The 230686-nt window shown below is 53.9% G+C and carries 198 protein-coding genes, 10 tRNA genes, 3 rRNA genes, 4 pseudogenes and 1 other annotated feature (2 of these 216 only partly in view); of the genes and pseudogenes, 133 read left to right on the forward strand and 82 right to left on the reverse strand.

Annotated elements, in window-relative coordinates:
• The 8 genes from C1N58_RS01150 to C1N58_RS01185 form a co-directional block, all read left to right on the forward strand.
• Positions 1-192, forward strand: the 3' end of a protein-coding gene (locus C1N58_RS01150) for a YecA/YgfB family protein (RefSeq protein ID WP_006120828.1). It extends 387 nt beyond the left edge of the window; only the last 192 of its 579 coding nucleotides appear in the window; its start codon lies beyond the left edge, outside the window; the stop codon is at positions 190-192.
• Between the two features lie 33 nt (positions 193-225).
• Positions 226-1548, forward strand: a complete 1323-nt coding sequence (pepP, locus tag C1N58_RS01155; protein ID WP_080752861.1) for a Xaa-Pro aminopeptidase — start codon at positions 226-228, stop codon at positions 1546-1548.
• Complete coding sequence (gene ubiH / locus C1N58_RS01160) at positions 1545-2723, forward strand: 2-octaprenyl-6-methoxyphenyl hydroxylase (protein ID WP_054633206.1); 1179 nt, start codon at positions 1545-1547, stop codon at positions 2721-2723. The genes pepP and ubiH overlap by 4 nt, the downstream gene beginning before the upstream one ends.
• 13 nt (positions 2724-2736) lie before the next feature.
• Positions 2737-3939, forward strand: a complete 1203-nt coding sequence (gene ubiI / locus C1N58_RS01165; RefSeq protein ID WP_006120825.1) for an FAD-dependent 2-octaprenylphenol hydroxylase — start codon at positions 2737-2739, stop codon at positions 3937-3939.
• A 431-nt stretch (positions 3940-4370) separates the two neighbouring features.
• Positions 4371-5468 carry a glycine cleavage system aminomethyltransferase GcvT gene (gene gcvT / locus C1N58_RS01170; RefSeq protein WP_054633207.1) on the forward strand — a complete coding sequence of 366 codons (1098 nt, stop codon included), beginning with the start codon at positions 4371-4373 and terminating at the stop codon, positions 5466-5468.
• Between the two features lie 24 nt (positions 5469-5492).
• Entirely contained in the window at positions 5493-5879 is a 387-nt protein-coding gene (gene gcvH / locus C1N58_RS01175) for a glycine cleavage system protein GcvH (RefSeq protein ID WP_033739626.1), read from the forward strand.
• 81 nt (positions 5880-5960) lie between these two features.
• Positions 5961-8834 (forward strand): aminomethyl-transferring glycine dehydrogenase, encoded by a 2874-nt coding sequence (gene gcvP, locus C1N58_RS01180; RefSeq protein WP_054633208.1) that lies wholly within the window; start codon positions 5961-5963, stop codon positions 8832-8834.
• Positions 8835-8893: 59 nt separating this feature from the next.
• Positions 8894-9637 carry an SDR family oxidoreductase gene (locus C1N58_RS01185; protein ID WP_054633209.1) on the forward strand — a complete coding sequence of 248 codons (744 nt, stop codon included), beginning with the start codon at positions 8894-8896 and terminating at the stop codon, positions 9635-9637.
• Between the two features lie 34 nt (positions 9638-9671).
• Here C1N58_RS01185 and C1N58_RS01190 read toward each other — a convergent pair whose 3' ends face one another.
• Both C1N58_RS01190 and C1N58_RS01195 read right to left on the reverse strand, forming a co-directional pair.
• Positions 9672-11099 carry a 6-phospho-beta-glucosidase gene (locus C1N58_RS01190; protein WP_054633210.1) on the reverse strand — a complete coding sequence of 476 codons (1428 nt, stop codon included), beginning with the start codon at positions 11097-11099 and terminating at the stop codon, positions 9672-9674.
• Positions 11100-11213: 114 nt separating this feature from the next.
• Positions 11214-11933: a MurR/RpiR family transcriptional regulator gene (locus C1N58_RS01195; RefSeq protein WP_033739684.1), complete on the reverse strand. Its 720-nt coding sequence runs from the start codon at positions 11931-11933 to the stop codon at positions 11214-11216.
• A 163-nt stretch (positions 11934-12096) separates the two neighbouring features.
• Here C1N58_RS01195 and C1N58_RS01200 point away from each other — a divergent pair, with 163 nt between their 5' ends.
• On the forward strand, positions 12097-12750 hold the full coding sequence (locus C1N58_RS01200; protein ID WP_033739618.1) for a PAQR family membrane homeostasis protein TrhA: 654 nt from the start codon (positions 12097-12099) through the stop codon (positions 12748-12750).
• Between the two features lie 32 nt (positions 12751-12782).
• Here C1N58_RS01200 and ygfZ read toward each other — a convergent pair whose 3' ends face one another.
• Positions 12783-13769: a tRNA-modifying protein YgfZ gene (ygfZ, locus tag C1N58_RS01205; protein WP_033739617.1), complete on the reverse strand. Its 987-nt coding sequence runs from the start codon at positions 13767-13769 to the stop codon at positions 12783-12785.
• Positions 13770-13993: 224 nt separating this feature from the next.
• Between ygfZ and sdhE the strand changes: the two genes are divergently transcribed.
• Together sdhE and C1N58_RS01215 are read left to right on the forward strand one after the other, a co-directional pair.
• Positions 13994-14260 carry an FAD assembly factor SdhE gene (gene sdhE, locus C1N58_RS01210; RefSeq protein ID WP_006120816.1) on the forward strand — a complete coding sequence of 89 codons (267 nt, stop codon included), beginning with the start codon at positions 13994-13996 and terminating at the stop codon, positions 14258-14260.
• Positions 14235-14651: a protein YgfX gene (locus C1N58_RS01215; RefSeq protein ID WP_054633211.1), complete on the forward strand. Its 417-nt coding sequence runs from the start codon at positions 14235-14237 to the stop codon at positions 14649-14651. The genes sdhE and C1N58_RS01215 overlap by 26 nt, the downstream gene beginning before the upstream one ends.
• A 10-nt stretch (positions 14652-14661) precedes the next feature.
• Here C1N58_RS01215 and fldB read toward each other — a convergent pair whose 3' ends face one another.
• Positions 14662-15180: a flavodoxin FldB gene (gene fldB, locus C1N58_RS01220; protein ID WP_006120814.1), complete on the reverse strand. Its 519-nt coding sequence runs from the start codon at positions 15178-15180 to the stop codon at positions 14662-14664.
• 102 nt (positions 15181-15282) lie between these two features.
• Between fldB and xerD the strand changes: the two genes are divergently transcribed.
• From xerD to C1N58_RS01250, 6 genes are all read left to right on the forward strand, one after another.
• Positions 15283-16176, forward strand: coding sequence for a site-specific tyrosine recombinase XerD (gene xerD / locus C1N58_RS01225; RefSeq protein WP_033739613.1), 894 nt, complete (start codon positions 15283-15285; stop codon positions 16174-16176).
• 21 nt (positions 16177-16197) lie between these two features.
• Positions 16198-16911: a bifunctional protein-disulfide isomerase/oxidoreductase DsbC gene (dsbC, locus tag C1N58_RS01230; protein WP_039338429.1), complete on the forward strand. Its 714-nt coding sequence runs from the start codon at positions 16198-16200 to the stop codon at positions 16909-16911.
• A 3-nt stretch (positions 16912-16914) separates the two neighbouring features.
• Positions 16915-18654 carry a single-stranded-DNA-specific exonuclease RecJ gene (gene recJ / locus C1N58_RS01235; protein ID WP_054687106.1) on the forward strand — a complete coding sequence of 580 codons (1740 nt, stop codon included), beginning with the start codon at positions 16915-16917 and terminating at the stop codon, positions 18652-18654.
• 190 nt (positions 18655-18844) lie between these two features.
• Positions 18845-19943, forward strand: a protein-coding gene (gene prfB, locus C1N58_RS01240; protein ID WP_100208631.1) for a peptide chain release factor 2 whose coding sequence is annotated in 2 segments (ribosomal slippage) — positions 18845-18919 and positions 18921-19943 — 1098 coding nt in all. Because the reading frame shifts where the segments join, the coding sequence is not laid out codon by codon here.
• Between the two features lie 9 nt (positions 19944-19952).
• Positions 19953-21473: a lysine--tRNA ligase gene (lysS, locus tag C1N58_RS01245; protein ID WP_033739607.1), complete on the forward strand. Its 1521-nt coding sequence runs from the start codon at positions 19953-19955 to the stop codon at positions 21471-21473.
• A 124-nt stretch (positions 21474-21597) separates the two neighbouring features.
• Positions 21598-22089 carry a cupin domain-containing protein gene (locus tag C1N58_RS01250; RefSeq protein WP_039338424.1) on the forward strand — a complete coding sequence of 164 codons (492 nt, stop codon included), beginning with the start codon at positions 21598-21600 and terminating at the stop codon, positions 22087-22089.
• Here C1N58_RS01250 and C1N58_RS01255 read toward each other — a convergent pair.
• Positions 22086-22712, reverse strand: coding sequence for a hypothetical protein (locus C1N58_RS01255; protein ID WP_054687107.1), 627 nt, complete (start codon positions 22710-22712; stop codon positions 22086-22088). The two genes, C1N58_RS01250 and C1N58_RS01255, sit on opposite strands and share 4 nt — an antisense overlap.
• A 368-nt stretch (positions 22713-23080) precedes the next feature.
• Between C1N58_RS01255 and C1N58_RS01260 the strand changes: the two genes are divergently transcribed.
• Entirely contained in the window at positions 23081-24244 is a 1164-nt protein-coding gene (locus C1N58_RS01260; RefSeq protein ID WP_054687108.1) for an MFS transporter, read from the forward strand.
• Here the strand turns inward: C1N58_RS01260 and C1N58_RS01265 are convergent.
• Positions 24241-25161, reverse strand: a complete 921-nt coding sequence (locus C1N58_RS01265) for a LysR family transcriptional regulator (RefSeq protein ID WP_006120806.1) — start codon at positions 25159-25161, stop codon at positions 24241-24243. The two genes, C1N58_RS01260 and C1N58_RS01265, sit on opposite strands and share 4 nt — an antisense overlap.
• 101 nt (positions 25162-25262) lie before the next feature.
• Between C1N58_RS01265 and lysA the strand changes: the two genes are divergently transcribed.
• Positions 25263-26519: a diaminopimelate decarboxylase gene (gene lysA, locus C1N58_RS01270; protein ID WP_033739602.1), complete on the forward strand. Its 1257-nt coding sequence runs from the start codon at positions 25263-25265 to the stop codon at positions 26517-26519.
• A gap of 51 nt (positions 26520-26570) precedes the next feature.
• Here lysA and C1N58_RS01275 read toward each other — a convergent pair whose 3' ends face one another.
• From C1N58_RS01275 to mutH, 4 genes are all read right to left on the reverse strand, one after another.
• A complete protein-coding gene (locus tag C1N58_RS01275) occupies positions 26571-27611 on the reverse strand; it encodes an NADP(H)-dependent aldo-keto reductase (protein ID WP_006120804.1) in 1041 nt (346 codons plus the stop codon).
• A 139-nt stretch (positions 27612-27750) separates the two neighbouring features.
• Positions 27751-27969 (reverse strand): YgdI/YgdR family lipoprotein, encoded by a 219-nt coding sequence (locus tag C1N58_RS01280; protein ID WP_006120803.1) that lies wholly within the window; start codon positions 27967-27969, stop codon positions 27751-27753.
• 119 nt (positions 27970-28088) lie between these two features.
• A complete protein-coding gene (locus C1N58_RS01285; protein WP_006120802.1) occupies positions 28089-28799 on the reverse strand; it encodes a TerC family protein in 711 nt (236 codons plus the stop codon).
• A 98-nt stretch (positions 28800-28897) separates the two neighbouring features.
• Entirely contained in the window at positions 28898-29575 is a 678-nt protein-coding gene (mutH, locus tag C1N58_RS01290) for a DNA mismatch repair endonuclease MutH (RefSeq protein WP_006120801.1), read from the reverse strand.
• Between the two features lie 685 nt (positions 29576-30260).
• On the opposite strand from mutH, the gene rppH reads away from it, so the two are divergent.
• The 12 genes from rppH (at position 30261) to recD (ending at position 48554) form a co-directional block, all read left to right on the forward strand.
• The gene (rppH, locus tag C1N58_RS01295; protein WP_006120800.1) at positions 30261-30788 is read left to right on the forward strand and encodes an RNA pyrophosphohydrolase; all 528 of its coding nucleotides are present in this window, start codon (positions 30261-30263) and stop codon (positions 30786-30788) included.
• A 12-nt stretch (positions 30789-30800) separates the two neighbouring features.
• The gene (gene ptsP / locus C1N58_RS01300; protein WP_006120799.1) at positions 30801-33047 is read left to right on the forward strand and encodes a phosphoenolpyruvate--protein phosphotransferase; all 2247 of its coding nucleotides are present in this window, start codon (positions 30801-30803) and stop codon (positions 33045-33047) included.
• A gap of 108 nt (positions 33048-33155) precedes the next feature.
• The gene (gene lgt, locus C1N58_RS01305) at positions 33156-34037 is read left to right on the forward strand and encodes a prolipoprotein diacylglyceryl transferase (RefSeq protein WP_033739682.1); all 882 of its coding nucleotides are present in this window, start codon (positions 33156-33158) and stop codon (positions 34035-34037) included.
• Complete coding sequence (gene thyA / locus C1N58_RS01310) at positions 34034-34828, forward strand: thymidylate synthase (protein WP_054633214.1); 795 nt, start codon at positions 34034-34036, stop codon at positions 34826-34828. Before lgt ends, thyA begins: the two co-directional genes overlap by 4 nt.
• A gap of 189 nt (positions 34829-35017) precedes the next feature.
• Entirely contained in the window at positions 35018-35488 is a 471-nt protein-coding gene (locus C1N58_RS01315) for a prepilin peptidase-dependent protein (RefSeq protein ID WP_033739681.1), read from the forward strand.
• Positions 35485-36012 carry a prepilin peptidase-dependent protein gene (locus C1N58_RS01320; protein ID WP_081011334.1) on the forward strand — a complete coding sequence of 176 codons (528 nt, stop codon included), beginning with the start codon at positions 35485-35487 and terminating at the stop codon, positions 36010-36012. The genes C1N58_RS01315 and C1N58_RS01320 overlap by 4 nt, the downstream gene beginning before the upstream one ends.
• Positions 36009-36413 carry a DUF2509 family protein gene (locus tag C1N58_RS01325; protein WP_155550067.1) on the forward strand — a complete coding sequence of 135 codons (405 nt, stop codon included), beginning with the start codon at positions 36009-36011 and terminating at the stop codon, positions 36411-36413. The genes C1N58_RS01320 and C1N58_RS01325 overlap by 4 nt, the downstream gene beginning before the upstream one ends.
• Entirely contained in the window at positions 36373-36699 is a 327-nt protein-coding gene (locus C1N58_RS01330) for a prepilin-type N-terminal cleavage/methylation domain-containing protein (protein ID WP_205955632.1), read from the forward strand. The genes C1N58_RS01325 and C1N58_RS01330 overlap by 41 nt, the downstream gene beginning before the upstream one ends.
• 103 nt (positions 36700-36802) lie before the next feature.
• Positions 36803-40180 (forward strand): exodeoxyribonuclease V subunit gamma, encoded by a 3378-nt coding sequence (gene recC, locus C1N58_RS01335; RefSeq protein ID WP_054687109.1) that lies wholly within the window; start codon positions 36803-36805, stop codon positions 40178-40180.
• A gap of 99 nt (positions 40181-40279) precedes the next feature.
• A complete protein-coding gene (gene ptrA, locus C1N58_RS01340) occupies positions 40280-43168 on the forward strand; it encodes a pitrilysin (RefSeq protein WP_394564507.1) in 2889 nt (962 codons plus the stop codon).
• Positions 43165-46704, forward strand: a complete 3540-nt coding sequence (gene recB / locus C1N58_RS01345; protein WP_394564508.1) for an exodeoxyribonuclease V subunit beta — start codon at positions 43165-43167, stop codon at positions 46702-46704. The genes ptrA and recB overlap by 4 nt, the downstream gene beginning before the upstream one ends.
• A complete protein-coding gene (recD, locus tag C1N58_RS01350) occupies positions 46701-48554 on the forward strand; it encodes an exodeoxyribonuclease V subunit alpha (protein ID WP_054633220.1) in 1854 nt (617 codons plus the stop codon). Before recB ends, recD begins: the two co-directional genes overlap by 4 nt.
• Before the next feature lie 34 nt (positions 48555-48588).
• Here the strand turns inward: recD and argA are convergent, their stop codons facing one another.
• Positions 48589-49917: an amino-acid N-acetyltransferase gene (gene argA / locus C1N58_RS01355; protein ID WP_033739589.1), complete on the reverse strand. Its 1329-nt coding sequence runs from the start codon at positions 49915-49917 to the stop codon at positions 48589-48591.
• A gap of 233 nt (positions 49918-50150) precedes the next feature.
• On the opposite strand from argA, the gene amiC reads away from it, so the two are divergent.
• The gene (gene amiC / locus C1N58_RS01360; protein ID WP_033739588.1) at positions 50151-51395 is read left to right on the forward strand and encodes an N-acetylmuramoyl-L-alanine amidase AmiC; all 1245 of its coding nucleotides are present in this window, start codon (positions 50151-50153) and stop codon (positions 51393-51395) included.
• A gap of 117 nt (positions 51396-51512) precedes the next feature.
• On the opposite strand, the gene dsdA is transcribed toward amiC, so the two are convergent.
• The 4 genes from dsdA to C1N58_RS01380 all read right to left on the reverse strand — a co-directional run bounded on the left by dsdA (position 51513) and on the right by C1N58_RS01380 (position 53371).
• A complete protein-coding gene (gene dsdA / locus C1N58_RS01365) occupies positions 51513-52841 on the reverse strand; it encodes a D-serine ammonia-lyase (protein WP_054633221.1) in 1329 nt (442 codons plus the stop codon).
• A 176-nt stretch (positions 52842-53017) separates the two neighbouring features.
• Positions 53018-53094: transfer RNA gene (locus C1N58_RS01370), tRNA-Met, on the reverse strand.
• Positions 53095-53155: 61 nt separating this feature from the next.
• Positions 53156-53232, reverse strand: a tRNA-Met gene (locus tag C1N58_RS01375).
• Positions 53233-53294: 62 nt separating this feature from the next.
• Positions 53295-53371 (reverse strand) — tRNA-Met (locus C1N58_RS01380).
• Positions 53372-53575: 204 nt separating this feature from the next.
• On the opposite strand from C1N58_RS01380, the gene mltA reads away from it, so the two are divergent.
• Positions 53576-54724 (forward strand): murein transglycosylase A, encoded by a 1149-nt coding sequence (gene mltA, locus C1N58_RS01385; RefSeq protein WP_033739585.1) that lies wholly within the window; start codon positions 53576-53578, stop codon positions 54722-54724.
• Positions 54725-54773: 49 nt separating this feature from the next.
• On the forward strand, positions 54774-55574 hold the full coding sequence (gene tcdA / locus C1N58_RS01390) for a tRNA cyclic N6-threonylcarbamoyladenosine(37) synthase TcdA (RefSeq protein WP_006120786.1): 801 nt from the start codon (positions 54774-54776) through the stop codon (positions 55572-55574).
• Between the two features lie 106 nt (positions 55575-55680).
• Here tcdA and csdE read toward each other — a convergent pair whose 3' ends face one another.
• On the reverse strand, positions 55681-56130 hold the full coding sequence (csdE, locus tag C1N58_RS01395) for a cysteine desulfurase sulfur acceptor subunit CsdE (RefSeq protein ID WP_394564509.1): 450 nt from the start codon (positions 56128-56130) through the stop codon (positions 55681-55683).
• Positions 56131-56132: 2 nt separating this feature from the next.
• Positions 56133-57341, reverse strand: a complete 1209-nt coding sequence (gene csdA, locus C1N58_RS01400) for a cysteine desulfurase CsdA (protein WP_394564510.1) — start codon at positions 57339-57341, stop codon at positions 56133-56135.
• A 207-nt stretch (positions 57342-57548) separates the two neighbouring features.
• Here csdA and C1N58_RS01405 point away from each other — a divergent pair, with 207 nt between their 5' ends.
• From C1N58_RS01405 to rlmM, 4 genes are all read left to right on the forward strand, one after another.
• Positions 57549-57770, forward strand: a complete 222-nt coding sequence (locus C1N58_RS01405) for a YgdI/YgdR family lipoprotein (protein ID WP_006120783.1) — start codon at positions 57549-57551, stop codon at positions 57768-57770.
• A gap of 336 nt (positions 57771-58106) precedes the next feature.
• Complete coding sequence (locus C1N58_RS01410) at positions 58107-59024, forward strand: transcriptional regulator GcvA (RefSeq protein WP_006120782.1); 918 nt, start codon at positions 58107-58109, stop codon at positions 59022-59024.
• Between the two features lie 50 nt (positions 59025-59074).
• Positions 59075-59470 carry a DUF423 domain-containing protein gene (locus C1N58_RS01415; protein WP_014605150.1) on the forward strand — a complete coding sequence of 132 codons (396 nt, stop codon included), beginning with the start codon at positions 59075-59077 and terminating at the stop codon, positions 59468-59470.
• The gene (gene rlmM / locus C1N58_RS01420; protein WP_394564511.1) at positions 59463-60563 is read left to right on the forward strand and encodes a 23S rRNA (cytidine(2498)-2'-O)-methyltransferase RlmM; all 1101 of its coding nucleotides are present in this window, start codon (positions 59463-59465) and stop codon (positions 60561-60563) included. Before C1N58_RS01415 ends, rlmM begins: the two co-directional genes overlap by 8 nt.
• A 39-nt stretch (positions 60564-60602) precedes the next feature.
• Here rlmM and xni read toward each other — a convergent pair whose 3' ends face one another.
• The 3 genes from xni to queF form a co-directional block, all read right to left on the reverse strand.
• Complete coding sequence (xni, locus tag C1N58_RS01425; protein WP_006120779.1) at positions 60603-61361, reverse strand: flap endonuclease Xni; 759 nt, start codon at positions 61359-61361, stop codon at positions 60603-60605.
• A gap of 33 nt (positions 61362-61394) precedes the next feature.
• A complete protein-coding gene (ppnN, locus tag C1N58_RS01430) occupies positions 61395-62759 on the reverse strand; it encodes a nucleotide 5'-monophosphate nucleosidase PpnN (RefSeq protein WP_006120778.1) in 1365 nt (454 codons plus the stop codon).
• A gap of 169 nt (positions 62760-62928) precedes the next feature.
• Entirely contained in the window at positions 62929-63774 is an 846-nt protein-coding gene (gene queF / locus C1N58_RS01435) for an NADPH-dependent 7-cyano-7-deazaguanine reductase QueF (RefSeq protein ID WP_033739575.1), read from the reverse strand.
• A 61-nt stretch (positions 63775-63835) separates the two neighbouring features.
• On the opposite strand from queF, the gene syd reads away from it, so the two are divergent.
• From syd to C1N58_RS01455, 4 genes are all read left to right on the forward strand, one after another.
• On the forward strand, positions 63836-64384 hold the full coding sequence (syd, locus tag C1N58_RS01440; protein WP_054633222.1) for a SecY-interacting protein: 549 nt from the start codon (positions 63836-63838) through the stop codon (positions 64382-64384).
• 577 nt (positions 64385-64961) lie between these two features.
• Positions 64962-65291: a YqcC family protein gene (locus C1N58_RS01445; RefSeq protein WP_006120775.1), complete on the forward strand. Its 330-nt coding sequence runs from the start codon at positions 64962-64964 to the stop codon at positions 65289-65291.
• Positions 65291-66070: a tRNA pseudouridine(65) synthase TruC gene (truC, locus tag C1N58_RS01450; protein WP_054633223.1), complete on the forward strand. Its 780-nt coding sequence runs from the start codon at positions 65291-65293 to the stop codon at positions 66068-66070. The genes C1N58_RS01445 and truC overlap by 1 nt, the downstream gene beginning before the upstream one ends.
• Positions 66071-66082: 12 nt before the next feature.
• Complete coding sequence (locus C1N58_RS01455) at positions 66083-66529, forward strand: flavodoxin (RefSeq protein ID WP_006120773.1); 447 nt, start codon at positions 66083-66085, stop codon at positions 66527-66529.
• An 86-nt stretch (positions 66530-66615) separates the two neighbouring features.
• Here the strand turns inward: C1N58_RS01455 and garD are convergent, their stop codons facing one another.
• Complete coding sequence (garD, locus tag C1N58_RS01460) at positions 66616-68175, reverse strand: galactarate dehydratase (protein WP_110268347.1); 1560 nt, start codon at positions 68173-68175, stop codon at positions 66616-66618.
• A 510-nt stretch (positions 68176-68685) separates the two neighbouring features.
• On the opposite strand from garD, the gene C1N58_RS01465 reads away from it, so the two are divergent.
• The 6 genes from C1N58_RS01465 (at position 68686) to C1N58_RS01490 (ending at position 75657) form a co-directional block, all read left to right on the forward strand.
• Complete coding sequence (locus C1N58_RS01465) at positions 68686-70029, forward strand: MFS transporter (RefSeq protein ID WP_054633225.1); 1344 nt, start codon at positions 68686-68688, stop codon at positions 70027-70029.
• A gap of 9 nt (positions 70030-70038) precedes the next feature.
• A complete protein-coding gene (locus C1N58_RS01470) occupies positions 70039-71385 on the forward strand; it encodes an enolase C-terminal domain-like protein (protein ID WP_054687115.1) in 1347 nt (448 codons plus the stop codon).
• A 10-nt stretch (positions 71386-71395) separates the two neighbouring features.
• Positions 71396-72727 (forward strand): glucarate dehydratase, encoded by a 1332-nt coding sequence (gene gudD, locus C1N58_RS01475; protein ID WP_394550365.1) that lies wholly within the window; start codon positions 71396-71398, stop codon positions 72725-72727.
• A 46-nt stretch (positions 72728-72773) separates the two neighbouring features.
• Positions 72774-73544, forward strand: coding sequence for a 2-dehydro-3-deoxyglucarate aldolase (gene garL, locus C1N58_RS01480; protein WP_033739566.1), 771 nt, complete (start codon positions 72774-72776; stop codon positions 73542-73544).
• A gap of 18 nt (positions 73545-73562) precedes the next feature.
• Positions 73563-74447: a 2-hydroxy-3-oxopropionate reductase gene (gene garR, locus C1N58_RS01485; RefSeq protein ID WP_162286004.1), complete on the forward strand. Its 885-nt coding sequence runs from the start codon at positions 73563-73565 to the stop codon at positions 74445-74447.
• Positions 74448-74520: 73 nt separating this feature from the next.
• On the forward strand, positions 74521-75657 hold the full coding sequence (locus C1N58_RS01490) for a glycerate kinase (protein ID WP_006120767.1): 1137 nt from the start codon (positions 74521-74523) through the stop codon (positions 75655-75657).
• A 52-nt stretch (positions 75658-75709) separates the two neighbouring features.
• Here C1N58_RS01490 and barA read toward each other — a convergent pair whose 3' ends face one another.
• Positions 75710-78439, reverse strand: a complete 2730-nt coding sequence (barA, locus tag C1N58_RS01495) for a two-component sensor histidine kinase BarA (protein ID WP_394564512.1) — start codon at positions 78437-78439, stop codon at positions 75710-75712.
• An 87-nt stretch (positions 78440-78526) separates the two neighbouring features.
• On the opposite strand from barA, the gene rlmD reads away from it, so the two are divergent.
• From rlmD to queE, 7 genes are all read left to right on the forward strand, one after another.
• Positions 78527-79846 carry a 23S rRNA (uracil(1939)-C(5))-methyltransferase RlmD gene (gene rlmD / locus C1N58_RS01500; protein WP_394550366.1) on the forward strand — a complete coding sequence of 440 codons (1320 nt, stop codon included), beginning with the start codon at positions 78527-78529 and terminating at the stop codon, positions 79844-79846.
• A gap of 32 nt (positions 79847-79878) precedes the next feature.
• Entirely contained in the window at positions 79879-82110 is a 2232-nt protein-coding gene (gene relA / locus C1N58_RS01505) for a GTP diphosphokinase (protein ID WP_006120764.1), read from the forward strand.
• A gap of 89 nt (positions 82111-82199) precedes the next feature.
• Positions 82200-82988, forward strand: a complete 789-nt coding sequence (mazG, locus tag C1N58_RS01510; RefSeq protein ID WP_033739678.1) for a nucleoside triphosphate pyrophosphohydrolase — start codon at positions 82200-82202, stop codon at positions 82986-82988.
• 229 nt (positions 82989-83217) lie between these two features.
• The gene (gene pyrG, locus C1N58_RS01515) at positions 83218-84855 is read left to right on the forward strand and encodes a glutamine hydrolyzing CTP synthase (protein WP_006120762.1); all 1638 of its coding nucleotides are present in this window, start codon (positions 83218-83220) and stop codon (positions 84853-84855) included.
• Positions 84856-84931: 76 nt separating this feature from the next.
• Positions 84932-86227: a phosphopyruvate hydratase gene (gene eno, locus C1N58_RS01520; RefSeq protein WP_006120761.1), complete on the forward strand. Its 1296-nt coding sequence runs from the start codon at positions 84932-84934 to the stop codon at positions 86225-86227.
• A gap of 254 nt (positions 86228-86481) precedes the next feature.
• Entirely contained in the window at positions 86482-87597 is a 1116-nt protein-coding gene (locus C1N58_RS01525) for an endonuclease/exonuclease/phosphatase family protein (RefSeq protein WP_394564513.1), read from the forward strand.
• 125 nt (positions 87598-87722) lie between these two features.
• Complete coding sequence (queE, locus tag C1N58_RS01530) at positions 87723-88394, forward strand: 7-carboxy-7-deazaguanine synthase QueE (RefSeq protein ID WP_006120759.1); 672 nt, start codon at positions 87723-87725, stop codon at positions 88392-88394.
• Positions 88395-88427: 33 nt separating this feature from the next.
• Here the strand turns inward: queE and C1N58_RS01535 are convergent, their stop codons facing one another.
• The 3 genes from C1N58_RS01535 to C1N58_RS01545 form a co-directional block, all read right to left on the reverse strand.
• Positions 88428-89027, reverse strand: coding sequence for an inorganic diphosphatase (locus C1N58_RS01535; protein ID WP_039338364.1), 600 nt, complete (start codon positions 89025-89027; stop codon positions 88428-88430).
• A 159-nt stretch (positions 89028-89186) separates the two neighbouring features.
• Complete coding sequence (gene queD, locus C1N58_RS01540; RefSeq protein ID WP_006120757.1) at positions 89187-89546, reverse strand: 6-carboxytetrahydropterin synthase QueD; 360 nt, start codon at positions 89544-89546, stop codon at positions 89187-89189.
• Positions 89547-89679: 133 nt separating this feature from the next.
• Positions 89680-90507 carry an arylamine N-acetyltransferase family protein gene (locus C1N58_RS01545; RefSeq protein ID WP_394564514.1) on the reverse strand — a complete coding sequence of 276 codons (828 nt, stop codon included), beginning with the start codon at positions 90505-90507 and terminating at the stop codon, positions 89680-89682.
• Positions 90508-90783: 276 nt separating this feature from the next.
• Between C1N58_RS01545 and cysJ the strand changes: the two genes are divergently transcribed.
• From cysJ to C1N58_RS01560, 3 genes are read left to right on the forward strand one after another with little or no spacing between them, the layout of a single operon-like run.
• The gene (cysJ, locus tag C1N58_RS01550) at positions 90784-92586 is read left to right on the forward strand and encodes an NADPH-dependent assimilatory sulfite reductase flavoprotein subunit (RefSeq protein ID WP_054633233.1); all 1803 of its coding nucleotides are present in this window, start codon (positions 90784-90786) and stop codon (positions 92584-92586) included.
• Complete coding sequence (cysI, locus tag C1N58_RS01555) at positions 92586-94307, forward strand: assimilatory sulfite reductase (NADPH) hemoprotein subunit (protein ID WP_394550367.1); 1722 nt, start codon at positions 92586-92588, stop codon at positions 94305-94307. The genes cysJ and cysI overlap by 1 nt, the downstream gene beginning before the upstream one ends.
• Positions 94304-95035 carry a phosphoadenylyl-sulfate reductase gene (locus C1N58_RS01560; RefSeq protein ID WP_006120753.1) on the forward strand — a complete coding sequence of 244 codons (732 nt, stop codon included), beginning with the start codon at positions 94304-94306 and terminating at the stop codon, positions 95033-95035. Before cysI ends, C1N58_RS01560 begins: the two co-directional genes overlap by 4 nt.
• A 91-nt stretch (positions 95036-95126) precedes the next feature.
• Here the strand turns inward: C1N58_RS01560 and C1N58_RS01565 are convergent, their stop codons facing one another.
• The 6 genes from C1N58_RS01565 to C1N58_RS01590 form a co-directional block, all read right to left on the reverse strand.
• Entirely contained in the window at positions 95127-96398 is a 1272-nt protein-coding gene (locus tag C1N58_RS01565) for an alanine racemase (RefSeq protein ID WP_058708941.1), read from the reverse strand.
• 9 nt (positions 96399-96407) lie between these two features.
• Positions 96408-97145: an amino acid ABC transporter ATP-binding protein gene (locus C1N58_RS01570; protein WP_033739676.1), complete on the reverse strand. Its 738-nt coding sequence runs from the start codon at positions 97143-97145 to the stop codon at positions 96408-96410.
• Complete coding sequence (locus C1N58_RS01575; protein WP_006120747.1) at positions 97145-97786, reverse strand: amino acid ABC transporter permease; 642 nt, start codon at positions 97784-97786, stop codon at positions 97145-97147. The genes C1N58_RS01570 and C1N58_RS01575 overlap by 1 nt, the downstream gene beginning before the upstream one ends.
• Positions 97783-98520: an amino acid ABC transporter permease gene (locus C1N58_RS01580; protein WP_394550368.1), complete on the reverse strand. Its 738-nt coding sequence runs from the start codon at positions 98518-98520 to the stop codon at positions 97783-97785. The genes C1N58_RS01575 and C1N58_RS01580 overlap by 4 nt, the downstream gene beginning before the upstream one ends.
• Positions 98521-98568: 48 nt before the next feature.
• Positions 98569-99411: an ABC transporter substrate-binding protein gene (locus C1N58_RS01585; protein ID WP_039338353.1), complete on the reverse strand. Its 843-nt coding sequence runs from the start codon at positions 99409-99411 to the stop codon at positions 98569-98571.
• A gap of 122 nt (positions 99412-99533) precedes the next feature.
• A complete protein-coding gene (locus tag C1N58_RS01590; RefSeq protein ID WP_033739549.1) occupies positions 99534-99926 on the reverse strand; it encodes a RidA family protein in 393 nt (130 codons plus the stop codon).
• A gap of 362 nt (positions 99927-100288) precedes the next feature.
• Here C1N58_RS01590 and C1N58_RS01595 point away from each other — a divergent pair, with 362 nt between their 5' ends.
• Positions 100289-101041, forward strand: a complete 753-nt coding sequence (locus C1N58_RS01595) for an IclR family transcriptional regulator (RefSeq protein ID WP_033739547.1) — start codon at positions 100289-100291, stop codon at positions 101039-101041.
• A 43-nt stretch (positions 101042-101084) separates the two neighbouring features.
• On the opposite strand, the gene C1N58_RS01600 is transcribed toward C1N58_RS01595, so the two are convergent.
• Both C1N58_RS01600 and C1N58_RS01605 read right to left on the reverse strand, forming a co-directional pair.
• On the reverse strand, positions 101085-101369 hold the full coding sequence (locus C1N58_RS01600; protein WP_033739545.1) for a YciI family protein: 285 nt from the start codon (positions 101367-101369) through the stop codon (positions 101085-101087).
• A gap of 9 nt (positions 101370-101378) precedes the next feature.
• Complete coding sequence (locus C1N58_RS01605) at positions 101379-102389, reverse strand: aminopeptidase (RefSeq protein ID WP_006120741.1); 1011 nt, start codon at positions 102387-102389, stop codon at positions 101379-101381.
• Positions 102390-102640: 251 nt separating this feature from the next.
• On the opposite strand from C1N58_RS01605, the gene cysG reads away from it, so the two are divergent.
• The 13 genes from cysG to rpoS all read left to right on the forward strand — a co-directional run bounded on the left by cysG (position 102641) and on the right by rpoS (position 114104).
• Positions 102641-104056 carry a siroheme synthase CysG gene (gene cysG / locus C1N58_RS01610; RefSeq protein WP_033739542.1) on the forward strand — a complete coding sequence of 472 codons (1416 nt, stop codon included), beginning with the start codon at positions 102641-102643 and terminating at the stop codon, positions 104054-104056.
• A gap of 11 nt (positions 104057-104067) precedes the next feature.
• The gene (cysD, locus tag C1N58_RS01615; RefSeq protein ID WP_006120739.1) at positions 104068-104976 is read left to right on the forward strand and encodes a sulfate adenylyltransferase subunit CysD; all 909 of its coding nucleotides are present in this window, start codon (positions 104068-104070) and stop codon (positions 104974-104976) included.
• An 11-nt stretch (positions 104977-104987) separates the two neighbouring features.
• A complete protein-coding gene (gene cysN, locus C1N58_RS01620; protein ID WP_033739540.1) occupies positions 104988-106415 on the forward strand; it encodes a sulfate adenylyltransferase subunit CysN in 1428 nt (475 codons plus the stop codon).
• Entirely contained in the window at positions 106415-107020 is a 606-nt protein-coding gene (gene cysC / locus C1N58_RS01625; RefSeq protein ID WP_033739539.1) for an adenylyl-sulfate kinase, read from the forward strand. Before cysN ends, cysC begins: the two co-directional genes overlap by 1 nt.
• A 55-nt stretch (positions 107021-107075) precedes the next feature.
• Positions 107076-107396, forward strand: a complete 321-nt coding sequence (locus C1N58_RS01630; protein WP_006120736.1) for a DUF3561 family protein — start codon at positions 107076-107078, stop codon at positions 107394-107396.
• 169 nt (positions 107397-107565) lie between these two features.
• Positions 107566-107883 (forward strand): cell division protein FtsB, encoded by a 318-nt coding sequence (gene ftsB, locus C1N58_RS01635; RefSeq protein WP_006120735.1) that lies wholly within the window; start codon positions 107566-107568, stop codon positions 107881-107883.
• A 3-nt stretch (positions 107884-107886) separates the two neighbouring features.
• The gene (gene ispD, locus C1N58_RS01640; protein WP_006120734.1) at positions 107887-108603 is read left to right on the forward strand and encodes a 2-C-methyl-D-erythritol 4-phosphate cytidylyltransferase; all 717 of its coding nucleotides are present in this window, start codon (positions 107887-107889) and stop codon (positions 108601-108603) included.
• Positions 108603-109085: a 2-C-methyl-D-erythritol 2,4-cyclodiphosphate synthase gene (gene ispF / locus C1N58_RS01645; protein ID WP_006120733.1), complete on the forward strand. Its 483-nt coding sequence runs from the start codon at positions 108603-108605 to the stop codon at positions 109083-109085. Before ispD ends, ispF begins: the two co-directional genes overlap by 1 nt.
• Entirely contained in the window at positions 109082-110122 is a 1041-nt protein-coding gene (truD, locus tag C1N58_RS01650; RefSeq protein WP_394564515.1) for a tRNA pseudouridine(13) synthase TruD, read from the forward strand. Before ispF ends, truD begins: the two co-directional genes overlap by 4 nt.
• 267 nt (positions 110123-110389) lie before the next feature.
• Complete coding sequence (gene surE, locus C1N58_RS01655) at positions 110390-111151, forward strand: 5'/3'-nucleotidase SurE (protein WP_006120731.1); 762 nt, start codon at positions 110390-110392, stop codon at positions 111149-111151.
• Positions 111145-111771: a protein-L-isoaspartate(D-aspartate) O-methyltransferase gene (locus C1N58_RS01660; RefSeq protein ID WP_006120730.1), complete on the forward strand. Its 627-nt coding sequence runs from the start codon at positions 111145-111147 to the stop codon at positions 111769-111771. Before surE ends, C1N58_RS01660 begins: the two co-directional genes overlap by 7 nt.
• A gap of 164 nt (positions 111772-111935) precedes the next feature.
• A complete protein-coding gene (gene nlpD, locus C1N58_RS01665) occupies positions 111936-113060 on the forward strand; it encodes a murein hydrolase activator NlpD (protein WP_033739535.1) in 1125 nt (374 codons plus the stop codon).
• A gap of 51 nt (positions 113061-113111) precedes the next feature.
• Entirely contained in the window at positions 113112-114104 is a 993-nt protein-coding gene (gene rpoS / locus C1N58_RS01670; RefSeq protein ID WP_006120728.1) for an RNA polymerase sigma factor RpoS, read from the forward strand.
• A 68-nt stretch (positions 114105-114172) separates the two neighbouring features.
• Here rpoS and C1N58_RS01675 read toward each other — a convergent pair whose 3' ends face one another.
• The 3 genes from C1N58_RS01675 to mutS form a co-directional block, all read right to left on the reverse strand.
• Positions 114173-114904 carry a 2-phosphosulfolactate phosphatase gene (locus C1N58_RS01675; protein WP_054633237.1) on the reverse strand — a complete coding sequence of 244 codons (732 nt, stop codon included), beginning with the start codon at positions 114902-114904 and terminating at the stop codon, positions 114173-114175.
• A gap of 48 nt (positions 114905-114952) precedes the next feature.
• Positions 114953-115426 carry a helix-turn-helix domain-containing protein gene (locus tag C1N58_RS01680; RefSeq protein ID WP_054633238.1) on the reverse strand — a complete coding sequence of 158 codons (474 nt, stop codon included), beginning with the start codon at positions 115424-115426 and terminating at the stop codon, positions 114953-114955.
• 227 nt (positions 115427-115653) lie between these two features.
• Positions 115654-118215, reverse strand: coding sequence for a DNA mismatch repair protein MutS (gene mutS, locus C1N58_RS01685; RefSeq protein WP_394551385.1), 2562 nt, complete (start codon positions 118213-118215; stop codon positions 115654-115656).
• A 157-nt stretch (positions 118216-118372) separates the two neighbouring features.
• Here mutS and C1N58_RS01690 point away from each other — a divergent pair.
• A pseudogene (locus C1N58_RS01690) lies at positions 118373-118882 on the forward strand (integrase); the annotation flags it as partial.
• Positions 118883-118958: 76 nt separating this feature from the next.
• A pseudogene (locus tag C1N58_RS01695) lies at positions 118959-119494 on the forward strand (transposase); the annotation flags it as partial.
• A 30-nt stretch (positions 119495-119524) separates the two neighbouring features.
• Here the strand turns inward: C1N58_RS01695 and C1N58_RS01700 are convergent.
• A protein-coding gene (locus C1N58_RS01700) for an IS3 family transposase (protein ID WP_394551013.1) occupies positions 119525-120645 on the reverse strand; the annotation gives its coding sequence in 2 pieces (ribosomal slippage) (positions 119525-120387 and positions 120387-120645; 1122 coding nt in all).
• 68 nt (positions 120646-120713) lie between these two features.
• On the opposite strand from C1N58_RS01700, the pseudogene C1N58_RS01705 reads away from it, so the two are divergent.
• Positions 120714-121352, forward strand: a pseudogene (locus C1N58_RS01705) (IS3 family transposase); the annotation flags it as partial.
• Here C1N58_RS01705 and C1N58_RS01710 read toward each other — a convergent pair.
• The 3 genes from C1N58_RS01710 to C1N58_RS01720 all read right to left on the reverse strand — a co-directional run bounded on the left by C1N58_RS01710 (position 121327) and on the right by C1N58_RS01720 (position 124054).
• Complete coding sequence (locus C1N58_RS01710) at positions 121327-121644, reverse strand: hypothetical protein (RefSeq protein WP_394551383.1); 318 nt, start codon at positions 121642-121644, stop codon at positions 121327-121329. The pseudogene C1N58_RS01705 and the gene C1N58_RS01710 sit on opposite strands and share 26 nt — an antisense overlap.
• 485 nt (positions 121645-122129) lie before the next feature.
• On the reverse strand, positions 122130-123464 hold the full coding sequence (locus C1N58_RS01715; RefSeq protein ID WP_394551381.1) for a nucleotide-binding domain-containing protein: 1335 nt from the start codon (positions 123462-123464) through the stop codon (positions 122130-122132).
• An 8-nt stretch (positions 123465-123472) separates the two neighbouring features.
• Positions 123473-124054 carry a hypothetical protein gene (locus tag C1N58_RS01720; protein ID WP_394551379.1) on the reverse strand — a complete coding sequence of 194 codons (582 nt, stop codon included), beginning with the start codon at positions 124052-124054 and terminating at the stop codon, positions 123473-123475.
• A 338-nt stretch (positions 124055-124392) separates the two neighbouring features.
• On the opposite strand from C1N58_RS01720, the gene C1N58_RS01725 reads away from it, so the two are divergent.
• The 19 genes from C1N58_RS01725 to luxS all read left to right on the forward strand — a co-directional run bounded on the left by C1N58_RS01725 (position 124393) and on the right by luxS (position 140981).
• Positions 124393-126111: an AAA family ATPase gene (locus C1N58_RS01725; RefSeq protein ID WP_394564516.1), complete on the forward strand. Its 1719-nt coding sequence runs from the start codon at positions 124393-124395 to the stop codon at positions 126109-126111.
• Positions 126111-126983, forward strand: a complete 873-nt coding sequence (locus tag C1N58_RS01730) for a DNA adenine methylase (protein ID WP_394564517.1) — start codon at positions 126111-126113, stop codon at positions 126981-126983. The genes C1N58_RS01725 and C1N58_RS01730 overlap by 1 nt, the downstream gene beginning before the upstream one ends.
• Before the next feature lie 704 nt (positions 126984-127687).
• On the forward strand, positions 127688-128776 hold the full coding sequence (gene mltB / locus C1N58_RS01735) for a lytic murein transglycosylase B (RefSeq protein ID WP_054633239.1): 1089 nt from the start codon (positions 127688-127690) through the stop codon (positions 128774-128776).
• A gap of 75 nt (positions 128777-128851) precedes the next feature.
• Positions 128852-129187, forward strand: coding sequence for a zinc ribbon domain-containing protein YjdM (locus tag C1N58_RS01740; RefSeq protein ID WP_006120723.1), 336 nt, complete (start codon positions 128852-128854; stop codon positions 129185-129187).
• A gap of 194 nt (positions 129188-129381) precedes the next feature.
• On the forward strand, positions 129382-130158 hold the full coding sequence (tam, locus tag C1N58_RS01745) for a trans-aconitate 2-methyltransferase (protein WP_054633240.1): 777 nt from the start codon (positions 129382-129384) through the stop codon (positions 130156-130158).
• A 105-nt stretch (positions 130159-130263) separates the two neighbouring features.
• Entirely contained in the window at positions 130264-130758 is a 495-nt protein-coding gene (gene pncC, locus C1N58_RS01750; RefSeq protein WP_054633241.1) for a nicotinamide-nucleotide amidase, read from the forward strand.
• Between the two features lie 95 nt (positions 130759-130853).
• Positions 130854-131924, forward strand: a complete 1071-nt coding sequence (gene recA, locus C1N58_RS01755; protein WP_006120721.1) for a recombinase RecA — start codon at positions 130854-130856, stop codon at positions 131922-131924.
• Positions 131925-132038: 114 nt separating this feature from the next.
• The gene (locus C1N58_RS01760) at positions 132039-132551 is read left to right on the forward strand and encodes a regulatory protein RecX (protein WP_080752857.1); all 513 of its coding nucleotides are present in this window, start codon (positions 132039-132041) and stop codon (positions 132549-132551) included.
• A 131-nt stretch (positions 132552-132682) separates the two neighbouring features.
• On the forward strand, positions 132683-135310 hold the full coding sequence (gene alaS, locus C1N58_RS01765; protein WP_054687162.1) for an alanine--tRNA ligase: 2628 nt from the start codon (positions 132683-132685) through the stop codon (positions 135308-135310).
• Between the two features lie 249 nt (positions 135311-135559).
• Entirely contained in the window at positions 135560-135745 is a 186-nt protein-coding gene (gene csrA / locus C1N58_RS01770; protein WP_006120718.1) for a carbon storage regulator CsrA, read from the forward strand.
• A 284-nt stretch (positions 135746-136029) separates the two neighbouring features.
• Positions 136030-136122: transfer RNA gene (locus C1N58_RS01775), tRNA-Ser, on the forward strand.
• An 8-nt stretch (positions 136123-136130) separates the two neighbouring features.
• Positions 136131-136207, forward strand: a tRNA-Arg gene (locus C1N58_RS01780).
• 135 nt (positions 136208-136342) lie between these two features.
• Positions 136343-136419 (forward strand) — tRNA-Arg (locus C1N58_RS01785).
• A 188-nt stretch (positions 136420-136607) separates the two neighbouring features.
• Positions 136608-136684 (forward strand) — tRNA-Arg (locus C1N58_RS01790).
• Positions 136685-136862: 178 nt separating this feature from the next.
• A tRNA-Arg gene (locus tag C1N58_RS01795) sits at positions 136863-136939 on the forward strand.
• Positions 136940-137686: 747 nt separating this feature from the next.
• Complete coding sequence (gene yqaB, locus C1N58_RS01800; RefSeq protein ID WP_394564864.1) at positions 137687-138253, forward strand: fructose-1-phosphate/6-phosphogluconate phosphatase; 567 nt, start codon at positions 137687-137689, stop codon at positions 138251-138253.
• Complete coding sequence (locus C1N58_RS01805) at positions 138250-138678, forward strand: YqaA family protein (RefSeq protein ID WP_006120716.1); 429 nt, start codon at positions 138250-138252, stop codon at positions 138676-138678. Before yqaB ends, C1N58_RS01805 begins: the two co-directional genes overlap by 4 nt.
• A gap of 31 nt (positions 138679-138709) precedes the next feature.
• Complete coding sequence (gene gshA / locus C1N58_RS01810; RefSeq protein ID WP_054633243.1) at positions 138710-140314, forward strand: glutamate--cysteine ligase; 1605 nt, start codon at positions 138710-138712, stop codon at positions 140312-140314.
• Between the two features lie 151 nt (positions 140315-140465).
• A complete protein-coding gene (luxS, locus tag C1N58_RS01815; RefSeq protein WP_054633244.1) occupies positions 140466-140981 on the forward strand; it encodes an S-ribosylhomocysteine lyase in 516 nt (171 codons plus the stop codon).
• Between the two features lie 112 nt (positions 140982-141093).
• Here the strand turns inward: luxS and C1N58_RS01820 are convergent, their stop codons facing one another.
• The gene (locus C1N58_RS01820; RefSeq protein WP_033739517.1) at positions 141094-142380 is read right to left on the reverse strand and encodes an HlyC/CorC family transporter; all 1287 of its coding nucleotides are present in this window, start codon (positions 142378-142380) and stop codon (positions 141094-141096) included.
• Positions 142381-142398: 18 nt separating this feature from the next.
• The gene (locus tag C1N58_RS01825) at positions 142399-143196 is read right to left on the reverse strand and encodes a cytochrome C assembly family protein (protein ID WP_006120712.1); all 798 of its coding nucleotides are present in this window, start codon (positions 143194-143196) and stop codon (positions 142399-142401) included.
• A gap of 167 nt (positions 143197-143363) precedes the next feature.
• On the opposite strand from C1N58_RS01825, the gene ffh reads away from it, so the two are divergent.
• The 6 genes from ffh (at position 143364) to C1N58_RS01855 (ending at position 147823) form a co-directional block, all read left to right on the forward strand.
• The gene (ffh, locus tag C1N58_RS01830; RefSeq protein WP_006120711.1) at positions 143364-144725 is read left to right on the forward strand and encodes a signal recognition particle protein; all 1362 of its coding nucleotides are present in this window, start codon (positions 143364-143366) and stop codon (positions 144723-144725) included.
• Positions 144726-144867: 142 nt separating this feature from the next.
• Positions 144868-145116, forward strand: a complete 249-nt coding sequence (gene rpsP, locus C1N58_RS01835) for a 30S ribosomal protein S16 (protein ID WP_033739514.1) — start codon at positions 144868-144870, stop codon at positions 145114-145116.
• Between the two features lie 18 nt (positions 145117-145134).
• Positions 145135-145683, forward strand: a complete 549-nt coding sequence (gene rimM, locus C1N58_RS01840) for a ribosome maturation factor RimM (RefSeq protein ID WP_006120709.1) — start codon at positions 145135-145137, stop codon at positions 145681-145683.
• A gap of 35 nt (positions 145684-145718) precedes the next feature.
• A complete protein-coding gene (trmD, locus tag C1N58_RS01845) occupies positions 145719-146480 on the forward strand; it encodes a tRNA (guanosine(37)-N1)-methyltransferase TrmD (RefSeq protein ID WP_006120708.1) in 762 nt (253 codons plus the stop codon).
• A gap of 42 nt (positions 146481-146522) precedes the next feature.
• Positions 146523-146870, forward strand: a complete 348-nt coding sequence (gene rplS, locus C1N58_RS01850) for a 50S ribosomal protein L19 (RefSeq protein ID WP_006120707.1) — start codon at positions 146523-146525, stop codon at positions 146868-146870.
• A gap of 398 nt (positions 146871-147268) precedes the next feature.
• Complete coding sequence (locus C1N58_RS01855) at positions 147269-147823, forward strand: hypothetical protein (RefSeq protein ID WP_033739511.1); 555 nt, start codon at positions 147269-147271, stop codon at positions 147821-147823.
• A gap of 21 nt (positions 147824-147844) precedes the next feature.
• On the opposite strand, the gene C1N58_RS01860 is transcribed toward C1N58_RS01855, so the two are convergent.
• Entirely contained in the window at positions 147845-148372 is a 528-nt protein-coding gene (locus C1N58_RS01860) for a GNAT family N-acetyltransferase (protein WP_054633245.1), read from the reverse strand.
• Positions 148373-148656: 284 nt separating this feature from the next.
• On the opposite strand from C1N58_RS01860, the gene C1N58_RS01865 reads away from it, so the two are divergent.
• Positions 148657-149736 (forward strand): 3-deoxy-7-phosphoheptulonate synthase, encoded by a 1080-nt coding sequence (locus tag C1N58_RS01865; protein WP_054633246.1) that lies wholly within the window; start codon positions 148657-148659, stop codon positions 149734-149736.
• 6 nt (positions 149737-149742) lie between these two features.
• Positions 149743-150864: a bifunctional chorismate mutase/prephenate dehydrogenase gene (tyrA, locus tag C1N58_RS01870; protein WP_006120703.1), complete on the forward strand. Its 1122-nt coding sequence runs from the start codon at positions 149743-149745 to the stop codon at positions 150862-150864.
• 36 nt (positions 150865-150900) lie between these two features.
• Here tyrA and pheA read toward each other — a convergent pair whose 3' ends face one another.
• The 4 genes from pheA to bamD all read right to left on the reverse strand — a co-directional run bounded on the left by pheA (position 150901) and on the right by bamD (position 153650).
• Positions 150901-152064, reverse strand: a complete 1164-nt coding sequence (pheA, locus tag C1N58_RS01875; protein ID WP_054633247.1) for a bifunctional chorismate mutase/prephenate dehydratase — start codon at positions 152062-152064, stop codon at positions 150901-150903.
• Between the two features lie 22 nt (positions 152065-152086).
• Positions 152087-152210 (reverse strand) — a sequence feature (Phe leader region).
• Positions 152162-152209 carry a hypothetical protein gene (locus C1N58_RS01880; protein ID WP_193750318.1) on the reverse strand — a complete coding sequence of 16 codons (48 nt, stop codon included), beginning with the start codon at positions 152207-152209 and terminating at the stop codon, positions 152162-152164. It overlaps the preceding feature by 48 nt.
• A 99-nt stretch (positions 152211-152309) precedes the next feature.
• Positions 152310-152642, reverse strand: coding sequence for a ribosome-associated translation inhibitor RaiA (gene raiA, locus C1N58_RS01885; protein ID WP_006120701.1), 333 nt, complete (start codon positions 152640-152642; stop codon positions 152310-152312).
• A 276-nt stretch (positions 152643-152918) separates the two neighbouring features.
• Positions 152919-153650, reverse strand: a complete 732-nt coding sequence (gene bamD / locus C1N58_RS01890) for an outer membrane protein assembly factor BamD (RefSeq protein ID WP_006120700.1) — start codon at positions 153648-153650, stop codon at positions 152919-152921.
• Positions 153651-153779: 129 nt separating this feature from the next.
• On the opposite strand from bamD, the gene rluD reads away from it, so the two are divergent.
• From rluD to rrf, 8 genes are all read left to right on the forward strand, one after another.
• Entirely contained in the window at positions 153780-154760 is a 981-nt protein-coding gene (rluD, locus tag C1N58_RS01895; RefSeq protein WP_006120699.1) for a 23S rRNA pseudouridine(1911/1915/1917) synthase RluD, read from the forward strand.
• A complete protein-coding gene (yfiH, locus tag C1N58_RS01900) occupies positions 154757-155488 on the forward strand; it encodes a purine nucleoside phosphorylase YfiH (protein ID WP_054633248.1) in 732 nt (243 codons plus the stop codon). The genes rluD and yfiH overlap by 4 nt, the downstream gene beginning before the upstream one ends.
• Positions 155489-155613: 125 nt before the next feature.
• Positions 155614-158187: an ATP-dependent chaperone ClpB gene (clpB, locus tag C1N58_RS01905; protein WP_033739502.1), complete on the forward strand. Its 2574-nt coding sequence runs from the start codon at positions 155614-155616 to the stop codon at positions 158185-158187.
• A gap of 478 nt (positions 158188-158665) precedes the next feature.
• Positions 158666-160207, forward strand: a 16S ribosomal RNA gene (locus C1N58_RS01910).
• A gap of 73 nt (positions 160208-160280) precedes the next feature.
• Positions 160281-160357: transfer RNA gene (locus tag C1N58_RS01915), tRNA-Ile, on the forward strand.
• Positions 160358-160499: 142 nt separating this feature from the next.
• Positions 160500-160575, forward strand: a tRNA-Ala gene (locus C1N58_RS01920).
• A gap of 202 nt (positions 160576-160777) precedes the next feature.
• Positions 160778-163683, forward strand: a 23S ribosomal RNA gene (locus tag C1N58_RS01925).
• A 226-nt stretch (positions 163684-163909) separates the two neighbouring features.
• Positions 163910-164025: ribosomal RNA gene (rrf, locus tag C1N58_RS01930) — 5S ribosomal RNA — on the forward strand.
• The 16S, 23S and 5S rRNA genes sit together here with 2 tRNA genes alongside, the layout of an rRNA operon.
• A gap of 237 nt (positions 164026-164262) precedes the next feature.
• Here the strand turns inward: rrf and C1N58_RS01935 are convergent.
• Positions 164263-164724: an Lrp/AsnC family transcriptional regulator gene (locus tag C1N58_RS01935; protein ID WP_233255815.1), complete on the reverse strand. Its 462-nt coding sequence runs from the start codon at positions 164722-164724 to the stop codon at positions 164263-164265.
• A 132-nt stretch (positions 164725-164856) separates the two neighbouring features.
• On the opposite strand from C1N58_RS01935, the gene C1N58_RS01940 reads away from it, so the two are divergent.
• Positions 164857-165897 (forward strand): zinc-dependent alcohol dehydrogenase family protein, encoded by a 1041-nt coding sequence (locus tag C1N58_RS01940; RefSeq protein ID WP_058702295.1) that lies wholly within the window; start codon positions 164857-164859, stop codon positions 165895-165897.
• 222 nt (positions 165898-166119) lie between these two features.
• Positions 166120-167415 (forward strand): MFS family transporter, encoded by a 1296-nt coding sequence (locus tag C1N58_RS01945; RefSeq protein WP_039340130.1) that lies wholly within the window; start codon positions 166120-166122, stop codon positions 167413-167415.
• A gap of 41 nt (positions 167416-167456) precedes the next feature.
• Here C1N58_RS01945 and pssA read toward each other — a convergent pair whose 3' ends face one another.
• The 4 genes from pssA to trxC all read right to left on the reverse strand — a co-directional run bounded on the left by pssA (position 167457) and on the right by trxC (position 172910).
• Positions 167457-168812, reverse strand: a complete 1356-nt coding sequence (gene pssA, locus C1N58_RS01950; protein ID WP_375093642.1) for a CDP-diacylglycerol--serine O-phosphatidyltransferase — start codon at positions 168810-168812, stop codon at positions 167457-167459.
• Positions 168813-168911: 99 nt separating this feature from the next.
• Positions 168912-171587: a bifunctional acetate--CoA ligase family protein/GNAT family N-acetyltransferase gene (locus C1N58_RS01955; protein ID WP_394564518.1), complete on the reverse strand. Its 2676-nt coding sequence runs from the start codon at positions 171585-171587 to the stop codon at positions 168912-168914.
• Positions 171588-171727: 140 nt separating this feature from the next.
• On the reverse strand, positions 171728-172408 hold the full coding sequence (locus C1N58_RS01960; protein WP_054633257.1) for a tRNA-uridine aminocarboxypropyltransferase: 681 nt from the start codon (positions 172406-172408) through the stop codon (positions 171728-171730).
• An 82-nt stretch (positions 172409-172490) separates the two neighbouring features.
• Complete coding sequence (trxC, locus tag C1N58_RS01965; protein ID WP_039340125.1) at positions 172491-172910, reverse strand: thioredoxin TrxC; 420 nt, start codon at positions 172908-172910, stop codon at positions 172491-172493.
• Between the two features lie 160 nt (positions 172911-173070).
• Between trxC and C1N58_RS01970 the strand changes: the two genes are divergently transcribed.
• Positions 173071-174186 (forward strand): tRNA/rRNA methyltransferase, encoded by a 1116-nt coding sequence (locus tag C1N58_RS01970; protein WP_006120689.1) that lies wholly within the window; start codon positions 173071-173073, stop codon positions 174184-174186.
• 66 nt (positions 174187-174252) lie between these two features.
• Here the strand turns inward: C1N58_RS01970 and C1N58_RS01975 are convergent, their stop codons facing one another.
• A complete protein-coding gene (locus C1N58_RS01975) occupies positions 174253-174645 on the reverse strand; it encodes a winged helix-turn-helix transcriptional regulator (RefSeq protein ID WP_394550378.1) in 393 nt (130 codons plus the stop codon).
• A 111-nt stretch (positions 174646-174756) separates the two neighbouring features.
• Between C1N58_RS01975 and C1N58_RS01980 the strand changes: the two genes are divergently transcribed.
• A complete protein-coding gene (locus C1N58_RS01980) occupies positions 174757-175806 on the forward strand; it encodes an NAD(P)-dependent alcohol dehydrogenase (RefSeq protein WP_039340121.1) in 1050 nt (349 codons plus the stop codon).
• A 58-nt stretch (positions 175807-175864) separates the two neighbouring features.
• Here C1N58_RS01980 and emrB read toward each other — a convergent pair whose 3' ends face one another.
• The 9 genes from emrB to C1N58_RS02025 form a co-directional block, all read right to left on the reverse strand.
• Positions 175865-177400 (reverse strand): multidrug efflux MFS transporter permease subunit EmrB, encoded by a 1536-nt coding sequence (gene emrB, locus C1N58_RS01985; RefSeq protein WP_039340119.1) that lies wholly within the window; start codon positions 177398-177400, stop codon positions 175865-175867.
• Between the two features lie 16 nt (positions 177401-177416).
• A complete protein-coding gene (gene emrA, locus C1N58_RS01990) occupies positions 177417-178589 on the reverse strand; it encodes a multidrug efflux MFS transporter periplasmic adaptor subunit EmrA (RefSeq protein ID WP_283785969.1) in 1173 nt (390 codons plus the stop codon).
• 148 nt (positions 178590-178737) lie between these two features.
• On the reverse strand, positions 178738-179268 hold the full coding sequence (gene mprA, locus C1N58_RS01995; RefSeq protein WP_033739447.1) for a transcriptional repressor MprA: 531 nt from the start codon (positions 179266-179268) through the stop codon (positions 178738-178740).
• Between the two features lie 271 nt (positions 179269-179539).
• Positions 179540-180739, reverse strand: coding sequence for an MFS transporter (locus C1N58_RS02000; protein WP_039340114.1), 1200 nt, complete (start codon positions 180737-180739; stop codon positions 179540-179542).
• A gap of 456 nt (positions 180740-181195) precedes the next feature.
• Positions 181196-182155: a class 1b ribonucleoside-diphosphate reductase subunit beta gene (gene nrdF / locus C1N58_RS02005; protein WP_006120682.1), complete on the reverse strand. Its 960-nt coding sequence runs from the start codon at positions 182153-182155 to the stop codon at positions 181196-181198.
• A gap of 10 nt (positions 182156-182165) precedes the next feature.
• Positions 182166-184304 (reverse strand): class 1b ribonucleoside-diphosphate reductase subunit alpha, encoded by a 2139-nt coding sequence (nrdE, locus tag C1N58_RS02010; protein ID WP_394564519.1) that lies wholly within the window; start codon positions 184302-184304, stop codon positions 182166-182168.
• Positions 184283-184687 (reverse strand): class Ib ribonucleoside-diphosphate reductase assembly flavoprotein NrdI, encoded by a 405-nt coding sequence (gene nrdI / locus C1N58_RS02015; protein WP_006120681.1) that lies wholly within the window; start codon positions 184685-184687, stop codon positions 184283-184285. Before nrdI ends, nrdE begins: the two co-directional genes overlap by 22 nt.
• A gap of 4 nt (positions 184688-184691) precedes the next feature.
• Positions 184692-184934 carry a redoxin NrdH gene (locus C1N58_RS02020; RefSeq protein WP_006120680.1) on the reverse strand — a complete coding sequence of 81 codons (243 nt, stop codon included), beginning with the start codon at positions 184932-184934 and terminating at the stop codon, positions 184692-184694.
• 292 nt (positions 184935-185226) lie between these two features.
• Positions 185227-185544, reverse strand: coding sequence for a DUF883 family protein (locus C1N58_RS02025; protein ID WP_033739441.1), 318 nt, complete (start codon positions 185542-185544; stop codon positions 185227-185229).
• 151 nt (positions 185545-185695) lie between these two features.
• Here C1N58_RS02025 and C1N58_RS02030 point away from each other — a divergent pair, with 151 nt between their 5' ends.
• The 4 genes from C1N58_RS02030 (at position 185696) to C1N58_RS02045 (ending at position 189016) form a co-directional block, all read left to right on the forward strand.
• Positions 185696-186031: a DUF2002 family protein gene (locus tag C1N58_RS02030; RefSeq protein WP_006120678.1), complete on the forward strand. Its 336-nt coding sequence runs from the start codon at positions 185696-185698 to the stop codon at positions 186029-186031.
• A gap of 137 nt (positions 186032-186168) precedes the next feature.
• Positions 186169-187575, forward strand: coding sequence for an S-methylmethionine permease (gene mmuP, locus C1N58_RS02035; protein WP_006120677.1), 1407 nt, complete (start codon positions 186169-186171; stop codon positions 187573-187575).
• On the forward strand, positions 187565-188500 hold the full coding sequence (gene mmuM, locus C1N58_RS02040; RefSeq protein WP_164482509.1) for a homocysteine S-methyltransferase: 936 nt from the start codon (positions 187565-187567) through the stop codon (positions 188498-188500). The genes mmuP and mmuM overlap by 11 nt, the downstream gene beginning before the upstream one ends.
• Positions 188501-188596: 96 nt before the next feature.
• Positions 188597-189016: a hypothetical protein gene (locus C1N58_RS02045; RefSeq protein ID WP_006120675.1), complete on the forward strand. Its 420-nt coding sequence runs from the start codon at positions 188597-188599 to the stop codon at positions 189014-189016.
• On the opposite strand, the gene speG is transcribed toward C1N58_RS02045, so the two are convergent.
• Genes speG through C1N58_RS02075 form a run of 6 tightly spaced genes read right to left on the reverse strand, consistent with a single transcriptional unit; the run spans position 189017 to position 194550 of the window.
• The gene (gene speG, locus C1N58_RS02050) at positions 189017-189562 is read right to left on the reverse strand and encodes a spermidine N1-acetyltransferase (RefSeq protein ID WP_006120674.1); all 546 of its coding nucleotides are present in this window, start codon (positions 189560-189562) and stop codon (positions 189017-189019) included.
• Positions 189563-189576: 14 nt separating this feature from the next.
• The gene (locus C1N58_RS02055; RefSeq protein WP_058702298.1) at positions 189577-190260 is read right to left on the reverse strand and encodes an ABC transporter ATP-binding protein; all 684 of its coding nucleotides are present in this window, start codon (positions 190258-190260) and stop codon (positions 189577-189579) included.
• Positions 190253-191080, reverse strand: a complete 828-nt coding sequence (locus tag C1N58_RS02060; protein ID WP_033739435.1) for an ABC transporter ATP-binding protein — start codon at positions 191078-191080, stop codon at positions 190253-190255. The genes C1N58_RS02055 and C1N58_RS02060 overlap by 8 nt, the downstream gene beginning before the upstream one ends.
• Complete coding sequence (locus C1N58_RS02065; protein WP_262959391.1) at positions 191070-191927, reverse strand: ABC transporter permease; 858 nt, start codon at positions 191925-191927, stop codon at positions 191070-191072. Before C1N58_RS02065 ends, C1N58_RS02060 begins: the two co-directional genes overlap by 11 nt.
• Positions 191924-192976, reverse strand: a complete 1053-nt coding sequence (locus C1N58_RS02070) for an ABC transporter permease (RefSeq protein ID WP_283785975.1) — start codon at positions 192974-192976, stop codon at positions 191924-191926. The genes C1N58_RS02065 and C1N58_RS02070 overlap by 4 nt, the downstream gene beginning before the upstream one ends.
• Complete coding sequence (locus C1N58_RS02075; protein ID WP_033739429.1) at positions 192976-194550, reverse strand: ABC transporter substrate-binding protein; 1575 nt, start codon at positions 194548-194550, stop codon at positions 192976-192978. Before C1N58_RS02075 ends, C1N58_RS02070 begins: the two co-directional genes overlap by 1 nt.
• 645 nt (positions 194551-195195) lie before the next feature.
• On the opposite strand from C1N58_RS02075, the gene mgtA reads away from it, so the two are divergent.
• The 4 genes from mgtA to C1N58_RS02095 all read left to right on the forward strand — a co-directional run bounded on the left by mgtA (position 195196) and on the right by C1N58_RS02095 (position 200192).
• Positions 195196-197898, forward strand: coding sequence for a magnesium-translocating P-type ATPase (gene mgtA, locus C1N58_RS02080; RefSeq protein WP_283785976.1), 2703 nt, complete (start codon positions 195196-195198; stop codon positions 197896-197898).
• A 474-nt stretch (positions 197899-198372) separates the two neighbouring features.
• Positions 198373-199155 (forward strand): winged helix-turn-helix domain-containing protein, encoded by a 783-nt coding sequence (locus tag C1N58_RS02085; RefSeq protein WP_394564520.1) that lies wholly within the window; start codon positions 198373-198375, stop codon positions 199153-199155.
• Positions 199148-199612, forward strand: a complete 465-nt coding sequence (locus C1N58_RS02090) for a hypothetical protein (protein WP_394564521.1) — start codon at positions 199148-199150, stop codon at positions 199610-199612. The genes C1N58_RS02085 and C1N58_RS02090 overlap by 8 nt, the downstream gene beginning before the upstream one ends.
• 325 nt (positions 199613-199937) lie before the next feature.
• Entirely contained in the window at positions 199938-200192 is a 255-nt protein-coding gene (locus C1N58_RS02095; RefSeq protein WP_006120482.1) for a FaeA/PapI family transcriptional regulator, read from the forward strand.
• Between the two features lie 173 nt (positions 200193-200365).
• Here C1N58_RS02095 and C1N58_RS02100 read toward each other — a convergent pair whose 3' ends face one another.
• The 3 genes from C1N58_RS02100 to C1N58_RS02110 are packed head-to-tail and all read right to left on the reverse strand — an operon-like array spanning position 200366 to position 203159.
• Positions 200366-201127, reverse strand: coding sequence for a siderophore ABC transporter ATP-binding protein EitC (locus C1N58_RS02100; protein ID WP_164482505.1), 762 nt, complete (start codon positions 201125-201127; stop codon positions 200366-200368).
• Positions 201127-202161 carry a FecCD family ABC transporter permease gene (locus C1N58_RS02105; protein ID WP_033739425.1) on the reverse strand — a complete coding sequence of 345 codons (1035 nt, stop codon included), beginning with the start codon at positions 202159-202161 and terminating at the stop codon, positions 201127-201129. The genes C1N58_RS02100 and C1N58_RS02105 overlap by 1 nt, the downstream gene beginning before the upstream one ends.
• Positions 202161-203159 carry a siderophore ABC transporter substrate-binding protein EitA gene (locus C1N58_RS02110; protein WP_058702303.1) on the reverse strand — a complete coding sequence of 333 codons (999 nt, stop codon included), beginning with the start codon at positions 203157-203159 and terminating at the stop codon, positions 202161-202163. Before C1N58_RS02110 ends, C1N58_RS02105 begins: the two co-directional genes overlap by 1 nt.
• 473 nt (positions 203160-203632) lie before the next feature.
• On the opposite strand from C1N58_RS02110, the gene C1N58_RS02115 reads away from it, so the two are divergent.
• Positions 203633-204583: an ATP-grasp fold amidoligase family protein gene (locus tag C1N58_RS02115; RefSeq protein ID WP_033739424.1), complete on the forward strand. Its 951-nt coding sequence runs from the start codon at positions 203633-203635 to the stop codon at positions 204581-204583.
• Here the strand turns inward: C1N58_RS02115 and C1N58_RS02120 are convergent.
• From C1N58_RS02120 to C1N58_RS02130, 3 genes are all read right to left on the reverse strand, one after another.
• Positions 204539-205624 (reverse strand): ATP-binding protein, encoded by a 1086-nt coding sequence (locus tag C1N58_RS02120; protein ID WP_283785983.1) that lies wholly within the window; start codon positions 205622-205624, stop codon positions 204539-204541. The two genes, C1N58_RS02115 and C1N58_RS02120, sit on opposite strands and share 45 nt — an antisense overlap.
• On the reverse strand, positions 205621-206319 hold the full coding sequence (locus C1N58_RS02125; RefSeq protein ID WP_394564522.1) for a response regulator: 699 nt from the start codon (positions 206317-206319) through the stop codon (positions 205621-205623). Before C1N58_RS02125 ends, C1N58_RS02120 begins: the two co-directional genes overlap by 4 nt.
• 192 nt (positions 206320-206511) lie before the next feature.
• Positions 206512-207042 (reverse strand): GNAT family N-acetyltransferase, encoded by a 531-nt coding sequence (locus tag C1N58_RS02130; protein WP_033739417.1) that lies wholly within the window; start codon positions 207040-207042, stop codon positions 206512-206514.
• A gap of 649 nt (positions 207043-207691) precedes the next feature.
• On the opposite strand from C1N58_RS02130, the gene C1N58_RS02135 reads away from it, so the two are divergent.
• On the forward strand, positions 207692-210793 hold the full coding sequence (locus C1N58_RS02135; protein WP_394564523.1) for a multidrug efflux RND transporter permease subunit: 3102 nt from the start codon (positions 207692-207694) through the stop codon (positions 210791-210793).
• A gap of 277 nt (positions 210794-211070) precedes the next feature.
• On the opposite strand, the gene ompC is transcribed toward C1N58_RS02135, so the two are convergent.
• On the reverse strand, positions 211071-212174 hold the full coding sequence (gene ompC, locus C1N58_RS02140; RefSeq protein ID WP_394550388.1) for a porin OmpC: 1104 nt from the start codon (positions 212172-212174) through the stop codon (positions 211071-211073).
• 997 nt (positions 212175-213171) lie between these two features.
• On the opposite strand from ompC, the gene C1N58_RS02145 reads away from it, so the two are divergent.
• From C1N58_RS02145 to C1N58_RS02165, 5 genes and pseudogenes are all read left to right on the forward strand, one after another.
• The gene (locus C1N58_RS02145) at positions 213172-214131 is read left to right on the forward strand and encodes a hydroxyacid dehydrogenase (protein ID WP_283785987.1); all 960 of its coding nucleotides are present in this window, start codon (positions 213172-213174) and stop codon (positions 214129-214131) included.
• Between the two features lie 4 nt (positions 214132-214135).
• Positions 214136-214834: an RraA family protein gene (locus C1N58_RS02150; RefSeq protein ID WP_033739409.1), complete on the forward strand. Its 699-nt coding sequence runs from the start codon at positions 214136-214138 to the stop codon at positions 214832-214834.
• Positions 214835-214908: 74 nt separating this feature from the next.
• Positions 214909-216303: pseudogene (locus tag C1N58_RS02155) on the forward strand (DASS family sodium-coupled anion symporter).
• 13 nt (positions 216304-216316) lie between these two features.
• Positions 216317-217480, forward strand: coding sequence for a metallo-dependent hydrolase (locus C1N58_RS02160; protein ID WP_205955594.1), 1164 nt, complete (start codon positions 216317-216319; stop codon positions 217478-217480).
• A 139-nt stretch (positions 217481-217619) separates the two neighbouring features.
• Positions 217620-219503 carry a sigma 54-interacting transcriptional regulator gene (locus C1N58_RS02165; protein WP_394564524.1) on the forward strand — a complete coding sequence of 628 codons (1884 nt, stop codon included), beginning with the start codon at positions 217620-217622 and terminating at the stop codon, positions 219501-219503.
• On the opposite strand, the gene C1N58_RS02170 is transcribed toward C1N58_RS02165, so the two are convergent.
• Positions 219493-220398, reverse strand: coding sequence for a LysR family transcriptional regulator (locus tag C1N58_RS02170; RefSeq protein WP_394564525.1), 906 nt, complete (start codon positions 220396-220398; stop codon positions 219493-219495). The genes C1N58_RS02165 and C1N58_RS02170 overlap by 11 nt on opposite strands.
• 98 nt (positions 220399-220496) lie before the next feature.
• On the opposite strand from C1N58_RS02170, the gene C1N58_RS02175 reads away from it, so the two are divergent.
• Together C1N58_RS02175 and C1N58_RS02180 are read left to right on the forward strand one after the other, a co-directional pair.
• Positions 220497-221090 (forward strand): NAD(P)H oxidoreductase, encoded by a 594-nt coding sequence (locus tag C1N58_RS02175; protein WP_394564526.1) that lies wholly within the window; start codon positions 220497-220499, stop codon positions 221088-221090.
• A 334-nt stretch (positions 221091-221424) separates the two neighbouring features.
• Entirely contained in the window at positions 221425-222438 is a 1014-nt protein-coding gene (locus tag C1N58_RS02180; RefSeq protein WP_054633276.1) for a zinc-dependent alcohol dehydrogenase family protein, read from the forward strand.
• A gap of 92 nt (positions 222439-222530) precedes the next feature.
• On the opposite strand, the gene C1N58_RS02185 is transcribed toward C1N58_RS02180, so the two are convergent.
• A complete protein-coding gene (locus C1N58_RS02185) occupies positions 222531-223199 on the reverse strand; it encodes an ATP-dependent Clp protease proteolytic subunit (RefSeq protein ID WP_162286412.1) in 669 nt (222 codons plus the stop codon).
• A gap of 548 nt (positions 223200-223747) precedes the next feature.
• Here C1N58_RS02185 and C1N58_RS02190 point away from each other — a divergent pair.
• Entirely contained in the window at positions 223748-225088 is a 1341-nt protein-coding gene (locus C1N58_RS02190; RefSeq protein ID WP_162286411.1) for an MFS transporter, read from the forward strand.
• Between the two features lie 515 nt (positions 225089-225603).
• Here the strand turns inward: C1N58_RS02190 and C1N58_RS02195 are convergent.
• The 4 genes from C1N58_RS02195 to C1N58_RS02210 are packed head-to-tail and all read right to left on the reverse strand — an operon-like array spanning position 225604 to position 229554.
• On the reverse strand, positions 225604-226956 hold the full coding sequence (locus tag C1N58_RS02195) for an MFS transporter (protein WP_033739395.1): 1353 nt from the start codon (positions 226954-226956) through the stop codon (positions 225604-225606).
• A gap of 38 nt (positions 226957-226994) precedes the next feature.
• Positions 226995-227927, reverse strand: a complete 933-nt coding sequence (locus C1N58_RS02200) for an SMP-30/gluconolactonase/LRE family protein (RefSeq protein ID WP_058702312.1) — start codon at positions 227925-227927, stop codon at positions 226995-226997.
• Positions 227924-228862: a hydroxyacid dehydrogenase gene (locus C1N58_RS02205; protein ID WP_058702313.1), complete on the reverse strand. Its 939-nt coding sequence runs from the start codon at positions 228860-228862 to the stop codon at positions 227924-227926. The genes C1N58_RS02200 and C1N58_RS02205 overlap by 4 nt, the downstream gene beginning before the upstream one ends.
• Positions 228862-229554, reverse strand: coding sequence for an RraA family protein (locus C1N58_RS02210; protein WP_394550394.1), 693 nt, complete (start codon positions 229552-229554; stop codon positions 228862-228864). The genes C1N58_RS02205 and C1N58_RS02210 overlap by 1 nt, the downstream gene beginning before the upstream one ends.
• A gap of 175 nt (positions 229555-229729) precedes the next feature.
• Between C1N58_RS02210 and C1N58_RS02215 the strand changes: the two genes are divergently transcribed.
• Positions 229730-230443 (forward strand): IclR family transcriptional regulator, encoded by a 714-nt coding sequence (locus tag C1N58_RS02215; RefSeq protein WP_033739386.1) that lies wholly within the window; start codon positions 229730-229732, stop codon positions 230441-230443.
• 223 nt (positions 230444-230666) lie between these two features.
• Here the strand turns inward: C1N58_RS02215 and C1N58_RS02220 are convergent, their stop codons facing one another.
• A protein-coding gene (locus tag C1N58_RS02220; RefSeq protein WP_058709023.1) for an iron ABC transporter ATP-binding protein crosses the window boundary here: on the reverse strand, positions 230667-230686 show its end. Its footprint extends 739 nt past the window's final position; the window shows 20 of its 759 coding nt (coding positions 740-759); the start codon falls outside the window, past its right edge; the stop codon is at positions 230667-230669.

Consider the following 230686-nt stretch of genomic DNA (forward strand, 5'->3'; position numbering starts at 1 on the left):
ACCGGCGAGGCCATTGATGATCTGCGTACTATCGCGCAGCTTGGCTATGACGAAGACGAAGATCAGGAAGAGCTGGAGCAGTCGCTGGAGGAGGTGATCGAGTACGTCCGCGTCGCGGCGCTACTTTGTCACGATACGTTCACGCGCCCGCAGCCAACCGCACCTGAAGTACAGAAGCCAACGTTACACTAAGCCAGATATCTCAGTTCAACAGGGAGTGCAGACATGATTTCACTGGAGACCTTCCAGCAGCGTCGTCAGGCGCTGTTAGCGAAAATGGTTCCGGGCAGCGCAGCGTTAATTTTTGCGGCGCCTGAAGTAACGCGCAGTAACGACAGCGAATATCCGTTTCGTCAAAACAGTGATTTCTGGTACTTCACAGGTTTTAATGAGCCTGAAGCCTTACTGGTGCTGATCAAAAGTGATGAGAACCACAACCACAGTGTGCTGTTTAATCGTGTCCGCGACCTGACCGCAGAAATCTGGTTTGGTCGCCGTCTGGGCCAGGAGGCGGCACCGGCAAAACTGGGTGTGGATCGCGCACTGCCCTGGAACGATATCGGTGAGCAGCTTCATCTTTTGTTGAACGGTCTGGATGAGGTTTATCACGCGCAAGGGTTATATCCTGAGGCTGACAAGCTGGTGTTCAGTGCGCTGGATAAACTACGTCGCGGTTTCCGCCAGAACCTGAGCGCCCCTGCCAGCCTGACAGACTGGCGTCCCTGGGTGCATGAGATGCGCCTGTTCAAAAGTCCGGAAGAAATCGCCATTCTGCGCCGTGCAGGTGAGATCAGTGCGCTGGCCCATACGCGCGCTATGCAGGCCTGTCGCCCCGGCCTGTACGAATACCATCTGGAAGGCGAAATTCATCATGAGTTTAACCGCCACGGTGCGCGTTTTCCCTCCTACAACACCATCGTCGGTTCCGGTGAAAATGGATGTATTCTGCACTATACCGAGAATGAATGTGAGCTGCGGGATGGCGACCTGGTGCTGATTGATGCGGGATGTGAATGGCAGGGGTACGCAGGCGATATTACCCGCACCTTCCCGGTAAACGGTAAATTCTCACCCGCTCAACGTGCTGTCTACAACATCGTGCTGAAATCGTTAGAGACGGCATTATCCCGTTTCCGGCCTGGCGTCAGTATTCGCGAGGTGAATGATGAGGTGGTGCACATCATGGTGACCGGTCTGGTTGAACTGGGCGTGTTGCAGGGCGAGGTTGACGCGTTAATTGCTGAAGACGCGCATCGCAAATTCTTTATGCATGGCCTGAGCCACTGGCTGGGGCTGGATGTCCATGATGTGGGGCACTACGGCACGCCAAGCCGGGATCGCATTCTGGAACCGGGCATGGTCATTACTATTGAACCAGGCTTATACATTGCCCCCGATGCCGACGTGCCGGTGGAATACCGCGGTATCGGCATTCGCATTGAGGATGACATTGTGATCACTGAAACAGGTAACGAGAATCTCACTGACAGCGTGGTGAAAGATCCGGATGCTATTGAGGCGCTGATGGCGGCGGCACGCGCAGGATGACCGTCCTCATCGCGGGTGGCGGAATGACCGGTGCCACGCTGGCGCTGGCTATTTCGCACCTGACACAGGGCGCGCTGCCCGTCACGCTGATCGAAAGCAGCGAACCTGCCAGCCGCGCGCATCCAGGTTATGACGGCCGTGCCATTGCGCTGTCTGCCGGCACCTGTCAGCAACTGGCCAATATTAATCTCTGGCAGCGCATTGCCCCCTGCGCAACGCCGATCACGACGATCCATGTTTCCGATCGGGGTCATGCGGGTTTTGTCTCACTGACGGCCAGCGACTATGCGATTCCCGCGCTGGGCCAGGTCGTCGAATTGTTCGACGTAGGCCAGCGTTTATTCGCGCAGCTTAAACAGGCTCCCGGCGTCACCCTGCGCTGTCCGGCACGGGTCACCAATGTGAACCGTACTCAGGCGCACGTGAAGGTCACGCTGGATAATGATGAACAGCTGGACGCTGATGTGCTGGTGGCGGCTGATGGCACGCGTTCGGCTGTCGCGGCAGCCTGCGGTATTCAGTGGCAAACCGAAACTTATCAGCAACTGGCACTCATTGCGAATGTCACCAGCGAGATACCGCACCAGGGGCGGGCCTTTGAACGGTTTACTGCGTTCGGCCCGCTCGCCCTGCTGCCGATGTCTGACAACCGTCTGTCGCTGGTGTGGTGTCATTCATTGGATAAGCGCCCGCAGCTTGAGCGCTGGGACGACGAGACGTTTCTCAGCGAACTTCAGCACGCGTTCGGCTGGCGACTGGGGAAATTTACCCACACCGGTAAACGCGATATCTATCCGCTGGCATTGCAACAGGCCGAACCGGTCGTTTCACATCGTGTTGCCACCGTGGGCAACGCAGCCCAGACGCTGCACCCTATTGCCGGGCAGGGATTTAACCTGGGCCTGAGGGATGTCATGTCCTTAGCCGAAACCCTGGCCACCGCGCACCGGCAGCAACAGGACCCTGGCAGCTATGCTGTCATGCAGCATTACCGCCAGCGTCGCCAACAGGATCGGGCCACGACCATCGGTCTCACCGACGGTCTGGTGCGCCTGTTTGCCAACCGCCATGCACCGCTGGTCGTCGGGCGCAACCTTGGCCTGCTGGCAATGGATCATCTGCCGTTGCTGAGAAATCTTCTGGCCGAGCGCACGCTTGGCTGGGTTAAGCGTTAACTGAGAGGCACTGATGCAAACTTATGATGTGGTGATCGCCGGTGGCGGTATGGTAGGACTGGCCGTGGCCTGCGGTCTGCAGGGCAGTGGCTTGCGTATCGCCGTACTCGAACAAGCGCCCGAGCCGCAATTTGATGCCACCGCTTCTCCGTCTGTCCGCGTATCGGCTATCAATGCGGCCAGTGAACGTCTTTTACAAAAACTGGATGTCTGGTCGACGATCCTGTCGCTCAGAGCCAGCCCTTATCAGGCCATGGAAGTCTGGGATCGTGACAGCTTCGGTGCTATCTCATTTGACGGTGAGCAGCAGGGCTTAACCCATCTCGGGCACATTATCGAAAACCCGGTGATTCACTGCGCCTTATGGCAGCGAGCCAGGCAGTGCAGTGACGTGACGTTGCTGCCGTCGTCACATCTTCAGCAGGTGGCATTTGGCGATAACGAAGCCTTCATTACGCTACAGGATGGCGGCATGATGAGCGCACGGCTGATGGTTGCCGCAGACGGTGCCAATTCCTGGCTGCGCAACAAAGCCGATATTCCGCTGACTTTCTGGGATTATGAACACCATGCCCTGGTGGCGAACATCCGTACCTCCATGCCACATGATGGCGTCGCGCGTCAGGTATTCCATGGGGATGGCATTCTGGCGTTTCTGCCGATGCAGGATCCGCATCTGTGCTCCATCGTCTGGTCGCTGTCGCCCCAGGAAGCCACCCGGCTGGAAACGATGCCTGAGGCGCTCTTTAATCAACAGTTGTCGGTGGCGTTTGATATGCGCCTTGGCCTGTGCGAACTGGAAGGCGAACGGAAGGCATTCCCCCTCACGGCACGCTATGCGCGCAGCTTTGCTGCACATCGCCTGGCGCTGGTGGGCGATGCTGCGCATACCATTCATCCGCTGGCCGGGCAGGGTGTCAATCTCGGTTTTATGGATGCCGCAGAGTTGATTGGTGAAGTTCGCCGCCTGCATCAGCAGGGCAAAGATATCGGGCAGCACCTCTATCTGCGCCGCTATGAACGCAGCCGTAAACACAGTGCCGCCATGATGCTCGCGGGCATGCAGGGATTTCGTGAGCTGTTTGCGGGCAATAATCCGGCTAAAAAGCTGCTTCGCGATGTCGGGCTAAAATTGGCCGATAATTTACCGGGCGTGAAACCTGTCATGTTGCGGCAGGCGATGGGCCTGAACGACATTCCCGCCTGGCTTCGCTGACGCGAATCCCTTTCTTAAAGCCAGCGTAATTGCTGGCTTTTTTATTTTAAAAAAGGACTGCACCGTAAAAATGCAGTCCTGCACCGTTGCAGCGCCTCATTTGATTTATTCTAATTTTGCGTGATGTTTCGCATTACTTATTTTTATTCGACGCCATTTTTGCTTCGCTATTTTTTTAACATCTTGCGTGTCGGTACGAATAAAATGGCTGTAAAAAAATGAATAGGTCGTATTTGTTGTGTGTCTAATCACAAAATTACAGTCTTTTGTCCTGCTTTTTCTTTTGCGCGATTAGGCTGTGCGTCTGCGTTCGACCTCGCTTTGCTTATGGTTAATCGACCCGTTCAGTGGTAACGTCATTGCAAAGAGAACGTTTGCGTCGGCTCCCGGCGGCGTGGTTTCAAACTTACTTGTTTCAGCACAGGATAGTTATGACTCAGCACACACCTCTGTTTGACCAGCATCAGGAAAACGGTGCGCGTATGGTGGATTTCCATGGCTGGATGATGCCGCTGCACTATGGCTCCCAACTGGATGAACATCATGCTGTTCGCAACGACGCAGGCATGTTTGATGTTTCGCACATGACCATCGTCGATCTGCACGGTGCACGTACGCGTGAGTTTTTGCGTTTTCTGCTGGCAAACGATGTCGCGAGGCTGACGCAACCCGGCAAAGCGCTTTACACCGGCATGCTGAATGCGTCGGGCGGCGTGATTGATGATCTGATCGTGTATTTCATGGATGAGACGTTTTTCCGCCTGGTCGTGAACTCTGCGACGCGTGAAAAGGATCTGGCATGGATCAATGAGCATGCACAGGGTTATGGCGTGGAAGTCCGCGAGCGTGACGATCTGGCGATGATCGCCGTGCAGGGCCCACAGGCCCAGCAAAAAGCACAAACGCTCTTCAGTGATGCACAGCGTCAGGCTGTACAAGGTATGAAGCCGTTCTTTGGTATCCAGGCCGGGGAGCTGTTTATCGCCACCACCGGTTATACCGGCGAAGCGGGTTACGAGATCGCGCTACCTGCGGCGCAGGCCGTTACATTCTGGCAGCGCCTGCTCGCCGCGGGCGTCAAACCCGCCGGGCTGGGCGCACGCGATACATTGCGTCTGGAAGCGGGCATGAATCTTTACGGTCAGGAAATGGATGAAAGCGTTTCACCGCTGGCCGCCAACATGGGCTGGACCCTGTGCTGGGAACCGGCGGACCGCAATTTTATCGGGCGCGAAGCACTGGAAAGTCAGCGCGAAAAAGGCACTGAAAAACTGGTTGGCCTGATCCTGACAGAAAAAGGCGTACTGCGTAACGGCCTGCCCGTGCGTTTTACGGATAGTCAGGGGCAGATGCAGCAGGGCATTATTACCAGCGGATCTTTCTCACCAACGTTGGGTTACAGCATTGCGCTGGCCCGCGTGCCTGCGGGCATTGGCGGAGACGCTATTGTTGAAATCCGCAACCGTGAAATGCCCGTAAAAGTGACTAAACCCGTTTTCGTTCGCGCCGGCAAGCCGGTTGCGCAGTAAAACATAATTACAGGAGAAAGGGCGATGAGCAATGTGCCAGCTGAGTTGAAATACCGCGACAGTCATGAATGGCTGCGCAAAAATGCGGATGGATCTTACACCGTCGGCATCACCGAACACGCGCAGGAATTACTGGGCGATATGGTCTTTGTGGACCTGCCAGAAGTAGGGGCGACGTTCGCTGCCGGCGAAGAGTGCGCCGTCGCCGAATCCGTAAAAGCGGCTTCCGATATCTATTCTCCTGTCAGTGGCGAAATTATCGCCGTGAACGACGCGCTGAATGATTCCCCAGAGCTGGTTAACAGCGAGCCTTATCAGGACGGCTGGTTATTCCAGATCAAAGCCAGCGATGAGTCAGAACTAGACTCACTGCTGGACGCGGATGCCTACAAAGCATCTATTGACGAGTAATCGTTGCGCGGCCTCCAGATGAGGCCGCCGATATCTGACCAGCACTCTCTGTTCCCCAGCCCGATTCAGGATTTACAGCTCATGACTCAGACTCTCAGCCAGCTTGAACACAACGGTGCGTTTATTGAGCGCCATATTGGTCCGTCGCCAGAACAACAGGCCGTTATGCTGGAGGCGATTGGTGCCAGCTCTCTGGCGTCGTTGATTGGTTCTATTGTTCCCGCCGACATTCAGTTGCCCGGTCCGCCCGCCGTTGGCGATGCGGCAACTGAACAGCAGGCGCTGGCAGAGTTAAAAGCGATTGCCGCGCAAAACCTGCGCTACAAATCCTGGATCGGCATGGGATACAGTGCGGTGATAACGCCGCCCGTTATCCTGCGGAACATGCTGGAAAATCCGGGCTGGTACACGGCTTACACGCCGTATCAGCCCGAAGTTTCTCAAGGGCGCCTGGAGGCGCTGCTAAACTTCCAGCAGGTCACCATTGATCTGACCGGCATGGATATCGCGTCCGCTTCACTGCTGGATGAAGCCACCGCGGCGGCCGAAGCGATGGCGATGGCAAAACGCATCAGCAAACTGAAAAATGCCAACCGGTTCTTTATCGCTGATGATATCCATCCGCAAACGCTGGATGTGGTACGGACCCGCGCCGAAACCTTTGGTTTTGAACTGATTATCGACAGCGCGGAGAAAGCCCTGGAGCACGATAATCTGTTTGGTGTCCTGCTTCAGCAGGTAGGCACCACGGGCGAGGTACACGATTACACCAGCCTGATTGCCGAGCTGAAAACCCGTAAAGTAGTCGTCAGCGTGGCCTCGGATTTTATGGCCCTGGTGTTACTTGAATCGCCGGGCAAGCAGGGCGCGGATATTGTGTTCGGTTCCGCTCAGCGCTTTGGTGTACCAATGGGCTATGGCGGTCCTCATGCGGCCTTCTTTGCCAGCCGTGATGAACACAAGCGTTCTATGCCTGGCCGTATTATCGGTGTCTCACGCGACGCCGCTGGCAACACCGCGTTGCGTATGGCGATGCAAACTCGCGAGCAACATATCCGTCGGGAAAAAGCCAACTCCAATATCTGTACCTCTCAGGTGCTGCTGGCCAATATCGCAGGACTGTATGCCGTGTTCCACGGGCCTGTTGGGCTGAAACGTATCGCTTCACGTATTCACCGCTTCACCGATATCCTGGCTGCCGGACTACAACGTGGCGGGCTGAAGCTGCGTCATCACCACTGGTTCGACACGCTGACAGTGGACGTGACCGATAAAGCCGCCGTGTTAAACCGTGCGCTGAGTTTCGGCGTTAACCTGCGTAGTGATATTCATAACGCTGTCGGTATCACGCTGGATGAAACCACATGTCGTGAAGACGTTGCGACATTGTTCGCCATCCTGCTGGGCGATGATCATGGTCTGGATATCGATCAACTTGATAGCCAGGTTGCGGCAGACAGCCAGTCAATCCCTGCAAGCCAGCAGCGCGTCAGCGACATCCTCTCTCACCCTGTGTTCAATCGTCATCACAGTGAGACCGAGATGATGCGCTATATGCACAGCCTGGAGAAAAAAGATCTGGCTCTCAACCAGGCGATGATTCCGCTGGGGTCATGCACGATGAAGCTTAACGCTGCCGCAGAGATGATTCCCATCACCTGGCCTGAATTTGCCGAAATGCATCCGTTCTGCCCGGCAGAACAGGCGGGCGGCTACCTGCAAATGATTGGCCAGCTTTCCCAGTGGCTGGTTCAGCTTACCGGTTACGATGCGCTCTGCATGCAGCCGAACTCCGGTGCACAGGGGGAATACGCGGGGCTGTTAGCGATTCGTCGTTACCATGAAAGCCGTGGTGAAAGTGAACGTCATCTTTGCCTGATTCCCAGCTCAGCACACGGGACCAATCCGGCCTCAGCCCAGATGGCGGGCATGGATGTGGTGGTCGTGGCCTGTGACAAACAGGGTAATATCGATCTGGGCGACCTGCGCGAAAAAGCCGCACAGGCGGGCGATAAACTGTCATGCATCATGGTGACCTACCCATCCACGCACGGCGTGTATGAAGAGACTATTCGTGAAGTGTGCCAGATCGTGCATCAGTACGGCGGCCAGGTGTACCTGGACGGTGCGAACATGAATGCCCAGGTGGGTATTACGACGCCGGGTTATATTGGCGCTGACGTTTCGCACCTTAACCTGCACAAAACTTTCTGTATTCCGCACGGCGGCGGCGGCCCGGGCATGGGACCTATTGGCGTGAAAGCGCATCTGGCACCGTTTGTACCCGGTCACAGCGTGGTGCAGATTGATGGTGTGCTGACACAGCAGGGGGCTGTCTCTGCTGCACCGTTTGGCAGTGCTTCCATTTTACCAATCAGCTGGATGTACATCCGCATGATGGGCGCGGAAGGGCTCAAGCAGGCCAGTTCGGTGGCGATTCTCAATGCCAACTACATCGCCAGCCGTCTGAAATCAGCTTATCCGATTCTGTATACCGGGCGCGATGGTCGTGTGGCGCACGAATGTATTCTGGATATTCGTCCGCTGAAAGAGCAGACCGGGATCAGTGAACTGGATATTGCAAAACGCCTCATCGACTACGGTTTCCATGCGCCAACCATGTCATTCCCGGTCGCGGGCACGCTGATGGTAGAACCTACCGAATCGGAAGGCAAACTGGAGCTGGACCGCTTTATTGATGCCATGCTGGCGATCCGTATGGAAATTGGGCGGGTGGAAAAGGGCGAGTGGCCAATGGATGATAATCCGCTGGTTAACGCGCCTCACACACAAATGGAAGTGACTGGCGAATGGACGCATCCTTACAGCCGCGAGCTGGCCGTTTTCCCGGCAGGCAGCCACAATAAATACTGGCCAACAGTGAAGCGCCTGGATGATGTTTTTGGTGACCGCAACCTGTTCTGCTCATGTGTACCGATGAGCGACTATGCCTGAGTCGGGTTAACACAACTGTTTTGAGGGCCGGTTTTCGGCCCTTTTTTATGGAGGCTCAGATGAAACTCGCGCTTGTTACTGGCGGTAGTCGCGGCATTGGCCGTGCGACCGCCGTTTTACTGGCGACACGGGGCTACCGTGTGGCCGTGAATTATCGCACGCGCGAAAGTGAAGCGCAGCGGGTGGTGGATGAGATTGTGCGTAACGGCGGAGAAGCCTTTAGCGTACAGGCCGATATCAGTGACGAGGCGCAGGTCATGGCGCTGTTTCAACGGCTGGATCAGGAGAACCTGCCGCTCTCGCTGCTGGTAAATAACGCCGGTATCCTGTTTCAGCAATGCCGTCTTGAGCAACTGGATGCGGCGCGCATTCAACAGGTTTTTGCCACAAATGTCACGGGTACCTTCCTCTGCTGTCGTGAAGCCGTCCGGCGCATGGGAACGCACCTGGGAGGACTGGGCGGCAGTATCGTGAACGTTTCCTCCGCGGCAGCCCGTACGGGTTCTCCCGGTGAATATGTCGACTATGCCGCATCGAAGGGCGCGATGGATACGCTGACGAAAGGTCTGTCACTGGAGGTCGCGCAACAGGGGATTCGTGTCAATGGTGTGCGGCCCGGTCTGATCTACACCGGGATGCATGCCGATGGCGGGGAGCCCGGCCGCGTCGACCGACTGGCGAGCGGCGTTCCGATGGGACGTGGTGGACATGCCGAAGAAATTGCAGAAGTGGTGGTCTGGCTGGCCAGCGATGCGGCCTCTTACATCACCGGCAGCATCATTGATGCCGCCGGCGGGCGGTAAATTCATGCCGCAGCGTGACGCTGCGGCAGCCGACTTACAGCTTTTCACCGTTACTGGCGATAACCTGCTGATACCAGGCAAAGCTTTTCTTTTTCGCGCGTGAGAAATCACCGCTGCCATCGTCGTTTTTGTTAACGTGAATGAAACCGTAGCGCTTGTCGTACTGGCCGGTCGTAAAGGATACACAATCGATGCAGCCCCACGGCGTATATCCCATCAGATCCACACCATCATGAATGACGGCTTTTTTCATCTCTGCGATATGCGCCGCCAGATACGCAATGCGGTAATCATCTTCGATCACGCCCTGCGCATTCGGTTTGTCGATCGCGCCAAAGCCGTTTTCCACAATAAACAGCGGCTTCTGGTAGCGTTCGTACAGATCGTTCAGCACATAACGCAGGCCAACGGGATCGATCTGCCAGCCCCAGTCTGAGGCGCTGACATGCGGGTTTTTGACCACTCCGTCAAAACCGGTAATGGGGTCGTCAACACCGCTGGCGCTGTGCTGCACGGCATTACTCATGTAATAGCTGAAACCGATGTAATCGGCACAGCCCTGACGCAGGGTATCTGCATCCTCTGGTTGCATCTCAATCTGGTAGCCTTTGCGTTCCCACTCTTTCAGCGCGTAGGCAGGGTAGTAACCGCGCATTTGTACATCGCTAAAGACATAGCGTTGATGCATCGCTTCTTTAGCCAGCATGACATCGTCAGGATGGCAGGAGAACGGATAAACCGGCACCATGGCGATCATGCAGCCAATTTTGAAGTCCGGGTTGATCTCGTGTCCGCGCTTCACCACCCGGGCACTGGCAACGAACTGATGGTGCATGACCTGATACATCGCCTGTTCAGGTTTTTCATGGTCGGTGAAAATAACGCCGGAACAGCAGTAGCCAAACAGCGGATATTGCCAGTTACGTTGGTTGTTAATTTCGTTAAAGGTCATCCAGTATTTAACTTTATTTTTGTATCGTTCCAGCACGACTTCACTGAAACGCACAAAGAAATCGACGACTTTACGGTTATGCCAGCCGCCATACTCTTTTACCAGGTGGTAGGGCATTTCAAAATGGGAAAGGGTGATTACTGGTTCGATGCCATATTTCAGTAATTCATCAAACAGGTCATCATAAAACTGCAGGCCGGCTTCGTTAGGTTGCTGCTCATCGCCATTAGGGAATATACGCGTCCACGCAATCGAGGTACGGAAGCATTTAAATCCCATCTCCGCAAATAACGCAATATCCTGCTTGTAGTGTGAGTAAAACTCGACGGCCTGATGATTAGGGTAAAATTTTCCGGGCTGAACGCCATCGGTAATGACACGATCCACGCCGTGTGCACCCCCTGTCAGCACGTCAGCGATGCTAATACCTTTTCCAACCTGATCCCACCCGCCTTCAACCTGGTGAGCCGCGACGGCACCGCCCCACAAAAATGTGTCTGGTAAGCTCATTACCCACTCTCCAATACAGATAAAATTGGGCTGAGTGTAGCAAAGCACTTTATAAAGTCACGGTATAACACCGTGCGAAAAAAGGGATTTGTCACAGCTAAAAAACGCTGTGTTTTACTGGCTTAACCGTCGGCCAAGTGATTCGATAATATAAATCGCCGGTACCTGAGTGGTAATATCGCAGTTATCCGCCAGGCGGATAACCGGGACGTGATAGGAAACCGTAAAGTCGCTCATTTTTGCCAGCGAACAGTTTTCACTGTTGGTGACCGCAATAATTTTGCATTTATTCAGGCTAAACTGGCTGGCGATACGCAGTACTTCTTCTGTTTCGCCCGAGACAGAAAGGATGATCGCCAGGGCATTTTCATACAGGCTCGGACTGACGGGATAATAAGGATCATCAATAGCATGACTGAATTTCCCCACATTCGAAAAAAAACGTGCACCGTATTTTCCCAGGCTCCCTGATGTGCCCACACCAATAAAAAATACCCGCTCAGCCTGCCTGATCATCGCGGCTGCCTGGGTGATGACCTGCTCAAATTCAGCATTATTGATGCTTTTAAAAAAACTCAGCATATCGGCCGGGCCAGAGACCGGTAAAGCTGGGGCCGTGTGTTCCTGGGCCAGCCGCAGACGGATACGAAACTCAGACCAGCCTTCACAGTGCATTTTGCGACAGAAACGCAGCACGGTGGTAGTTGACACGGCGGCCTGCTCCGCCAGTTCACGAATGGTCATGTAACTGACACTTTCACGATGTCTGATGATGTACTGATAAACCTGCAATTCCAGATCGTTGAGCGTGGCAAGATCGTGATGCGCGAACATGAAAAAATCACCAGATAGTTGACCAGTCAGCATTTTAACAGAATTTGAACCGGCGTTGACCGCATTAATTAATTTAAGCTTACACTTGTACACTGAAAGTTTTTCTGATTAATTTGTCTGGTGATTAATCTGCAATGGCTCTCACTTTTCAGGCAGGAAGGTTATGACGCATAAACATTTTTCCACGCAGGGCTATCCACTGGCAGAGGAAATTGCCAACAGTATCAGTCACGGGCTGGGTTGCCTCTTTGGAATCGTTGGGTTAGTGCTGCTACTGGTTAAGGCAACAGCGATCCATGCGGATGTCACCACCATTGTCAGCTCAAGCCTGTATGGCGGCAGCATGATCGTGCTGTTTCTGGCGTCCACGCTTTATCACGCTGTCAGTCATCCACGCGCCAAACGCGTGCTGAAAAAAGTGGATCACTGCGCCATTTATCTGTTGATTGCGGGCACTTATACGCCGTTTTTGATGACAGGGCTGCAGTCACCGCTGGCTCACGCATTAATGGCGGTCATCTGGGGACTGGCGCTGCTGGGCATCCTGTTTAAACTGACGATCGCTGAACGCTATAAGGTGCTGTCACTGGTCACGTATCTTTGTATGGGATGGCTGTCGCTGGTGGTGGTCTATCAACTGGCGATGAAACTGTCGCCGGGGGGAATCTGGCTGTTGGCGCTGGGAGGCATCATCTATTCCCTGGGGGTGATCTTTTATGTGGCGCGCCGCGTGCCGTTTAATCACGCCATCTGGCACGGTTTCGTGTTAGGCGGCTGCATCTGTCATTTCTGCGCCATTTATTTCTACGTCATGTAGAAACAGGGCGGGAGAGGTTCCCGCCCCGACACTCAGTTTTCGTCCAGCGAATAAGGCAAAGGCTGAATAGTGAGTTTGCCTCCTTCATCCCCTTCGACGCGCAATACGCTGTCTGGCTCCAGATCGTTATTCATCACGACCTGCACCCAGGTCACGCCATCATCAAGCTGCACGGCGGCGAGAACGGTACCTGTGCGACGCCAGCGTTCACCCATCTGCAATTCCAGCGAGTCGTTTGCGGCAGGCAGATGGCTGGCCTGGCCTGACAGCCAGTACAGGGCGCGCTTATTGGCGCCACGGTATTTCGCGCGGGCCACCATCTCCTGCCCGGTGTAGCAGCCTTTTTTGAAGCTGATCGCGTCCAGTGCCTGCAAATTAGTCGCCTGGGGAATAAACTGCGCGCTGGTCGCAGGTTCAATCACCGGAATACCGGCTTCAATGTCCAGGGCCAGCCACTGTGTGCTGTCTGTTAACTGAGCATCCTCGGCCAGCTTCTGTTTCAGTGCTTCTGCCTCAGCAAGCGAGGTGACCAGTAAAAAGCGCTCTGCGGGCTGGGCAAACCACAGCAGGGTGGTTTCGCCCTGTTGCACCACGGGAGTGGTACTGTCAGGAAGGGCTTCAAACCGGTCGGCCAGCGCCGCCCGAGCCTGGAAACCGGCAACGCCCAGTAACACCACATCGTCATCGGCGGCCAGCGTCACTTTAGAGAATACGGCGTATTTTTTTAGCTCTGGCAACTGAGTATCACGCAGTGCCCGGCGCACTAAATAGGCATAACCTTCGCCGCGGTGAAACAGACGCAGATTGCTCCACATTTTGCCTTTCGCATCGCAGTGGGCGGCGGGCAGATGATGGGCGGCATCTAGCGCGGCGACATCCAGCGTCAACTGACCCTGCAAATAGGACGTACTGTCCGGGCCCACTACAGACACCAGAGCCCAGGTATCCAGAGACATTAACGTGAGCGGCAGACGCGATGAGGCCGCAGGTTGACGTGGGGGAAGCGTAAATGTTGGCATTGATAAATCCTGAGTATGAAGGTTCATCCGGAACAATATCTTCAATGGTAAAAGAGCAGACTGGCATTGCAACCTGTTTACTGAACAGGGCGCACAAAACGCGTGATGAACGCCAGCAAAAGCGTCATCCTGCGGCGTTGTGCACATGACGAAGTCTGGAGCCTGCAGCCGCTGTTAATCCAGGTTACACTAGTCGCCACGATGTGAAACAGGAAAACTGATGCATGGATATTCATGATAAATCGCGCGTTCAATGGGCCTGCCGTCGTGGCATGCTGGAACTGGATGTCGCTATTATGCCGTTCTTCAAGTACGAATATGACACGTTAAACGATACCGACAAGCAGGTTTTCATTGCCCTGCTGAAAAGTGACGATCCGGACCTTTTCAACTGGATGATGAACCACGGCGAGCCAGCCGATCCCGAGCTGAAACGCATGGTGAAGCTTATTCAGCAGCGTAATCGTGAACGCGGCCCGGTGGCAATGTAACCTTCATCCCTCGTTGCAGGCGCGCACAATCCTTGCCCTGACGCTGGTGGTAACGCTAGCCGGCGTCGGGCTGATGCCCTTGTCTGCGGCAGAGTGGGTGATAAAGCCGGTGCTGTTCGCCCTCATCGTGTGGGAAGGATGGCGGCAGGACAGGCGCTTGTGTCTGCGCTGTGGAGCGCTACGACGCGACAGTGCCCGTGACTGGCACTGGCAGGATGAACACTGGCAAACGCAGCAACCGCTTTACTGGTTACCTGGCGCGGTGTTGCTGGTCATGAAGAACCCTCAGGGCAGGATAACGCGGTTTTGGCTCATGCAGGATAATATGCAGCCTGCTGAATGGCGCGCCTTACGCGCCTGCTGTTTTCGCGACAGACAGCGCGCGCATTAACACCGACAGCCTAAAGTCGTTCGGCCGTTTCCGTCAGAATCTGCTCGCACCACTGCTCAACGCGCTCATCCGTCACGTCAAACTGATTGACGTCATCCAGCGCCAGCCCCACAAACTGTTTGCCATCCGCGCTAAGCGGTTTGGGGCTGGTAAATTCATAGCCATCCAGCGGCCAGTAGCCGACAAACTGCACGCCCATGGGTTGCAGCAGGTCGTGCAGCATACCCAGCGCGTCGAGAAACCATTCACCATAGCCAATCTGGTCGCCCATGCCGTAAAGCGCCACTATCTTGTTATGCAGATTGAGGGTGGGCAACTGCGGCCAGATGGCCTCCCAGTCTTCCTGTAGCTCGCCGAAGTCCCAGGTCGGAATGCCCAAAATCAGCAGGTCGTACTCTTCCATCAGACGCGGATCGTCATCTTTCACGTTGTGCAACGTCACTAACTCGTCGCCAATAAAATCCCGAATCTTCTCCGCTACGATTTCGGTGTAGCAGGTACTGGAACCGTAAAAAAGACCAATTTTCATGCAGATAGTGCTCTGTTAATCCAGACTTTGGCGTAATTGTATCAGAAGCAGGGGTGAATCAGGCATAATGAGCACGATTTCAGACTGAACGGCGGGGAAAACGTGCAAGACAGCGAACTGACAGAACAGTTTCTTGACGCGCTGTGGATTGAGCGCAATCTGGCGCAAAATACCTTGTCCTCCTATCGACAGGATCTGCAAACGCTCACCGGCTGGCTGGCACATCACGGCCTGACGCTGGTGTCATTAAGCCCGCAGGATCTGCAACAGTTTCTCGCAGAGCGACTGGAAGGCGGCTATAAGGCCACCAGCTCAGCGCGTCTGCTAAGCGCTATGCGCCGCCTGTTTCAGTACCTGTACCGAGAAAAGATCCGTGTGGACGATCCCAGCGCCCAACTGGCCGCGCCAAAGCTGCCCCAGCGGCTGCCCAAAGATCTGAGCGAGGCACAGGTCGAGCGTTTACTGCAGGCTCCGGATGTCAACGTGCCGCTGGAACTGCGCGATAAAGCCATGCTGGAATTATTGTATGCCACCGGGCTGCGTGTTTCGGAGCTGGTGGGATTAACCCTGAACGACGTCAGCCTGCGTCAGGGCGTGGTGCGGGTGATCGGTAAGGGCAATAAAGAGCGCCTGGTGCCATTAGGTGAAGAGGCGGTTTACTGGCTGGAATATTATATGGAACATGGTCGTCCGTGGTTGCTCAACGGGCAAACGCTGGATGTGTTCTTCCCCAGTAGCCGCGCGCAGCAAATGACGCGGCAGACGTTCTGGCACCGAATCAAGCACTACGCCACGCTGGCAGGCATTGACAGCGAAAAGCTGTCGCCCCATGTGCTGCGCCACGCCTTTGCCACACATTTGCTGAACCACGGAGCAGACTTGCGTGTCGTACAGATGTTACTGGGACACAGCGATCTCTCCACGACCCAGATTTATACTCACGTCGCCACGGAACGTCTGCGACTGTTACATCAACAGCATCATCCGCGTGCATGACCGACGGATATAAGGAAAACAATGAACAAACATGTTGCCACGCTGGCGCTGCTGGTCAGCGCCTTTTCCGGTTTAACCCACGCTGATGACAGCGCTATTCAGCTTTCCCTGAAAAAACTGGGTTTACACCAGACCGAGATTCAGCCGTCTCCGCTGCCAGGCTTCAAAACCGTGCTCAGCGAAAGCGGCGTCCTGTATGTGACCGATGATGGTAAACACATGATCCAGGGTCCCCTTTATGATGTCAGCGGCACGCAACCGGTGAACGTGACCAATACGCTGCTGGATAAAAAGGTCGACGCGCTGGTTCCGGAGATGATCATCTATAAAGCGCCAAAAGAGCAGCATGTGGTCACGGTGTTCACGGACATTACCTGTGGCTATTGTCACAAGCTGCACGAGCAGATGGCCGATTACAATGCGCTGGGCATCACGGTTCGTTATCTTGCTTTCCCACGCGAAGGGATGAACGGCAACGTCGCCAGCGCCATGAAAGCGGTCTGGTGCAGCGCCGATCGTAACAAAGCCTTCGATGACGCGATGAAAGGTGATGCGCCGAAGATGGAGGCGCCTGCGTCATGCAAAACTGACATTGGTCAGCAGTATAAACTCGGCATTCTGTTCGGCATTCAGGGCACGCCCGCCATTCTGACCGATAGCGGAATGATGATCCCGGGCTACCAAAGCCCTCAGGAACTCAAACAGGTACTGGATAATCAAAAGCGTGGTGGTTAAGGCGTGGTAAAGCACGAAGTCGAATTACGTCGTCGTGAGGCGGTACCGGATTTGCCCGGGCTCCCTGCTGATTTGCCGCCGCTTCTGCGTCGGCTTTATTTGCAACGCGGCGTCAGTGATGCCGCTCAGCTGGAAAGAGGCGCGAAAAACCTGCTGCCGTTTAGTGCGCTGAGCGGTATTGATAAGGCCGTCGCCTTGCTGCATGAAGCGCTGCTGGATGGACGCTGTATTATGGTCGTCGGCGATTTTGATGCTGACGGTGCCACCAGTACCGCGCTTACCGTGCTGGCTCTGCGCAGCATGGGATGCAGCAATGTTCAGTATCTGGTACCTAACCGGTTTGAGGATGGATACGGCCTCAGTCCTGAGGTTGTCAAACAGGCGAAAGCGCGCGGCGCGGAGATGATCCTCACTGTCGATAACGGTATTTCCTCTCATGCTGGCGTCGCCGTCGCGCATGCGCACGGGATTGCGGTGCTGGTGACCGACCACCATTTACCCGGCGAAACGCTGCCTGACGCGGACGCTATCGTTAACCCAAACCTGCCTGATTGCACTTTCCCGTCGCGTGCGCTGGCAGGCGTTGGTGTGGCCTTTTACCTGATGATGGCGCTGCGTGCCCATCTGCGAACCCAGGGCTGGTTTGGCGTCACGCGGGCAGAACCTAACCTGGCTGACCTGCTCGATCTGGTGGCGCTGGGCACGGTTGCGGATGTCGTGCCGCTGGATGCAAATAACCGTATTTTGGTCTGGCAGGGCCTGAGCCGCATTCGTGCCGGTAAATGCCGACCGGGCATCAAGGCGCTACTGGAAATCGCCAATCGCGATGCGCGCCAGCTGGCCGCCAGCGACCTGGGGTTTGCGCTGGGACCGCGGCTGAATGCGGCCGGAAGGCTCGACGATATGTCGGTCGGCGTCGCGCTGTTACTGACGGACGATCTCAGCCAGTCGCGTATGCTAGCCAGCGAGCTGGATGCGCTCAATCAGATGCGCAAAGAGATTGAACAGGGCATGCAAAGCGAGGCGCTGGCGCTCTGTCAGACGCTGGAGCGTGAGCAAACCGATTTGCCGCTGGGGCTGGCCTTTTATCATCCCGAATGGCATCAGGGCGTGGTAGGTATTCTGGCTTCCCGGCTCAAAGAGCGTTTTCACCGTCCGGTCATCGCCTTTGCGCCTGCGGGCGACGGCATGCTGAAAGGCTCGGGACGTTCGATTGCGGGCCTGCACCTGCGGGATGCGCTGGAACGGCTCGATACGCTCCACCCCGGGCTGATGCAGAAGTTTGGTGGTCACGCCATGGCGGCCGGGCTGTCGCTGGAGGAGGCGCGCTACGAAGAGTTTCGTCAGCGGTTCGCTGAACTGGTCGGCGACTGGCTGGCTGGCGAAGCGCTGCAAGGGGTGATGTGGTCTGATGGCGCGTTACAACCCGCTGAGTTTTCTCTGGAGACCGCCGAAATGCTGCGCGATGCCGGTCCCTGGGGACAGGCCTTTCCGGAGCCTGCGTTCGACGGCAAATTCCGGCTGTTGCAGCAGCGGCTGGTGGGGGAACGTCATCTGAAAGTCATGGTGGAGCCACTGGGCGGCGGGCCATTGATCGACGGCATCGCGTTTAACGTAGATACCACGCTGTGGCCTGACAGCAGCGTTCGCGAGGTTGAACTGGCGTACCGGCTGGATATCAATGAATATCGCGGTAACCGCTCAGTGCAGTTGATTATTGAACATCTCTGGCCGCTCAGTTAACAGATGAAGGTGGACGGACGGGAGTCCGTCCGCCAGGCCTTTCTGACGTCGGCTCCCTCCCTTTCAGCACAGCCTGTCCCAAACGTTTACACCCTGCGCATTTTCTCAACGCTACAAACTGTCGCCGGTTTCGGGTAAACTCGCAGGTTACATTTCTTATTCCATCAAACGTTAAAAAGACGCTAAACACATGTTTGAAATTAATCCGGTCAAATACCGTATTCAGGACCTCACCGAGCGCAGCGACGTTCTTCGGGGGTATCTTTGACTACGATGCCAAGAAAGAACGCCTTGAAGAAGTAAACGCAGAACTCGAACAGTCTGACGTCTGGAACGAACCTGAACGCGCCCAGGCGTTGGGTAAAGAGCGCTCCTCTCTCGAAGCAATCGTGAATACGCTGGATCAGATGACGCAGGGGCTGGAAGACGTACAGGGCCTGCTTGATCTGGCTGTGGAAGCCGATGACGAAGAAACCTTTAACGAAGCGGTCGAAGAACTGGACGCGCTGGACGTTAAACTGGGTGAACTCGAATTCCGCCGTATGTTCTCAGGTGAGTACGACAGCGCAGACTGTTATATCGACTTGCAGGCTGGCTCCGGCGGCACCGAGGCGCAGGACTGGGCCAGCATGCTGATGCGTATGTATCTGCGTTGGGCCGAAGCGAAAGGCTTCAAAACCGAGATTATTGAAGAGTCCGAAGGCGAAGTGGCGGGCATTAAATCGGTAACCATTCGCGTGTCGGGCGATTATGCGTTTGGCTGGTTACGCACCGAGACAGGCGTTCATCGCCTTGTTCGTAAGAGTCCGTTTGACTCCGGTGGTCGCCGCCATACCTCATTCAGCTCCGCGTTTATCTACCCGGAAGTCGATGACGATATCGATATCGACATTAACCCGGCAGACCTGCGCATTGACGTTTACCGTGCCTCCGGTGCCGGTGGTCAGCACGTTAACCGGACGGAATCTGCGGTGCGTATCACCCATATTCCGACCGGTACGGTCACGCAGTGTCAAAATGACCGCTCTCAGCACAAAAACAAAGATCAGGCGATGAAGCAGATGAAGGCGAAGCTGTACGAGCTTGAGATGCAGAAAAAAAATGCCGAGAAGCAGGCGCTGGAAGACAATAAGTCGGATATCGGCTGGGGAAGCCAGATCCGTTCTTACGTTCTGGACGACTCACGAATTAAAGATCTGCGTACCGGTGTGGAAACGCGTAATACGCAGGCGGTTCTGGATGGCGATCTGGACCGTTTCATTGAAGCAAGTTTAAAAGCAGGGCTATAAGGAACCGACATGTCTGAACAACAACCGCAGAGCGCTGACGTCGCACTTGAGTTAAATAACGAACTGAAAACGCGTCGCGAGAAACTGAGCGTGCTGCGTGAAAACGGCGTGGCGTTTCCTAACGATTTTCGTCGTGATACCACCTCCGATCGGCTGCACGCCAGCTATGACGAGAAGAGTAACGAAGAGCTGGAAGACTTAGGCATTGAGGTCAGCGTGGCGGGCCGTATGATGACGCGCCGTATTATGGGCAAAGCGTCTTTCATCACCCTGCAGGACGTTGGCGGCCGCATTCAGCTGTACGTAGCACGTGACGATCTGCCTGAAGGCATCTATAACGAGCAGTTCAAAAAGTGGGATCTGGGCGATATCCTCGGCGCACGCGGTAAGTTGTTCAAAACTAAAACCGGCGAGCTGTCTGTTCACTGTTCAGAACTGCGTTTACTGACCAAAGCGCTGCGTCCGTTGCCTGATAAGTTTCACGGCCTGGCCGATCAGGAAACACGTTATCGTCAGCGTTATCTTGATCTCATCGCCAACGATGAATCACGCAACACCTTCAAAATTCGCTCTCAGATTATGGCCGGTATTCGCCAGTTCATGGTCGCTCGCGACTTTATGGAAGTGGAAACGCCAATGATGCAGGTGATCCCGGGCGGCGCATCAGCGCGTCCGTTTATCACGCATCATAATGCGCTGGATATCGATATGTACCTGCGTATTGCGCCAGAGCTGTATCTGAAACGTCTGGTTGTGGGCGGTTTTGACCGCGTGTTTGAGATCAACCGTAACTTCCGTAACGAAGGGATTTCGCCACGTCATAATCCAGAGTTCACCATGATGGAACTCTATATGGCGTATGCGGATTATAAGGATCTGATCGAACTGACCGAAAGCCTGTTCCGCACGCTGGCGCAGGATGTGCTGGGCAGCACCGTCGTGCCTTACGGTGAGCAGGAATTCGATTTCGGCAAGCCGTTTGAAAAGCTCACCATGCGTGAAGCCATCAAAAAATACCGTCCGGAAACCGATCTGGCCGATCTTGACGATTTCGATAAAGCCGTGGCAGTCGCCCAGGCCATCGGCATCAAAGTCGAGAAAAGCTGGGGCTTAGGCCGCGTGGTGACCGAGATTTTTGAGGAAACCGCAGAAGCGCACCTGATTCAGCCTACCTTCATTACCGAATACCCGGCGGAAGTTTCTCCGCTGGCTCGTCGTAACGATGAAAACCCGGAAATCACCGACCGTTTCGAGTTCTTTATCGGCGGACGTGAAATCGGCAACGGCTTCTCTGAGCTTAACGATGCGCAGGATCAGGCTGATCGCTTCCTGCAGCAGGTTAATGCCAAAGACGCGGGCGATGATGAAGCCATGTTCTATGACGAAGACTACGTTACCGCACTGGAACACGGCTTACCGCCAACGGCAGGTTTAGGCATTGGTATCGACCGGATGGTGATGCTGTTTACCAACAGCCATACCATCCGTGACGTGATCCTGTTCCCGGCGCTGCGTCCTGGCGCTAAATAAGTCTTGCTGTTCTGTAAAAAGGCCGGGTTATCCCGGCCTTTTTTCTTTCTGCTGTTCGCGATGCCGTGCTTGAGTCATCCCGCTCCCTCTGCCAGACTGAAATCTCAACAGGGAGCCAACCACGATGACACAACGTCCCGACTGTATTCGCCACTGGCAGACGCTGGAAGGCGACGATAACGAACACTATTCTGACAGCGATGAGCGCATGTCGATTGGCGCGCCACTGGGGCGGTTACTGGGGTTAACCCGCCTCGGCATTCACCATGAAAGGCTGTTGCCCGGACGCCGCATGTCCTATCCGCACGCGGAGAGCGCGGAAGAAGAGTTTATCTTTGTGCTTGAAGGTCATCCTGACGCCTGGATAAACGGTGAGTTGTACCCGCTGTCGCCGGGCGATGCCGTTGCTTTTCCGGCCGGAACAGGCATCTGCCACACCTTTATCAACAACCGCGACCATGAGGCGCGCTTTTTAGTGGTGGGCGAGGTGAGCAAACCCGAAAACCGTATTACTTATCCGCTCAATCCGGACTACGAAGCAACCCGTGAGGACAGGTGGCTGAATCCGCCTGAACAGACGATGGGCAAGCATCCCGGTTTGCCCGACAAAAATTAAGATTTTACGGCGTCATCCAGCCAGCGCTGAAAGCGAGAGTAAGGAACATAGAGGGCGACGTCTTTATACAACGTCTTTCCGCTGTGGTTATCGTTAATGCGCTGGCTGTAGCCGACGATCACGCCTGCCAGTGTGTCGTCAGAAGCATTGTAAACCGCGCCACCAGACATCCCTTTCACTACGCCGGCATTCGCTGCCACCACCACACAGTTAGCTTTGTTCCAGTCATTGGCCAGCGTGGTATTCACCAGATTCTGACCGGTTGAGCTGACCGGCATGGCCGAGATAAAGCTGTACCCGTAAAGGTTCACCTTGTCGCCAATGTGGCTGTTACGGAAGGCGGGAGGAAGGTTGGCTTCGCTGTTCTTGTGGTAGACCACCGCCAGGTCGCACTCCGGATGCCAGGCTTTCACCCGGTAAAGCGAATATTTCGCCACGTGGGCCGCCGTGAGGCTGTAGTCCGGGGTCAGGGGAATGGTCGTACCCAGCGTGCCCAGCCCCATGATGGTTGGAATGCCGGTAACGGTCATATCAACCCGCTTTTCAGCTTCTTTACTGTACTCATAGTGACCGACTGAGCAACCCGTTAAGCCCAGTACCAGTAAGAGGGTAAGCCGTTGCATTATTCTCTCTCCGCGTCAGTTGGACTGCATTTCATCTGGCGATTCATAAGAGCTTTATCGGCAACGCTAATACTTTATTGATAACTAAAATCGGTATTAGCTAAAAAACGGCTACTTCGCTGGCAACCTTTCTGCTTGTTTTAAGTGGCGGGCTATCCCTTTCTCCTTAACCTCATGTTTAATAAGCATAGTTCATCTTACTGTCAATTATTGCCTTTCCTGCAATACAGTGTTGCCTCTGTGTGAGTATCCGATGACAGTCAGCTATGGTGTAATACAGAATGTGACAGAGATCATAAATTATAGCCTGTTAATCGCGATGCACGCGGAAGCAACCGCGTCGCAATAATCATATTTGGGAGAGTGTTATGCCTGTGGCATTACTGGCATTGGCGCTGAGTGCGTTCGCCATCGGAACCACTGAGTTCGTTATTATGGGGTTACTGCCGGAAGTGGCAAAAGATTTACAGGTAACCATTCCGTCAGCGGGTTGGCTCATCAGCGGCTATGCCCTGGGCGTGGCCATTGGCGCGCCGGTCATGGCACTGTTGACCGCGAAACTGCCACGCAAGAAAACGCTGATTCTGTTAATGGCCATCTTCATCATCGGTAACCTGTTGTGCGCGCTGGCGTACAGCTACAACCTTCTGATGCTGGCGCGGGTGATTACCGCCCTCTGTCACGGTGCGTTTTTTGGCATTGGCGCTGTGGTGGCTGCCAGTCTGGTGGCTGCCGATCGCCAGGCGTCCGCCGTGGCGCTGATGTTTACCGGCCTGACGTTAGCCAACGTATTAGGCGTGCCATTGGGGACCTGGTTTGGTCAGCTGTTTGGCTGGCGTGCCACCTTCTGGGGCGTTGCGGTAATTGGTGTGCTGGCCTTTATTGCGTTGATCACCAGCCTGCCGGGAAATAAAAACGAGAAGCCCGTCAATCTGGCCAGCGAAATCAGCGCGCTGGCAAACGGTAAACTGTGGCTGTCGTTACTGATGACGGTCTGTTTTGCTGCCGCCATGTTTACGCTGTTCAGCTATATTGCGCCGTTGCTGTTGCAGGTCACCGGCATCAGCGATCATGGCGTGAGCTGGACTCTGTTCCTGATTGGGGCGGGGCTGACGGCAGGCAATATTTTGGGCGGTAAACTGGCTGACCGCAATGTGGCGCTCAGCCTGACAGGCAGTTTCCTGCTGATCGCGCTGTTCTCACTGCTGTTTAGCTGGACCAGCCATGCGCTGTGGCTGGCGGAAATCACCTTGTTCCTTTGGGCGATGGCTACCTTCGCTACGGTACCCGGCTTGCAGATAAATGTCGTGCGCCACGGTAAGGAGGCACCAAATCTGGTGTCGACCCTGAACATTTCGGCCTTTAATGTCGGGAATGCACTGGGCGCCTGGGTAGGCGGAGCGGTTATCGCCCGGGGCTATGGGCTGACCAGCGTGCCGGTTGCCGCGGCCGCGCTGGCGGCGGTGGGGCTGATCGTCTGCGTGATCACCTTCCGTAAATCAGGCGGCGCGGCGGCCAGCGTTCACGCCTAAACCAGCCTGGCCGCAATCAGCGCCGGAAAACGGGCAATCTGATGTTGAAGGTGCGCCGCAAAGGCGTCAACCAGTGCTGAAGCCGGCCGGTGGCGCGGCCGGACCAGACTGACGGTAAAGGGCACCGCCACGCTAAACGGACGCATGACGATCCCGCTGTCAGCATAATCGAGTGCTGTCAGCGGATTAACGACAGAAATACCCACGCCAGCCTGCACCATCGCGCACACCGAGGCTGCGCTATGGGTTTCCATCACCATCCTGCGCGTCACGCCTTGCTCATGAAACAGTGCATCCAGTAACTGCCGATAGCTGTCCGTACGTGACAGGCTGACATAGTTCTCACCCGCAAAATCCTGCGGCGTAAGTAAGTTGCGCTGCGCCAGAGGATGCTGTTTCGGTAAGACACAGACTTCATCGCAGGTCAGTAAAGCCTGGCGATCGGTACCGGCAGGTGCGTGCAGCGTTTCTGTCAGGCCCAAATCATAGCGCTGCGCCGACAGCCACTCTTCCAGCAGCGGTGAATCCTGCGGAATGATGTTCAGGCTGACGTCGGGATAGCGTTGTAAAAACGTCTGACAAATGGGCGGCAGCAACGATTGTGAGAAGGCCGGCAGACAGGCAATCGACAGCTCGCCCTGACGAAACTGCCGCAAACCTTCTGCCGCATCCATAATGCGGTCCAGCCCATACCACGAGCGCTGCACCTCTTCAAACAGGCGTAATCCCTGCACCGTCGGTTGCAGACGGCCACGCACGCGCTCAAACAGTTGCAGACTCAACTGCCGTTCAAGCCGCGCCAGTTCACGGCTGACCGTGGGCTGTGAGGTTTGCAGCAGCGTGGCGGCCTGGGTGAGGTTGCCGCTGGTCATCACGGCATGAAAGATCTCGATGTGGCGCCAGTTAATCGTGGCCATGGGATATCCCATATCATTTATGCATAGATGCTATTAAAACAGATATTTTTCGACATGGCACGAATCTGGCTTAATAGGAGGATTGCCACAGGAGACATGCCATGCCGCGTCCGTTAAACACCACAGAAACCGCCCTCAACGTTGATCATCTGCTGCCGCTTGCCCGCCAGTATTCGGGCCCGTTCTGGGCTTATGATGCGCAGGTGATTCAGCAGCGTATTGCACAGCTTCACGCTTTTGATGTGGTGCGCTTTGCTCAAAAAGCCTGTTCAAATACGCACATCCTGCGCCTCATGAAATCGGCCGGAGTTAAGGTGGATTCCGTTTCGCTGGGCGAAATTGAGCGCGCCCTCGTGGCCGGTTTTACGCCTGGCGGTGACGACATCGTGTTTACGGCTGACGTGCTGGATGAACCTACACTCGCCAGAGTTGCAGAACTAAAGGTGCCGGTGAATGCCGGTTCGGTCGATATGCTGCATCAGCTGGGTGCGGTTTCGCCAGGGCACGCGGTCTGGCTACGTATCAATCCGGGATTTGGTCATGGCCACAGCCAGAAAACCAATACAGGCGGTGAAAACAGTAAACACGGCATCTGGCCGAGTGATTTGCCTGCTGCTCAGGCGGCGATTGAGCAATATGGATTGCGCCTGATCGGCATTCACATGCATATCGGCTCGGGCGTGGACTATGCGCACCTGCAGCAGGTCTGCGATGCCATGGTCGATCTGGTGGTGGCGTTCGGTCAGGATCTGGAGGCGATTTCTGCGGGTGGCGGTTTATCCATTCCCTATCACTATGGGGAAGAAGCGATTGATACCGATCACTATTTTGGCCTGTGGGACGCCGCGCGCCAGCGTATTGCCTCACATCTGGGTCACGCCGTGAAGCTGGAAATTGAACCGGGTCGTTTCCTGGTGGCGGAGTCAGGCGTGCTGGTGTCGCAGGTGCGGGCCGTTAAAGAGATGGGCAGCCGTCACTTTGTGCTGGTGGATGCCGGATTCAGCGATCTTATGCGCCCATCGATGTACGGCAGCTATCACCATATCTCCCTGATGGCTGGCGACAACCGACAGATTGATGAACAGGATACGCGTGAAAGCGTTGTCGCGGGGCCACTTTGCGAGTCCGGCGATGTGTTTACTCAGCTTGAAGGGGGCAAAGTGGAAACGCGGGCGATTCCCGACGCGAAAGTCGGCGACTATCTGGTGTTCCACGATACCGGGGCGTACGGTGCGTCCATGTCCTCTAACTACAACAGTCGACCGCTGATTCCGGAAATCCTGTTTGAAAACGGCACGCCACGCGAGATTCGTCGCGCGCAGCGTATCGAGGATCTGCTGGCTCTGGAATTGGGTTAACGCAGGCTGTCAGTCAGGACTGCCAGCCGCACTTGCGGCTGGCACATGGCATCACGGTGCTGGGTAGGTATAACGGCGGTGAATCGCCTCAAGCTCTTCCAGAATCTCACTACTGAGCGTCAGGTTGGCGCTGTCGATATTGATCTTTAACTGATCCAGCGTGGTGGCGCCCAGCAGCGTGCTGGAAACAAACGGTTGCTGGCGAACAAACGCCAGGGCCATTTGCGAGGGATCGATCTGATGCTTGTTTGCCAGCGCCACATATTCTGCGACTGCCAGCTGAGACTGTTCGCCACTGTAGCGGGTAAACCGGCTAAACAAGGTATTACGTGCACCAGCAGGCTGTGCACCGTTCAGGTATTTCCCACTTAGCGTACCAAAAGCCAGGCACGAATAGGCCAGCAGTTCCACGCCTTCATGCTGGCTGATTTCCGCCAGGCCCACCTCAAAACTGCGGTTCAGCAGGCTGTAGGGATTCTGAATAGAAACAATGCGCGGTAACTCATGCTTTTCTGCCAGTTGCAGGTAACGCATCACGCCCCAGGGGGTTTCATTAGAGACGCCGATGTAGCGAATTTTACCGGCCCGCACCTGTTCTGCCAGCGCTTCCAGCGTTTCCAGCAGGGTCACCGGGACGCTGGAAGCGCTGTACTGATAGCCAAGTTTGCCAAAGAAGTTGGTCTGGCGCTGCGGCCAGTGCAGCTGGTACAGGTCGATATAATCGGTATTCAGGCGCTTCAGGCTGGCATCCAGCGCTTCGCGAATGTTCTTACGATCCAGCGCCATATTAGGGCGAATGGAGGCATCGTTGCCGCGGGTCGGCCCTGCGACTTTACTGGCGAGAATGATTTTATCGCGGCTGCCGGTCTTTTTTAACCAACTGCCAATGTACTTTTCGGTCAGGCCCTGGGTTTCCGGGCGAGGCGGCACCGGATACATTTCGGCAGTATCGATCAGGTTGATGCCGGAACTGATCGCAAGATCCAGTTGCGCGTGGGCGTCGGCTTCGCTGTTTTGCTCACCAAACGTCATGGTGCCCAATCCAAGCTGACTCACTTCCAGCGTGCTATGGGGGATACGGTGATAATGCATTGCCGGCTTCCTTTTCTCTGAGGATGGATATTGTGTCTTAAGGGACTATAGCGCGAGGCGTAGCGGCTAAGAAAGGGAAACAACAAGGAGAAACAGCCTGCCGGAGAGGGAAAGGTCGACAGGCCTGCTCGTTTCGCATTTAACGCTCAATGATGGTTGATACTTCATCACTGTTAATCTGTACCGTATGGCCTGACTGATCGGTGTACTGTACCAGTCCGGTCTCCTTATCAATGCTCGGTTTGCCTTCCGTCATAATCATGCGACCGTCTTTTGTCGCCATCACATAATCAGAACTACAACCACCTAATGTCACTGCGGCAACGGCCGCCAATATAATCTTACTCAGCCCTTTCATTGTGCTTATCCTCGCAACGCGTCCACTGTAAAAAAGTGTAGTAATAAATCCTTTTACCGATTGGGTTAATCGTATCAATCTGAAAATAGGTGGGCGGCAGGCCGCCGCCCTTGACAACGCTAGCTGACTTTTTTCTTACTGCGCATCAGGTTAAGGCACTCAACGGCCATCGAGAAGAACATGGCAAAATAAATGTAACCTTTTGGTACATGCACGCCGAAACTCTCCAGAATGAGGGTGAAACCCACCAAAATCAGGAAAGAAAGCGCCAGCATTTTGACCGACGGATGACGGTCAACAAATTCGCCAATACTGCGTGCCGCAAACATCATCATTAAGACGGCAATCACCACGGCGGCCATCATAATAAACAGATGGTCTGAAAGGCCGACGGCTGTAATAACCGAGTCGAGGCTGAAAATAATGTCGAGCAACATAATCTGCACTATCGCTCCCAGGAACGAATGCACATTGGATTTGTGTTCGGTTTCCTCACCTTCGATAGTTTCATGGATTTCCATGCTGGATTTCCAGAGCAGAAATAAGCCACCAAACAGCAGAATAAGATCGCGCGCGGAGAACGGATGATCCATCAGGGTAAACAGGGGATTGGTCAGTTTTGCTACCCAGGCAATCGAGGCCAGCAGTCCCAGCCGCATCAGCATCGCGCCCATCAGACCAATGCGCCGTGCGCGGGCCTGCTGATGTTTAGGCAGTTTTGCCACCACTAATGACAAAAAGATAATGTTATCAATGCCCAGAACCACTTCCAGAATGGTCAGGGTGCCCAACGCCAGCCAGGCGTTAGGATCGGAAATCCACTCGAACATACCTGCACTCGTATCCTAAACGAAAAGTAAACGAAGATTATACGCACCTAATCTGTCGAACTCACATTTAAATAGTGCATGGCCTGGGGAAAGGGGATTCAGAGAAGAAAATGGCGGGCAAGCAGCGGGGCGGTAAAACTTTTCTTGAGATAAAACCCGCGCGGTAACGTCATAATGGGCTGTCCCTGTTCGCCGATCCCTTCGGTCAGGGCCCGGCTGTTAGCCGCTTTGGGGCGAATTTGCAGCCAGGCACCATGACGGGCAGTAATACGTTCCACCTGACCCAGCACAATCATATCCATAAGTTCTTCCCAGTCCTGACGCAGCATGTCTTCTTCTTGTGCCGTCGGGCTCCACAGCAAGGGCGCGCCTACCCGGCGCTCGCCAGGGGGAATATCACGCTCACCCTCAACCGGCATCCACAGTACGCGAGCCAGCTTATGGCGAACATGACTGTTTTCCCACGTCACGCCGCTGTTACCGGTCAGCGGTGCAACGCAGACAAATGTGGTTTCCAGCGGTTTGCCTTCACGATCGACAGGGATAGTTTTCAACTCAATGCCCAGATGCGCAAAATCCTGCTCGGCTTTACTGCCTGCGCTGGCCCCCAAATGCCATTCCAGCAGCATGCCCACCCAGCCTTTATCGCGCTTCAGATTGGCTGGCGTTGGAATGCCGGCCTGTTCTGCCAGACAGTGTAAAGGTAAACCTGCCAGTGCCTGCGCCCGCGCGAACAGTACCGATTCGTTTTCAGGTGGCTCTGGAAGAGTGATCATATGCGTAACCCGGTATGGTTAAAAAATAAGCGCCCTGCGGCCTGTCAGGTTTTCCACAGGAATGAGCAGGGTAGGGCGCGCATAATAACATGAAACATAGTGCTTTTTTAAGAATGCACCGCCTCATGCTGTTAACGACGGGTCAGGTTATCCCAACTTGCTATCAACAATGAACAGGATCTTATGACCAGTTATCCACAGAAAGATGGGATAACCTGGCATCAGACGGGTTACTGGTTCGATTTACAGCCTTGACTTTGCTGTTTTTTAGCAAAAATTAGCCGGTTTGCTGCAAGCTTGAACCGATCTCTGTGGATAAAAAGCCGGGTGGTGGATCTTTAGCCAATTGTCAGCGGCAGGACATTATACAATGTCACTCAGACGAATTTATTCAAACCTCATCAGAGAAATAGTCTTATATTTCAATGGCTATTTCAGAATCACAGTAAAGCGTATTCAGATTCCTCCCAACGGGTTATTCAGTTAACTCCCGTGTTCTACACAAAGCTATCCACAGAAAACGTGAATAAGATCGATGTTTTCTCGGTACTTTGTTTATAACTTTGCATTCTTCTGTGAGTTATCCCGAGATTACGGTCCCCATTGCCCGTGAATCCAGTGGTTTACCGCCTGTAAGGAGTGTGAAACAATCAGACCATTCAAATTTAGCTTTTGAGGTAGTCCAGTGATCGATGATGATGGCTACCGCCCGAATGTTGGTATCGTAATTTGTAACAGGCAGGGACAAGTGTTATGGGCCAGGCGCTTTGGACAGCACTCCTGGCAATTTCCTCAGGGAGGCATCAATCCCGGTGAAACCGCAGAACAGGCGATGTATCGCGAATTGTTCGAAGAAGTAGGGTTACACAGAAAGGATGTCCGAATACTTGCATCTACCCGTAACTGGTTGCGCTACAAATTGCCAAAACGTTTGGTGCGTTGGGACACAAAACCGGTTTGTATTGGTCAGAAACAAAAGTGGTTTCTTCTGCAGTTGATGTGCAGTGATGCAGATATTAATGTGCAACACAGTAGCACGCCGGAATTCGACGGCTGGCGCTGGGTGAGCTTTTGGTATCCGGTACGTCAGGTTGTCTCTTTTAAACGCGATGTGTACCGTCGGGTGATGAAGGAGTTTGCAGGCGTTGTCATGTCCATGCAGGAGAGTGCGGTGCAGCGAAATCATCCTGCCCATCGACGTAAAAGAGGATAGGCCACGCCCTTTATGCTCACTCAGTTGCGAGAAATTGTTGAAAAGGTGGCGAGTGCGCCCCGTCTGAACGAAGCACTCGACATCCTGGTTAATGAGATCTGTCTGGCGATGGAAACGGAAGTCTGTTCCGTTTATCTGGCCGATCACGATCATCGCTGTTATTACCTGATGGCGACGCGCGGTCTGAAAAAACCACGTGGCCTGACGGTGAAACTGGCGTTTGATGAAGGGATTGTGGGCCTGGTCGGTCGCCTGGCCGAGCCTATCAACCTGGCTGATGCGCAGAGCCATCCGAGCTTTAAATACATCCCCTCCGTTAAGGAAGAACGCTATCGCTCTTTCCTTGGTGTGCCCATCATCAGCCGCCGCCAGCTTCTGGGTGTGCTGGTGGTGCAGCAGCGCGAGCATCGCCAGTTCGACGAAAGCGAAGAGTCTTTTCTGGTTACGCTCGCCACCCAGCTAGCGGCCCTGCTGTCACAATCGCAGCTGAGCCAGCTTTTTGGCCAGTATCGGCAGGCCCGTGTTCGCGCCATCGCGGCCGCGCCGGGTGTGGCGGTTGCGCCGGGCTGGGTGGATGAAACTCAACCCCTGCTCGATCAGGTCTCCGCGGCCTCCACGCTGGATCCACTGCGCGAACGTGAGCGCTTGTCACTGGCGATGAGTGAAGCCGCCAGTGAGTTTCGTCGCTTCAGTAAACGCTTTTCTGCCAGCGCGCAGAAAGAAAGCGCGGCAATCTTCGATCTCTACTCGCACCTGTTAACGGATGCCCGCCTGAAAAAAGATCTCTTCGATGAGATCGAACGCGGATCCGTGGCCGAGTGGGCAGTCAAAACCGTGATTGAAAAGTTTGCCGCGCAGTTTGCCAGCCTGACGGATAGCTATCTGAAAGAGCGCGCGGGCGATCTGCGAGTGCTTGGACAGCGGTTGCTGTTCCACCTTGATGATTCCCTGGTGGGCGTCAATGCCTGGCCCGAACGCTTTGTATTGGTAGCCGATGAGCTGACAGCGACAACGCTCGCCGAGATCCCGCATGATCGCCTGGCCGGTATTGTGGTGCGTGACGGCGCCGCGAATTCGCACGCCGCGATCCTGACCCGCGCCATGGGGATCCCCACGGTGATGGGCGCAGACATTCAGCCCGGCCAGCTCAATAAGCGCCTGCTGATTGTCGATGGCTATCGTGGTGAACTGCTGATCGACCCTGAACCGGTGATCGTGCAGGAGTACCAGCGGTTAATCAATGAAGAAAATGCCCTCAGCAAGATGGCTGAAGGCGGTGTAGACAGACCGGCAGAACTGAGAAGCGGTCAGCGCATACAGGTGATGCTTAATGCGGGACTGAGCCCGGAGCATGAGCAAACGCAGGGCAGTTGGGTTGACGGCATCGGTCTTTACCGTACGGAAATCCCGTTTATGCTGCAAAGTGGATTCCCGTCAGAAGAAGAGCAGGTGGCACAGTATCAGGGCATGTTACAGCTCTTTCACGACAAGCCCGTTACGCTGCGTACGCTGGATATCGGGGCCGATAAACAACTGCCTTACATGCCGATTAGCGAGGAGAACCCGTGTCTGGGCTGGCGCGGGATTCGATTGACGCTCGATCAACCGGAAATTTTCCTGGTGCAGGTGCGCGCGATGCTGCGTGCGAATGCCGCCTCCGGCAACCTGAGCATCTTACTGCCGATGATCAGCCACATTGATGAGATCGACGAGGCCAAACGGCTGATTCAGCGTGCCGGGGCAGAAGTGGAAGAGATGCTCGGCTATGCGATTCCTAAGCCGCGCATCGGCATCATGATTGAAGTGCCCTCGATGCTGTTTATGATCCCGCATCTGGCCTCGCGTGTTGATTTTATCTCGGTAGGCACCAACGATCTGACCCAGTATTTGCTGGCGGTTGATCGTAACAATACGCGCGTGGCGAATCTGTACGATTCCCTCCATCCGGCCATGTTGCGTGCACTGCAGGCCATTTCTGTTGAAGCCCATTTGGCGAATCTGGAATTGTGTTTGTGTGGTGAAATGGCGGGCGATCCGACCTGCGTGGCGCTGTTGGTGGGAATGGGATATCACCACCTCAGTATGAACGGGAAAAACGTCTCGCGTGTTAAATACCTGCTGCGTCATCTGGATTACGAAGAAACGCAGAAGCTCAGCACCCAGGCGCTTAAAGCCTCGTCAGCGACGGAGGTACGCCAGATGATGTCGGCGTTTATGGAACAGCGTGGTCTGGGCGGTCTGATCCGCGGCGGGCGTTAACCCAGGTTACATTTCTGCGACTACGCAAAAAACTGGCTGTGCTATGATGCACAGCCTTAATTTATGTGCATCACGTCCCCTTTCAGGGCAGAAAAAAAACGGTGAATGATGAATAACGGCTACATCGCATTTCCACAGTTTGATCCGGTGATTTTCTCAATCGGACCGCTTTCGCTTCACTGGTACGGGTTGATGTATCTGGTGGGATTTGTGTTCGCCATGTGGCTGGCGGTGCGCCGCGCGAACAAACCCGGCAGCGGCTGGAAAAAAGAGGAAGTCGAAAACCTGTTGTATGCCGGCTTCCTGGGGGTTTTCCTGGGCGGACGCATCGGTTACGTGCTGTTTTATAACCTGCCGCTGTTCCTGGAAAATCCGCTTTACCTGTTCAAAGTCTGGGATGGCGGCATGTCGTTCCACGGCGGTCTGATTGGCGTCATCCTGGTGATGCTGATTTTTGCGCGCCGTACCAAACGTCATTTCTTCCAGGTTGCTGATTTTATTGCCCCTCTGATTCCGTTCGGCCTCGGCGCCGGTCGTCTGGGCAACTTTATCAATGGTGAACTGTGGGGCCGCGTCGATCCCAATTTCCGTTTCGCCATGCTGTTCCCCGGCTCGCGCAGCGAAGATATCGCGCTGGCGGCTAACAACCCACAATATCAGGCATTGCTGAACACCTATGGCGTCCTGCCGCGCCATCCTTCACAGCTCTATGAACTGTTCCTTGAAGGCATTGTGTTGTTCATTATCCTGAACCTGTTTATTCGCAAACCCCGCCCGATGGGCAGCGTGTCAGGCCTGTTCCTGATCGGCTACGGTTGCTTCCGCTTTATTGTTGAGTTCTTCCGTCAGCCCGACGCGCAACTGGGTTTGCTCACCGGCGGCCTGAGCATGGGACAAATACTGTCTCTGCCGATGATCATCGCCGGTGTGATTATGATGATTTGGGCGTACCGTCGACGTCCGCAGCAACAACTTCACGAGGAAAAATGAAACAGTATCTGGACTTAATGCGCTACGTGCTGAACGAAGGCACACCAAAATCTGACCGTACCGGTACAGGCACGCTTTCAATTTTTGGTCACCAGATGCGTTTTAATCTGCAGGATGGCTTTCCCCTGGTCACGACTAAAAAGTGCCATGTTCGCTCCATCATTCATGAGCTGCTGTGGTTTCTGCAAGGGGACACCAACATTGGTTACCTGAAAGAAAACAATGTCTCTATCTGGGATGAGTGGGCAGATGAGCAGGGCAATCTGGGACCGGTATACGGCAAACAGTGGCGTAGCTGGGGCACCGCCCGTGGCGAAGAGATTGATCAGATCACCAAAGTGATTGAACAGATCAAGCGCGATCCGGATTCCCGCCGCATCATTGTCTCGGCGTGGAACGTGGGCGAACTGGATGAAATGGCGCTGGCTCCGTGCCATGCCTTTTTCCAGTTCTACGTCGCGGATGGCAGGCTCTCCTGTCAGCTTTACCAGCGTTCCTGCGACATTTTCCTGGGGCTGCCGTTTAACATCGCCAGCTATGCGCTGCTGGTGCATATGGTCGCGCAACAGTGCGAACTGGAGGTCGGTGACTTTGTCTGGACCGGCGGCGATACGCACCTTTACAGCAACCACCTGGAGCAGGCGCGCCTGCAACTGACGCGCGAACCGCGTCCGTTACCGAAGCTGGTGATTAAACGCAAGCCTGCCTCGCTGTTTGACTATCGCTTCGATGATTTTGAGATTGAAGGTTACGATCCGCATCCCGCCATCAAAGCGCCGGTTGCAGTCTGAACACCCGCCGCCAGCATCCGCCCCGGTCTTGCCACAGCATGCCGGGGCGTTTTTTTTACAGCGATGTTGCGGCGCGGTGCACACTTGCACTGATCATGTCTTTATCCAGAGGAAAAATCCTGTAGCTTTGCTTCCAACAGGTGGCTTTCGGGCTTGCTGAAGCGCTCGCTGCTGCGGCACTCTGCCGCCATGAAAAGATCACAGTCAAAAGGGTTTACGCTGGCGGAGCTGCTGCTGGTGATGGTAATCGCTGGCATACTCAGCGCCTTTGCCACGCAAGGCTGGCAGCGCTGGCAGCAGCGTCAACAGCTTCGCGATACGGCGCTGCAACTGCAACACTTTCTGTTACGCGTCCGTGCTCAGGCCAATGCGCAAAACCGGGACCTGGTGCTGTGGCACCGCCCCACACAGCCCTGGTGTATCGGCGTGGCAGCACCGCCACAGAATGGCTGCAGTACGGCAAGCCGCCTGCACTTTATCGCGCCGTATGCGGACATCACCCTTCACGCCCTGCGTGGCGAGCCGGGTTTTTACGGACGCCGCAACGTGGCCAAAGCGGGCAGCATTGAGCTGCGCAATCGCGCCGGAAAAATACGGGTGATTATTTCTGCACGGGCGCGAATTCGTCTTTGCCGTATTGACGATGCGGACTGCGAATGAAAAGGGCCGGGTTTAGTCTGCTGGAAATGCTCATCGCCATGGCGATCAGTGCGGTGCTGATGGTCAGTGCAGGACGCTTTATGCCGCGACTGTTGGCCGAAAACCTCAGGCTGCAACAACAGGTTCAACTGCGTCAGGAGTTACAGCAAATGCTGTCCACGCTGGAAAAAGCGATCCGGCGGGCGGGTTATTGCCACGGGGAGTGCGGAACGGGTGGCCTGATGACAGCCGAAGGCTGTGTGCTGATCCGGTTTGACGAGAACAGCAACGGTCAGTGGGAAGGGGTTACGCACAGTGAGAGCGATTACTACGGTTACCGGCTGCGACAACACCAACTGGAGATGCAGCGTGGTGTGGATAACTGCAACGGCAGTGGATGGGAACGGCTTTCCGATCCGGCTTTCCTTTCGATTGAGGCATTCGACGTGCGCCGTGAAGGCCGGCTGGTCACCGTTGTACTGCAGGGGCGAAGCGGGAACCGAACCGAAACGCTGGAAAGCCGGGTCGAAGGAATGAATCTGTGAACGTCGAGGGCAACAGTGCGCTGGGGATGGTACTCGTCATCCTGCTGGCAGGCGGCATCACGCTTCAGGCCAGCCGCGAGATGCTGGCGCAGGGAATGTTTATCGTCGCCGATGAGCAACACGCTATTCAGGGGTTTTGGCAGGCCCAGTCGGCACTGCAATGGGGACTGACATTAACGTGGCCAGCGCAACCACCTGCCACCTGCCAGCGCGAGTCGCAGTATGGCTGGCAGGCGTGCCTGCATCGCGTGGACGATGAGAAGGGATTGCTTAAAGGTGAAACGCAAAAAGGTGATAAGGCGTTATGGTACTGGGTCAGGCTGGAGGGCAGCAAAATCAGTCCCTTGCCACAGGGCTGGATTGATTATTGCCCGCAATCCGCGCCGGAGCAGTGCCTGTGAGGCGGCAGGATTCAGCCTGCCGGAAGCCTTGTTTGCCCTGTTACTGATGGCCGTCAGCACCAGCGCCTTATTGCAGTATCACCGGGTGTTAACGCTCGGCTTTAGTCAGCAATGGCAGCAGCGTGAAGCCTGGCGTGTGGCGGAACAGCGGTTGTTGGGGCGCGAGGTGGTGGGCTGGCAAACCCGGTCAGATAAAAAAGCGGGACCGGACGGCTGCACGCTGGAAACGGTTACGGTGAGCGGTCCGCATCAACGTCAGGCCAGCCTGACGCGATTACACTGCTGAGCGGATGAGAATGGGTTTTCACGGTAGGCTTCAAATGCGATACGCGGTAGAGTGAGTACCGTCTGCCATCGCCATGCCGTTTAGTGTTTCCACAGGAGTTTGCATGTTTCACGTTTATCACTCTAATCAGCTTGATCTGCTCAAAAGTCTGGCAGCGAGAGTGATTAAACTGGATCCGCTTGACGATCCCTTTGCGTCAGAAATGGTGCTGGTGCAAAGCCCGGGGATGGCGCAGTGGTTGCAGATGGAACTGGCGCGCACCTTTGGCATTGCGGCAAATATCGAATTCCCGCTCCCGGCCAGCTTTATCTGGGAAATGTTTGTGCGCGTCCTGCCAGACATTCCGCCGGAGAGCGCCTTCAGCAAAGCCAGCATGAGCTGGAAACTGATGCATCGTTTACCCACGTTGCTGCTGCAGGACGAGTTTGCCTCACTGCGCCATTATCTGAGTGACGACGGAGACAGGCGCAAACTTTTTCAGCTCAGCGCCCGCATTGCCGACCTGTTTGACCAGTATCTGGTTTACCGCGCGGACTGGCTTAACAGCTGGGAACGCGGTCAACAGATCGAGGGCCTGGGAGAGGCGCAGGTGTGGCAGGCCGCGTTGTGGCGTGATTTAGTCGACTATACCGACGCGCTGGGCCAGCCCAAATGGCATCGTGCCAACCTCTATGCGCGCTTTATTACCACGCTTGAGCAGGCACAAACCCGACCTGATAACCTGCCGCAGCGGGTGTTTATCTGTGGTATTTCAGCGCTGCCGCCGGTCTATTTACAGGCGTTGCAGGCGCTGGGGCGGCACGTTGATATCTATCTGCTGTTTACCAATCCCTGCCGTGATTACTGGGGCGATATTCAGGACTATGCGTTTCTGGCGAAGCTACAAAGCCGCCAGCGGCGGCGTCATGACCGGGAAGAATATCGCGGTTTATTCAGTGATGTGGCGCGCGCGCCAGCCCTGTTTAGTGAGCAAGGGGAACAACATCTGACTAACCCGCTGCTGGCCTCCTGGGGCAAGTTAGGCCGCGATAACCTCTTCCTGCTCAGCCAGATGGAGCTGAACAGCGAAATCGATGCGTTTGTTGACGTCGAAGAAGACAACCTGCTGCACTGCATGCAGCACGATCTTCTTAATCTGCAGGACAGGGCAATCATTGGCCTGACGGCGGATGAACTGGCTTACAGTGGGCAGAAACGGCGGCTGGACCCGCAGGATCGCTCTGTTGCCATCCAGGTTTGCCACAGTGCGCAGCGCGAAGTTGAAGTGCTACAGGATCATCTTCTGGCATTGATGGAAGCCGATCCTGAGCTGAAAGCGCGGGATATTATCGTCATGGTGGCCGATATTGACGCTTACGCGCCTTTTATTCAGGCCGTGTTTGCAAACGCCCCGGCAGAACGCTATCTGCCGTTTGCCATTTCTGACCGTCGTGCCAGTCAGGCGCATCCTGCTATCGTCGCGTTTCTGCAATTACTGTCACTGCCGGACAGCCGGTTTGTCTCTGAAGATGTGCTGGCGCTGCTGGATGTCCCGGCCTTAGCGAATCACTTCTCGATTGACGAAAGCGGCCTGCGTCTGTTGCGCCGCTGGGTCAGCGAATCAGGCGTGCGCTGGGGGCTGGATGATGCCAGTGTGGAAGCGCTGGCTCTGCCGGTCACCGGTCAGCATACCTGGCGCTTTGGTTTGCAACGTATGCTGCTGGGATATGCAATGGAAAGCCAGCATGGCGACTGGCAAGGTATTCTGCCTTATGACGAATCAAGTGGGCTGGTCGCCGAACTGGCGGGCCATCTGGCCGAACTGCTGTCCCGGCTTAATCACTGGCGACAGGTCTTATCGGAGCCGCGCCCGCTGGAGGCCTGGCTGCCGCTGTGTCGCGAACTGCTGAATGCCTTTTTTACACCGGATACCGAAACAGAAGCGGCATTGCTGCTGGTGGAAGAGCAGTGGAAGACGCTGATTGAGTACGGTATGGACGCGCGTTTCAATGAGGCGATTCCGGTCGTGCTCCTGCGCGACGATCTGCGTGGGCGGCTGGATCAGCAGCGGATCAGTCAACGCTTTCTGGCCGGGCAAATCAATTTTTGTACCCTGATGCCGATGCGCTCGATTCCCTTCAGCGTGGTGTGCTTACTGGGGATGAACGACGGCGTTTATCCGCGCACCTTAGCGCCGCTGGGGTTTGACCTGATGCAGCAGCAGTCGCGCAAAGGTGACCGTAGCCGTCGTGATGACGACCGCTATCTGTTTCTGGAAGCCCTGATTTCCGCTCAGCAACAGCTCTATATCAGCTATATTGGCCGCGCTATTCAGGACAATACCGAACGTTACCCTTCGGTGCTGGTCACCGAATTGCTGGAGTATATCGGGCAAAGTTTTTACCTGCCTGGCGACGAGGACAGGGAACTGGATGACAGCGCACAGCGGGTACGGGCACACCTGGAACATTTACACAGCCGGATGCCGTTTGCGCCGGAAAACTTCCAGCCTGCGTCAGCGGCACACAGCTTTGCTCGTGAATGGCTGCCTGCCGCGCAGGGCACCGGTCAGCCCCAGCCTGATTTTGTTCAGCCGCTGAGCACACCACCTGTAGAGACATTAGCCTTCGAACAGTTTCTGCGCTTCTGGCGTCATCCGGTTCGGGCCTGGTTTCAGCAGCGCCTGGGGGTCAATTTCTGGCTTGAAGAAAATGAACTGCCCGACAGTGAACCCTTTGCTCTGGACAGCCTGGAGCGCTATCAAATCAATGCGCAGCTACTGAATGCGCTGGTAACAGGAGAGGACACCGATCGCCTTTATGCCCATCACCGCGCCGCCGGCAATTTACCTTATGGGGCGTTTGGCGAGCTGTTCTGGCAGGCTCAGCGCGAAGAGATGCAGGAGGTGGCCGCAGAGGTGATCACTCAGCGCAGTGAGGGTGAAAGTCGGGAGATCAATCTGGCACTGGCGGGCGTCACATTAACCGGCTGGTTAACCCAGGTGCAGAGCGATGGCCTGCTGCGTTGGCGACCGGGTGTGCTGAATATCAATGACGGTTTATTACTGTGGCTGGAACATTTAGTTTATTGTGCACTGGGTGGCGACGGTAAAAGTCGGATGTTTGGCCGACAGCACAGCTACTGGTGCTTCCCTGCCGTGCCGCCGGATGAGGCGACTGATGCGCTGGCGCGCTATATGCAAGGCTATCTGCAGGGCATGCGCGAGCCTTTGATGTTGCTGACCAAAAGCGGTGGTGCCTGGCTTAATGCGTGTTTTGACAAGAAAAATCATCAGTTTATGACAGATGAGGCGACACAGCTCAAAGCCCGTAACGCTCTGCTTGCCGCCTGGGTCGGCGGTTACCAACAGGAAGGTGAGGGAAGCGATCCCTACCTGCAACGGTTATGCAGGGCACTGGATGAACCCCGGATACAGCAGATAACCGACGCGGCTGAATGCTGGTATTTACCGGTACTCCAGGCGCATCAGGACGACCGGTAAGCGACCGCTGCCGGGTAATGAAAACATCAAAAAGTTTGTTGTACTTTCAGCCGTTAATGCGCTCGCAACGCGGCTTTTGGGTAACGTAAGAGGTTTTACATGCGCACACATGCACGCTTGATCGCCGCCATTCTGCTGGGCTTACTGGCGCTGGCGGTACAAGCCGAAACCGGCGCCGGCTGGCAGCCTGTCAACACGCCCATCGGGAAAAGCGAACAGGATCCGCGTCAGTATCAGGCCATCACGCTGAATAATGGCATGACGGTGCTGTTGGTTTCAGATACTCAGGCGCCGAAATCCCTTGCTGCGCTGACATTGCCCATTGGCTCACTGGATGATCCCGCGCAGCAGCCCGGCCTGGCGCACTACCTTGAACATATGGTGCTGATGGGCTCAACGCGTTACCCACAGCCTGACAGCCTTGCCGATTTTCTCAAGAAACACGGTGGCAGCCATAATGCCAGCACCGCCTCCTATCGCACGGCTTATTACCTCGAAGTCGAAAACGATGCGCTTGAGCCTGCCGTCGATCGTCTGGCCGACGCGATTGCCGAACCCTTACTGGATCCGGTCAATGCCGATCGGGAACGCCATGCGGTCAATGCGGAGTTGACCATGGCACGGTCCCGTGACGGTTTGCGCATGGGACAGGTCGGGGCTGAGACGATTAACCCGGCGCACCCGGCCGCGCATTTTTACGGCGGCAATCTGGATACCCTGCGTGATAAGCCCGGCAGTAATCTGCATCAGGCGCTGCTGGACTTTTACCACACGCACTATTCAGCCAATCTGATGAAGGCGGTGATCTACAGTAATAAACCGCTGGCAGAGATGGCGACCATCGCCGTGAATACGTTTGGGCGCGTGGCTAACCACAATGCCAGCGTTCCCGCGATTACCGAGCCGGTCGTCACGGAAGACCAGCAGGGCATCATTATTCACTATGTGCCGGCGCAGCCGCGTAAGCAGTTAAAAATCGAGTTCCGTATACCGAATAACAGTGACCGCTTTCGCAGTAAAACGGACACGCTTATCAGCTATGTCATTGGTAACCGCAGCCCCAATACGCTGGCCGACTGGCTGCAAAAACAGGGCCTGGCCGACGGCGTCAGCGCGGGGGCCGATCCGGTGACCGAGCGCACCAGCGGCGTGTTCTCCATCAGCGTGTCATTAACGGACAAAGGTCTGGCACAACGTGATGAGGTCGTCGCGGCTGTTTTTAGCTATCTCGCGATGCTGCGCAAAAACGGTATCGACCAACGCTATTTCGATGAAGTTTCGCATGTGCTGGCGCTGGACTTCCGTTATCCGTCAATCACCCGCGACATGGACTACATCGAGTGGCTGGCGGATACGATGCTGCGTGTCCCGGTTGAGCACACGCTGGATGCGCCTTATCTGGCCGATCGCTACGATCCCGCGGCTATCAATGCTCGTCTGGAAAGCATGACGCCAGCGCAGGCGCGAATCTGGTACATCAGCCCGCAGGAACCGCATAACAAGCTGGCCTATTTTGTGAATGCGCCTTATCAGGTTGATAAGATAACGGCCCAGACGTTGACGCAATGGCAACAGCGTGGCCAGGCGATTCAGCTCGCCATGCCGCGCTTAAATCCCTACATTCCCGATGCGTTTACCCTGGTGTCGACTGACAAAACCTACCGTCATCCGGTTAAGCTCGACAATGATTTCGGGATGCGTATTTACTGGATGCCAAGCCAGTTCTATTCCAGCGAGCCAAAGGCCAGCATCACCGTCGCGCTGCGAAATCAGCAGGCGATCAGTGATGCGCGTCAGCAGGTACTGTTCGGCCTGAATGATTATCTGGCAAGCCTGGCGCTGGATGAACTGAGTTCCCAGGCGTCTATTGGCGGCATCAGTTTTTCAACCAGCGAAAACGATGGTCTGGTCTTTAATGCCAGCGGCTTCACACAACGCCTGCCTGACCTGCTTAAGCAGTTAGTTAATCGCTACAGCACTTTTCAGCCCAGCGAGGCACAGCTACAACAGGCCAAATCCTGGTATCTGGAGCGTCTGGATGCCGCAGAGAAAGGAAAAGCCTTCGAGCAGGCGATCCAGCCTATGCAGCTCTTATCCCAGCTGCCTTACACGCAGCGAGACACGCGCCGTAAGCTGGTCAAGGGGATTACACTGAATGATGTCGTGGCCTATCGCGATGCCTTAATTAAAAATGCCACGCCAGAAATGATGGTGATCGGTAACCTGAGTGCTGACAGTGTGACGCAACTGGGACGCGAGCTGAAACAGCAGATGCAGTGCGACGGTACGCACTACTGGCACAGCAATTACCTCAGTGTCGAAAAGCCGCTTAAGGCGAATCTGGAGCAGCACGGCAGCAGTACGGACTCTGCGCTGGCGGCGCTCTATATTCCCCTGGGTTATGACGAATACCAGAGTATGGCCAACAGCGCGATGCTCAGTCAGATTGTCCAGCCGTGGTTCTATAACCAACTGCGTACCGAGGAGCAGTTAGGTTATGCCGTGTTTGCGTTCAGGATGCCGGTAGGGCGTCAGTGGGGGATTGGCTTTCTGCTGCAAAGTAACAGTAAGCCACCCGCTTATCTGATGCAGCGCTATCAGGCGTTTTATCCCCAGGCGGAACACCGCCTGCGCTCGATGAGTCAGGCCGATTTTGTGCAGTATCAGCAGGCCATGATCAACGATTTGAAACAGCGTCCACAAACGCTGAATGAAGAGGCCGATCGTTACAGCCGCGATTTTGATCGGCAGAATTACGATTTTGATACCCGACAAAAGTTGATGGAGCAGGTTCAACAGCTTACCCCTGCCGGACTGGCGGACTTCTTTCACCAGGCCGTCATGCAGAAAAAAGGCATGGCAATGACCTCTCAAATCGCCGGTAGCGGTGAGCATAACATCGCGTTCGCACCGTTACCGGGCTGGCGGACCTGGCCAGAAATCGCCAAATTACAGCAGTCTTTGCCGGTCAAGAGTGAAACACCATGACGGCGTCCAGACCTGAACCGTTAAACCCCCTAACGCTGCCCCTCAACGGCGAGCGGTTAATTGAAGCCTCAGCGGGCACCGGTAAAACCTTTACGATTGGTCTGCTCTACCTGCGTTTGTTATTAGGGCTGGGGGGCGAGAACGCCTGGCGCAGGCCGCTGTCAGTCGAAGAGATCCTGGTGGTGACTTTTACAGAAGCCGCCACGGCGGAGCTGCGCGGTCGTATTCGTGACAATATTCATCAGCTTCGGCTCGCCTGCGTGCGGGGTAAAAGCCATAACACCATGCACCAACAGCTGATTGAGCAGATAGCGGATTTGCCCCAGGCGGCCTCGCTGCTGCTGGCGGCTGAGCGGCAAATGGATGAAGCGGCGATTTTTACCATTCATGGTTTTTGCCAGCGCATGCTCAACCTGAATGCCTTTGAGTCAGGCATGTTGTTCGAGCAGGAACTCATCGAAAACGAACAAACATTACTCCGCCAGGCCGCGGCGGATTTCTGGCGTCGCCAGTGTTATCCCCTGTCACTGGATGTGGCCCGGGTGATCGCGGCGGAGTGGAGCGGCCCGGACAGTTTGTTGACGACGTTACGGCCCTGGCTGCAGGGGGAATCCCCCAGGCTGAAGCGCCCGCCTCGCGCAGACGAAACGCTGGCATCACGTCATACCGCTAACCTGCAACGCATCCAGGCCCTCAAGCAGCAGTGGCAGACTGTCTGTGCCGATATCGAAGGGATGATCGCGGCTTCCGGCGTCGACAAACGCAGCTACAGCAGTAAGCACTTACCTAACTGGGTGGCGAAAGTGACTCAGTGGGCACAGAGCGATACGCTGGATTACCAGTTTCCTAAAGAGCTTGAACGCTTTGGCCAGCAGGTGCTGCACGAAAAAACCAAAAAGGGCGAGGCACCGCAACATGCGCTGTTCGATGCCGTCGATGGCTTTCTTGCCGAACCGCTGACGCTCCGCGATATCATCATCTGGCAGGCGCTGAGCGAGGTGAAAGAAACGGTGCAGCGGGAAAAACGGCAGCGTGCCTTGCTGGGATTTGACGATCTGTTAAGTCGTCTGGATGAAGCGCTTCAGCAGCCGGGCGGGGCGTTGCTGGCCGAAACCATTCGTGGCCGTTTCCCGGTGGCCCTGATTGACGAGTTTCAGGATACCGACCCGCAACAGTACCGAATCTTCCGTACGCTGTATATTCAACAGCCGGATGTGGCGTTGCTGCTCATTGGCGATCCCAAGCAGGCGATCTATGCGTTTCGCGGCGCAGATATTTTTACCTACTTACGCGCCCGTAGTGAAGTTAGTGCTCACTATACGCTGGAGACGAACTGGCGCTCATCGCCCGCGATGGTGAACAGCGTCAACCGCCTGTTTTCACAGGTTGACGCACCCTTTTTATTTTCTTCCATTCCGTTTCTTCCGGTCAGCCCGGCCGCCCCGAATCAGGCGTTAACGCTGGTTTACCATGATCAGCCCCAGCCAGCCTTGCGCTTCTGGCTCCAGCCGGGCGAAGGTGTTGGAGTAAGTGATTACCAACAATTTATGGCCCAGCAGTGTGCGGCCGATATCAGCCGCTGGCTGGTGGCCGGTCAGCAGGGCAAGGCGCGGTTAGGGAAAGGCGATGCACTGCAGCCGGTTAAGGCCTCGGATATCACCGTACTGGTGCGTAGCCGCAATGAAGCCAGTCTGATTCGTGACGCGCTGAATAAGCTGGCCATTCCGTCGGTCTATCTTTCCAGCCGCGACAGCGTTTATACCACGCCTGAAGCGCGCGAGCTGTTATGGCTGTTGCAGGCGGTGCAGTCACCTGAACAGGAGCGACTGCTGCGTAGCGCGCTGGCCACGTCCATCTTTGCTATCGATGCCGCCCAACTTGATGCGCTGGCGCAAAACGAACGTGAGTGGGATGCGCTGGTAGAGCAGTTTGTCAGCTGGCAGCAGATCTGGCAGCAACGTGGCGTACTGCCCATGTTGCGCGATGTAACGATTAAACGGCAACTGGCGGAAAATATGCTGGCTTCCGAAAATGGCGAGCGGCGCTTAACCGATCTGATGCATCTGGGCGAATTACTGCAGGAAGCGGCAACGCAGCTCGACAGCACGCATGCTCTGGTGCGTTTCCTGGCACAGCAAATTGCCCGCCCTGACAGCCAGGCCGCCAGTCAGCAGCTGCGTCTGGAAAGCGACCGCCATCTGGTGCAGATCGTCACGATTCACAAATCCAAAGGCCTGCAGTATCCGCTGGTCTGGCTGCCGTTTGCGGCCGGATTTCGCGAAGCGGCCAGCGCCCTGTATCACGACCGTGAAAGTTTTGCTGCCATGCTCGACGTACAGGGCGATGCACAGAGCCTGACGCTGGCGGAAGAGGAGCGACTGGCCGAGGATTTACGGCTGCTCTATGTCGCGCTGACGCGCTCGGTTTACCACTGCAGCGTGGGTATTGCGCCCCTAATCAAAGGCGCGCGTAAAAAAGAGGGCGACAGCGATCTGCATAAGAGCGCGCTGGGCTACCTGGTACAGCGCGGTGAGAGCGGCGATGCCGCCGTGCTCAGTCACCATCTTGAGGCGCTCGCAGGCGAAGGGATTGAGGTGATACGGAGCGAGCTGCAGCCCGGCGCGAAGTGGCAGGACAGCGAACACCGCGAGAACGCGCTGAGCAGTCGGGAAATGACCCGAGCGCTGGCGGACAGTTGGCGCGTCACCAGTTACTCCGGATTACAACAGCACGGCAGTTCCCCCCTGCTGGATGCTTTGCCGAAATTCGATATTGATGCTGCTGGTGAAGCGGCTGAGGATGAAGAGCCCTTGTTAACGCCGCACCACTTCCCCCGCGGTGCGGCTCCCGGCACGTTTCTGCACGGGCTGTTTGAGGCCATGGATTTCACTGAGCCGCCGGACGCATTCTGGCTGGAGGATCAGCTTCAGCAACAGGGCTATTCCCTGAACTGGCTGCCCGTGATTGAGCAGTGGATCGCCCGCGTACTGACCACGCCGCTCAATAAAGACGGCTTAACCCTGGACAGCATCCGCAGCGCTGATCGGCTGATTGAGATGGAGTTTTACCTGCCGATCAACCGCCTGCTGACGGCTGCCGATCTGGATGCGCTGATGCGCCGGTACGATCCACTGTCGCAGCGCGCTGCCGCGCTGGATTTCCGTCAGGTGAGAGGCATGTTAAAAGGGTTTATTGATTTGGTATTTCGCTGGCAGGGAAAATATTATCTGCTGGATTACAAATCGAACTGGCTGGGTGACAGCCATACCGCGTATACGCAGGAGGCGATGGCGCAGGCCATGATCGACCATCGCTATGACCTGCAATATCAGCTGTACACACTGGCGCTGCACCGGTATCTGCAGCACCGCCTGGCGGGCTATGATTACCAACAGCATTTTGGCGGCGTCTTTTATGTATTCCTGCGCGGTGTGGATGGCACCTCTGCCGATAACGGCATCTTTACCACTCGTCCCGATCCCGCCTTTATTGAGGAACTGGATGCATTGTTTGGTCATACAGAGGAGAGTTTATGAGTGATATAAACGCCTTGCTGCTTCAGGCAGTCGAAAAGCGTTTACTGCGTCCTCTGGATATTCAGTTTGCCCGCCTGATTGCAGATGAGACGCAACCCTTTCGGTTGCTGGCAGCGGCCTGTGTGAGTGCCGACGCGGGCGAAGGACATGTCTGCCTGCCGCTGGCTAACCTGAATGAGGCTGGGCTGTTCTCCGGTCGTCAGCACGCACTGGCGCAGGCATTGTGGCAGGCCGCAGGCGCGCCCGATGAAGCAGAGCGGCATGCACAGCTGGCCAGTTGGTCAGCGGTGAGCGATGGCCGCGTTGTGACGCCCCTGGTGCTGAGTCACCAGCGTTTATACCTGCACCGGCTCTGGCAAAGTGAAGGCCAGGTTGCCCGGTTTTTCTCATTGCAGCCGGATAGCGGGACGTTTGATTCGCAACAGGCACGAGATGTTCTGCAGACGTTATTTGGCCGTCAGCCTGACGACTGGCAAAAAATTGCTGCTGCGGTGGCACTGACCCGTAAAACCGCCGTTATTTCAGGCGGACCCGGTACCGGCAAAACCACGACGGTGGCGAAATTGCTGGCGGCGCTGATTCGCCTGAATCCCGAACCTCTGCGCATACAGCTGGCGGCACCGACAGGGAAAGCGGCAGCCCGTCTGACCGAATCCCTGGGAAAAGCCCTGCAGGGACTGGCGGTGGACGATGACGAGCGTGCGCGTTTTCCTGCTGAAGCGACCACGCTGCATCGCCTGCTTGGCGCACAGCCTGACTCGCAGCGCATGCGCTACCATGCGGGTAACCCGTTACACCTGGATGTGCTGGTGGTTGATGAAGCGTCGATGGTTGATCTGACAATGATGGCAAAACTGATTTCCGCCTTGCCGCCTCACGCCAGAGTGGTATTTCTGGGCGATCGCGATCAGCTGGCTTCGGTTGAAGCCGGAGCGGTGTTGGGGGACATTTGTCGTTGCAGCGAAACCGGCTTCAGTCCGGCGCGCGCCGCACAACTGGTGACGCTTACCGAATGTGCGCTTACGGGCAGCGATGACGATACCGCGCCTGCCGTTCGCGACAGCATTTGTCTGCTCCGCCAGAGTTACCGCTTTGACGAAAAGTCCGGTATTGGCCAGCTTGCCCGCACCGTCAACCAGGGCGATGCGCGTCAGATGAGTAAGGTGTTCGCCGCCGGACATGCTGACCTGTCTTTTCAGCCGCTGAATGACGGTGAGGCATATCAGACCATGCTGAACGAGGTGGCGCAGGGCTATCAGGACTATCTGGATGCCGTTCAGCGTCAGGCTGCGCCAGAACAGGCCATTGCGGCATTTAGCCGTTATCAGCTCCTGTGTGCCCTGCGTGAAGGGCCATTTGGTGTGCACGGATTAAATCAGCGCATCGAACAGCGTCTGATGCAGCTGCAGCGCATCCGGCGTCCTGCACTGGGCAGCCGCTGGTATCCGGGACGTCCGGTGATGATCACCCGCAACGACAGTGCCCTGGGGCTGTTTAACGGCGATATCGGGATTACGTTGCGTGATGCTGAAGGGCAACTCAGGGTGTTTTTTCCGTTGCCAGACGGCAGCGTGAAAGCGATTCAGCCCAGCCGTTTGCCGTCTCATGAAACGGCATGGGTGATGACGGTGCACAAGTCGCAGGGTTCAGAATTTGATCATACCGCGCTGGTCATGCCGACGCAGTTTTTGCCGGTCCTGACCCGTGAACTGGTTTACACGGCCATTACCCGTGCACGCAAACAACTGACCCTTTACAGCGATCGCGCGATATTTGAACGGGCAGTCCAGCTGCAGACGCAGCGGCGAAGTGGCCTGGTGGAAAGGCTGGGGGCGGAAACGCAGGGATAACAGGTCGGGCGGCGGGATGGCCGCCCGGCTGCCATCAGGTTAAATCGGCCATCAGCACCTTGGAACGGCGCTGGTAGTTGTACATCTCTTTCTTACTCTCCGGCAGCGACTCGATATCCACCGGCGTGAAGCCGCGCTCCTGGAACCAGTGGATACTGCGTGTGGTTAACACAAACAGTTTTTCCAGCCCCATCTGCTTCGCCTGAAGTGCAACGCGTTGCAGCAGCAGCTCTCCGCGTGAGGAGCTGCGGTAATCCGGATGGACCGCAACGCACGCCATTTCGCCAATCTTTTCATCCATAAACGGATAGAGCGCGGCGCAGGCGATGGTCAGGTTATCCCGCTGAATGATGGTGAATTTGTCGATCTCCATTTCCAGCTGTTCGCGTGAACGGCGTACCAGAATCCCTTGCTGTTCCAGCGGACGAATCAGCTCCAGAATGCCACCGATGTCGTTGATCGTGGCCCGACGAATCTGCTCGGCGGACTCCATGACAATCTGCGTACCAATGCCGTCGCGCGAGAAGAGTTCCTGTAACAGGGCGCCGTCTTCCTGATAGCTGATCAGATGGCTGCGACGGACGCCGCTGCGACAGGCTTTAACGGCGCCACGCAGAAAGCGCACCGTGCCAGACAGAAAATCGCCATCGCGTTCCATTTCATCAATGCGTGCCTGAGCGTCATTGGGAAATAACTCCGAGACAATGTTGCCTTCACGATCGATTACGCCCTGTTCCGAGCAGAAGCCAATCATTTTTTCTGCTTTAAGCTTAATTGCCAGCTGCGTGGCCACTTCTTCAGAAGTCAGGTTAAAACTTTCACCGGTCACTGACACGGCCACCGGACCCAGCAGCACAATGGCATCGTTGTCGAGCTGGCGGTGAATAGCCTCTTCATCGATACGACGAATGCGACCGCTGTGACAGTAATCGACGCCGTCATCTACGCCGAGCGGCTGGGCAATGATAAAGTTGCCGCTCACCACGTTGATATGCGCGCCCTGTAACGGAGTGTTATTCAGGCTCATGGAAAGGCGGGCGGTAATATCCAACTGAAGACGGCCTGCGGCCTGCTTTACCAGCTCCAGTGACTGCGCGTCGGTCACGCGGGTATATTTGTGGTAAGCCGGTTCCAGCTGGTTTGCGGCGAGGCTGGCATCAATCTGCGGACGTGCGCCGTACACGACGACTAAACGAATGCCAAGGCTGTGAAGCAGGCCAATATCGTTGACGATGCTGGAGAAATTTTCATGCTCAATGGCCTCACCGCCAAGCATGATGACAAATGTCTTATCCCGATGCGCATTGATATAGGGAACGGTATGGCGAAAACCCTGAACCAGTTCAGTACTACGTTCCTTCACGGCTAACCCTCAGTGAATGTTTATTCGTATTTTCTGTATTTTTATGCCTTTGGCGGCCATTTTGCAAGCGCTAATCCTGACGTTTATTTACGTTTTTTCAGGTGATAACGCCGCTAACAGACTGCATTATTTAGAGTTTCCGGGGTGACATCGTCAGCCGGATTGGATAAAGTTTTCGCCGCCATTTTATTTGGTTGCCGTTTTTTTAAACACGATATAACAGCTGGAGTGGCATGTCGGAAGGTCATCCCCTTATTTCACGTAGACGATTATTAAAAGGTACTGGGGCACTGCTGCTGCTCAGCGTAAGCGGTGTGGGCATCGCGGCCACCAGCCATATTATGGCGGTTCGCATCTGGCCCTCTTCAACCTATTCGCGCATGACGCTGGAATCCAATGTTGCCCTTAAGTATAAGCAGTTCGCACTGACGAATCCGGACCGGCTGGTCATCGACATTGAGAACCTGCACCTTAATTCGGTCCTTAAGGGCGTTAACCAGCACGTCAGGGTGGACGATCCTTTTATCAAAAACGCCAGGGTCGGGCAGTTCGATGCCAATACCGTGCGGGTGGTGCTGGAACTGAAACGCAACGTCTCGCCAAAAATCTTCAGCCTTGCACCGGTCTCCAGTATTCAACACCGGCTGGTGGTCGATCTCTACCCCAGCCAGAATACGGTAGAAGATGATCCGCTGCTGGCATTACTGAAAGATTACAACCAGGGCGATCTGGATAAAAATGAAAGCGTTCAGCCGCCGTTACCCGGTAAAGCCGGGCGCGATCGCCCCATCATTATCATGATCGATCCTGGCCATGGCGGGGAAGATCCGGGCGCGCACGGTAAATACAAAACCCGTGAAAAAGACATTGTGTTGAAGATTGGCCGCCGCCTTAAGGCGCTGATTGAGAAAGAACACAATATGAAGGCGTACATGACGCGTAACGAGGATGTGTTTATTCCCCTGCGGGTTCGCGTGGCCAAAGCCCGTAAACAGCGGGCCGATCTGTTCGTCTCCATTCATGCGGATGCGTTCACCAGCCGGGCCGCACGGGGCTCCTCTGTGTTTGCCCTTTCGACCCGGGGGGCGACGTCAGCCGCGGCGCGTTTTCTGGCGCAAACCCAGAATGAATCCGACCTGATTGGCGGCGTCAGCATGAGTGGCGATCGCTATCTGGATCACACCATGTTTGATATGGTGCAGCGCCAGACGATCCATGACAGCCTGAAGTTTGGCAAAGAAGTGCTGCACCGGATGGGGCGGATTAACCATCTGCACAAACGCACTGTGGATCAGGCCGGTTTTGCGGTGCTGAAGGCACCGGATATTCCCTCGATCCTGGTGGAAACCGCGTTCATCAGCAACGTCGAAGAAGAGCGTAAACTCCGCACCACGCGTTATCAACATCAGGTCGCCGAGGCCATTCTGGAAGGCATTAAGGCCTATTTCAAAAACGGGGCGGCGCTGGCACACCGTTAAGCTGCCGGGCAGGAAAAATCACCCGCCCGGCCTTATCTGCTGTCAGGGTTTGCCGTCAGAAGCGGAACAGGGACCGGGTTGCGTGGCGTTCCTGTCTCGCCGACGATGTGCGTCCACTTAGCGGCCTTTTGCCAGGTAGTGCGCCATTTCCTGTTCCGGCACCATGCCGCCGCCCGTCGCCCAGACCAGGTGAGTGGCCTGTTGTAACTGTGTTGGGCTGAAGTCGTGCAGCGCGTGATAGTGCGCTGAACCACATACGTGCTGTGGACCGATCATCCCGGCCAGCGCAGAAGGTTCAAGCCGCAGACCTTCTTCCTGCGCCAGCCAGCCGAGCATGTCGTACATGCGCGCATCATCAAGTGTGTAAATGCCATCCAGCAGACGTTGCATGGCTCTGCCCACAAAGCCGGACGCCCGGCCTACCGCCAGACCATCCGCAGCCGTGACATTATCAATACCTATGTCCTGTACGGAAATGCCGTCGTGTAAGCCCGTTGTTATGCCCAGCAACATGCAGGGCGAATGAGTGGGCTCCGCAAACAGACAGTGAACATGGTCACCCCATGCCAGCTTCAGGCCAAATGCGACGCCGCCGGGGCCACCGCCCACGCCGCAGGGCAGGTACACAAATAACGGATGTTGGGCATCAACCACGCGGCCCTGTTGTTCAAACTGCGCTTTCAGCCGTTGGCCGGCGACCGCATAACCTAAAAACAGCGTGCGGGAGTTTTCATCGTCAATAAAGAAACAGTTGGGGTCCGATGCGGCCGCTTTGCGTCCTTGCCCGACCGCCACACCGTAATCCTGTTCATATTCCACCACCGTTACGCCATGGCTGCGCAGTTTTGCTTTCTTCCATTCCCGGGCATCCGCCGACATATGAACGGTTACGTTAAAGCCGAGACGGGCGCTTATGATGCCAATCGACAGCCCGAGATTACCGGTCGATCCTACGGCAATACGGTACTGGCTAAAAAACTGCCGAAGCGTGGGGGAGAGCAACGTGCGGTAATCCGCCTCCGGGGACAGCAAACCGGCAGCTAATGCCAGTTTCTCGGCATGATTCAGGACTTCATAAATGCCGCCACGCGCTTTGATGGAGCCAGAAATCGGCAGGTGGCTGTCTTTCTTCAGCAGCAGTGTGCCTGCAATTTTCTGGCCGTACGCCTGTTCCAGCCGGGCCTGCATGGCGGGGATCGCGACCACATCCGATTCGATTATACCGCCCGCGGCGGCGGTTTCAGGAAAGGCCTGAGCCAGCAAAGGCGCAAACCGCTTCAGGCGGGCATGAGCGGCTTCAACGTCCTGCTCTGTCAGACCCACAAAGGGCAGGGCGTCGGCGACGGTTGTGGTGGCAGGATTGAACCAGATGGTTTCTTTCAGCGCGATCATATCCGCAACCGGCGGATACTGTGCAGCAAGTGCAGCAATGTTGAAGGTATTCATAACAGACCTTGTCGTGTCCGGATGAATCATAAAAGCAGAAACGGGTTGGCCAGAGCAAGATCTGTTGCGACATTCGCGTGCGGTCTGATCTCACTGCGTGTCTGAGCGGTAAAAAGGAGAGGGGGATTGACTGACGGAGGCCAGAAACAAAAAAACACCTTCTCAGGTGTTTAAAGTGGTTGCGGGGGCCGGATTTGAACCGACGACCTTCGGGTTATGAGCCCGACGAGCTACCAGGCTGCTCCACCCCGCGTCCGATTGCGCATAGCGACTTTCACATTGTCCCTTCTGAGTGAGCATTGTCTCAGAAGAATTGGTTGCGGAGGCCGGATTTGAACCGACGACCTTCGGGTTATGAGCCCGACGAGCTACCAGGCTGCTCCACCCCGCGTCCGATTGCGCATAGCGACTTTTCACATTGTTTCTTCTGTCTGAGCAAAACTACAGAAGAACTGGTTGCGGGGGCCGGATTTGAACCGACGACCTTCGGGTTATGAGCCCGACGAGCTACCAGGCTGCTCCACCCCGCGTCCGTGGATGCGCACTATACTCCGCACGATGATTGTTGCAACCCCTTTTTGCCCTAAAAGGCTAAATTTGCTGTTAATTGCTGAAGGATTCCACCAATTGGTGATTTATTGCACCGATATCCGTTATGACGAAAGAGGATGGATTTCATTCTGATGACGGCTTTGCTATCGTCGCGTGGCGAACACTTATAAAAAGAGATGAAGATGAAAGGACGTTGGGCGAAGTACGCACTTACTGGCGCATTTTTAGCGCTTCTGGCGGGCTGTAGTTCTAAGCCGACCGATCGGGGTCAACAATATAAAGACGGAAAACTTGATCAGCCCTTAGCGCTGGTGAATCAACCTAACGCCAAAGGCCGTCCGGTTAACGGCAGAGATTTTGGGCAACAGATTCAGCAAATCCAGGCGGCCGCTTCGGGTTTGTTTGGCCGTAACAACAGCACTTACAGTGCGGTTGAAAACTGGCTGATGGCGGGGGGCGATACACGACAGTTGCGCCAGTTTGGGTTAAATGCGTTTCAGATGGAAGGCACCGATAATTACGGTAACGTCCAGTTTACGGGCTACTACACGCCGGTCGTTCAGGCACGCTACACGCGACAGGGCGAGTTTCAGTACCCTATTTACCGCATGCCGCCGCGCAAACGCGGTCAGAAATTACCCAGCCGCGCATCGATATACAGTGGGGCGTTGGACGATCGCTACGTCATTGCCTGGAGTAACTCACTCATTGATAACTTTATTATGGATGTGCAGGGCAGCGGCTATGTCGATTTTGGTGACGGACGTCCGATGAGCTTTTTTGGTTATGGCGGCAAAAACGGCTGGGGTTATCATAGCATCGGTAAAGAGCTGATCGACCGGGGCGAGGTCAAGCGTGAAGACATGTCAATGCAGGCTATTCGCCAGTGGGCTGAGGAACATTCACCCGAGGAAGTGCGGGCGCTGCTAGAAACTAACCCTTCCTTTGTCTTTTTCAAACCCGAACCTTATGTGCCGGTACGTGGCGCGAGCGCGGTGCCGCTGGTGGCGAAAGCCTCTGTGGCATCCGATCGTTCACTGATTCCTGCCGGAACGGTGCTGCTGGCGGAAGTGCCGCAGCTCAATGAAAAGGGCAAATTCAACGGGAAATATGAAATGCGGGTGATGGTGGCGCTGGATGTCGGCGGCGCGATCAAAGGCCAGCACTTCGATATCTATCAGGGCGTAGGGCCAGATGCTGCCCATCTGGCGGGGTTCTATAACCATTATGGTCGTGTGTGGGTGCTGAAATCGGCACCGGGAGCCGGTCAGCCGCTGTTCAGCAATGCGCAGAGCAGTAACAACGGCAGCCTGCTGTTAGGCGCTAACTAAATTTTGAAGCGGCGGGCGATCGGGCCCGCGCTCAGTAACAGGTTCAACTATGAAAGTGTTAAACGATGCCTGGCACCAGCGATTTGGTGGCACGGCACGTCTTTATGGGCAGTCGGCGTTGCAGCATTTCGCTGATGCCCACTTCTGCGTGATTGGTATTGGCGGCGTGGGCTCCTGGGCTGCCGAGGCACTGGTAAGAACCGGCATCGGCAGGATTACCCTGATCGATATGGATGATGTCTGTATCACCAACACCAATCGTCAGATACATGCGATGAGCGGCAATGTGGGTAAAGCCAAAACGGACGTGATGGCCGAGCGTCTGCGCGCCATTAATCCTGACTGTGAGGTGATCTGTATTGATGACTTTATCACCCCGGAAAACACGGCGACGCTGCTGACTGCCGATATCGACTATGTAATTGACGCTATCGACAGTGTGCGCCCCAAGGCGGCGCTGATTGCCTGGTGTCGACGCAATAAGATTCCTCTGATCACCACGGGCGGCGCAGGTGGGCAAATCGATCCCACGCAAATCCAGGTGACTGACTTAGCGAAGACCATCCAGGATCCGCTGGCGGCTAAATTACGCGAGCGGCTTAAACAGCTGGGCGTGGTAAAAAACAGCAAAGGCAAGCTGGGCATCGACTGCGTTTTCTCTACAGAGGCGCTGGTTTATCCGCAGGCGGATGGCTCGGTTTGCGCCTCACGCAGCACAGCGGAAGGGCCGAAAAGAATGGATTGTGAATCCGGATTTGGCGCAGCCACGATGGTCACCGCCACCTTTGGCTTTGTTGCCGTTTCGCATGCCCTGAAGAAATTTCTGGCACGGGCCGCGCGCCAGGCGTAATGCTAATCTGCCGTGCAACGCGGTTGTACGGCTTTAGCCCGCGTTTGCCAGGCCGCCAGCCTGACCTGATTAGCTAAACACTGACCGACGACTGCGCCATGAGCGGTTAATCCAGCGCCCGTTGCGCATGCTGCTGGACGGCATCGGCCAGCGCTTTCAGGCCGCTACTGCGTGAGGCGCTAAGCTGCGCACGCAGGCCCAGCGATTCAAACAGATCCAGCGGATCGGCCGCCAGTAATTGCGCGGGCGTCTGGCCTTCAACAGCGGTGAGCAGCACGGCCAGCAAACCACGAACGATGCGACCTTCGCTGTCACCGTAAAAATGCAGGGAACCTTCTTCCCGGATCTGGCTGCCCAGCCAGACGCGATTCTCGCAACCACTCAGCTCACTGTCCGGTGTTCTTAATGCGTCAGGTAAGGCCGGCAACTGTCGGCCAAGTAAAATCAGCTGCCGGTAGCGATCCTCCCACTGCCGACAGTGAGAGAAGGTTTCTTTCAGATCCGCAGGCGTAATTTCAACACCGAACGGATGCGGGGCAAGCAGGGATGCGTGCATGATTAAAACTCCGATAACAACGCGACAGCGCTGTGCATAGCGCGCAGCAGCGCATCGACGTCCTGTAAATTATTATAGGGGGCAAACGATACGCGCAGCGTCCCCTCAACGCCCAGTGCCGCCATTAACGGTTGGGCACAATGTTGACCCGCACGTAAGGCGATCCCGTGCTCTGCCAGCAGTGTCACGATATCGCTGTGATGCACTCCCTGAATGTCGAAGGCCAGCAGGCTGGCCTGGCCACAACGGAAACTGCGAAAGCCCGGCAGTTCTGCAAGCTGTTCCTCGGCCAGACTGGCTAACTGCTGGCTCCAGATCTCTGCTTTAGACATATTATGCTGTTGCAGCCAGCTCAGCGCGGCACTCAGTCCGGTCACGCCCGCCACGTTTGGCGTACCGGCCTCAAAGCGCCAGGGCACCGGCTGGGGCGTAAAGCCGGTGAAGTCGACCTTCGTCAGCATCTTACCGCCGCCCTGCCAGGGGGCCATCTCTTCCAGCAATTCCGCTTTACCGTACAGCACACCGATGCCCATTGGGCCATAGAGCTTGTGGCCGGAAAAGGCATAGAAATCAATATCCAGCGCCTGTACATCCGGCGGGCAATGTACGACGCCCTGCGCGCCATCGACCATAACTTTTGCCCCTGCCGCATGGGCAAGAGCGATGGCCCGGGATAAATCGGGGCAGCCGCCTGTGACATTGGACATCTGACCCAGCGCAAGCAGACGCGTCCGGTGAGTGATCAGTGAGGGCAGCACGGCGATATCGGGCAGGCGATCCTCACCGATTGGCCATTTTACCACGCGCGCGCCCGTGGCCTGTGCGACCATGAGCCAGGGAACCAGATTGGCGTGGTGCTCGGCTTCGCTGACGAGGATTTCATCGCCGGGCTGTAAACGCGGGGCTAACCAGCTTTGCGCCACCAGGTTAATGGCTTCGGTGGTACCGCGCGTCCAGACAATCTGCCGGTTACTGGCGGCATTGAGCCACTGCGCCACCTGGCCCCGCGCCTGCTCATACTGCTCGGTTAACCGGCGAGCCGCTGCAAACTGGCTACGATGAACCGTACCGGCGCTCAGGCTGTAGAACTGCTGAGTCGCCTCGATTACCGCCTGCGGTTTTAGCGTGGTGGCGGCGCTGTCGAGATAAACACCCGCGTCGCTCAGGGCAGGAAACTGCTGCCGGAATGAAGAAGGATTAAAGGCACGCATACATAGCTCGTTGTTAATTATCAGACTCAGGCTGAAAGATGGATGTCTGTCTGGCAAAGCTGGAAAAGCGGGTTATGCTGAATATTGCAAGGTAAAAACTTCACCCGCATGGCGATACGACATTCTGATAGTCGATCCCACTTGACCATTTCTCGGGTCAGCGTAACGCGGGCGGTTTGGTGCAATCAATCTGCAAGGAGATAGAAGATGAAAAAACTCGCCGCAATGCTGGCCGTTTGTACAATGGCCTTTACCCTGGCTGCCTGTTCAAGCAACTACGTAATGCATACCAATGACGGACGCACTATCGTTGCTGAAGGTAAACCAAGAGTCGATACTGATACCGGTATGATTAGCTATAAAGATGCGAATGGCAATGAGCAGCAGATTAACCGTTCAGATGTGAAAGAAATGGTTGAGATGAAGTAATCCGCGCATAAAAAAAGCACCGCAATTTGCGGTGCTACTCAATATCACAATGGACAGACAGGGTAAATCTACAGGAAATAAAAAAGCTTGATCTGTAAAGGTCAGATCAAAATTGCAAACACAACATCACGACCACAAGCCAAAAGCTTTCAGAAAATCTGCGAACTCACTCACAAATCTAAAAACTTTTCGTTCCGGCTCAGGAAGTACCGCAACTATAGGTATTTGCTGGAGCTTCCTCAACGGACAATTTATAATGTCTCGGATTATAAATTCTAATACGTTAAGGCTTTGTATTAGTCCGCGTATTTTTTGCCAGGCTGGCTATGGATAACCATGTCAAAACGTCTTCCTCCCCTGAATGCACTGCGGGTATTTGATGCCGCAGCACGCCATTTAAGCTTTACCAAAGCCGCTGAAGAGCTGTTTGTGACCCAGGCTGCTGTCAGTCACCAGATCAAATCACTGGAAGATTTTCTGGGACTGAAGCTGTTCAGACGGCGAAACCGGTCGCTTTTACTCACCGAGGAAGGCCAAAGCTACTATCTGGATATCAAAGAAATTTTCTCTGCGCTCAACGAGGCGACGCGTAAACTGCAGGCACGCAGCGCCAAAGGGGCGTTGACGGTGAGTTTGCTGCCAAGCTTTGCGATTCAGTGGCTGGTCCCGCGTCTTTCCAGCTTTAATCTGGCTTATCCGGGAATTGACGTCCGCATTCAGGCGGTCGATCGGGATGAAGAGAAGCTGGCCGATGATGTGGATGTGGCCATTTTCTATGGCCGGGGAAACTGGCCAGGCCTGCGGGTCGAAAAACTCTATGCCGAATATTTGCTGCCGGTTTGTTCGCCGTCGCTGATGACGGGGGAAAATCCCCTGAAAACGCCCATGGATCTGGCTCGTTTTACGCTGTTGCATGATGCTTCCCGCCGTGACTGGCAGGCGTATATCCGTCAGTCAGGCGTCCAGCATATCAATGTGCAACAGGGACCCATTTTCAGCCACAGCGCGATGGTGCTGCAGGCGGCCATCCATGGGCAGGGCGTTGCCCTGGCCAATAACGTTATGGCGCAAAGCGAAATCGAAGCGGGACGGTTGATTTGTCCGTTTAATGACGTTTTAGTGAGCAAAAATGCTTTTTATCTGGTTTGTCATGACAGTCAGGCAGAACTGGGTAAAATAGCCGCCTTTCGACAGTGGATCCTCGCCAAAGCGGCTACCGAACAAGAAAAATTCCGCTTTCGTTATGATCAGTAACTTTTTTATTTTTTTGCAGGGACCTGCAAACGCACCTTGAGGATACATTCATGTCCAGACGTGCCATGTTTATTTTTGCGGCCATCAGTGGGTTTTTCCTGGTGGCATTTGGTGCTTTTGGTGCTCATGTGTTGAATAAAACGCTGGGAGCGACTGAAATGGCCTGGATTCATACCGGGCTGGAATACCAGGCTTATCATACGCTGGCTGTGCTGGGGCTGGGAGCGGCGATGCTTTATCGCTGTAATATCTGGTTCTACTGGAGCAGCGCCTCTATGGCACTGGGTACCGTATTATTCAGCGGCAGCCTCTATTCCCTGGCGCTGTCGCACTTAACGTTTTTTGTTTTTATCACGCCAGTCGGGGGGCTGTTCTTCCTCGTTGGCTGGCTATTGATGTTGATTGGCGCACTGCGTCTTAAAACCAAGGCAGAACGCCATGAATAAAGTTTTACTGTATTGCCGCGCTGGCTTTGAAAAAGAGTGTGCGGCGGAAATTAGTGCTAAAGCCGCCGAGCGCAATGTTTACGGCTTTCCTCGGGTTAAAGAGGATGCAGGTTATGTCCTGTTTGAGTGCTACCAGCAGCCCGATGCGGAGAGACTGATTCGCGAGTTGCCGTTTGAGCAGTTGATATTTGCCCGCCAGATGCTGGTTGTTGGCGAACTGCTGCGGGATCTGCCCCAGGACGATCGTATTTCCCCCATCGTAGGCATGTTAAGCGGCGTGGTGGAAAAGGGCGGGGAACTGCGTGTTGAAGTGCCGGATACCAACGAAGCCAAAGAGCTCACCAGGTTCTGCCGCAAGTTTACCGTCCCGCTGCGCGCCAGCCTGCGTGAGAGCAAAATCCTGCTCAACTATGAAAGCCCAAAACGCCCGGTCGTGCATGTGTTCTATATCGCCCCCGGCACCTGCTACGTCGGGTATTCACTGCCGGAGAACAGCTCACCCTTTTATATGGGCATTCCGCGTCTTAAGTTCCCGTCTGATGCGCCGAGTCGGTCCACGCTTAAGCTGGAAGAGGCCTTTCACGTTTTTGTTCCGGCCGATGAGTGGGATGAACGTCTGGCCAGTGGAATGTATGCCGTCGATTTGGGGGCCTGTCCAGGCGGCTGGACCTATCAACTGGTACAGCGCAGCATGATGGTTTACGCCGTGGATAACGGGCCGATGGCGCCCAGCCTGATGGAGACCGGCCAGGTTTTTCACGAGCGTGAAGACGGTTTCCGTTTCCGTCCGCCCCGCACCAACATCAGTTGGCTGGTCTGCGACATGGTGGAAAAGCCGGCTCGCGTGGCGAACCTGATGGCGGACTGGCTGGTCAACGGCTGGTGCCGCGAAGCCATATTTAACCTGAAACTGCCCATGAAGAAGCGCTACGAAGAAGTCACGCAGAATCTGGCCATGATCGAGCAGCGACTCAATGAAAATGGCGTTAACGCGCAGATTCGGGCACGTCAGCTTTATCACGATCGTGAAGAAGTGACAGTGCACATTCGTCGCATCTGGGCCGCTGTCGGTGGCCGCCGCGACGAGCGTTAACCCTGCAGACCGGGCGCGATTGTGCCCGGTCTGATATGATTAGCCGCCATGGTAACGCAGTAAATTCAGATTCCCTTCCAGCACCAAATCCTGTTTCAGCCGGGCCACATCGCGGCTGATCAGCGCCATCTCCTGTCCGGCCTGTAACTTATTACGCCATTTGGTCGGCACCTGATCCAACTGCTGATACAGCGATTCCAGTGAACCAAACTGCTGTAGCAGTTCCCGGGCGCTTTTGGGGCCAATGCCTGCGATGCCGGGAATTTTACTGCTGCTGATGCCGCATAATCCCCAGTAGTCAGGCAGCAACGCGGGTGCAACGCCGAATTCGGCTTCAATAAAAGGCACATCCAGCCAGCGCTTTTGAAAATAGTCACGGATGCGAATCGTCGGTGCCAGTAACTGGCAGTAACCTTTGTCGGTTGAAACGATGGTCGCCTGATGACCAGCCTGCGCCATTTTGACCGCCAGCGTCGCCGCCAGATCGTCGGCTTCATCCTGGTCGGCTATCCAGCAACTGACGCCCGCGTTTCGAAAGGCGTCCTTCAGCGCGGGCATTTCGGCCTGCAAATCGTCGGGCATCGGTGGGCGGCCACTTTTATAGTCAGGCAACAACTGGTGCCGCCATCCCTGATGGCGGGCTTCACCATCAAACACCGCCACCACGTGCGTCGGCCGCGTGTGCCCCAGAAGCTGACGCAGCGCGCCTACGCAACTGTCGACGCAGGGCGAGCCTTGTACCGCATGCAGGCGACGAATTAAATTGAGGGCGTCAACAATGAGTAAGTGAAGAGACATAAGATATGGGCAGCCCGCAGGCTGCCTCCAGATTTACTTGATGATTTCGTAGCACGGAATATAGGCAGTGCCGGGCAGTTTCATACGTTGCTGCGCCACAAAGCCCTGTAGCAGTTCATCCATGCGGTGCATGATGTCGGCATCGCCGTGCAGTTTGTAAGGGCCTTTTTCGCGGATTTCGCGAATGCCCATCTCTTTGACGTTTCCTGCAACAATCCCTGAGAAGGCCCGGCGCAAATCCGCCGCCAGTTTTTCTGGAGCCTGGTTTGTGTAGAGATTGAGGTTGGCCATATTTTCATGCGTTGGCATAAACGGCACCTGCAGATCCTGAGCAATACGCATTGACCAGTTAAAACTGTAGGCGTCACCGGTTTCACGGCGATGCTCTTTCACCTGCGGCATGGCTTTTCTCATCAGACGGGCAACTTCAGCAGCATCGTCAATGATGATCTGATAATGCTTACGTGCCTGCTCGCCGAGCGTGCTGACAATGAAGTCGTCCAGTACGCGGAAATAATCGGCGCTCTCTTTCGGGCCGGTCAGAATAAGCGGCAGAACCTGATGCGCGTTCTGTGGATTCATCAGAATGCCCAACAGATAGAGGAACTCCTCTGCGGTACCCACGCCGCCCGGGAAGATGATGATGCCGTGCGCGATGCGCACAAAGGCTTCCAGGCGCTTTTCGATATCCGGCATGATGATAAGTTCGTTCACCAGCGGATTCGGTGGCTCAGCCGCAATAATGGACGGCTCAGTTAATCCGATAAAGCGGCTGTCACGATAGCGCTGCTGGGCATGGCCCACGGCGGCACCTTTCATCGGCGCTTCCATCACGCCCGGTCCACAACCGGTACAAATGTTCAGCTCACGCAGCCCCAGTTGCGTGCCCACGTTGCGACAATACTGGTATTCCACCGCGTTGATCGAGTGGCCACCCCAGCAGACAACGGTATTGGGATATTCACCCACATGCAGGGCGCGGGCATTGCGCAAAATGGAAAACACCGTGTTGGTGATGGTGGCTGAGTCGTTGTCCTCTTCGCAGGGTAAACGCCCCGAGCTGGCGAGCTGGCCATTGACAAACAGGATGTCGCGCAAGACGGCAAACAGGTTGGCCTGGAGTGAACGGATGATACGACCGTCGACGAAGGCTTCTTCCGGGGGATTAATCAGTTCCAGCTTAACGCCGCGCTCACGGCGCAGTACGTTGATGTCGAAGTTCTCAAAACGCGACAGCAGTTCATGGCTGCTGTCAGTCTGACTGCCAGAGTTGAGTACGGCGAGCGAGCAGTTACGGAAAAGTTGATACAAATCGCTGCTGGCCGTGCGCTTCAGCATATCTACTTCCAGTTGGGAGAGCAGATCCATAGAGCCAAGAGGGCTGACATGTGTAATCAAATGAACTCCTTTGCACCCGCTGGGGTGATAACTGACACTGCAAATGCAGTGACCAAAATCCCTGGTTGGCAACCCGCAGGTTACCGCCCTGTCCAGAGTAGCCTTGTCGGCAAGGTTTGCTCAAGTGGAACCGTATGCGCGTTTAACAGTCTGAGAAAGGATTCGCAAACTATTGACGAACCAGACGAGAATGGCCCGGCGTAAAGGGCACATTACTGCGCCACGGATTGATATCCAGTCCACCCCGTCGCGTGTAACGTGCGTAGACGGTCAGCTGTGATGGCTGACAAAAGCGCATCAGGTCGTTGAAAATACGCTCCACGCACTGTTCATGAAACTCATTATGCTGACGAAATGAAACGATATAGCGCAGCAGAGCTTCACGATCGATGCGCGGGCCCTGATAGCGAATCATTACCGATCCCCAGTCAGGCTGATTGGTGATCAAACAGTTGGATTTAAGCAGATGGCTGACCAGCGTTTCTTGCACCTGTTCCTGACCGGCGGCGTCGATCAGATAATCGGCATTGAAGCCGTAATCTTCAATCTCGATGTCCTGCTCATCAATGCAGGTGCCCGCAAAGTGACCGACAGGCTGACCTTCGATCTCCTGTAAGCGAAACAGCGCCACACGGACATCGCCCTCGGCACAGGCGCGCAGGTCCTGCTCCAGCGTCTGGCGTACCTCGGCCCAGTCTGTAAATCGCGTCTGGTTAAAGCTGTTAAGGTAGAGCTTAAAACTCTTTGATTCGATAAGATTACGGCTCCGGGCATCAAGCTCGACTTCGCCCACGGCCACCTGGGGCACGCCTTTGCTGTTGAGCCATGAGAGTTCATAGAGCGTCCAGATATCACTGCCCGAGAACGGCAAATTATCGGGATAAAGGCCCAAAGGCTCGCGATTCATGCTGCGCGGCACGGCCTGTAATAAGCTGTTGTCATAGCGATCGTGATACGCTGTAGGCTTGCCCAGCGTCAGGTTGCTCAGTGCCGGGTCCGGCTGGTAAGAAGACATAACGGTTACCACTAGAGTCATCAAAGTGAGTAAGTGTAACCTATCAGAAGTGAGAATTTGAATGATGCAGCAAACCGCTGAAGCGTTAACGGATTTTACCACGCGCTACTGCCAGCACTGGCAGCAGAGCCGGGGCCATTCGCCAGCCAGTCGCGATCTTTATGGTATTCCTTCCCCCTGTTTGCTGGAAAACCGTGATGAGTGTGCGCTCTGGCAACCGCAACCCTTTACACTACTGCCCTCGCTGGAGGCGGTTGAGCGGGCGCTGGAGATTGCGCTGCAACCGCAGATTACGGCCTTTTATACGCACCAGTTCGCGGGGGACATGCAGGCCATGTGGCAGGACCACAGGCTAACGCTGCTCCAGGTCTGGAGTGAAACCGACTTTGTCCGGCTGCAGGAAAACCTGATCGGACACCTCGTCATGCAGCGGCGCCTGAAGCAGAATCCAACACTGTTTATTGCCACCACTGCGTCAGAAGAGAACATTATTTCCCTGTGCAATCTGAGCGGTGACATCATCCTTGAAACGCCCGGTCAGAAGAAACGTATTACGCTGGCATCGGATATCTGTACTTTTCTTAATAATTTACAACCGCTTAGTGATTAATTGCAGAGATGTGCCGCTTCGCGTGTGAGAGATCTCTTACATGCCGTGTGAGAGATCGCCATATTAGCGAAACGGTGAAGTGGCGGCCGAGATGTAAAAATATTGTAAATCATTAACTTATTAGCACCGCTGTTCAATCTCTTGAACAGGATCGCGTTATATCGTGTTTTAACACCTTGTGCCCTGAGGCTTTTCTTAAGAGAATAGGTCTCGCTGACAGGACGTCATGGACAGCAGGAACCGTCAGGGAGACGGTGGCCAGGAGGCAGGAACGTAATGCTGTTACGTCACAAGGAAGGCTTCAGGACGAAGCAGGACACTCAGGAATGAGTTAAGGGACACCTCCAGGATGGAGAATGAGAGCCCCTCGGACGAGGCGGTGGGCCAGGAGGCTAAGGAGTGATCAGGATGATTCGCGGAAGGACTAAGCACGGGAAAAGTTGTCAAGGATGAGCAGGGAGCATTAACGTAGCAGGAGAGCTGCAAACGAACCGGGAGCACTGTTTAATACAGTGCTCCCTTTTTTTGTGCCTGCGGGTTATCCTTGCCGCCCCTTTTTATTCGTCAGAGGTGAGGCATGACGTCAGAACAGTTTATTATGCAACGGCTTGAACAGCTCGAAGCCGTCATGCGTGAGCACGATCTGTGGCAGGTGGACGCGCCAGACGAACAGGCTTTCGCAAGCCAGCAACCTTTTTTCCTCGACACGATGCAGCCGCTGGAATGGTTGCAGTGGGTCCTGATTCCACGGGTGCAGATGCTGATTCGTGCGGGCCAGGCATTGCCAAAAAATTTTGCGGTTGCCCCCTATTTTGAAATGGCGTTAACGCCGGTTCAGCCGGGGCGCACACTGTTGTTGCTGACCTTACAGCAGCTGGATGCATTGCTGCAGGATGACCCGGTCTGATGCTGGAAATCATTTATCAGGATGCGTGGCTGGTCGCGGTGAATAAGCCCGCAGGCTGGCTGGTGCACCGCAGTTGGCTTGATCGCCATGAAACCCGGTTTGTGATGCAGACGGTACGCGACCAGATAGGCCAGCATGTTTTCACGGCGCATCGGCTGGATCGCCCCACATCAGGCGTGCTGCTGATGGGGCTGTCCAGTGAGGCAGGCCGCCTGCTGTCCCAGCAGTTTGAGCATCACCATATGGAAAAGACCTACCATGCCATTGTGCGCGGCTGGCTTGAAGGCAGTGACAGGCTGGATTATCCGTTGGTGGAAGAGCTGGACAAGATCGCGGACAAATTTGTCAGCGAACCCCGTGCGCCGCAGCCGGCGGTGACCGATTACGCCGCACTGGCAACGGTAGAAATGCCGGTCGCCATCAGTCGCTATCCCACGGCACGTTACAGCCTGGTTGAGCTTAAACCGCAAACCGGGCGGAAACATCAACTCCGTCGGCACATGTCCCATTTGCGTCATCCCATCATCGGCGATTCGGCCCACGGGGATTTACGCCAGAATCGTGGTGCGGCTGCGCACTTTGGGGCCAGCCGTTTGATGCTGCATGCCAGCAGCTTATCCCTTAACCATCCTGTGACGGGCGAACCGCTGCTTATTCGTGCCGGGCTCGATCCTGTCTGGCAACGGGTGATGGAGCAGTTTGGCTGGCAGGCCTGTATTCCTGATGTGCCACGGGTTGAGTTTCTCGCAGGCTCAGGTCAGGATAGCGTTCCGGAATAAAGGGGAAAAGAAATGGCAAAGATTGGGATTTTTGTAGGCACCGTCTATGGGAACGCCTTACTGGTTGCAGAAGAAGCTGAGCCGTTGTTGCAGCAGCAGGGCCATGAGGTAACGATTTTCGAAGATCCGACACTGGCCGACTGGCAACACTATGCCAGTGATGTCGCCCTGATCATCACCTCGACCACCGGTCAGGGCGATTTTCCGGATACGATTTCCGGCCTGTTTCATGCTATGCAGGATAAGCTGGGCCATCAGCCTACGCTGCGTTATGGCGTGATAGCGTTAGGCGACAGCAGTTATGAAAATTTCTGCGGCGCAGGCAAGCGTTTTGATGCATTGCTGCAGGCGCACCAGGCGAAGCGGATCGGTGACGTGTTGCTCATCGACGCCACCGAAGATCCGGAGCCTGAGTCGGTAACGTCTCCCTGGGTTGAGCAGTGGGGTAAACAGCTCTGACTGTACAGGGTGGGGAAGACGGCACCCGCGTGGCTGACATGCGCGCCACGCGGGTGTCAGCACGGCCTGTCTGCATAAAAACGGCATCAGGTGATCGGTGCGGGATTAAAGACCGCCAGCTGATTGCGGATGCCCCAGCGGTCTGACCAGGTTTGTTTCCGGCCGCTGGCAATGTCCAGAATTAATGTAAACAACCGCCAGCCAACCTGCTCGATGGTTTCTTCGCCCGTGGCAATCGTACCGGCGTTAATATCCATTAAATCATGCCAGCGTTCAGCCAATGCGGTACGGGTCGCCATCTTAATCACCGGAATCGCCGCCAGGCCGTAAGGCGTTCCCCTGCCTGTTGTAAAAACCTGTAAGGTGATGCCTGAGGCCAGCTGCTGCGTGCCGCAGACAAAATCGCTGGCGGGCGTGGCGGCAAAAATCAGCCCTCGTCGTGTTGGCCGTTGTCCCGGTGACAGCACTTCCATAATCGGGCTTCGGCCTGATTTGGCAATCGAGCCTAATGCTTTTTCCACCACGTTGGCCAGTCCGCCTTTCTTGTTGCCGGGCGAGGGATTGGCGCTGCGGTCCGTTTTGCCTTGATCGAGATAGCGATCATACCAGGCCATTTCCTCAATCAGTCGCTGGCCCACGGTCTGGTCAACCACGCGTGGCGTCAGCAAATGAATGGCATCCCGTACCTCCGTGACTTCAGAAAACATTACGGTGGCTCCGCAGCGTACCAGCAGATCAGCGGCGAAGCCGACGGCGGGATTCGCGGTCACGCCCGAAAACGCGTCGCTGCCGCCACACTGCATGCCCACCACCAGTTCAGAGGCCGGGCAGGTTTCGCGCTGGCGTTGATTAAGGCGGCTCAGGTGGCGCTCTGCGACCTGCAAAATCTCATCCACCATGGCACCGAAGCCCACCCGGCTCTCGTCCTGCAAACGCACAATATCCGCATCGTCCAGCGAGATGGGCTGTACGTCAGGCGTGCCGGTCAGCAGGCGTTCGGGTTGTAACTTTTCGCATCCCAGACTGACCACCATGATTTCGCCGCCGAAATTGGCATTCAGGGCCAGATTATGAACGGTTCGGATCGGGATCACCGCCGCGGGGGCATTGATCGCCACGCCACAGCCATAAAGATGATTTAGCGCCACCACGCCATCAACGTTGGGATAGCGGGGCAGTAAATCACGCTCAATGATTTGCACCACATAATCCACCACGCCCGCGACGCAGTGCACGCTGGTAGTGATCCCCAGCAGATTACGGGTGCCCACGCTGCCGTCAGCGTTGCGATAGCCCTCAAAGGTATAACCGTCCAGCGGCGGTAACGCCGGCGGCACATTATTCGCTAAAGGTAAATGCGCTAAGTCCGGGGCGTCCGGCAGAGCAATTAGCGATTCGTCGATCCAGCTCCCCTGGGCGATATCACGCATGGCCAGACCAATCACCTCGCCATAGCGCAGTATGGGCTGCCCATCAGGAATAGCCTGCAGCGCCACCTTGTGTCCCTGGGGAATATGCTCGGTCAGAGTTAAGCCATCACGAAACGTGGTACCGGCAGGCAGTCCCTGGCTGTTAACCACAATGGCCACGTTATCGTTTTCATGAACTTTGATATAGAGCGGTTGTTCGTTTGACAGGGGGATCATCGCTCACCTTCCAGTGCGTCGCGCCTTATTTCTGTGGCGCATTCATTATAAGAAGTCAGATGTCACAGGTTCAGTATTTGCCACCGTCAGTATAAAGAGGGGTTCTCACCTGCACATTGTGCAATTGACCTACATTCAGCCTTCAGAGACGGCCGTTTTCATGTCTTTTTACCAAATCAAGTGAAGATTCTCACAAAGCCGGCGATCGTCGGGCGTAGGAGCTGGCTTTGGGTGAGGAATACCAAAATACGTGAAATGCGCCGCAGTGTTTTATGCAATAGCCCAAAAAAGCACGATTCCTTCTCCTTATTCCAGGGAGATATTCCAATGTCACCGTGAAACCCACTTCTTATACTGATTTCCGTTTCCCCGGTCAGGTTATATGTCACGCCGCGTGAGCAATTTGCCAATAAAAAAATCGCCGTGTTTAACCTACATCTCTCTGATACCCAACGCGATGTGTATGCAGTCAGAGCGAATGTCACTTTCGCTATTTTTCAGGAGTGCATCATGAGTAGTTTTCACCAGACGTCAGAGGCGGTCCAGAAACGGACAAATGCACGCTACTGGATTGTGGTCATGTTGTTTATTGTGACCTCATTCAACTACGGCGACCGGGCGACGTTATCCATCGCTGGCTCCGCGATGGCAAAGGATATTGGCCTCGATCCCGTGGGCATGGGTTACATCTTCTCGGCGTTTTCGTGGGCCTATGTTATTGGACAAATCCCCGGCGGCTGGCTGTTGGATCGCTTTGGGTCCAAACGCGTCTATTTCTGGAGCATCTTCCTCTGGTCGTTATTTACCTTGCTGCAAGGCTTCGTGGACCTGTTCAGCGGTTACACCATCGTGATGGCGCTGTTTATGTTGCGCTTTATGGTGGGGCTGGCAGAAGCACCTTCATTTCCGGGTAACAGCCGAATTGTGGCCGCCTGGTTTCCGGCTCAGGAGCGCGGCACCGCCGTGGCCATTTTCAATTCTGCCCAGTATTTTGCGACCGTGATTTTCGCACCCATCATGGGCTGGCTGACCTCCGCAGTCGGTTGGGCTCATGTCTTCTGGTTCATGGGGGGACTGGGCATCATCCTGAGCCTTATCTGGCTCAAAGTGATTCACGATCCCAGCGATCATCCTGGCGTTAATCAGGCGGAACGGGAATACATGGAGCAGGGCGGTGCGCTGATCAACATGGATCAGAAAAGCGAAAAGCAAAACGTCAGCTTCCGTGACAAGCGGTTCCAGATCAAACAGCTGCTGCAGTCACGCATGATGATCGGTATCTATATTGGCCAGTACTGCATCAACGCACTGACCTATTTCTTTATCACCTGGTTTCCGGTTTATCTGGTTCAGGCGCGCGGAATGTCGATTCTTAAAGCCGGTTTTGTTGCCTCCGTACCGGCACTGTGCGGCTTTATTGGCGGCGTGCTGGGTGGCGTGATCTCCGACTGGCTGATGCGCAAAACCGGTTCCCTGAACATCGCCCGCAAAACGCCCATTGTGCTCGGGATGCTGCTCTCGACCTCTATGGTGATATGTAACTACGTTGAAACCGACTGGGTTGTGGTGCTGTTTATGGCGACGGCCTTTTTTGGCAAAGGCATTGGTGCGTTGGGCTGGGCGGTGATGGCCGATACCGCGCCGAAGGAGATCAGCGGTCTGAGCGGCGGCCTGTTCAATATGTTTGGTAATGCGTCCGGCATTATCACGCCTGTCGCGATTGGCTACATCATTGCCTCGACCGGATCGTATAACGGTGCGCTGGTATACGTGGGTATCCACGCCTTTGTCGCGGTACTCAGTTATCTGGTGCTGGTGGATAACATCAAGCGCATTGAGCTGAAAACCCGCTAAGGAGCCTGTATGAATACGCAATCCACGCCCGTTATCACCGCTATGCAGGTTGTGCCGGTGGCCGGTTACGACAGTATGCTGCTCAACATTGGGGGGGCACACAATGCCAGTTTTACCCGCAACATTGTAATACTGACGGACAGTGCGGGTCATACCGGGCTGGGTGAGGCACCGGGAGGCGAGACCATTTATCAGACCTTGCTGGATGCCGTACCGCAGGTGACAGGTCAGCAGGTCGCCTGCCTGAACCGGCTGGTACAGCAGGTGCATCGGGGCAATCAGTCTGCGGATTTCGAGACCTTTGGCAAGGGCGCCTGGACGTTCGAACTGCGCGTAAATGCGGTTGCGGCGCTGGAGGCCGCGCTGCTGGATCTGCTGGGGCAATGTCTGGGCGTGCCGGTCGCCGAGCTGCTGGGGCCGGGTAAACAACGCGATGCGGTCACGGTGTTGGGTTACCTGTTCTATATCGGTGACCGGCGCAAAACCGATCTGCCTTACCTCACTGGTGAGAACGCGCAGCATGACTGGTATCGGCTGCGTCATCAGGAAGCCCTGAGCAGTGAGGCCATCGTCAGGCTGGCGGAAGCGGCTCAGGATAAATACGGATTTCACGATTTTAAACTCAAGGGCGGTGTGCTGCCGGGCGAACAGGAAATCGCGACCGCGCAGGCGTTGAAAAAACGCTTTCCCGCTGCGCGTATCACCGTTGATCCTAACGGCGCATGGCGGCTGGACGAGGCGATCCGGCTGTGCAAAGGCATGCAGGATGTGCTGACCTATGCAGAAGATCCCTGTGGGGCGGAGCAGGGTTATTCCGGGCGTGAGGTGATGGCGGAGTTTCGGCGCGCGACGGGCCTGCCGGTCGCCACCAACATGATCGCCACCAACTGGCGCGAGATGCAGCATGCACTGATGCTCAACGCGATCGATATCCCGCTGGCCGATCCCCATTTCTGGACGCTGAGCGGTGCCGTGCGGGTCGCTCAGCTGTGCGATGAATGGGGACTCACCTGGGGCTGTCACTCCAATAACCACTTTGATATTTCCCTGGCCATGTTTACCCATGTCGGCGCTGCGGCACCCGGTAACCCCACCGCGATAGACACGCACTGGATCTGGCAGGAGGGCGACCAGCGCCTGACGAAAAATCCACTGCCGATTCAGCAGGGAAAAATTGCAGTGCCCACTGCACCGGGCCTGGGCATTGAACTGGACTGGGCGCAACTGCGGCGGGCAAACGAACGCTACAAATCACTGCCAGCGGGCGGACGTAATGACGCGACGGCCATGCAATACCTGGTTCCCGGCTGGACATTTGACCGTAAACGCCCGGCTTTTGGCCGGGCCTCTGCTTAAGGGATAACAGATGAACACGACACCGAAGATCACCGCCATGCAGGTCATTCCGGTCGCCGGCTATGACAGTATGTTACTGAACCTGAGCGGCGCCCATTCACCTTTCTTTACCCGTAATATCGTCATCCTTGAAGATAATGCCGGCAATACGGGCCTGGGAGAAATCCCCGGCGGCGAAAAGATACGCCAGACGCTGGAAGAGGCTGCCGCGCAGGTGGTGGGTAAAACGGTGGGTGAATATAAAAATATCCTGAATCTGGTGCGCACGTCTTATGCCGATCGGGATGCCGGTGGGCGCGGTAATCAGACGTTTGACCTGCGCACCACCATTCACGTCGTCACCGGCATCGAAGCCGCGCTGCTGGATCTGCTGGGACAGCATCTGGGCGTGAATGTCGCCTCACTGTTAGGGGACGGGCAGCAGCGCGACAGCGTCGAGATGCTGGGTTACCTGTTTTACGTCGGCGACCGCCGAAAAACCACCTTGCCTTATCAGAATCAGGACAGCGAGACCTGTGACTGGTATCGCCTGCGTCATGAGGAAGCGCTCACGCCTGGGGCCGTGGTCAGGCTGGCCGAAGCGGCCTATGAAAAATACGGCTTTAACGACTTTAAACTGAAAGGCGGTGTGCTGAACGGTCATGATGAGGCGGAAGCGATCGCTGCGCTGGCGAAACGTTTCCCCCAGGCGCGTATCACGATCGATCCCAACGGGGCCTGGTCGCTTGAGGAGGCCATCGCGCTGGGTAAACAGCTTAAAGGTGTGCTGGCCTATGCAGAGGATCCCTGTGGCGCAGAGCAGGGCTACTCCGGACGCGAAGTTATGGCCGAATTTCGGCGCGCCACCGGCCTGCCTACCGCCACCAATATGATCGCTACAGACTGGCGTCAGATGGGACACACCTTGTCTTTACAGTCAGTCGATATCCCGCTGGCCGATCCGCACTTCTGGACGATGCAGGGATCCGTGCGCGTGGCGCAAATGTGCCATGAATTTGGCCTGACGTGGGGTTCCCATTCCAACAACCATTTCGATATTTCCCTGGCGATGTTCACGCACGTTGCGGCCGCCGCACCGGGCAACATCACCGCCATTGATACGCACTGGATCTGGCAGGAGGGCAATCAACGGCTCACAAAAGCGCCTTTCCAGATTGAAGGTGGCAGGGTGGCAGTGCCGCAGAAGCCGGGCCTGGGTATTGAGCTGGACAGGGAGCGGGTGATGCAGGCTAATGCGCTTTATCAAAAGCATGGCCTGGGTGCCCGTGATGATGCACAGGCCATGCAGTTTCTGATTCCGCAGTGGACGTTCGATCACAAGCGTCCGTGCCTGGTGCGTTAACGTTTTTGGGCTTCCTGCAGGAAACCCGTTTCACAGGAGTAAAACCATGAGTAATACAGCCTGGCGCAATGAATTTCGCCATCGCCTGCTGGCAGGTGAAACCCTGATTGGCAGTTGGTGTGCCCTGGCGAATCCCCTTTCGACCGAAGTCCTGGGGCTGGCCGGATTTGACTGGCTGGTGCTGGACGGCGAGCACGCGCCTAACGATATCACCACCTTTGTGCCTCAACTGATGGCGCTGAAAGGCAGCAATAGTGCGCCGGTTGTGCGTCCACCCTGTAACGAGCCGGTGATTATTAAACGCCTGCTGGATATTGGTTTTAACAACATTCTGGTGCCCTTCGTCGAGAACGAAGACGAGGCCAGACGTGCGGTCGCCTCGACGCGTTATCCGCCTGCGGGGATTCGCGGCGTATCCGTTTCACATCGCAGCAATATGTACGGCACCATGCCAGCGTACAACAGCACTATCAACGACAACATTACGGTGTTAGTCCAGATAGAAACGCAGCAGGCCGTGGACAACATCGATGCTATCGCGGCCGTTGAGGGCGTGGACGGGATCTTTGTCGGACCGGGCGATCTGTCCGCCGCGCTGGGTTATCTCGGCCAGCCTGCGCACCCGGCGGTATTGCCCGTCATCAAACACATCTTTGAACGGGCAAAAGCTGCCAACAAACCCAGCGGGATTCTGGCGCCGGTCGAGGCCGACGCCCGCCGCTACCTCGAGTGGGGCGCGACCTTTGTTGCTGTGGGTAGCGATCTCGGTGTTTTCCGCAGTGCCACGCAGGCGTTGTGTGACAAATTTAAAACGTAATCATCCAGGAGAGACGCAATGAAAATTGGCTTTATTGGCCTTGGGATTATGGGCAAACCTATGAGTAAAAACCTGCTGAAGGCGGGTTATTCACTGGTCGTGCGGGATCATCATGCCGAAAACGAGGCCGAGCTGGTCGCGCTGGGTGCGACAACGGCCAGCAACGCGAAAGAGATTGCCGGGCAGTGCGATGTGGTCATCACCATGGTGCCGAACTCGCCGCAGGTCAAAGAGGTTTGTCTGGGTGAAAATGGCATTATCAATGGGGCAAAACCCGGTCTGATTGTCATCGACATGAGCTCAATCGCCCCACTGGCAAGCCGGGAAATCCATGACGCGCTGGCGGCAAAACAGATCCGTATGCTGGATGCGCCGGTCAGTGGCGGCGAACCCAAAGCCATCGAAGGCACGTTGTCGGTGATGGTGGGCGGCGATAAAGCCGTGTTTGACCAGTGTTACGACATCATGAAAGCTATGGCGGGCTCGGTCGTGCATACCGGCGATATCGGTGCCGGTAACGTGACCAAGCTGGCCAATCAGGTGATTGTGGCGCTGAATATTGCCGCGATGTCAGAAGCGCTGTCACTGGCGACCAAAGCCGGTGTCAATCCGGAGCTGGTCTATCAGGCTATACGTGGCGGTCTGGCAGGAAGCACCGTGCTGGATGCGAAAGCGCCGATGGTGATGGACCGCAATTTTAAACCCGGCTTCCGTATCGATTTACATATTAAAGATCTGGCTAACGCACTGGATACCTCACATGACATTGGTGCTCCTCTGCCACTGACAGCGGCGGTGATGGAGATGATGCAGGCACTGCGTAACGACGGACAGGGAACCGCCGACCACAGCGCGCTGGCCTGCTATTATGAACAGTTAGCAAACGTCGAAATTTCGCGCTAAGGGTTGCCCGGTATCTGCGGATGCCGGGCGAATGTCCTTCCCTTACCGTCAAACCATACCGCCTGGATTGCTTATGAAAATCGTCATCGCACCGGATTCATATAAAGAAAGTCTCTCTGCCCTGGATGTGGCGTCGGCAATCGAAGCGGGATTTCGCGAGATTTTCCCCGATGCGCATTATGTGAAAATACCGGTCGCTGATGGCGGTGAAGGCACGGTTGAAGCGATGGTCGCCGCAACCCAGGGAAAAAAGATCAGGTTACAGGTGACCGGTCCTCTGGGTGAACCTGTGGAGGCGTTCTATGGGGTGTCGGGCAACGACGAGACCGCCTATATCGAGATGGCCGCCGCCAGTGGCCTGGAGCTGGTCCCGGCGGCGCGGCGCGACCCATTGATTACCACTTCGTTTGGCACAGGTGAACTGATCAAAAACGCGCTGGATAAAGGGGTAAAGCACATCATTATTGGCATTGGTGGCAGCGCCACCAATGACGGCGGCGCAGGAATGATGCAGGCGCTGGGTGCACGTTTGCTGGATAAGCAAGGTGAAGAGATTGGCCCTGGCGGCGGCGCGCTGCCGCATCTGGCCCGCATTGATATTTCCCGCCTGGACAGCCGTATCCGGGCGTGCCGTTTCGAAGTGGCCTGTGATGTGACCAATACGCTGACAGGCGATGACGGTGCGTCGGCGGTCTTTGGCCCGCAAAAGGGCGCAACACCTGAACGGGTGGCACTGCTCGATAAGGCGCTGACGCACTATGCTGCGATGATTCAGCGCGATCTGGGCATGGATGTCCTGCAGGTCAGCGGTGGCGGTGCCGCAGGGGGAATGGGGGCCGCGCTGTATGCATTTTGCCAGGCGGCCCTGCGCCCCGGCATCGAAATCGTTACAGAAGCACTGGGGCTGGCGGCGCAGTTACAGGACGCCCAACTGGTGATTACGGGCGAAGGGCGCATAGACAGTCAGAGTATCAATGGCAAAGTGCCGATTGGCGTCGCGAAAGTTGCAAAGCGGTTTGGTCTTCCGGTGATTGGCATTGCCGGTAGCCTGACGGACGATGTCGGCGTCGTTCATCAACATGGCATTGATGCGGTATTCAGCGTGCTATACCGTATCTGTTCGCTGGATGAAGCGCTGGATGGCGCACGCAACAATGTGCGGCTTACTGCACGCAATGTGGCGGCCACCCTGAAAATCGGGGGTTTTTAAACGCTAATTTGTCGGCCCCTGGCGTTCAGGGGCCTGCTGACTGACCGGTTTTTCACGGCATAGCGAGCACGCGGCGCGCCTGTCTGGCCACATTTTCCATCTCATCCTGCAGCTCCAGCAACTCCGGCTCCAGCGCCTCAATATCACTGGCCTGATGCAGTTCTTTTTCCAGTTTACGACAGAGTTGCTTCATCCGCGGTACGCCGCTGTAACTGGCACTGCCGTGAAGTTTATGGATAATTTCCCGCAAGGCAACCGCATCGTTTTCAGCCATGTACTGTACGATCTTAGCGTGCACTTCCGGCAAAAATTCCAGCAGCATTCGCAATAAATCCCGCGCTAAATCAGGTTTGTTGGCCGCCTGACGCAACGCCAGTTTCCAGTCCAGCGTGGGCAGGATCTGGGGAACCTCGGGCACAGCGCTGGCCGGGCTGGGCATATAACGCGTCAACACCTGACTGAGCTTATTTTCATCAATAGGCTTAGCAAGATAGTCGTTCATGCCGGCCCGGATCAGGTGCTCACGTTCACCATCGATCGCGTGCGCGGTTACAGCGACGATCGGCGTGTTGGCATGGTTTGGCAGCGTGCGGATAATTTCACTGGCGCGAATGCCATCGATGTCGGGCATCTGGATATCCATTAAAATCACGTCCAGTGCTTGCCGGTGGGCGACGTGGATGGCCTGCTCGGCGTTATTGCACAGGATGCTGTGCTCAACCTGTTCTTCCAGCAGTGCGCCGATCAGCTTGAGATTCGCAGGATTATCATCCACCGCCATGACGGTTAACGGCAGACGCGGCGAGGAAGAGGCATCGTTACTGTGGCGGGCATGCAGCTCCAGCAGCATGGGCAGTAAACGTGTTTGTGAGACAGGTTTGGCAATACAGCCGTCAATGCCACGTACTTTTAGCTCATCGGCCAGTAACATCATTGGGCTTGGCAGCGCCATGATGACCTGATCGGCGCGTTCCAGCAGCGAATTGATAAACTGGCTTTCCAGCACCTGCGACTGGCTGGCATCGACAGGCATCGCCATCAGCAACAGGGGATAACGCGGCTGACTCAGGCCTTCCAGCGTTAAGCTGTGCTCTACCTGTAACGGCGTCGCGCCTAAAATCTCGACGACTGCGCTGGCAACATCGGGATTCGCTTCCACATAGGCCATGCGGGTGTTCGATAGTGCGTCAAGGACGCGCGGCATACTCGGTGCATTCGGATTGAGATCAAGTTTCACGCGCACCCAAAAGGTGGAACCGTGATTCTGGCGGCTGACGAAGGTGATCTCCCCGTTCATTTCCTGCACCAGTTTCTGGGTGATGACCAGTCCCAGCCCCGATCCGCCGTGGCGACGGGAAATGCTGGCATCCGCCTGGCGAAAAGCCTGAAACAGCTGCGCCTGCTGTTCTTCGGAAATGCCTATCCCCGTATCACGCACCTGAATCTCCAGCTCAACCTGGGTTGCCGTAAGGGTATGTTGCTCAACCCGTAAATTGATGGTGCCTTTTTCGGTGAACTTAATCGCATTGCCCATCAGGTTAATCAGGATTTGCTGCAGGCGAAGCGCGTCACCGATCACGTTGTCGGGGACGTTGTTATCGCATACCACCGTCAACTCCAGCTTCTTTTCGTGGGCCGATGGGGCCAGCAAAACCAGCGTTTCATCCAGCGTGGCGCGAAGCGGGAAAGGAATGGATTCCAGCATCAGCTTTCCGGCTTCCAGCTTCGAGAAATCCAGTACGTCATTGATAATCGACAGCAGGTTATTGGCCGAACGTTCAATCGTCAGCATATAGTCACGCTGGGTGGTGCGCAGCGGCGTTTTCAGCATCTGACGGGTAAAGCCCAGCACGCCATTCAGCGGCGTGCGCAGTTCATGGGACATGTTCGCCAGGAATTCGGATTTGATGCGGGCAGCTTCCTGGGCACGTTTTTTGGCCAGATCCAGCTCAACATTCTGAATTTCGAGCTGCTCCAGCGTTTCCCGCAGGTCCCAGGTCGCCTGATCGATGTTGTGCTGCATCTCTTCGTGGTAGGCGGTAAGCGACATCGCCATGGCATTGATCCCATTCTTCAGGATGCTCAGCTCGCCCAGCATGTGGCCTTCCACCCGGCTGTCCAGTTGCCCACGACGAATCCGGTCAACGGTGCTGACCATATTGCGAATGGGGCCGGTAACGTCCCGCATCAGGCGATAGGCAAACAACATGGCAATACACAGGCAGAACAGCAGCATCAGGGTGGCAATAAAGACTTCCCGGTATTGCTGTAAACGCACGGACTGCAAATCCAGCTCTATCGCCACGTAGCCCAGCGGATTCCCGGCGGGCTTGGCATCCTGTCCGGGCAATTCATCCACGGCGTAACGCTCGGAGGTGATGGGTTTGCGCAGGATCAACAGGTTGCCGCTGCCCTCCAGGGAAACATCCTCGGGCAGCGCCTGGATCGCCTGCTTTGTCTTCAGGCTGAGGTTTTGGTTGGTGTTGGAGGTGACGTAGAGCTGGTTATTATCATCAAAAACAGAAATGGCCCGTACAATGCCGGAATGGCGGCGATGGAGTAAACTCACCAGTTCACGCAGCGCATCACGATTGTGCCAGGTCATGCTGTATTCTGTGGAGACCGCCAGCGGTTCAATGATATTTGCCCCCGCCTCAATCACCTGGCGCTGTAATTCATTGTAGCGATGCACCACAAAAAATGAGCTGAGCAGCAAGCCTACCATTAGCGTAGGCGCCAGGATTAAAATCATCATTCGCGCCCGCAGGCTGTATTTAGTCATAATAGTCGCCTGCTGTTTCGGCCTGAACGTCCCTGTGCACGTCGCTGAAATGGATGCACATCGAATTTAAAGAGAAAGAACTACACTATGGCGCAATTTTATTCCGCAAAACAGCGCGTGACGACCCGAAAAAGGCTGACCGTCACTATCGAAGACCTGGATCCTTTCGGTCAGGGCGTGGCCCGGCACAAAGGAAAAACCCTGTTTGTCGCGGGTGCGCTGCCCGGCGAACAGGCGGAAGTCACCCTGCTGGAGGAGAAGCGCCAGTATGCTCGCGCCAAAACAGAGCGTCTGTTGAACCACAGCCCGTCACGGGTTGAACCTCGCTGTCCGCATTTTAGCCGCTGTGGCGGCTGCCAACAGCAACATGTTGATGAGCCGCTACAGCAGCAGAGTAAAGCGCGTGCGCTGGCACGAATGCTTACTCAGGCAGCAAAGCAGCCGATCACGGTGGATGAGACCATCGCCGGTCCTGCCTGGGGCTATCGCCGCCGTGCCCGCCTTGGCCTGCAGTGGCACAGCAAAACACAGCAGCTCCAGATGGGCTTTCGCCAGGAAGCCACCAACGATCTGGTCGATATCCAGCAGTGCCCCGTTTTGGCGCCCCAACTTGAGGCGCTGATTATTCCGCTGCGCAATTGTCTCACTACGCTTAATGCTGTCAACCGTTTAGGCCATGTCGAACTGGTGCTGGCTGATAACGGGCCGGTGATGTTATTGCGTCATCTGGATGCATTAACTGCTGACGATATGGCAAAACTGGAACGGTTTTCGCATCAGCATCAGCTCATGCTGTTTTTGGATGATGGCGGCGAGGCACTGCGCGCAATCAGTGAACAACGCCCGTTTTATCATTCACACCAGCTTACGCTAACCTTCAGTCCACAGGATTTTATTCAGGTTAACGATACGGTGAATCAGCAGATGGTCGCCAGGGCAATCGCGTGGCTGGATTTACAGCCTGACGATCGTGTGCTGGACCTGTTTTGCGGCATGGGAAACTTTACGCTCCCTGTAGGAAAAACGGTACAAAATGCCGTAGGTGTGGAGGGCGTTGCAGCATTAGTCCAGCAGGCGGAGTATAATGCTGAGGTCAATGATCTTAAAAACGTCAGATTTTTTCAGCACAATCTGGAAGACGATGTTTCGCGTCAGCCCTGGGCGACGCAAGGCTTTAACAAGGTGTTACTCGATCCGGCGCGGGCCGGGGCGGCGGGTGTCATGTCCCATGTCGTCAAACTATCACCACAGCGTGTGGTCTATGTGTCGTGTAATCCTGTAACACTCGCGCGTGACAGCGAAACACTGTTGTCGGCGGGCTACCAATTGGAAAGGGTCGCGATGCTGGATATGTTTCCGCATACCCGTCATCTCGAATCCATGGTGCTGTTCAGAAAAAAAACATAAGTGTCCGGCAGGGGCGCTGTGCAGGAGAGGATATGGTTGCGGTCAGAAGTGCACATTTAAATACGGAAGGGGAATTTGCCCTCGACCAGTGGATCGCCAGTCTTGGCGTGGCTAACCCGCAATCATGTGAACGTCTTGCTGAAACCTGGCGCTATTGTGAGGCGCAGACGCAAGGCCATCCCGACCAGTCGCTGCTGCTGTGGCGCGGTATTGAGATGGTGGAAATCCTCTCAATGCTCAGCATGGACATTGAAAGCCTGTGCGCGGCACTGATTTTCCCGCTCGCCAATGACGAAGTGGTCAGCGAAGAAGAGCTGGAAAAAACCGTGGGCAAAGGCATCGTTTCGCTGGTACATGGCGTACGCGATATGGATGCGATTCGCCAGCTGAAAGCCATTCATAACGATTCAATGGCCTCAGAGCAGGTGGATAACGTGCGCCGCATGCTGCTGGCGATGGTGGAAGATTTCCGCTGCGTGGTGCTCAAGCTGGCAGAGCGCATTATGAACCTGCGCGAGGTGAAGGATGCACCGGAAGACGAACGCGTTCTGGCCGCCAAAGAAAGCACCAATATTTACGCGCCGCTGGCCAACCGGCTGGGCATCGGCCAGTTGAAATGGGAGCTGGAAGATTACTGTTTCCGCTATCTGCATCCCGAAGAATACAAGCGCATTGCGAAACTGTTGCACGAACGTCGTATCGATCGTGAGCAATATATCGATAACTTTGTCGTTAACCTGCGTAAAGAGATGGCGAAAGAGGGCGTTCGTGCCGAAGTGTACGGCCGTCCCAAACATATCTACAGCATCTGGCGCAAGATGCAGAAAAAATCGCTCGCCTTTGATGAGCTGTTCGACGTGCGCGCGGTGCGTATTGTGGCTGAGCGTTTACAGGACTGCTATGGCGCGCTGGGTACGGTACATACGCTGTACCGCCATCTGCCCAGTGAATTCGACGATTACGTCGCTAACCCGAAGCCTAACGGCTATCAGTCCATTCATACGGTGGTGCTGGGACCGCAGGGTAAAACCGTTGAGATCCAGATTCGTACGCGTCAGATGCATGAGGACGCGGAACTCGGCGTCGCGGCACACTGGAAATACAAAGAAGGCCCGTCGTCCAGCCATGCCCGTGGGGCGGCAGGCCATGAAGAACGCATTGCCTGGTTACGTAAGCTGATCTCCTGGCAGGAAGAGATGGCCGATTCCGGCGAGCTGCTGGAAGAGGTCCGCAGTCAGGTGTTTGATGACCGCGTCTACGTCTTTACCCCGAAAGGCGATGTGGTCGATTTGCCCGCCGGTTCTACGCCGCTGGACTTTGCCTACCATATCCACAGCGATATCGGCCATCGCTGCATCGGTGCCAAAATCGGTGGGCGCATCGTGCCCTTTACCTATCAGTTGCAGATGGGCGACCAGGTTGAAGTCATCACACAAAAACAGCCGAATCCGAGCCGCGACTGGCTGAACCCGAATTTAGGATTCATCACTACCAGCCGTGGCCGCGCCAAAATTCACAACTGGTTCCGTAAGCAGGATCGCGATAAAAACATTCTTGCCGGTCGCCAGATTCTGGACAACGAGCTGAACCAGATGGATATCAGCCTGCGTGAAGCCGAGAAGCTGCTGCTGCCGCGCTATAACGTCACCTCGCTGGACGAGTTACTGGCCGCCATTGGCGGCGGGGATATTCGTCTGCACCAGATGGTGAATTTCCTGCAGGCCAAGCTTAATAAGCCGACGGCGGAAGAACAGGACCGTGAAGCCCTGCGTCAGCTGACGCAAAAATCGCACGCGCCGTCTGCCCGCAAGGAAAGTGGTCGCGTCGTGGTGGAAGGGGTGGGCAACCTCATGCACCATATCGCACGCTGCTGTCAGCCTATCCCGGGCGACGATATCGTCGGCTTTATCACCCACGGACGCGGTATTTCCATTCACCGTGCCGACTGCGATCAGCTGTCGGAGCTGATCTCCAACGCGCCAGAGCGCATCGTCGATGCCGTATGGGGCGAAAGCTACTCCAGCGGCTATTCGCTGGTGGTGCGCGTCACGGCTAACGATCGCAGCGGGCTGTTGCGCGATATCACCACGATTCTCGCCAACGAAAAGGTCAACGTGCTTGGCGTATCGAGCCGCAGCGATACCAAAAAACAGCTCGCCACCATTGATATGGACATCGAGATTTACAATCACCAGGTCCTGGGGCGCGTGCTGTCTCGCCTCAATCAGGTACCTGACATCATCGATGCCCGCCGCCTGCACTAACCTGTCATCAGGCGCACGTTTTGACCGACGTGCGCCTGGCTGCTTTTATCACCGCGTTTATGCCAACGAAACACCGGAAGGATTACCCTATGACGTCAATTGATCGCCTGCTGGGCATTATGAAAACCCTGCGCGATCCGCAACAGGGCTGCCCGTGGGATCGCGAGCAGACCTTTGCCACCATCGCGCCTTATACCCTGGAAGAAACCTACGAAGTGCTGGATGCCATCCAGCGCGAAGACTTCGACGATCTGCGGGGGGAGCTGGGCGATCTGCTGTTTCAGGTGGTGTTTTATGCCCAGATGGCACAGGAGCAGGGGCGCTTTAATTTTGATGATATCTGCCATGCCATCAGTGACAAGCTGGAACGTCGCCATCCGCATATTTTTGCGGAAGGCACCGCCGGGAACAGCGCTGAGGTGTTGAAAAACTGGGAGGCGATAAAAAGCGCGGAACGGGCAGAGAAAGCCCAGCATTCGGCACTGGACGATATTCCAAAAGCGCTGCCTGCGCTGATGCGCGCTCATAAAATTCAAAAGCGTTGCCACAATGTGGGCTTCGACTGGACAACGCTAGGCCCGGTGGTCGACAAGGTGCATGAAGAGATCGATGAGGTGATGCACGAGGCGCAGCAAAGCGTCGTCGACCCGCAAAAGCTGGAAGAAGAGATCGGCGATTTACTGTTTGCGACGGTTAACCTCTCGCGTCACTTGGGCAGCAAAGCCGAAATCGCGCTACAGAAGGCCAACGATAAGTTTGAACGCCGTTTCCGTGCGGTGGAAGCAATCATTACTGCACAGGGGCTGTCTATGCCGGGCGCCACGCTGGAACAAATGGAAGCGGCCTGGCAGCAGGTAAAAGCCGACGAAAAACGCTGATTATTCCAGCGCTGCGCATAAAGTGCGCGCTCGGGCTTACTCGATTCAGCTTCGCGTCAACTTTGTGATGTACGTCAACATTTTGTTAACCGCTATCCGCTAAGGTACGCGCAGCAATGCGTGAGGAGAGGGATGTGATTCATCAATTGTGGCTGATGGCGGTTTCCAGTATACTGTTTTCCCGTCCTGGTTATTCCACCGTCTTTAAACCTAAACTCTCAGGTTCAGCATGACAACGAATTATATTTTTGTGACCGGCGGGGTCGTTTCCTCTCTGGGTAAAGGCATTGCCGCAGCCTCCCTCGCAGCCATTCTCGAAGCGCGTGGTCTGAACGTGACCATCATGAAACTGGATCCGTACATTAACGTCGATCCGGGTACCATGAGCCCGACACAGCACGGTGAAGTATTCGTCACTGATGATGGGGCCGAAACCGATCTGGATTTGGGTCACTATGAGCGCTTCATCCGCACGAAAATGTCGCGCCGCAACAACTTCACCACTGGCCGTATCTACTCGGAAGTCCTGCGCAAAGAGCGCCGTGGCGACTATCTGGGTGCCACGATTCAGGTCATTCCGCATATTACTAATGCGATTAAAGAGCGCATCATCGAAGGTGGCGAAGGTCACGACGTCGTGCTGGTCGAAATCGGCGGTACGGTCGGTGATATCGAATCCCTGCCGTTCCTGGAAGCGATTCGTCAGATGGCCGTCGACGTGGGCCGCGAACATACGATGTACATGCACTTGACGCTGGTGCCTTACATGGCGGCAGCGGGCGAGGTCAAAACCAAGCCGACGCAGCACTCTGTAAAGGAACTGCTCTCTATCGGTATTCAGCCAGACGTCCTGATCTGCCGTTCCGATCGGGCTGTGCCGGCCAACGAGCGTGGCAAAATTGCCCTGTTCTGTAACGTGCCAGAAAAAGCCGTTATTTCGCTCAAAGACGTCGATTCCATCTACAAAATTCCAGGCATGCTGAAATCGCAGGGTCTGGATGACTATATCTGTAAGCGTTTCAATCTGAATGCTCCGGAAGCCAATCTGGCCGAGTGGGAGCAGGTGATTTATGAAGAAGCGAACCCGGGCGGCGAAGTCACCATTGGTATGGTGGGCAAATATGTCGAACTGCCGGATGCGTATAAATCTGTTATTGAAGCCCTGAAGCACGGCGGGCTGAAGAATCGCGTTACCGTCAACATCAAGCTGATCGACTCCCAGGACGTAGAAACCCGCGGTGTCGAATTGCTGAAAGATTTAGATGCCATTCTGATTCCGGGTGGGTTTGGTTACCGCGGTGTCGAAGGCAAGCTGATGACGGCGAAATATGCCCGCGAAAACAACGTGCCTTATCTCGGCATCTGTCTTGGCATGCAGGTTGCCCTGATGGAGTTCGCGCGCAATGTTGCCGGTATGGAAGGCGCAAACTCCACAGAATTTGTGCCAGACTGTAAGTACCCGGTGGTCGCCTTGATCACCGAATGGCGTGACGAAGAAGGTAACGTTGAAGTCCGTTCTGAGCAGAGCGATCTGGGTGGTACCATGCGTCTTGGCAGCCAGCAGTGCCAGTTGACCCCGGAAAGCAAGGTTCGCCAGCTGTACGGTTCTGACACGATTGTTGAGCGCCATCGTCACCGCTACGAAGTAAATAATATGCTGCTGAAGCAAATTGAAGCAGCGGGTTTACGCGTGGCAGGACGTTCTGGCGACGATCAGTTGGTTGAGATCATTGAGATCCCGAACCATCCATGGTTTATTGCTTGCCAGTTCCACCCTGAGTTCACATCGACGCCACGCGATGGTCATCCGTTGTTTGCCGGGTTTGTGAAGGCAGCACATGAGCATCAGAAGCGTTTAGCGAAATAAGTTTAACGAACAACGCGCGAACTTTTCGCGCGTTGTTTGTCTTAGGATTGACTAACTTGTACTGAGGAAAATCGTAATGGCCAAAATCGTAAAAGTCATCGGTCGCGAAATTATCGACTCACGTGGCAACCCAACTGTTGAAGCTGAAGTGCACCTGGAAGGCGGCTTCGTAGGCCTGGCTGCAGCACCATCAGGTGCCTCTACCGGTTCTCGTGAAGCACTGGAACTGCGTGACGGTGACAAATCTCGCTTCCTGGGCAAAGGCGTAACTAAAGCGGTTGCTGCGGTTAACGGTCCGATTGCTGAAGCGGTAAAAGGCAAAGACGCGAAAGATCAGGCGAACATCGATAAAATCATGATCGACCTGGACGGTACTGAGAACAAATCTAACTTCGGTGCTAACGCCATTCTGGCTGTTTCACTGGCTGCGGCAAAAGCGGCGGCAGCCTCTAAAGGTCAGGCGCTGTATGAGCACATCGCTGAACTGAACGGCACCCCAGGCAAATATTCTATGCCACTGCCTATGATGAACATCATCAACGGTGGTGAGCACGCGGACAACAACGTCGACATTCAGGAATTCATGATTCAGCCTGTCGGCGCATCAAGCGTGAAAGAAGCGATCCGCATGGGTTCAGAAGTGTTCCACAACCTGGCGAAAGTGCTGAAAAGCAAAGGTATGAGCACAGCGGTAGGTGACGAAGGTGGCTATGCGCCAAACCTGGGTTCTAACGCCGAAGCGCTGGCGGTTATCGCGGAAGCGGTAAAAGCAGCAGGCTATGAGCTGGGTAAAGATATCACCCTGGCAATGGACTGTGCGGCATCTGAATTCTACAAAGATGGCAAATACGTGCTGGCCGGTGAAGGCGGTAAGGCCTTCACCTCTGAAGAGTTCACCCACTTCCTGGAAGATCTGACGAAGCAGTATCCGATCGTTTCTATCGAAGATGGCCTGGACGAATCTGACTGGGATGGCTTCGCCTACCAGACCAAAGTGCTGGGCGACAAAATCCAGCTGGTAGGTGACGACCTGTTCGTTACCAACACGAAGATCCTGAAAGAAGGTATCGAGAAAGGCATCGCGAACTCCATCCTGATCAAATTCAACCAGATCGGTTCACTGACCGAAACCCTGGCTGCGATTAAAATGGCGAAAGACGCAGGCTACACCGCTGTGATCTCTCACCGTTCAGGTGAAACCGAAGATGCGACCATCGCTGACCTGGCGGTCGGTACTGCTGCAGGCCAGATCAAAACCGGTTCAATGAGCCGTTCTGACCGTGTTGCGAAGTACAACCAGCTGATCCGTATCGAAGAAGCGCTGGGTTCAAAAGCGCCCTTCAACGGTCTGAAAGAAGTAAAAGGCCAGTAAGTTTACTGACTTCTGACTTCTGACTTCTGACTTCTGACTTCTGATGAAAACCCGCCCACGTGGCGGGTTTTTTTATGCCTTTGCCGTCAGGCTTCCTCACCTTTTTCTGCGACGTCTATGCTGTTTACATCTGTGCTTAACACAACCCACCGATACTGACGCTGTATACATGAATCTGACGCATCCTGTTGCTCGCCTGAGGCGCATGAATCACCGCTTTCAGGCAAAGTTTAACTGGCTGAAGGAGAAAACCTGTGAGGCTGGTTTCGTATAACGTTGAAAACCTGTTTGATCGCGCCAGAGCGATGAATCAGAACGAATGGCGTGCAGGAAAACCGGTACTCGAAAAATTCGCCGAGCTGAATGCCCTGCTGGGGCAGGCTGAGTATACCGACGCGATGAAAAAACAGATGGTTGAACTGATGGTGGCGCTGGGACTGCAAAAGTCAGACACCGGGCCTTTTGTTCTCCTGCGGCGCAACCGGGGTAAACTGTTGACCCGACCCACAGACAACAGCGGCATTCGCATTATCGCCAATGGCCGTGCTGACTGGGTCGGATCGCTGGAACTGCGACGTGCGCCGATAGACGAGATTGCTATGGGATTAACGGCGCAGGTCATGACAGATCTCAGGGCGGATATCCTGACGGTCGTGGAAGCAGAAAGCCGCCCCGCGTTGCTGGAATTTAATAACACGATGCTGCCCGCACGCGGCGGCACGCCGTTTAATCATGTGATGGTGATTGATGGCAACGATGAGCGGGGCATTGATGTCGGGCTAATGAGCGCGGCAGACTTTGCTATCGACACAATCCGAAGCCATGTCGATGACAAAGATAAACAGGGCGAGCTGATTTTCTCGCGCGACTGTCCCGAATTCACGATTCCTTTGCCCGACGGTCAAACCCTGCTTGTGCTGGTTAACCATTTTAAAAGCAAAGGGTACGGTGCAAAAGCCAGCTCTGACGCCCGCCGTAAACGGCAGGCGGAGCGGGTCAAAGCGATATATCAGCAACGCATTAAAGACGGGCAAACCCTGATCGCGATCACGGGCGATTTTAACGACACGCCAGACAGCGAGGCCTTATCGCCGTTGCTGAAGGACACCGACCTGAAAGATATCTTTACCCATGAAAAGTTTGATAACGGTGGCTATCCCGGTACCTGGGGCGGTTGCAGCGCCAGTAATAAAATTGACTATATTTTGCTGTCGCCCGCCCTGTGGAAAAAGGTCGAAAAAGGCGGCGTGTGGCGCAAAGGGATGTGGCCCGGTGTTCGCCCGGTAAAATGGGAAACCTATCCCGAACTGAAAAAAGAGGTCAATGCAGCGTCTGATCATGCGGCGGTGTGGGTGGATCTGACCCTCTGATCCCGCCTGCTGTCCTCCTGTCGCCTGGCGCGTTCACAGAAGATCGCGTCGGTTCAGCATCACCTGACATGATCTCAGCGCTGAGTTCTGCGATAATCACGTTTTAAAACTTCACAGAGATGATTATGCAGTACCCGATTAACGAAATGTTCCAGACGCTGCAAGGCGAAGGCTATTACACCGGCGTGCCGGCGATTTTCATCCGCTTACAGGGATGTCCGGTAGGATGCAGTTGGTGTGACACCAAACACACCTGGGAAAAACAGGCGGATCGGGAAACAGCATTAGGCGATATTCTGGTTAAAACGGTGGAAAGCGATGCCTGGGGCAACGCGGATGTGCCAATGCTGCTCAGCAGCATCGCGCAACAGGGCTGGACGGCCCGTCACATTGTGATCACCGGCGGAGAACCGGCCATCTACGATTTGCGCCCACTGACCGACGCGCTGGAAGCCGCAGGGTTTCAGTGCCAGATCGAAACCAGCGGGACCCACGAAATCCACTGCTCTGCACAAACCTGGGTGACCGTGTCGCCGAAGGTTAATATGCGCGGCGGTTATGATGTCCTGGCACAGGCGCTGAGCCGTGCAGATGAGATCAAACATCCGGTAGCACGGCAACGTGATGTGGAGGCCTTAGACGATTTACTGGCCGGGATTCAGGACACAAAAGCGCGCATTATTGCGCTGCAGCCGATCAGTCGCAAAGATGATGCAACAAAACTGTGTATCGAAACCTGCATTGCGCGCAACTGGCGCCTGTCGATGCAGACGCATAAATACCTGAATATTGCCTGACAGCAAAAAGGCGGCCCTGGCCGCCTTTTTCATTTACTGTTTCGCTTTCCAGGTTTCATAAGCCTGCTTAATCTCCGCTTTTGCGGCGTTCGCGTCTTCAAACCCTTTCAGCTCAACCTTCTTACGGCCCTCGGGCAGTTCCTTGTAAACGCGAAAAAAAGCCTCCAGCCGCTGCTGCTCCATTTTGGGCAAATCGGCTACCGTCTGAATCGCATCATAGGTTGGATCGACATGACTGGCGGGTACGGCGACAATTTTGTCATCCACTTCGCCGCCGTCGATCATTTTCAGTACGCCAATCGGGCGCAGTTTAATGAGTGTCCCGGGGGCGAGTGGGGCGCGCGTATAGAAGATCACATCCAGCGGATCGTTATCACCGCCCAGTGATTGCGTCAGCGAACCGTAGTTAGCCGGATACGCAACCGGCATGGACTGAAAACGGTCGGCAACGATGAAACCGGTTTTCGCATCGGTTTCATATTTAATGATGCCGCCTGCCGGAATTTCCGTGACGGCATAGAAGGCATCCGGCAGCGTTTCGGGTTGCGGGAAGTTAAGGATGTTTTCCGCCTGGACGGCGGCAGAGGCAGTGATAAAAACGGACAAGGCCAGAAAAGGCTTTCTCAGGTTCATTGTTGATTCTCTTGATCTTTAATGAAGGAGAGAACAGCCTGGTCGGTAAAGATGACAGCGGGATGACAGCCGACGGAACGTTACAATGCACATGTCAGCAACCCTGCCGACTGATCAACCCTGTGTCCGATCAGCCGCCCGTTGGCGAAGGGCGGCCGGTTAACCGCGGTAGGTACAGCCTGCGGTGCAGGTTTCTTTGATCATGACCGCGCTCAGCAACGGCAGGCGAGGCTTCATATGATCCCAAATCCATTTGGCCAGCACTTCGCTGGTCGGATTCTCCAGTCCCGGAATGTCATTGAGGTAATAATGATCAAGCCGGTCATAAAGGGGTTTAAAGGCCGCTTTCAGTTCAGCAAAATCCATCACCCAGCCGGTATGCGCATCCACTTCGCCGGTGATTTCCAGACGCACCAGGAAGGAGTGACCGTGCAAACGACCGCATTTGTGTCCGGCCGGTACATTAGGTAAATGGTGTGCGGCTTCGAACTGGAACTCTTTAAATAACGTGGTAGACATAATCGCTCTCAGGCATTAAAAACGGGCCGAATTCTACCTGAAAAGCAGCTTTTTCGCACCCGTTAAGCGCAGTTTGCTCAGCCAATCGCCAGAATGGTTAAGCGCATCAGGGCGTTAACCCGGCATAAAGCCGTTAACCGTTGTGCGACACGTCGGCGGGAAGACGCGCCACGATTTCTTCGGCGATACCGAAATGTTCAATTAACAACTGATGTTGTTGTGATTGTGACAGCGGCGTGAAGCTTTCGCTTCCGTCCTGGGCTCTTACTACCTGCTCACCTTTAACGATAGCGGTGAGAGTGTCATGACTTGCCCGACGAATCAGCAGTGCACCGTCAAAGCGACTGGTGTTGCGGCTTTTTTGATGGCGCGCCTGAAAGTCAGCGAAGGGGATATTAAGCGCCAGGAGCTGACAATCCAGCCTTGCCCGACCTAACGGCTTCCAGTTAATCAACCAACTGTCGCCCTGCTGATGAACCTGCGTGCCCCAGACGGGATGCGCATACTCCGCCACCTCAAGCGGCAGCGGATGGTCATGAAGCATCGTAGCATCCACCACCAGAGGACGATCGTCGAGGGTGACCAACAGCAGGCCATGACCGGGAGAATCGACGGGGGACGGACGCGAGGACAGCATCCTGGAGACACCGAGTTGCGCACGAAATCCCAGTTGCATAAGCAGCGCAAAGAGTGCGCCATGACCGGCCCAGCAGGTGCCGCCGGTGCCAAATTGTAGCCAGTGCGTGAAAAAATCGTCGGCCGTAGTGCCGGGCAACGGTTGGGAAGGAGGATCGTCCGCGAGAATGCGCCGGCGGATATTGTCGAAGGGCACCTTCTGGCACCAGGCGCGGTAAAGCGCCTGAAGTCCGGCCGCATCTGGGGCAGGGGAGTGATCCAGGCCCAGTTTATCCAGGATTCGCTCTGTCAGCGCAGGCGATAATGCAGTTACTGTCTCAGGCACCCGATCCTCTCGTATCGTCGCTTTGGCAATTCGTTATGCCACGTATTCAGGGCAATCACCCGCCATTAATCAGAGCGGGAAGGATGATTACCTGAGTCTGTTGATGACTGTCAGGATTACCACTTTTAACGATTAATTGTATCTGAAAAACCATTTAGTCATTTTGGTTATTTGATATGTCGAAGGCGTCTTTAATCGTTAATATAGCTGGCTGTACCCTTCTCTCTCTTCCGCCACTATTCGGTCCGGATTTCTGCTACTGGAATTTTTATCGCGATGACGACTCAGGCACCAGGTTCACTGCTTCCGCTCTCTCCGGAGCAACTTGCCCGTTTAGAGGCAGCAACGACAGATTTTTCCACCACTCAAATGGCGTGGCTCTCCGGCTACTTCTGGGGCAAAGTTAATCATGCGCCTGGTCAGGCGGTGGCCAGCGCTCCGGCACAGCCTGAAGCGCCCGCGATTACGCTGCTTTCCGCCTCGCAAACCGGCAACGCCCGTCGGGTGGCTGAACAGCTCCGCGATGACCTGCAGGCCGCAAAGCTGACCGTGAATCTGGTGAACGCCGGCGACTACAAATTTAAACAAATCGGCCAGGAAAAGCTGCTGATTGTGGTGACCTCCACGCAAGGGGAAGGCGAGCCGCCGGAAGAAGCCGTTGCGCTGCATAAATTCCTGATGTCGAAAAAAGCGCCCAAAATGGACGGTGCGGCTTTTGCCGTACTGGGTCTGGGCGACACCTCCTATGAATTCTTCAGCAAGGCGGGCAAAGATTTCGATACACGGCTGGCTGAGCTGGGGGCGGAACGCCTGCTGGATCGGGTTGATGCCGATGTTGACTATGCTGAGCAGGCCAGCGCCTGGCGCCTGGCGCTCACCGACATTCTGAAAGCACGGGTCCCGACGGCCTCGCCCGCACAGGCGGCGGCAACCGTGGCGGGCAGCGTCAATGAAGTGTCCACCAGCCCCTATTCCAAAACGCAGCCCCTCAGCGCGAGTTTATCGGTCAATCAGAAAATCACCGGCCGCGATTCGGATAAAGACGTCCGCCATATCGAAATTGATTTGGGCGATTCCGGTTTGCGCTACCAGCCCGGCGATGCGCTGGGCGTCTGGTATGAAAACGATGCCGCGTTGGTCAGCGAACTGCTGGAGCTGGTGTGGTTAAAAGGCGATGAGCCGGTTGACGTACAGGGCCAGACGCTGCCGCTGGCAGAGGCGCTGCAGAAACATTTCGAGTTAACGGTCAACACCGCGCAAATTGTGGCGCAGTACGCCACTTTGTCCCGCAACGACGAACTGCTGTCGCTGGTGGATGACAAAGCTAAACTTCAACAGTACGCGCAACGTTATCCGATTGTCGATATGGTTCGCCTGGCGCCTGCGCAACTGACGGCTGAGCAGCTGACCAGCCTGCTGCGTCCCTTAACCCCGCGCTTGTATTCGATTGCCTCTTCGCAGGCGGAGACCGATACTGAAGTGCATATCACCGTGGGTGCGGTACGTTTTGATATCGAAGGACGGCAGCGCGGCGGCGGCGCATCAACCTGGCTGGCAGACCGTGTTGAAGAAGACGGCGAAGTCCGGGTGTTTATCGAACATAATGATAACTTCCGCCTGCCGGAGAATCCCGATGCACCTGTGATCATGATTGGTCCGGGCACCGGAATCGCCCCGTTCCGCGCCTTTATGCAACAGCGTGATAACGATGGGGCCAGCGGGAAAAACTGGCTGTTCTTTGGCAATCCGCACTTTACGGATGACTTTCTGTATCAGGTTGAATGGCAGAAATATGTTAAAGACGGCCTGTTAACGCACATCGATCTGGCCTGGTCGCGCGATCAGGCAGAGAAAATATACGTACAAGATAAAATCCGCGCGAAGGGTGCGGAAGTCTGGCGCTGGATTCAGGATGGCGCGCACCTGTATGTCTGCGGCGATGCAAATCGCATGGCAAGAGACGTTGAGCAGGCGTTACTGGATGTGGTGGTCGAGCACGGTGCTATGGATCGTGAAACGGCTGACGAATTTTTAAGTGAGCTGCGCATTGAGCGCCGCTATCAGCGAGACGTTTACTAATGACTGAAAAATACCCTGGACCGCTGGTGGTTGAAGGCAAACTGACGGATGCAGAGCGGTTAAAAAAAGAGAGCAATTACCTGCGTGGAACCATTCTTGACGATCTTGAGGATGGACTGACCGGTGGTTTCAGCGGCGACAACTTCCTGCTGATCCGTTTTCACGGCATGTACCAGCAGGATGATCGCGATATTCGCGCAGAACGCGCCGAGCAAAAGCTGGAACCGCGCCATGCCATGATGCTGCGCTGCCGCCTGCCGGGTGGGATTATTACGCCGACCCAGTGGCTGGCGATCGATAAGTTTGCCACCGAGAAAACGCTCTACGGCAGCATTCGTCTGACGAACCGTCAGACGTTCCAGTTTCACGGCATCCTGAAAAAGAACGTCAAACCTACGCATCAGATGCTGCACGAAGTGGGGCTGGATGCGCTGGCGACGGCGAATGACGTTAACCGTAACGTCCTGTGTACCTCCAACCCGGTGGAATCCGCGTTGCATCAGGAAGCCTACGAATGGGCGAAAAAGCTGTCAGAACATCTGCTGCCGCAAACCCGCGCCTATGCTGAGATTTGGTGGGATCAGGAGAAAGTCGCCACAACGGACGAAGAGCCGATCCTGGGGGAAACCTACCTGCCGCGTAAGTTTAAAACCACGGTGGTGATCCCGCCGCACAATGATGTCGATCTGCACGCTAACGATCTGAACTTTATTGCCATTGCGAAAAACGGCAAGCTGGTCGGCTTTAACCTGCTGGTGGGCGGCGGTTTGTCCATTGAGCACGGTAACAAAGCGACCTATGCCCGTACCGCCAGCGAATTCGGCTATTTTCCGGTAGAGAAGATTCTGGACGTCGCCGCGGCGGTGGTTACCACGCAGCGCGACTGGGGCAACCGTACCGATCGTAAAAACGCCAAAACCAAATACACGCTGGAGCGCGTGGGCGTTGACACCTTTAAGGCCGAAGTTGAGAAGCGCGCCGGTGTGACGTTTGAGCCGACGCGCCCTTACGAATTCACTACACGCGGCGATCGTTTCGGCTGGATCAAAGGTATCGACAACAAATGGCATCTGACGCTGTTCATTGAAAACGGCCGTCTGCTGGATTATCCGGGACGTCCGTTAAAAAGCGGCATCGCCGAAATCGCCAAAATCCATCAGGGCGATTTCCGCCTGACCGCCAACCAGAATCTGATCGTGGCGGGCGTGCCAGAAAGCCAGAAAGCGCAGATTGAGGCGATTGCCCGTGAACATGGACTGATGGAAAATGTGACGCCGCAGCGAGAAAACTCAATGGCCTGCGTGGCGTTTCCGACCTGTCCACTGGCTATGGCGGAGGCTGAGCGTTTCCTGCCGTCTTTCGTCACCCGGGTTGAAGCGATCATGCACAATCACGGCGTCGGTGAAGAGCACATCGTGCTACGCGTTACCGGTTGTCCGAACGGCTGTGGCCGTGCGATGCTGGCAGAAGTGGGCCTGGTCGGGAAAGCGCCAGGGCGTTACAACCTGCACATTGGGGGTAACCGTATCGGCACGCGTATCCCACGTATGTATCGTGAAAACATTACCGAACCTGAAATTCTCGCCACAATTGATGAGCTGGTAGGGCGCTGGGCGAAAGAGCGCGAGGCCGCAGAAGGCTTTGGCGACTTCGTGATCCGTGTGGGCATCGTTGCACCGGTGCTGGACCCTGCGCGCGACTTCTGGCAGGAGGCAAAATGAGTATCGATCTTGCAGCACTGAATGCGATGTCGAAGGTCCAGCGCGCGATGGCGCTGGCCGCGACGAATGCCCAACTGGAAAAAGCCTCTGCGGAAGAACGCGTAAGCTGGGCACTGGAAAACCTGCCGGGTGCTTATGTGCTCTCGTCCAGCTTTGGTATTCAGGCTGCCGTATCGCTACATCTGGTCACGCGTGTGCAACCCGATATTCCGGTTATCCTCACGGATACGGGCTATCTGTTTCCGGAAACGTATCGCTTTATAGATGAGCTGGCCGACCAGCTCAATCTCAACCTGAAGGTGTTCCGCGCCGAAACGTCGCCTGCCTGGCAGGAAGCGCGTTATGGCAAGCTGTGGGAACAAGGGGTTGAAGGCATTGAGCAGTACAACCAAATCAACAAAGTTGAGCCGATGAACCGGGCACTGGAAACGCTGGGCGCCCAGACCTGGTTTGCGGGCCTGCGTCGCGATCAGTCAGGCAGTCGTGCCAGTCTGCCGGTGCTGGGCGTTCAGCGCGGTGTGTTTAAAGTGCTGCCGATTATTGACTGGGATAACCGCCAGGTTCATCAGTATCTGCAAACCCATAATCTGAAATACCATCCGTTGTGGGACGAAGGCTACCTGTCGGTGGGAGATACGCACACCACGCGTAAGTGGGAGCCGGGCATGGCGGAAGAAGAAACACGTTTCTTTGGCCTGAAACGCGAGTGCGGCTTGCACGAAGGCTGATGAAGACAGCATAGCAAAACGGGCGATTCATCCGAATCGCCCGTTTTGTTATGGGCCGGGTCGCGGCCTCAGCGGTGGAGATTCTCTGCGGTCAGAACGCGGTTTCTACGCTGTCCACGACGCGGTAGTCGTCATCGACCAGCGGAAGATAGCGCCACTTATCAAAAGCGGTACAGGGATGAGAAATACCGCATCCTACCCAGTCGCCCGGCTGAAGGGATTCATCCGCGGGAAGGCGCAGATAGGCATGCTGATCGTTAACCTCGCTGATCGACAGATGCGTGCCGGATCGCGGTGCGCTGCCGTCAGCGGCACGCATCCACAGCGGGACAGGTAAATCCTGATCGAAAGGGACATCGCGTCGGCCAAAGTCCAGCAGCGCCAGTCCTGGTTCCGGACGGGACAGTACGCGCCCCCAGATTTCCAGCGCGGCTTCAAAATGGTGGCCTGAGCCCGGCTGCGCAAAGGGGGCGATACGGGAATAGAGACCGCTGTCGTGTGCCATATACGCACCCGAGCGAATTAAAGGCTGAACCGGTAGCGGCAGCGTGGCCTGGGTAAAGCACGCTGTCACCACATCAAACCAGGCACCCCCACCGGCGCTCAGCAGAATGGTCTCACTCTGAAACAGCTGGCGTTCAGCCAGCAGAGTGGCGGTAGATATCATGACGTTGCAGTAGTGCTGAATTAACGCCACGCCCGCTGCATCACGCGCGGCACCCAGCGCCCCTTCATAGCCCGCGACACCGACAAGCTGCAGGTGACGACTTTGGGCGATGCGTTCAGCTATCCTCAGCACTTCCTCCTCGGTTCGGCATCCTGTTCTGCCGCCGGGAATCGATACTTCAATCAACACGGCAATGGCCGTATCGCCCAGGTTCTCTTCCAGCAGCGTGATGCCCGCCAGTGAGTCCACATAACAGAGAAAGCCGTGGTCAGGATGCTGGCGCTGCCATTCACCGATCCAGCGAATACCGGCAGGATCGACTAACTCGTTTGCCAGAAAGACATTGCGGATACCAAAGTGTCGCAGGGCACGGACCTGAGCGGGCGTGGCGGCGCTGATGCCCCATGCACCGCCCTGACTGACAGCTCGCCGTAAGATGGTCGGTGCCATCGACGTTTTACCGTGCGCCGCCAGCATGACACCTTTTTCGCGACAGAATGCCGCGAGTTGCTGCAGGTTATTCTCCAGTGCGGCCTGTTTCATGACCATCACCGGCGAAAACACCGCTGCGCTGCGCAGGACGTCGGTGCCGATCTCAAGCGGCGCCGCGCCGGTACCGGCAACGGATTTAAAACGGGGCGATGGCTGCGCGGCATCCAGCGTGGCATCCGCGTTTAGCGGAAGACGTAAAGACATAGCGGCTCCTTAATGCTCAAGAACGCGTGACAGAAACTGTTGCGTGCGTGGATTCTGGGGATGCCCGAAAATGGCGTCTGGCGTGCCCTGTTCGGCAATCACGCCCTGATCCATAAACACCACCCGGTCAGCGGTTTTGCGGGCAAAGCCCATCTCATGCGTAACCACAACCATGGTCATCCCTTCACGCGCCAGCCCGCGCATGACTTCCATGACTTCGCCGACTAATTCGGGATCGAGTGCGGAGGTCGCTTCGTCGAAAAACATGATTTTGGGCTGTACCGCCAGCGCGCGTGCGATAGCCACACGTTGCTGTTGTCCGCCCGAAAGCTGAGAAGGATAGTGGCCGGCGCGGTCAGCCAGTCCGACGCGTTCCAGCGCGGCCATGCCGCGCGCGTTTGCCTCTGCAACGGAGAGTTTCTGAGCTTTAATCAAGGCCAGCGTGACGTTGCCCAGTGCCGTTTTGTGGGGAAACAGATTGAACTGCTGAAACACCATGCCGACGTGCCCACAGATATCACGACTCCGTTTTTGATCGTGCAGCGGTATGCCGTTAACCCAAATTTCGCCGCCGTCGGCTTTTTCCAGACCGCTCATAATGCGCAGTACCGTACTTTTACCCGAACCGGACGCTCCGATCAGCACCAGAACTTCGCCCGGCGAGACATCCAGACTGATTTCTTTCAGAACCTGAGTCGCGCCGAATGACTTCGTGATCCGGCTCAGGGTAATGGCTGCATTTTTCATCATAACGGGTTCCTGGTTTGCTGGTGTTGCACCCAGCGAGAAAGCGGGTAACAAAGCGCGAAGTAGAGCAGGGCGACCAGACCATAAATCAGCACCGGCTGCCCGATACGATCAACGATGGCCTGGCCCTGATGCATCAGTTCAGACATGCCGATCATGCTGACAATCGAGGTATCTTTGATGAGCGACAGATACTGGCCGACAAGCGGGGGCAAGACGATCCCACGGGTTTGCGGCAGGATAACACTGGTGAAGGTCTGTCGTCTGGACAGGCCGAGGATCCAGGAAACCTCCCACTGGCCTTTCGGAACCGCCTCAATGCCACCACGAAAGATCTCGGCAATGTATGCGCCCTGATAAATGCTCAGCCCCAAAATGCCCGCGGCAAACAGGTTGATGTCATAGCCAAAATACGCCACGCCAAAGTAGATAAACATCAGCGTGATCAAGACCGGTGTGCCGCGAAACAGCTCGGTATAGATCACCGCAATCTGCCGGGCGACAGGCAGGCGGCTGGTCCGCAAGACGGCGGCCAGAAGGCCAAGCAACGTACTGCCGACAATGGCGGCAACCGACAGCAACAACGTAATTATCAGACCGCGCCACAACAATGGCAGGCTGCTGAGAATCAGTTCGCTCATTGGACCGGCTCCTGTTTAGCGGAAGGTGACAGCATTTTTCTGGCCTGTGACCAGAGCGGCCTTTTTACGGCGACGACCAGCGGTGGCATGAACAGCCGACGTCCCGCAACCGTCCCTAACCACGAGAACAGGTTGCTGAGAAACAGGTAGACCAGCGCGACAACGCTAAAGGTCTGGATGTAGAGCAGCGTCCGGGCGTTAATCACGGTGGCTGTGCCCGTCAGTTCCGGCAGCGCAATCGCTGACAGCAGTGAGGTGCCCAGCAACAGCTGAATCAGGTTATTCACGATAGCGGGCCAGACCGCGCGTGCTGCCTGGGGCATGACCACATTGATAAACATCTGGCGGCGGCTGATGCCCAAAATCCAGGCGGCTTCCAGCTGACCTTTAGGAACCGACTGAATCCCGGCCCGGAAAATCTCGGCCAGATAGGCTCCGACGTTAATTCCCAACGCCAGCACACCCGCCGTAAACGCACTCATGGTGATGCCCAGCGAAGGCAGCCCAAAGAACACGATGAATATTTGCAACAGCACGGGCGTGTTACGGATAAATTCAACATAGCCGTGGCTCAGCCAGCGAACAGGCGCAAAGCGGGCGGCTTTTGCCACGGCAGCCAGCAATCCCAGCGCCAGCGCCAGCATAAACGCCAGCAGCGTCACCTGAAGCGTCAGCCAGGTCGCGGCGAGAAAGGTGTCGGCATACTGCCAGAGTGTCAGCCATTGATAGTGCATAGGAAGCCTCCTTAACAGGACGCAGGACATCACCTGCGTCCTCTCTGGTCAGAACTGCGGATTCAGCGGATAGCGAGGTTTACTGCCAAACCATTTCTGGTAGAGCTGGGCATTCTCACCGGATGCATTAATTTCAAACAGGAACTCGTTGAGGTAGTTCGTCCAGATCTGATCGCCCTGTTTAACACCAAACGCGTTATATTCCAGCGGGACCAGCGCTTCGTTTGTCACTTCCAGCGTCGGATCGAGCTTGGCCTGGTAGGCGAGGAAGTTGTTATCCTCAATCATCGCATCGGCTTGTCCCTGTTTCACCGCCAGGATAGCGGCCTGAGAAGAGTCATATTCCTGAATCTTCACGTCGATCCCCATGCTGCGTACTTCGTCGCCGTTGGTCGAGCCTTTCACGGTCGCAATGGTTTTGCCCGCCATGTCGTGGGCCGATTTGATCCCGCTCGCTTTACGCACCAGCATGGCTTCACTGGCCACCACGTAGGGCTGAGTAAAGCCAATCTCTTTCGCGCGCGTCAGGTTACGGGTGAAATTACAGAACACGACATCCACTTTGTTGGTTTGCAGATTGGGAATACGGTTAGCGCTGGTGGTATTCACCATTTCCAGTTTGACGCCCATCTCTTTTGCCAGCGCTTTCGCCAGGTCGACATCGTAACCATCCGGATTACCCGCTTTATCGTAAAAACCGAACGGTGCAAAACTCAGGCAATCGCCCACCCGCAATGTGCCGCGCTGAAGAACGGTTTGTAGCGTGGATGGCGGTGCTGCACCTGCGGTTTCGTTTTTATTTTCGGTCGGTGTACAACCGGTCAGCGCCGCGACGGTGAGCAGAGCGGGAAGGAGCCGGACGAATACATTTTGCTGGAAAGTGGTATTCATATTTCTTCTCTCAAATAAAAGAGGGATATCACCAACATTATTAAATAATGTGGCGGGATATTTTTAATTATGGCTTTTCTGTTGGATGCGTTTATTTTTACCAGGCGAATAAACCGCAGCTATTATTTTCGTCCGGCATTAAAACACGTCATATCGACTTCGACTTTGCAATCCACAACCAGGTCCTGCACGCTGCAGATTCGGGCGGGCGGATGGTCGTGAAAAAGTTCACTAAACACTTTATTAAATGAACTAAAGTACCGGGCATCCGTCAGGACCGCCGTCACATGCACCACGTCCTTAATCTGATAACCCGCTTCCCGCATGATGGTCAGGCAGTTTTCAAAGGCCAGCCGAGTTTGCTCAATGATGCCGCCCTCTACGACTTCACCGCCTGTCATCGGTGTTTGTCCGGAGATATAAAGCCAGCCATCGGCTTCGACCGCACGTGCAAAAGGCAGTTTTTGTCCTCCGGTTCCGACGCCGCCTTCCGTACCGTAACGCTTGATAGTCATACTTATGCCCTTAAAATCGTCACCTTGCTTTGTCTGGTATACCGGAATTCAATCTGCAATACCGGATAGGTCGAGATTTGCACAATGTTAATTATTTTGCAATAGCGAGTAACGGGATTATTTTTTAGCATTAACGTATGGCTCACGAATATTTTTTATCAATGATTAGTTTTTTAAATTAAAAGTGATCGATGTCTCTTTTTTTAATTCAGCGTGCGCGTTTTTGGTGCCCCAATAATTAGCATCAGGAGGAAAAAGAAAAGGATGGTTATTGTGCGCGTACTCAGGTAAAACCGTGTTGGCTGTGTATGATGGCGGCCTGAACCGATTTAACGTGGCGATGCCGGTAGGAGAAAAGTGGTATGCAGGAAGATAAACCCGCCAGAGCGCGCGGCGTGGACCGCGTAATTGATATTTTCCGTCAGCTGCATATTGCCCGCCAGCCGATGGCGATGCGCGAACTGATTGAAGCGACCGGTGCGCCGCGTTCCAGCGTTTATGAACTGGTTAATCTGCTGAGTGAGGCAGGGCTGGTTGAACTGGATGCAGAAGGCAGCGTGTATTTTGGCCGCGAAATGCACTATTACGGTGCGGACTACATGGCGCACAATCCCCTGATTCGCCGCGCGCATCAATTAATGATCGAGATGGTTGCTGAGCATGGCGAAACCGTGCAGCTGTGCATGCTGGAAGGCAATAAATATACGGTGGTGCTGTCAGAGAGCAATGCGCATCCTTTCAAAATCACCTCAGACATCGGCGTTAAAATTCCGATTCCCTGGACCGCAACGGGCCGTCTGCTATTGAGTAACTGGAGTGATGAGGCGATTCTGGCCCTGATCCCCGAGGAGGATTACCGGCTGGCCAATGGTAACGTCTTAGATAAGCAGGCTTTTCTGACCGATATTCATCGGGCGGGCCATCAGGGCTATTCGATGACGGAAGGGCTGTCTGAAAGTTTTACCTGTTGTATGGCCGCCCCGATTCGCGCCCGAAACGATCTGGCCGTGGCCGCGATTTGTTTTATGGTCAGTCGGGATACGCCCGAGGAGCGACGTCAGATGCTGTTAAAAACGCTTATTAACGCGGGGCAAAAGCTGTCTGACTTTACCTGAACCGACAGAAGAGCCTGCTTCTTCTGTCGGTCACACTGACGCGCTAATAACCTTTGAGGACCGCGACTTCATCGGCTGCGCGCGTGATGTTGACGTTAGTGACCTCGTAATGGGCCACCGCAACGAAAGGATCGTCCGCCAGAATGTGATCTAACCGGGCGCGCGGCATTGCTTTGACCATAATCATGCCACCGGTACGCGGATCCTTTCGGCCCGCAGCGATAAAGTCGCCGCTGTTAAAATGCTGATCCAGCCACGTAATGTGCGGAGCCAGCAGGGCCTCGACGTCCTCAATCGGGCGGAAATAGTTCAGGTAAACGATGTACATCGTAGCTCCTCACACTTTGGGGTTGGTTAGTTCACTCAGTAACGGCAGCAGGACTTTCACACTGTCATGGGTGCGCAGACTGATACGACCGGGCAGCCAGTGATCCAGGAAATCCAGATTGTCGCGGTCGGTCTGATGCCAGGTGGTACCGTCAGGGAAATGCCGGGAACGGCGGCGCTGTTGGTCGCCGTCTTTGCTGCCTGCGTTCCAGTTTCTGGCGGTGACATCCAGTAAGGGAAAACCTGCCGCATCGAAAGGATTGACACCGTGAAAGTCATTTTTCGTGAGCTGACGACTGGCGGCGGAAATGCCAAAACGACGCGCCAGCAGCAGGGCGCGTTCGCTGGTCTGTTTGCGTACGGCACGCGGCGTGTTCATACCGCTGTTGAAATAGAGGTGGTCGCCCGTAATCAAACTGTTGAGATCGATTACCAGCAGCGTATTCTTCTTCTCTTTCTCGCTCATGCGCGCCACATAATCGTCCATGCCATGCAGATGGGATTCGCTGGCGCTGAGCGCCACAAAGCGCACCCCGTAATGAAGCGGCTTATGGCTTAACTGCTTAGCCAGTTCCAGCATCACGCCTAATCCGGAAGCATTATCATCCACGCCTTGCAAACGCAGGCCACCCAGGCCGCGCGCCTGCTCATTGTCGCTGAGTGGAATCCAGGTATCCAGGCTGGCAATCACCAGAATTTCCTGTGGGGCGCTGCCTTCCCGTGCGGCGATCACCGAGGTCGCGGTAAGCTTGCGCCAGCGTGATGTGCCATCACGTTCCTGCCATGTGTAACCCGTATTGAACTGTCGGGTATTGGTTTCAAACCCCAGGGCCGTAAACTGATGTTGCAGGTATTCCGCCGCCATCAACTCGGCCGGGCTGCCGCTCATGCGACCGGGAAAGTACGTTGAGATATGACGGACCTGCTGTTCGGCGAAGTGTCCTGTGAGGTCGGTCAGGGCCTGAGCGCTGAAGATCACGCTGCCACCAAGCAGTGCGGCCAGGCGGAGAAAGGCAAGCATGTCGGGTTCCTTGTGGCTTATTCCTAAAAAGGAGGGGCATTTTTTGTGGCCTAGTATGAAACTGTGATGCTCATTACACAATTTGAATCGTCCTGAAAGGCCTGTAGGATCATCCGCTAAGCACATTTTGTTCTGAGCTTTTCTTTAGCGTTATTCCATTCGGTAACATCTCATTCCAATTCGTAATTTCATCTCAATTCACCAGGGAACGTATAGTCGCGATAACGCATCGTAACAACACCAGGGTTAACGTGGATTATTTGCCTCTTTTTGCCGATCTCGCGGGTCGACCTGTACTGGTCGTGGGCGGGGGAGATATCGCGGCGCGCAAGATTGAATTGCTGCGTCGGGCGGGGGCGCGCATTCAGATTGCCTCACGCGAGCTGTGCCCGGAGTTACAAACCTTACTGGATGAACAGCAGCTTGAATGGCTGGCGACGGCTTTTGAGCCTGCACAGCTAGACAAGGTGTTTCTGGTCATTGCCGCGACCGACGATAACGCGCTGAATGCGCAGGTTTATGACGAGGCCAATGCCCGCCATAAACTGGTCAATGTCGTCGACGATCAGCCGAAATGCAGTTTTATTTTCCCCTCCATCGTAGACCGCTCACCGCTGGTGGTGGCGATCTCCTCCAGCGGGACGGCACCGGTCCTTGCCCGCATGTTACGTGAAAAGCTGGAAACGTTGCTGCCGTCTCATCTGGGCCAGATGGCCGAGCTGGCGGGGCAGTGGCGTGACAAAGTCAAAGCCCGCTTCAGTCGCATGTCCGATCGCCGCCGCTACTGGGAACGGATCTTTAACGGCCGCTTTGCCAGTCAGATGGCAACAGGCGATGTTGAGGCCGCCAAAGCGACGCTGGACAGCGAACTGGGCGATCAGCCGCCCCGGCAGGGCGAGATTATCCTTGTCGGTGCCGGGCCGGGCGACAGCGGTCTGCTGACGCTGCGCGGGCTGCAGGTGATGCAACTGGCCGATGTGGTGCTCTATGACCATCTGGTCAGTGAAGAGGTGCTGGATCTGGTTCGACGCGATGCCGACCGTATCTGCGTGGGCAAGCGTGCCAGCGCGCATCTGTTACCGCAGGACGAAATCAACCAACTGATGGTGCAGCTGGCGCAGAAAGGCAAGCGCGTGGTGCGGTTGAAAGGCGGCGATCCGTTTATCTTCGGCCGCGGCGGCGAAGAGTTACAGGCCGCCCAGCAGGCGGGCATTCCGTTCCAGGTCGTGCCTGGCGTTACCGCTGCCGCTGGCGCAACCGCCTACGCCGGTATCCCGCTGACGCACCGTGATTACGCGCAGAGCGTTCTGTTTATTACCGGTCACTGTCGGCCGGACAGTGATGACATTGACTGGCCGTCCCTGGCGCGCGCGCGACAAACGCTGGCGATTTATATGGGTGCGATGAAGGCCGCCGAAATCAGTCGACAGCTTATTCTCCATGGACGCGCGGCGTCGACGCCGGTGGCGGTAATTGGCCGCGGCACCCGGTCCGACCAACAGGTTCTGACCGGCACGCTTGAACATCTTGAAACGCTGGCAGCGTCAGCGCCTTCCCCGGCCCTGCTGGTGATTGGGGAAGTGGTTAATTTACACGGGCAACTTGCCTGGTTTCAGCATTCGGCACAGCAGGGGGCTCGTGAGTCCGCCGTTGTCAATCTGGCTTGAGAGGAAAAACGATGGATCAAAAACGACTCACTCATCTGCGCCAACTGGAGGCAGAGAGTATCCATATCATCCGTGAAGTGGCAGCCGAATTTGGCAATCCGGTCATGATGTATTCTATCGGCAAGGATTCTTCTGTGATGCTGCATCTGGCACGCAAAGCCTTCTATCCGGGTACGCTGCCCTTCCCGTTGCTGCATGTCGATACCGGCTGGAAGTTTCGTGAGATGTACGAATTCCGCGATCGCACCGTAAAAGCGATGGGGGCCGAACTGCTGGTGCATCGCAACCCGGAAGGCGTGGCGATGGGCATTAATCCCTTTGTGCACGGCAGTGCCAAACACACCGACATCATGAAAACCGAAGGTCTGAAGCAGGCCCTGAACAAGTACGGTTTCGATGCGGCCTTTGGTGGCGCGCGCCGTGATGAAGAGAAGTCACGCGCTAAAGAGCGTATCTACTCATTCCGTGACCGTTTTCATCGCTGGGACCCGAAAAACCAGCGCCCGGAATTGTGGCACAACTATAACGGCCAGATTAACAAAGGCGAGAGCATCCGTGTTTTCCCGCTGTCAAACTGGACCGAGCTGGATATCTGGCAGTACATCTTCCTGGAAAACATTGAGATTGTTCCGCTCTATCTTGCCGCGCCGCGTCCGGTACTGGAACGTGACGGCATGCTGATGATGATCGATGACGACCGTATCAACCTTCAGCCAGGTGAAGTGATTAAACAGCGCATGGTGCGTTTCCGTACCCTGGGATGCTGGCCGCTCACCGGTGCGGTGGAATCTGAAGCGCAAACCTTGCCTGAGATTATTGAAGAGATGCTGGTTTCGACCACCAGCGAGCGTCAGGGCCGGGTGATTGACCGCGATCAGTCCGGTTCGATGGAACTGAAAAAACGTCAGGGTTATTTCTAAGGAGACGCCAGATGAATACCGTAATTGCACAACAAATTGCCGAACAGGGCGGCGTTGAAGCCTGGCTGACCGCACAACAATACAAAAGCCTGCTGCGTTTTCTGACCTGCGGCAGCGTGGACGATGGGAAAAGTACGCTGATCGGTCGCCTGCTGCACGACACCCGACAAATCTACGAAGATCAGCTGTCGTCATTACAAAGTGACAGTAAACGTCATGGTACGCAGGGCGAAAAACTGGATCTGGCCCTGCTGGTGGATGGCCTGCAAGCCGAGCGTGAGCAGGGCATCACCATTGACGTCGCTTACCGCTATTTCTCTACCGAGAAGCGCAAATTCATCATTGCCGACACGCCGGGGCATGAGCAGTACACCCGCAATATGGCGACGGGGGCATCGACCTGCGATCTGGCTATTCTGCTGATCGACGCCCGTAAAGGCGTGCTGGACCAGACCCGCCGCCACAGCTTCATTTCCACTCTGCTGGGAATCAAGCATCTGGTCGTGGCGATCAACAAAATGGATCTGGTGGACTATCAGCAGTCTGTGTTCGAGCAGATCAAACAGGATTATCTCGATTTTGCCGGACAACTGCCCGACGACCTGGATATTCGTTTCGTGCCGATGTCGGCGCTGGAAGGCGAAAACGTCGCCTCACAGAGTCAAAGCATGCCCTGGTACACCGGTCCGACCTTACTGGACGTGCTGGAAACGGTGGAGCTGAACGCAGTCGTCGATCATCAGCCAATGCGGTTTCCGGTGCAGTACGTCAACCGTCCCAATCTTGATTTCCGGGGTTATGCCGGTACGCTCGCGTCCGGGACCGTAAAGGTGGGCCAGCGGGTTAAAGTGCTGCCCTCCGGCGTTGAATCGACTGTTGCCCGTATCGTGACTTTTGATGGCGATTTGCAGGAGGCGGGCGCGGGTGAAGCCATTACGCTGGTTCTCAATGATGAGATTGATATCAGTCGTGGCGATCTGCTCGTGGAGGCAAGCGCGGAACTGCGTGCGGTTCAGTCAGCCACCGTCGATGTGGTGTGGATGGCAGAGCAGCCGTTACAGGCCGGGCAAAGTTACGATGTAAAAATTGCGGGCAAAAAAGCGCGCGGTCGTGTTGAAAAGGTCATTCATCAGGTTGAGATTAACTCGCTGGAAAAACGCGAGGCGGACAGCCTGCCGCTGAATGGCATTGGTCTGGTGACGTTTACCTTTGACGAACCGCTGGTGCTCGACAGCTATCAGGATAACCCGGTCACCGGCGGAATGATTATCATCGATCGTCTGAGTAATGTGACCGTCGGGGCAGGGCTTATTCATGAGCCGCTGGCCGATAACCCCCAGCAGCACGGTGAATTTAGTGCGTTTGAACTGGAACTGAATGCGCTGGTTCGTCGTCATTTCCCGCACTGGAATGCACGCGATCTGCTGGGCGGTCAGTAATGGCCCGGCATGATGAAAATGTCGTATGGCATGACCATCCCGTCACGCGCGATGCGCGTGAACAGCAGCACGGCCATCAGGGCGTGGTGCTGTGGTTCACCGGCCTTTCGGGGTCGGGAAAATCCACCGTGGCTGGCGCGCTGGAACAGGCGTTGCACCGCATAGGCGTCAGCACCTATCTGCTGGACGGCGACAACGTGCGTCATGGCCTGTGCCGCGATCTGGGCTTTAGCGATGCCGATCGTAAAGAGAATATCCGCCGGGTAGGCGAAGTCGCAAAACTGATGGTGGATGCGGGGTTAGTGGTGCTGACCGCGTTTATCTCACCGCATCGGGCCGAGCGTCAAATGGTGCGTGATCTGCTGGATGAAGGCCGGTTTATTGAGGTTTATGTCGATACACCGTTGGCAGTCTGTGAAGCGCGCGACCCGAAAGGGTTATACAAAAAAGCCCGCGCGGGCGAATTGCGAAATTTCACCGGTATAGACAGCGTTTATGAAGCGCCGGAACAGCCAGAAATCCGGCTTAATGGGGAACAATTGGTTACAAAACTGACGCCCCAATTATTAGATCTGCTGCGCCAGCGCGATATTATCAGTTCCTGAACAGACAGCGGCAGAGCGCATTCCGTTTTGCCGCCTTCGCGTTGACAGGATATTTATGCAGAATATAACCCCCATGCTGGCACGCAAAGACTCACGTACGCCTGATGAACCGCGTTCGGTGTTACCGGGTGGTATCATTGGTTTCGTATGTTACTGGTGTGCGCTGGCCATTCCTTTCCTGTTGTACGGCTCCAGTACGCTGTTTTTCTTTCTCTACACGTGGCCCTTTTTCCTGGCGCTGTTTCCGGTTTCCGTCCTGACGGGCATGGTACTGAGTACCTGGCTGCGTGGGCAATGGATATGGACCTCCCTGATATGCGTTATCGCTGTCGCCCTCCAGTTCTGGATACTGTTCCTGTTTCTGTCACGCTGGTAACGGCGTTGATGTCTAAACGCACCAGCAGGTTACAAAAGTTTTCCGGTCTTGTGCCTTCTCATTCTTCTCCTTTTTTTGCTCAGGCGAACGGCATTAGCAGGCATTTTCGCTGCCAGTGTGGAGTCCTGAGTAAAGTTATGGGATGATTGAGCCGTTTTTAGGGGGCGGGATGGGAAAACTGACGTTACTGCTACTGGTGCTGCTTGGCTGGCTGCAATATTCCTTGTGGTTAGGCAAGAATGGTATCCATGATTTTACGCGCGTCAGCGATGACGTGGCGGTACAAAAGGCGACAAACGCCAAACTTAAAATGCGTAACGATCAACTGTTTGCCGAAATTGACGATCTCAATGGCGGCTCTGAAGCGATCGAGGAACGCGCACGCAGTGAATTAGGCATGATTAAGCCGGGTGAAACCTTCTATCGTCTGGTGCCTGACCAGAACAAACGCAACGCGCAACAAGCTGCGCAAAACCAACAACGATAAAACATGAACAATCAGTCCCACTCTGCGGATGTGATTGCCGTGGTGCCCGCTGCCGGTATCGGCAGCCGCATGCAGGCAACCTGTCCCAAACAGTATCTGACGATTGGTCAGCACACACTTCTGGAACACAGTATTGCGCGTCTGTTCTCCCATCCTGCGGTTTCTCAGGTCATCGTCGCGTTAAGCCCTGACGATAATCACTTTGCCCGTTTGCCGCTGGCCAGCGATCCGCGTGTTGTGCGCGTGACCGGCGGCGAAACGCGTGCCGAGTCGGTGCTGGCGGGATTACAGGCGGCGCAGGGCGCGCACTGGGTGTTAGTGCACGATGCCGCGCGCCCGTGTCTGCATCCGGATGATCTGGACCGCCTGCTGCAGTTACCAGGAAAGAGCAAAACGGGTGGCATTCTGGCGGCACCGGTCTGTGACACCATGAAGCGGGGGGAACCCGGCCAGTCAGCGATTGCGCATACGGTCGAACGTGACCATCTGTGGCATGCCCTGACGCCGCAACTTTTTCCCCACGCGCTCCTTACCGCCTGCCTGACCCGCGCCTTGAACGAGGGCGCGATCATTACCGATGAAGCCTCGGCACTGGAATATTGTGGCTACCATCCTGAACTGGTCACAGGTCGCAGCGATAACATTAAAGTTACCCGCCCGGAAGACTTAGCCCTGGCGGCTTTTTATCTTAGTCAGATTCAGTCAAAGGAGAGCGCATGATGCGTATCGGTCACGGTTTTGACGTTCACGCTTTCGGTGGAGAAGGTCCGCTGGTGATTGGCGGTGTGCGAATTCCATTTGAGTATGGTTTTATCGCCCATTCGGATGGCGACGTGGCACTGCATGCTCTGACCGATGCCTTACTGGGCGCGGTGGCAATGGGCGATATAGGCAAGCTGTTCCCGGATACCGATCCGGCGTTCAAAGGCGCAGACAGCCGCGGTTTGCTGCGGGAAGCCTGGCGCCGTATTGCGGCGAAAGGCTATCGCATCGGTAACGTGGACGTCACGATTATCGCTCAGGCACCTAAAATGCTGCCGCATGTACCCCAGATGCGCATCAATATTGCTGAGGATCTGGGTTGCCATATGGACCAGGTGAACGTTAAAGCCACCACGACGGAAAAGCTCGGGTTCACCGGACGCGGCGAAGGCATTGCCTGTGAAGCGGTCGCGTTGCTGCTGAAAACGGAGTCGGCATGACGTTGCAGTACCTCCACGGTGTGCCTGGCGCGACGGGCGTAATTAAAGCCCGCCCGGAAGACTTCGAGGTGAAGGAAGACTTGGGGTATCGCCCTGACGGTGAAGGTGAGCATGTGCTGGTGCGCATTCGTAAAACGGGTGCCAATACGCGTTTTGTTGCCGAAGCCTTGGCAAAATTTATGAAAATTCCTGCCCGCGACCTCAGTTATGCCGGCATGAAAGACCGCCACGCCGTGACCGAGCAAACACTCTGCTTCCGTGTGCCGGGCAATGCGATGCCCAACCTGACAGGCTTTGCATCAGAAGGTGTCGAAATCCTTGAGGTTGTGCGTCATAAGCGCAAATTGCGCGTCGGCGCGCTGGCCGGAAACGCCTTTCGGTTGACCATACGACAGGTCAGCCAGCGCGATGACGTCGAGGCCCGCCTTAAGCAGATTCGTGAACACGGTGTGCCTAATTATTTTGGCGAGCAACGCTTTGGGCGCAACGGCAACAATCTGCAGACGGCGTTGAAACTGGCGCGTCAGGAAATCCAGATACGTGACCGCAATAAACGTGGCCTGATGCTCTCTGCTGCACGCAGTGCGTTATTCAATCAGGTCAACAGTCTGCGTTTGCAGCAGCAGGGTAGCCTGACTCAGGTCATGAACGGGGATGCATTGCAGCTTACCGGGCGTGGCAGTTGGTTTGTCGCCCAGCCCGAGGAAAGGGAGGCGTTGCAGGCGCGCGTGGATCAGCATGCGTTGCGTATCACGGCACCCTTGCCCGGAAAAGGCGAGGCGGGGCCACAGGGCGACGCGCTGGCGTTCGAAGAGCACTGTCTGGCGGATGCGGTAGAACTGCGCGCGCTGCTGGTGCGTGAACGGGTGGAGGCCAGCCGGCGTGCCATGCTGGTGGTGCCGCGCGATTTGCACTGGCAGTGGCTGGATGACGCCACCCTGACGTTGCAGTTCTGGTTACCGGCGGGCAGCTTTGCCACCAGCGTGGTCAGAGAGCTGGTCATCACTGACGACACAGCGGATTTACCTGACGAATAAGCCACGTCCTCACCTGGTCAGTCGCGCGGGTGAGGGACGCGCTGGCGTACACGATGGGCGGCGTAGCAGGGGGCCAGCATCGCACGAAATCTTTCCTTTCAAGCAAATGTGTTACCTTTTTCCTGTCTGTGCGTTTTATTTTCGTCTACCACTTCCTCTCGCTCACCGCTAGAATGCAAAAGTCGCTGTCCAGTCATAACCTGTTGCCATGCTTCAAAACAGGTCCTTATTACGGCGACCCGGTTGAACAGAAAAGGTCAGAATTAAATGCGGATATTGCTCAGCAACGATGATGGCATCCATGCGCCTGGTATTCAGACGCTGGCAAAGGCTTTGCGTCAATTTGCCGAGGTGCAGGTGGTGGCACCGGATCGCAATCGCAGTGGTGCCTCCAACTCATTGACGCTGGAAACCCCGTTGCGCACTTTTACCCATGAAAACGGGGACATTGCGGTGCAAATGGGCACGCCCACCGATTGCGTGTATTTGGGCGTAAACGCACTGATGCAACCCCGACCCGATATTGTGGTCTCGGGGATCAATGCCGGCCCTAATCTGGGTGATGACGTTATCTATTCCGGCACGGTGGCCGCGGCCATGGAGGGACGTCATCTGGGTTTGCCCGCCATTGCGGTTTCGCTCAATGGTCACGAGCACTATGCCACTGCGGCGGCGGTAACCTGTGCGCTGTTAAAAGCGCTGAGTCGTGAGCCGCTGCGCACCGGACGCATACTGAACATCAATGTGCCCGATCTGCCGCTGGCGGAGGTGAAAGGCATTCGCGTGACGCGCTGTGGCAGTCGGCATCCGGCCGATCAGGTGATTGCCCAAACCGATCCGCGCGGCAATCCGCTGTACTGGATAGGACCACCGGGCGAAAAACTGGATGCCGGCCCTGATACTGATTTTGCCGCCGTGGATGAAGGTTATGTGTCCGTCACCGCGCTGCATGTTGATCTCACCGCGCACAAGGCTCAGGACGTGCTGAGTCGCTGGCTGGATAACGCTGAGGTAAACCTGGTATGGTGAGTCGGCGTATCGAGACACTGTTGGCGCAACTGCGTCAACAGGGGATTCATGACGAACACCTGTTAAAAGCCATCGCCGACGTGCCGCGTGAGCGCTTTATCGATGAGGCCTTTGAGCACAAAGCCTGGGATAACATGGCGCTCCCCATCGGCTCAGGCCAGACGATTTCACAGCCCTATATGGTGGCGCGGATGACCGCCCTGCTGGAGCTCGATGTGCACTCGCGTGTTCTGGAAATCGGGACCGGTTCTGGTTATCAGACCGCGATTCTGGCTCATCTGGTTGAGCATGTTTACTCTGTCGAACGCATCAAAGGTCTGCAGTGGCATGCAAAGCGCCGTCTGAAACAGCTCGATTTACATAACGTCTCTACCCGCCACGGTGATGGCTGGCAGGGCTGGCCCTCGCGCGGGCCTTTCGATGCCATTATTGTGACGGCGGCGCCCCCCGAAATTCCGACTGCGCTGATAGCACAACTGGCAGAAGGTGGCATTATGGTGCTACCTGTCGGTGAAGAGCAGCAGGTGCTTAAACGCCTGCGCCGACGCGGCGGTGAAATCACCGAGGAAACGATTGAGCCGGTGCGTTTCGTCCCGCTGGTTCAGGGCGATCTGGCCTGATGACCGTGTTAGCATTTCTTAATAACTGTTTCATGGCACACGGTAGTTGATATTGTTACTATCCAGTCAGTTCAACGAAAATACAGCGTTTAACGTGCCACACAGTGTAATGTGCTGGTGAAAAGAGAAAGTCAGTTTTTAAAGGTTGCCACCACGGGGGATTAATGAGCACGGGAAGCACAATTTTTCAGTTACGCCGTCTGGCGGCGCTTTCACTGGTGAGTTTTTGGCTGGCAGGCTGTAGTTCAGGCGACAATACACAAGCGCCAATAAGTAATATCGGCGACGGCAGCAGCATGAATGATAACGGTAATATGGCCAGCACTGGTACTGCGCCTGTTGCCAGTGGTGTGCCGACGATGCCATCGCAGGGCGGCATGTTAAGCCGAAATACGCCTGTGCCGCAGAATAAGCCGGGAATCATTAGTACCGGTAATAATACAAGTAATGAAGTTGAAACCCAGAACGGGCGAATTGTGTACAACAGAAGTTATCAGAATATTCCTAAAGGAAGCTATTCTGGACAAACGTACACCGTAAAACGCGGCGATACCCTCTTCTATATTGCCTGGATTACCGGCAATGACTTCCGCGATCTGGCGCAGCGCAACAACGTACAGCCACCGTACAGCCTAAATGTTGGGCAAACCTTGCAGGTCGACAACGGCTCCGGCCAGCCTATTACCGGGGGCAACGCGATTACCGCGGCGGATGCATCACAAAGTGGCATCGTCACCGCACCACAAATAAAACAGGCCCCTGTTGCACAGCAGCCTGTTATTACGTATTCTGATGATTCAGGTAACTCGAATGGCAGTAAATTGTTGCCTTCGAAGGGAGCAAATGTTGCAACGACAACAGCTCCAGCCGTTACCGCACCACCGACGGTGAGCAGTACAACAAACAGTTCAACGCCTGTTGGAAGCTGGCGTTGGCCGACCGAAGGTAAGATCATCGATAACTTCTCTGCCACCGAGGGTGGTAACAAAGGGATCGATATCGCAGGTTCGCGCGGACAGCCGGTTGTGGCCACTGCTTCAGGAAGGGTGGTTTATGCAGGCAACGCGCTTCGTGGTTACGGTAATTTAATCATCATCAAACACAATGATGATTACCTGAGTGCCTACGCCCACAACGATACAATGCTGGTCCGGGAACAACAGGAAGTTAAGGCTGGGCAAAAGATCGCTACCATGGGTAGCACCGGAACCAGTTCAGTTAGATTACACTTTGAAATTCGTTACAAGGGGAAATCCGTAAACCCGTTGCGTTATTTACCGCAGCGATAATCCGGCAGAGTCCTCTGGAGTCTGCCCTGGAATCACGGGTAGGAGCCACTTATGAGCCAGAATACGCTGAAAGTAAACGAGTTACATGAGAATGCGGAATTCGAAGAGAATGGAGCAGAAATTTTTGATGAGAAGGCGCTCGTCGAAAATGACTCTGGCGACAATGATGTAGCAGAAGAGGAGTTGCTGGCGCAGGGTGCGACGCAACGTGTCCTTGACGCTACTCAGCTCTATCTTGGGGAGATTGGCTATTCTCCATTGCTGACGGCCGAGGAAGAGGTACTCTTCGCTCGCCGGGCATTACGAGGTGATATTCCTTCTCGTCGCCGCATGATCGAAAGTAACTTACGACTGGTGGTGAAGATTGCACGACGTTACAGCAATCGCGGTCTGGCCCTGCTGGACCTGATTGAGGAAGGTAACCTCGGCTTGATTCGCGCCGTTGAGAAATTTGATCCAGAACGTGGATTCCGTTTCTCAACGTATGCCACCTGGTGGATTCGTCAGACCATTGAACGGGCAATCATGAACCAGACCCGGACAATTCGTTTGCCGATCCACATTGTGAAAGAATTGAACGTTTATCTGCGTACTGCGCGTGAACTTTCTCACAAGCTCGACCACGAGCCGAGTGCGGAAGAGATTGCAGAACAACTGGATAAACCGGTTGATGACGTAAGCCGTATGTTGCGTCTCAACGAACGTATTACCTCAGTTGATACTCCTTTAGGGGGCGATTCTGAGAAAGCGCTGCTGGATATCCTGGCCGATGAAAAAGACAACGGCCCAGAAGATACCACGCAAGACGACGATATGAAGCAAAGTATCGTTAAATGGCTGTTCGAACTGAACGCCAAGCAGCGCGAAGTGCTGGCTCGTCGTTTCGGCCTGTTGGGCTATGAAGCGGCAACGCTTGAGGATGTTGGCCGTGAGATCGGTTTAACCCGCGAGCGTGTGCGCCAGATTCAGGTTGAAGGTTTGCGCCGTCTGCGCGAAATCCTGCAAGGTCAGGGCCTCAGCATTGAAGCACTGTTCCGCGAATAAGCTGAACACGGCACGTCAACAGAAAGCGATGGGTAACCCCCATCGCTTTTTTTGTCTGTTATTTACGCTTAAGCCTGTCCGGCAAAATACTCCCCTGTCAGAAAACAGGGCTGACGGGCGGCATCTTTTGTCAGGCAAAGTGTCACATCGTCCGGAAAGCCTCTTTGTATCAGCTCGACTGCGGACGCGCAGTGAAACAGTGCCGCGAAATTCTGGGACTGATGAGCGTGCCAGGCGGCGACAGCGGTCTGCGCTTCAGGTGAAAGCGTGCGTTGTGCCAGCGCGGCAATGATTCCCCCCGCTACCACATAATCCTCAATACAGGGGCGAAGGCTCCCGTCTGGCCAACGTTCGCCACAGGGGACAATCAGAATACGGCTGAAGGCGCAGCAGGCTTCGGCCGTTGCGGTCAGGTTTCTCAGGCAGCCTGTCAGCACGGGGACGCCCCGTTCCCGCGCCCTGAAGCAGGTTGCGGAGCCATTAGGGGAGGGCAGCACCAGTTTTTCATCCGGACGAACGCTGAGTAACGTTCGCGGCGACAGACTGTAGCCCTCGCCACTGAAACGCCTGTCGCTGTTAGCCGCGATGGCACCGACGGACTGCGCATACTGCGTGACAGAGTGATCTTTCCAGGGATAAGGATAGACGCGCGCCCCGTTCTCCACTGCCACGCTGACACAGGTAGAAAAGGACATCACGTCAATAATCACGATGATATCCACGTCCCCGGCCAGATGATCGATGGCCGGGATCCCCCATTCCAGACGAACAGCAAACGCGTCCTGACGATACCAGTTCATAGGCTTTTCCCGCAGTGTGGTGTAACAGCGATGTGCAACCGGCGGAAGTTAGCCCTGCCTGCGCAATAATTTTTGCAGCCGTTTTTGCTGCCAGCGGCGGATCGCATCCTTAAATATAAACAGACGCAATGCTCTGACGAGCAGTAAGGCGCCCCAAATGGCGGCGACCCAGAGTGACCAGCGGTCATTGGGCGCCGTAAAGTGGTTCAGGACATACAGCAATGCGCATACCACCACAGCGCTAAACAGAGAACGGTAAAACCGGCTCTCGGCAGCGAGCTGCTGGCGGGCGTCAGAAATGTAGCTGTCCAGCGCTTCACCGTTATTCGCAGGGGCATCGGTCAGATCGGTCACGTTAATCTCAAACACGGCCGCCAGTGCGCTCAATGTTTCCAGGCTGGGCGGATCGCCGTTTTCGATGCGCTGTATGGTTCGGGTGCTGAGGCCGGCCATTTCCGCCAGTTGTTCCTGTGACCAGGCATGTGCGAGGCGATATTCTCTGACGTTGTTCAGGTTACGCATAATGAGTCTCCGAAAGAGTAAACAATCGGTTTGCAGCATCGCCGGTAAGTGTCGACAGAAACACGATCGCAGCACGACAGGCACACGACAGCATTATGACACCGCTTTATCAGCCTGTAATCGCGTAAAGCGGTAGCAGAAGGATGCGCCAGCAGGGGTAAAGAAAGCGGGCGCAGAGAAACGCGTGACGGGAAGTCCGTAGCCGCCCCGCGAAAGGGCGGCCGTCATCAGACCAGTGCTTTAAGGCGGTAAATCCAGTCCAGCGCCTGGCGCGGTGTCAGCGTATCGGGATCCAGTGCTTCCAGCGCTTCTACGGCGGGAGACGTTTCTTCCACCAGCAACGGCAACTGCGAGCCGTCAACGTTTGACGTTGCGGATTGACTGGAAACCGTTTCGAGCTCTTTCAGCTTATTACGCGCGCGTTTAATCACCTCTTTTGGCACGCCAGCCAGCGCGGCCACGGCCAGCCCGTAGCTTTTACTGGCGGCACCGTCCTGCACACTGTGCATGAACGCAATCGTATCGCCATGTTCTACCGCATCCAGGTGAACGTTAACCACGCCTTCCAGTTTCTCAGGCAGGGTCGTCAGTTCAAAGTAGTGCGTTGCAAACAGGGTCATCGCTTTGATTCGATTCGCCAGATTTTCCGCACAAGCCCAGGCAAGCGACAAGCCGTCATACGTAGAGGTGCCGCGGCCGATTTCATCCATCAGGACCAGGCTGTTTTCTGTCGCGTTGTGCAGAATATTGGCCGTTTCCGTCATTTCGACCATAAATGTCGAGCGGCCGGAGGCCAGATCATCTGCTGCGCCCACACGGGTGAAGATACGATCCAGTGGACCAATGACCACTTCTTCGGCGGGAACGAAACTGCCGATCCAGGCCATCAGCGCGATTAACGCAGCCTGACGCATATAGGTACTTTTACCGCCCATATTCGGGCCTGTGATGATCAACATGCGGCGTTGTGGTGCCAGCGAGAGCGGGTTGGCGATAAAAGGTTCTTTCAGGACCTGCTCCACTACCGGATGGCGGCCGGCGGTGATTTTAATCCCGGGCTTGTCGTGCAGCGTGGGACGGCAGTAGTTTAGCGTCCATGCGCGTTCCGCGAGGTTACTCAGTACATCCAGTTCGGCCAGCGCCGCCGCACTTGACTGTAACGCTTCAAGATGCGGCAGCAGCAGATCAAACAGGCCTTCATACAGGCTTTTCTCCAGCGCCAGTGCTTTGCCCTTTGACGTCAGGACCTTGTCTTCATACTCCTTCAGCTCGGGAATGATATAGCGTTCAGCATTCTTAAGAGTCTGACGGCGGACATAGTGAATAGGCACCTGATGGCTCTGACCCCGGCTGACCTGAATGTAATAACCGTGCACGCCGTTAAAACCGACTTTCAGGCTGTCCAGACCGAGTTTTTCACGTTCGCGGATCTCCAGGCGATCCAGATAATCCGTCGCGCCATCCGCCAGGGCGCGCCACTCGTCCAGCTCAGCGTGATAACCCGGGGCGATCACCCCGCCATCTCTGATTAATACCGGTGGGGATTCGACAACGGCCTGCTCAAGCAGTGTGCGCAGGTCGCTAAAGTCACCTATCTGGGTACGCAGGGTTTTCAGGTGGGCGGACCCGGCGTTTGCCAGCAGATCGTTGAGTTCCGGCAACTGCTGAAACGCATGGCGCATGCGCGCCAGATCGCGTGGACGCGCCGTGCGTAGCGCCAGGCGGGCCAGAATACGCTCCAAATCACCGACCTGGCGCAGAACGGGCTGAAGCACGTCGCTCAGCGCCTGCAGCTCGGCGATTGATTCCTGTCGTTTCGCGATGACGCTGCTGTCACGCAACGGCATATGCAGCCAGCGTTTTAGCATCCGGCTGCCCATTGGCGTGACGGTTTTATCCAGCACCGCGGCTAAGGTGTTCTCGGTACCGCCTGCAAGGTTTTGGGTAATTTCGAGATTACGTCGGGTGGCGGCATCCATGATGATGCTGTCCTGCTGACGTTCCATGCTGATGGCGCGGATATGTGGCAGGCTGGTCCGTTGGGTATCTTTGACATACTGCAGCAGACAACCCGCCGCGCGCAGGCCGAGATGGGCCTGCTCCACACCAAAACCGTTTAAATCCCGCGTACCAAACTGCAAAGTAAGCTGCTGACGCGCGGTATCAATTTCAAATTCCCACAAAGGACGACGGCGCAGACCACGACGCTGATCGATGAGCGACATCGGCGAAAAATCTTCCGGGTAAAGGAGTTCGGCAGGATTGGTTCGCTGCAGTTCGGCTGCCATGGTTTCCAGATCCATGGGCTCACTCAGACGAAACCGGCCTGAACTGATATCCAGCGTGGCATAACCATAGCCGCGCGCACCGTGCACCACAGCGGCCAGCAGGTTATCCTGCCGCTCCTGCAAGAGTGCCTCATCACTGATCGTGCCTGGGGTAACAATGCGGACGACCTTACGTTCGACCGGCCCTTTGCTGAGCGCCGGGTCGCCAATTTGTTCACAGATGGCGACCGATTCACCGAGTTGCACCAGCCTCGCCAGATAATTTTCAACCGCATGATGGGGGACACCGGCCATAGGGATCGGTTCGCCCGCCGAGGCACCGCGCTTGGTTAAGGAAATGTCTAATAACTGAGAGGCGCGTTTCGCATCGTCGTAAAACAGCTCATAGAAATCGCCCATGCGATAAAACAGCAGGATGTCAGGATGCTCGGCCTTGAGGCGTAAATACTGCTGCATCATTGGCGTATGAGTAGAAAAGTCCTTGTCTGTAGACTCTTTCATATTGAATTAACTCGTTTTTATGGTTTTAGAAGTACTCAAGTGGCCCCATTTGAAACCCTGATAAACCTATCTAAATCCGAAAATTTGTATGCCTGAGGTATTCTAGCTACTATCGAGAATACAACATGGCTCTTCTGGTATACATGAGGCAACAACTGTGAAGATGACTCTGAATCAATCCATAATAATCAATAAGTTGTCGATAGAAACGAAACCGGAGTTTGATTCAGACGGACGAGTTGTGTATGTGCCTAACATTTCTGGTAAGCCCTATCTTATCACTGACAACCATCGCGATTCACCTGTAGGCTTTGGCGTTAAGGTTAGTGCAACAAAGAAGACCTATATCATTCAAAGAAGGGTGTCTGGTGGAGGCAGGAGTCATTCTGAAGGCAAGTCGCCTTCACAAGTCATTAGAGCAACGATAGGCAATGTATCGGATTTTGCTTCGATCGATCAGGCGCGTGAAGTTGCCAGAACCTATGCGCAATCAATGAAGGCTACACAAAGGAATCCAAATGCCGTTAAGCGTGAAGCTGATATTGCCGAGCTGACTCTGAGTGAGATTTTTGCTCAGTACAAACAGCACTTACTGGGACGAAGTAAACCAGCAAAAGCAAACTCAATACGAGTATTGGACAAAGCCGAACAAAAGCTCAAGGAATGGGAAATGTAGTGGTTTACTAAATTTGGCCACCTGAACAGAGGTGATATGCTCATCTCAGAACATGACAGGTGCCTTAATGAAAAAAAGAATTTTCAGCGCAGAATTTAAACGCGAATCCGCTCAACTCGTTGTTGATCAAAACTACACTGTTGCTGATGCGGCCAGTGCTATGGATGTAGGTCTCTCCACAATGACCCGATGGGTAAAACAGTTGCGTGATGAACGCCGGGGCAATACGCCAAAAGCTTCCCCGATTACCCCGGAACAAATCGAAATACGTGAACTGAAGAAAAAACTGCAACGTGTTGAAATGGAAAATGAAATATTAAAAAAGGCTACCGCGCTCTTGATGTCAGACTCCCTGAACAGTTCTCGTTAATCGGAAACCTCAGAGCGCATTATCCTGTGGCCACACTCTGCCACGTGTTTGGGGTTCATCGCAGCAGCTACAAATACTGGAAAAACCGTCCTGAAAAGCCAGACGGCAGACGGGCTGTATTACGCAGCAAGGTTCTGGAACTGCATAACATCAGTCATGGTTCTGCTGGCGCAAGAAGCATCGCGGCCATGGCAACGCAGAGAGGCTTGCCGATGGGGCGATGGCTTGCTGGCATGACCTGCCCCCAGTATTAGATACAACCATCAGTTAGTAATGTCGGTTTGTTTACCTTCACATTTTCCATTCCGCCATCGTGCTGCAAACTCTGATGGCGTCTGATAATTTAGTGCTGAATGTGGACGACACTCGTTATAATCCTGCCGCCAGTCATTAATGACTTTCCTGGCGTGAACGATATCGCTGAACCAGTGCTCATTCAGACATTCATCGCGAAAGCGTCCGTTAAAGCTCTCAATAAATCCGTTCTGCGTTGGCTTGCCCGGCTGGATTAAGCGCAACTCAACACCATGCTCAAAAGCCCATTGATCCAGTGCGCGGCAGGTGAACTCCGGCCCCTGGTCAGTTCTTATCGTCGCCGGATAGCCTCGAAACAGCGCAATGCTGTCCAGAATGTGTGTCACCTGCACGCCTGAAATCCCAAAGGCAACAGTGACCGTCAGGCATTCCTTCGTGAAGTCGTCCACACAGGTCAGGCACTTGAGCCTGCGACCGGTGGCGAGCGCGTCCATGACAAAATCCATCGACCAGGTCAGGTTGGGCGCCGCCGGGCGGAGCAGCGGCAGACGTTCTGTTGCCAGCCCTTTACGACGCCGTCTGCGTTTTACGCCCAGCCCTCTCAGATGATAAAGGCGGTACACGCGCTTGTGATTAACATGAAGGCCTTCACGGCGCAGTAACTGCCAGATGCGGCGGTAGCCAAAACGCCTGCGCTCCAGTGCCAGCTCAGTGATGCGCTCTGATAAATGCGCATCAGCCGCCGGACGCAGAGCCTCGTAGCGGCAGGTCGACAGGGACAAACCTGTCAGCCTGCAGGCACGACGTTGCGACAGACCGGTCACATCACACATCAACATCACGGCTTGCCGCTTCTGGTCTGTCGTCAGTACTTTCGCCCCAGAGCCACCTGAAGCGCCTCCTTATCCAGCATGGCTTCGGCAAGCAGCTTCTTGAGCCTGGCGTTCTCTTCCTCAAGCGACTTCAGCCGCTTAACCTCGGGCACCTCCATACCGCCATACTTCTTACGCCAGGTGTAAAAGGTGGCATCGGAAATGGCGTGCTTGCGGCAGAGTTCACGGGCAGAAACCCCGGCTTCAGCTTCGCGGAGGATACTGATGATCTGTTCGTCGGAAAAACGCTTCTTCATGGGGATGTCCTCATGTGGCTTATGAAGACATTACTAACATCGCGGTGTGTTAATCAACGGGGAGCAGGTCAGGCACGCTCATGAGAGAACTGGGACTTGTGAGTTGTCAACAACCGACTCATCGTTATAAGCGCTGTGGCCATGAACACATCGCCATCCCGAATCATCTTGAGCGGCAGTTTGCAGTGACAGCGCCTAATCAGGTGTGGTGCGGCGACGTGACTTATATCTGGACCGGAACACGTTGGGCATACCTTGCCGTTGTTCTCGACCTGTTCGCGAGAAAACCGGTGGGTTGGGCAATGTCGTTCTCTCCGGACAGCAGGCTAACTATCAAAGCGCTGAAAATAGCGTGGGAAACTCGCGGCAAGCCAGAAGGTGTGATGTTCCACAGCGATCAAGGCAGTCATTATACGAGCAGGCAGTTCCGGCAGTTACTGTGGAGATACCGGATCAGGCAAAGCATGAGTCGGCGCGGGAACTGCTGGTATAACAGCCCAATGGAGCGGTTCTTCCGAAGCCTGAAAAATGAGTGGGTTCCAGTGACGGGATACATGAACTTCAGTGAGGCCTCTCATGCGATCACAGATTACATCGTGGGTTATTACAGCACGTTCAGGCCGCATGAATATAACGGTGGATTGCCACCAAACGAATCAGAAAGTCGATACTGGAAAAACTCTAAAGTGGTGGCCAGTTTTTGTTGACCACTACAAAGAGTTCTGTCTTGGTCAGCGGGCTGCAGGATTGCTTAGCATTAAGGTGGTTTAAGAGTTCGTTGAGCCTTTGATTTATCTCACCGAGCATTTTCCATGCGCTTCGGTTGATTTCTGGGACAACAACCGGTTGGTTTTTCATGAAGCACATGCGAAGCCATTCTCCCTTAGCATGTTGCTTTCGTTCATAATCCAAAGTATTTAACTCAGCGTTATTAAGTCTGACGCTGACGCAATGAATACGCAGATTCTCTGCAAGGGGAGGGTAATAGGTGGTATCCATAGAGGTTCCTTTTCTAATATATAGAGATAAGTATATTCCTTATGCTTGAAATATTTATATATGATATAGAGTTTTTGTCAATGTGGCGCGTGGTAATTTATATATATATGCAAAAATTAAATTTATTTTATGCCAGCATTTGAAAAGTTGGGTTTTAAGTATTGACAAGTTTTTATTATGATGTAAAACATAATTGTAATTTCAACGATATCGACTTATGATGTTTTTGAATTTATATAGTTAACTATTAACTTGCCCCATATATGGGGAACTGGAGGGGCTGCCGTAAGGTGGCCTCTCGACCTTTCTTGCATTGTTCTGCATAGGTGTAATTTTAAAAAAAACTCAATGCCTAATATAGATTGTTAACGAATTTCACTCATTGAAGCCTGAAGCTCTTAAGTTTACCCTTTTTAAACTGCAAGGCATAAAAAGCAAGGCTACTCAGCTTCGCTGAGTTAGCCCTTGCTTAAAAAACTATTTGGTCATGATATAAAAATACTAAAACATAACTCATTTGTAATCGGCTTTGAATCTTTTAAAATTGAAATATACATATGGTGCAGTCCATGATATCGAGTTGATTCACTGACCGTTCCATTGAATGATCCATTATAATATTCAGCGTTATGTACTCTTATCTTTTCTTTCGTAGCTGAATTGTTTTTTGCATCAATACCCGTATTTACCTTTCTAGACTTAATTTGTATGCCACTTTGAGCATGGGAAAAAAATTGCACCTTGAATTCCAAATCCAAGTTCCGATCCAAAGCTAACGAACAGGGATAATAATAGAACTCTCTTCCATTCTTATCAATTGCTTTTAAGCTAACTGATAAATCACTATTTTTTTGCCCATAGGGTAAAAAGCTAAAATATGATTTATTATCTAATTCATATTGATAATAATTTATTTGATTACCGCGAATGCTGTAATTAGGCTCAACATATTTGTACTCTTTATCATAAGGTTTCCCGTCTTTAGTTTTTTTTCTGGTTAGATAGCCTGTATATTCCGCTCCAAACCCTAAAAGTTTTTTTAAATTTGAACCTATCATTATTTTATTAGTTTTAGCCCTTTGCTGCAATTTTGCGGCTACATCTACATAATAAGAAGTAGCAGTAACTTCGAAAGCTCCAAACGCGCCATAATTACCCCATATAATATCGTCATTCTTCCCATAGTCTATTCCAATTCGAACTCCAATAGGATCTGCTATTTTAATACCACCAAAATAAGGTGTAATAACCTGCTCGACGAACTCGATAATATAAACGGCACAATTAATGGCATCAATCCCACTATCAATTATTTTTCCGCTACGATCTTTTTCATTACTCCTAAAGAAAGCCATTACTGCGTCGCCCATGATCCTATGCACATGACCATCAAAAGACTGAATGATCTCAATCGCATATTTTATAATTGTATTCTTAATATTAAATACGATTTCAGAAGGATAAAGCTTTCCTAGCTTAGTTGAACCCGCAATATCCAAAAATAAAGTAACTGAATATCCATTTTCTAGCACTGAGGTGTTTTTTAAATGTTCAAAATCAGGGTGGCAGCCAATGGTTCGCTTTGGTTCCGCTGGTTTATTAAATGCTCTCCTAATTGTCGAAGTAATTTCATTAGTCTCAATTAGTGATAATCCGAAAGATTCATTGGCAGCCAAGCTTTCCATTGAACCAGATACTGAACTACTTTTGAATATTGCGTCTGAATCATAGGCGAATGACTTTTTAAAGTTCTTAGAACTTCCGTTTAATCTTTCGTTAATTTCTTTATTAGCTAATGAAAAAATATCTTTAAATTCCATTTTCTTCCTCACGCATAAAATATGATAACACTACAAATAAAGCATAAAAAAACAGCCAACTTAAGTAAGTTAATAGATTTCTTATGTGCTTTATATTTTTTTACAAGACCATGCGAAAGGTTATATTGCAATGATACTAACCCTTCGAGTATATCTTTTTGGGCTATCGAATTAACTTTTTCTTCATAAACTTCTTCGCTTGCGTAAGAATAATAAGTGTCAATAAATGAGTAGATGTTTTCTTTTTTAGATTTATTTATATAAGGAATGGCTGTTTCTATTACCGTAAAAAATGCTAGGAATAATATTATGATTATTACTGCAGACAACAACTTAAATATAATAGAGATATCTGATATACCAGACGTACTTAATAGGTCAAGAGCCTTACCGATATTTGCAGAAATAGATACTATTAGCGCACTTATGAAAGTAATAATTATAGTGGATTTTGTATTAGCATAATTATGATAACTGTCAGTGCGAACAATTATTTTGTTAAATAACTCAATTTTTTTCTCGAGACTAAAACCAGATATTGAGGTTTCGTCTACAGGTTTAGAACAATTCTTACTATCTGATCGAATCATGATTAAGCGCCACTTACATAAGTTAATCTTTACTGTTAAGGATCAAAGAAGATGTTAAATGATTTTACATTCTACACCTTCCGCTTTAAAATCCAAGCAATAGGAATGATCCTAATGTTTTGGTTTGGTTAAGCTGTTGTTTCTTGTTGGTTTTTTGTAGGTCAGTGTAGATGTGTGGACTGCTTTTGAGCGGTTTTTTTCTAATTCTTTTCAGGAATCTAACCATTTGTGCTGTTTTTTTAAGCAGTCGGTTGAGTTGTTGAGTGAAGTTTAATTTAACATTTTATTAAATACAGTTTAATTTTTTATATTAATCACCTAAATCTTGGAGTGAAATAATGGCTAAAAAGACCAGAAAGACTAAAACCAGACTCAAAAGCCTTAATATTGTAAAGTTCCGAGCATTAAAAAATGTCGATATTGAGTTTGGAGAAGTACTTACAGTCATTTGTGGAAAAAATGGAACGTCAAAATCGTCTATTCTCGGTATTGCTGCACAAATATTCAGTTTTGAAAAAGACTATGTTAAAAATGAGATTTTAAATTTCAGGCAAGTCACTGGGATTCCATTCAAATCTCAATATAAAGAACACTTTAGAATTTCGGAAAAATTTGACACTGCTGGTTCAATGGAAGTTAATGTTGAACTTTTCGATGGGTACACTAATCAAGACAGCACGGGTCAACTTGAATTATCAAAGCGAGGGGATCTACCACGACCAGTAGTAAGAAAAAACAGCACTGTTAAAGATAAATCAAATACAAGTAGAAACTTTACTCACCCTGTCATTTTTTTAAGCCTAAAACGTTTATATCCTATAACAGATCGTGATTATACAATAAGCAGTTTTAAATATTTCAATGATAATAAAAGCAAGTTTATAAATTTAACTAATGAGCTATTAAATAGAACGTCGTCTTCCGCTACTGGAACTTCTGGAACTATTAGCTCTGCAGTGTCACATGGTGATAATTATGATCAAGATTCAGTTTCAGCTGGCGAAGACAACGCCGGGCAAATTATTTTAGCTCTTTTATCTTTTAGAAAGTTAAAAGAAGAATATGCTGAATACAAGGGAGGGTTGTTACTTATTGATGAAGCAGATGCAGGACTTTTCCCAGCAGCACAGACTAAGTTAGTAGATATTTTTGAAAGAGAGTGTAGAGAGTTAAACGTACAGGTAATAATAACAACTCACTCACCTACATTGATAGAGTATGCTCATGAATTGAGCAAGAAATACAGAGGCAACTTTAAAACTGTATATTTGAGTGATACATATGGTGCTGTTCAAACAATGCATGATATGTCTTGGTCTCAAATTAATGCCGATATACACACTAGGACCATTGCTAAAGCTGAGAATATTTCGCTTCCAAAAGTAAATGTTTACTATGAAGATAGAGAAGGTTATGACTTTTTCAAAGCACTGTTGCACTATCAGCAGATAAATAAATTTATCACTCCCCTGCCCGATATTACTTTAGGCTGCAGTAATTATATACAATTAGCCACAAAGAAAATTCCTGAATTTGCTACAAAAAGCATTGTTTGTTTGGATGCAGATGTTGAAGATAAAATCACCCCCAACTTGAAATCGATAGTACTGTTACCAGGTAGTTTGCCCCCCGATCAACTTATTTTTGAATATCTTTTTAACCTTAGCCCTGACAACGGTATATGGAAAAATAATTCCCTTTTCACACGTTCTGTTTTTACAAATATTGCCGCTGAAATAATTAGCGTGTTAAATATCCAAGATGATGAAATAAATCTCTCTGAAATCATTAGCGACTATCATAATAATGATAATGAAGAAAAAAGAAAGCTTCGAGTAATATTCAAAAAATTCTATAAACATGCTGATTTCCAAAGCTTTCTCAAAGAAAATGTTAAAAAAAATCCTTGGCATAATTGGATAAATGATAACATTGAACCCTCAAATAATTTCCTGTATAATTTTAATGAAATATTAATTAGAACTATGAAGAAAGGGTTTTATGTAGACAGTGAAAAACTTTCATTGTTAACAATAACACCTAGAGGGCGAAAGTAATGTATTCAAATAAGCTATATACTCCGCTTCGTTATCCTGGCGGCAAAGCTACTTTCGCGCCTTATATAGCTGAAATAATATCTAGTAATGACTTAGTTGGTGGGCATTATCTTGAGCCTTATGCAGGTGGTGCTGGTGTAGCTTTAGATCTTCTGTTTCATAATTATGTTGATCATATACATATCAATGATATTGATCCTGCAATTTATGCTTTTTGGGTCTGTATTACTAAACATACTCACGCCATCCTGGAGCTTCTGGACGCCACTCCAATTACCATTGAAGAATGGTATAAATGGAGAGATATACTTCAAGGAAAAACTGAATCCTCTTTCATTGAGAAAGGTTTTGCTACTCTTTTTTTAAATAGAACGAACCGCTCTGGAATTCTAAAAGCAGGAGTTATTGGCGGAAAAGAGCAAAAGGGCAATTACAAATTAGATGCAAGATTTAAAAAAGATGTAATTGCTGCCAGGATTAATAAAGTTGCTTCTTTTTCAGAGCGTATATCTGTCTATTGTGAAGACTCTCTTTCCCTTTTGCAAAAAAGCTCTGATTTTCTCCCAAAATCTTCACTGATTTATTTAGATCCTCCTTATTATGTTAAAGGCAAAGGATTGTATCGAAATTATTATGAACACAATGATCATCTTGAGATCGCAAAAGAATTGCAGTCAAAGGATTTTCCTTTCCCTTGGATTGTATCTTACGATAATGTTCCTGAAATCTGTAGCATGTATCAAAATAGTAAAAATTTAAATTATGATCTTAATTATACAGCGCAAAAGCGCTACGTTGGTAATGAAGTAATGTTTTTCAGCCCTAAAATTATTAATGCTAAAATAAAAATACCTAATAAAAAAACTGCATAATCTTAAAGTATCGCAAATTAGGTAGTATTTTGGATGTAACATTACTTGCCATACCCAAGGGGGAACTAAATTCACTTTTATATATATAAATTATATCAATAGTGTGTTTAGATTCCGAGTGTTTAATAACACGCTCATGCTTCTGAAATTTTCATTAAATGTCTTTAGGGTAGATATAGTTATTTAATCTACAGCTTGGGAATTTACCTATGATAGTTTCCAGTGTTGATAAGAAAGTATTCTTTAAGTATGTTAAATTTTAAAATACTATAAAATAATTATATATTTCAATTGATTGAGCTTTTTAACTTAGTACTGCTGCATCATTGGCGTATGGGTGCTCAAGTCCATTTGCTCTGCTTTTTTCATCTCATCTTTACTCAAGGTTGACTCTTCCTTTTGCCCGTCACGGTCAAGGCGGTGGTTTAACAGAGAGACAGACAGGGATGTCTGTACCGTGCAGGAATCTTACCAGTTTACGGCTTCTGCATCATCAGGGTTGCCACGGCGAGTCATGAACTTAACAAAGCCGCAGGCTGACAGAAAGCGCGTCAGTAAAGGGAGGCCTCAGCGTTCGGGCCACTTCACAAAACGTGCCGATGCAGCGGTAAAAAAAGCGATTTTTTATACGATCACGTTTGTATGTCTTCCTGCTGAACGATTAACATTAACATCCCTGGTCTGGCTTGTTATATGGATATCCAATGCGTTCTAAGCTTGCTCTTCTTCCACTTTTTGCCCTGCTTGCCGCCTGTAGCAGTAAGCCACACACTTCGCAGCCGCAGCCTCCTGCGGAACTGATTGCGCCGAAAGGCGGATTTTTACTGGAACCCGCACATGCGGTTCAACCGATGTTTGGTGATTTCGCCAGTAACCCTGTTGCAGAACAATTTATTGATAAAATGGTGGCGAAGCACGGCTTTGACCGTCAGCAACTCCACGCCATCATCGGCCAGGCAAAACGACTGGATTATGTCCTGCGTCTGATGGATCGCCAGGCTCCCTCGTATACACCACCAAGTGGGCCTAACGGTGCCTGGATCCGCTATCGCGATAAGTTTATTACGCCGGATAACGTACAAAATGGCGTGGCGTTCTGGAATCAATATCAGGATGCTCTGCAGCGCGCGCAGCAGGTCTATGGCGTTCCTCCGGAAATTATCGTCGGCATTATTGGCGTCGAAACGCGCTGGGGCCGTGTTATGGGCAAAACCCGTATTCTGGATGCACTGGCTACGCTTTCCTTTGATTATCCACGCCGTTCTGCCTATTTCAGCAGCGAACTGGAAACCTTTTTGCTGATGGCGCGTGATGAAAAAGACGATCCGCTCGATCTCAAAGGATCGTTTGCCGGTGCGATGGGCTATGGCCAGTTCATGCCATCGTCCTACAAAGCTTACGCTGTCGACTTCAATGGTGATGGCCATATTAATTTATGGGATCCGGTCGATGCGATAGGCAGCGTCGCGCACTATTTTCAGCAGAATGGCTGGCGTCCTGGCGAGAATGTGGCCGTGCCGGCCAGCGGCCAGGCACCGATGCTGGAGAATGGCTTTAAGACCCGTTACAGCGTCAGTACGCTGGCCGCGTCAGGACTTTCTCCCCAGGGTCCGCTGGACGGCAATGATCAGGTCAGCCTGCTGCGGCTGGATTTAGGCAGCAGTTATCAGTACTGGTACGGTTTACCTAACTTCTATGCCATTACGCGTTATAACAACAGCACGCATTATGCGATGGCTGTGTGGCAGTTGGGTGAAGCCGTCAGTAAGGCGCGCAAGGGCTCGCTGTTTTAATACTACCCTTATTAACTGTAAGGCTATATGATGGCGGCCCTGTATTTTGTGCCGCCGTTATTATCTGGAGTCGTTATGTCTTTACCTGCTTGTCCCGTTTGCCAGGCTGATTACACCTGGCAGGATGCTGAGAACCTAAACTGTCCGTCGTGTGGTCATATCTGGACGCAAGCTGAAGGCAGCGACAGCGCTCAGGAACAGGTCGTTCGCGATGCTAACGGCAATATACTGGCAGATGGCGACAGCGTAACGGTTGTCAAGGATCTCAAGGTGAAGGGCAGCTCTTCTGTGCTGAAGATTGGCACCCGCGTGAAGAGTATCCGGCTGGTAGAAGGCGACCACAATATCGATTGTAAAATTGACGGATTCGGTCCGATGAAGCTGAAGTCTGAGTTTGTCAAAAAGAACTGATGGTATTGGGCGCCCAGCGCGCCCGATTTCATGTGTCCTCACGTCGCCCTGATGCGTTACCGGTACTCACCGGCCCTGCCACAATCCGTTCACAGCTCCCCGGACATTATCCCTTTTGTTGCCTGAACGGGCACTTTATGCGTATTTATACGTCTATGTTCTGTGTGTCCGGAGCGCATGAGAGGTGAAACGTTATGCAAGACTGGGATCCCACGCTGTATCGCAAGTTCGAAGCCGAAAGAACACGACCGGCTCAGGAATTACTGCCCAGAATCAGGGTTGAAGATGTCCGTTTCGTTACCGATCTGGGGTGCGGCCCCGGCAACAGTACCGAGCTGCTTGTCGATGCCTGGCCACAGGCGCAGATTACGGGCCTCGACAGTTCTGCTGCCATGCTGGAGCAGGCGCGTGAACGTCTACCACAATGCGCATTTATTCAGGCTGATATCGCCACCTGGCAGGCCGCGATTCCACAGCAGGTTATCTATGCGAATGCCTCGCTACAGTGGCTGGGCGGTCATTCTTCGCTCTTACCACATCTCGTAAATCAGCTGGCACCCGGCGGTACGCTGGCCGTCCAGATGCCTGATAATCTGGATGAGCCTTCACATCAGTTAATGCGAGATGTGGCCACTTCCGGGCCGTGGCGTGACAAAATCAGCGCGCAGGCGGCCGAGCGCAAGCGATTACCTTCAACTGAACACTATTACGATGTGCTGACAACGGCCGGGTGTGCCGTTGATATCTGGCGGACCACCTATTATCACGTTATGGATAATGCCCAGGCCATCATCCACTGGTTGAAAGCCACCGGGCTGCGTCCGTTTCTTGCGCCACTTAGCGTATCTGAACAGGAACAGTTTCTGGCCGCCTATCACCAGTGCCTCATGACCGCGTATCCGGCGCGGCAGGACGGCAAGGTCTTACTGGCGTTTCCCCGGCTTTTCATGGTGGCGACACGTAATCGCTAAAATATCTGGATAGTCACACGCAATTTCTGCATTGCTTTACCCCAGGCGCTTGAAAAAGGGCAGGGCTTGCACCATGTTCAGTACTCGTTGACAGGGAGCGACAAAATGAATGATTCGCAGTTGCAGACGTTGAGTACGCAGATTGGTGAGGCGCTGAAGCAGCGTAATGCTACGGTGACCTGCGCCGAATCCTGCACCGGCGGCTGGATCGCCAAGGTGTTTACGGACATCAGTGGAAGCTCGGCCTGGTTTGAACGGGGATTCGTGACCTACAGTAATGAAGCCAAGCAGGAATTAGTCGGCGTCAGTGCCGCCTCACTGGCGCAATCTGGCGCGGTCAGTGAAGCCGTAGTGCGCGAAATGGCTGTCGGTGCCCGGCAGCAGGCGCGGGCCGATTACGCCATTTCCGTGAGCGGCATTGCTGGCCCGGAGGGGGGCAGTGAAGACAAACCCGTGGGAACGGTGTGGTTTGGCTTTGCCGGCCCCGACGATATTGTCATGGCTTTTCGCCAGCAGTTTGACGGTGACCGTGATGCGGTGCGCCGTCAGTCGGTTGCCTGGGCGCTGCAGACATTGGCCAGTAAATTTCTGAAAAATTAAACTTGATACTGTATGACTATACAGTATAATTATTCGCAACAGAAAGTGCACAGGCACCATGTGTGCGTGTTTACCCGGCATGATTAGGAGTAGAAATGGCAATTGATGAAAACAAACAGAAGGCTTTAGCTGCCGCGCTCGGCCAGATTGAGAAGCAATTTGGTAAAGGCTCCATCATGCGCTTGGGTGAAGACCGCTCAATGGATGTGGAAACCATCTCAACAGGCTCCCTGTCACTGGATATCGCATTAGGTGCGGGTGGATTGCCGATGGGCCGTATCGTCGAGATCTACGGTCCTGAAGCCTCGGGTAAAACCACGCTGACGCTGCAGGTGATTGCTGCCGCACAGCGTAAAGGTAAAACCTGTGCCTTTATCGATGCTGAACACGCACTGGATCCGGTCTACGCCAAGAAACTGGGCGTTGATATCGATAACCTGCTGTGTTCACAGCCCGATACGGGTGAACAGGCGCTGGAAATCTGTGACGCGCTGGCGCGCTCCGGTGCCGTTGACGTGATTATCGTCGACTCCGTTGCTGCCCTGACACCAAAAGCCGAAATTGAAGGCGAAATCGGTGACTCACATATGGGCCTGGCGGCGCGTATGATGAGCCAGGCGATGCGTAAGCTGGCCGGTAACCTGAAACAGTCGAATACGCTGCTGATCTTCATCAACCAGATTCGTATGAAAATTGGTGTGATGTTCGGTAATCCGGAAACCACCACCGGCGGTAACGCACTGAAGTTCTACGCGTCAGTTCGCCTTGATATCCGCCGTATTGGCGCCATCAAAGAGGGTGACAACGTCGTCGGTAGTGAAACCCGCGTTAAAGTGGTTAAGAACAAAATTGCTGCGCCCTTTAAGCAGGCTGAGTTCCAAATCATGTATGGCGAAGGGATCAACACCTTTGGCGAGCTGGTAGACCTCGGTGTGAAGCACAAGCTGATTGAAAAAGCGGGTGCCTGGTACAGCTATAAAGGCGATAAAATTGGTCAGGGTAAGGCAAACGCCAGCAACTTCCTCAAGGAAAATGCGGCTGTCGCGAACGAAATTGACCTGAAACTGCGCGACATGTTGCTCAACGGCGCTGAGCAAAACGACGCAGCGGACTTCTCCGCTGACGACGTTGAGAATGCAGCCAGCGAAGCAAACGAAGACTATTAATGCCTGAAACGGGAGCAGAGAAATCTGCTCCCGTTTGACGTTAACCTCTCACTTGCCTTTCCTCTTTCCTCCTCTGCCTCCATACTCTCTTTCCGTTTGTTAAAGGTGCGCAGTATGTCTGAACAACCTCAGCCACACGTTATCTCTTTTTCACGCCTGCTCGATCGGGCAATGCGCCTGCTGGGTCAGCGCGATCACAGTCGCGAAGAGCTCAAACAAAAACTGCAGTTATCTGCCCAGCGCAGTGCGTGGATAAAACAAAAAGAACCTGAAATTATCACTCCCGAGCTGTTGGAAAGGGTCATCAACTGGTGCAGCGAAAATGGCTGGCTGAACGATGAGCGCTTCACAGAGCGATTTATTCAGAGCCGCAGCCGTAAAGGCTTTGGCCCACAACGGATCCGGCTTGAGCTGGGGCAAAAGGGCATAAGCCGTGATGCGATTGATCTCGCCATGGAAGAGACGGAGATCGACTGGTCAGCCTGCGCAGCGGAACTGGCAGAAAAGAAATTTGGCCATCCGTTGCCGACCGAATGGAAAGAAAAAGCAAAAGTGCAACGCTATCTGCATGCAAAAGGCTTTCTGAGTGAAGATATTCAGCAGGTTTTCAGAAATTTTGACGACTAAAGGCCGATGTGATTTTACTTCCCTCCGAAGAATATTTATCTTACCCCTTTTGGTTCCTTAAGCTTGCTGCCGTGATAACGCGGTACGCCTGATAAAGAAGGACCTTTCGTTAGCGTGATTCCAGGATATATATGAGCAAGAGCACTGCTGAGATCCGTCAAGCGTTTCTCGACTTTTTCAATAGTAAGGGACATCAGGTTGTAGCAAGCAGCTCCCTGGTACCGAACAACGATCCGACGTTACTGTTTACTAACGCCGGAATGAACCAGTTTAAAGATGTGTTTCTCGGTCAGGACAAGCGTGACTATACCCGCGCCACCACTTCGCAGCGTTGCGTTCGTGCGGGCGGGAAGCATAACGACCTTGAAAACGTCGGTTACACCGCACGCCATCACACCTTTTTTGAAATGCTGGGCAACTTCAGCTTCGGCGACTATTTCAAAAAAGAAGCCATTGCCTATGCCTGGGAACTGCTGACCGGTGACCAATGGTTCAGGCTGCCGAAAGAGCGCCTTTGGGTTACTGTCTATGAAACCGATGACGAAGCGTTCGACATCTGGGCCAATGATATTGGTGTTCCGCGCGAACGTATTATCCGTATTGGCGACAACAAAGGCAGTGCTTACGCGTCAGATAACTTCTGGCAGATGGGGGACACGGGTCCTTGTGGTCCCTGCACCGAGATTTTCTACGATCATGGCGATCATATCTGGGGCGGACCGCCAGGCAGTCCTGAAGAGGACGGCGATCGTTACATCGAAATCTGGAACATCGTCTTCATGCAGTTTAACCGTCAGGCGGATGGCACCATGCTGCCATTACCTAAGCCGTCGGTAGATACCGGAATGGGGCTGGAACGCATCACGGCGGTCCTGCAACATGTGAATTCCAACTATGAAATCGATCTGTTCCAGAAGCTGATTAACGCGGTTGCTGAGGTCACTGGTGCGACCGATCTGAGCAATAAGTCGTTGCGCGTTATTGCCGATCATATCCGCTCCTGTGCATTCCTGATTGCGGATGGCGTGATCCCGTCGAACGAAAACCGCGGTTATGTTCTGCGCCGTATCATTCGTCGTGCAGTGCGTCACGGCAACATGTTGGGTGCGAAAGAGGCGTTCTTCTACAAACTGGTTGCGCCACTGATTGAGGTGATGGAGGCGGCTGGCGAAGAGCTGCAGCGCCAACAGGCTCAGGTTGAAAATGTTCTGAAGAGCGAAGAAGAGCAGTTTGCGAAAACGCTGGAGCGTGGCCTGGCCCTGCTTGATGACGAACTGGCTAAACTGAAAGGCGATACGCTGGATGGTGAAACTGTCTTCCGTTTGTACGATACCTTTGGTTTTCCTGCCGATTTAACGGCCGATGTCTGCCGTGAGCGTAATCTCAAAATTGACGAAGCCGGTTTTGAAAAAGCCATGGAACAACAGCGTCAACGGGCCCGTGAAGCCAGCGGCTTTGGCGCTGACTACAGCAATGTCATCCGCACAGATGCGGCCTCATCCTTTAAAGGCTATGACCAACTGGACCTGGCCGCGACGGTGAAAGGGCTGTTCGTCGCAGGTGAAGCGGTTGACACCGTTTCGGCAGGGCAGGATGCGGTGGTAGTGCTGGATGAAACGCCTTTCTATGGCGAGTCGGGTGGTCAGGTTGGCGATACCGGTGTGCTGAAAGGCAATAACGTTGAATTCCAGGTTCAGGATACGCAGAAATATGGCCAGGCAATTGGGCATATTGGCAAAGTGAGCAGCGGTCAGCTGCGCATTGGCGACCGCGTGGAGGCGGTGGTTGATGAAGCACGTCGTGCACGTATCCGTCTGAATCACTCCGCAACGCACTTAATGCATGCTGCATTGCGTCAGGTGCTGGGTGAGCACGTCGCACAGAAAGGCTCTCTGGTTAACGATAAATACCTGCGTTTTGACTTCTCTCATTTTGAGGCCATGAAACCTCAGGAGATTCGTCAGGTCGAAGATATTGTGAACGCGCAAATCCGTCGCAACTTACCGGTAGAAACCGACGTGATGGATCTTGAGGCGGCGAAGGCGAAAGGCGCAATGGCGCTGTTTGGCGAGAAATATGACCAACGCGTGCGTGTACTGACCATGGGCGATTTCTCTGTTGAACTCTGTGGTGGTACGCACGCTGCACGTACGGGGGATATTGGTCTGTTCCGTATTCAGGCTGAATCGGGTAGCGCAGCCGGTATTCGCCGCATTGAAGCGGTCACGGGTGAAGCGGCACTGGCGCAGGTTTATGCCCAGAGCAGTCAGTTACAGGACATTGCTCAGTTGGTGAAAGCCAACAGCAGTAACCTGAACGACAAAGTGCGTGGGCTGGTTGATCACGTGCGGTCGCTGGAAAAAGAATTACAGCAGTTGCGCGATCAGCAGGCGGCGCAGGAAAGTGCCCAGCTTGGCAACAACGCCATTGATGTGAAAGGCGCGAAGCTGCTGGTGACAGAGCTCAGTAACACCGATCCGAAAATGTTGCGCACTATGGTTGATGATCTTAAAAATCAGCTGGGTTCGGCCATCATTGTTCTGGCCACTGTCGCTGAGGGCAAAGTGTCATTGATTGCTGGCGTAACAAAAGATCTTACCGACCGCGTAAAAGCGGGAGAGCTGATTGCTGAACTTGCCCCGAAAGTGGGCGGGAAAGGCGGTGGTCGACCTGATATGGCGCAGGCAGGTGGCAGTGATGCTACGGCACTGAAAGGTGCGCTGGCAGGTGTTGAAGGATGGGTTTCGAGCCGTCTGTGATGAAATAAAATAATTCATCGTAGCAAGCGTCAGAACTGATGTTCCGGCGCTTTTTAATACGGTGTTAAATTTGCTAGTGACAAAGTCGGGTTGATGTAGCGTATTTCGGCTAAACTATTTATCAGCAGAATGTATTGGCGCGTTGATGTGCAATGGTGTATTTCTCATAACCTGTGTACAGCGTTAAGTGATGGATAACGCCGGGAAGCTGTATGAGCCCGACTCTTTTAATCTTTCAAGGAGCAAAGAATGCTTATTCTAACTCGTCGAGTTGGTGAAACCCTCATGATTGGCGATGAGGTGACTGTAACGGTGCTGGGCGTCAAAGGTAACCAGGTCCGTATTGGTGTTAACGCACCCAAAGAAGTGTCTGTGCATCGCGAAGAGATTTACCAGCGCATCCAGGCCGAAAAAACGCAACAAACTAACGTCTGACAGATTCTGCGTCTCGCACCTGTGCGAGACGCTCCCCTTTTTCCTCCCGCCGCTTAATTTCCTTTTTTCTGTTTATCGCCCATTTTTGTTAACTTCATCATCTTTCATTGTTGATTATTCACCCTTTTTGCCGTCATTTTGTCCCAATTGCCTGTCATTTGTGCAAACAGAAAAAACCTTCCGAAAAATTGTTTGACTTATAAGTCCGGGAAAGTAATATGTGCGCCACGCAGTGCCGATGAGCGGAAGCAAAGTTCAGAAGCGCAGTTCGGAAGAACGCGTAAGGTGAGGTGGCCGAGAGGCTGAAGGCGCTCCCCTGCTAAGGGAGTATACGGTCAAAAGCTGTATCGAGGGTTCGAATCCCTCCCTCACCGCCATTTCCGATGCATCCGTAGCTCAGCTGGATAGAGTACTCGGCTACGAACCGAGCGGTCGGAGGTTCGAATCCTCCCGGATGCACCATATCGTTGAATATGGACACGTTGATGCAAGGCTACGCGCCAGCAGAGAACGGTATCGGAACAGAGTTGTAAAGTGAATTAGCAATTCCTTCATGGTGAGTCGTTAGCACCCTGCGTTGTACAAGAATTTCATAATGCATCCGTAGCTCAGCTGGATAGAGTACTCGGCTACGAACCGAGCGGTCGGAGGTTCGAATCCTCCCGGATGCACCATACTTTCCAGTATGGACGTGTGTTCCTGGTCTGTAAGACATTTAATCTGTCAGTCAGAACCAGGGAGGATAACGTTGCGACAGCAACAGCCCGAAGGGTAAGGCGCGAGCCGAATCATCCTCCCGGATACACCATTCTTCGTATTATCCCCAGGTTGATTTCTGCCGTTCCATAAAAGATTTCTAAATGCATCCGTAGCTCAGCTGGATAGAGTACTCGGCTACGAACCGAGCGGTCGGAGGTTCGAATCCTCCCGGATGCACCATACTTTTCAGTGTGGACGTGTGTTCCTGGTCTGTAAGCCATTTAATCTGTCAGTCAGAACCAGCATTGCGTCAGCAACGGACAGAAGGGGAAGGCGCGAGCCGAATCATCCTCCCGGATGCACCATTCTTCGTATTATCCCCAGACTGGCTTCTGCCGTCCCATAAAGCTTTCTAAATGCATCCGTAGCTCAGCTGGATAGAGTACTCGGCTACGAACCGAGCGGTCGGAGGTTCGAATCCTCCCGGATGCACCATACTTTTCAGTACGAACATGTGTTCCTGGTCTGTAAGCCATTCAGCCTGTCAGTCAGAACCAGGGAGGATAACGTTGCGACAGCAACGGCCCGAAGGGTAAGGCGTCAGCCGAATCATCCTCCCGGATGCACCCTACTTTTCAGTACGAACATGTGTTCCTGGTCTGTAAGCCATTCAGTCTGCCAGTCAGAACCAGCGTTGCGTCAGCAACGGCCCGAAGGGTAAGGCGCGAGCCGAATCATCCTCCCGGTGTATCGCGATTAATCTTCAAACGCCTTCTCTCTGCGCTCCACCTGACAGTCCACACAACCTCGCCACGCGTGCTAAACGCAAAAGCAAGGATTGGCGTCGTGTATTTCATTCAACGCCGTCCTGGTGCAGCAGGTGCGTAACAGCCAGCCTTACCGTCGCAATCCAGAACGCCAACTTAACTGTTTTAGTCATAAACATAGTATTGAATTCCTCTCGATCAGGCTGATTTTGTAAGGAATATCGTGTTTATCGCGACGTAAACTTTCTGTCCCGGATGGCAGGCACTTCGGCTTTCTTAACATAATGCTTACGTTCTGCTTTCCTGCTAAAACCATTGGAAATTCGAAGGGTTACAGGCTTTCCATCACGATCACCTTTATCTGAAAACTAAAATAGCTAATGCTTTCAAAGCATTTGCTGTTCATCCCGCCTGGCGACAACCTACGCACATTCAGCTAAAGTAGTGGCTCATTTGTTGGAGGTCCTCTGTGACAATCTACGATCAATACGACGCCCTGATTTTCGATATGGACGGGACTATTCTTGATACAGAACCGACACATCGAAAAGCGTGGCGTCAGGTGCTGACGCGTTATGGCTTAACGTTTGATGAAGCGCGCATGATGGATTTCAATGGTGCGCCATCATGGCGGCTGGCGCAGCTAATTGTCGAAACCAATAACGCCGATCACGATCCTTATCTGCTTGCCGCAGAAAAAACGGAGGCAGTGAAAGCGATGCTGCTGGAAAATGTCCAGCCGCTTCCGTTAATGGACGTCGTTAAGGCTTATCACGGACGTCGACCACTGGCTGTTGGCACCGGTAGCCAGCACGCCATGGCAGATGCACTTCTTAATCATCTGGGTGTCAGAGATCTCTTCTCGGCGGTGGTTGGGGCGGATGACGTCGAGCATCACAAACCGGAGCCCGAGACGTTCCTGCGCTGTGCGGCATTACTGGGCGTTGAACCGGCGCGTTGTGTGGTATTTGAAGACGCAGATTTTGGCGTACAGGCAGCGAAAGCCGCAGGTATGGCCGTGGTTGATGTCCGTCTGCTGTGAGCGAGACGCTGGCATATCTGTCTTTATTGAGCAGCAGCTTTCTTAGTGCGACGCTACTTCCGGGTAGCTCAGAGGCGCTGTTGGTTGCATTGCTGATCGCGAAAAGCGCATCAGTTTACGGGTTGATTGGAGTCGCATCGTTAGGGAATACCCTGGGTGGCTTGACCAACATAATTTTGGGTCGCTTATTGCCGTTAAAACGTCAGGGGCGATGGCATGAAACAGCAATGGCATGGTTGCAGCGGCTTGGGCCAGCGGCTTTGTTATTGAGTTGGTTGCCGGTAGTCGGTGATTTGCTCTGCGTGCTTGCAGGCTGGTTGCGTTTTGCCTGGCTACCTACTGTGCTGTTTCTGGCGATTGGCAAAACTCTGCGTTACATCGTTATTGCGACCGCCACATTACAGGGCATGGAATGGTGGCATTGATTCGTACAGATTCGGGGCTAGGGTTAACACTATGCTGAACAAAAATAAATTATTCACACAGCCGGAGGTTAATGTGATCCCCGACGTATCAAAAGCGTTATCCTGGCTGGAGGCGCATCCTGATGCATTAAAAGGCATTGGTCGTGGCATCGAACGTGAAACGTTGCGCGTGCAGCCGGATGGACATCTTGCAACGACTGCGCATCCTGCGTCGCTCGGATCGGCGCTTAAGCATGACTGGGTCACCACTGACTTTGCTGAGACGCTGTTGGAGTTCATTACCCCAGTCGATCACAGCATTGAGCATATGCTGGCGTTTTTGCGCGATGTCCACCGCCATGTTGCGGATGAGCTCGGTGACGAACGCATGTGGCCTTTCAGCATGCCTTGCCTGATTGAGGACGCCAATAAGATTACGTTGGCGCAGTATGGCACATCGAATATTGGTCGGATGAAAACGCTGTATCGCCAGGGGCTTAAAAACCGCTATGGTGCGCTGATGCAAACCATCTCCGGCATTCACTATAATTTCTCTCTGCCGCTGTCGTTCTGGCAGGCATGGGCAGACGTAAAAGATTACGAAAGTGGTAAAGAGACGATTTCTGCGGGCTATCTGCGCCTGATTCGTAACTATTATCGCTTTGGCTGGGTCATTCCTTATTTGTTTGGCGCATCGCCCGCTATCTGCTCCAGCTTCCTGCAGGGCAAAGAAAGCGCACTGCCGTTTAAACACGATGACAAAGGCACGCTGTGGCTGCCTTACGCGACATCGTTACGTCTGAGCGACCTGGGTTACACCAACAAGTCACAAAGCGCATTGGGCATTACCTTTAATTCCCTTGAGGGTTACGTCAGCGCACTGAAAAAAGCGATTAAAACGCCTTCAGAAGACTTTGTGAAGATGGGCACCCGGGATGCTGAGGGCAACTGGTTACAGCTGAATACCAACGTATTGCAGATTGAAAATGAACTCTATGCGCCGATTCGTCCGAAACGCGTTACCCGTTCCGGAGAAGCTCCATCAGATGCGTTGTTACGGGGTGGCATTGAGTACATTGAAGTGCGTTCCATGGACATTAATCCCTTCTCACCTGTTGGTGTGGATGAGAATCAGGTCCGCTTCCTCGATCTGTTCCTGATCTGGTGCACGCTGGCAGACGCGCCTGAAATGAGCGCTGATGAATTACAATGTAGCCGGCAGAACTGGAACCGCGTGGTGCTGGAAGGACGTAAGCCTGACCTGAAGATTGCGGTAGGATGTGGTGAGGCGGAATATTCACTGCGCGAGGTGGGCAAAACCTTGTTCGCCGACCTGCGCCGCGTAGCAGAAGCGCTGGACAGTAATCAGGGCACCACTGAATATCAGCAGGTCTGCGATGAACTGGTAGCATCCTTTGACGATCCTGAGCTAACCTACTCGGCGCGTATTCTGAATGCCATGAAAGAACACGGCGTAACGGGCACGGGGATTATGCTGGCGGAACAGTATCGTCAGCTGCTGGTTAATGAGCCGCTGGAAGTGTTAAAGCCAGAGGACTTTGCGCAACAGGCGCAGGCATCTGTTGCGGCGCAACAGCAGCTTGAAGCGAGTGATACGCTGGATTTTGAAACCTATCTGGCCAGCCGGGAAGGGTAGAAAAGAAAAAGGCCACATCACTGTGGCCAAATTAACATCTCTGTTGTCAGGGATGGATGATAACAAATGCGCGTCTTTCATATATTCAGACGCTGGGCGATCGGAAAAGTTTCATCGTTCATAAAAAATTTTTCAGACTAAGAGGTGACGTATGCCATTACTGGATAGTTTTACTGTAGATCATACCATCATGGCCGCGCCCGCCGTGCGTGTTGCAAAAACCATGAAGACGCCGCATGGCGATACGATTACCGTTTTCGATCTGCGTTTTTGTCGCCCCAATATCGATATTCTGACTGAACGTGGCATCCATACGCTTGAGCATCTGTTTGCAGGTTTTATGCGTAACCACCTCAACGGTGATGGCGTAGAAATTGTCGATATTTCACCTATGGGTTGCCGTACCGGCTTCTACATGAGCCTGATTGGTGCGCCAGATGAGCAACGTGTGGCACAGGCCTGGAAAGGCGCGATGGAAGATGTGCTGAAAGTGAAAGATCAGAGCCAGATTCCTGAGCTGAATGAATACCAGTGTGGGAGTTACAAGCTGCATTCGCTGGATGAAGCGCAGCAAATTGCCCGTAATGTGCTGGCACAGGAGATCGGCGTTAACCACAATGACGACCTGAAACTACCTGCTGAAAAGCTGAAAGAGCTGCACATCTAGTCTGGGCTGTTCTCACAAAAACGCCGCGCATACGCGGCGTTTTTTATTGGGTTACGGCTCGCCGTTTATGCAAAAAGCCGGAGCCAGGCCAATAAAAAGCCGCCTATTCTGCTCAGGAGCCTACAGACTGTTTAAGCGGCGTCTGTGGCGTAATGCGCACCTGCTTAATCATATTATCCTGCACATCCAGGATATCGACGTCGTAATGATTCACCCGGACTCGCGTATTAACGGTGGGGATCTCTTCCAGCGCCTCCAGCAGCATGCCGTTAATCGTGCGCGCTTCCTGCTCGGGTAACTGCCAGTTGAAAGCTTTGTTGATCTCACGAATATTGGCGCTGCCTTCAATGAGCACCGAGCCATCGTTTTGCGGCATGACCTCTTCGGCCAGTGACGGCGACATCGAGGTAGTGAAGTCCCCGACAATTTCTTCCAGAATATCCTCGATAGAGATTAACCCTTTAATATCGCCATATTCATCAACGACCAGACCGGTCTTTTTCTTGTTGCGCTGAAACTTCACCAACTGCGTATTAAGCGGAGTGCCTTCCGGGATGTAGTAAATTTCATCAGCGGCACGCAGCAACATCTCTTTAGTGAACTCTTTTTTCTCCGTCATCATGCGCCAGGCTTCACGCACGCGCAGCATGCCCACGCAGTCATCCAGTGAGTCGCGGAACAGTACAATACGACCGTGCGGTGAGTGGCTGAGCTGACGAATCACGGATTTCCAGTCGTCATTGATATTGATGCCGACGATTTCATTGCGTGGCACCATAATATCGTCCACGCTGACCTTTTCCAGGTCCAGTACGGACAGCAACATGTCCTGGTTGCGTCGGGACATGTGCGTACGTGATTCATAAACGATAGTGCGCAGTTCCTCTTTACTTAACGCGGAACTGATAGCCCCTTCTGCCCGAATGCCAACAAGACGCATCAGTAGACGCGTAATGGTATTCAGTAACCAGACCAGCGGCAGCATAACGTACTGCAGCGGGCCCAGCAGAAAGCTACTGGGATAGGCGACTTTTTCTGGATAAAGCGCAGCAACGGTTTTAGGGAGCACCTCGGCAAAAACCAGCACGACAAAGGTCAGAACACCCGTCGCAATCGCCACACCGGCGTCACCATACAGGCGCATTCCCACAATGGTGCCAATGGCGGACGCAAGGATATTGACCAGGTTATTCCCGATGAGCACCAGGCTGATAAGGCGATCGGGACGCTTTAACAACTTTTCAACGCGGCGGGCGGCGCGGTGACCATTTTTTGCCTGATGACGCAATTTATACCGATTGAGCGTCATCATGCCGGTCTCAGAACCCGAAAAGTAGGCTGAAACCAACACCATGATGATGAGCGTGACAATCAGGGTCGTGGTCGAAACATGTTCCACCGCAAAACTTCCTTTTGATTAAGAACTGTGAATAAGCAGATGCTGAAGCACGCGACTGCCGAAATAAGCCATCGTCAGCAGCACAGCGCCGCTGCAGTTGAACCACACCACACGGCGACCGCGCCAGCCTTCATGATAGTGGCCCCAGAGCAAAACGATGTAGACAAACCAGGCAATTATGGACAGCACGGCTTTATCCACGTTCTCGGCGCTGAACAGATCGTGCATATAGAACAGGCCTGTACACAGCACCAGCGTCAGTAACACCACGCCGACCTGGGTGATGTGGAACATCTTCCGTTCAATGGTCAGCAGCGGTGGCATATCCTGCGTGAAGGCCAGCTTTTTGTTTTTCAACTGGTAGTCAATCCATGCCAGCTGTAACGCATACAACGCCGCAATAATCAGCGTGGCATAGGCAAACAGCGACAGGCCAATGTGGATCATAATGCCTGGCGTTGTTTCAAGATGGGTAATGAATGCGTTCGGTACAAATGTGGCAAAAGCCAGGTTAATTAAGGCAAAGCTGTAGACAATCGGCAGCAGTAACCAGCCACGATTCCGTGAGGCAACAATGGTCATAATGGCACAGATCAGCAGGCTGACCAGCGAACCAATATTCAGCAGGCTGAGGTTTTGCCCGCCATCGACAGCGAAAATTCGTTGCTGCAGGGCGACGGCGTGGGTGACAAGCGCCACACAGGCCGACAACACAGCTAACCGACGCCAGCCGCTTTGACGTTTCAACAGGCTGGGGATGATGAGTGCAAGACTCAGGGAGTAGGCGAACAGCGCCACAATCGCGAAAACGGACATAGTTCCTTTCAGGCATCAGTCAGATAAAGGAAAAGGGCAGTATAGCGCCAGGCGAAGCAGGCTCCAAACGATCTGAGGTGGAATTGAAGAGATCGGCTCGGCTTCGTGTTATAATCCGCCGCATTCTGCCGATATGGCGCCTCGCGATTTTTTTTAAGTGAGAGACAATGTTTGACAATTTAACCGATCGTTTGTCGCAAACTCTGCGCAATATCAGCGGCCGCGGAAGGCTGACTGAAGACAACATCAAAGACACGCTGCGCGAAGTGCGCATGGCATTGCTGGAAGCTGACGTTGCGCTGCCGGTGGTGCGGGATTTCATTAACCGCGTAAAAGAAAGCGCGGTGGGCCATGACGTCAATAAAAGCCTGACGCCGGGGCAGGAATTTATCAAAATCGTCCGCAATGAACTGGTTGCGGCGATGGGCGCAGAAAACAACGCGCTGGATCTGGCCGCGCAGCCGCCGGCTGTCGTGCTGATGGCGGGCCTGCAGGGTGCGGGTAAAACCACCAGTGTGGGTAAGCTGGGTAAATTCCTGCGTGAAAAGCACAAGAAAAAAGTGCTGGTGGTGTCCGCGGACGTTTATCGCCCGGCGGCGATCAAACAGCTGGAAACTCTGGCACAGCAGGTGGGGGTGGATTTCTGCCCGTCCGATCTGAGCCAGAAGCCTGTTGATATTGTCAACAACGCGCTGCGTGAAGCCAAACTCAAGTTTTACGATGTATTGCTGGTGGATACCGCAGGTCGTCTGCACGTAGACGAAGCGATGATGGACGAGATTAAACAGGTTCATGCCGCGATTAATCCGGTTGAAACCCTGTTTGTCGTGGATGCCATGACCGGTCAGGATGCGGCGAATACCGCGAAGGCCTTTAATGAAGCGCTGCCGCTGACCGGGGTTATCCTGACGAAAGTGGATGGTGACGCGCGCGGCGGTGCCGCGCTGTCGATTCGCCATATCACGGGCAAGCCAATCAAGTTTATGGGGATGGGCGAGAAGACCGATGCGCTGGAAGCGTTTTATCCGGACCGTATCGCCTCACGCATCCTTGGTATGGGCGACGTCCTCTCGCTTATTGAAGATATCGAGAGCAAAGTTGACCGCGCGCAAGCGGAAAAACTGGCGAAGAAGCTGAAAACCGGCGACGGTTTTGATCTCAACGATTTCCTTGAGCAACTGAAGCAGATGCGCAACATGGGCGGAATGGCGAGCCTGATGGGCAAGCTGCCGGGCATGGGGCAACTGCCTGACAACGTGAAATCGCAGATGGATGACAAAGTGCTGGTGCGCATGGAAGCCATCATCAATTCGATGACGCGCAAAGAGCGCGAAAAACCAGAAATCATCAAAGGCTCACGTAAGCGCCGTATTGCCACCGGCTCCGGTATGCAGGTGCAGGACGTTAACCGCTTATTAAAGCAGTTCGACGACATGCAGCGGATGATGAAGAAAATGAAGAAGGGCGGAATGGCGAAAATGATGCGCGGCATGAAAGGTATGATGCCGCCAGGTTTCCCCGGACGCTAAGGGGTTCCACAAAAAAGCCTGGGATGGCTCAGTTTAGGTTGCTTTTTGCGCCAAAATGAGTAAAATTTTCGGGCTTTTTATACAGCACCCGGACCCCGTTCCTCGATGGGGGCCGGGTGTTTTATTAACTGAAGAGGATGTTATGGTAACAATTCGTTTGGCACGTCACGGCGCTAAAAAGCGTCCGTTCTATCAGGTCGTCGTTACTGACAGCCGCAATGCACGCAACGGTCGCTTCATCGAGCGCGTAGGTTTCTTCAACCCGATCGCTTCTGGTCAGGCTGAAGCACTGCGTCTGGATCTGGATCGTATCGAGCACTGGGTTGGCCAGGGCGCAACGCTTTCTGATCGCGTTAACGCGCTGATCAAAGAAGCAAAGAAAGCAGCTTAATCTGTCACGGTGGTGAGCATGAGCAGACAACTTGCCGCACAGGCACCTGTTAACCCGATTGTATTGGGCAAAATGGGCGCTGCATACGGCATTCGCGGCTGGCTCAAAGTGTTTTCCTCCACTGAAGACGCTGAAAGCATCTTTGACTACCAACCCTGGTTTATCCAGCGCGCCGGTAAATGGCAGCAGGTGGAACTGGATAGTTGGAAGCACCACAATCAGGACCTGATCATCAAAGTCAAAGGCATTGACGATCGGGATGCGGCGGCACAGTTGACCAATTGCGAAATTCAGGTCGACTCTACGCAACTGCCTGCGCTGGAAAACGGTGAGTACTACTGGAAAGACCTGATGGGTTGCAAGGTGGTCAACGTTGAAGGCTACGAGCTGGGTAAAGTCATCGATATGATGGAAACCGGTTCGAACGACGTTCTCGTCGTGAAGGCAAACCTGAAAGATGCGTTTGGTGTACAGGAGCGGTTAATTCCGTTTCTTGATGAACAGGTTATCAAGAAAGTCGATCTCGCTACTGGCCTTATTGAAGTAGATTGGGATCCTGGTTTTTGATCTCCGAATCAAACGGTAACGTAACGGCGAAAACAATGTGGATTGGTGTAATTAGCCTGTTTCCAGAAATGTTTCGCGCTATTACCGATTACGGGGTAACTGGCCGGGCAGTAAAAAATGGCCTGCTCAGCGTTCAAAGCTGGAGTCCACGTGACTTCACGCACGACCGGCACCGTACTGTGGACGATCGTCCTTATGGTGGCGGACCGGGAATGCTGATGATGGTACAACCTTTACGGGATGCCATCTCCGCAGCGAAAGCAGCGGCGGGAGAGGGTGCCAGGGTGATATATCTTTCACCTCAGGGGCGCAAACTGGACCAACAGGGCGTTTGCGAACTGGCGTCACGCGACAAGTTAATTCTTGTTTGTGGCCGCTATGAAGGGATTGATGAGCGCGTAATCCAGACCGAAATTGATGAAGAATGGTCAATCGGTGATTACGTTCTCAGCGGTGGGGAACTGCCCGCAATGACGATGATTGACGCAGTCGCCCGGTTCATTCCGGGAGTACTCGGCAAGCAGGCGTCAGCCGATGAGGATTCGTTCTCGGAGGGATGGCTGGATTGTCCACACTATACCCGACCTGAAGTGTTAGAAGGGATGGAGGTTCCGCCAGTATTACTGTCGGGCAACCATGCCGATATTCGCCAGTGGCGCCTGAAACAGTCGCTAGGCCGTACCTGGCTGAGAAGACCTGAACTTCTGGAAAACCTGGCTCTGACTGAAGAGCAAGCAAGGTTGCTTAAGGCGTTCCAACAGGAACACCAGCAACAAAACGATGATGCGGAAGAGTAATCTTCCCTGACTATCAGTTTACCCAGGATAAGAGATTTAATTATGAGCAACATTATTAAGCAAATTGAACAAGAGCAGATGAAACAGGACGTACCTTCCTTCCGTCCGGGTGATACCGTGGAAGTGAAAGTATGGGTCGTTGAAGGTTCTAAAAAACGTCTGCAGGCATTCGAGGGCGTGGTTATCGCTATTCGTAACCGCGGTCTGCACTCTGCATTCACTGTTCGCAAAATTTCTAACGGCGAAGGCGTTGAGCGTGTCTTCCAGACTCACTCTCCGGTAATTGACAGCATCGCTGTTAAACGTCGTGGCGCTGTGCGTAAAGCCAAACTGTACTACCTGCGTGAGCGTACTGGTAAGTCTGCTCGTATCAAAGAGCGTCTTAGCTAAGGTATCGCTAACGCGACATCTAAAAGTTAATAGCAAACAAGGGGTTGGCAGCATGCCAGCCCCTTTTTTTATTGCCAGAGAAACGCTTTTACAGAAAAGACTTACCCGATGCAGCCCGCAGTCCGGGTCTGTCGGCCTGACAGGGCTGATTGTCGTTTAGGATGACGAATCCCGGCGTGAAGGACGATCACGGTCACTCCCGTCAGCAAGGGATGGCGTCTCTGCCGGTGTTTTCAGGTAACATGTGTCCCGCCGTTCGCGCGTTGAAGACAGGGCCGTACTGCAAAATAAAAGCACGCTGCCATGAGCGGCTGCATAAATATTGCCTCCCCGATTTTCGTCGTCTCGCCCATGAGAGGGGTTGCCCGGGAAGGTGCGCATTATCATAAGGACAGGTAGTGAAGGACGCTCTTTTTTTTCTTTCTGGATTTTTACTTTCCATCGCCTCATTTCGTTCAGCCCGCTATGCGCTGGAAGGCAACAGCAATCTATGGCTTTGCCGCATTCTGACCGTGCTGTGGTCCCTCATGGTGTTCGTGTTGTTTCCCCTGTTTCTCGCCATTGGATTATATGGTCCGGCCCTGATTCTGGTAGCGCTGAACCTCATCATTGTCTGGGCTGGCCGTGAACACAGAAAGGAAATGGCGCGTAAGAAGCAGAAAGCCACGGCAGTTAAGCCGCATATCCCGTTAGTCGATGTGGATATGCCCTGGCTGAACATGAAAGAGATCGGCTTCAGTTATTTTGACTATGAGGGCAAGGTCGTTTACCAACGCGTCGATGTGGAATCCTGCGATGGGCGATTTATTAAAGGTTATAGTCATTTTTACAGAGAGTTACGCGCATTCGAACTGGACCGGATTGAGTACGGCATGGTTATTGTCTGGCGGACAAATGAAAGCATGACCGTTGACGACTGGCTTATCGCTTATGTTGAGGCTTATAGCCTCTGAGAATGCCCGGCTGACCTGACATCAGGGGCGCTGAAAATGATAGATCGCCGCGTTTACTGGCCCGCTGTCCAGGACAATTAAGCCATAACGGTAATCGATAAAGCGCCCACCGCTTTTTTCTGCCACTCGCCGGCTGGCATAGTTGTTCTCCACCGCCAGCAGTTCGATTGTCCGCACATCCGGTCGCGCAAAGCCAAATTCCAGTAATAACTTCACCGCCTGCGTAGCCACGCCCTGGCGCTGTGCATCGCTGCGCACCCAGTAACCGAGGGAACACAACGCGCCCGGCTCGCTGGCAAAACGAAAACCAGCACCGCCTAACAGACGATCCTGCGCATCCACAATCGCAAACTCTTCTGATTCTCGTACCGCCCGTTGTAAGTGGGTAAAGCGAATCCAGCTTTCGGCCTCATGAGGCTGATAGTTTTCGTGTGCCCAGCTCATCCAGGGCAAAAGGGTATCAAGTGAGGCATTTACCGCCGCGGTAAATGCCTCGACATCGTTTAACTGAAAAGGACGTAGCCGGATTGTTGGTGGGATCTGAACCATATTTCTGCCTCTCTGTGGGAATGCGCTTATCTTAACAGGCGATACCGCCACGTAAAATTCTTGTGTGTATATTAAAGTTTACACATTCAGCGACTTTTGAGTTCATTTGTTTTTTATTAATATTATGTTTTTATTGGTATTTAATTTATTTTGCCAAGGATTTTATGGGTAGTGGTAAATAAAGTGTACATCCAGCATTGTTGCGTGTATCAGTTATGGTACAGTAGTGCCACATCCTCTGTGAGGATCCTGTAAACGCATAAATGAGTGTAAAGGACAGCAAGATGCAAAAAGACGCGCTAAACAATGTTCACATTGCGAATGAACAAGTGTTGATCACCCCTGAAGAGCTGAAAACCAAGTTTCCGTTAAGCCCTGCGCAGCAGGCGCAAATCGCGGCATCGCGCCAGACCATTGCCGATATCATTGCCGGTCGCGATCCACGCCTGTTAGTGGTGTGCGGTCCTTGCTCTATTCATGACACAGAAGCCGCTCTTGATTATGCGCGTCGTTTAAAAACTCTTTCCGAAACGGTGAGTGATCAACTCTATCTTGTTATGCGCGTCTACTTTGAGAAACCCCGCACAACCGTTGGCTGGAAGGGGTTGATCAACGATCCTTACATGGATAACTCATTTGATATGGAAGCAGGGCTGCATATTGCACGTGAATTGCTGGTTAATCTGGTCGACATGGGCCTGCCTTTAGCTACGGAAGCGCTGGATCCTAACAGCCCACAGTATCTGGGCGATCTCTTCAGCTGGTCGGCGATCGGTGCGCGTACAACGGAATCGCAAACGCACCGTGAGATGGCGTCAGGGCTCTCCATGCCGGTTGGCTTCAAAAACGGGACTGATGGCAGCCTGGGCACGGCGATTAATGCCATGCGTGCGGCGGCGATGCCTCACCGGTTTGTCGGGATCAATCAGTCGGGCCAGGTCTGCCTGCTGCAAACGCAGGGTAATCCGGATGGCCACGTCATTTTACGCGGAGGAAAAGCGCCCAACTACAGCCCTGAAGATGTGGCGCAGTGCGAAGCCGCCATGCTAAAAGCGGGACTCCGTCCGGCCTTAATGATAGATTGCAGCCATGGTAACTCCGATAAAGATTACCGCCGTCAGCCCGGTGTAGCGGAATCTGCCGTTGCGCAAATCAAAAAAGGTAACCGCTCAATTATTGGCTTGATGCTGGAAAGTCACATCCATGAAGGCAACCAGTCTTCTGAGCAGCCGCGCAGCGAGATGAAGTACGGTGTTTCCGTCACGGATGCCTGCATTAACTGGCAGGTTACCGAAGATTTACTGCGTGGCATGCATCATGAGCTACAAGGGGCGCTGGCGGCGCGTTTTTCACACGAGGTCTGATAGGTAATGGTCGCGGAACTAAACGCATTACGTGAACAAATTGATACGGTAGATAAAGCTTTACTGGATCTGCTGGCAAAACGTCTGGAACTGGTCGCTGAAGTGGGTGAAGTCAAAAGCCGCCATGGTTTGCCGGTCTATGTCCCTGAACGTGAAGCATCGATGCTGGCGTCGCGTCGTAAAGAAGCTGAGGCCCTCGGTGTTCCTGCGGACTTGATCGAAGACGTATTACGCCGGGTGATGCGTGAATCTTACGCCAGCGAAAACGATAAAGGTTTTAAAACATTGTGTCCTGCGCTTCGCCCAATCGTGATTATCGGCGGTGAAGGGCAGATGGGGCGCCTGTTCAATAAAATGCTGACGTTGTCTGGCTATGCGGTAAAGACGCTGGACAAAGATGACTGGGACAAGGCGGATACATTGCTGGCGGATGCCGGTATGGTGATGATCAGTGTCCCTATTCATCTGACAGAGGCGGTGATTAACCGGCTTCCTCCCTTGCCGGATGACTGCATTCTGGTGGATCTTGCCTCGGTTAAACATCGCCCTTTGCAGGCGATGCTGGCCGCACATCGCGGGCCAGTATTGGGTCTGCATCCAATGTTTGGGCCTGACAGCGGCAGCCTGGCCAAGCAGGTTGTGGTCTGGTGTGATGGGCGACAACCGGAAGCCTACCAGTGGTTTCTGGAGCAGATCCAGGTCTGGGGCGCGCGCCTTCATCGTATCGGTGCGGAAGAGCACGATCAGAACATGGCCTTTATTCAGGCCCTGCGCCATTTTGCGACGTTTGCTTATGGGCTGCATCTGGCGGAAGAGAACGTCAATCTTGACCAACTGCTGGCGTTGTCATCGCCTATCTACCGGCTGGAGCTGGCAATGGTTGGGCGCCTGTTTGCTCAGGATCCCCAGCTCTATGCGGATATCATCATGTCGTCTGAAAATAACCTGAATCTTATCAAGCGGTATTATCAGCGATTTGGCGAAGCGATTGCTTTGCTGGAACAAGGCGATAAGCACGCCTTTATCGCCAGCTTCAATCGGGTTGAGGCCTGGTTTGGCGATCACGCAAAACGCTTTTTGGTTGAAAGCAGAAGCTTACTGCGATCGGCTAACGACAGCCGTCCTTAAAAGCAAAAGGCATCCAACCGGATGCCTTTTTCATTTCTATTGCTTGGGTTCCACAGGAATCACATTCTCACTGGGATAGCAGCCAAGAACTTTCAGTGAACGCGTCATGGCGCGAAGTTCTTCCAGTGCCTGCTGCATTTTCTCAGACTGCAAATTACCCTGCACATCCAGATAAAACATTTCTTCCCAGGGATTGCCGTTAATTGGACGGGATTCCAGCTTGCTCATGATGAGATTGTGCTGGCGCAGGACCAAAAGGGCGTCAACCAGTGCACCTGCCTGTTGACCGGTTGCCATGATCAGCGTGGTTTTGGCCGAAATCTGATCGGAGACATCAATAGGTTTGCGTGCCAGAACAATAAAGCGAGTATGGTTCTGCTGCTGGTTAGCCAGATGGCGCTCAAGCACGCGTAACTGATAAAGCTCACCTCCGGCCTCACTGCCGATAGCCGCAACCTTCGGCGAGTTGAGCGCGGCCACTTTTTCCATCGCGGCGGCGGTACTTTCTGTGTAAACAATATTCCAGTGTGGAAAACGGTTGATAAAGTGGCTGGACTGCTGGAAAGGCTGTGGGTGGCTGTAAACCGTGTCGATTTGTTCCAGGTCGCTCGGGCCGCTCACCAGCATGCAGTGCTCAATGGGCAACGTCATTTCACCGACAATCGACAAATTGGTCTGTTGAAGCAGGTCATAAACATCATTGATGGAGCCGGAACTGGTGTTTTCGATGGGCAGGACAGCGTAGTCTGCCGCGTTGTTCTCAACCTGTTTAATAATGTCGTGGAATTTCAGGCAACCGCATTCCACCATGCTGTCGAAATGGCGGGCAGCATACTGTCGCGCAGCCAGATGAGAATAAGAGCCCTTTGGCCCTAAAAACGCGATGCGCGCAGCCTGTGCATGCGGATGGTTCAGGTTCTTTTGCAGCAATGCCTGCTGTGTCAGCACGGAGTCTTCAATGACTAACTGAAACAGACGGGTAATGTAATGCGCATCTAACTGATGCTTTTTGCCCAGCACAATAAGGTGTTCGATCAGCGCGCGCTCACGTTCGATATCACGGACAGGACGATGGGTGGCGAGTTTCGCTTCTGCCACCTCCACAGCCAGCAAACGCCGTTCGGCAAGTAACGTCAGTAGTTTTTCGTCCACGGCGCTGATTTTTTCACGCAGCGCCAGAAGCGGATTGTCCGGGGTCATAAGGCTCACCTGTAAGCTATCCAATAAAAAAGCCTCCCGATTGGGAGGCTTTGTTGTTCGTCTTCGCTTTCTTTTTACACGACGAATGGCCTCCCGTTCAGGGGAAGGTAAAAAAGAAAGCGAAGAAAAACGACAGTATTTTCATGAGGCGTTCCAAAATTGAGCTGACCTGAGAGTAACCGTACTCACGAAAAGCTGTCAACAAAAAACGCGCCCGGAGGCGCGTCAGAAAAGCGGGGATGAGGCTACTCTTCGGCTGCTGGCGTGAAATCTTTCACGCTGCTGGCCGCACGCCGCGCTTCAGGTTTGTGTTGGACTTTATTGAGTTGGCGCTCAAGTTTGCCGATCAAATCATTGATAGCGGTGTACATGTCGTCATGTTTGGCACTGGCGACCAGGGTACCGTTTGGTGTGTTGATGGTCGCGTCTGCCACAAACTCTTTGGACTCTTTCGACAGGACGATATGCGGATTAATCAGGTCAGTTTGCCATTTCTCAAGCTTGGCAAGGCGGTCTTCGACGTGTTCACGGATGGCTGGAGTAATTTCCATTTGCTTACTGGTAATGTTCACGATCATTATGCTTACCTCTCTGTGATTGCCGTCGGAATAGATCCAGCATAGCGCGATAATTCTGTATTTGTGTGATTTTGATCACAAAAAAATGTCACTTTTTGTCAACCAGGGCAAATTGTGAGAAAGGGCGAGAATGTGGTCGAAAAGGCTTGAAGCCAGGGCATTAACAAGGCATTGTTGATAGGTTAGCTCAGCGGCAACGTGTCAATATTGCCTGTTCTGTGCGCAAAAAAAAGCAGCCTCAGGGCTGCTTTTTTTGTTTCGGGAAAGGAAGGCTGATTAACCGTTATTGGCGGCGATAATTTTTGCCACTTTATCGGCCTCTGCATTCAACTGCAGTTGACGGTAGGCATTTTCCATCAGCGGAAGCGCGTCGTGGGTCGCCTGCGTATCAGGATAATCGCGCATCATGCCTTCAACACGGTTAACGACCGCGACATAAGCCCCGCGCTTGGTATAGAATTGCGCCACCGAGAGTTCATATTTAGCCAGACGATCTTTCAGGAAGACCTGACGCTTGTAAGCATCAGCGGCATACTGGCTGTTCGGGTAACTGCGCAGCAGCTGTGCAAAGTCGCGGAAAGCATCGCGCGCATGCGTAGGATCACGGTCCGAACGGTCAATGCCAAAAAAGCCCTGCAATGCTGAATCGTCCAGCGCCATATCCGTCAGACCTTTCATATAGATGACGTAATCGATATTAGGGTGCGTAGGATTCAAACGCATAAAGCGACTGATCGCCGCCTGCGCCATGGGCAGATCGGCATTTTTATAGTACGCGTAGATCAAATCCAACTGAACCTGCTGCGAATAGGGACCGAACGGGTAACGATTATCCAGCGCTTCCAGTTGCTTAATCGCCGCTTTAAAGTTACCGTCCTGCAGCTTTTGTTGCGCTGTAGCATAGATTTCAGAAGGCGGGTTGTCCGGTACCGCGTCATTTGAGCCGGAACAACCAACAAGTGCCAGGCTCAGTGTGGCTGCAGCCACCAGATATTTCATACGCGTCATGACGAAGTGATTATCCTCAAAATGTTATGGCGGAAGCTGTCCGTATAGCTCCCGGTAATGACCAGGTACGATAGCACATTATATTAAACGGCATCGCCGTAAAACCCAACGTTAACGAAGAAGCTGTATATGGCACAACAAGTTCAACTCACCGCAACGGTATCCGAGTCACAACTCGGACAACGTTTAGATCAGACTTTGGCGGAATTGTTCCCTGATTATTCACGTTCCCGCATAAAAGAGTGGATTCTCAACCAGCGCGTCAGTGTTAACGGCACTGTCATTGATAAGCCGAAAGAGAAAGTGCTTGGCGGCGAGCGCGTCACGATTGATGCAGAGATCGAAGAGGAGCAGCGCTGGGAACCCCAGGACATCCCGCTGGATATCGTATACGAAGACGAAGATATTATCGTCATCAATAAACCACGTGACCTGGTTGTCCATCCTGGGGCGGGAAATCCCGACGGTACGGTACTGAATGCACTACTGCATCACTATCCCGCCATTGTGGACGTTCCGCGTGCGGGGATTGTCCATCGTCTGGATAAAGACACCACCGGTTTGATGGTGGTGGCGAAGACCGTACCGGCGCAGACGCATTTAGTTGATGCCCTGCAGCGTCGTGAAATTACGCGTGAATATGAGGCGGTGGCCATTGGCACCATGACGGCGGGGGGAACGGTGGATGAACCGATTAGCCGTCACTCGACGAAACGTACGCATATGTCCGTGCATCCAATGGGTAAACCCGCTGTGACCCATTATCGCATTATGGAGCATTTCCGCGCCCATACGCGGCTTCGTCTGCGACTGGAAACCGGCCGTACGCACCAGATTCGCGTGCATATGTCGCATATTAATCATCCGCTAGTGGGCGATCCGCTCTACGGTGGCCGGCCGCGTCCGCCAAAAGGCGCGTCTGAAGAATTTATCGCGACCTTACGCGGTTTTGATCGTCAGGCACTGCACGCCACGATGCTCCGTCTTTATCATCCCATCTCGGGTATTGAGATGGAGTTTCATGCGGCCATTCCGCAGGATATGATCGATCTGATTGACGCGCTGAAAGCCGACACAGAGATGTTCAAGGATCAACTGGACTGGTTATGAGTCTGATTATCCCAAAATGGCCTGCGCCAGCGCAGGTGCGAGCTGTCTCGACATTACGCCACGGTGGCGTTAGTGAGGGAAACTGGTGCTCGCTGAATCTCGGGGGCCATGTCGGTGATAAAGCAGAACATGTTCGTGCTAACCGCAAGCGACTGGTCTCGCTTGCGGCGTTGCCCGCGATGCCGCAATGGCTGAATCAGGTGCATTCAACTGACGTTGAACATCTCTCTGCCCGTATGGATCCTCAGCCGCGGCAAGCCGATGCCTGCATAACGCGTGAGCCGGGCGTAGTTTGTGCTGTGATGACCGCTGACTGCCTGCCCGTGCTGTTTTGTTCTGACGATGGGCGTGAAGTGGCCGCTGCACATGCCGGATGGCGTGGGCTTTGTGGCGGCGTGCTGGAAAATACGCTGGCGCAGTTTCAGGCGCCGCCCGACAGAATCCATGCCTGGCTGGGGCCGGCGATCGGTCCTGATGCTTTTGAAGTCGGCGCGGAGGTTCGTCGTGCATTCATGGACATTGATCCGCGTGCGGCAGATGCATTCCGCCCCGTCGGAGATAAATTTTTTGCCGATATCTGGCATCTGGCCCGACAACGCCTGCAGGCCGCAGGGGTCCAGTCTGTCAGTGCAGATTCACGCTGCACCTTCAGTGAACCCGACAATTTCTTCTCCTACCGCCGGGACGGGATCACCGGGCGTATGGCAACTTTAATTTGGCTGTTATAGTCTTACGCCATAAGACGATCCAGGCAGTGCATTTTTTACTCATATCTCAGGTCATTATCCTTGAAAACTTGAGGGATGACCTCATTTTAATCTCCAGTAGCATTTGACCTGTAATGGGAGGAATTATGCGTCTGGATCGTCTTACTAATAAATTTCAACTTGCTCTCTCCGACGCGCAGTCTCTGGCATTGGGACACGACAACCAGTTTATCGAACCTTTACATCTGATGAGCGCACTGCTCAAACAGGAAGGGGGATCGGTCGCTCCGCTGTTGTCCTCTACCGGCATAGACGTGGCCTCTCTGCGTACGCAGATTGACCAGGCTATCGATCGTCTGCCCCAGGTGGAAGGCAGCGACGGCGACGTGCAACCTTCTGCCGACCTGATCAGAGTGCTTAATCTGTGCGACAAGCTGGCACAGAAGCGCAATGACAACTTTATCTCATCTGAATTATTTGTTTTGGCAGCCCTGGATTCACGTGGCTCGCTGGCAGACATTCTGAAGTCTGCGGGTGCCACTAACGACAAGCTCACCAAAGCGATAGAACAACTTCGTGGAGGTGACAACGTGAACGATCAGGGTGCTGAAGATCAGCGTCAGGCGTTAAAGAAATACACAATCGATCTCACTGAGCGTGCCGAGAAAGGCAAGCTGGATCCGGTGATTGGTCGTGATGAGGAAATTCGCCGTACCATTCAGGTATTGCAGCGCCGTACTAAAAATAACCCTGTGTTAATCGGTGAGCCCGGCGTAGGTAAGACCGCCATTGTTGAAGGGCTGGCCCAACGCATTATCAATGGCGAGGTGCCGGAAGGGCTGAAAGGTCGCCGTGTACTGGCGCTGGATATGGGCGCGCTGGTGGCGGGGGCAAAATACCGGGGTGAATTCGAGGAGCGCCTGAAAGGCGTACTCAGCGACCTGGCCAAACAGGAAGGCAACGTCATCCTGTTTATCGATGAGTTACATACCATGGTGGGCGCAGGCAAAGCGGACGGCGCAATGGATGCCGGTAATATGCTGAAGCCGGCACTGGCACGTGGTGAGCTGCACTGCGTCGGTGCCACCACGCTGGATGAATATCGCCAGTACATCGAGAAGGATGCGGCACTGGAGCGTCGTTTCCAGAAAGTGTTTGTCGCAGAGCCAAGCGTTGAAGATACCATCGCCATTTTGCGCGGGTTAAAAGAGCGCTATGAGTTGCACCATCATGTACAGATTACTGACCCGGCTATCGTTGCGGCGGCCACGCTTTCTCACCGCTATATCGCCGATCGTCAGTTACCCGATAAGGCGATTGACCTGATCGATGAAGCGGCATCCAGCATTCGTATGCAGATTGACTCCAAACCAGAGGCACTGGATCGACTGGAGCGGCGCATTATTCAGTTGAAACTGGAACAGCAGGCGCTGAAGAAAGAGTCTGATGATGCCAGCGTGAAACGTCTGGAGATGCTCGAAGCGGAGCTGAATCAGAAAGAGCGTGAATATGCTGAGCTGGAAGAAGAGTGGAAAGCGGAAAAAGCCTCATTAACCGGTACGCAGAATATTAAAGCGGAGCTGGAACAGGCACGCCTCCAGCTTGAGCAGGCGCGTCGCTCTGGTGATTTGGCGCAGATGTCTGAGCTGCAGTACGGCAAAATCCCGGCGCTGGAAAAACAACTGGCTTCTGCCACCCAGTCTGAAGGCAAAACCATGAAGCTGCTGCGCAATCGCGTGACAGATGTGGAAATTGCCGATGTGCTGGCGCGCTGGACCGGTATTCCGGTTGCCCGCATGATGGAAGGGGAGCGAGACAAACTGCTGCGAATGGAACAGGAGCTCCACTCGCGCGTTATCGGACAGGATGAAGCCGTCGAAGCGGTGTCCAATGCCATTCGTCGTAGCCGTGCGGGTCTGGCCGATCCAAACCGTCCTGTCGGGTCATTCCTGTTCCTCGGCCCAACGGGTGTGGGTAAAACCGAGTTGTGTAAATCGCTGGCTAACTTCCTGTTTGACAGTGACGATGCGATGGTCCGTATCGACATGTCTGAATTTATGGAGAAACACTCGGTATCGCGGCTGGTGGGGGCACCTCCGGGCTACGTTGGCTATGAAGAGGGCGGCTATCTGACCGAGGCGGTTCGCCGTCGTCCGTATTCGGTGATTCTGCTGGATGAGATAGAGAAGGCGCATCCCGATGTCTTCAATATCCTGCTGCAGGTGCTGGATGATGGCCGGTTAACGGATGGGCAAGGTCGCACCGTTGATTTCCGCAACACGGTGGTAATCATGACCTCGAACCTGGGCTCCGATCTGATTCAGGAACGTTTCGGCAATCTGAACTACGCCGAAATGAAGGGGGTTGTCATGGGTGTGGTAGGACAGCACTTCCGTCCTGAATTTGTTAACCGTATTGATGAGGTGGTGGTGTTCCATCCTCTGGGTGAAAAACACATTGCCTCTATCGCACAGATTCAGCTGCAACGGTTGTACAAACGTCTGGAGGATCGCGGTTATCAGCTGCATATCTCTGATGCCGCGATCAAGCTGCTGGGTGAGAACGGTTATGATCCGGTGTACGGTGCGCGTCCACTGAAACGCGCTATCCAGCAACAGATAGAGAATCCGCTGGCACAGCAGATCCTTTCCGGGCAACTGGTTCCGGGAAAAGTGATAGAAATGGATGTCAAAGACGACGTCATTACGGCACATCAGTAAGGTTGTCTCTGTTAAAAACGGGCGTAATGCCCGTTTTTTGTTTCTGAAACGGGCCGGATTGGCGGTTTCTGCGACGGTTTGCCTGGAAAGTGAGCGGTTGAGAAGTTTCTTTGAATTACCCCCTTGCCAGCCCAAAATATTTGCCTATAATGCGCCTCCACTGACACGGCACAACGGCTTACGTAACGCGGTGTTCAGCAGAGAACTCCCCGGAGTTTTCGCCGGAGAAAAACTTCTGAAAAAGAGGTTGACTCTGAAGGAGGAAAGCGTAATATACGCCACCTCGCAACAGACGGTTAACCCGCTGGTTGCACTGCTCTTTAACAATTTATCAGACAATCTGTGTGGGCACTCGCAGGATTGATATCCGCGTCTCCGGACGCAAAAAAATATCAAGTCTTAAGAGTGAACACGTATTGAAATTCATTACGACGTTTTCCTTGAGCATCGCTGCACTGGTTGCAGCAAATCAAACTTTAAATTGAAGAGTTTGATCATGGCTCAGATTGAACGCTGGCGGCAGGCCTAACACATGCAAGTCGGACGGTAGCACAGAGGAGCTTGCTCCTCGGGTGACGAGTGGCGGACGGGTGAGTAATGTCTGGGAAACTGCCCGATGGAGGGGGATAACTACTGGAAACGGTAGCTAATACCGCATAACGTCGCAAGACCAAAGTGGGGGACCTTCGGGCCTCACACCATCGGATGTGCCCAGATGGGATTAGCTTGTAGGCGGGGTAACGGCCCACCTAGGCGACGATCCCTAGCTGGTCTGAGAGGATGACCAGCCACACTGGAACTGAGACACGGTCCAGACTCCTACGGGAGGCAGCAGTGGGGAATATTGCACAATGGGCGCAAGCCTGATGCAGCCATGCCGCGTGTATGAAGAAGGCCTTCGGGTTGTAAAGTACTTTCAGCGGGGAGGAAGGTGGTGAGGTTAATAACCTCAGCAATTGACGTTACCCGCAGAAGAAGCACCGGCTAACTCCGTGCCAGCAGCCGCGGTAATACGGAGGGTGCAAGCGTTAATCGGAATTACTGGGCGTAAAGCGCACGCAGGCGGTCTGTTAAGTCAGATGTGAAATCCCCGGGCTTAACCTGGGAACTGCATTTGAAACTGGCAGGCTTGAGTCTCGTAGAGGGGGGTAGAATTCCAGGTGTAGCGGTGAAATGCGTAGAGATCTGGAGGAATACCGGTGGCGAAGGCGGCCCCCTGGACGAAGACTGACGCTCAGGTGCGAAAGCGTGGGGAGCAAACAGGATTAGATACCCTGGTAGTCCACGCCGTAAACGATGTCGACTTGGAGGTTGTTCCCTTGAGGAGTGGCTTCCGGAGCTAACGCGTTAAGTCGACCGCCTGGGGAGTACGGCCGCAAGGTTAAAACTCAAATGAATTGACGGGGGCCCGCACAAGCGGTGGAGCATGTGGTTTAATTCGATGCAACGCGAAGAACCTTACCTACTCTTGACATCCAGCGAACTTTCCAGAGATGGATTGGTGCCTTCGGGAACGCTGAGACAGGTGCTGCATGGCTGTCGTCAGCTCGTGTTGTGAAATGTTGGGTTAAGTCCCGCAACGAGCGCAACCCTTATCCTTTGTTGCCAGCGATTCGGTCGGGAACTCAAAGGAGACTGCCGGTGATAAACCGGAGGAAGGTGGGGATGACGTCAAGTCATCATGGCCCTTACGAGTAGGGCTACACACGTGCTACAATGGCGCATACAAAGAGAAGCGACCTCGCGAGAGCAAGCGGACCTCATAAAGTGCGTCGTAGTCCGGATCGGAGTCTGCAACTCGACTCCGTGAAGTCGGAATCGCTAGTAATCGTGGATCAGAATGCCACGGTGAATACGTTCCCGGGCCTTGTACACACCGCCCGTCACACCATGGGAGTGGGTTGCAAAAGAAGTAGGTAGCTTAACCCTCGGGAGGGCGCTTACCACTTTGTGATTCATGACTGGGGTGAAGTCGTAACAAGGTAACCGTAGGGGAACCTGCGGTTGGATCACCTCCTTACCTGAAGATACCTTCGTGCGAAGTGCTCACACAGATTGTCTGATAGAAAGTCACGAGCAGAAAAAACCTCTACAGGCTTGTAGCTCAGGTGGTTAGAGCGCACCCCTGATAAGGGTGAGGTCGGTGGTTCAAGTCCACTCAGGCCTACCAACTTCGCACTCATGCTGCGTTATGTCTCCGGCTCGCATAGTTCACTATGCTTCGCGGAAACACGCCTTGCCTGAGCACGAAGTGCATTTCTCATGAAGTGCACGCAGTTGAGTGGTGGTAGTGGTCTCTGCAGTAACTGTATGGGGCTATAGCTCAGCTGGGAGAGCGCCTGCCTTGCACGCAGGAGGTCAGCGGTTCGATCCCGCTTAGCTCCACCATACTTGCTGTTTTTTCTGACAATACTTCAGAGCGTACCGGCGACGGTGTGCTGCGAAGTATTATGCTCTTTAACAATCCGGAACAAGCTGAAAATTTGAAACGACGCACGTCGTGTTCCTCCGTAATAAGGAACACAGCACGATGCGTTCGGGTCTCTCAAAAGCTCATAACACGCAAGCGCAAAACGCCTGTGGGTTGTGAGGTTAAGCGACCAAGCGTACACGGTGGATGCCCTGGCAGTCAGAGGCGATGAAGGGCGTGCTAATCTGCGATAAGCGCCGGTAAGGTGATATGAACCGCTACAACCGGCGATACCCGAATGGGGAAACCCAGTGTGACTCGTCACACTATCATGCAGTGAATCCATAGCGGCATGAGGCGAACCGGGGGAACTGAAACATCTAAGTACCCCGAGGAAAAGAAATCAACCGAGATTCCCCCAGTAGCGGCGAGCGAACGGGGAGGAGCCCAGAACCTGCATCAGCTTGTGCATCAGTGGAAGCGTCTGGAAAGTCGCAGGGTACAGGGTGATACTCCCGTACACAAAGGTGCACAGGCTGTGAGTTCGATGAGTAAGGCGGGACACGTGGTATCCTGTCTGAATATGGGGGGACCATCCTCCAAGGCTAAATACTCCTGACTGACCGATAGTGAACCAGTACCGTGAGGGAAAGGCGAAAAGAACCCCGGCGAGGGGAGTGAAACAGAACCTGAAACCGTGTACGTACAAGCAGTGGGAGCACCTTCGTGGTGTGACTGCGTACCTTTTGTATAATGGGTCAGCGACTTATATTCTGTAGCAAGGTTAACCGTATAGGGGAGCCGCAGGGAAACCGAGTCTTAACTGGGCGTTAAGTTGCAGGGTATAGACCCGAAACCCGGTGATCTAGCCATGGGCAGGTTGAAGGTTGGGTAACACTAACTGGAGGACCGAACCGACTAATGTTGAAAAATTAGCGGATGACCTGTGGCTGGGGGTGAAAGGCCAATCAAACCGGGAGATAGCTGGTTCTCCCCGAAAGCTATTTAGGTAGCGCCTCGTGAACTCATCTCCGGGGGTAGAGCACTGTTTCGGCTAGGGGGCCATCCCGGCTTACCAACCCGATGCAAACTGCGAATACCGGAGAATGTTATCACGGGAGACACACGGCGGGTGCTAACGTCCGTCGTGAAGAGGGAAACAACCCAGACCGCCAGCTAAGGTCCCAAAGTCATGGTTAAGTGGGAAACGATGTGGGAAGGCACAGACAGCCAGGATGTTGGCTTAGAAGCAGCCATCATTTAAAGAAAGCGTAATAGCTCACTGGTCGAGTCGGCCTGCGCGGAAGATGTAACGGGGCTAAACCATGCACCGAAGCTGCGGCAGCGACGCGTAAGCGTTGCTGGGTAGGGGAGCGTTCTGTAAGCCGCTGAAGGTGTGCTGTGAGGCATGCTGGAGGTATCAGAAGTGCGAATGCTGACATAAGTAACGATAAACAAGGTGAAAAACCTTGTCGCCGGAAGACCAAGGGTTCCTGTTCAACGTTAATCGGAGCAGGGTGAGTCGACCCCTAAGGCGAGGCCGAAAGGCGTAGTCGATGGGAAACAGGTTAATATTCCTGTACTTGGTGTTACTGCGAAGGGGGGACGGAGAAGGCTATATCGGCCGGGCGACGGTTGTCCCGGTTTAAGCGTGTAGGTGTGTGCGCCAGGCAAATCCGGTGCACTTTACACTGAGGCGTGACGACGAGGCACCACGGTGCTGAAGTGATAAATGCCCTGCTTCCAGGAAAAGCCTCTAAGCATCAGGTAACACGAAATCGTACCCCAAACCGACACAGGTGGTCAGGTAGAGAATACCCAGGCGCTTGAGAGAACTCGGGTGAAGGAACTAGGCAAAATGGTGCCGTAACTTCGGGAGAAGGCACGCTGGCGCGTAGGTGAAGGGACTTGCTCCCGGAGCCGAGGCCAGTCGAAGATACCAGCTGGCTGCAACTGTTTATTAAAAACACAGCACTGTGCAAACACGAAAGTGGACGTATACGGTGTGACGCCTGCCCGGTGCCGGAAGGTTAATTGATGGGGTTATCCGTAAGGAGAAGCTCTTGATCGAAGCCCCGGTAAACGGCGGCCGTAACTATAACGGTCCTAAGGTAGCGAAATTCCTTGTCGGGTAAGTTCCGACCTGCACGAATGGCGTAATGATGGCCAGGCTGTCTCCACCCGAGACTCAGTGAAATTGAAATCGCTGTGAAGATGCAGTGTACCCGCGGCAAGACGGAAAGACCCCGTGAACCTTTACTACAGCTTGACACTGAACACTGAGCCTTGATGTGTAGGATAGGTGGGAGGCTTTGAAGCGTGGACGCCAGTCTGCGTGGAGCCGTCCTTGAAATACCACCCTTTAATGTTTGGTGTTCTAACGTGGGCCCGTGATCCGGGCTGCGGACAGTGTCTGGTGGGTAGTTTGACTGGGGCGGTCTCCTCCCAAAGCGTAACGGAGGAGCACGAAGGTTGGCTAATCCTGGTCGGACATCAGGAGGTTAGTGCAATGGCATAAGCCAGCTTGACTGCGAGAGTGACGGCTCGAGCAGGTGCGAAAGCAGGTCATAGTGATCCGGTGGTTCTGAATGGAAGGGCCATCGCTCAACGGATAAAAGGTACTCCGGGGATAACAGGCTGATACCGCCCAAGAGTTCATATCGACGGCGGTGTTTGGCACCTCGATGTCGGCTCATCACATCCTGGGGCTGAAGTAGGTCCCAAGGGTACGGCTGTTCGCCGTTTAAAGTGGTACGCGAGCTGGGTTTAGAACGTCGTGAGACAGTTCGGTCCCTATCTGCCGTGGGCGCTGGAGAATTGAGGGGGGTTGCTCCTAGTACGAGAGGACCGGAGTGAACGCACCGCTGGTGTCCGGGTTGTCACGCCAGTGGCACTGCCCGGTAGCTAAGTGCGGAAAAGATAAGTGCTGAAAGCATCTAAGCACGAAACTTGCCCCGAGATGAGTTCTCCCTGAGGCTTCGGGCCTCCTGAAGGGACGTTGAAGACGACGACGTTGATAGGCCGGGTGTGTAAGCGCAGCGATGCGTTGAGCTTACCGGTACTAATGACCCGTGAGGCTTAACCTTACAACGCCAGAGGCGTTTTGGTTGAGAGACAGAAAGAATTTTCAGCCTTGTTTACCGGATAAGAATATGGTTCTGTTCTGCGGACGTGAGTCCGGAGGATTTTGCGCTGAGGCAAGGCGGCAACCGAGACGATGTGAAGGAGCATACTGAAGTATGTGACTGAGCAGCGCGAGGGCGCCAACGCGGCATCAGCCCAAAAGACACAGGACAGGGCAGAAAGAATTTGCCTGGCGGCTGTAGCGCGGTGGTCCCACCTGACCCCATGCCGAACTCAGAAGTGAAACGCCGTAGCGCCGATGGTAGTGTGGGGTCTCCCCATGCGAGAGTAGGGAACTGCCAGGCATCAATCAGGTGAAGAAGCCCCGTACGGAAGTACGGGGCTTTTTTACGTCCGCAAATCATGGTTCAGCAGGCAGCCGGGCAGAATCTTATGGCCGTTTAAAGCCTCTTGAGCCCGATATCCTACGCTGCTGTTTGCACTGAACCGGCTGGCAAGACTCCTTCCATCGGCGCCTGGTACCGTTTCTTTGTATAAATTCTCCAGGCCCGCCATCCTGGGTCAGAAAGTAAACCGTACCCTCAGACCGGCAGGGGATGGCTTTTCTTCACTTCCCTGAGCGAAATCGAAGAATTAATGCTCAGGATCCCCGGCAGCTTGCGCAGTTCCTTTTCAATAAACAGGCTGTAATGATCTAAATCCCGCGCAACCACCTGCAAAAGGAAGTCGGCCTCGCCAGTGATATTGTGGCATGACAGGACATAAGGATTCGCATTGATCCGCTCTTCAAAGTCTCGTGTTGCCGCCTCACTGTGTTGGCTGCAGACCAGACGCACGAATGCCATCACGCCAAACCCCATCTTTCGACGATTCACTACCGCCTGATAACCTTCAATGAAGGCTTCGTCCTCAAGCCGCTTCAGGCGCCGCCATGTTGACGCCGGGCTCATATCCAAATCCTGAGACAGCTTAAGACTCGATACTCTGCCGTCCTTTTGCAGATAGCGCAGTAACGCCACATCTTTCTTATCAAGAATGCTCACTGAAATATTCACTCAGCCTTACTATCATTAATGAAAGATAATTTCATAAACAATGATCCGCCTGCAATACACGAAAAGTAATTTCACGGCCTGTCAGTATACTTTTAGTAAACCATACATGAGGGTTTACTGATGAAAGCGGTCATATACGAATCATTTCTGTCCCCGCCTGTCCTGAAAACGCTGCCGGATCCCACACCGGAACCCCATGGCGTTGTGATTCGGGTTAAAGCAACTGGGGTTTGCCGAAGCGACTGGCATGGCTGGGTCGGCCACGATCCTGATATCCCGTTACCCCACGTGCCGGGGCATGAATTCGCCGGCACGATTGAAGCGGTCGGCAGTGCGGTGACGAAATGGCGGCCGGGCGATAATGTCACCGTGCCCTTTGTCTCGGGATGCGGTTTATGCCATGAGTGCCATTCAGGCAATCAACAGGTCTGCGATCATCAGTTTCAGCCAGGCTTTACCCACTGGGGCTCCTTCGCAGAATATGTCGCCATACAGCAGGCGGATCTGAACCTCATTGCTCTACCGGATACGCTGAATTTCACCACTGCGGCCAGTCTGGGATGTCGCTTCATCACCTCTTTCAGGGCCGTTGTTGATCAGGGGAAAACGTCCGCAGGGCAGTGGCTTGCTGTGCACGGCTGTGGTGGCGTAGGCCTTTCCGCCATCATGATTGCCAATGCACTTGGCGCCAATGTCATAGCGGTGGATATCTCGGATGAAAAGCTGCAACTGGCGCGTGAGCTGGGCGCTGTTGCCATCGTAAATGCCACGCAGGTCGCCGACGTAGCGGAAGCGGTCAGAGAGTTCACCCACGGCGGGGCGCACGTTTCAATCGATGCGCTGGGTCATACGGCAACCTGTGTCAACGCTATCAACTCATTACGAAAAAGAGGCAGGCACGTTCAGGTTGGCCTGATGGCAGGTGAACACAGCGCACCGCCCATTCCTATGGCGCGGGTCATTGCTAATGAACTGGAAATTATTGGCAGCCACGGCATGCAGGCCCATCGCTATGATGTGATGATGAACATGATTCATGCAGGAAAACTTTGTCCGGAAAAACTGATCGGCAGAACCATTAACCTGGAGCAATCCATAGAGGCGTTAATGAATATGGATAAGTTTGAATCGCCCGGTGTTACGGTGATCACTGCATTTTAACGGTCTTCCTGTGCGCATGTCAGTGCTTCCAGGATGTCATCGTGAGGCGCTGACGCGGCGTTATCGGTAAAAGCCGCCTGATATATCACGCAATGATTTCAGTAAATTAGCAACACAGGTCACATTTTATAGGCTCGGGGCAACACCTCTTTCCGTTTTATTGCCGTCCATGCTTTACTCAACGCTTTAACGCTGCTTATCAGCAAGGAGCCGAGGCATAGCATGTCAGACATGAACAGCACTCCCCACACGCAGGCGATCGACAGAAAAAAACGTATCTGGGCCATCGTAGGCGCATCCTCAGGTAATCTCGTCGAATGGTTCGACTTTTATGTGTACTCGTTTTTCTCACTCTACTTTGCCCATATTTTCTTCCCCCAGGGCGACACCACAACCCAACTGCTGCAGACCGCAGGCGTCTTTGCGGCGGGCTTCTTAATGCGGCCGATTGGCGGCTGGTTATTTGGCTACATTGGCGACCGCCACGGCCGCAAAAAATCCATGCTGATCTCGGTCTGCATGATGTGTTTCGGATCGCTGGTGATCGCCTGCCTGCCGGGCTACGAAAGTATTGGCATCGCCGCGCCCGCACTGCTTTTGCTGGCGCGTATGTTTCAGGGACTGTCAGTAGGCGGTGAATACGGCACAAGCGCCACCTATATGAGTGAAGTCGCGCTGGAAGGACGAAAAGGGTTTTATGCCTCATTCCAGTATGTCACCTTAATCGGCGGCCAACTGGCTGCGGTACTGACGGTCGTGGTGCTGCAGTTTCTGTTAACCGATCATGAGCTACGAACCTGGGGCTGGCGTATCCCGTTCTTTTTAGGCGCCGCGCTGGCTGTCGTCGCGTTATGGCTGCGCCGCTCGCTGGATGAGACCTCAGATAAACAAACCCGTGAACACCGCGATGCGGGCAGCGTCATCGGCTTATTGCGAAATCATACTAAGCCGTTTCTGATGGTACTGGGTTTTACCGCGGGCGGATCGCTGAGTTTTTATACCTTTACCACCTATATGCAAAAGTACCTGGTCAATACGTCAGGCATGGATGCGAAAACGGCCAGCGGATTAATGACCGGCGCGTTACTGGTTTATATGCTGCTGCAGCCGATTATCGGTGGTTTGTCGGATAAAATCGGCCGCCGCACGTCCATGATGATCTTTGGGGCTGGGGCAGCAATCTGTACTGTGCCCATTCTGACACTTTTGCAAAACGTTCAGAGTCCGGGCATGGCATTTATTCTGATTATGCTGGCGCTGCTGATCACCAGTTTTTACACCTCGATCAGTGGGATTTTAAAAGCAGAGATGTTTCCACCGCAGGTCAGGACGCTCGGTGTCGGGCTTTCCTATGCGGTGGCGAATGCCATTTTTGGTGGATCGGCAGAGTATGTTGCGTTGCTGATGAAACACCACGACATGGAAACCACGTTCTTCTGGTATGTTTCTGGGATGGGGGCACTGGCCTTCGTGGTATCGCTGTTGCTGCACCGGCAGGGTAAGGGCATGACGCTTTAATCGGTCAGCATGCCGCAGTCAGTCTGCGGCATGCTGAAAAACTAGAGGATACGACTGATCAGGCGGTCAATACGGATACGACGCAGGCGTCGAATCAGTTTACGGACTTTAGCCGGGTAGTCAGCAATACTTTCCAGCTCACGGAAATGCTTAACCACAGTGGTATGTTGGCGGATCAGCATCAGTTCGTGCTGGCGCTGATCGGCCAGTTGCTGATGCGGATCGTGGATCAGTACCGCATTTTCCAGATCCAGCCGCCAGGCGCGCGGATTCAGGTTGTTGCCTGTAATAAGCTGCCATTCATCATCGACCCACATCCCTTTCAGGTGATAGCTGTTCTCACCCTCTTTCCATAAGCGCACGATCAGCTGTCCGTTACTGACGTAATACTGCAGGCGACTCAAAAAGCGACGCAGATTAATTTCGTAGAGATAGGGCAGTGCACCGATGATCTTGAACGGCTCATCGGGTGCAATATAGAAGTCATTCGCCGTCTTATCACCCACAATGATCTCGACATCTTTGCCCTGACGTAACAGGGCAATGATATTGCGCACCAGCAAGGCGGGCAGGTTGAAATAGGGGGTGCAGATAGTGAGTTTTTTCTCTGCGCAGGGCATCAGATGGAAAATGGTCTTGTTCAGCAGGCTGTGTTTGCCTAAGCCTACTAAAGGCGTTACGGCCAGTTCATCGTTGCCAGCGTTGCCTTCAAACTGATAGTTAAAACCGCGCAGGTCCTGACGAAACTGCCGGGTTTCGTTTTTAATTTCCGGGCTGGAAGGCCGCTCTGCATAGTCCAGACGATTCACCGCCTCCGCCTCTTTCAAATGGTGATTAATCCATTCGAACATGGTGTCAGCCAGGGCGGGGTTACGGATGAGCTGATAGCGGTCGTAGCGGTATTTATCATGCTGGTGCAGGTAGACGTCATTAATGCTGGCACCGCTGTAAAGCAGCATGTCATCAATGATGAAACCTTTCAGGTGCAGTACGCCCAGCGCTTCACGCGTATTCACCGGGATGCCGTACACCGGAATCACGCTGTCGGGATGTTGCTGGGCCATCTCACAATACCAGTCGGCGTTAGTGGCGCCGCGCGCGGCACCAATGCGCCCGCGCTGGGCGCGGTGCCAGTCAACTAAAATACTGATATCCAGCTGTGGACGCGCGATTTTTGCCGCATAAAGTGCGTTCATGACGGCGCGGCCTGCATCGTCATTTTCCAGATAAAGGGCGACGATACAAATGCGCGATTGCGCTGACGCAATCTTTTCCAAAAGCGTCTCACGGAATTCGCCAGGCGAATAAAGCGTCGACACATCCGCAACAGATTGTGACAGTTTAGGCAGCTGTGCGAGGTGTTGTTGGTGTTTATTGCGCTTAAATTTAGACAACATCACAGTGCACTTCTTCTCGGTTCATTGTATGGCCTTTTGCCACCAAATCAGGGTCATAACGCTAAATAATAACATCAACCCGGGCTGACCGGGCGATTTTTACTTTTCTGTACACGGTAAATTGACATTATCCTGTAACAAAAGCTTAAGGCTGACGATACCATCGTCCATCTGCACCTCCACGTTAAAATTGAGTTTTTTCGCCAGCGTGACCATGCCACGGTTGCCCGGCATGGTGATGCCGTTCAGTTGTTGCAGGCCATGGGCGCGGGTGTAACGAATCATTTTTTCGAGTAACCGCCGCCCCATTCCCAGACCTTTCAGATCGGAACGTACCAGCACGGAGAACTCTGCATCAATGTTGTCGGCATCCGAAATGGCGCGGGTGACGCCGATGATCTCCGGCTGTCCCTGGTGCTGACGCACCGCGACGATCGCCATTTCCCGGTCATAGTCGATCTGCGTCATATTGGCCAGATCGTCATGTGTGAATTCGTTAATTTCGCTGAAATAGCGGTAGTAGAGATCTTCTTTGGTTACCTGACCGATGAAGTCACGCAGCAGCGGTTCATCTTCGGGTAAGATTGGGCGGAACAGGCAATGCTGACCATCTTTCAGCTCCACCTCCTCTTCCAGGTGCTGAGGATAAGGACGAATCGCCAGGCGGGTTTCGCTGTTGCCGTCAAAGGGGGCCAACGACAGGGTGACGTCCAGCAGCGTGAAATCACTGCCCGCCGCCAACAGCGGATGAATATCCAGGCGCGCTATTTCCGGGCAATCCACCACCAGGTTAGACACCTGTACCAGTAACTGGCTCAGCGCGGCAACATCAAGAGGGATGAGCGCACTGCGGCTGCGGATCTTACCGCCTTTGATCGCCTGTATGACCAGATAGCGCGCCAGCGTCATATTGAGCGGCGGCAACGCTACGGCAGCCTGTTTCTCAGCCTGCCATTCCACGCCACCTTCACCCAGCATGATGATCGGGCCAAACAGCGGATCCTGTTCCACGACGATGCGCAGCTCCTGTGCTCCGGCACGATTTGCCATGCTCTGCACGACCAGCCCTTCGATTCGGGCGCTGGGTAACGTCTGTTTTACGCGGTCGATAATGGCGTCTGCCGCGCGCCGCACTTCAGCAGCATTGCGCAGATACAGCATCACGCCCTGGACGTCGGATTTATGCGCCACGTCCGGGGAGCGCAGTTTTAGCGCAACCGGGTAACCGATTTGTTCGGCAATGGTGACCGCATCATCGCTGTCTTTCGCAATCCAGGTGGGCAGAGTGGCCAGCCCGTAGGCTTTGAGCACCGGCTGCACCTCATGCGTATCCAGCGATAACACACCCTGATTTAATGCCTGAGATAAGATCTGGTGCGCCTGCGCACTGTCCTGGGTCAGACTGGCCGGCAGCGCGGGGGTTTCCCGCAGTAACTTCTGATTACGCCGGTATTCCACCTGGTGCATAAAGGCGGTAACGGTACCTTCCGGCGTGCGCCAGGTAGGAATGCCCGCCTGCGTAAAAGCCCGGCGCGCCGCCTGAGAAGAGTATTCCCCGCACCAGTTCGTCAACAGCGTAAGCTGTTTACCGCGCGGATGTTGTTGCACCAGCTGAATAATTTTCTCTGCGGTTTCGGTGGCGGGGGCAACGGCACTGGGGGCATGAATCAGCATCAACGCATCTAAATCATGGCTGTCGAGCAGCACGCTAATACAGTCAAGATAACGCGCCGGTGTGGCATCGTCTTTTAAATCAAGCGGATTGCCATGTCCGACGCCCTCCGGCAGGAAAGCATTGAGCTGCTGCACGGTCTCGTCGCTCAGCACGGCCAGCTTACCGTTGCGGGCATAGAGTTCATCCAGCGCCAGTGCGGCGGGCGCGGCACCATTGCTGACGATCATCAGGCGATGACCACGCGGCGGGCGCATATGGCTTAAGGATTCCACTGCGGTAAACAGCTCGTGGGTATCCTGTACCCGCAGTAACCCGGCGCGCTGAATGGCGGCATCCCAGGCGGCATCCAGACCACTGTGCGTTCCCAGCAACGCCTGTGCCTGACGGCTGCGCCCACTTTTGATGATCAGGATGGGCTTATTACGTGAGGCGCTTCGCGAAGCCGAGACAAAACGGCGTGCATCACTAAGATGTTCAAGATAAAGCAGAATCGCGCTGGTTTTGCCATCGCGGGCAAGAAAATCCAGCAGGTCATCCACGTCGGTATCCAAACTGTCTCCCAGCGCGATAAACCAGGAGAAGCCCAGGTTACGCTGCTGTGCCCAGTCGAGAATGGTATTAGAGACGGCAGATGACTGCGAAATAAACGCAATGCGGCCCTTAGCAATGGGTACGGGCGAAAAGCTGGCATTCAGTCCCTGCCACGGTGCCAGCAGGCCCAGACTGTTAGGGCCGAGCAGGCGGATCTGCCAGCGGCTGGCGCACTGTTTTAATTCGGGAAGCTGGCTGGTGGGCGCAGAAAGAATGATGCAGGCTTTACAGCCTTTCTCGCCAAGCTGCTGCAGCAGTTCCAGATTCCTTTTGTGATGGGTGCAAATCACCGCCAAATCCGGGGCGAAAGGCAAACTGTGAATATCAGGCCAGGCCAGCACGCCGCTTACGGCTTTGTATTTTGGCGTAACCGGCAACACCGGTCCGCTAAAGCCGCCGGCCAGCAGGTTGCGCATCATGAAATAGCCTGCGCGTCCCGGTTTGATCGAGGCGCCGATAACCGCAATGGATTTCGGCCTTAACAGCGCTTCCAGTCCGCGTTGACTCATCACGTACTCCATTCATCAGGATTTAGGTGATTGTAAACGTATTTGCCCCGTTTTACCGCCGGGCAGATCGCAGGCTGAAGAAGGGCGTACATCAGCGCGCCCGGGACACTATTCGTCACGCATGTACGTGACCGCTAACGTTATCGGTTCTGACCGGGATGGTGCGGTTTACCGGCCAGGTAAGCCTGGCGAAACTGCTCAAAATGCCGGGATAAAGCCTGCGCTGCGTCGCTGTCGCCCGCCTGTTGCAGTAATGCCGCTGCAATTTCTGCCGTACAGTGCTGGCCTTCGCCGTGTGCTTCACGCAGCGTGTAGCGGGAAGGGGACGTTACATTGAGCGACAGCACCGGGAAACGATCAAGCCAGGGGCTTTTGCGAAACATCTTCCGCGCCTCATTCCAGGTACCGTCCAGCATAATAAACAGCGGCGGTTTGCCCGACAGCGGCGGCGCGTGGAGAATCTCGCGACCGTCATCCGCATAGGAGGCAGGAAAAACCACCATCGGCTGATAAGCCCCATCGGCCACCGCCGCCAGTAACAGCGGATCGGGCTCCGTGCGTGACCAGCCAAAGGCCTGCGTATTTGGCAACACATCCGCAATCAACCGGCCGGTATTGCTTGGCTTCATCGGCTCGGTATCAAACATCACCAGGCAAAAGCGGCTCCGGGCGGACTGTGTAACGATGCTGTCGCACAGGCACTGTTTTTCCGGCAACAGACAGCCCTGACAGCGAAGCACACGATTTCCGCGGGCTAAAAAAGGACGCGTAGCACGGGCCAGACGTTGGCTGCGTAAACGTAAAACGGCGTTATCAGACATGATTCTTCAGGACAGGAAAAAGCGTAGTGTAATCGAAGCGTAGGACAAAAGGAAAAGGCCAGCAGATGCTGGCCTCAGGGACTTACAGGGATTCGTCGAGCCACTCATTAAAGGGGGCTTTCGGCATCGCGCCGTTCAGCACATCCACCATCTCGCCTTTTTTAAACACCATGATGGTCGGGATACTGCGAATGCGGAAACGGCTGCTCAGGGCGGGCTCGGCTTCGGTATTCACCTTCAGAAAGCGAACCTTACCGCTACGCTCCTGCGCGACGTCTTTATAAACGGGCGCAAAGTTGACACAAGGGCCGCACCAGGGTGCCCAAAAATCCACGACGACAGGCAGGTCATCCTGCAGATAGCTGTCCAGCGTGGCGGCAGTGGCGTTGATCACGTCACCCGAAAACAGGCTTTCGCCACAACGACCACATTTGGCACCATCGGCAAGCCGTTCTTCGGGAACGCGATTGGTTGCCTGACAAGACGTGCATACCGTATTCATAAAAAACCTCTGATAATGATGTAGAGCGCTTTGCTCAATATTGTCCATTATGAAAGGGTGATAAGATCCGCTCAATGTGGATTGCTCTATAGGTTCAATAGTTGATAGCTAAGCGCAGTCACATCAGGTAATCTTCGCGCTCTCAATGCAGGAGGAAGAAATGAACGACGAATTTAAAGGCAAAAGTGGTAAGGTCAAAGTCATGTATGTGCGTGGCGAAGATGAGCAAAGCGCGCGTGCGCCCAATCCTCGTACAGGCAAAGGTGGCCGTCCTGCTGCTCGCCGTGAAGACACTCGTCGTTCATCCGGCCCACGTACTGAGCGCAGTGAAGAAGGCGGACGCAGTACAGGTCGTCGCAGCGACAGCGCGCCACGCCGCAATGACAGTGCACCTCGCCGCAACGATCGCAGCAGCGATAACCGCGACGCTTACGGCAGCAGTGATTCGCCCTGGCGCACCGTTTCCCGTGCACCGGTCGATGAGCCCAAATCGGATAACCCGGGCATCAGCGGTAAAGGTGTCGTGGACGTAGAGCAGATCCGCCGCCAGCGCCTGGAAGAAACCCGGGTTTATGGCGAAAACGCCTGTCAGGCGCTGTTCCAGAGCCGTCCCGAAAGCATCGTGCGTGCCTGGTTTGTGCAGAGCGTTACGCCGCGTTTTCGCGACGCGCTGCGCTGGCTGGCAGCGAACCGTAAAGCCTACCACGTGGTAGATGACGCTGAGATCACCAAAGCCTCCGGCACCGAACACCATGGCGGCGTGTGCTTCCTGATTAAAAAGCGCATGGGCATGGATGTGGCCGCGTGGCTGGAGAAGGCCGAAAGCAAAGACTGCGTGCTGGCCCTTGAAGATGTCAGTAACCCACATAACCTTGGCGCTATCATGCGTAGCTGTGCACATTTCGGTGTGAAAGGGCTGCTGGTGAATGATGCCTCGTTGCTGGAATCCGGCGCGGCAGTTCGTACCGCGGAAGGCGGGGCGGAACACGTTCAGGCCATCAGCGGCACAACCTTTACGCAAGGCCTCGACGCGTTCCGTAAAGCGGGTTACACCATCGTAACCACATCCAGCCATCAGGGTACGCCGCTGTCTGAAGCCGAGCTGCCTGCCAAAATGGTCCTGGTGTTAGGGCAGGAACGTGAAGGCTTGTCCGACAGCACGTTCCAGCAGGGCGATATGAGCCTGTCAATTGGCGGCACCGGTAATGTGGAAAGTCTGAATGTGTCGGTCGCGACCGGTGTGCTGTTAGCCGAATGGTGGCGTCAGAACGCATAATCTGTGCGAGCAAAACGATGGCGCGGCCAAGGCGCCATCATGCTCTATGCCGTTCGTTACCGCGCTTTACTCTCCCTCAGGCTTTGATCGCTGATAATGCGCATCCATCTCATCAAGTACCTGTTGATTCTCCAGTCCCCATTGATAAAGCTGTTCCACCGGTTCTGCAAAGGTTCTGCCCAGCGCCGTTAACTGATATTCCACTTTAGGCGGCACCACGTCATAAACATGGCGGGAAATTAGTCCGCGTTGCTCCAGCTCTTTTAGCGTCTGAAACAACATCTTTTTCGATATTCCCTGCAGGCTTCGCTGCAGTTCCCCCGTGCGTGCGCGGCCGCCAGGCCAGTGAAACAGTGCGTGCAGCACCATTGTGATCCACTTCACCGAAAACAGATCCATCAGGCGGCGCGGTGGCGAATCCACATAAAAAACCAGTTTTCCGTCAACCCAGGCTGGCATAGTGTCCTTCCTTTCTATGGTCACCAAAAGGTGACTACTATCAATAATGAACCCATTTAAGTAGAGTTTGCCGCCTTCCGTTAAATAACGCCAGATACGATGAGAGGCACAATGAAAATCAATGCACTGATCGCCCACGATGCGACACAACCCCTGACGCCCGGCCAGATAGCGCTGCGTCCGCTTCAGCCCAGTGATGTCAGAATCGAAATTCTTTACTGTGGCGTTTGCCACTCCGATTTGCACATGGCCCGCAATGAGTGGGCGGTGAGCCACTATCCATTAGTACCCGGTCATGAAATTGTGGGCCGGGTTATTGAAACCGGCGGAAAGGCCAGCCGTTTTGCCCCCGGCGATCTTGTCGGTGTGGGCGTGATGGTGGATGCCTGCCGCACCTGTCGTTTTTGTCAGCAGCAGGAAGAGCAGTATTGCGAAGCCGGCTTCACCGCGACCTATAACGGCACAGATAAATATACCGGGGAGCGCACCCGGGGCGGTTATGCGGAACACGTTGTCGTCGATCAGGATTTTGTCGTATCGGTTCCTTCGCACTTGCCGCTGGCAGGCGTGGCCCCGCTATTGTGTGCGGGCGTCACTGTGTGGTCACCGCTCCGTCACTTTGATGTCAAAGCGGGCGACAAGGTTGGCGTCATTGGCCTGGGTGGGCTGGGGCACATGGCGGTAAAACTGGCGAGCGCACTGGGTGCGGACGTCACGCTGTTCACCACCTCTCCCGACAAAGCGGAAGATGCGCGCCGACTTGGTGCCCGTCATGTCGTGGTATCACGCCATGCAGCAGAGATGCAGGCCAGTCAGCAGTCGCTGGATCTGATCGTGGACTGCGTTGCCGCGCCTCACGATCTGGATCCCTATCTGGCCACGCTTAAAACCAATGGCCGTCTGGTGCTGGTGGGCATTCCCGACAGCCCGCACGCCTCACCGGATATCACGCCTATGGTATTCCGCCGTTTAAGCATCAGCGGCTCTTCTATTGGCAGCATCAAAGAAACGCAGGACATGCTGGACTTCTGCGGTGAGAACAATATTACGGCTGACATTGAATTGATTCGCGGAGAGCAGACAGAAGAGGCATTTGCGCGGATGCTGAAAGGGGAGGTGAAATACCGGTTCGTGATTGATATAAAAGCGACGCGTTGGTAAGGACGTTCTGGCGTACCGGGCAGGTACGCCAGAACCGGCGAAGACAGTGCGGCAGCCGCTAGTGCGCGCCGCCGCCTCCGCCGCCTGCGCCGAACGGTGGACGGGCAAACCAGATCAGGACCAGCAAGACGAGGAACACGCCCGCCGAGGCCCAGAAAATCTCATTGGCAGAGATAATCAGCCCCTGATTGGTGATCTGCTGGGCGATGTAGGCCGATGCCTGCTGATGCGACATGCCCATCCCTTCAAGCTGGCTGTACATCTGCTGCGCATTGATGTTGTACGGCGTCACCGATTCGGTGAGGTTGCTGTGGTGCATTGCCTCACGATCCGTCCACATTGTCGTGGTAATGGAAGTGCCAATCGAGCCCGCCAGCGTACGCACAAAGTTAGACAGGCTGGATGCCGCGGCCATGCGCTCCGGTGGCAGACCGGAAAGCGTGATTGTCGTCAATGGCATAAAGAAGCAGGCCACCGCGAAGCCCTGAATAAACTGAGGCCAGGCGGAGGCCGCAAAGTCCATCTCGGGCTCAAAGGTGTAAGCTCGCCAGTAAAAACAAATGGCATACATAATGAAGCTAAACGTTACCAGTTGCCGCATGTCTATCTTATGCGAGAAACGCCCAATAATCGGCGACAGGATAACCGGGATAATCCCCACCGGTGCCGACGCCAGCCCGGCCCAGGTTGCGGTATAGCCGTAGACCTCCTGCAGCAACTGCGGCAACAGGACAATCGAGCCAAAATAGAGCATGTAGGCCAGGCTAATCGACAAACAGCCTATGGTGAAATTACGCGATTTGAACAGCGACAGATCGACTATCGGATGCTCATCCGTCAACTCCCATATCAGCAACATCACGAGCGCCACCACGGCGACAATGGTCAGAACGATGATTTCCGTCGAACTAAACCAGTCCAGCTCTTTACCCCGATCCAGCATGACCTGCAGCGAACCGACTCCGACAATCAGCAGGACCAGGCCGACGGTATCGATCGGTCGAATCTGTGTCTGGGTTTCACGACCACGCAGGGTTTGCAGCGTCAGCATAATGACGACAACCCCGATAGGAACGTTGATAAAGAAGATCCAGCCCCAGTGGTAGTTATCGCTGATCCAGCCGCCGAGGATCGGTCCACATATCGGGGCCACGATCACCGTCATCGCCCAGAGCGACAGGGCGATACTGCGCTTGGCCGGGGGATAGTTGTTCAGCAACAGGCTTTGCGACAGCGGAATCAACGGACCGGCCACGATCCCCTGAATGACGCGGAAGAAAATCAGCATCTCCAGGCTTTCTGACATACCGCAGGCCCAGGAGGCCAGCGCAAACAGGATAGTGGACCAGGTAAAGAGTTTGACTTCACCGATGCGCCTGGCGAGCCAGCCGGTAATCGGAATCGAGATAGCATTGGCCACCCCGAATGAGGTGATGACCCAGGTTCCCTGGGAGTTGGACGCTCCCAGGTTACCGGCAATCGTCGGAATCGCAACGTTCGCAATGGTAGAGTCCAGAACCTGCATGAACGTCGCCAGCGATAACGCAATGGTCATTAAGACCAGCGGCATCCCTTTAAGCGGTGTTTGTGCCATTACAGCCTCCGGCTCATCATCCGGCGTTCGCGTGGACGATATCGGTGATCAGCGTATTAACCGGTGCCAGGTCAATGGCCAGCGCGTTAGTGCTGTAAGCTGCCTGCTGACGTACGCTGGTTGCCAGTACGCTACCGTCTTTATTGTCGGTATCAATTTTGACCAACGTTGACAGGCCAATACGCAGTGGATGCTTCGCGACTTCGTCCTGGTTCAGCTCAATGCGTACTGGCAGGCGCTGAACGACTTTAATCCAGTTGCCCGTGGCGTTCTGTGCAGGTAACAGGGAAAACGCGCTGCCTGTGCCCATATCCAGCCCCACCACTTTGCCGTGATAGACCACATCGTCGCCGTAGATATCTGCCACAACGGTGGCCGGTTGACCAATACGCACGCCTGCCAGTTGGGTTTCTTTAAAGTTTGCATCCACCCACAAATCCGTCGCCGGGACGACAGCCATCAGCGGGGTACTGGTGCTGATTTGCGATCCGACCTGGACGCTACGACGCGAGACATACCCGTCCATCGGGCTGCGAATATCGGTACGTTGCAGTGTCAGCCAGGCGTCACGCAGTTGCGCGGCGCTCTGTTTTACGGCCGGCTGGTTTTCCAGTGAGGTGTTCAGGATCATCGCCTGGTTGGCGTTGTATTGCTGAATTGCCACATCCAGCTCTGCTTTCGCCGAGGCCACGGCATCGCGCGCATGTTGCAGTTCTTCACGGCCAATCAGGTTGGACGCACCCAACGGTTCGCGGCGTTTCAGGTCGGCCTGCGCCTGATCCAACGCCGTCTGACGGAGTGCAATGGTGGCCTGATACTGTTTCGCATTAATCATCTGTTGGTGCACCTGACGAACGCTGGTAGCCAGCTCCGTCTGCGCTTTTTCAAAGGCCTGCTGTGCGTCAGTTTTATCCAGCGACACCAGCACATCCCCTTTTTTGACATAGTCCGTATCGTCAAACCAGACTTTGTTCACGCTGCCTGATACCTGGGCCATGATCTGCACCTGATTACCCGCAACATAGGCATCATCCGTTTCCTGAAAATGACGCAACACTAAAAACCAGTATACGCCCCACGCAATGCCGAGCAGTACGACCACCAGCGCCAGTAAAATCAGTGCGCCTTTGCGCTTTTTCTTTTTGTTGTTCACAGGCTGATGCGGGCTTTGCGCCTCTGATGCACTCATGTATTTCTCCACGTTTTCCACTATGTCGGCGAGGTCAAGTCCGTTTTCGCCTTCGCCCGAGCCAAAAAAGCCAGCGACTAAGCGCTGGCCGGATGAAAGAGGGTTAAAATAACGATTTCGTCAGGTGATTGTGTCGCAGATCTTGCTATTACCGTGATAACGAGGCAGACAGTTTGTCTTCTTCCATTTTATCCAGTCGGGTAAGCAACTTACGGGTGATGCTTTCGAGCTGCGACTTTTCGTCAGCGGTCAGAGCGGACCACAGATATTGCAGGCTCTGATGCTGCGGCGGCAGAACCTGCTGCAGGAAGGCATTACCTTTGTCGGTCAGATGCAGATGCAGACAGCGGCGATCCTGCGCACTTTCACGGCGCTCAATCCAGCCGCGTTTTTCCAGCTCATCAGCGATGCGCGTGGCGTTGGTACGTGATGAACCCAGCGCGGTGCTCAGTTCAGAAGGCTGAATGCTCTGATCTTCCTGCGCATCCAGGGTCAGCAATGCCATAAACAGGGTTTCATTGATGCCCTGTTCTTTCAGCATCTTATTACGATTATCCAGCAGCTTACCTTGCATATGCATGCAGAGTCGCGTCAGAAGAATCTCCTGGAAGGGGAAATCCGCATGACGATTGGCGCGGATGTTTAACATTTGCTCAATGGGAGTAAACGAACTTTCCATTAGAAAAAACCTCACTAATTTCAACTTTTATAGTAACCACGGCGACAGCATGACTGTTGAGTCACCGGACACAGAAGCGGTGTTCTCGGGCTGTTCCACTGTGGTGATTCAAGATCTGTCCTTGACCCCAGGGTGAAGGTGGTGCGCATCGATATCACAGGCGTTGGTCGTAGAGCGAAACGGTACGACATCAAATGATTTCGAAAGAAAAAATAACCGACGTGAATAACTTTGGGGCCAACCATAGCAAACTCACACTCGGCTGAACAGGCTAAATCACACTATTCTGGCTATTCGGTTGCTCTAAGCGGTGATTCCTCCACCAGACAAGTAAATTCAGTAACGTCAGTGTTGCACCGGCTGCGCAAACCCCATGCCAGCCGCCCAGATGATAGGCATTGGCAGACAGCAGCGAACCCAGCGCACCGCCGATAAAGTAGCTGGTCATATAGCCGGCATTCAGACGGTTACGGGCATCAGGCTGACGCGCGTAAATCACGCTCTGATTGGTGATATGCACGCCCTGTACCGCCAGATCCAGCAGCAAAATGCCGATAATCAGAGCCGCAAGATGCTGCGTGCCCCAGGCGGTCACGCTCCATGACAGCAGCATAATCAGCAAGCCCATGCTGGTGGTCAGTTTCGCTTTACCTTTGTCCGCCAGCGCCCCGGCTTTTCTGGCCGCCAGCGCGCCAGCGGCACCCACCAGCCCCAGTAAGCCGATCTCCCCTTCCGAATAACCGTAGGGCGCGGAAGAGAGCAGAAAGGCCATTGAGGTCCACAGGATGCTGAAATTGGCAAACGTCAGGCAACCGGTAAAGGCCCGGGTGCGCAGAACAGCGTCGGCCGCATACAGCCTGAAAATGGAAACCAGCAGCTGCGGATAATTTAACGAGACCGAGGGGGTAATACGCGGCAGCGCGCGCCACAGCGCCAGCGCCATCAACAGCATTAAGACGCTGGCGACCCAGTAGACGGTTTGCCAGCCGCCCAACTGAGCCAGGCCGCCCGCCACGGTGCGCGCCAGCAAAATACCCAACAGCAAGCCACTCATGACGGTGCCGGTCACTTTGCCCCGTGTTTCCGGGCGGGCCAGGGTGGCCGCCAGCGGTACCAGAATTTGCGCCGCGACAGAAAAGAGCCCGGTAAGTACCGTTCCCAGTAACAACACAGGAAAGGAGGAGGAAAGGGCAATGATCACCATACCAAGCGCCGCCAGCACCATCATGGCAACAATCAGTCCACGCCGTTCCAGCATATCGCCAAGTGGGACCAGCAACAGCAGACCGCAGGCATAGCCGAGTTGCGCGCTGGTCACGATAAACCCGGCGAATGCGACGGATAAGTGAAAGTGAAGGGCGATAGTATGCAGCAGAGGCTGAATATAATAATTACTGGCGACGCACAGTCCCGTGGCAACGGACATCAGTCCCACCAGCGCGGAAGATAAACCAGGGTGAGACGTTGTCATAGGTCGTCAGTAGCAAAGATGAATAATAATGTGGCGTTAATAATAACCTAAAAAATAATTTGATAGCTATGTTTATGTGATAGTCGGGTAACAGTAAAGATCGACAGCCGTTTACGTCGGGTTTGTTGGTCGCGATCTCTCGGGTCGTGGCAGGCACAGACTTATCCCTCTGTCAGGTTGGATCCGGGTACGGCGCCCCGTTTTGGCGTCGGAATAAACGGGTTTCTCAACGCCATGCCAAAGGCAGCGCGTTGCTGAGAGCGGTCAGTGCGTGAGCAGTGATATCGGTCTGGTTAACCCTGGCAACGGCGGCCAAATCGTTACCGTCATTTATTGTGGCGCGATCGGCACCCATTCCGCGGACGGAGAGGGAAGGTTCAGCGCGCTGTGAAAATGCCGCGCGCCTGTCCCTTCGCGAAGGGGAAACGTGCCGTTGACAGCACGGCACACAACGTCTTAAAAATTCCAGTCTTCGTCTTCGGTTTCGACCGCTTTCCCCATCACGTAAGACGATCCTGAGCCCGAGAAGAAATCATGGTTCTCATCCGCATTGGGTGACAGTGCCGCCAGAATGGCCGGATTGACCTGCGTGAGCTCCGCCGGGAACAGAGCCTCGTAGCCCAGATTCATCAACGCTTTATTGGCGTTGTAATGCAGGAAGGTTTTCACCTCGTCTGCCCAGCCTGTTTCGCCGTACAGCGCTTCTGTATAGGCCACTTCATTTTCATACAGCGCCAGCAGCAGATCGATGGCGAACTGCTGTAAGGCTTCGCGGCGGCCCTCATCGACCTGCTCAAGCGCTTTCTGGTATTTATAGCCGATATAGTAGCCGTGTACCGCCTCATCGCGGATGATTAAACGAATCAGATCCGCCGTATTGGTCAGCTTGCCGCGGCTGGACCAGTACATCGGCAGCCAGAAGCCCGAATAAAACAGAAACGACTCCAGAAAGACGCTGGCGATTTTTTTCTTTAACGGATCGTCAGCGCGGTAATGGGTCAGGATAATCCCGGCTTTATTTTGCAGGGCCTGGTTCTCTTCACTCCACTGGTACGCCGCATCCACATCGCTGGTATTGCATAAGGTCGAAAAAATCGAGCTGTAGGAGCGGGCATGCACCGCCTCCATAAAGCTGATATTCGACAGCACCGCCTCCTCATGCGGCGTCAGCGCGTCAGGCATTAACCCCGGTGCGCCCAGCACATTCTGAATGGTGTCCAGCAGCGTCAGGCCGGTAAAGACGCGAATGGTGAGCTGCTGTTGTGACTTGTCCAGCGTCTGCCAGGCCGGCAAATCATTGGACAGCGGGATTTTTTCCGGCAACCAGAAGTTGCTTGTCAGACGGTTCCAGACCTCAAGATCTTTCTCATCCTGAATCCGGTTCCAGTTAATCGCGTGAATATGTCGAAGTTGCATAACAGGTTTCTCACAGTGCACAGGAGACGCAGCCCTGCACTTCGGTGCCTTGCAGGGCCATCTGGCGCAGTCGAATGTAATAGAGCGTTTTGATGCCTTTCTTCCAGGCGTATATCTGCGCTTTATTGATGTCGCGCGTGGTCACGTCGTCCCGGAAGAACAGGGTCAGTGACAGGCCCTGATCCACATGTCGGGTTGCCTCAGCGTAGGTATCAATAATGGCCTCCGGCCCAATCTGGTAGGCATCTTCATAGAACGCCAGATTGTCATTGGTCATGAAGGGGGCGGGATAGTATACGCGACCGGTTTTACCCTCTTTGCGGATCTCAATACGCGACACAATCGGATGAATACTGGAGGTGGCGTGATTGATGTAGGAGATCGACCCCGTGGGCGGGATAGCCTGCAGATTCTGATTGTATAAACCCGAGGTCATCACCGCTTCACGCAGCGCCAGCCAGTCTTCACGGCCGGGCAGCGTAATGCCCGCTTTGGCAAACAGGGCGTCAATACGGGCGGTGCGCGGCTGCCAGTCAGCGTTCAGATACTTGTCAAAGTAAGCGCCGGTGGCATAGGTCGAGGACTCAAAACCCTCGAAGGTTTGCTGGCGTGCTTTTGCCAGCTGATTCGAGGCGCGCAGCGCATAATAGGTCACACAGTAAAAATAGAGATTAGTGAAATCCAGTGCTTCCGGGGAACCATAGACGATGCCTTCCCGCGCCAGATAGCCATGCAGGTTCATCTGGCCCAGGCCGATCGCATGGGAACGCCGGTTACCTTCTGCAACGGAAGGCACGGACGCAATATCACTCATCTCTGATACCGCCGTCAGGGCGCGGATTGCCGTATCCACCGTCTGTGCGAGATTGCCCGAGTCCATCGCATGCGCGATATTCAGGGAACCCAGATTACAGGAAATGTCTTTTCCCACGCGGCGGTAGCTCAGGTCTTCATTAAACTCGCTGGCGCTGTTCACCTGCAAAATCTCTGAACAGAGGTTGCTCATATTAATGCGACCGGCAACAGGGTTATCGCGGTTGACGCTGTCCTCATACATGATGTAGGGATAACCCGATTCAAACTGAATTTCCGCCAGCGTCTGGAAGAAATCGCGCGGCTGAATATAGGTTTTACGAATGCGGTCATCCGCCAGCATCTCGTGATATTTCTCACTGACGCTGATATCACCAAACGCCTGACCGTAGATCCGCTCCACATCGTAGGGCGAGAACAGCGCCATCGGCTGATTCTCTTTGGCAAGCTGGAAGGTGATGTCCGGGATCACCACGCCCAGCGACAGGGTTTTAATGCGGATTTTCTCGTCGGCGTTTTCGCGCTTGGTATCCAGAAAACGTAAAATGTCAGGATGGTGAGCACTGAGCCAGACTGCGCCTGCTCCCTGACGTGCGCCCAACTGGTTAGCATAGGAGAACGCATCTTCCAGCATTTTCATGACCGGAATGACGCCGGAAGACTGGTTTTCAATGCGCTTAATCGGCGCACCGGCCTCCCGCAGGTTCGACAACAGGAACGCCACGCCGCCGCCGCGTTTGGACAGCTGCAGGGCGGAATTCACCGCCCGGCCAATCGATTCCATATTGTCTTCAATACGCAACAGGAAGCAGGAAACCAGCTCGCCGCGCTGTTGCTTGCCGCAGTTAAGGAACGTCGGCGTGGCAGGCTGAAAACGGCCACTGAGGATTTCCGCCAGCACTGCGCGTGCCAGGCTTTCGTCGCCCCGTGCCAGCGTCAGTGCCACCATGCAGGCACGCTGCGCAAAGGTTTCCAGATAACGCTTGCCGTCAAATGTCTTCAGCGTGTAGCTGGTGTAGTACTTCCACGCGCCTAAAAAGGTTTTGAACTCAAAACCCCATGCGTCGGCTTCATCGTGCAGGGCACACAGGAAGTCAAAATCGTACTGATTCAGCACGTCCGCTTCATAGTAGCCTTCTGCAACCAGATAGCGCAGGCGCTCGGCTACGCTGGCAAAGTGCAGCGTATTGGGTTGCACGTGCTGAATAAGGAACTGTCGCGCCGCCTGCTGATCCTTTTCAAACTGAATACGGCCATCGGCGTCGTAAAGATTCAGCATGGCGTTCAGCGCATGGTAGTCCAGCGCAACGTTGTTCAGAGTGTCTGTTGTTGCCAAAATTGGGTTACTCCCGCTTTTACATTGGCGATATCGTCCGGCGTTCCCATCAGTTCAAACCGATACAGGTAAGGAACCTGGCATTTCTTAGCAATGATGTCGCCCGCCAGGCAGTAGCCTTCACCGAAGTTACGGTTACCGGCCGCGATCACGCCGCGCAGACCGCGACGATTGGCTTCATCATTAAGAAACTGAATCACCTGTCTGGGCACGGCGCCGCGATGACTGCCACCGCCATAGCTCGGCACCACCAGAATATAAGGCTGGTGAATATGCAGCGGTTGCTTGCTCTCAATCGGTATGCGGTGCGCGGGCAGGCCCAGACGGGTAATAAACCGATGGGTGTTTTCCGACTGGCTGGAAAAATAGACCAGTGGGAACATGTGACTACCCGCCGATGGTCGTGGTTTGGGTTAAACGGGCTATCTTGTCAGGACGAAAGCCACTCCAGTGATCGTCATGGGTCATCACCACGGGCACCTGGCGATAGCCCAGCGCTTTCAGGCTGTCGATTGCGTCCGGCTGGGTATCCAGATTGATCAGTTGGTAATCGATGCCGTGGCGATCCAGTGCATTCTTCGTGGCATTACACTGGACACAGTGGTTTTTAGTGTAAATAATAATGCGCATGATTCGTATTCCTCTTTCATTGCGGTCCTGCTGCGAATAACGACGTGTATTTCCCTGAATCAGGCTTCGTTCGTGCAAACATCTTGTGGGCTGACAATGAAATGAATACTAGATGTAGTATTTGTGGCGGTCAATAGCACCATATGTAGGGTTAATCGCGATTATCGCGGCAAGTCAGGCCTGGCGCGCTCTGCCACCCGAAAAATAAATTTGTAAAGCTGGTTGATTAAAAAACAGGCATAAAAAAACCCCGCTCAGTGAGCGAGGCGGATGATAACGGGGTGGAACAGCGTTAGCGGCGTGAAACCAGTAGTGCGCCCAGCACAATGCCGACGGCCGCGCCGATACCCACACCGTACCAGGGTTTGTCATGGACATACGCGTCGACCTGATAGCCGGCATCGCGGGCCACCTGCGTGACGCGGTTACCGCCGCCGTTCAGTTTTGCCCGGGTTTGCTTAAGCAGGGCTTCAGCCTGACTGCGCGCAGAATTGACTTCGTCTTTGGCCTCGCTGCCGTAAGACTTCAGCAGGGCTTCAAGTGAATCTGCCAACTCATTAACATCCTGATTGATATCAATGTCATCGTTTTTTTGCGTTCGATTAAACATTTTTGGCTCCCTTGTCATTAACACGTAATACTCAGTGTAGACCACGTTTTGCTTAACGAGGCGCGGGACGACCCTTTAGGGAAAATTCCGAATGCCCGTACAGCCACGCTGATGTAAGGTTGCGTGGCTTTTGAAGAGGAGAGGATCAAGCATGTATTTACGACCAGATGAGGTAGCGCGCGTCCTGGAAAAAGTGGGCTTTGAAGTCGATGAAATTACCCCCCGTGCGTACGGCTATCGTCGTGGCGACAACTATGTTTACGTCAATCGCGAAGCGCGCATGGGGCGCACGGCGCTGGTTATCCACCCCACGTTAAAAGAAAAAAGTCAGCCTTTCGCCGAACCGGCCTCAGAAATGAAAACCTGTGATCACTACACACAGTTCCCTCTCTACCTGGCCGGTGATACGCAGGAACACTACGGTATTCCGCACGGTTTCAGTTCGCGAATGGCGCTGGAACGCTACCTGCAAAGCGTGTTTGGCTAACGCATTCCGCCCCGTTATCACGGGGCGCCGATCCCGGCCTTTCTGGCACCTTACCGCTTCGCCCGTTGCATTTCGGCGCGACGACGCGTATAAATCTGCTGCATATAGATGTTTAGACGTCCATACGGATGAGGTTTATGAGCGAGCAGAATACGTCTTCGCAGGGTCAGTTCAAGCGAACCATGAAAGTACGCCACCTGGTGATGTTATCGCTGGGCGGCGTGATCGGTACGGGCCTGTTTTTTAACACCGGCTACATCATTTCCACGACAGGGGCCGCCGGTACGCTGCTGGCTTATCTGATTGGCGCGCTGGTGGTCTGGCTGGTCATGGCCTGCCTGGGTGAGTTGTCCGTGGCGATGCCCGAAACCGGCGCATTCCACGTCTATGCGGCCCGCTATCTGAGTCCGGCAACCGGCTATACCGTGGCCTGGCTCTACTGGCTGACCTGGACCGTCGCGCTGGGGTCCAGCCTGACGGCGGCAGGGTTCTGTATGCAGTACTGGTTTCCGCATGTGCCGGTCTGGATCTGGTGCCTGGTTTTCTGTATTGCCATCTATCTGCTGAACGTGATTTCTACCCGCTTCTTTGCGGAAGGGGAATTCTGGTTTTCCATCATCAAGGTCATCACCATTGTCGCCTTTATCGTCCTGGGCGGTGCAGCCATGTTCGGGTTTATTCCCATGAAGGACGGTACGCCAGCACCCGGCCTGAGCAATCTTACCGCGCACGGCTGGTTGCCTAACGGTGTGTTGCCGATCATCATGACCATGGTGGCGGTGAACTTTGCCTTTTCCGGCACTGAGTTAATCGGTATTGCCGCCGGTGAAACCGAAAACCCGCAAAAAGTCGTGCCGCTGGCTATTCGTACCACCGTTGCTCGTCTTATCCTGTTCTTTGTCGGCACCGTCTTCGTGCTGGCGGCGCTGATCCCGATGGATCAGGCCGGTATCGTCAAAAGCCCGTTTGTGCTGGTATTTGAGAAAATCGGTATTCCATGGGCGGCGGATATCATTAACTTTGTTATTCTCACGGCCATCCTGTCAGCGGCGAACTCGGGCCTGTATGCTTCGGGCCGGATGCTGTGGTCGCTGGCCAATGAAAACACCTTGCCGCGCGCCTTCGCCCGGGTAAATAAACGTGGCGTACCGCTGCTGGCTATCACCGTCAGCATGATTGGCGGGCTGCTGGCGCTGTTTTCCAGTGTGGTCGCGCCGGACACCGTATTTGTGGCGCTGTCTGCTATCTCTGGCTTTGCCGTCGTGGCGGTGTGGCTCAGCATCTGTGCATCGCACTATGTTTTCCGTCGCCGCCATGTGCAGCAGGGCAAAGCGCCAGCGGACCTGATTTACCGCGCGCCGCTCTATCCGTTTACGCCGATTCTGGGCTTTTTACTCTGCCTGCTGGCCTGTGCCGGGCTGGCGTTTGATCCCTCACAGCGCATTGCCCTGTGGTGCGGAATTCCGTTTGTGCTGTTTTGCTATGGCGCTTACCATGTGACCCACAAAAAATCACAGGCTAAGGAGGCCAGAGATGTCGCGTAATCCTGTATCACACGCACTGCAGCAGTCTGCTCCGTTGATTCTGGATGGGGCGCTGGCGACTGAGCTGGAAACCCGGGGCTGCGATCTGACGGATGCGTTGTGGTCCGCGAAAGTGCTGATGGAAAATCCTGAGCTGATTTACCAGGTGCACTATGACTATTTTGCTGCTGGCGCGCGCTGCGCGATTACCGCCAGCTATCAGGCGACGCCACAAGGCTTTGCGGCACGCGGTTTGAACGAACAGCAGTCGCTGGCGCTGATCGCACAAAGCGTCGAACTGGCTCAACGTGCCCGCGCAGATTACCTGGCGACGCAGACAGACGACAGGATATTGCTGGTAGCAGGCTCGGTGGGCCCTTATGGCGCGTTTCTGGCGGACGGGTCGGAATATCGCGGCGACTATACGTTGCCCGAAGCCGAGATGATGGCGTTTCATCGCCCCCGGATAGCTGTCTTGCTGGCAGCGGGCGTGGATGTGCTGGCCTGTGAAACCCTGCCTTCGTTTGCCGAAGCGCAGACGCTGGTCAACCTGCTGCGCGAATTCCCTGACAGCTGTGCCTGGTTCTCCTTTACGCTGCGTGATGCGGAACACCTCAGCGATGGCACGCCGCTGCGTGACGTTGCGGCCTACCTGAATGCGCAGCCGCAGGTTATTGCCGTGGGGATCAACTGCATCGCGCTGGACAGTGTCACACCCGCTCTGCAGCAGCTTCAGCGCCTGACAGAGAAGCCCCTGGTGGTGTATCCCAATTCAGGTGAGCAGTACGATGCCAACAGCAAAAGCTGGCACTCCGCGCCCTCAGGTTGCACGCTGCATGACAAATTTGCCGAATGGCAGCAGGCCGGCGCCCGACTGATTGGCGGCTGCTGCCGCACCTCACCCCGTGACATCGCGGCGATTGCCCGCCATTGTCAACCGCAATAAAGCAGCAGAATCGGGCGATGATAGCCCGATTGAGAAGGATGAAAAGGTGGGAAGGGCGGTTTACACTGTGCTTCCTGACTTTTATCGGATCCTGCCATGAAACAGCACATTCTGGCTCTCGCTGCCGCGATGCTACTGAGCGGTTGCGCCACCATTGTTGGCAACGAAACCCAATCGGTTCTGATCGATTCGCAGCCGCCCGGCGCGCGTTTTACCGTACAGGATGAAACTGGTCGTCCGGTTGCGGAAGGCTATACGCCAAAAACCGTCATCCTGGAAAAATCCACCCATCGGTATTTTGGTAAAAAGCACTATTTGCTGATGCTGGAAAGTCCGGGCTACGTGCCCGTCACGGTGCCGATCGAAGCCCGTGCCAACCTGTGGTACCTGCTGGGGAATATTCCACTGCTGGGCTTCCCCGGCTGGCTGCTGGTCGATCCGTTCTACGGGGGCATGTATAACCTGGAACCCGAGCATCCAAAGCCTTACATGAACCCGGTCGGCGCACGCGGCTGATTACTGGGCGGTAGGTTTTACCATACCGCCCGGTGCTTTATGGCGTTCCAGATACTGATGCTGGAAAATGCACATACGAATGGTGTTGCGGTATTCGCCATTGATAAAGAATTCGTGTTTAAGCACGCCTTCAATCTCAAAGCCCAGTTTGCTGTAGATGTGGATGGCTTTCTCATTTTCCTGATCGACGATCAGGTAGAGCTTATACAGATTCAGCACGGAAAAACCGTAATCCATCGCCAGCTTCGCCGCCTGGGTGGCCAGACCTTTGCCCTGATGCGCCGGATCAATGATGATCTGAAATTCAGCGCGGCGGTGAACATGGTTAATCTCCACTAACTCCACCAGCCCCGCTTTTTGCCCCTCATGCTCAACCACGAAGCGCCGTTCGGTCTGATCGTGAATGTGCTTATCGTAGAGATCGGACAATTCCACGAAGGCTTCATACGGCTCTTCGAACCAGTAGCGCATGACGCTGGCGTTGTTATCCAGCTGATGCACAAAGTGAAGATCTTCTCGTTCCAGTGGGCGAAGTCGGATGCTCATGGTTTTTCCTTGCATCAGGCTGAGGCGGCAATCTGCTCAACGATCCGTCCCTGCGCCATCCGGACGGCGCGGTCACACATGTGATCAATCACATCGGGATCGTGGCTGACCAGCACCATCGTCAGACCATCCTGACGCTTAAGATCGTTAAGCAGATTGAGAATCTCAGCCTGGATTGACATATCCAGTGCCGATGTTGGCTCATCCAGCAGCAGTATTTTGGGCTGAAGCAACAGGGCGCGCACGATAGCCACACGCTGGCGCTGACCGCCGGACAACTGATGAGGATAGCGATCGGCCAGCGACGGATCCAGCCCCACATGGCGAAATCCCTCATGAATACGATCGTCGATGTTGTCCCGTTTCAGCAGGTTGAGCGGCTCGGACAGCGTACGGCGCAGGCGATGGCGGGGATGCAGGGAGGCATAAGGATCCTGAAACACCATCTGCACCTCCTGACGCAGCGCGCCGGTAAAGCTTTTGCCCGGCAGGACTTTGTGCCCTGCCAGTTCCATATTCCCCTGCCAGTGCGGATTCAGTCCGGCCATCACCCACAGCAGCGATGACTTGCCGCAGCCAGACGGGCCGACCAGACCAAAACACTCGCCCGCGTTAACCTGCAGGTTAACGTCGTGTACGACGGTACGCAGATCGTAACCCTGTTTGTGTGACACGCTCAGGTGTTGCAGATTAATCATGGTGAGCCTCCAGCGCTGCGCGGTCCAGCACCGGTAGTGGTTGTCCGTGCGTGGCTTTACTGGGGCGGCAGGACCACAGCGTGCGAGTGTAGGGATGGGTTGCGCGCGGCAAATCCGCCGCAGGCAGCGTATCCAGCACGCGACCTTTGTACATTACCATCACGCGTTCGCAGTGCTCTGAGACCTGTTGCAGATCATGGCTAATCAGCAGCAGGCCCATGTTGCGGGACTCAACCAGCTCACGAATCAGCGACAGCACCTGATCGCGCATGGCGTGATCCAGTGCGGAAGTCGGCTCGTCGGCAATCAAAAAGGCCGGATCGGTAATCAGGGCGATGGCCAGCATCACGCGTTGTCCCATCCCGCCGGAAAGCTGATGCGGATAAACCTGCATCAACTGGCGCGGATTAGGCAGCCCGACGGCATCCAGCATGTCGCACACCTTTTCTTTGCGCGCTGCGCGGCTCAGGCGACGGTGCAGAATCAGCGGCTCTTCCACCTGCCAGCCGATCGTCCGTGACGGATTCAGCGCATATTTGGGGTCCTGCATGACCATGGCCACGCGCTCGCCCCGCAGCTTACTCCAGCCGCGCTCGTTCAGGGCCAGGGCATTTTCACCCGCGACCTGAAGCTGGCTGGCCTGCAGATGCAGGGCAGGGGACAGTAAGCCCATTAACGTCCGGGCGGTCAGCGATTTACCCGAACCGGATTCACCAACCAGCGCCACCCGCTCCCGCCCGATGGAGAAACTGATATTGTCGACCAGCGTCGCCGCCTCGCTGCGGATGCTGAGTGACTCCACAAGAATGTTATTTTGCATGTCGGGTATCCAGTCGGTCACGCAGGCCATCGCCTGTCAGGTTAAACGCCAGGCTGGCAAACAGAATGGCCGCGCCGGGAGCCGCCGCCACCCACCACTGGTCAAAGATCACCTTACTGCCTTCCGCAACCATTGAACCCCACTCGGCGGTAGGCGGTTGCACGCCCATGCCCAGAAAGCCCAGTCCGGCAGCGGCCAGGATAATCCCGCCCAGGCTCAGCGCCGCGCGCACCACGGCGGTGGGCAGGCACAGCGGCAGAATATGGCCGAACATCAGGCGAAAGCCGGTAATGCCTTGCATACGGGCGGCGGCCAGATAGTCACTGCGCCGCAGCGCCAGGGTTTCGGCGCGCGCCTGACGGGCAAATGGCGGCCAACTGGTCAGCGCCAGCGCCAGCGCACCGTTCATCAGGCCCGGTCCCATAATGGAAACCAGCGCCAGGGCAATCACCAGGTTTGGCAGTGAAAGAAAAATATCGGTGATGCGCATTAAGACGCGCTCGGTCCAGCCGCCCGTATAGCCGGCGGTAATGCCCACCAGCAGGCCCACCGGGATAGTGAGGATCAGAATCAGTGATACCAGCAGCAGCGTCGGACGTGCGCCATAGATCACCCGTGAGAGCAGGTCGCGGCCAAAGCCATCGGTGCCAAACCAGTGTGCAGCCGAAGGCGGCAGCAGGCGGCTGGAGATGGTTTGCAGATTGGGATCGTAAGGCGCGATGAACGGTGCCAGCACTGCCATCAGAATGACAATCGCCACCAGCGTTAACCCGATGGTTAACGAGGTGATGCGTCGGCGGCTGCGTCGTGGTCGCACCGTTTCAAGTTCAGTAAGTTGTTGCGTCATCGTGTTCTCGGATCGGTTAACCAGGTGAGGGCGTCCGCCAGCGTATTGATCAGAATAAAACAGCTTCCAATCAACAGAGTAGCCCCCAGAATGGCTGGCACATCGCCAGAGAAGAGCGCATTGGTCATATAGCGCCCTACGCCAGGCCAGGCAAACACGGTTTCTGTCAGCACCGAGCCTTCCAGCAGCGTGGCGTAGGACAGCGCAATCACGGTAATGAGCGTACCCAGCACGTTCGGGAAGATATGGCGCAGCAGAATCCGTACCCGGCCCGCGCCTTTTGCCCGCGCCAGCACCACATACTCTTTGCTGCTCTCTTCCAGCAGCGCCGCGCGCAGCAAACGGGTAATGCCCGCCATCGCCAGCAGGCCCAAAATCACCACCGGCAACCAGAGATGGGCCACCGCGTTCCAGAAAATTTCCCGGTCGCCCGACAGCCAGCTGTCAATCAGCACAAAGCCGGTTTTCGGCTCCAGCGTATAGGCCCAGATATCATCCAGCCGTCCCGGTCCGGCAGACCAGTGCAGCACCGCATAAAACAGCAATAAGCCCAGCAGGCCCAGCCAGAAGACCGGCACGGAGTAACCCAACAGAGAGATAAAGCGTGCCACGTTATCGATCACGCTGCCGGGTTTCCAGGCGGCCAGCAACGCCAGTGAAACGCCAAAGATCACGGCAAAAATCATTGCGCAGGTGGCCAGCTCAATGGTGGCCGGAAACGTCTGCAACAGGTCGCTGCTGACGGGCTGATTCGTCAGACGGGAAACGCCGAGATCGCCGCGCATCAGATGCGCAATGTAGTGCCAGAACTGCATCAGTACCGGTTGATCCAGCCCGAGATCGTGACGAACCTGCGCATAGGTCGCTTCACTGGCATGATCGCCCGCGATTTGCTGTACCGGATCGATCGGCGAGAGATGCGACAGCATAAAGGTAAACGCCAGCAATCCTGACAGGGTGATTACCAGTGACAGTAAGCCTGATGAAAGGCGGCCAGCGCGCCGCCAAAAATGCCGGGTGGACCCGGCAGAAGAGGCAGAGTGTGCCATTACTTAGTAACCTGCGAATAGTAAACCATGTCCGGGTTAATGCCCTGAACGTAGCCTTTAAGGTTATCGCGCAGGGCGATAAGGTTTTTCGCCTGCAGTCCAATAACATAAGGCGAGCTTTTCAGCACTTCACGTTGCATCGCCTGGTAAAGTTCAACGCGTTTTTTCGGATCGCTTTCCGCGGTTGCAGCCAGCACCTGCTTATTCAGTTCTGGAATATGCCAGTCAGAACGGTAAGCAATCGTCTTGCTGCCATCTTCCGGGTTGTAGGCGAACGACGAGGCGTTGGTATTCGGATCAAAGTAGTCTGCGCCCCAGGCGTTGATCGTGCCTTCGTAGTTATGCGCTTTGACGCGGGTAGAAACTTCAGAGCTCAGTCCCGGCAACACTTCCACTTTTACGCCGCCTTTAGCAAAGCTGCCCTGCAGGGCCTGGGCAATATCCAGATACGGGGGCTGATTGCTGGTGGACAGGGTAAAGCTGACATTCGTCAGGCCGGCTTTTTTCAGGATCGCTTTCGCTTTTTCCGGATCGTAACTGTACGGGTTGTCGTTTAAGGCACCCAGAAAACCTTTCGGCAGAAACGTCTGGTGCACATCGAACTGCCCTTTCAGCAGCTGTCCGGCAATGCCTTTATAGTCGAACAGGTAGCGTGCCGCTTCCCAGAAGGCCGGGTTTTTTAACGCCGGATTATTTTTGTTGCCAATGTTGAACTGGATGTAATACAGCGAGGCCATCGGAATCGCGTCGGTTTTCACACCGCTTTTGCCCTGCAGCGAGGCAATCTGGTCTGCCCCCAGGTTACGGGCGATGTCAGCGTCGCCTTGCTCAAGCAGCAACCGGCGGGCCGCCGGTTCCGGCACATTTTTGATCAGAATATTTTTAATCTTCGGCGCGCCGGCCGGTGACGTCGGGTTGGCGGTCAGGATGACGGCCTGATGCATCACCACTTTACGAATCTGGTAAGGGCCGCTACCGGCAGAGTTGGTGGCCAGCCAGCCGTTACCGAAATCGCCTTTTTCGGCGTGCGCGCTGACAGTTTTTTCATCGACGATGGAGGAAACCGGTGCGGACAGCAGGCTAAGAACGTAAGCCGGGCTGACGTTCGCCGTCCAGCTAATCTGCACATGGTTGTCATCAACCTTTTTCAGGAAGCCATCCACATTATCTTTGTTCCAGCCGAGCTGGGTCAGAATAAAGGAAGGATCCAGATTCAGTTTCACCACGCGCCCCAGCGAGAAGATCACATCTTCCGGGCGCAGGGGATTGCCGCTGGCGAATTTGGCGTCTTTACGCAATGCAAACGTCAGGCTGCGGTTATCGCTACCCGGCTGCCAGGATGTCGCCAGGGTCGGTTTTAAATCTGTGGGGTTTTGTGGATCCGACTGCACCAGGCGCTGATAAATGTTGGTAAACGCTTGCACGCTGGTCAGTTCAAACCCTTTCGCCGGATCAAAGCTGTCTGCATCGTCTGTTGACTGTACGACGACCAGGGTATCTTTTGGTGTGGCGGCGTTAACGCTGAATGCGGTGGCCAGTGACAAGGCCAGTAATGATGGAATTATTTTTTTCATGGAAAATCCTTGCCTGAGAAAGTAACGCGAGTTTACGAAAGGGCTCATGCAAAGAATAGTCGATTATGGGCTAATGATATGCAAAAAAGTTATAACAAATGCAGCGCGGTTATAAGGCTGGTCAGGCGGGCATGCTGAAGTCACAACGGTTAATAAACGAAACCGGGATTGAACCGTTATTTTTCTTTACCCGAACGGGGCTGGGATTATACTAAGCGAAAATAGTCGCAGGAGTCATACTTTGGATAGTCACCCTAAATACGTTATTACTCCGGCAAGCTAACTGCATTTCGCTGCTTGCCACCTGGCGGGCAGCAATCTTCTCTGTACGATCCGATTGCTCTCCCTGAAATACACGCTGTAGTCACTGCGAGAGCGCATTATGTTTATGTATATTCAGGCCCTTTTTCCTCCGCCTCGACAGGCGTAGCCGCGGGCTGCGCACCCTTTCTCATACAGTCATTTTTTGTGCGTTTATTTCGCCAGGTCCGGTATTGCGCGGTATTTTTATTTTTCTGCGCGGCGGACGTGCGCGCTTATTTATTAAAAACTGACTGAACCTCTTTACCGGAAATAACCGGAAATACAGGCATGCTTTATTTCGCATGCAGGATATCTGTTGCTTTAAATCAGGGAGATGTCGACATGAGCGACATGAAACTCGAACACGCCGCGATGATTCACAACCGCCAGCGTGCACTTAAAAAAACCAAAACGCCCTTTGCCATTGAACGCGAAGCACGCAATCGCACCGATGTCACGCTGAGCAACCTCCACAGCAGCTATGAGGGCCTGACGCACACGGAAGCCCGGGCGCGATTGGGTGATTATGGCCGCAATGAGGTGGTGCATGAAAAAGCGCCTTCCGCGTTTGTCCAGCTGATCCTGGCCTTTAACAATCCGTTCATCTATGTGCTGATGGTGCTGGCACTGGTCAGCTGGGTAACCGATTACTGGCTACCGCTGCGGGCCGGTCAGGACACCGATCTGTCTGGCGTGATCATCATACTTACCATGGTAACGCTCAGTGGACTGCTGCGTTTCTGGCAGGAGTTCCGTACCAACCGCGCCGCGCAGGCTTTAAAGTCGCTGGTTCGCACGCAGGTTACCGTACTGCGTCGTGAAGAAGGCAGCACGACTGGCCGCCGTCACGATATCGATATGCGTGAACTGGTGCCCGGCGATGTGATTTTATTGAGTGCGGGCGATCTTGTGCCGGCCGACGTGCGCTTGCTGGCCTCGCGCGACCTGTTTATCAGCCAGGCGATCCTGACCGGTGAATCGCTGCCCGTTGAGAAAAACGATCTCAGCGCAGGTGAAGAGATCGCAGAGCAGCCCGGTCGCAGCGTACTGGAGCTCAGAAACAGCTGTCTGATGGGGACCAATGTCGCCAGCGGCACGGCTCGCGCACTGGTCGTCGCCACCGGCAGTGAAACCTGGTTTGGTTCGCTGGCGGCCTCGCTCTCAGGTCGTCGTCCGCAGACCGCGTTTGACCGTGGCGTAAACAGCGTGTCCAGACTGCTGATCCGCTTCATGCTGGTGATGGTGCCGATTGTCTTACTGATCAACGGCTTTACTAAAGGCGACTGGATGGACGCCACCTTGTTCGCGTTGGCGGTTGCCGTCGGTCTGACCCCCGAAATGCTGCCGATGATCGTCAGTGCCAATCTGGCCAAAGGCGCGATTGCGATGTCACGGCGCAAAGTCATCGTTAAACGGCTGAACGCGATTCAAAACCTCGGTGCAATGGATGTGCTGTGTACCGATAAAACCGGCACGCTGACGCAGGACAACATTTTTTTGTCGGCACACCTGAACGGGGAAGGCGTAGAGGATGCGCGCGTATTGCTGCTGGCCTGGCTCAACAGCAGCAGCCAGAGCGGGGCAAAAAATTTGATGGACCGCGCGGTACTGAAATTTGGAGAGCAAACCCTGTCTGCGGCCCAGTGCAGCCAGTTTCAGAAGGTGGATGAGCTGCCTTTTGACTTCGTCCGCCGCCGTGTCTCTGTGGTGGTGGAAGATCTGCAAACGCACCGTCCACTGTTAATCTGCAAAGGGGCGGTCGAGGAAATGCTGGCTGCTGCGACCACACTACGTCAGGGCGAGTCGGTCATTCCGCTGTGCGAACAGAAACGCGTCGAACTGTTGAACCTGACGCAGCATTATAATCAGCAAGGCTTTCGCGTCCTCCTGGTGGCAACCCGTGAGCACGGCATAGCGCTGCCACTCAGCAGCAATGATGAGTGCGAGCTGACCATTGAAGGGATGCTGACCTTTCTGGATCCGCCTAAGGAGAGCGCGGGCAAAGCGATTCAGGCGCTGAAAGACAGTGGCGTGAAGGTCAAAGTGCTGACAGGCGACAATCCGCTGGTGACGTTGCGCGTCTGTCAGGAAGTGGGGCTGGCTTCTGAAGCCATGCTGACCGGCAATGAGATTGATGACATGAGCGACGCGGTGCTGCGCACGGAAGTGGAGCGCTGCATGATTTTCACCCGGCTGACGCCGCAGCAAAAGTCACGCGTGCTTAAACTGCTGCAGCAGAATGGTCATACCGTCGGTTTCCTCGGCGATGGCATCAACGATGCGCCTGCGCTGCGCGAGGCCGATGTGGGGATCTCTGTCGATACGGCGACGGACATTGCCAAAGAGTCGTCGGACATTATCTTGCTGGAAAAAGATTTGGCCGTGCTGGGCGAAGGTGTGCTCAAAGGGCGCGAAACCTTCGGCAATATCATCAAGTATCTGAACATGACGGCCAGCTCGAATTTCGGCAACGTGTTCTCCGTACTGATTGCCAGCGCATTTATTCCTTTTCTGCCCATGCTGTCTATCCAGTTGCTGATTCAGAACCTGATGTATGACATCTCTCAACTGGCTCTGCCCTGGGACAAGATGGATCGCGAGTTTTTACGTAAACCGCGTAAGTGGGATGCCGGTAACATTAAGCGCTTTATGCTGTGGATGGGGCCAACATCGTCTATTTTCGATGTCACGACCTTTGCGCTGATGTGGTACGTCTTCGGGGCAAATCATGAAAGCGCCCAGTCGCTTTTCCAGTCTGGCTGGTTTGTGGAAGGGTTATTGTCTCAAACGCTGGTGGTGCATATGTTGCGGACGCAGAAAATTCCCTTTATTCAAAGCTGCGCCCGGCTGCCGGTGCTGCTGACCACGATGGGTATCTGTGCGGCGGGTATCCTGCTGCCGTTCTCTTCGCTGGGTACGCTGGTGGGATTAGTTCCGCTGCCCTGGCACTATTTCCCCTGGCTGGTGCTCACCCTGTTTAGCTACTGTCTGGTGGCGCAGGGAATGAAGATGGCGTACATCAAACGCTTTGGCCGCTGGTATTAAATGCTTCAGCCGTAAAAACATCGCCGGTCAATGCCACAAGGTGAGGGTGGCATTGACCGGTTTTCCCTCTGTGCGCATCTGCACGGCCCGTCTTCGTGAACTTGTGCTATATCATTGCAAAAAACGTGATGTCGATAACGTAGACGAACCTTTCTGCCATTCCCGCTCTTGCCGTGGCGTTCTCTGATACAATTACAGCGAAATTATTTAACCTGACCTGACAATATCCGGGTTGGAGGGATCTGCCGTCATCATGCGTGTTAGCTCAGCGAACGGACACGTATCTGAGCGCCGCCCGTTTCCCCGGCCGGTAATGCACACTGCCCGCCACGTCAGAAGATTTTGCTCAGTGGCCATGCATACCACACCCGGCCGGCGCTGATGATGCGCGGACTTTTTTGCCCGATGATTGAGGATCGTTATCCCGCATGCGTTGTTGTTTACTGCCTTGCCTGTGTGTTGCCGGAGCCTGAAATGCAGCAGACAGAATATGTAATTGAAGGTCTGGTTCGGTTTTCACCCGCTCAGGGACGACTGTGCCTGGTCGAGTCCAGTGAAACCAGCGTGCCCTTATCGCCTGCCTGCAATCATTTACTGGAAATGTTTCTGAAAAGCCCCGGCGTGGTGCTGGCCCGGGAACGTATTCTTGATAATTTCTGGCAGGAAACGGGCGCAACGCCTTCGTTCAACAGCCTGAATGCCTATGTATCGTCCATTCGACGCGGTTTTGCCTCGCTGGGCATCAGCCAGGACGTTATCACCACCGTTTATAAAGTAGGCTTTGTTTTCAATCCCACGCTGGCGATTCAAACGACGCACCTTGAGCCGGAACTGGCGGCTCCCACTGCGGATCCGGTCTCTCCGACGGCGGCTCTGCCGCGACGCGACCGTCGTTATTACGCTGCAGGTATTGCGGTGCTCCTGCTGGCAGGCATGACTGTGCTGGTGCTGTCTTCCCTCCGGCCTGAAAAATCGATCGCGCCTGTCAGCGTGGCAGACGTCAACGGCTGCGAGGTACTCTATCTGCCGGTGCATCCGGGGGAATCGGCTTTCCCGCCGGAACCCGTGTGGCGCAAAATCATCGCCAGCAGCGGTATGCCCTGTCAGAAGGGCGGCAAATATCTGTTTTACGCGGACAGAAACGTGACGGCCGGCCACTGGGGCAATGTCTACGTCGCTTACTGCCGCCACGTAACGGGCGGCCAGGCCTACTGCTCAAACTATTCTGAACTCGGATGGCGGGCAGAGAATGAATAAGAAGAACGTCGTGTCGCTCAGTCTGGTTTTGCTTTGTGCCAACCTGGTTATTGCGGGAGGCCTGTACTCTGTAAAATCGCAACGCGCCATGTTCGAATTTACCTGCGCAGCGAATTTTCAACAGCGCGATCTCACCCGGAATTATCATCTGGATGCCAGCTTTGTACTGACGCTGCGTCATTCCGGAGAAGGCATGGTGTCCGTTGATGGAACGGTCTATCAAGCGGGAAATACGTATATCTTAAGACGTAATGTCGAATTTCAGTATTCACCCTATATCCAGTCACTTTATAAGCTCGACCACTATAGTGTGAGTCGCGGTCTGCGCGACAACGTACCGGAAAATATATTAAACAGCCACTTTGCCTATCTCTATATTTCGAAAATAAAAGGAATGGAGGATGCGATATTGGTAGGCAGTCGGGTATTACCTCTTATCGTTTGTCATACCCGCTAATGGCGTTGTCCGCAGGCGCGGGTAGCGCCGTTTCGCACGCCCTTGCCCTGTGGAATGTACGCGGGTTTACGCCTCCTTCTGGTGGCTACCCTGCACAGCGAGCGTCTCTTGTGTGGAATTTAATTTTATATAAATTTATAAAAACAGTTTTTCCTTTCTAAGATTAACCATTCTAAGGTGTTTGTGGCTATTTTAGCCCCGTAATTGTTAAATCCTCATATCGGCAGCATGCCCGGGTTCGTTACAGCCTGGCGCTGTAACGAAATAACAGACATAGCCGGAAAATTTAATTTTTGAGGTGTTAACACTTTACGGGGAAACGGCCATGAAAGAGCTTGCTTATAAAATTCAATGTGACGCGAAATGGAATCAGCTTCAGGACACTGAGAAAAAACCACAGATGAAAGACGTCATTATGTGTCTTATTAAAAAACAGTCGGAAGGCATATTAACCCGGGACGTCGCCGATGAGTGCGATATGTCTATTTACGCTGCAAGAAACTGGCTGTTAAAACTGGAAAACAGTGGGCTGCTAAAAAGAGAGGCCGGAACCAAATCCTGTAAATGGTTTATTCTTTAGTGTTTCCCGTGCGTGCTCCCGATGACCTGACGCTCACCGGCAACCGTGCGTGACTGCACAGGCGGGATGTGCCGCAGGGAAAGAAGCCCGTCATAACGCGGCAACGGACGCGCCCGCGCGCGCGTCAGACTGATGGCCGGTAACCGGCCGTCCTGACGGCGCGCCGCGGGGATTCACACATAGAAATGAATATGTTTTTTACCATGTACCGGGGACGTCTCGATCTGTGTTTTGACCCTGAACACGTCCCACAGCAGTGACTCCGTGAGAATCTCATCCGGCGTGCCCTGCGCCACCACGCCCCCGTGCAGCATAATGATAAGACGATCGCAAAACAGCGCGGCATGGTTCAGATCGTGAATTGCCACAATGCTGGTGACCGGTAGCTCGCTGATCAGCTTCATCAGCTGAATCTGGTGGTGAATATCCAGATGGTTGGTGGGCTCATCAAGCAGAATTTCATTCGGTGCCTGAGCAAGGGCCCGGGCGATATGCACACGTTGCCGTTCTCCGCCAGACAGGCTCTGCCAGCCCTGATCGCAACGTGAGGCCATATCCACACGTTTCAGTGCGGCATCGACGATGTCGTCGTCCTGATGGGTCCAGCTGGAAAACGGCGAGTGATGCGGAATGCGGCCCAGTTTGACGATATCGCGAACACGCATATTGGCACTGGTTAACGCATGTTGTTCAACGAAGGCGACACGGCGGGCAAGCTGTTTGCGGGCAATGGACGACAGGTCCTTGCCATCCAGCAGCACTTTACCCTTTTGTTGCTTACGCAGGCCAGCCAGAAGACGAAGCAGGGAGGATTTGCCTGAGCCATTTGGCCCCAGTAATCCCACCGTTTCGCCCGGCGATACCGCCAGGGAAACGTCATTAACGATGATTTTTTTCCCCACCTGCCAGGTAAGGTGTTCGGCGCTAATGCTCATTATTGATTCCTGGAGCGATAAATAATAACGGCAAAGAATGGCACACCCACCAGCGCGGTAACCACGCCCACCGGCAGGCTTTGGGGGGCAATCAGCATACGAGAGGCAATGTCCGCCAGCACCATCAAAATCGCACCCGCGATAGCGCAGGCCACCAGCAGGCGGCTGTGCAGAGGACCGAAGAAGAAGCGCATCACATGCGGCACCACCAGCCCGACAAAGCCAATCGAGCCGGCCATGCTGACAATCGTGGCGGTCATCAGGGCGGTTGCCGTGAACAGCACCAGACGAACCACGCCAACCGGAATACCTAACGAAGCCGCGGCATCGTCGCCAAAGGTGAAGGCATCCAGCGCGCGCGCATAATAGAGACAGACCGCTAAACCGACCAGCACGACCACGACCACTAACTGAAACTCCGGCCAGCGTACGCCGCTAAAGCTGCCCAGCAGCCAGAACATGACGTCGCGTGCCTGCTGCGCATTCGCCGAGGTACTGATGGTGTAAGCGGTTATCGCATTAAAGAGTTGCGATGCCGCAACGCCCGCCAGAATCGTGCGCTCCGTACCGCCACGTGCGCCATTGGTCAGCAGTGCAACAAACGCAAAGGCCGCAAAGGCACCGGTAAAGGCACCCAGCGAAAGGGAGATGGCCCCCGCGCCGACGCCCGAGACCACAATCAACACCGCCCCGGTTGATGCGCCAGCCGAAACCCCTAACACGTAAGGTTCGGCCAGGGCATTCTTCAGCAGGCTCTGTAACACCGCCCCGCAGATCGCCAGACCTGCCCCACTGAATGCGGCAACCAGCGCCCGGCTTAAACGGAAATCCCAGATCACGCTTTCATGGATACGGTTAACGGGCACCGCCGTCATTCCCAGTTTATTGGTGACGGTATAAAAGACGGATTTTAGCGGTATTGATAACTCGCCTACGCTGACGCCCAGTGCAATCACCACAACCAGCACGACAAGGGCGAGGATCGCAATGGCGATAAACCCCACTCGTCGTGCCTGAACAACCCCTTCACTCATTAATTCAGGCCCATCTTACGTAACTGCTCTGCAACCTGTTCTGCACCATAAATCGTACGAATCGTCGGGTTCATCGCCTGACCGTCCATCACGACAATATGGCCTTTTTTCACGGCATCGAGCTGGCTCACGGCCGGATCGCTTTTCAGGAACTTAATCTTTTCTTCGGCGTTATCCAGCTTCCAGCGATTACGATCAAGGCTGGTGACCACGATGACATCCGGATTGGCGGCAATGATACTTTCCCAACTGACAGTGGGCCACTCGGTTTCGGTGGTAATGGCATTATGGCCGCCCAGCAGATCGGCGATAAAGCCGGAGGCACCATTTTTACCGCCCACGTAGGCATCCGCGGTGGGTGAGGAGCTCGAGAACCAAAACACGAAAGACAGGTCTTTCTTGCCTTTAGGAAAGGCTTTTCTCAGGGCGCTTTCACGCTTCTTAAAGTCGTTGATCACCTGCTGTCCGCGATCTTCAACGTTAAAGATTTTGGCAAAATCGGCGATTTCTTCGTAAACATAGGCCATATTCCACAGCGTCGAACGGCTGCCATAAATATCGCCGGTATTCTGCTTCGTGGCACACATGCCTGGTGACAGGTAGGTGTTTATGCCAACGGACTCAAAGTCTTCACGTTTGGCAACTTTACTGCTCGGCCCCATCAGTAGCTGAATCTGGGCAGCCACAAAATCGGGGTTTTTCGCCAGGATGGATTCCAGCGTAGGAATTTCCACCGTCAGTACCGGCACTTTCGCATTCTTTTCAGCAAGCTCAGGTAACACTTTGGTCGGCCAGAATGCGCTCGCCACCATTTTATCCTGCAGGCCCAGCAGCAGCATGATTTCCGCCGTATTTTGCCCAAGCGCTACGACGCGCGCTGGCGCTTTAGTAAAGGTTTCCTTCTGACCACAGTTTTCGATGGTCAGCGGATAGGTGGTGGCCCAGGCGGAACTCGTCGTGAGGAAAATAAAACTTAACAGGCTAAGCATTTTTTTCATTGGTGTTTTCCATCATTAAATGAGACGGCATGCCGTAACGATTCTGGCGCGGCGAATTTTATCAGACAAAAAATGTAAATAGAAATCATTATTATATGAGTTGATATTTAACAAAAACGCATAAAATTTACTTCAGTTATTAGCCGGGAAAGAAATATCAGCGCAGCAATAAAGATAAATCACGCCGAGTCAAAACAGCGTGATAAGCCCTTGCTGAGGCGGCACTGACGCCGCTCTTGCATAAGAACGGGTTAATCGTTTTCCACGTGATAAAAAGATCACGAACCATTGAGCGGCATCGATATCAGAGAATAAACCCAAAAACCGCTTTGCACTTTGACCGAACGCACGATTAAAACGGGCCTGGGTGAGAGAGCAGAGTGAAACAGATAGCCTCCATTTGCGCTCCACAGTTCAGACAAACTCAGGCAACCTGGGGTGCTTATCATCCTGCCACCATTGTGGAGGATGTCATGAATACCCTTACGTTTATTGCTAAATACTGTGAATACGGCCTCAAGGTTGCAAGGTGTTTTATTATTAATGATGCACGTTTTCATACGCAGCGATTGCGTATTTTACTGGGCAGAGAGCCTGACCTGATTCATCCGGTCACCCTGAATGAAAAAATGTGTCATCGGTTGATTTATGACAGGAATCCGCATTATACGCAGTTGGCGGATAAATTAGCGGTGCGCGATTACGTGGCCAGCCGGACCGATGATGTGATGATTGTGCCACTCATTAACACGTATAAAAGCACCAAAGAGATTACGTTAAACCGTTTACCCGCGACTTTCGTTTTGAAATGCAATCACGACAGCGGCAGCACGATAATCTGTAAAGACAAAACGACGTTCAATATCAAAGCCGCTTTACTGAAGCTGGATTTAGCGATGAAAAAGAATATGTATTACACCACTCGGGAATGGCAATATAAAAACATCTCGCCGATGATTCTCTGTGAAGAATATATTGAATTGTTTGCAGGCCGTGAAAGAAGTACAACGCCTGAGATGTTGCGTATCCATTGTTTCAACGGTAATGCCAGCATTATTGAAGCGGATTTTACGGATGAGCAGGGCAGGGAATATGTCAATGTCTACAACAGAAAGTGGGAACTGCAGCCTTTCCAGATTGACTATCCTCATCATCCTGCGCCGATAGCCGAGCCCGCGTTGTTTTATCGCGCACTCTGTGCCGCGCAGGCGCTGGCAAAAGATATCGACTACTGTCGGGTCGATTTAATGCTGAAAGATGACAGCCTGTATTTTAGTGAAATCACCTTAACGCCTCAGCGCGGCAAGCTCAAAATAATGCCTCTGGAATGGGACGCTAAACTCGGCGCGATGTGGCAACAGAAGCCGTATCAACCCACCTTATCCTGCCGATCTGCCCTGGCGCGCAACGGGCCAGCGCAATAAAAACAGCGACCCGCTCTGAGAAGACGTTTTATAGCCGATATCGCCACCGTGAGCCTGCATAATTGCTTTGGCGACCGACAGGCCCAGCCCGCAGCCTGTCGGATTGGCCGCACGACCTGCGATACCACGTTGAAACGGCTCGAACATATGACGCTGGAACTCTTCGGCTACGCCCGGCCCCGCATCTTCCACCTCAATAAAGTAGGCGCTGTCCCGGACACCGCTTCGCACAGCGATCGGGCCTGGCGTGGCGTAATTGCGTGCATTATCAAATAAAATCGTCAGGCACTGAATAATTCTCAGGGGATCACATTGCGTTATCGCCTGCGTTTTCTCCATGACCAGAGTGAATCCACGTTCACGGAACGGATGGCAAAACGCAGTACTGACGTTCTCCAGGATATCGCTAAACGGGACAGACTGAATATCCAGCGTAAACGAACCCCCTTCCGCCGCGCCGACAACGCGAAGGTCGTCGATCAGACGAGATAATCCCTCAGTCTGCCGCAAAAGGCTGATAAATAAGTGGGGTTCAGGCTCAAAAACGCCGTCGACCAGCCCCTGCAACCTGCCGCGCAGAATAGTCACCGGTGTGCGAAGTTCGTGGGCAATGGCCGCGTTCCAGGACTTCCTTTCGTTGTCCAGGGTCTGCAGTTTTTCCGCCATGTCGTTAAAGTCCCGGACTAACAGATTGACCTCGCCCAGGCGACTCTGGCTGCTGGCGGCGCGCGCGCTTAAATCACCCTGAGAAATACGTCGCAGGCTGGCGGCGACGGAACTTAAGGGGTGCAGGATTTTCGCGGTGAGTTTAAACGCAAACAGCAAGGCAATCAGGATGCAGAGAGAGGAACTGATGGCGATCCAGACCCAGTCGAAGACCGTCATATTTTCGCTGTTGCTGGCGGATAAGCCACCAGGGATATGATCAATGACAAAGCTGTAGAACAGATAGGAGCCCACCACCGCAACAAAAATAATGGCTAAGGCCAGAGTCAGCATAAACAAAAGAATTTGCCGACTGAGCGCTTTGTCTTTATTCACTTCTGTTCACCCAGCCGATAGCCCATGCCGCGAATACTTTCCGGTACGCCTGATATGCCACAGTTTTCGAATTTTTTGCGTAATTTACTCATGTGGCTGTCGACCGTTCTGTCCAGCGTATCGCTTTCAGGTAAGCAGGCGTTCAGCAACTCTTCCCGACTAAAAACTCTACGTGGGTATTTTGCCATGTGCGTCAGCAGTTTAAATTCTGTCGTGGTCAGGACAGGCGTCAGTGTCTGACCGTTGCTGTGGATCTCCACATAAAACTCATCGGGATAAAGCGTCATGAAACGGGTTTTAATCAGGTTTTGCGGTGCCGCCTGAGGGTTGGCGCGGCGCAACACCGCCTCGATACGAGCCACGACCTCAGAAGGATTAAACGGTTTAACGATATAATCGTCCGCACCCAGCCGAAGCCCCAAGAGTTTATCGATATCCTGATCCAGGGCTGTGACCATGATGACCGGCGTATTGCTCTCTTTACGCAATGTTGAAAGGACATTCCAGCCATCAACGCGGGGCAACTGGATATCAAGCAGCACTAAATCAGGCTGCAGGCGGGTGATCAATGTGAGGGCTTGCTCACCGTCGGCCGCATGGACGGTTCTCATCCCGGCTCGCTTGATGTAACTCATCAGGATATCGGAGATTTCAACATCATCCTCCGCCACCAGGATTAATTTGTCGTTATTCATGACGCCCTCAACATCAAAGTCAGAAACGGTTGTCGGTCAATGTTACATCCAAACCAGAATGCGTCGCCTCGCAATCGGCACAGTATGTCAGTCGCGGCAGACCAGCAAAGCAAAGCACAGTGCGACATAACAGACATCAGGCCCTGAACGCATACAGCATGATGAGACCGCAGGAGGCTCGCAACAGTTCACTCACCACTCTTTTTGCAGCAGGGCAAAAACCAACGTGTCCTCATACACAGGCACACCGTCTTCCTGCGTAAAACAGACGTACTCTTTGAAGCAGCCTTCCAGGCGCATCCCCAGACGGCGGCATAGCGCTTGTGAGCCTGCATTATCGCTTGCGACATACGCATAGAGGCGGCGGACATCCCTGACGTTAAAGAGATAAGTAAACAGACAGGTCGTGGCTTCCAGTGCAAAACCCTGTCCCTGATAGTGTGGATTGACATACCAGCCAACGCTTAACGTATTGTCATCAGGCTCGGCCTCACCAGAAGCAAACAGATGGCCGATCACGGCACCCGTTTCTTTTAAACAGATGGCATATTGCGTGTCATCATCGCGCCTTTTTGCGGCTTCCTCTCTGGCGGCGGCCATGTCTTCCAGTTTTTCATCGTAAAAGCATGCGGGCTGGGGATCAGACAGATAAGCAAACAGCGCTTCGGCGTCGTCCGGCATAAAACGCCGCAGGATTAATCGTTCTGATTCTGCTATTTGCATAACGCACCTTTACGTGAGGAAATAGAAGCGATAATAAGGACAGATGAAGCATTTTTAAAAGGCTGCACTGTGTGAAAACTGGCGCTATATTACTGTTGATGGTTTGATGTTGTCCATCGTATATAAGCCATTCCCTCCGTTTTTATTTAATGATTTTCTTCTCCATATTCCCTCCATAAAAATGACATCATGGCTCATTGTTCGCGCGTTAAGCTGTAACTATGCGCATTATTATGAGACCGTTCGTGATGAGGCCAGGTATTTTAATCAGGTTAAGTTATTGCTGTTTATTTTGGTCATTACTCGCGACAGGAATAAGTCCCGCATCAGGCCTGTCTCAAAAAATTTATCGTGTTCCCCACGCAAAGCCGACGGTTATTGCGCTTTATTATCCAAAAAAAACGCTCACCGTTCACGCGTGGAACCGGCATTTTTGGCAGGCCGTCGCGACAAACGCCACAGCCTGGCGCGGCGGTCGGGTTACCCGGCTGTTATATAAGTCCGTTGTCCATCGGCTGACTGAAAACTGACGGTGGAGCGCGTCGGGTGAAATGCATCCCACAGATGCGCACAAAAGGGCGTCATGCGCTGAATAACACCTGATCAGATGCAGCAGGAACACACCATACTTATTTTCTCAGGGTAGAACATGCCTCAGTTTTTTATTAACCGCCCCGTTTTTGCCTGGGTAATTGCCATCTTTATTATCGTGTCTGGCCTGCTCGCGATTCCAAAATTACCGGTGGCCCTGTATCCGTCTGTCGCGCCGCCTACCATTACCATTAATGCCTCTTATCCGGGCTCAACGCCGGAAACGATGAACAACAGCGTGATTGCCCTGATTGAGCGTGAGCTTTCTTCGGCGAAGCACGTGCTGTATTACGAATCATCCAGCGATACCAGCGGCATGGCTTCCATTACCGTGACCTTCGCGCCGGGAACCGATCCCGAGCTGGCGCAGGTTGACGTGCAAAACCGTATAAAAGTGGTGGAGCCTCGCCTGCCGCAGGTTGTGAGACAGAATGGCCTGAGCGTTGAAGCCTCAGGCGCAAATTTTTTGATGATTGTCGGGCTGACATCGAAAGACGGTAAGCTGACTGACGCCGATCTGAGCGATTACTTTTCCCGTAACCTCTCCGAAGAACTGCGCCGGGTGGAAGGCGTGGGCCGCGTTCAGCTGTTTGGTGCCGAGAAAGCGATGCGGATTTGGATCGATCCCGTCAGGCTGAGTCAGTATCGTCTGTCCGTCAGCGATATTAACCGGGCGGTCAGCATCGAAAACGCACAGATTGCGCCAGGCCGGACCGGTGATTCACCCGCTATCCCCGGTCAGCAGGTCAGCTATCCGCTGCTGGTCACCGGGCAGCTCGGCTCACCTGAGGCGTTTGGTCATATTACCTTACGTGCCAATCCCGATGGTTCGCGCGTCATTCTGTCGGATGTGGCCCGCGTCGAACTGGGTTCCCAGTCCTATGGTTTTGCTACGCGTGAAAACGGTCACGTGTCGACGGCGGCGGCCATTCAGCTGACGCCGGGAGCAAACGCCGTTAAAACCGCAGACAGGATCAGACAGCGGCTGAATGAACTGAGTAACGCCATGCCCGAAGGCATGACCTACAGCATTCCGTTTGATACCACGCCGTTTGTAAAAATCTCCATTGAGAAAGTGGTTCATACCTTTATTGAAGCCATGGTGCTGGTCTTTCTCGTCATGTACCTGTTTTTGCAAAACATTCGTTATACCTTTATCCCGGCTATTGTGGCTCCAATTGCCCTGCTGGGCACATTTACCGTTATGCTGCTGTCTGGCTTCTCGGTCAACGTACTTACGATGTTCGGTATGGTACTGGCCATAGGGATCATTGTTGATGATGCCATCGTCGTGGTGGAAAACGTCGAACGTATCATGGCGGAAGAGGGACTGGGCCCGAAAGAAGCGACCCGGAAAGCGATGAAAGAGATTACCGGCGCGGTCATCGGCATTACGTTAGTGCTGAGTGCCGTGTTTATCCCAATGGCGATGGCAAGCGGGTCGGTCGGCGCGATTTATCGCCAGTTTACGCTGACAATGGCTGCCTCTGTCTTGATCTCGGCATTTCTGGCGCTGAGCCTGACCCCCGCCCTTTGTGCGACATTGCTCAGGCCTGTCAACCAACACGCGCAGCAGAAAACAGGATTTTTTGGCGGGTTTAACCGCCAGTTTGCCGCCATTACGGCGCTGTATGGTCGCGGCGTCAGTCGCTTACTGAAACGCGTCGGCAGCGCGCTGGGGGTTTACGCGGCGCTGTGTCTGCTGCTTTTCCTGGCGATGAAAAACCTGCCTTCGTCCTTTTTGCCTGAAGAGGATCAGGGCTACTTTATGACGTCCATTCAGCTACCCTCGGAAGCCACGGCAGCGCGCACGCTAAACGTGGTTAAGGCTTTTGAACAGGCGGTGCTTTCACGCCCCGCGACGCAATCGACCATCGCCATTCTCGGTTTCAGCTTTGCCGGATCCGGGCCCAACTCGGCGATGGCGTTTACGACTTTAAAAGGCTGGGACGAACGAAACGGCGCGACCGCCTTTTCTGAAGCGGCGCATGCGCAGGAACAGATGGCGATGAATCCTGAAGCGGAAACCTTCAGTTTGATCCCGCCCGCCATTGATGAGCTGGGGAACTCCTCGGGTTTTACCCTGCGTCTGCAGGATCGCGGTGGTAAAGGCCTTGCTGAACTGAAGAAGGCTGAAGCGCAGTTGCTCGCGCTGGCGGCAAAAAGCCCGGTGGTCCGCAACGTTTATGTCGATGGCCTGCCTGACGGACAGATGATCCGACTGAATATTGATCGCCAGAAAGCCTTCGCGTTGGGCGTCTCTTTTGAGGAGATCAGCCAGACGCTCTCGGGAGCGATCGGTTCGCTGTACGTCAATGACTTCCCGAACCGCGATCGTATGCAGCAGGTCATTATTCAGGCGGATGCGAGATATCGCATGCAACCGGACGACGTCCTGGCGTTATATGTGCGCAACGCGACAGGCGGCATGGTGCAGATCGGTGAGTTTGTGCAGGCTCAGTGGGAAACTGCCCCCTTGCAACGGGTGCGTTATCAGGGCTACCCGTCAATAAAAATCACCGGTAACCCTGCACCAGGCTATTCAAGTGGCGATGCGCTTAACGAGATGGAACGTCTGGTAAGGCAGTTGCCTGAAGGGTTTGCCCTTGAGTGGAGCGGCGGATCGTTACAGGAGCGGCAATCTGCATCAGAAGCGCCCGCGCTCATGGTGCTGTCGATGCTGGTGGTCTTTCTGGTGCTCGCGGCGCTGTATGAAAGCTGGTCAGTTCCGATATCGGTCATGCTGGTCGTCCCGCTGGGACTGCTGGGAGCGGTACTGATGGTCAGCATGCTGGATATGCAAAACGACGTCTTTTTTAAAGTCGGGATGATCACTCTCATCGGGCTGTCGGCAAAAAATGCCATTTTGATCGTCGAGTTTGCGAAACAGATTCACGAAGGTGGTAAGGGGCTGGTCGACGCCACCTTAGCGGCTTCACGTATGCGTTTGCGGCCTGTTCTGATGACATCGCTGGCGTTTACCTTGGGTGTTGTACCGCTGATGCTGGCCACAGGGGCCAGCGCGACAACGCAAAAGGCGATTGGAACGGGCGTGTTTGGTGGCATGATCAGCGGCACGTTACTGGCCATCTTCTTTGTTCCGCTGTTCTATTTCTTGGTCATGAAGGTCGTGGAGAAACTGACGCGCAAGCGATCTTAACTGTGTGCAGGGCCGCGTGGGTAAAAGGCCGCCTCCTGGCGTGAAAAGCACAGTGGAGAAGACCAACGCCTTTTACACCGTCGCCGTGAGGCGGACAGAGCGTAAATAACGGACGTGCCTGTTTCGTTCGTGGATCTGGATTGTGAACGGGCTGCCCGGCCAAAGATGCTGTCCGGTCAGTGCCGTGAGCGCCACTTGTAAGACCGCAGAGCGATAAAACCCGCACCATAAAAAAAGCCAGCGCAGAAAGCGCTGGCTTGTTGCGGTTACGTCATGATCAGAACTGATAAACCAGACCCACGGCCAGGATATTGTCGGTTGAAATACCGGCTGCCTGAGTAAAGTCGGTTTCATCAAGCAGGTTGATCTTATAATCGATGATGGCTGACATATTTTTGTTGAAGTAATAAGCCGCGCCCAGATCAATGTATTTTACCAGGTCCCGATCACCATATCGTTCAAGATCTTTCCCTTTTGACTGCAGATACGCGATGCTGGGGCGCAGACCGAAGTCGAACTGGTACTGTGCAACCACTTCAAAATTCTGGGCTTTATTGGCGTAGCCTGGATTGCCATTACCAATGCGGGTAGCATTGTATGTCTGTGTATATTGGGCTGCCAGGTAAATAGCATTGGCATCGTATTTCAGGGCGCCTGAATACGTTTCAGCATTATCACCTTCGCCCAATGCCAGGCCGTTCTGGTCCAGCGTACGCTTAGAATGCGAATAGGCGACACCGAAATTGACACCTTCTGGCAGAGCATACGTTACAGCCGCGCCATAGCCATCGCCATTCTGCTTCACTGCATTTCGGTTGTTATTGGTGAGACTACCACCTTCAGCGTTGGAGCCCCCATTTCTGCCCTGGTACTGCAAGGCAAAATTAAGGCCGGGGACCAGGCCAAAGAAATCGGTGTTACGATAGGTTGCCAGGCCATTGGCACGTTGCTGCATAAAGTTATCCGAGCCGTAGCTGTCGCCACCGAACTCTGGCAGGACGTCGGTCCATGAGGTGACATCGTAAACAACGCCGTAGTTGCGACCGTAGTTGACCGAACCATACTCACCGAATTTCAGTCCGGCGAAGCCTAAACGCGTCCAGGACTGGTTTTCAGACTTTTCATCACGGTTTGCCTGCATATTGTATTCCCACTGACCAAAACCGGTCAGTTGGTCGGTAATCTGCGTTTCACCTTTTACACCAAGACGGGCATAGGAGTTATCCCCATGTCCGTCGTTATCACTGGTGAAATAGTGCAACCCCTGCATTTTACCGTACAGATCAATTTTATTACCGTCTTTGTTATAAACTTCCGCAGCATTTGTTACGCCTGCGGCGAATAAAGTGGTAACGGCCACTGCAACTAAGTTAAGTTTCATTAAAGAAATCCTTTTAATTATGTTTTGTCTCGACCAGAACAATTGAAAGGTATGGTGCGCTTAAATGGCGTGTTATTTTTAAAACAGAATGCAGTGTGAATTCAATAATAAGTTTCCGTAAGATCTTGTTTGTTTTTTGTTTATATGATCCCGATCCAGTAATTAGTGATTATTTGTTATCACTTTATTATGCTGTTTGATTTAATTGTGATATTTATTTTGAGTATTTTTGTATATATTTTTACCTTGGCGATGTTTGTTGTTACTGCTTCTTATTTTTTCTTTTTGTTTGAATTTTTATGGGTGTCGCTGTGATGGTTTATGTCATTTTTTGTATCGATCAGAAGTCGTAACTAGCATGTTAATTATAGAGGCATATCTTAAGTAATAGTTAAAGCTGTATCGAATTCTATTATTAAACTTCGAGTGAAAGGCAGCGTGAATAGTGTCAAGAGAGAGGTATTTTGCAGATGACACAAACGTTGTAATGAAGATTTGTTAAAAAAATGCCCATCAAGCCTCCTGACACTGTTGCAGCATCGGTTAACACATCGGGCCTGATCGTTTTCTGTATTAGCCTGCCAGCACAAAAATGGAGGAGGTTGCTAAGCGTCTTCATTTTTTAGGTGATGCCTTAGAAAGGCACGCGTGATTAAAGCGCGTTTTTATCATACCTGTACGGATTGCAGTAATAAGAAATCTGCGTCGATGCATCCGGTGTTCATAGATGATGCGGTGTTGATGTTTAATTCGCTGTTAACGTATTCACATCTCGCATTTCAAAATGAAATCACTATCCGAATTGGGTTTTCTTTTTGAAATTCTCATTTTTTATTTCGTGAAGGATTTCACTTTTACCCCTTCACCTTCTTTTACTGACAAATAAATTAAATCCTTTCTTCTCAGACGATTGCATTATTTTTTCTGTTTTTTTATCGGGTCTGGCACGGCGTCTGCAAACAATAACGTTGTCGCGTATAACACTGGGGATAATGGCATGGCTTATAAAATTTTACTCCCACAGGAAATTATGGCGGAAGGGAGAGCGTATCTGGAGAGTCGGGGCTATGAATTAATGACGGGCTCTGGCATGGAAGAGGACGACATTATTCGTGATATTCCCGACTGTGATGGCATCATCGTTCGGCTTTCAAAAATGTCTGAACGTGTATTTAACGCCGCGAAAAAACTCAAAGTCGTCGCACGACACGGCGCGGGCTACGATACTGTCGATCTTGAGGCCGCGAAACGTCACGGTGTTGTGGTGCTGAATGCGCCGGTGGCGAACAGCATGTCCGTGGCCGAACTGGCTATTTTCTACATGCTGCACTGTTCCCGCAATTTCAGGTTGGTTGAAGAGAAAATGCTTGAGGATTACTACTGGGCAAAATTGCGCACGCCCAAAGTGGAACTGGATGGCAAAACGCTGGGATTAATTGGTGTAGGCAATATTGGCTCGCGCGTCGCTGTTAAAGCCTTACGGGGTTTTAATATGAAAGTGATTGCATACGATCCCTATAAGACGCAGGAACAAATGCCAGACGGCGTTGAACGTACAGATGATATTGACCGCATTTTCAGCGAAAGCGACGTTGTCTCTTTGCATTGCCCGACAACGGCAGAGACCCAGAATTTCGTCGGAGAAAAGCAATTTGCCATGATGAAACCGACGTCTTACTTCATTAATACTGCGCGCGGCAAACTCGTCGATGAAAAAGCGCTGTATCACGCCCTCAGTCACCACCTTATTGCCGGCGCAGGTCTGGACGTTTTAAAGAAAGAGCCCTTCGACGCCAGCGATCCGATTTTTTCACTCAGCAATGTCGTTATTGGCCCTCATATCGGCGCCGCAACGAAAGAAGCCACCGACAGAGCCTCACTTCATACCGCCATAGGGATTGATGAGGTGCTGTCGGGTAAAAAACCAACCTGGCCCGTTCCTGGCTTTGGAGAATAATAAAATGACTATTGGAAATCGTATTTATTTAAAACGTCCTGCAGGTAAGCCTGATTTACTCAAGGAATACGCGCAACTTCCCGCTGCGAATATCGCCGATACCATGAATCGTATTGCTGTGTTGGGCAACGGTATCAGGCGGATTTCTTCCCCTCAAAAACCGGTTATGGCGGGATATGCCATTACGGTGAAAGCGCGCGCGGGCGACAACCTGATGTTGCATGCCGCACTGGATATGGCGACGGAGAATGACGTTATTGTCGTATCTAATGAAGGTGACCGTTCGCGAGCCCTGATGGGCGAAATCATGGTGGCTTACGCGCATCACTGCAAGAAGATCGCTGGCATCGTGCTGGATGGTCCCATCCGCGATATTGATGCTTTGTCACAGTTGGATTTTCCCCTTTTTGCCACAGGGGCAAACCCGGCCGGTCCGTTTAAAGAAGGTCCTGGCGAAGTAAATACACCTGTTGCGGTGGGTGGCGTAGCCGTGTGCCCTGGCGATCTCATTATTGGTGATGCGGATGGCGTAATTGTTGTTCCTTTGCATGATGCAGAACCCTTACTCGAAAAAGCTAAAGCGTATGCAGCATTCGATGCGAGCAAAGTTGAAGCCGCAAAAAACGGCACGGCAAATCGTGAATGGGTCACCAAATCACTGGAAGAAAAGGGCGTTGAATTTATTAACGACGTATTTCGTTAGTCGACCAATATAATATCCATTCGCTCAAACCACGGGAGTCATGCTCTCGTGGTGATAAGCAAAGGTAAAAATATATGTTCTCTTTAAAAATCTTATTGATCGTGTTTTTCCCGGTTTTATTCTGGATCTTGCCTAACCCTGACGAGATTTCCGCCACGACCTGGCATATGGTCGGTATTTATCTGGCGATGTTATGCGGGCTGGTATTTCGGCCTTTTACGGATGCGATTATTATGCTCATTATCCTCGGCATCGCATCTGTTTTTATCGATCCCCATATTCTGTTTGCAGGTTATGGCACGGCCATGGTCTGATTTATTATCAGCGCCTTTATTATTTGTAAGGCATTCGTTATTACCGGACTGGGTAAACGTATCGCCTACATCTTACTGAAACGCTACGGCAGAAATACTCTGACACTGGGTTATCTGATGATGGTTACGGACACCGTGCTGGCTCCGGCCACCGGCTCGAATATGTCGCGCTCTGGCGGTATCGTCTATCCCATTTTCCGCAACATTGCTGAAGCGTTGGGCTCTAAACCTGACGAAGGTAGCCGCCGGATTGGTTCCTACCTGACGATTCTGATGTATGTCGTATCAATGGGAACATCCAGCTTGTTTTTAACCGGTATGGCCACCAACGCTATCACCGTGTCACTGGCTAACGAAATTATGAAGGTCGATCTGGACTGGATGACCTGGTTTAAGGCGGCCATTATTCCGGCCGGATTAGTTCTGCTGCTGTGTCCCTGGATACTTTATAAAGTTTACGCGCCTGAACTGAAAAAAATTGATAACGTCAATGAGATCGCTGAACAGGGACTGCGTGAACTCGGGCCGGTGAAGCGCGAAGAGAAACTGCTGATCGTGTTTTTTATTCTGGGCGTTTTGGGATGGATGACCGGCTCAGTAACGGGTATTCCTTTTATTCCGGTTGGCTTTGCATTCCTTGCCTGCTTGTTGTTATTTAAAGTGCTGAGCTGGGAACATGTGGTCAGTGAAAAAGCGGCCTGGCAAACGTTTGTCTGGTACGGCGCGTTCTATGGATGTGCTGTCGCGCTGTCAAAAGGCGGGTTCTACGTTTTCCTGGTGGGGGTGATTAAAAACTACCTGGATCTTTCTCATCTCAATGAATTTAGCGCAATTGGTGTGCTGATTTTTATCAGTCTTGCCGTACGTTACTTCTTTGTCTCAAACAGTGCGTTTGTCGTTTCTTTTTATCCCGTGTTGTTTACCCTCGGTATGACGACGCAGGCCAATCCAATGTACGTTGCATTGTCGTTGGCGTTTTCAGCAGGCTACGGTGCTCTCCTCACGCATTACGGTAACGGAGCGGGGGTTTTTACCTTCTCCAGTGGCTATGTGCCGCAAAAAACCTTCTGGCTGTTGGGCACAACGATGGTGCTGTTTAACGTCATTGTTTATTTCCTGCTCGGCATTCCTTACTGGAAATTCATCGGTATCTGATCGGAGGATAAACATGAAACTGGATCTTCGTATCAAAAATGGCCTGACGATAGACGGCCACGGCCAGAATTATATTCAGCGGGATGTGGGCATTATGGGGGATGTTATCGTTGATCTTACCCAGGTTGACGGCATTGAAGCTGAAACTGAAATTGATGCCGCAGGCTGTATTGTCCTTCCCGGTTTAATTGACTTTCATACTCATGTTTTTCATGGCGGAACGGCTATAAGCGTGAATCCAGACATCATTTGTTTGCCCAATGGCGTAACCAGCGTGGTTGACGCTGGTAGTAGCGGTTGGGTCAATTATGGATTGTTCCGTAACAGTGTGATCAACACGGCTACGGTAAGGATAAAAAGTTACTTAAATGTAGTAAATGTAGGCCTGTCTACGCTGGGTGGTGGGCCGACGGGATATCTGGAAAACACGAACCCGGCCAATTTTAATCGGGAAAAAATAAAGCAGGTTGTCAGCAAAAATGCAGACAATATTCTGGGCCTGAAGCTGCGCTACAGTCAGGATATTGCGAAAGGCAAACCCTACAGCAGCGATCCTTTTCTGACCACCGTTGCGCTGGCACGTGAGCTGAATACCTCGTTATGCGTGCACGTCACGGATTCCCAACGCCAGGCGGACGAACTCATCCCGCATTTCAACCCGGGTGATATATACGCGCACTGCTTTCACGGAACGGGTCACACCATCCTTAATGAGCAGGGCGAAGTGTACCCGTCGATTCAGGCAGCCCAGCGGAAAGGCGTCATCTTTGACTGTTCAAATGGCGTGGCGCATTTTGATTTTAATATTGCCCGTCATGCGATGGCGCAGGGATTTTATCCCGATATTATCAGCACGGACTTAACGCAGCGTAACAGCCTGCGTACGAATAAGGTCTACAGTCTGCTTCATGTCATGTCAAAATACCTGAATATGGGTATGTCACTGTTTGATATAGTAAAAGCGGTCACCAGCACCCCTGCCAGGCTAATGAAAATGCAGGGCCAGATCGGAACGCTCACACCGGGGGCATTTGCCGACATCGCCGTGGTTAAAATACGTCAGGAAAAAACCATTTTCGAAGACACGAGGGGCAATCAGTTACAAGGCGATCGCTATATTGATAACTGCTTAACCATCAGTCGTGGGCAGATCTGCTATCGCCGTCTGCATGTTTAATCACGCCTTATCCGTTCGCTCAGTCCTGGAATATTAATGCCAGGTAGCTTTTACGTGCCTGCACATGACGTCTGTCAATATAGGGGCAGACGTTATCTTTATACTTGTTCAGCACGTTATCGATATAATCGGACTGTTAATGAAGTTCAATGAAATTGTCATTTTCTCTGTTTCAAAAACCATTACTCAGCGTATCTCTAATGTGCTGTTTGAAAAACAGCTAGAATTACCCGTCTACGAAATAGGTTATTCAGATGTGCTGGATAAAGCGAATGAAATGATTCGCGCCGGCACCAGAATCATCATCAGTCGTGGCGGTACCGCTGCCTTACTGCGCAGCAGTCTGGCTATCCCGGTGGTCGAAATTGCACATGATTTTCAAGGCGTGAACCGTATTCTGCAGGAAGCAAAAATCAAGTCGCAGAAGATTGCTGCGGTCGGCTTTCCCCAGTTTTGCCACGCGCTTAAGCATTATCAACATATGACTCAGGATAATTTCAAGATCTGTCAGGTCTATAATCATTACGATATCGATAATGTCGTCAAAAGCCTTGCGGAAAATAATTATCAGGTCGTGATTGGCGGTCTGACCGTTGCTGAAATGGCCAAAAAATATGGTCTGAAGGTTGTAATGGGGGATACCGATAATATCTCTATTGAACAGGCCATCAACGAGGCCTTCAGCCTGTTAAAATATATTAACCAGGAAAATCTGAAGCTGGAGATAAGTCAGTCCGCGATAAATCAGTCACGGGAAGGCATTATGTGTCTCGACCCGATGGGGACTGTCGTCACAATAAACAGCAAAGGAAAAGCGCTTTTTCAGTGCCGCGTCGGGGAGAAAATATACAAAAAAGAAGGATTCAAAGACGTATACAATGCCATTATTGACGAGTCTGACGTCAGCGATATGACCCTTGAACTTGACGGTGAACGCATTTCTGTCGCGATAAAGCATTACTGTAAGCGGCAGGAGAGCTATTCAATCGTGACCGGCTGTCTGCAATCGCAAGCTCCGTGGCGAAACATGGTCAGTAAAAAGCGAAAACAGCGTGCTTTTTATACCCGTTACACCTTTGATGATATTGTTGGTGAGTCAGCCAGTATTAAGTCAGCGATCGAAAAAGCAAAGCGTTGTGCCAGCCATGATGCACCTGTCCATATTTTAGGTGATACCGGTACAGGTAAAGAATTGTTTGCTCAAAGCATTCACCAGCACAGCACCCGAAGCCACAGCCCGTTCATTGCGATTAACTGCGCGGCGATTCCTGAAAGTCTGCTTGAAAGTGAACTGTTTGGTTATGCTGACGGGGCATTTACCCAAGCCCGGAAAGGGGGCAAGCCCGGTATCTTTGAGATGGCGATGAAGGGCACCGTATTTATTGATGAAATCAGCGAGGCCCCACTCAACGTACAGGTCAAATTACTGCGTGTACTACAGGAAAAACAGTTTGTTCGCGTGGGCGGTGATGGGCTGATTGCGGCGGATTTTCGACTCATAACAGCAAGTAATAAAGATTTGAAGGCGCAGATAACCATGGGCGCTTTTCGTCAGGATCTTTATTACCGTATCAATATCCTCACACTCCGGCTTCCCGCGCTGACTGAGCGTAAAGGTGACGTTGAACCTCTTATCCGGCATTTACTTCACCAGCAGGGAAAAGACAGGGTCTTTTCGCCGGATGCGCTGGCGTATTTAAACCGTTATCACTGGCCGGGGAATATACGAGAACTGCAATCGGTCGTGTGCAGACTGGCGGTATTTCATCAGGGCGGTACGGTCGATAAATCGACCGTGATCTCGTTGCTTGAGGATGAGCAGGTACTCAATAACGTGGTGTATGAATCACCCTCTTTGGCGTGCACAGACGCTGAAACCGATCTTCTGAAAAAACAGGAGCGCTGGCTAATTATTGACGTGATGGCAAAATGCCAGGGTGATAAAACCCAGGCGGCGGCAATGCTGGGGATCAGTGCGACCACCCTGTGGCGTAAGCTAAAAGCGTATGAGATCAGCGGCTGAATGTCGACAACGGTGCCGCTTTGATATAGTCAATAAACGTCCGCAATGCCGAAGACATATACTGGCGATTAGGGTAATAAAACTGCAGGCTGGGCCGTTCCGGTAACCAGTTCTCCAGTACCGAGATCAGACTGCCGTTTGCCAGATGATCTTTCACCTGCTCGTAATAAAGATAGCCGAGCCCCGCACCCTGCAGTACGGCATCCAACTGTGAATCCATGTCGTCAAGGATGATGTTTCCGCCGGGAAGAAGCGCAAACTGGCCGTCCGGTCCGTTGAATTCCCACTGATAAATCCGGCCACTGCGATGACGAAACATGACGCACGGGTGCACGTCGATTTCGCGTGGATGCGTGGGACGAGGATGACGGGCAAAATAATCGGGACTGGCCGCGACCACCAGTTTGACTTTTGGCCCTACCGGCAGGGCAATCATGTCTTTTTCCAGCGTACTGCTCAGGCGAATGCCCGCATCAAAACCCTCTTTCACAATATCGACCAGCCTGTCTTCTGTCGTGATTTCCACACGAATATCCGGATAGCGCTGGCTAAACCCGGTGACCAGCGGAATCAGCACCAGACGTGAGGCAAGGCGCGAGGCATTGATTTTCAGCACGCCCATCGGCGTCTGGCGATAGCAGTTGGCTTCATCCAGCACCATGTTGATTTCATCGAAAGCGGGGCGTAAACGTTCAAACATACGGGCGCCGGCTTCGGTGAGTGACACGCTGCGCGTGGTACGGTTAAACAGGCGAATTTTCAGCCGCTGCTCCAGTTGCTTAATCGCGTGGCTGACTGCCGATGGCGACAGTCCGAGTTCATCACCCGCGGCGCGAAAACTGTTGTGCCGGGCAACGGCAATAAAAGTCGCGAAGTCATAGACGTTCAGTTTCATTGATGAAAATCCCTCATTAACCCGTCTCAAATCATACGATTCCCACAGCAATGTCGCGAGCGTAAGGTGCTTTCGTCAGCACAAAAATGAGGTGAACGATGAAACAACATGTCTATATCGTCTGGTCGCATCCGCGCAGGAATTCGTTAACCGCGCAGATGGTCCACAGCCTGCGCCAGCGCGCAGAGGCGCGCGGCGCCCATGTTACTGAACTGGATTTGTATCGCAGCGATTTTGATCCGGTGTTACGTGTCGAGGATGAACCGGAGTGGGGCAACCCGGATAAGCGCTATTCGCCAGAGGTCCACCGCCTGTTTGCTGAACTGGACAATCAGGACATTATCTTCTTTGTCTTCCCGGTGTGGTGGTACAGCTTTCCGGCCATGTTGAAAGGCTATCTTGAGCGCGTATGGAATTATGGCCTGGCCTATGGTGAGCAAAACCGGTTAACGGCAAAAAAGGTGCGCTGGCTGGCGCTGGCGGGCGGCTCCCATCGGTCATTTATTAAATATGGCTGGGAGAAAAACATCATCGATCATCTTTTGGGCGTTTCGGCTTATCTGGCGATCCGCGATGTGGACGTCCATTTCCTCTACAACACGTTAGGGGTTGAGGAGGCCATTCAGGATGACGTCAGCCACTATGCACAACTCTTTGAGCAAATGTATGCGGTGGTAGACAGCACGGTTTAACGCGAGGCAGGGCGCCAACAGGCGCCCTTTAACATGCTCACCCGTACAATGAACGACGCGCGGGGTGCTCTGCTTCGCAGTGCCCGTTTTGCAAGGCGCGAGCGTGCCCTTTACGGCCGTTTAGCGGGAAATGGAGGCGCGCGTTGACAGCGCTGCGGCGTTAACCACGGTGACGGTGGTCACGCCTTTAGCCCGGTCACCGTACCCTCGCGCAGGCCTGATCGTATTCCCTTTGCCGCGATCCGCTTCCTGATGACGACATTTTACAAAATCCCCCTGTGGACTATGTTAAGCAACATGTCTTAAGAAAACACATCAGGCAACGGAGAACGTAATGAAAGCAATGACCCTGAAAGCCCCTGGCGGACTGCAGAACATCCACCTGTCAGACCGAGCCGATCCGGGACAGCCGGGAAAAGGCGAAATCCGGGTTGCCATCAAGGCCAGCTCACTGAATTTCCATGACCTGGTCGTCGCGACCGGGCAATTTCCCACCGAAGATGGCCGCATACTGCTGTCCGACGGCGCGGGCGTGGTGGAAGCCGTGGGCGAGGGCGTGACCGATTTTCGCGCGGGTGATCACGTCGTGTCGACATTCTTCCCCGTCTGGCTGTCCGGCAAACCCACCGCGGACGTCGGCGGCTTTGCCCACACGCCGGGCGACGGCATTGATGGCATGGCCAGTGAATACGTTGTGCGGGCGCAGAGCGCCTTTACCCATGCGCCAAAAGGCTGGACGCACGCTGAGTCAGCCACCATTACGACAGCTGGCCTGACCGCCTGGCGAGCACTGGTGACCGAAGGCAATCTTCAGGCTAATGATACCGTGTTGGTGCAGGGCACCGGCGGTGTATCTATCGCTGCCTTACAAATCGCTAAGGCCATGGGCGCGAAAGTGATTGCCACCTCCTCTTCGGATGAGAAACTGGCGCGCGCCCGACAACTGGGCGCAGACGAAACCATTAACTATCGCACGACGCCAGAGTGGGGGAAGAAGGTGCTGGAACTGACCGGCGGCGTGGGCGTGGATCAGGTGGTGGAAGTGGGCGGACCTGCCACGCTGGGTGAGTCGCTGAAAGCGATCAAAGTGGGCGGCCACATTACCCAAATCGGCATCATTTCCGGCGATGAAGCCCGGCTGTCCATTTTGTCTGTCCTGGCGAAGCAGGTCACCATCAAAGGGGTGATCGTTGCCAGCCGACAGGATCAGATCGATTACGTGAACGCGCTGGAAGGGATGAATCAGAAGCCCGTCGTTGATCGCCTCTTCCGTTATCAGGACCTCGCCGAGGCCTTTGCCTGGCAGCAGAGCGGTTCGCATTTCGGCAAGATCTGCGTGGAATGGTGAGTCACGCGCAGTAAGGCTGGTGTGTCCGTAGAAACGGTGCCTGATGAGGGCTGAAACCAGAGCCTTCATCAGGCATCGCGGCCTGCACAGAACTAATTATTGTCGTGAATATAATAGGCCGCGTCAGCGGGCATAAAATGGCTGAGCCCGCCTGTCGCAATGCCGACAGCCATTGCGTGTTGATTATCCAGCAGCATATGGTTGTCTTCGCTGTAGGTAATTTTGTCGATTTGATCATCCGTCAGGTTGGTACAAGTGTGATAAATATTTTTAATAATATTGCGGAATCGGCTGTTAAATTCATTTTTTTCAACCAGCATATTTTCTGAAAAATCTCTGTCCCGAGCATCATGAACCGTGGGCGCATGTAATAAAAAAATCGAATCGTCCATGGTTAGCCGTTTCTTTGCGCCACAATAAATTAAGGTTGCAGAGGATTCGACGGAGGACATATTCACGGTGGTCACCGGAATGGGTGAGTCCTTCACTATCTGATAGCCCATTTTCCCGGCATCAACATCACCGCCGGGGCTGGTGAGATAAAGCTGTATCTCCGTAGCGGCTTTGTAGTTTTGCGCAATCTCGTCAATGGCGGCGGACAGGGCCATAATTTTGTTCTGCGTTATCGCGCCAGTGAAAGCAATTTTTACCGTTTTAACGGTGTTGGGTGGGCGCTTCTCGTCAACGACTTTGTTCATCGCCGCCTGTGAGGTAAAACTGGTCAGGACAAAAACGGCAGCCGCACAGAAAATATATTTCATATTAACTCCATCCTTTTTGCCCTTTAATTATCAGTGCGACATTATATCTGCAATATCTATTATCATTTTGCACGCGTTTGTTACCGCTAAAAATATATTTCAGTATTATGGCTTTTAAATGACTTTTTCAAAATAACCTGCGGCGACGCTAATTTTGTCGAAGAGGGGAACAACGAAGCCGCATCACATATGCATCTGCTGTCCGGTAAACGGCATACTGCTTTCAGTATTGTCAGCACCGCAGGGCACCGTGCTGCTTTTATCGCACGGCTCCGCTTTTCCTGGTGTTTGTACCTGCGGGCTTTCTGCGATTCTGCTCAATGCGCCATGTCCCGGGGACGCGGGGGAAGCGGGAAAAGCTCCGGCTGCGTCACATATCACACGGCAAACTGATCCCTTTTTGTGACAAGTCACACAACCTCATAACATTTGCCAGCACAGGAAAAAGTTTCGCCAGATAATGAGTGTACTTTGTACACCATAGTTTTACAGAGTAAAACATGAAGTTTACCCAGATGTAAAACCATGAACCTTCTGTGAGGAACACCATGTCTGAAAAGAGACCCAATGTGGCCATAACCTCCGATATAGAGCAGCAGACGGTAAAGCGTGTTATATGGCGCATTCTGCCGTTTCTGATTGTCTGTTATCTGATCGCTATCATTGACCGGGGCAATATCGGAATGGCGGCCCTGCAGATGAATGAAGATCTCGGGCTGACCAAAGCGGTGTTCGGCCTGGCGAGCAGCCTGTTTTTTGTGGGGTATTTTCTGTTTGAAGTGCCCAGCAATCTGGCGATGCAAAAGGTCGGGGCGAAGATCTGGATATCGCGCATTATGGTGACGTGGGGCATCGTGTCGGTCTGCACGGCCTTTGTCTCCAGTGCCGGGATGCTTTATTTCCTGCGCTTTTTACTGGGCGCGGCGGAGGCCGGCTTTTTCCCTGGCGTGATCCTCTACCTGACCTACTGGATCCCCGGTAAATACCGCGCCCGCGTCATTGCGACCTTTATGGTGGCTATCCCGGCAGCAAACTTTATCGGCTCACCGATCTCCGGGGCCATCCTGTCACTGGATGGCTGGTTTGGCTTACGTGGCTGGCACTGGCTGTTTATTTTAGAAGGCTTCCCGGCCATCCTTTTAGGAATAGCCGCCTTTTTCCTGTTAAGCAACCGCCCGGAAAACGCGACCTGGCTGACGGAAGCACAGCGCAACTGGCTCAGCACAACGTTGGCGGACGAGAATGCGAAACGTAAGGTGATCGGTCATATCTCGCTGTGGCAGTTACTGCGTCACAAGCACATCTGGGTGATGGCCTTAATCTATGCCGGTGCCTCGGCGGCAGGTTCCACGCTCAGCGTCTGGTCGCCACAATTACTCAAGTCGTTCGGACTCGACAACTTCACGACCGGTCTGGTGAACGCCATTCCTTACGGCCTGGCGTCCGTGTTGATGATCGTCTGGGGCCGCAGTTCCGACCGTACGGGCGAACGTCGCTGGCACACGGCGCTGACGCTGTTTCTTATTGCGGGTGGGCTACTGTCGGCTTTCCTGACGCAGTCGCTGGCGGGCAGCGTGGTCATTCTGTCGCTGGTGCTGATTGGCGCGTACTCCATGAAAGGGCCGTTCTGGGCACTGGCTTCCGGCTGGCTGTCGTCCAGCACCGCAGCGGCGGGCCTGGCGGCTATCGGTGCCATGGCGAACCTGATTGGCGGCGGCCTGATGGTTAACGTGTACGGGATCATCAACGAGCAGACGGGCAGTCATGCGCTGGCCATGGTTCCGCTGGCCGTGCTCTGCGGGGCGGGCGGTATCGCAGTGCTGATCATGGGCCGCAAAAGCGCGACCAGAATCGAAGCGGATCACAGCCTGTCGACCGTCAGCAAATAAGTCGCATCGCTGAAATCACTGAAGCGCCTCCGGGCGCTTTTTTTTATACCGGAGAAAAGTGAAGGTGAGGCGAACCGCAGGAATGCCGGGAAGGACCGGTGCCGGGTTCGGTTCTGCCATCCTTATCGGGCAGGCCGAGTGCTCTGATGTGGCAAGAACGCCTGTATACCGTTTCAGCCCGCTCTGCTCCATGTGCTCGCCTGCCATCGTGATGGGATACTTCCCGGAAACCGGTATCGGTTATCGGAAATACCGGGCCGCGATCAGCAGACGAACGCGAACGTTGTTGCGGTGGGAAAGACAACGGCGTGGAAAAACAGTCTGCATGCGCAGGAACGGCGGCAGGAAGGAGGATAATGGAGAAATGAAGCCGTGGGGGATAAAACCACGCCGCCTCTGATATTGGCGTGGCTTTGTGTCCATTCAGATCGTGCGTCGGGATTAGTTAACTGAGGCCATAATCCGAGGCGACATCACGCCACCCTGAATGTCGGCGGCGTGGTCGTTTTGTCCGGTCAGGTGTGACGGTAAGGGTCCTTGACGGACGCTACGCAGAAAGCTCCCAGCAGCAGCACCGCCGACACCGCCAGCAGCGCCCACATAAAGCCACCGCTGGTCTGGCGCACATAGCCAATAAGCGAAGGACCCACGAATCCGCCCAGATTACCAATCGAGACAATCATCGCCAGTCCGCCCGCCGCCGCGCTCCCTGTCAAAAAACCGGAAGGCAGCGCCCAGAATGATGCCTGAAATGCCAGGATGCCGCTCACAGTGAAACACAGCGCAAGCATTTTGAGGACGGGTTCATCAATGAGGGCGCTGCAGCCTAACGCCACTGCGGCGATCACCAGCGCCGCGCTGATCCAGCGAATACGGTGGCGGGAAGCATTCGCGCGCTGTGCCCAAAACAGCATGCTGAAGGCGCCACAGATATAGGGCAACGCGGTCAGAAAACCCGTCGCGGTGTGGCTGACGCCAAGCTGTTTGATAATCTGCGGCATCCACAAACCTACGCCAATTGAGCCGACAATACCGCAAAAGTTAATAAAAGCCAGAAGGTAGAGCAGAGGATTACGCATTGCATCCCGCAGGCTGGAACCGTGTGCCTGTTCGATCTTTTTCTGTTCATTCGCCAGCCGCCTGCTCAGCAACGCTTTTTCCGCCTCGCTTAGCCAGCCCGCTTTGGCCGGACGGTCATGTAAAAAGAACAGGCACATGACTCCAAGTATTACCGCCGGAAAGCCTTCCAGCAGCAACAGCCACTGCCAGTTGCGGATAGTGTCGTGTCCGGTAATTTGCATCAACATGCCGGATAACGGCGCACCGATAATATTCGCCACGGGAATGCCGACCAGAAAGGCGGCCGTGATTTTGGCGCGCCAGCTGCCGGGGAACCAGTAGGTAAAAAACAGGTAAATGCCCGGGGTGAAGCCCGCTTCCGCCACCCCCAGGCAGAAACGGGCAAAGGCAAAGCTGACGGGACCGGTGACGAAGGCGGTGGCCATGGAGATCAGCCCCCACGAAATCATAATGCGGGCGATCCAGATGCGGGCACCTACTTTTTGCATGATCAGATTACTGGGCACTTCGAAAAGGAAATACCCGATAAAGAACATGCCCGCGCCAAAGCCAAACTGCTCTGCTGTAATCCCTAAATCCGCGTTCATGCCCAGCGCGGCAAAGCTGACATTCGTGCGATCCAGATAACTGACCACGTAGCAGATAAAAATAAAAGGCAGGATACGGCGAAAGGCTTTGCCTGCCGCGACTTCACTTTGTTCAAAATCCGTTTGAGTCATGCCGTCATGGGACACGGGCACGTCATCCTGCTCCGTCATTGAGCGGGAAGGCGTTGAGTGCAGATTCATGGTTGTCTCCGCTGCGTTGCGTCAACGCAGAGTTATTCTCAGAGAAAAGCAGTGGAAAGAAAGGGCAGCGGGTGGCCTGGCGTTTGCATTGAGCAGGTAAGAATGCTGCCGCTGACAGATTCGGTGATAAATAACTGCCGGCGCTGATCGCCGCCAAAACAGAGGTTGGTGGTGGATCGTCCGACCGGGCTGGTCAGAATCTCAATCGGCTCTGCCAGATCGTTTAACAGCCAGACGCGGCCCAGCCCCGGGTTAGCAATCAGCAGTTCGCCCTGCGCGTTGACGGCGATACCATCAGGACCGCTTGGCCCGTGCGAGGTAAAGAACTGGCCGACTTTGCTGACCGAACCGTCACGCTGAAGCGGTACGCGCCAGATCGCATTGCCGCGCGTCATGGCGACATACAGCACCTTCTCGTCGGGTGACAGCACCAGGCCGTTTGGGCTCGGGCAGTTATCCAGCAGAACGGACAGTTGCCCGTCCTGGCTGAGCCGGTAAACGCGTCCGGACGGATCGTGCAGCCCCGTTTGCCCCTGATCGGTGAAATAAAGATTGCCCCGGCTGTCAGGGGTAAGATCGTTCACGCCGCGAAAACTTTCGCTGTTACGGCGCGAGAGCCACGGCGCGATCGTGTTCTCCTTGAGGCACAGCTTCATCAGGCCGTGACGGTAATCCGTGATCAGAAGCGTATCGGGATCGGTCAGTTTCATGCCGTTGGGTTCGCCGTCGTACTGCACCACGAGCTCCCAGTTGCCCGCCATATCGACACGGAATATGCGGCCATACGGAATATCGGTCAGGTACAGGCAACCCGAGGGATGCCAGACCGGCCCTTCCAGAAACGAATCGGTCAGCTGGCCGCCGCGATTAGCGGCCGCCCAGGCATTGTGGCTGTCAGGTTGGCGGAAACGATCGGGCAGCCGGGTAAATACCGTGGTCTGCCTGATCTCCGGTGTAGTCAGGCACATCATACCGTCGCTTCCTTCTGCGCTAAGATCTTCAGCAGATTGGTCACGGAAGCCGTCCCCATTTTCACGTAAGAGTTATCGCTCACGCCGCCGATGTGCGGGGTAATAATGACGTTTTCTACCGTCTGCCAGAGGTTGGGCGCGGTCAGCGGCTCCACAGTAAAGCTGTCCAGCGCCGCCCAACTGAGCCTGCCGCTCCTGAGCGCGCGTTCCAGAGCATCGTCATCAATCAGTCCACCGCGTGCGGTATTCACCAGCACGGCGCCGGGTTTGAACTGTGCCAGCGCCTGGTCATTAATCATCTGGCTGTTTTGCGCGGTCAGCGGACAGTGCAGCGACACTATATCCGCGCGCGCATACAGCGTGGCTAAGTCGTCCACCTGCTCACAGCCCGCGGGCAGCGTTTTCGCCCAGGGATCGTAAGCAATAACCTGCATACCAAACACGCGGCCAATATCGGCCACCCGGCCGCCAATCGCGCCGAGGCCCACGAGCCCGAGCGTCCGGCCTTCCAGTTCAAGGGACTTGTGGCTGGATTTGTCCCAGTGTCCTTCACGCATCCGGCGATTCAGCGGAATCAGGGATTTGGTGCAGGCCAGAATCATTGCCCAGGTATGTTCAGCCACCGCCGCCGCGTTGGCACCCGGCGCAGACTGAACGCTGATGTTTCGTTCGGCCGCCGCGGCTTGATCAATAACGTCAATGCCGCTGCCATGTTTGGAGATCACGCGCAGCGCAGGCGCGGCATCCATGATGCGGGCGTTAATTTTTCCATAGCGCACCACGATTCCGACGGGATTATACTGCTGGCACAGCGCGACCAGATCGTCTTCGGTTGGCCTGGTGCCCGCAAACACCACTTCATAATCGTTCAGCATCGCAAGCGCGGCGGGGGCGATGTCAGCGCCGGTAATAATGACAGTATCCTGTTTGCGCATCAGAGTTCCTCCCCTTCCGCTAACATGCCTGCTGCACGCAGGGCACCGTTCAGCCAGGTCGGTCTTTTGTCCCCGGCTTTGATTGCCGCAATACGGCGGGTTTCCATATCCAGCTTTTTCGCCGCGAGTGCCAGCACCAATTCGACCTCGTCACGTGGGACGACCACCACACCATCGATATCACCGACCACCAGATCGCCCGCGTTGATCGTCGCACCGGCCACAGAAACCGGGTAATTCACACGACCGGGAATCAGCTTGGTCGGGCCACATGGATTCAGGCCAGCGGCGAAAATCGGATAGGTGTGGTTGCTCAGCGCATCCGCATCCCTGACCGCGCCATCGATGATAATGCCGGCAATGCCGGACGCTTCTGCCTGGGTCGCCATGATTTCGCCGAGCAGCGCACAACTGATATCGCCTTTACCGTCTACCACGATGACATCACCGGGTTTGGCCACCGCCAGCGCAGCATGGATCGCCAGGTTATCACCTGAACGCACTTCCACCGTTACCGCCGGTCCGGCCACTTTCATATGCGCACCCAGTGGCTTAACGCGGCCATGGAGCGTGCCTCGTCTGCCCGCGACATCCGCAAGAATCGCGGCCTGAAATTCAGCGGCACGTCTGACATAATCATGACTGACTCGCGTAACGTCGCGGTTGATCATCGGTTTTTCGTTCGCGGACATGGGTCACCTCACAGGTTTGATGTTTTACAGAGTAAAACTGTGTTGTACATAATGAAATTACTATATCGGTGACACTGACGCTCGCGCCAGTGTTGCGAGCTTGTTTGTGATGTAAATAAGATGTGACTCACAGTTTCAGGTACACTCAGTGCCAGCAAAAATCAGGAGAAGCGAAATGGGAAACGAAGGGGTTAATGCGGTAGAGAAAGCGCTGGCATTGCTGGATTGTTTTAAGCCAGGCGAAGAAAGCCTGTCCCTGACGGCGCTGTCGCAGCTCTCGGGCTACCACAAAACCACCGTTTATCGCCTGATGAATTCGCTGGAACGCATGAGTTATGTAGTCAGACGGGATAACGGGATTTATACCCTGGGACCAAGACTGCTGTATCTGGGCAAGCTCTACGAACAGTCGTTTCATCTGGCCAGCGTGGTCCAGCCCGAGCTACAGGCGCTGGCTTCGGCCACCCATGAAAGCGCCAGCTGGTATGTGATTGATAACGGTCAGCGTCTTTGCGTCTTCCGTGCGGAATCGTCGGATGGCCTGCGCCATACGCGACTGCCGGGCTCGCTTTATCCTCTGGATAACTCGGCGATTAGCCAGGTGCTGCGTTACTGGGGAATGGGCGAACCCCTGTTTGCTGAGACACCGGACTTACCGCTCTATACGTCGGGCGCGCGCGATCCGCACACTGCCGCCTTTGCCATCCCGGTGTTTGGCGAAGGGGATAAATTAACGGCCGCCCTGGCACTGACCGGTCCGTCATCACGCTTAACCCTGGACCGCAAAGCGGCAGGGCTGGGTGACCTGATGCGGGAAAGTGCCGCCAGATTGTCGGCTCAGTTAGGGGCCAGAAAGCCGTTTTGCGATGGGGTTTACTGGGGTAAATAGCGGGCAGTGCCGCGCGGTTGGGTCAAGAACCGTTCGGCGGCTGAGCAGGGCAGGCATGTGCTGCCGTCCTCCGCCCCGTGTGCAGGCAGAACTCCGACATGTATTCTACTGCTGAGCCGGGCGCATCCGCGTTTCTCCGCTTGCCTGCAATCGGCCAGTGATAAAGCGGACCGCGCGGCGACGTCCGCGGCTCCGCTTCCGCGCCACGAAAGCGTGAGTCAGGTTAGCGGTAATAGATCGCTA

It is taken from the genome of Pantoea sp. SGAir0180 (genome assembly GCF_043546245.1).

Coding starts and splice junctions, on each gene's coding strand:
- C1N58_RS01865 (WP_054633246.1), top strand. CDS start 148,657: ATGCAAAAAGACGCGCTAAACAATGTTCACATTGCGAATGAACAAGTG.
- rimM (WP_006120709.1), top strand. CDS start 145,135: ATGAGCAGACAACTTGCCGCACAGGCACCTGTTAACCCGATTGTATTG.
- C1N58_RS01730 (WP_394564517.1), top strand. CDS start 126,111: ATGTATTCAAATAAGCTATATACTCCGCTTCGTTATCCTGGCGGCAAA.
- C1N58_RS01455 (WP_006120773.1), top strand. CDS start 66,083: ATGGCAAAGATTGGGATTTTTGTAGGCACCGTCTATGGGAACGCCTTA.
- C1N58_RS02030 (WP_006120678.1), top strand. CDS start 185,696: ATGTATTTACGACCAGATGAGGTAGCGCGCGTCCTGGAAAAAGTGGGC.
- C1N58_RS02150 (WP_033739409.1), top strand. CDS start 214,136: ATGACTATTGGAAATCGTATTTATTTAAAACGTCCTGCAGGTAAGCCT.
- C1N58_RS01825 (WP_006120712.1), bottom strand. CDS start 143,196: ATGTCCGTTTTCGCGATTGTGGCGCTGTTCGCCTACTCCCTGAGTCTT.
- C1N58_RS02125 (WP_394564522.1), bottom strand. CDS start 206,319: ATGAATAACGACAAATTAATCCTGGTGGCGGAGGATGATGTTGAAATC.
- emrB (WP_039340119.1), bottom strand. CDS start 177,400: ATGGCACAAACACCGCTTAAAGGGATGCCGCTGGTCTTAATGACCATT.
- C1N58_RS02085 (WP_394564520.1), top strand. CDS start 198,373: ATGCAGCAGACAGAATATGTAATTGAAGGTCTGGTTCGGTTTTCACCC.
- ffh (WP_006120711.1), top strand. CDS start 143,364: ATGTTTGACAATTTAACCGATCGTTTGTCGCAAACTCTGCGCAATATC.
- mazG (WP_033739678.1), top strand. CDS start 82,200: ATGACGTCAATTGATCGCCTGCTGGGCATTATGAAAACCCTGCGCGAT.
- ygfZ (WP_033739617.1), bottom strand. CDS start 13,769: ATGCCAACATTTACGCTTCCCCCACGTCAACCTGCGGCCTCATCGCGT.
- yfiH (WP_054633248.1), top strand. CDS start 154,757: ATGAGTCTGATTATCCCAAAATGGCCTGCGCCAGCGCAGGTGCGAGCT.
- C1N58_RS02055 (WP_058702298.1), bottom strand. CDS start 190,260: ATGATTAATCTGCAACACCTGAGCGTGTCACACAAACAGGGTTACGAT.
- C1N58_RS01630 (WP_006120736.1), top strand. CDS start 107,076: ATGCAGAATATAACCCCCATGCTGGCACGCAAAGACTCACGTACGCCT.
- C1N58_RS01415 (WP_014605150.1), top strand. CDS start 59,075: ATGTCCAGACGTGCCATGTTTATTTTTGCGGCCATCAGTGGGTTTTTC.
- rpsP (WP_033739514.1), top strand. CDS start 144,868: ATGGTAACAATTCGTTTGGCACGTCACGGCGCTAAAAAGCGTCCGTTC.
- csrA (WP_006120718.1), top strand. CDS start 135,560: ATGCTTATTCTAACTCGTCGAGTTGGTGAAACCCTCATGATTGGCGAT.
- clpB (WP_033739502.1), top strand. CDS start 155,614: ATGCGTCTGGATCGTCTTACTAATAAATTTCAACTTGCTCTCTCCGAC.
- ptrA (WP_394564507.1), top strand. CDS start 40,280: ATGCGCACACATGCACGCTTGATCGCCGCCATTCTGCTGGGCTTACTG.
- C1N58_RS01970 (WP_006120689.1), top strand. CDS start 173,071: ATGAACGACGAATTTAAAGGCAAAAGTGGTAAGGTCAAAGTCATGTAT.
- amiC (WP_033739588.1), top strand. CDS start 50,151: ATGTCGGAAGGTCATCCCCTTATTTCACGTAGACGATTATTAAAAGGT.
- C1N58_RS01405 (WP_006120783.1), top strand. CDS start 57,549: ATGAAAAAACTCGCCGCAATGCTGGCCGTTTGTACAATGGCCTTTACC.
- C1N58_RS02210 (WP_394550394.1), bottom strand. CDS start 229,554: ATGTCCGCGAACGAAAAACCGATGATCAACCGCGACGTTACGCGAGTC.
- tyrA (WP_006120703.1), top strand. CDS start 149,743: ATGGTCGCGGAACTAAACGCATTACGTGAACAAATTGATACGGTAGAT.
- nrdI (WP_006120681.1), bottom strand. CDS start 184,687: ATGTTCCCACTGGTCTATTTTTCCAGCCAGTCGGAAAACACCCATCGG.
- C1N58_RS01535 (WP_039338364.1), bottom strand. CDS start 89,027: ATGAACCTGAGAAAGCCTTTTCTGGCCTTGTCCGTTTTTATCACTGCC.
- C1N58_RS01575 (WP_006120747.1), bottom strand. CDS start 97,786: ATGAGCGAACTGATTCTCAGCAGCCTGCCATTGTTGTGGCGCGGTCTG.
- mmuM (WP_164482509.1), top strand. CDS start 187,565: ATGTCGCGTAATCCTGTATCACACGCACTGCAGCAGTCTGCTCCGTTG.
- bamD (WP_006120700.1), bottom strand. CDS start 153,650: ATGACGCGTATGAAATATCTGGTGGCTGCAGCCACACTGAGCCTGGCA.
- pyrG (WP_006120762.1), top strand. CDS start 83,218: ATGACAACGAATTATATTTTTGTGACCGGCGGGGTCGTTTCCTCTCTG.
- C1N58_RS01255 (WP_054687107.1), bottom strand. CDS start 22,712: ATGCAACGGCTTACCCTCTTACTGGTACTGGGCTTAACGGGTTGCTCA.
- C1N58_RS01185 (WP_054633209.1), top strand. CDS start 8,894: ATGAAACTCGCGCTTGTTACTGGCGGTAGTCGCGGCATTGGCCGTGCG.
- C1N58_RS01490 (WP_006120767.1), top strand. CDS start 74,521: ATGAAAATCGTCATCGCACCGGATTCATATAAAGAAAGTCTCTCTGCC.
- gudD (WP_394550365.1), top strand. CDS start 71,396: ATGAACACGACACCGAAGATCACCGCCATGCAGGTCATTCCGGTCGCC.
- C1N58_RS02115 (WP_033739424.1), top strand. CDS start 203,633: ATGAATACCCTTACGTTTATTGCTAAATACTGTGAATACGGCCTCAAG.
- nrdF (WP_006120682.1), bottom strand. CDS start 182,155: ATGCAACTTCGACATATTCACGCGATTAACTGGAACCGGATTCAGGAT.
- cysN (WP_033739540.1), top strand. CDS start 104,988: ATGAATACCGTAATTGCACAACAAATTGCCGAACAGGGCGGCGTTGAA.
- pepP (WP_080752861.1), top strand. CDS start 226: ATGATTTCACTGGAGACCTTCCAGCAGCGTCGTCAGGCGCTGTTAGCG.
- C1N58_RS02025 (WP_033739441.1), bottom strand. CDS start 185,544: ATGTTTAATCGAACGCAAAAAAACGATGACATTGATATCAATCAGGAT.
- C1N58_RS01560 (WP_006120753.1), top strand. CDS start 94,304: ATGAGTATCGATCTTGCAGCACTGAATGCGATGTCGAAGGTCCAGCGC.
- C1N58_RS01570 (WP_033739676.1), bottom strand. CDS start 97,145: ATGAAAAATGCAGCCATTACCCTGAGCCGGATCACGAAGTCATTCGGC.
- garR (WP_162286004.1), top strand. CDS start 73,563: ATGAAAATTGGCTTTATTGGCCTTGGGATTATGGGCAAACCTATGAGT.
- ftsB (WP_006120735.1), top strand. CDS start 107,566: ATGGGAAAACTGACGTTACTGCTACTGGTGCTGCTTGGCTGGCTGCAA.
- C1N58_RS01605 (WP_006120741.1), bottom strand. CDS start 102,389: ATGCTTGCCTTTCTCCGCCTGGCCGCACTGCTTGGTGGCAGCGTGATC.
- cysD (WP_006120739.1), top strand. CDS start 104,068: ATGGATCAAAAACGACTCACTCATCTGCGCCAACTGGAGGCAGAGAGT.
- alaS (WP_054687162.1), top strand. CDS start 132,683: ATGAGCAAGAGCACTGCTGAGATCCGTCAAGCGTTTCTCGACTTTTTC.
- lysS (WP_033739607.1), top strand. CDS start 19,953: ATGTCTGAACAACAACCGCAGAGCGCTGACGTCGCACTTGAGTTAAAT.
- C1N58_RS01760 (WP_080752857.1), top strand. CDS start 132,039: ATGTCTGAACAACCTCAGCCACACGTTATCTCTTTTTCACGCCTGCTC.
- C1N58_RS01725 (WP_394564516.1), top strand. CDS start 124,393: ATGGCTAAAAAGACCAGAAAGACTAAAACCAGACTCAAAAGCCTTAAT.
- C1N58_RS02075 (WP_033739429.1), bottom strand. CDS start 194,550: ATGAAAAAAATAATTCCATCATTACTGGCCTTGTCACTGGCCACCGCA.
- ptsP (WP_006120799.1), top strand. CDS start 30,801: ATGCTCACTCAGTTGCGAGAAATTGTTGAAAAGGTGGCGAGTGCGCCC.
- tcdA (WP_006120786.1), top strand. CDS start 54,774: ATGAAAGTGTTAAACGATGCCTGGCACCAGCGATTTGGTGGCACGGCA.
- mutH (WP_006120801.1), bottom strand. CDS start 29,575: ATGATCACTCTTCCAGAGCCACCTGAAAACGAATCGGTACTGTTCGCG.
- gshA (WP_054633243.1), top strand. CDS start 138,710: ATGCTGAACAAAAATAAATTATTCACACAGCCGGAGGTTAATGTGATC.
- sdhE (WP_006120816.1), top strand. CDS start 13,994: ATGGATATTCATGATAAATCGCGCGTTCAATGGGCCTGCCGTCGTGGC.
- C1N58_RS01595 (WP_033739547.1), top strand. CDS start 100,289: ATGCAGGAAGATAAACCCGCCAGAGCGCGCGGCGTGGACCGCGTAATT.
- C1N58_RS01955 (WP_394564518.1), bottom strand. CDS start 171,587: ATGAGTCAACGCGGACTGGAAGCGCTGTTAAGGCCGAAATCCATTGCG.
- C1N58_RS01710 (WP_394551383.1), bottom strand. CDS start 121,644: ATGGATACCACCTATTACCCTCCCCTTGCAGAGAATCTGCGTATTCAT.
- mltB (WP_054633239.1), top strand. CDS start 127,688: ATGCGTTCTAAGCTTGCTCTTCTTCCACTTTTTGCCCTGCTTGCCGCC.
- dsdA (WP_054633221.1), bottom strand. CDS start 52,841: ATGAATACCTTCAACATTGCTGCACTTGCTGCACAGTATCCGCCGGTT.
- C1N58_RS01980 (WP_039340121.1), top strand. CDS start 174,757: ATGAAAATCAATGCACTGATCGCCCACGATGCGACACAACCCCTGACG.
- C1N58_RS01675 (WP_054633237.1), bottom strand. CDS start 114,904: ATGAACTGGTATCGTCAGGACGCGTTTGCTGTTCGTCTGGAATGGGGG.
- luxS (WP_054633244.1), top strand. CDS start 140,466: ATGCCATTACTGGATAGTTTTACTGTAGATCATACCATCATGGCCGCG.
- queD (WP_006120757.1), bottom strand. CDS start 89,546: ATGTCTACCACGTTATTTAAAGAGTTCCAGTTCGAAGCCGCACACCAT.
- pssA (WP_375093642.1), bottom strand. CDS start 168,812: ATGTTGTCTAAATTTAAGCGCAATAAACACCAACAACACCTCGCACAG.
- ubiI (WP_006120825.1), top strand. CDS start 2,737: ATGCAAACTTATGATGTGGTGATCGCCGGTGGCGGTATGGTAGGACTG.
- mgtA (WP_283785976.1), top strand. CDS start 195,196: ATGAGCGACATGAAACTCGAACACGCCGCGATGATTCACAACCGCCAG.
- gcvP (WP_054633208.1), top strand. CDS start 5,961: ATGACTCAGACTCTCAGCCAGCTTGAACACAACGGTGCGTTTATTGAG.
- C1N58_RS02145 (WP_283785987.1), top strand. CDS start 213,172: ATGGCTTATAAAATTTTACTCCCACAGGAAATTATGGCGGAAGGGAGA.
- C1N58_RS02000 (WP_039340114.1), bottom strand. CDS start 180,739: ATGACAACGTCTCACCCTGGTTTATCTTCCGCGCTGGTGGGACTGATG.
- eno (WP_006120761.1), top strand. CDS start 84,932: ATGGCCAAAATCGTAAAAGTCATCGGTCGCGAAATTATCGACTCACGT.
- xni (WP_006120779.1), bottom strand. CDS start 61,361: ATGTCTCTTCACTTACTCATTGTTGACGCCCTCAATTTAATTCGTCGC.
- rpoS (WP_006120728.1), top strand. CDS start 113,112: ATGAGCCAGAATACGCTGAAAGTAAACGAGTTACATGAGAATGCGGAA.
- csdE (WP_394564509.1), bottom strand. CDS start 56,130: ATGCACGCATCCCTGCTTGCCCCGCATCCGTTCGGTGTTGAAATTACG.
- C1N58_RS01195 (WP_033739684.1), bottom strand. CDS start 11,933: ATGTTCGCGCATCACGATCTTGCCACGCTCAACGATCTGGAATTGCAG.
- garD (WP_110268347.1), bottom strand. CDS start 68,175: ATGATCCCCCTGTCAAACGAACAACCGCTCTATATCAAAGTTCATGAA.
- C1N58_RS01250 (WP_039338424.1), top strand. CDS start 21,598: ATGACACAACGTCCCGACTGTATTCGCCACTGGCAGACGCTGGAAGGC.
- C1N58_RS01465 (WP_054633225.1), top strand. CDS start 68,686: ATGAGTAGTTTTCACCAGACGTCAGAGGCGGTCCAGAAACGGACAAAT.
- C1N58_RS01280 (WP_006120803.1), bottom strand. CDS start 27,969: ATGAAAGGGCTGAGTAAGATTATATTGGCGGCCGTTGCCGCAGTGACA.
- C1N58_RS01720 (WP_394551379.1), bottom strand. CDS start 124,054: ATGATTCGATCAGATAGTAAGAATTGTTCTAAACCTGTAGACGAAACC.
- barA (WP_394564512.1), bottom strand. CDS start 78,439: ATGACTAAATACAGCCTGCGGGCGCGAATGATGATTTTAATCCTGGCG.
- C1N58_RS01565 (WP_058708941.1), bottom strand. CDS start 96,398: ATGTCTTTACGTCTTCCGCTAAACGCGGATGCCACGCTGGATGCCGCG.
- C1N58_RS02160 (WP_205955594.1), top strand. CDS start 216,317: ATGAAACTGGATCTTCGTATCAAAAATGGCCTGACGATAGACGGCCAC.
- C1N58_RS02090 (WP_394564521.1), top strand. CDS start 199,148: ATGAATAAGAAGAACGTCGTGTCGCTCAGTCTGGTTTTGCTTTGTGCC.
- C1N58_RS01585 (WP_039338353.1), bottom strand. CDS start 99,411: ATGAATACCACTTTCCAGCAAAATGTATTCGTCCGGCTCCTTCCCGCT.
- C1N58_RS02130 (WP_033739417.1), bottom strand. CDS start 207,042: ATGCAAATAGCAGAATCAGAACGATTAATCCTGCGGCGTTTTATGCCG.
- ompC (WP_394550388.1), bottom strand. CDS start 212,174: ATGAAACTTAACTTAGTTGCAGTGGCCGTTACCACTTTATTCGCCGCA.
- lysA (WP_033739602.1), top strand. CDS start 25,263: ATGCCGCGTCCGTTAAACACCACAGAAACCGCCCTCAACGTTGATCAT.
- C1N58_RS01945 (WP_039340130.1), top strand. CDS start 166,120: ATGTCAGACATGAACAGCACTCCCCACACGCAGGCGATCGACAGAAAA.
- C1N58_RS01940 (WP_058702295.1), top strand. CDS start 164,857: ATGAAAGCGGTCATATACGAATCATTTCTGTCCCCGCCTGTCCTGAAA.
- C1N58_RS02110 (WP_058702303.1), bottom strand. CDS start 203,159: ATGAAAAAAATGCTTAGCCTGTTAAGTTTTATTTTCCTCACGACGAGT.
- C1N58_RS01590 (WP_033739549.1), bottom strand. CDS start 99,926: ATGACTATCAAGCGTTACGGTACGGAAGGCGGCGTCGGAACCGGAGGA.
- C1N58_RS01580 (WP_394550368.1), bottom strand. CDS start 98,520: ATGCACTATCAATGGCTGACACTCTGGCAGTATGCCGACACCTTTCTC.
- C1N58_RS02200 (WP_058702312.1), bottom strand. CDS start 227,927: ATGATGTGCCTGACTACACCGGAGATCAGGCAGACCACGGTATTTACC.
- C1N58_RS01200 (WP_033739618.1), top strand. CDS start 12,097: ATGACGCATAAACATTTTTCCACGCAGGGCTATCCACTGGCAGAGGAA.
- truC (WP_054633223.1), top strand. CDS start 65,291: ATGCTGGAAATCATTTATCAGGATGCGTGGCTGGTCGCGGTGAATAAG.
- C1N58_RS01275 (WP_006120804.1), bottom strand. CDS start 27,611: ATGCATTATCACCGTATCCCCCATAGCACGCTGGAAGTGAGTCAGCTT.
- C1N58_RS02165 (WP_394564524.1), top strand. CDS start 217,620: ATGAAGTTCAATGAAATTGTCATTTTCTCTGTTTCAAAAACCATTACT.
- recA (WP_006120721.1), top strand. CDS start 130,854: ATGGCAATTGATGAAAACAAACAGAAGGCTTTAGCTGCCGCGCTCGGC.
- C1N58_RS02100 (WP_164482505.1), bottom strand. CDS start 201,127: ATGAGCATTAGCGCCGAACACCTTACCTGGCAGGTGGGGAAAAAAATC.
- rlmM (WP_394564511.1), top strand. CDS start 59,463: ATGAATAAAGTTTTACTGTATTGCCGCGCTGGCTTTGAAAAAGAGTGT.
- csdA (WP_394564510.1), bottom strand. CDS start 57,341: ATGCGTGCCTTTAATCCTTCTTCATTCCGGCAGCAGTTTCCTGCCCTG.
- rplS (WP_006120707.1), top strand. CDS start 146,523: ATGAGCAACATTATTAAGCAAATTGAACAAGAGCAGATGAAACAGGAC.
- ispF (WP_006120733.1), top strand. CDS start 108,603: ATGCGTATCGGTCACGGTTTTGACGTTCACGCTTTCGGTGGAGAAGGT.
- garL (WP_033739566.1), top strand. CDS start 72,774: ATGAGTAATACAGCCTGGCGCAATGAATTTCGCCATCGCCTGCTGGCA.
- C1N58_RS01960 (WP_054633257.1), bottom strand. CDS start 172,408: ATGTCTGATAACGCCGTTTTACGTTTACGCAGCCAACGTCTGGCCCGT.
- C1N58_RS02060 (WP_033739435.1), bottom strand. CDS start 191,080: ATGCAAAATAACATTCTTGTGGAGTCACTCAGCATCCGCAGCGAGGCG.
- mmuP (WP_006120677.1), top strand. CDS start 186,169: ATGAGCGAGCAGAATACGTCTTCGCAGGGTCAGTTCAAGCGAACCATG.
- C1N58_RS01445 (WP_006120775.1), top strand. CDS start 64,962: ATGACGTCAGAACAGTTTATTATGCAACGGCTTGAACAGCTCGAAGCC.
- C1N58_RS02020 (WP_006120680.1), bottom strand. CDS start 184,934: ATGCGCATTATTATTTACACTAAAAACCACTGTGTCCAGTGTAATGCC.
- emrA (WP_283785969.1), bottom strand. CDS start 178,589: ATGAGTGCATCAGAGGCGCAAAGCCCGCATCAGCCTGTGAACAACAAA.
- C1N58_RS01260 (WP_054687108.1), top strand. CDS start 23,081: ATGCCTGTGGCATTACTGGCATTGGCGCTGAGTGCGTTCGCCATCGGA.
- cysI (WP_394550367.1), top strand. CDS start 92,586: ATGACTGAAAAATACCCTGGACCGCTGGTGGTTGAAGGCAAACTGACG.
- gcvH (WP_033739626.1), top strand. CDS start 5,493: ATGAGCAATGTGCCAGCTGAGTTGAAATACCGCGACAGTCATGAATGG.
- speG (WP_006120674.1), bottom strand. CDS start 189,562: ATGAGCATCCGACTTCGCCCACTGGAACGAGAAGATCTTCACTTTGTG.
- C1N58_RS01715 (WP_394551381.1), bottom strand. CDS start 123,464: ATGGAATTTAAAGATATTTTTTCATTAGCTAATAAAGAAATTAACGAA.
- C1N58_RS02190 (WP_162286411.1), top strand. CDS start 223,748: ATGTCTGAAAAGAGACCCAATGTGGCCATAACCTCCGATATAGAGCAG.
- C1N58_RS02205 (WP_058702313.1), bottom strand. CDS start 228,862: ATGCGCAAACAGGATACTGTCATTATTACCGGCGCTGACATCGCCCCC.
- trmD (WP_006120708.1), top strand. CDS start 145,719: ATGTGGATTGGTGTAATTAGCCTGTTTCCAGAAATGTTTCGCGCTATT.
- cysJ (WP_054633233.1), top strand. CDS start 90,784: ATGACGACTCAGGCACCAGGTTCACTGCTTCCGCTCTCTCCGGAGCAA.
- C1N58_RS01680 (WP_054633238.1), bottom strand. CDS start 115,426: ATGCGTAACCTGAACAACGTCAGAGAATATCGCCTCGCACATGCCTGG.
- C1N58_RS01320 (WP_081011334.1), top strand. CDS start 35,485: ATGAAAAGGGCCGGGTTTAGTCTGCTGGAAATGCTCATCGCCATGGCG.
- C1N58_RS02065 (WP_262959391.1), bottom strand. CDS start 191,927: ATGACGCAACAACTTACTGAACTTGAAACGGTGCGACCACGACGCAGC.
- C1N58_RS01660 (WP_006120730.1), top strand. CDS start 111,145: ATGGTGAGTCGGCGTATCGAGACACTGTTGGCGCAACTGCGTCAACAG.
- mutS (WP_394551385.1), bottom strand. CDS start 118,215: ATGAAAGAGTCTACAGACAAGGACTTTTCTACTCATACGCCAATGATG.
- C1N58_RS02175 (WP_394564526.1), top strand. CDS start 220,497: ATGAAACAACATGTCTATATCGTCTGGTCGCATCCGCGCAGGAATTCG.
- C1N58_RS01740 (WP_006120723.1), top strand. CDS start 128,852: ATGTCTTTACCTGCTTGTCCCGTTTGCCAGGCTGATTACACCTGGCAG.
- queE (WP_006120759.1), top strand. CDS start 87,723: ATGCAGTACCCGATTAACGAAATGTTCCAGACGCTGCAAGGCGAAGGC.
- gcvT (WP_054633207.1), top strand. CDS start 4,371: ATGACTCAGCACACACCTCTGTTTGACCAGCATCAGGAAAACGGTGCG.
- C1N58_RS02135 (WP_394564523.1), top strand. CDS start 207,692: ATGCCTCAGTTTTTTATTAACCGCCCCGTTTTTGCCTGGGTAATTGCC.
- C1N58_RS01410 (WP_006120782.1), top strand. CDS start 58,107: ATGTCAAAACGTCTTCCTCCCCTGAATGCACTGCGGGTATTTGATGCC.
- C1N58_RS02195 (WP_033739395.1), bottom strand. CDS start 226,956: ATGAATCTGCACTCAACGCCTTCCCGCTCAATGACGGAGCAGGATGAC.
- C1N58_RS02185 (WP_162286412.1), bottom strand. CDS start 223,199: ATGAAATATATTTTCTGTGCGGCTGCCGTTTTTGTCCTGACCAGTTTT.
- nlpD (WP_033739535.1), top strand. CDS start 111,936: ATGAGCACGGGAAGCACAATTTTTCAGTTACGCCGTCTGGCGGCGCTT.
- truD (WP_394564515.1), top strand. CDS start 109,082: ATGACGTTGCAGTACCTCCACGGTGTGCCTGGCGCGACGGGCGTAATT.
- tam (WP_054633240.1), top strand. CDS start 129,382: ATGCAAGACTGGGATCCCACGCTGTATCGCAAGTTCGAAGCCGAAAGA.
- dsbC (WP_039338429.1), top strand. CDS start 16,198: ATGAACAAACATGTTGCCACGCTGGCGCTGCTGGTCAGCGCCTTTTCC.
- C1N58_RS02180 (WP_054633276.1), top strand. CDS start 221,425: ATGAAAGCAATGACCCTGAAAGCCCCTGGCGGACTGCAGAACATCCAC.
- C1N58_RS01315 (WP_033739681.1), top strand. CDS start 35,018: ATGAAAAGATCACAGTCAAAAGGGTTTACGCTGGCGGAGCTGCTGCTG.
- relA (WP_006120764.1), top strand. CDS start 79,879: ATGGTTGCGGTCAGAAGTGCACATTTAAATACGGAAGGGGAATTTGCC.
- C1N58_RS02045 (WP_006120675.1), top strand. CDS start 188,597: ATGAAACAGCACATTCTGGCTCTCGCTGCCGCGATGCTACTGAGCGGT.
- C1N58_RS02105 (WP_033739425.1), bottom strand. CDS start 202,161: ATGAGTGAAGGGGTTGTTCAGGCACGACGAGTGGGGTTTATCGCCATT.
- mprA (WP_033739447.1), bottom strand. CDS start 179,268: ATGGAAAGTTCGTTTACTCCCATTGAGCAAATGTTAAACATCCGCGCC.
- trxC (WP_039340125.1), bottom strand. CDS start 172,910: ATGAATACGGTATGCACGTCTTGTCAGGCAACCAATCGCGTTCCCGAA.
- queF (WP_033739575.1), bottom strand. CDS start 63,774: ATGTCTTCTTACCAGCCGGACCCGGCACTGAGCAACCTGACGCTGGGC.
- C1N58_RS01265 (WP_006120806.1), bottom strand. CDS start 25,161: ATGGCCACGATTAACTGGCGCCACATCGAGATCTTTCATGCCGTGATG.
- C1N58_RS01600 (WP_033739545.1), bottom strand. CDS start 101,369: ATGTACATCGTTTACCTGAACTATTTCCGCCCGATTGAGGACGTCGAG.
- mltA (WP_033739585.1), top strand. CDS start 53,576: ATGAAAGGACGTTGGGCGAAGTACGCACTTACTGGCGCATTTTTAGCG.
- C1N58_RS01470 (WP_054687115.1), top strand. CDS start 70,039: ATGAATACGCAATCCACGCCCGTTATCACCGCTATGCAGGTTGTGCCG.
- recB (WP_394564508.1), top strand. CDS start 43,165: ATGACGGCGTCCAGACCTGAACCGTTAAACCCCCTAACGCTGCCCCTC.
- C1N58_RS02170 (WP_394564525.1), bottom strand. CDS start 220,398: ATGAAACTGAACGTCTATGACTTCGCGACTTTTATTGCCGTTGCCCGG.
- ubiH (WP_054633206.1), top strand. CDS start 1,545: ATGACCGTCCTCATCGCGGGTGGCGGAATGACCGGTGCCACGCTGGCG.
- C1N58_RS02215 (WP_033739386.1), top strand. CDS start 229,730: ATGGGAAACGAAGGGGTTAATGCGGTAGAGAAAGCGCTGGCATTGCTG.
- thyA (WP_054633214.1), top strand. CDS start 34,034: ATGAAACAGTATCTGGACTTAATGCGCTACGTGCTGAACGAAGGCACA.
- surE (WP_006120731.1), top strand. CDS start 110,390: ATGCGGATATTGCTCAGCAACGATGATGGCATCCATGCGCCTGGTATT.
- recD (WP_054633220.1), top strand. CDS start 46,701: ATGAGTGATATAAACGCCTTGCTGCTTCAGGCAGTCGAAAAGCGTTTA.
- C1N58_RS01190 (WP_054633210.1), bottom strand. CDS start 11,099: ATGAGCTTACCAGACACATTTTTGTGGGGCGGTGCCGTCGCGGCTCAC.
- C1N58_RS02070 (WP_283785975.1), bottom strand. CDS start 192,976: ATGGCACACTCTGCCTCTTCTGCCGGGTCCACCCGGCATTTTTGGCGG.
- cysC (WP_033739539.1), top strand. CDS start 106,415: ATGGCCCGGCATGATGAAAATGTCGTATGGCATGACCATCCCGTCACG.
- C1N58_RS01975 (WP_394550378.1), bottom strand. CDS start 174,645: ATGCCAGCCTGGGTTGACGGAAAACTGGTTTTTTATGTGGATTCGCCA.
- recC (WP_054687109.1), top strand. CDS start 36,803: ATGTTTCACGTTTATCACTCTAATCAGCTTGATCTGCTCAAAAGTCTG.
- C1N58_RS01285 (WP_006120802.1), bottom strand. CDS start 28,799: ATGTTCGAGTGGATTTCCGATCCTAACGCCTGGCTGGCGTTGGGCACC.
- raiA (WP_006120701.1), bottom strand. CDS start 152,642: ATGATCGTGAACATTACCAGTAAGCAAATGGAAATTACTCCAGCCATC.
- C1N58_RS01860 (WP_054633245.1), bottom strand. CDS start 148,372: ATGGTTCAGATCCCACCAACAATCCGGCTACGTCCTTTTCAGTTAAAC.
- rluD (WP_006120699.1), top strand. CDS start 153,780: ATGGCACAACAAGTTCAACTCACCGCAACGGTATCCGAGTCACAACTC.
- lgt (WP_033739682.1), top strand. CDS start 33,156: ATGAATAACGGCTACATCGCATTTCCACAGTTTGATCCGGTGATTTTC.
- fldB (WP_006120814.1), bottom strand. CDS start 15,180: ATGAAAATTGGTCTTTTTTACGGTTCCAGTACCTGCTACACCGAAATC.
- ispD (WP_006120734.1), top strand. CDS start 107,887: ATGAACAATCAGTCCCACTCTGCGGATGTGATTGCCGTGGTGCCCGCT.
- pncC (WP_054633241.1), top strand. CDS start 130,264: ATGAATGATTCGCAGTTGCAGACGTTGAGTACGCAGATTGGTGAGGCG.
- rlmD (WP_394550366.1), top strand. CDS start 78,527: ATGGCGCAATTTTATTCCGCAAAACAGCGCGTGACGACCCGAAAAAGG.
- C1N58_RS02095 (WP_006120482.1), top strand. CDS start 199,938: ATGAAAGAGCTTGCTTATAAAATTCAATGTGACGCGAAATGGAATCAG.
- pheA (WP_054633247.1), bottom strand. CDS start 152,064: ATGACCCCGGACAATCCGCTTCTGGCGCTGCGTGAAAAAATCAGCGCC.
- syd (WP_054633222.1), top strand. CDS start 63,836: ATGATGCAGCAAACCGCTGAAGCGTTAACGGATTTTACCACGCGCTAC.